Source organism: Azospirillum sp. VT-I1 (genome assembly GCF_055698305.1).
On sequence record NZ_CP168802.1, the window covers coordinates 645,868 to 872,623 of the forward strand.

General features: G+C 69.0%; 209 protein-coding genes, 3 pseudogenes and 1 riboswitch (1 of these 213 cut by a window edge). Of the genes and pseudogenes, 97 read left to right on the plus strand and 115 right to left on the minus strand.

Annotation, left to right across the window (positions count from 1 at the left end; translation table 11 throughout):
• The first annotated feature begins 367 nt into the window (after positions 1-367).
• The 5 genes from AB8P05_RS16875 (at position 368) to AB8P05_RS16895 (ending at position 2,886) form a co-directional block, all read left to right on the plus strand.
• A complete protein-coding gene (locus tag AB8P05_RS16875; RefSeq protein WP_455173585.1) occupies positions 368-586 on the plus strand; it encodes a hypothetical protein in 219 nt (72 codons plus the stop codon).
• 15 nt (positions 587-601) lie between these two features.
• The gene (locus AB8P05_RS16880; protein ID WP_472759438.1) at positions 602-937 is read left to right on the plus strand and encodes a hypothetical protein; all 336 of its coding nucleotides are present in this window, start codon (positions 602-604) and stop codon (positions 935-937) included.
• Between the two features lie 104 nt (positions 938-1,041).
• Positions 1,042-1,551, plus strand: a complete 510-nt coding sequence (locus tag AB8P05_RS16885; protein WP_472759439.1) for a sigma-70 family RNA polymerase sigma factor — start codon at positions 1,042-1,044, stop codon at positions 1,549-1,551.
• 23 nt (positions 1,552-1,574) lie between these two features.
• Entirely contained in the window at positions 1,575-2,348 is a 774-nt protein-coding gene (locus tag AB8P05_RS16890; protein ID WP_472759440.1) for an anti-sigma factor family protein, read from the plus strand.
• A 73-nt stretch (positions 2,349-2,421) separates the two neighbouring features.
• Complete coding sequence (locus AB8P05_RS16895) at positions 2,422-2,886, plus strand: hypothetical protein (protein ID WP_472759441.1); 465 nt, start codon at positions 2,422-2,424, stop codon at positions 2,884-2,886.
• 50 nt (positions 2,887-2,936) lie between these two features.
• Here AB8P05_RS16895 and AB8P05_RS16900 read toward each other — a convergent pair whose 3' ends face one another.
• From AB8P05_RS16900 to AB8P05_RS16910, 3 genes are all read right to left on the minus strand, one after another.
• Positions 2,937-4,112, minus strand: coding sequence for a hypothetical protein (locus AB8P05_RS16900; protein WP_472759442.1), 1,176 nt, complete (start codon positions 4,110-4,112; stop codon positions 2,937-2,939).
• Between the two features lie 768 nt (positions 4,113-4,880).
• Positions 4,881-6,143, minus strand: a complete 1,263-nt coding sequence (locus AB8P05_RS16905; RefSeq protein ID WP_472759443.1) for a hypothetical protein — start codon at positions 6,141-6,143, stop codon at positions 4,881-4,883.
• A 3-nt stretch (positions 6,144-6,146) separates the two neighbouring features.
• On the minus strand, positions 6,147-6,968 hold the full coding sequence (locus AB8P05_RS16910; RefSeq protein ID WP_472759444.1) for a hypothetical protein: 822 nt from the start codon (positions 6,966-6,968) through the stop codon (positions 6,147-6,149).
• A 233-nt stretch (positions 6,969-7,201) separates the two neighbouring features.
• Between AB8P05_RS16910 and AB8P05_RS16915 the strand changes: the two genes are divergently transcribed.
• From AB8P05_RS16915 to AB8P05_RS16940, 6 genes are all read left to right on the plus strand, one after another.
• The gene (locus tag AB8P05_RS16915; RefSeq protein ID WP_472759445.1) at positions 7,202-7,669 is read left to right on the plus strand and encodes a hypothetical protein; all 468 of its coding nucleotides are present in this window, start codon (positions 7,202-7,204) and stop codon (positions 7,667-7,669) included.
• Positions 7,669-8,607, plus strand: a complete 939-nt coding sequence (locus AB8P05_RS16920) for a hypothetical protein (RefSeq protein WP_472759446.1) — start codon at positions 7,669-7,671, stop codon at positions 8,605-8,607. Before AB8P05_RS16915 ends, AB8P05_RS16920 begins: the two co-directional genes overlap by 1 nt.
• Before the next feature lie 294 nt (positions 8,608-8,901).
• Positions 8,902-9,243, plus strand: coding sequence for a hypothetical protein (locus AB8P05_RS16925; protein ID WP_472759447.1), 342 nt, complete (start codon positions 8,902-8,904; stop codon positions 9,241-9,243).
• 227 nt (positions 9,244-9,470) lie between these two features.
• Positions 9,471-9,905: a DUF4399 domain-containing protein gene (locus AB8P05_RS16930; RefSeq protein ID WP_455173595.1), complete on the plus strand. Its 435-nt coding sequence runs from the start codon at positions 9,471-9,473 to the stop codon at positions 9,903-9,905.
• 52 nt (positions 9,906-9,957) lie between these two features.
• On the plus strand, positions 9,958-10,533 hold the full coding sequence (locus AB8P05_RS16935; RefSeq protein WP_472759448.1) for a DUF4399 domain-containing protein: 576 nt from the start codon (positions 9,958-9,960) through the stop codon (positions 10,531-10,533).
• A 56-nt stretch (positions 10,534-10,589) separates the two neighbouring features.
• Positions 10,590-12,149 (plus strand): DUF4384 domain-containing protein, encoded by a 1,560-nt coding sequence (locus AB8P05_RS16940; protein WP_472759449.1) that lies wholly within the window; start codon positions 10,590-10,592, stop codon positions 12,147-12,149.
• A 106-nt stretch (positions 12,150-12,255) separates the two neighbouring features.
• On the opposite strand, the gene AB8P05_RS16945 is transcribed toward AB8P05_RS16940, so the two are convergent.
• Positions 12,256-12,501 carry a hypothetical protein gene (locus tag AB8P05_RS16945; RefSeq protein WP_472759450.1) on the minus strand — a complete coding sequence of 82 codons (246 nt, stop codon included), beginning with the start codon at positions 12,499-12,501 and terminating at the stop codon, positions 12,256-12,258.
• A 156-nt stretch (positions 12,502-12,657) separates the two neighbouring features.
• On the opposite strand from AB8P05_RS16945, the gene AB8P05_RS16950 reads away from it, so the two are divergent.
• The 5 genes from AB8P05_RS16950 to AB8P05_RS16970 all read left to right on the plus strand — a co-directional run bounded on the left by AB8P05_RS16950 (position 12,658) and on the right by AB8P05_RS16970 (position 19,499).
• Positions 12,658-13,047 carry an OmpA family protein gene (locus AB8P05_RS16950; protein WP_472759451.1) on the plus strand — a complete coding sequence of 130 codons (390 nt, stop codon included), beginning with the start codon at positions 12,658-12,660 and terminating at the stop codon, positions 13,045-13,047.
• 26 nt (positions 13,048-13,073) lie between these two features.
• On the plus strand, positions 13,074-13,430 hold the full coding sequence (locus tag AB8P05_RS16955) for a hypothetical protein (protein ID WP_472759452.1): 357 nt from the start codon (positions 13,074-13,076) through the stop codon (positions 13,428-13,430).
• Positions 13,431-13,459: 29 nt separating this feature from the next.
• Positions 13,460-14,593 carry a hypothetical protein gene (locus AB8P05_RS16960; RefSeq protein ID WP_472759453.1) on the plus strand — a complete coding sequence of 378 codons (1,134 nt, stop codon included), beginning with the start codon at positions 13,460-13,462 and terminating at the stop codon, positions 14,591-14,593.
• Positions 14,594-14,649: 56 nt separating this feature from the next.
• The gene (locus AB8P05_RS16965; protein WP_472759454.1) at positions 14,650-16,497 is read left to right on the plus strand and encodes a CHASE2 domain-containing protein; all 1,848 of its coding nucleotides are present in this window, start codon (positions 14,650-14,652) and stop codon (positions 16,495-16,497) included.
• Positions 16,498-16,808: 311 nt separating this feature from the next.
• Positions 16,809-19,499, plus strand: a complete 2,691-nt coding sequence (locus tag AB8P05_RS16970; RefSeq protein WP_472759455.1) for an SUMF1/EgtB/PvdO family nonheme iron enzyme — start codon at positions 16,809-16,811, stop codon at positions 19,497-19,499.
• A gap of 6 nt (positions 19,500-19,505) precedes the next feature.
• Here AB8P05_RS16970 and AB8P05_RS16975 read toward each other — a convergent pair whose 3' ends face one another.
• The 8 genes from AB8P05_RS16975 to AB8P05_RS17010 form a co-directional block, all read right to left on the minus strand.
• Positions 19,506-20,006, minus strand: coding sequence for a hypothetical protein (locus tag AB8P05_RS16975; RefSeq protein ID WP_472759456.1), 501 nt, complete (start codon positions 20,004-20,006; stop codon positions 19,506-19,508).
• A complete protein-coding gene (locus AB8P05_RS16980; RefSeq protein WP_472759457.1) occupies positions 20,000-20,206 on the minus strand; it encodes a hypothetical protein in 207 nt (68 codons plus the stop codon). Before AB8P05_RS16980 ends, AB8P05_RS16975 begins: the two co-directional genes overlap by 7 nt.
• 115 nt (positions 20,207-20,321) lie before the next feature.
• On the minus strand, positions 20,322-21,032 hold the full coding sequence (locus tag AB8P05_RS16985; protein WP_455173604.1) for a Crp/Fnr family transcriptional regulator: 711 nt from the start codon (positions 21,030-21,032) through the stop codon (positions 20,322-20,324).
• A gap of 197 nt (positions 21,033-21,229) precedes the next feature.
• Positions 21,230-21,490: a hypothetical protein gene (locus AB8P05_RS16990; RefSeq protein WP_472759458.1), complete on the minus strand. Its 261-nt coding sequence runs from the start codon at positions 21,488-21,490 to the stop codon at positions 21,230-21,232.
• A 25-nt stretch (positions 21,491-21,515) separates the two neighbouring features.
• On the minus strand, positions 21,516-21,875 hold the full coding sequence (locus tag AB8P05_RS16995; protein WP_472759459.1) for a hypothetical protein: 360 nt from the start codon (positions 21,873-21,875) through the stop codon (positions 21,516-21,518).
• Between the two features lie 57 nt (positions 21,876-21,932).
• Complete coding sequence (locus tag AB8P05_RS17000; RefSeq protein WP_472759460.1) at positions 21,933-22,385, minus strand: hypothetical protein; 453 nt, start codon at positions 22,383-22,385, stop codon at positions 21,933-21,935.
• A gap of 233 nt (positions 22,386-22,618) precedes the next feature.
• On the minus strand, positions 22,619-23,161 hold the full coding sequence (locus tag AB8P05_RS17005) for a hypothetical protein (RefSeq protein ID WP_472759461.1): 543 nt from the start codon (positions 23,159-23,161) through the stop codon (positions 22,619-22,621).
• Positions 23,162-23,331: 170 nt separating this feature from the next.
• Positions 23,332-24,075 carry an SDR family oxidoreductase gene (locus tag AB8P05_RS17010; protein ID WP_472759462.1) on the minus strand — a complete coding sequence of 248 codons (744 nt, stop codon included), beginning with the start codon at positions 24,073-24,075 and terminating at the stop codon, positions 23,332-23,334.
• 98 nt (positions 24,076-24,173) lie between these two features.
• Here AB8P05_RS17010 and AB8P05_RS17015 point away from each other — a divergent pair, with 98 nt between their 5' ends.
• From AB8P05_RS17015 to AB8P05_RS17045, 7 genes are all read left to right on the plus strand, one after another.
• Complete coding sequence (locus AB8P05_RS17015) at positions 24,174-25,118, plus strand: AraC family transcriptional regulator (protein WP_472759463.1); 945 nt, start codon at positions 24,174-24,176, stop codon at positions 25,116-25,118.
• Positions 25,119-25,235: 117 nt separating this feature from the next.
• A riboswitch (TPP riboswitch) is annotated at positions 25,236-25,368 on the plus strand.
• A gap of 112 nt (positions 25,369-25,480) precedes the next feature.
• Positions 25,481-26,584, plus strand: coding sequence for a LuxE/PaaK family acyltransferase (locus AB8P05_RS17020; protein ID WP_472760123.1), 1,104 nt, complete (start codon positions 25,481-25,483; stop codon positions 26,582-26,584).
• 14 nt (positions 26,585-26,598) lie between these two features.
• Complete coding sequence (locus AB8P05_RS17025) at positions 26,599-28,074, plus strand: acyl-CoA reductase (RefSeq protein WP_472759464.1); 1,476 nt, start codon at positions 26,599-26,601, stop codon at positions 28,072-28,074.
• The gene (locus AB8P05_RS17030) at positions 28,064-28,846 is read left to right on the plus strand and encodes an ABC transporter ATP-binding protein (RefSeq protein ID WP_472759465.1); all 783 of its coding nucleotides are present in this window, start codon (positions 28,064-28,066) and stop codon (positions 28,844-28,846) included. The genes AB8P05_RS17025 and AB8P05_RS17030 overlap by 11 nt, the downstream gene beginning before the upstream one ends.
• Positions 28,843-29,592, plus strand: a complete 750-nt coding sequence (locus AB8P05_RS17035; protein ID WP_472759466.1) for an ABC transporter permease — start codon at positions 28,843-28,845, stop codon at positions 29,590-29,592. Before AB8P05_RS17030 ends, AB8P05_RS17035 begins: the two co-directional genes overlap by 4 nt.
• Before the next feature lie 6 nt (positions 29,593-29,598).
• A complete protein-coding gene (locus AB8P05_RS17040; protein WP_472759467.1) occupies positions 29,599-30,597 on the plus strand; it encodes an ABC transporter substrate-binding protein in 999 nt (332 codons plus the stop codon).
• Positions 30,598-30,607: 10 nt separating this feature from the next.
• On the plus strand, positions 30,608-31,381 hold the full coding sequence (locus AB8P05_RS17045) for a 3-oxoacyl-ACP reductase (protein WP_472759468.1): 774 nt from the start codon (positions 30,608-30,610) through the stop codon (positions 31,379-31,381).
• 52 nt (positions 31,382-31,433) lie between these two features.
• Here AB8P05_RS17045 and AB8P05_RS17050 read toward each other — a convergent pair whose 3' ends face one another.
• From AB8P05_RS17050 to AB8P05_RS17100, 11 genes are all read right to left on the minus strand, one after another.
• A complete protein-coding gene (locus AB8P05_RS17050) occupies positions 31,434-32,615 on the minus strand; it encodes a porin (protein WP_472759469.1) in 1,182 nt (393 codons plus the stop codon).
• 50 nt (positions 32,616-32,665) lie between these two features.
• Positions 32,666-33,412: a hypothetical protein gene (locus AB8P05_RS17055; RefSeq protein WP_472759470.1), complete on the minus strand. Its 747-nt coding sequence runs from the start codon at positions 33,410-33,412 to the stop codon at positions 32,666-32,668.
• Positions 33,409-33,822, minus strand: a complete 414-nt coding sequence (locus AB8P05_RS17060; RefSeq protein WP_472759471.1) for an SET domain-containing protein — start codon at positions 33,820-33,822, stop codon at positions 33,409-33,411. Before AB8P05_RS17060 ends, AB8P05_RS17055 begins: the two co-directional genes overlap by 4 nt.
• A 24-nt stretch (positions 33,823-33,846) precedes the next feature.
• Positions 33,847-35,001, minus strand: coding sequence for an SDR family oxidoreductase (locus tag AB8P05_RS17065; protein WP_472759472.1), 1,155 nt, complete (start codon positions 34,999-35,001; stop codon positions 33,847-33,849).
• 64 nt (positions 35,002-35,065) lie between these two features.
• Complete coding sequence (locus AB8P05_RS17070) at positions 35,066-36,739, minus strand: ATP-binding cassette domain-containing protein (protein WP_472759473.1); 1,674 nt, start codon at positions 36,737-36,739, stop codon at positions 35,066-35,068.
• 7 nt (positions 36,740-36,746) lie between these two features.
• On the minus strand, positions 36,747-38,081 hold the full coding sequence (locus tag AB8P05_RS17075) for a prohibitin family protein (RefSeq protein WP_472759474.1): 1,335 nt from the start codon (positions 38,079-38,081) through the stop codon (positions 36,747-36,749).
• A gap of 1 nt (position 38,082) precedes the next feature.
• On the minus strand, positions 38,083-39,645 hold the full coding sequence (locus tag AB8P05_RS17080; RefSeq protein ID WP_472759475.1) for an ATP-binding cassette domain-containing protein: 1,563 nt from the start codon (positions 39,643-39,645) through the stop codon (positions 38,083-38,085).
• Positions 39,646-39,783: 138 nt separating this feature from the next.
• The gene (locus tag AB8P05_RS17085; RefSeq protein WP_472759476.1) at positions 39,784-40,116 is read right to left on the minus strand and encodes a substrate-binding periplasmic protein; all 333 of its coding nucleotides are present in this window, start codon (positions 40,114-40,116) and stop codon (positions 39,784-39,786) included.
• Between the two features lie 17 nt (positions 40,117-40,133).
• Complete coding sequence (locus AB8P05_RS17090; RefSeq protein ID WP_472759477.1) at positions 40,134-40,547, minus strand: substrate-binding periplasmic protein; 414 nt, start codon at positions 40,545-40,547, stop codon at positions 40,134-40,136.
• Positions 40,548-40,555: 8 nt separating this feature from the next.
• Complete coding sequence (locus AB8P05_RS17095; RefSeq protein ID WP_167393271.1) at positions 40,556-40,726, minus strand: hypothetical protein; 171 nt, start codon at positions 40,724-40,726, stop codon at positions 40,556-40,558.
• Positions 40,727-40,768: 42 nt separating this feature from the next.
• Entirely contained in the window at positions 40,769-41,272 is a 504-nt protein-coding gene (locus AB8P05_RS17100; protein ID WP_455173624.1) for a YcjF family protein, read from the minus strand.
• 117 nt (positions 41,273-41,389) lie between these two features.
• Between AB8P05_RS17100 and AB8P05_RS17105 the strand changes: the two genes are divergently transcribed.
• Positions 41,390-41,524, plus strand: a complete 135-nt coding sequence (locus tag AB8P05_RS17105) for a hypothetical protein (protein ID WP_472759478.1) — start codon at positions 41,390-41,392, stop codon at positions 41,522-41,524.
• Between the two features lie 141 nt (positions 41,525-41,665).
• On the opposite strand, the gene AB8P05_RS17110 is transcribed toward AB8P05_RS17105, so the two are convergent.
• From AB8P05_RS17110 to AB8P05_RS17155, 10 genes are all read right to left on the minus strand, one after another.
• Positions 41,666-44,938, minus strand: a complete 3,273-nt coding sequence (locus tag AB8P05_RS17110; RefSeq protein ID WP_472759479.1) for a type VI secretion protein IcmF/TssM N-terminal domain-containing protein — start codon at positions 44,936-44,938, stop codon at positions 41,666-41,668.
• On the minus strand, positions 44,926-45,666 hold the full coding sequence (locus tag AB8P05_RS17115) for a DotU family type IV/VI secretion system protein (RefSeq protein WP_472759480.1): 741 nt from the start codon (positions 45,664-45,666) through the stop codon (positions 44,926-44,928). Before AB8P05_RS17115 ends, AB8P05_RS17110 begins: the two co-directional genes overlap by 13 nt.
• Complete coding sequence (locus tag AB8P05_RS17120) at positions 45,663-45,863, minus strand: hypothetical protein (protein ID WP_472759481.1); 201 nt, start codon at positions 45,861-45,863, stop codon at positions 45,663-45,665. The genes AB8P05_RS17115 and AB8P05_RS17120 overlap by 4 nt, the downstream gene beginning before the upstream one ends.
• 268 nt (positions 45,864-46,131) lie before the next feature.
• The gene (locus AB8P05_RS17125; protein ID WP_472759482.1) at positions 46,132-46,503 is read right to left on the minus strand and encodes a hypothetical protein; all 372 of its coding nucleotides are present in this window, start codon (positions 46,501-46,503) and stop codon (positions 46,132-46,134) included.
• A 14-nt stretch (positions 46,504-46,517) separates the two neighbouring features.
• The gene (locus AB8P05_RS17130; RefSeq protein ID WP_472759483.1) at positions 46,518-49,613 is read right to left on the minus strand and encodes an ABC transporter substrate-binding protein; all 3,096 of its coding nucleotides are present in this window, start codon (positions 49,611-49,613) and stop codon (positions 46,518-46,520) included.
• A gap of 46 nt (positions 49,614-49,659) precedes the next feature.
• Positions 49,660-51,054, minus strand: coding sequence for an HlyD family type I secretion periplasmic adaptor subunit (locus AB8P05_RS17135; protein WP_472759484.1), 1,395 nt, complete (start codon positions 51,052-51,054; stop codon positions 49,660-49,662).
• A complete protein-coding gene (locus AB8P05_RS17140) occupies positions 51,051-52,733 on the minus strand; it encodes an ATP-binding cassette domain-containing protein (RefSeq protein WP_472759485.1) in 1,683 nt (560 codons plus the stop codon). The genes AB8P05_RS17135 and AB8P05_RS17140 overlap by 4 nt, the downstream gene beginning before the upstream one ends.
• Positions 52,730-54,067: a TolC family protein gene (locus tag AB8P05_RS17145; protein WP_472759486.1), complete on the minus strand. Its 1,338-nt coding sequence runs from the start codon at positions 54,065-54,067 to the stop codon at positions 52,730-52,732. The genes AB8P05_RS17140 and AB8P05_RS17145 overlap by 4 nt, the downstream gene beginning before the upstream one ends.
• A gap of 222 nt (positions 54,068-54,289) precedes the next feature.
• A complete protein-coding gene (locus tag AB8P05_RS17150; RefSeq protein WP_472759487.1) occupies positions 54,290-56,944 on the minus strand; it encodes a beta strand repeat-containing protein in 2,655 nt (884 codons plus the stop codon).
• An 8-nt stretch (positions 56,945-56,952) separates the two neighbouring features.
• Positions 56,953-60,234, minus strand: a complete 3,282-nt coding sequence (locus tag AB8P05_RS17155; RefSeq protein WP_472759488.1) for a hypothetical protein — start codon at positions 60,232-60,234, stop codon at positions 56,953-56,955.
• A gap of 67 nt (positions 60,235-60,301) precedes the next feature.
• Here AB8P05_RS17155 and gph point away from each other — a divergent pair, with 67 nt between their 5' ends.
• Complete coding sequence (gene gph / locus AB8P05_RS17160; RefSeq protein WP_472759489.1) at positions 60,302-61,180, plus strand: phosphoglycolate phosphatase; 879 nt, start codon at positions 60,302-60,304, stop codon at positions 61,178-61,180.
• Positions 61,181-61,186: 6 nt separating this feature from the next.
• Here gph and AB8P05_RS17165 read toward each other — a convergent pair whose 3' ends face one another.
• A complete protein-coding gene (locus tag AB8P05_RS17165) occupies positions 61,187-62,593 on the minus strand; it encodes an L-serine ammonia-lyase (protein ID WP_472759490.1) in 1,407 nt (468 codons plus the stop codon).
• Between the two features lie 100 nt (positions 62,594-62,693).
• Positions 62,694-63,968, minus strand: a complete 1,275-nt coding sequence (locus tag AB8P05_RS17170; RefSeq protein WP_472759491.1) for a serine/threonine transporter — start codon at positions 63,966-63,968, stop codon at positions 62,694-62,696.
• A 484-nt stretch (positions 63,969-64,452) separates the two neighbouring features.
• Between AB8P05_RS17170 and AB8P05_RS17175 the strand changes: the two genes are divergently transcribed.
• Both AB8P05_RS17175 and btsR read left to right on the plus strand, forming a co-directional pair.
• Positions 64,453-66,147, plus strand: coding sequence for a LytS/YhcK type 5TM receptor domain-containing protein (locus AB8P05_RS17175; RefSeq protein ID WP_472759492.1), 1,695 nt, complete (start codon positions 64,453-64,455; stop codon positions 66,145-66,147).
• Positions 66,144-66,863 (plus strand): two-component system response regulator BtsR, encoded by a 720-nt coding sequence (gene btsR, locus AB8P05_RS17180; protein WP_472759493.1) that lies wholly within the window; start codon positions 66,144-66,146, stop codon positions 66,861-66,863. The genes AB8P05_RS17175 and btsR overlap by 4 nt, the downstream gene beginning before the upstream one ends.
• A 62-nt stretch (positions 66,864-66,925) precedes the next feature.
• Here the strand turns inward: btsR and AB8P05_RS17185 are convergent, their stop codons facing one another.
• From AB8P05_RS17185 to AB8P05_RS17200, 4 genes are all read right to left on the minus strand, one after another.
• The gene (locus AB8P05_RS17185; RefSeq protein WP_472759494.1) at positions 66,926-68,128 is read right to left on the minus strand and encodes an ABC transporter substrate-binding protein; all 1,203 of its coding nucleotides are present in this window, start codon (positions 68,126-68,128) and stop codon (positions 66,926-66,928) included.
• 61 nt (positions 68,129-68,189) lie between these two features.
• Positions 68,190-68,969, minus strand: coding sequence for a 3-hydroxybutyrate dehydrogenase (locus AB8P05_RS17190; protein ID WP_472759495.1), 780 nt, complete (start codon positions 68,967-68,969; stop codon positions 68,190-68,192).
• A gap of 47 nt (positions 68,970-69,016) precedes the next feature.
• Positions 69,017-69,955 carry a 3,5-dioxohexanoate:acetyl-CoA acetone transferase gene (gene kce, locus AB8P05_RS17195; protein WP_472759496.1) on the minus strand — a complete coding sequence of 313 codons (939 nt, stop codon included), beginning with the start codon at positions 69,953-69,955 and terminating at the stop codon, positions 69,017-69,019.
• Between the two features lie 50 nt (positions 69,956-70,005).
• Entirely contained in the window at positions 70,006-70,914 is a 909-nt protein-coding gene (locus AB8P05_RS17200) for a 3-hydroxyacyl-CoA dehydrogenase family protein (protein WP_472759497.1), read from the minus strand.
• A gap of 311 nt (positions 70,915-71,225) precedes the next feature.
• Between AB8P05_RS17200 and AB8P05_RS17205 the strand changes: the two genes are divergently transcribed.
• Complete coding sequence (locus AB8P05_RS17205; RefSeq protein WP_472759498.1) at positions 71,226-72,653, plus strand: sigma-54 interaction domain-containing protein; 1,428 nt, start codon at positions 71,226-71,228, stop codon at positions 72,651-72,653.
• A gap of 21 nt (positions 72,654-72,674) precedes the next feature.
• Here the strand turns inward: AB8P05_RS17205 and AB8P05_RS17210 are convergent, their stop codons facing one another.
• From AB8P05_RS17210 to AB8P05_RS17255, 10 genes are all read right to left on the minus strand, one after another.
• On the minus strand, positions 72,675-75,248 hold the full coding sequence (locus tag AB8P05_RS17210) for an extracellular solute-binding protein (RefSeq protein ID WP_472759499.1): 2,574 nt from the start codon (positions 75,246-75,248) through the stop codon (positions 72,675-72,677).
• Positions 75,220-75,894 (minus strand): response regulator transcription factor, encoded by a 675-nt coding sequence (locus AB8P05_RS17215; protein WP_455173645.1) that lies wholly within the window; start codon positions 75,892-75,894, stop codon positions 75,220-75,222. The genes AB8P05_RS17210 and AB8P05_RS17215 overlap by 29 nt, the downstream gene beginning before the upstream one ends.
• A gap of 36 nt (positions 75,895-75,930) precedes the next feature.
• On the minus strand, positions 75,931-76,764 hold the full coding sequence (locus AB8P05_RS17220; RefSeq protein ID WP_472759500.1) for a universal stress protein: 834 nt from the start codon (positions 76,762-76,764) through the stop codon (positions 75,931-75,933).
• A 26-nt stretch (positions 76,765-76,790) separates the two neighbouring features.
• On the minus strand, positions 76,791-77,480 hold the full coding sequence (locus AB8P05_RS17225) for a TerC family protein (RefSeq protein ID WP_472759501.1): 690 nt from the start codon (positions 77,478-77,480) through the stop codon (positions 76,791-76,793).
• 60 nt (positions 77,481-77,540) lie between these two features.
• Positions 77,541-79,061, minus strand: a complete 1,521-nt coding sequence (locus tag AB8P05_RS17230) for a tripartite tricarboxylate transporter permease (protein WP_472759502.1) — start codon at positions 79,059-79,061, stop codon at positions 77,541-77,543.
• 27 nt (positions 79,062-79,088) lie between these two features.
• Positions 79,089-79,571, minus strand: coding sequence for a tripartite tricarboxylate transporter TctB family protein (locus AB8P05_RS17235; RefSeq protein WP_472759503.1), 483 nt, complete (start codon positions 79,569-79,571; stop codon positions 79,089-79,091).
• 63 nt (positions 79,572-79,634) lie between these two features.
• Positions 79,635-80,612: a Bug family tripartite tricarboxylate transporter substrate binding protein gene (locus tag AB8P05_RS17240; RefSeq protein ID WP_472759504.1), complete on the minus strand. Its 978-nt coding sequence runs from the start codon at positions 80,610-80,612 to the stop codon at positions 79,635-79,637.
• 48 nt (positions 80,613-80,660) lie between these two features.
• A complete protein-coding gene (locus tag AB8P05_RS17245) occupies positions 80,661-81,632 on the minus strand; it encodes a tripartite tricarboxylate transporter substrate binding protein (protein ID WP_472759505.1) in 972 nt (323 codons plus the stop codon).
• A gap of 452 nt (positions 81,633-82,084) precedes the next feature.
• Positions 82,085-83,779 (minus strand): methyl-accepting chemotaxis protein, encoded by a 1,695-nt coding sequence (locus tag AB8P05_RS17250; protein WP_472759506.1) that lies wholly within the window; start codon positions 83,777-83,779, stop codon positions 82,085-82,087.
• A 280-nt stretch (positions 83,780-84,059) separates the two neighbouring features.
• Positions 84,060-85,013 carry a LysR substrate-binding domain-containing protein gene (locus tag AB8P05_RS17255; RefSeq protein ID WP_472759507.1) on the minus strand — a complete coding sequence of 318 codons (954 nt, stop codon included), beginning with the start codon at positions 85,011-85,013 and terminating at the stop codon, positions 84,060-84,062.
• Between the two features lie 308 nt (positions 85,014-85,321).
• Here AB8P05_RS17255 and AB8P05_RS17260 point away from each other — a divergent pair, with 308 nt between their 5' ends.
• From AB8P05_RS17260 to AB8P05_RS17290, 7 genes are all read left to right on the plus strand, one after another.
• Positions 85,322-86,638, plus strand: a complete 1,317-nt coding sequence (locus AB8P05_RS17260; RefSeq protein ID WP_472759508.1) for a CitMHS family transporter — start codon at positions 85,322-85,324, stop codon at positions 86,636-86,638.
• A 46-nt stretch (positions 86,639-86,684) separates the two neighbouring features.
• Positions 86,685-88,028: an acyclic terpene utilization AtuA family protein gene (locus tag AB8P05_RS17265; protein ID WP_472759509.1), complete on the plus strand. Its 1,344-nt coding sequence runs from the start codon at positions 86,685-86,687 to the stop codon at positions 88,026-88,028.
• A 1-nt stretch (position 88,029) separates the two neighbouring features.
• Complete coding sequence (locus AB8P05_RS17270) at positions 88,030-88,344, plus strand: AtuA-related protein (protein WP_472759510.1); 315 nt, start codon at positions 88,030-88,032, stop codon at positions 88,342-88,344.
• Positions 88,345-88,488: 144 nt separating this feature from the next.
• On the plus strand, positions 88,489-89,145 hold the full coding sequence (locus tag AB8P05_RS17275) for a CoA transferase subunit A (RefSeq protein WP_472759511.1): 657 nt from the start codon (positions 88,489-88,491) through the stop codon (positions 89,143-89,145).
• Between the two features lie 17 nt (positions 89,146-89,162).
• Positions 89,163-89,813, plus strand: a complete 651-nt coding sequence (locus AB8P05_RS17280) for a 3-oxoacid CoA-transferase subunit B (RefSeq protein WP_472759512.1) — start codon at positions 89,163-89,165, stop codon at positions 89,811-89,813.
• Between the two features lie 56 nt (positions 89,814-89,869).
• The gene (locus AB8P05_RS17285) at positions 89,870-90,118 is read left to right on the plus strand and encodes a hypothetical protein (RefSeq protein ID WP_472759513.1); all 249 of its coding nucleotides are present in this window, start codon (positions 89,870-89,872) and stop codon (positions 90,116-90,118) included.
• 15 nt (positions 90,119-90,133) lie between these two features.
• Positions 90,134-91,309, plus strand: coding sequence for an acetyl-CoA C-acetyltransferase (locus tag AB8P05_RS17290; protein ID WP_472759514.1), 1,176 nt, complete (start codon positions 90,134-90,136; stop codon positions 91,307-91,309).
• A 39-nt stretch (positions 91,310-91,348) separates the two neighbouring features.
• Here the strand turns inward: AB8P05_RS17290 and AB8P05_RS17295 are convergent, their stop codons facing one another.
• Genes AB8P05_RS17295 through AB8P05_RS17305 form a run of 3 tightly spaced genes read right to left on the minus strand, consistent with a single transcriptional unit; the run spans position 91,349 to position 93,308 of the window.
• Positions 91,349-91,981 (minus strand): response regulator transcription factor, encoded by a 633-nt coding sequence (locus AB8P05_RS17295; protein ID WP_472759515.1) that lies wholly within the window; start codon positions 91,979-91,981, stop codon positions 91,349-91,351.
• Entirely contained in the window at positions 91,978-93,120 is a 1,143-nt protein-coding gene (locus AB8P05_RS17300; protein ID WP_472759516.1) for an ATP-binding protein, read from the minus strand. The genes AB8P05_RS17295 and AB8P05_RS17300 overlap by 4 nt, the downstream gene beginning before the upstream one ends.
• On the minus strand, positions 93,114-93,308 hold the full coding sequence (locus AB8P05_RS17305; RefSeq protein WP_472759517.1) for a hypothetical protein: 195 nt from the start codon (positions 93,306-93,308) through the stop codon (positions 93,114-93,116). The genes AB8P05_RS17300 and AB8P05_RS17305 overlap by 7 nt, the downstream gene beginning before the upstream one ends.
• 496 nt (positions 93,309-93,804) lie before the next feature.
• Here AB8P05_RS17305 and AB8P05_RS17310 point away from each other — a divergent pair, with 496 nt between their 5' ends.
• On the plus strand, positions 93,805-95,712 hold the full coding sequence (locus AB8P05_RS17310) for a methanol/ethanol family PQQ-dependent dehydrogenase (protein ID WP_472759518.1): 1,908 nt from the start codon (positions 93,805-93,807) through the stop codon (positions 95,710-95,712).
• A gap of 74 nt (positions 95,713-95,786) precedes the next feature.
• Positions 95,787-96,422, plus strand: a complete 636-nt coding sequence (locus AB8P05_RS17315) for a pentapeptide repeat-containing protein (RefSeq protein WP_472759519.1) — start codon at positions 95,787-95,789, stop codon at positions 96,420-96,422.
• 33 nt (positions 96,423-96,455) lie between these two features.
• Here AB8P05_RS17315 and AB8P05_RS17320 read toward each other — a convergent pair whose 3' ends face one another.
• Entirely contained in the window at positions 96,456-96,764 is a 309-nt protein-coding gene (locus tag AB8P05_RS17320; protein ID WP_472759520.1) for a putative quinol monooxygenase, read from the minus strand.
• 242 nt (positions 96,765-97,006) lie between these two features.
• Here AB8P05_RS17320 and AB8P05_RS17325 point away from each other — a divergent pair, with 242 nt between their 5' ends.
• Positions 97,007-97,426, plus strand: coding sequence for a CopG family transcriptional regulator (locus AB8P05_RS17325; protein ID WP_472759521.1), 420 nt, complete (start codon positions 97,007-97,009; stop codon positions 97,424-97,426).
• Between the two features lie 39 nt (positions 97,427-97,465).
• Entirely contained in the window at positions 97,466-98,674 is a 1,209-nt protein-coding gene (locus AB8P05_RS17330) for an extracellular catalytic domain type 1 short-chain-length polyhydroxyalkanoate depolymerase (RefSeq protein WP_472759522.1), read from the plus strand.
• Between the two features lie 3 nt (positions 98,675-98,677).
• Here AB8P05_RS17330 and AB8P05_RS17335 read toward each other — a convergent pair whose 3' ends face one another.
• Positions 98,678-99,595 (minus strand): LysR family transcriptional regulator, encoded by a 918-nt coding sequence (locus AB8P05_RS17335; RefSeq protein WP_472759523.1) that lies wholly within the window; start codon positions 99,593-99,595, stop codon positions 98,678-98,680.
• 107 nt (positions 99,596-99,702) lie between these two features.
• On the opposite strand from AB8P05_RS17335, the gene AB8P05_RS17340 reads away from it, so the two are divergent.
• Positions 99,703-100,380, plus strand: coding sequence for an SDR family NAD(P)-dependent oxidoreductase (locus AB8P05_RS17340; protein WP_472759524.1), 678 nt, complete (start codon positions 99,703-99,705; stop codon positions 100,378-100,380).
• Positions 100,381-100,428: 48 nt separating this feature from the next.
• On the opposite strand, the gene AB8P05_RS17345 is transcribed toward AB8P05_RS17340, so the two are convergent.
• Both AB8P05_RS17345 and AB8P05_RS17350 read right to left on the minus strand, forming a co-directional pair.
• Positions 100,429-101,196: a hypothetical protein gene (locus AB8P05_RS17345; protein ID WP_472759525.1), complete on the minus strand. Its 768-nt coding sequence runs from the start codon at positions 101,194-101,196 to the stop codon at positions 100,429-100,431.
• A gap of 22 nt (positions 101,197-101,218) precedes the next feature.
• Complete coding sequence (locus AB8P05_RS17350; protein ID WP_472759526.1) at positions 101,219-102,148, minus strand: helix-turn-helix domain-containing protein; 930 nt, start codon at positions 102,146-102,148, stop codon at positions 101,219-101,221.
• Between the two features lie 280 nt (positions 102,149-102,428).
• On the opposite strand from AB8P05_RS17350, the gene kynU reads away from it, so the two are divergent.
• The 3 genes and pseudogenes from kynU (at position 102,429) to AB8P05_RS17365 (ending at position 105,299) form a co-directional block, all read left to right on the plus strand.
• Positions 102,429-103,622, plus strand: coding sequence for a kynureninase (kynU, locus tag AB8P05_RS17355; protein WP_472759527.1), 1,194 nt, complete (start codon positions 102,429-102,431; stop codon positions 103,620-103,622).
• Complete coding sequence (gene kynA / locus AB8P05_RS17360; RefSeq protein ID WP_472759528.1) at positions 103,619-104,470, plus strand: tryptophan 2,3-dioxygenase; 852 nt, start codon at positions 103,619-103,621, stop codon at positions 104,468-104,470. Before kynU ends, kynA begins: the two co-directional genes overlap by 4 nt.
• Positions 104,467-105,299, plus strand: a pseudogene (locus AB8P05_RS17365) (alpha/beta hydrolase). Before kynA ends, AB8P05_RS17365 begins: the two are co-directional and overlap by 4 nt.
• A gap of 19 nt (positions 105,300-105,318) precedes the next feature.
• On the opposite strand, the gene AB8P05_RS17370 reads toward AB8P05_RS17365, so the two are convergent.
• The 5 genes from AB8P05_RS17370 to AB8P05_RS17390 all read right to left on the minus strand — a co-directional run bounded on the left by AB8P05_RS17370 (position 105,319) and on the right by AB8P05_RS17390 (position 109,287).
• A complete protein-coding gene (locus AB8P05_RS17370) occupies positions 105,319-105,462 on the minus strand; it encodes a hypothetical protein (protein WP_472759529.1) in 144 nt (47 codons plus the stop codon).
• Positions 105,463-105,553: 91 nt separating this feature from the next.
• Complete coding sequence (locus tag AB8P05_RS17375; protein ID WP_472759530.1) at positions 105,554-106,390, minus strand: oxidoreductase; 837 nt, start codon at positions 106,388-106,390, stop codon at positions 105,554-105,556.
• 137 nt (positions 106,391-106,527) lie between these two features.
• Positions 106,528-107,460 (minus strand): AraC family transcriptional regulator, encoded by a 933-nt coding sequence (locus AB8P05_RS17380; protein ID WP_472759531.1) that lies wholly within the window; start codon positions 107,458-107,460, stop codon positions 106,528-106,530.
• 116 nt (positions 107,461-107,576) lie between these two features.
• Positions 107,577-108,203: an acetate uptake transporter gene (locus AB8P05_RS17385; protein ID WP_472759532.1), complete on the minus strand. Its 627-nt coding sequence runs from the start codon at positions 108,201-108,203 to the stop codon at positions 107,577-107,579.
• Positions 108,204-108,441: 238 nt separating this feature from the next.
• Entirely contained in the window at positions 108,442-109,287 is an 846-nt protein-coding gene (locus tag AB8P05_RS17390) for a LysR substrate-binding domain-containing protein (protein ID WP_472759533.1), read from the minus strand.
• Between the two features lie 311 nt (positions 109,288-109,598).
• On the opposite strand from AB8P05_RS17390, the gene AB8P05_RS17395 reads away from it, so the two are divergent.
• The 4 genes from AB8P05_RS17395 (at position 109,599) to AB8P05_RS17410 (ending at position 114,818) form a co-directional block, all read left to right on the plus strand.
• Complete coding sequence (locus AB8P05_RS17395; RefSeq protein WP_472759534.1) at positions 109,599-110,363, plus strand: SDR family NAD(P)-dependent oxidoreductase; 765 nt, start codon at positions 109,599-109,601, stop codon at positions 110,361-110,363.
• Between the two features lie 111 nt (positions 110,364-110,474).
• The gene (gene tkt, locus AB8P05_RS17400; protein WP_472759535.1) at positions 110,475-112,469 is read left to right on the plus strand and encodes a transketolase; all 1,995 of its coding nucleotides are present in this window, start codon (positions 110,475-110,477) and stop codon (positions 112,467-112,469) included.
• A 38-nt stretch (positions 112,470-112,507) separates the two neighbouring features.
• A complete protein-coding gene (locus tag AB8P05_RS17405; protein WP_472759536.1) occupies positions 112,508-113,473 on the plus strand; it encodes a D-2-hydroxyacid dehydrogenase in 966 nt (321 codons plus the stop codon).
• A gap of 70 nt (positions 113,474-113,543) precedes the next feature.
• Complete coding sequence (locus AB8P05_RS17410; protein ID WP_472759537.1) at positions 113,544-114,818, plus strand: glycerate kinase type-2 family protein; 1,275 nt, start codon at positions 113,544-113,546, stop codon at positions 114,816-114,818.
• Here the strand turns inward: AB8P05_RS17410 and AB8P05_RS17415 are convergent.
• Entirely contained in the window at positions 114,802-115,509 is a 708-nt protein-coding gene (locus AB8P05_RS17415) for a GntR family transcriptional regulator (protein WP_472759538.1), read from the minus strand. The genes AB8P05_RS17410 and AB8P05_RS17415 overlap by 17 nt on opposite strands.
• Before the next feature lie 225 nt (positions 115,510-115,734).
• Between AB8P05_RS17415 and AB8P05_RS17420 the strand changes: the two genes are divergently transcribed.
• The 7 genes and pseudogenes from AB8P05_RS17420 to AB8P05_RS17450 all read left to right on the plus strand — a co-directional run bounded on the left by AB8P05_RS17420 (position 115,735) and on the right by AB8P05_RS17450 (position 124,880).
• Entirely contained in the window at positions 115,735-116,760 is a 1,026-nt protein-coding gene (locus AB8P05_RS17420; protein WP_472759539.1) for an ABC transporter substrate-binding protein, read from the plus strand.
• Positions 116,761-116,943: 183 nt separating this feature from the next.
• Positions 116,944-117,750 carry an ABC transporter permease gene (locus AB8P05_RS17425; protein ID WP_472759540.1) on the plus strand — a complete coding sequence of 269 codons (807 nt, stop codon included), beginning with the start codon at positions 116,944-116,946 and terminating at the stop codon, positions 117,748-117,750.
• A 4-nt stretch (positions 117,751-117,754) separates the two neighbouring features.
• Complete coding sequence (locus tag AB8P05_RS17430) at positions 117,755-118,537, plus strand: ABC transporter ATP-binding protein (RefSeq protein WP_472759541.1); 783 nt, start codon at positions 117,755-117,757, stop codon at positions 118,535-118,537.
• A 224-nt stretch (positions 118,538-118,761) separates the two neighbouring features.
• Positions 118,762-119,870: pseudogene (locus AB8P05_RS17435) on the plus strand (amidohydrolase family protein).
• 35 nt (positions 119,871-119,905) lie between these two features.
• Positions 119,906-120,637 (plus strand): maleate cis-trans isomerase family protein, encoded by a 732-nt coding sequence (locus tag AB8P05_RS17440; RefSeq protein ID WP_472759542.1) that lies wholly within the window; start codon positions 119,906-119,908, stop codon positions 120,635-120,637.
• A 23-nt stretch (positions 120,638-120,660) separates the two neighbouring features.
• The gene (gene hydA, locus AB8P05_RS17445; protein WP_472759543.1) at positions 120,661-122,109 is read left to right on the plus strand and encodes a dihydropyrimidinase; all 1,449 of its coding nucleotides are present in this window, start codon (positions 120,661-120,663) and stop codon (positions 122,107-122,109) included.
• Positions 122,110-122,372: 263 nt separating this feature from the next.
• Complete coding sequence (locus tag AB8P05_RS17450; RefSeq protein WP_472759544.1) at positions 122,373-124,880, plus strand: bifunctional diguanylate cyclase/phosphodiesterase; 2,508 nt, start codon at positions 122,373-122,375, stop codon at positions 124,878-124,880.
• A 55-nt stretch (positions 124,881-124,935) separates the two neighbouring features.
• Here AB8P05_RS17450 and uxuA read toward each other — a convergent pair whose 3' ends face one another.
• From uxuA to AB8P05_RS17465, 3 genes are all read right to left on the minus strand, one after another.
• A complete protein-coding gene (gene uxuA, locus AB8P05_RS17455) occupies positions 124,936-126,126 on the minus strand; it encodes a mannonate dehydratase (RefSeq protein ID WP_472759545.1) in 1,191 nt (396 codons plus the stop codon).
• Between the two features lie 54 nt (positions 126,127-126,180).
• Entirely contained in the window at positions 126,181-127,704 is a 1,524-nt protein-coding gene (locus AB8P05_RS17460; RefSeq protein ID WP_472759546.1) for a mannitol dehydrogenase family protein, read from the minus strand.
• A 149-nt stretch (positions 127,705-127,853) separates the two neighbouring features.
• Positions 127,854-129,212, minus strand: a complete 1,359-nt coding sequence (locus tag AB8P05_RS17465; protein WP_472759547.1) for an MFS transporter — start codon at positions 129,210-129,212, stop codon at positions 127,854-127,856.
• Positions 129,213-129,664: 452 nt separating this feature from the next.
• Here AB8P05_RS17465 and AB8P05_RS17470 point away from each other — a divergent pair, with 452 nt between their 5' ends.
• The gene (locus AB8P05_RS17470; protein WP_472759548.1) at positions 129,665-130,801 is read left to right on the plus strand and encodes a GGDEF domain-containing protein; all 1,137 of its coding nucleotides are present in this window, start codon (positions 129,665-129,667) and stop codon (positions 130,799-130,801) included.
• Positions 130,802-130,817: 16 nt separating this feature from the next.
• Here AB8P05_RS17470 and AB8P05_RS17475 read toward each other — a convergent pair whose 3' ends face one another.
• The 3 genes from AB8P05_RS17475 to AB8P05_RS17485 are packed head-to-tail and all read right to left on the minus strand — an operon-like array spanning position 130,818 to position 134,079.
• Positions 130,818-131,558: a GntR family transcriptional regulator gene (locus AB8P05_RS17475; protein WP_472759549.1), complete on the minus strand. Its 741-nt coding sequence runs from the start codon at positions 131,556-131,558 to the stop codon at positions 130,818-130,820.
• A complete protein-coding gene (locus AB8P05_RS17480) occupies positions 131,555-132,955 on the minus strand; it encodes an amidase (RefSeq protein WP_472759550.1) in 1,401 nt (466 codons plus the stop codon). Before AB8P05_RS17480 ends, AB8P05_RS17475 begins: the two co-directional genes overlap by 4 nt.
• The gene (locus AB8P05_RS17485; protein ID WP_472759551.1) at positions 132,952-134,079 is read right to left on the minus strand and encodes an MFS transporter; all 1,128 of its coding nucleotides are present in this window, start codon (positions 134,077-134,079) and stop codon (positions 132,952-132,954) included. The genes AB8P05_RS17480 and AB8P05_RS17485 overlap by 4 nt, the downstream gene beginning before the upstream one ends.
• A gap of 89 nt (positions 134,080-134,168) precedes the next feature.
• Here AB8P05_RS17485 and AB8P05_RS17490 point away from each other — a divergent pair, with 89 nt between their 5' ends.
• Positions 134,169-134,522: a hydroxyisourate hydrolase gene (locus AB8P05_RS17490; protein WP_472759552.1), complete on the plus strand. Its 354-nt coding sequence runs from the start codon at positions 134,169-134,171 to the stop codon at positions 134,520-134,522.
• A 6-nt stretch (positions 134,523-134,528) separates the two neighbouring features.
• Here the strand turns inward: AB8P05_RS17490 and AB8P05_RS17495 are convergent, their stop codons facing one another.
• The 10 genes from AB8P05_RS17495 to fliG all read right to left on the minus strand — a co-directional run bounded on the left by AB8P05_RS17495 (position 134,529) and on the right by fliG (position 144,954).
• Complete coding sequence (locus AB8P05_RS17495) at positions 134,529-135,341, minus strand: ABC transporter permease (RefSeq protein WP_472759553.1); 813 nt, start codon at positions 135,339-135,341, stop codon at positions 134,529-134,531.
• Positions 135,342-135,358: 17 nt separating this feature from the next.
• Positions 135,359-136,216 (minus strand): ABC transporter permease, encoded by an 858-nt coding sequence (locus AB8P05_RS17500; RefSeq protein WP_472759554.1) that lies wholly within the window; start codon positions 136,214-136,216, stop codon positions 135,359-135,361.
• Between the two features lie 198 nt (positions 136,217-136,414).
• Positions 136,415-137,461: an ABC transporter substrate-binding protein gene (locus AB8P05_RS17505; protein WP_472759555.1), complete on the minus strand. Its 1,047-nt coding sequence runs from the start codon at positions 137,459-137,461 to the stop codon at positions 136,415-136,417.
• 47 nt (positions 137,462-137,508) lie between these two features.
• Complete coding sequence (locus tag AB8P05_RS17510; protein ID WP_472759556.1) at positions 137,509-138,627, minus strand: ABC transporter ATP-binding protein; 1,119 nt, start codon at positions 138,625-138,627, stop codon at positions 137,509-137,511.
• Positions 138,628-138,944: 317 nt separating this feature from the next.
• Positions 138,945-140,003: a 5-oxoprolinase subunit C family protein gene (locus AB8P05_RS17515; protein ID WP_472759557.1), complete on the minus strand. Its 1,059-nt coding sequence runs from the start codon at positions 140,001-140,003 to the stop codon at positions 138,945-138,947.
• Positions 140,000-140,728, minus strand: coding sequence for a 5-oxoprolinase subunit PxpB (pxpB, locus tag AB8P05_RS17520; RefSeq protein WP_472759558.1), 729 nt, complete (start codon positions 140,726-140,728; stop codon positions 140,000-140,002). The genes AB8P05_RS17515 and pxpB overlap by 4 nt, the downstream gene beginning before the upstream one ends.
• Positions 140,729-140,733: 5 nt before the next feature.
• Positions 140,734-142,035, minus strand: coding sequence for a TRAP transporter large permease (locus tag AB8P05_RS17525; protein WP_472759559.1), 1,302 nt, complete (start codon positions 142,033-142,035; stop codon positions 140,734-140,736).
• Between the two features lie 3 nt (positions 142,036-142,038).
• Positions 142,039-142,548 (minus strand): TRAP transporter small permease, encoded by a 510-nt coding sequence (locus AB8P05_RS17530; protein WP_472759560.1) that lies wholly within the window; start codon positions 142,546-142,548, stop codon positions 142,039-142,041.
• 117 nt (positions 142,549-142,665) lie between these two features.
• Complete coding sequence (locus AB8P05_RS17535) at positions 142,666-143,676, minus strand: TRAP transporter substrate-binding protein (RefSeq protein ID WP_324870820.1); 1,011 nt, start codon at positions 143,674-143,676, stop codon at positions 142,666-142,668.
• Positions 143,677-143,931: 255 nt separating this feature from the next.
• Entirely contained in the window at positions 143,932-144,954 is a 1,023-nt protein-coding gene (fliG, locus tag AB8P05_RS17540) for a flagellar motor switch protein FliG (protein WP_014188857.1), read from the minus strand.
• A 195-nt stretch (positions 144,955-145,149) separates the two neighbouring features.
• Between fliG and AB8P05_RS17545 the strand changes: the two genes are divergently transcribed.
• From AB8P05_RS17545 to AB8P05_RS17600, 12 genes are all read left to right on the plus strand, one after another.
• Positions 145,150-145,905, plus strand: a complete 756-nt coding sequence (locus AB8P05_RS17545; RefSeq protein WP_472759561.1) for an MORN repeat-containing protein — start codon at positions 145,150-145,152, stop codon at positions 145,903-145,905.
• A 167-nt stretch (positions 145,906-146,072) separates the two neighbouring features.
• Complete coding sequence (locus AB8P05_RS17550; RefSeq protein ID WP_472759562.1) at positions 146,073-146,966, plus strand: MurR/RpiR family transcriptional regulator; 894 nt, start codon at positions 146,073-146,075, stop codon at positions 146,964-146,966.
• A 41-nt stretch (positions 146,967-147,007) separates the two neighbouring features.
• Positions 147,008-147,853, plus strand: coding sequence for a D-amino acid aminotransferase (locus AB8P05_RS17555; protein ID WP_472759563.1), 846 nt, complete (start codon positions 147,008-147,010; stop codon positions 147,851-147,853).
• Positions 147,850-149,763 carry an ABC transporter ATP-binding protein gene (locus AB8P05_RS17560; protein ID WP_472759564.1) on the plus strand — a complete coding sequence of 638 codons (1,914 nt, stop codon included), beginning with the start codon at positions 147,850-147,852 and terminating at the stop codon, positions 149,761-149,763. The genes AB8P05_RS17555 and AB8P05_RS17560 overlap by 4 nt, the downstream gene beginning before the upstream one ends.
• Positions 149,764-149,785: 22 nt before the next feature.
• Positions 149,786-151,318 carry a glutathione ABC transporter substrate-binding protein gene (locus tag AB8P05_RS17565; protein WP_455173714.1) on the plus strand — a complete coding sequence of 511 codons (1,533 nt, stop codon included), beginning with the start codon at positions 149,786-149,788 and terminating at the stop codon, positions 151,316-151,318.
• A 179-nt stretch (positions 151,319-151,497) separates the two neighbouring features.
• Positions 151,498-152,418 carry a glutathione ABC transporter permease GsiC gene (gene gsiC, locus AB8P05_RS17570; protein ID WP_108546996.1) on the plus strand — a complete coding sequence of 307 codons (921 nt, stop codon included), beginning with the start codon at positions 151,498-151,500 and terminating at the stop codon, positions 152,416-152,418.
• The gene (locus AB8P05_RS17575; RefSeq protein WP_472759565.1) at positions 152,415-153,302 is read left to right on the plus strand and encodes an ABC transporter permease subunit; all 888 of its coding nucleotides are present in this window, start codon (positions 152,415-152,417) and stop codon (positions 153,300-153,302) included. Before gsiC ends, AB8P05_RS17575 begins: the two co-directional genes overlap by 4 nt.
• The gene (locus tag AB8P05_RS17580) at positions 153,277-154,356 is read left to right on the plus strand and encodes a DmpA family aminopeptidase (RefSeq protein WP_472759566.1); all 1,080 of its coding nucleotides are present in this window, start codon (positions 153,277-153,279) and stop codon (positions 154,354-154,356) included. The genes AB8P05_RS17575 and AB8P05_RS17580 overlap by 26 nt, the downstream gene beginning before the upstream one ends.
• Complete coding sequence (locus tag AB8P05_RS17585) at positions 154,353-155,186, plus strand: M55 family metallopeptidase (RefSeq protein ID WP_472759567.1); 834 nt, start codon at positions 154,353-154,355, stop codon at positions 155,184-155,186. The genes AB8P05_RS17580 and AB8P05_RS17585 overlap by 4 nt, the downstream gene beginning before the upstream one ends.
• Positions 155,187-155,197: 11 nt before the next feature.
• Positions 155,198-156,157 carry an isoaspartyl peptidase/L-asparaginase family protein gene (locus AB8P05_RS17590; RefSeq protein WP_472759568.1) on the plus strand — a complete coding sequence of 320 codons (960 nt, stop codon included), beginning with the start codon at positions 155,198-155,200 and terminating at the stop codon, positions 156,155-156,157.
• 101 nt (positions 156,158-156,258) lie between these two features.
• Positions 156,259-157,209, plus strand: a complete 951-nt coding sequence (locus AB8P05_RS17595; RefSeq protein WP_472759569.1) for a zinc-dependent alcohol dehydrogenase family protein — start codon at positions 156,259-156,261, stop codon at positions 157,207-157,209.
• Positions 157,210-157,241: 32 nt separating this feature from the next.
• A complete protein-coding gene (locus tag AB8P05_RS17600; protein ID WP_472759570.1) occupies positions 157,242-157,667 on the plus strand; it encodes a CopD family protein in 426 nt (141 codons plus the stop codon).
• Positions 157,668-157,727: 60 nt separating this feature from the next.
• On the opposite strand, the gene AB8P05_RS17605 is transcribed toward AB8P05_RS17600, so the two are convergent.
• Entirely contained in the window at positions 157,728-158,153 is a 426-nt protein-coding gene (locus AB8P05_RS17605) for a VOC family protein (protein WP_472759571.1), read from the minus strand.
• A 293-nt stretch (positions 158,154-158,446) separates the two neighbouring features.
• On the opposite strand from AB8P05_RS17605, the gene AB8P05_RS17610 reads away from it, so the two are divergent.
• Entirely contained in the window at positions 158,447-158,926 is a 480-nt protein-coding gene (locus tag AB8P05_RS17610; protein ID WP_472759572.1) for a VOC family protein, read from the plus strand.
• Between the two features lie 108 nt (positions 158,927-159,034).
• On the opposite strand, the gene AB8P05_RS17615 is transcribed toward AB8P05_RS17610, so the two are convergent.
• The 10 genes from AB8P05_RS17615 to AB8P05_RS17660 all read right to left on the minus strand — a co-directional run bounded on the left by AB8P05_RS17615 (position 159,035) and on the right by AB8P05_RS17660 (position 169,811).
• Positions 159,035-160,582, minus strand: coding sequence for a hypothetical protein (locus AB8P05_RS17615; RefSeq protein WP_472759573.1), 1,548 nt, complete (start codon positions 160,580-160,582; stop codon positions 159,035-159,037).
• A 218-nt stretch (positions 160,583-160,800) separates the two neighbouring features.
• A complete protein-coding gene (locus AB8P05_RS17620) occupies positions 160,801-161,802 on the minus strand; it encodes an ABC transporter ATP-binding protein (RefSeq protein WP_472759574.1) in 1,002 nt (333 codons plus the stop codon).
• Positions 161,799-162,803 carry an ABC transporter ATP-binding protein gene (locus AB8P05_RS17625; RefSeq protein ID WP_455173726.1) on the minus strand — a complete coding sequence of 335 codons (1,005 nt, stop codon included), beginning with the start codon at positions 162,801-162,803 and terminating at the stop codon, positions 161,799-161,801. Before AB8P05_RS17625 ends, AB8P05_RS17620 begins: the two co-directional genes overlap by 4 nt.
• 223 nt (positions 162,804-163,026) lie before the next feature.
• Complete coding sequence (locus AB8P05_RS17630; RefSeq protein WP_472759575.1) at positions 163,027-164,085, minus strand: alanine racemase; 1,059 nt, start codon at positions 164,083-164,085, stop codon at positions 163,027-163,029.
• 80 nt (positions 164,086-164,165) lie between these two features.
• Positions 164,166-164,549, minus strand: coding sequence for a RidA family protein (locus tag AB8P05_RS17635; RefSeq protein ID WP_149224340.1), 384 nt, complete (start codon positions 164,547-164,549; stop codon positions 164,166-164,168).
• Between the two features lie 22 nt (positions 164,550-164,571).
• Positions 164,572-164,988, minus strand: coding sequence for an amidohydrolase family protein (locus AB8P05_RS17640; RefSeq protein ID WP_472759576.1), 417 nt, complete (start codon positions 164,986-164,988; stop codon positions 164,572-164,574).
• A gap of 32 nt (positions 164,989-165,020) precedes the next feature.
• Positions 165,021-166,175, minus strand: a complete 1,155-nt coding sequence (locus AB8P05_RS17645; RefSeq protein WP_472759577.1) for an N-acyl-D-amino-acid deacylase family protein — start codon at positions 166,173-166,175, stop codon at positions 165,021-165,023.
• Between the two features lies 1 nt (position 166,176).
• Complete coding sequence (locus AB8P05_RS17650) at positions 166,177-167,085, minus strand: ABC transporter permease (protein WP_472759578.1); 909 nt, start codon at positions 167,083-167,085, stop codon at positions 166,177-166,179.
• A gap of 14 nt (positions 167,086-167,099) precedes the next feature.
• Entirely contained in the window at positions 167,100-168,041 is a 942-nt protein-coding gene (locus AB8P05_RS17655) for an ABC transporter permease (RefSeq protein WP_455173730.1), read from the minus strand.
• A 195-nt stretch (positions 168,042-168,236) separates the two neighbouring features.
• Positions 168,237-169,811, minus strand: coding sequence for an ABC transporter substrate-binding protein (locus AB8P05_RS17660; RefSeq protein ID WP_472759579.1), 1,575 nt, complete (start codon positions 169,809-169,811; stop codon positions 168,237-168,239).
• 144 nt (positions 169,812-169,955) lie between these two features.
• Here AB8P05_RS17660 and AB8P05_RS17665 point away from each other — a divergent pair, with 144 nt between their 5' ends.
• The 4 genes from AB8P05_RS17665 (at position 169,956) to AB8P05_RS17680 (ending at position 172,897) form a co-directional block, all read left to right on the plus strand.
• Positions 169,956-170,741 (plus strand): IclR family transcriptional regulator, encoded by a 786-nt coding sequence (locus AB8P05_RS17665; protein ID WP_455173732.1) that lies wholly within the window; start codon positions 169,956-169,958, stop codon positions 170,739-170,741.
• 317 nt (positions 170,742-171,058) lie between these two features.
• Entirely contained in the window at positions 171,059-171,265 is a 207-nt protein-coding gene (locus tag AB8P05_RS17670) for a hypothetical protein (protein ID WP_472759580.1), read from the plus strand.
• A gap of 103 nt (positions 171,266-171,368) precedes the next feature.
• Positions 171,369-171,545, plus strand: a complete 177-nt coding sequence (locus tag AB8P05_RS17675) for a hypothetical protein (RefSeq protein ID WP_472759581.1) — start codon at positions 171,369-171,371, stop codon at positions 171,543-171,545.
• Between the two features lie 461 nt (positions 171,546-172,006).
• Positions 172,007-172,897 (plus strand): cell wall hydrolase, encoded by an 891-nt coding sequence (locus tag AB8P05_RS17680; RefSeq protein ID WP_472759582.1) that lies wholly within the window; start codon positions 172,007-172,009, stop codon positions 172,895-172,897.
• 9 nt (positions 172,898-172,906) lie between these two features.
• On the opposite strand, the gene AB8P05_RS17685 is transcribed toward AB8P05_RS17680, so the two are convergent.
• Both AB8P05_RS17685 and AB8P05_RS17690 read right to left on the minus strand, forming a co-directional pair.
• Positions 172,907-173,527, minus strand: coding sequence for a response regulator transcription factor (locus AB8P05_RS17685; RefSeq protein WP_472759583.1), 621 nt, complete (start codon positions 173,525-173,527; stop codon positions 172,907-172,909).
• On the minus strand, positions 173,524-175,191 hold the full coding sequence (locus AB8P05_RS17690; protein WP_472759584.1) for a sensor histidine kinase: 1,668 nt from the start codon (positions 175,189-175,191) through the stop codon (positions 173,524-173,526). The genes AB8P05_RS17685 and AB8P05_RS17690 overlap by 4 nt, the downstream gene beginning before the upstream one ends.
• A gap of 242 nt (positions 175,192-175,433) precedes the next feature.
• Between AB8P05_RS17690 and AB8P05_RS17695 the strand changes: the two genes are divergently transcribed.
• The 8 genes and pseudogenes from AB8P05_RS17695 to mnhG all read left to right on the plus strand — a co-directional run bounded on the left by AB8P05_RS17695 (position 175,434) and on the right by mnhG (position 182,899).
• Positions 175,434-176,348, plus strand: a complete 915-nt coding sequence (locus AB8P05_RS17695) for a universal stress protein (RefSeq protein ID WP_472759585.1) — start codon at positions 175,434-175,436, stop codon at positions 176,346-176,348.
• The gene (locus tag AB8P05_RS17700; RefSeq protein ID WP_455173739.1) at positions 176,335-176,844 is read left to right on the plus strand and encodes a PTS sugar transporter subunit IIA; all 510 of its coding nucleotides are present in this window, start codon (positions 176,335-176,337) and stop codon (positions 176,842-176,844) included. The genes AB8P05_RS17695 and AB8P05_RS17700 overlap by 14 nt, the downstream gene beginning before the upstream one ends.
• 41 nt (positions 176,845-176,885) lie before the next feature.
• Positions 176,886-179,837 carry a monovalent cation/H+ antiporter subunit A gene (locus AB8P05_RS17705; protein WP_472759586.1) on the plus strand — a complete coding sequence of 984 codons (2,952 nt, stop codon included), beginning with the start codon at positions 176,886-176,888 and terminating at the stop codon, positions 179,835-179,837.
• Between the two features lies 1 nt (position 179,838).
• A complete protein-coding gene (locus AB8P05_RS17710; RefSeq protein WP_455173741.1) occupies positions 179,839-180,183 on the plus strand; it encodes a Na+/H+ antiporter subunit C in 345 nt (114 codons plus the stop codon).
• Between the two features lie 8 nt (positions 180,184-180,191).
• On the plus strand, positions 180,192-181,790 hold the full coding sequence (locus tag AB8P05_RS17715; protein ID WP_472760124.1) for a monovalent cation/H+ antiporter subunit D: 1,599 nt from the start codon (positions 180,192-180,194) through the stop codon (positions 181,788-181,790).
• Positions 181,787-182,275, plus strand: coding sequence for a Na+/H+ antiporter subunit E (locus AB8P05_RS17720; RefSeq protein WP_472759587.1), 489 nt, complete (start codon positions 181,787-181,789; stop codon positions 182,273-182,275). The genes AB8P05_RS17715 and AB8P05_RS17720 overlap by 4 nt, the downstream gene beginning before the upstream one ends.
• An 8-nt stretch (positions 182,276-182,283) precedes the next feature.
• Positions 182,284-182,552: pseudogene (locus AB8P05_RS17725) on the plus strand (K+/H+ antiporter subunit F).
• Positions 182,549-182,899 (plus strand): monovalent cation/H(+) antiporter subunit G, encoded by a 351-nt coding sequence (gene mnhG / locus AB8P05_RS17730; protein WP_472759588.1) that lies wholly within the window; start codon positions 182,549-182,551, stop codon positions 182,897-182,899. Before AB8P05_RS17725 ends, mnhG begins: the two are co-directional and overlap by 4 nt.
• A gap of 10 nt (positions 182,900-182,909) precedes the next feature.
• On the opposite strand, the gene AB8P05_RS17735 is transcribed toward mnhG, so the two are convergent.
• From AB8P05_RS17735 to fliF, 11 genes are read right to left on the minus strand one after another with little or no spacing between them, the layout of a single operon-like run.
• Positions 182,910-183,263, minus strand: coding sequence for a hypothetical protein (locus tag AB8P05_RS17735; RefSeq protein ID WP_472759589.1), 354 nt, complete (start codon positions 183,261-183,263; stop codon positions 182,910-182,912).
• Positions 183,260-184,279, minus strand: a complete 1,020-nt coding sequence (locus tag AB8P05_RS17740; protein WP_472759590.1) for a hypothetical protein — start codon at positions 184,277-184,279, stop codon at positions 183,260-183,262. Before AB8P05_RS17740 ends, AB8P05_RS17735 begins: the two co-directional genes overlap by 4 nt.
• Complete coding sequence (locus AB8P05_RS17745; protein ID WP_472759591.1) at positions 184,270-185,124, minus strand: hypothetical protein; 855 nt, start codon at positions 185,122-185,124, stop codon at positions 184,270-184,272. Before AB8P05_RS17745 ends, AB8P05_RS17740 begins: the two co-directional genes overlap by 10 nt.
• 8 nt (positions 185,125-185,132) lie before the next feature.
• A complete protein-coding gene (locus tag AB8P05_RS17750; protein WP_472759592.1) occupies positions 185,133-185,930 on the minus strand; it encodes a MinD/ParA family protein in 798 nt (265 codons plus the stop codon).
• On the minus strand, positions 185,927-187,186 hold the full coding sequence (locus AB8P05_RS17755; protein ID WP_472759593.1) for a flagellar biosynthesis protein FlhF: 1,260 nt from the start codon (positions 187,184-187,186) through the stop codon (positions 185,927-185,929). The genes AB8P05_RS17750 and AB8P05_RS17755 overlap by 4 nt, the downstream gene beginning before the upstream one ends.
• 45 nt (positions 187,187-187,231) lie before the next feature.
• Entirely contained in the window at positions 187,232-189,415 is a 2,184-nt protein-coding gene (gene flhA / locus AB8P05_RS17760) for a flagellar biosynthesis protein FlhA (RefSeq protein WP_472759594.1), read from the minus strand.
• Positions 189,416-189,453: 38 nt separating this feature from the next.
• A complete protein-coding gene (locus AB8P05_RS17765; RefSeq protein ID WP_472759595.1) occupies positions 189,454-191,022 on the minus strand; it encodes a sigma-54-dependent transcriptional regulator in 1,569 nt (522 codons plus the stop codon).
• A 4-nt stretch (positions 191,023-191,026) separates the two neighbouring features.
• On the minus strand, positions 191,027-191,932 hold the full coding sequence (locus AB8P05_RS17770) for a motility protein A (RefSeq protein ID WP_455173751.1): 906 nt from the start codon (positions 191,930-191,932) through the stop codon (positions 191,027-191,029).
• Positions 191,932-192,249 carry a flagellar motor switch protein FliN gene (fliN, locus tag AB8P05_RS17775; RefSeq protein ID WP_472759596.1) on the minus strand — a complete coding sequence of 106 codons (318 nt, stop codon included), beginning with the start codon at positions 192,247-192,249 and terminating at the stop codon, positions 191,932-191,934. Before fliN ends, AB8P05_RS17770 begins: the two co-directional genes overlap by 1 nt.
• A gap of 34 nt (positions 192,250-192,283) precedes the next feature.
• Positions 192,284-193,060: a FliH/SctL family protein gene (locus tag AB8P05_RS17780; protein ID WP_472759597.1), complete on the minus strand. Its 777-nt coding sequence runs from the start codon at positions 193,058-193,060 to the stop codon at positions 192,284-192,286.
• A 50-nt stretch (positions 193,061-193,110) separates the two neighbouring features.
• Positions 193,111-194,772, minus strand: a complete 1,662-nt coding sequence (gene fliF, locus AB8P05_RS17785; protein WP_472759598.1) for a flagellar basal-body MS-ring/collar protein FliF — start codon at positions 194,770-194,772, stop codon at positions 193,111-193,113.
• Positions 194,773-195,362: 590 nt separating this feature from the next.
• Here fliF and AB8P05_RS17790 point away from each other — a divergent pair.
• Positions 195,363-195,866 carry a helix-turn-helix domain-containing protein gene (locus AB8P05_RS17790; protein WP_472759599.1) on the plus strand — a complete coding sequence of 168 codons (504 nt, stop codon included), beginning with the start codon at positions 195,363-195,365 and terminating at the stop codon, positions 195,864-195,866.
• 33 nt (positions 195,867-195,899) lie between these two features.
• On the opposite strand, the gene AB8P05_RS17795 is transcribed toward AB8P05_RS17790, so the two are convergent.
• The 4 genes from AB8P05_RS17795 to AB8P05_RS17810 form a co-directional block, all read right to left on the minus strand.
• Positions 195,900-196,508, minus strand: coding sequence for a transcriptional regulator (locus AB8P05_RS17795; protein ID WP_472759600.1), 609 nt, complete (start codon positions 196,506-196,508; stop codon positions 195,900-195,902).
• 56 nt (positions 196,509-196,564) lie between these two features.
• Positions 196,565-197,695, minus strand: a complete 1,131-nt coding sequence (locus AB8P05_RS17800) for an ATP-binding protein (protein ID WP_472759601.1) — start codon at positions 197,693-197,695, stop codon at positions 196,565-196,567.
• Positions 197,611-198,168: a histidine kinase dimerization/phospho-acceptor domain-containing protein gene (locus AB8P05_RS17805; protein ID WP_472759602.1), complete on the minus strand. Its 558-nt coding sequence runs from the start codon at positions 198,166-198,168 to the stop codon at positions 197,611-197,613. The genes AB8P05_RS17800 and AB8P05_RS17805 overlap by 85 nt, the downstream gene beginning before the upstream one ends.
• A 74-nt stretch (positions 198,169-198,242) precedes the next feature.
• The gene (locus AB8P05_RS17810) at positions 198,243-198,716 is read right to left on the minus strand and encodes a PAS domain-containing protein (RefSeq protein ID WP_472759603.1); all 474 of its coding nucleotides are present in this window, start codon (positions 198,714-198,716) and stop codon (positions 198,243-198,245) included.
• A 201-nt stretch (positions 198,717-198,917) separates the two neighbouring features.
• On the opposite strand from AB8P05_RS17810, the gene AB8P05_RS17815 reads away from it, so the two are divergent.
• Genes AB8P05_RS17815 through AB8P05_RS17825 form a run of 3 tightly spaced genes read left to right on the plus strand, consistent with a single transcriptional unit; the run spans position 198,918 to position 201,597 of the window.
• Positions 198,918-199,352, plus strand: a complete 435-nt coding sequence (locus AB8P05_RS17815; RefSeq protein WP_455173758.1) for a response regulator — start codon at positions 198,918-198,920, stop codon at positions 199,350-199,352.
• Between the two features lie 9 nt (positions 199,353-199,361).
• Positions 199,362-200,267, plus strand: a complete 906-nt coding sequence (locus AB8P05_RS17820) for an exopolysaccharide biosynthesis protein (protein WP_472759604.1) — start codon at positions 199,362-199,364, stop codon at positions 200,265-200,267.
• A gap of 25 nt (positions 200,268-200,292) precedes the next feature.
• Complete coding sequence (locus AB8P05_RS17825; protein ID WP_472759605.1) at positions 200,293-201,597, plus strand: hemolysin family protein; 1,305 nt, start codon at positions 200,293-200,295, stop codon at positions 201,595-201,597.
• Positions 201,598-201,713: 116 nt separating this feature from the next.
• Here AB8P05_RS17825 and AB8P05_RS17830 read toward each other — a convergent pair whose 3' ends face one another.
• Positions 201,714-201,971, minus strand: a complete 258-nt coding sequence (locus AB8P05_RS17830) for a hypothetical protein (RefSeq protein WP_472759606.1) — start codon at positions 201,969-201,971, stop codon at positions 201,714-201,716.
• A gap of 126 nt (positions 201,972-202,097) precedes the next feature.
• Positions 202,098-202,472 carry a DUF1636 domain-containing protein gene (locus tag AB8P05_RS17835; protein WP_472759607.1) on the minus strand — a complete coding sequence of 125 codons (375 nt, stop codon included), beginning with the start codon at positions 202,470-202,472 and terminating at the stop codon, positions 202,098-202,100.
• A gap of 149 nt (positions 202,473-202,621) precedes the next feature.
• Between AB8P05_RS17835 and AB8P05_RS17840 the strand changes: the two genes are divergently transcribed.
• The gene (locus AB8P05_RS17840; protein ID WP_472759608.1) at positions 202,622-206,083 is read left to right on the plus strand and encodes a hybrid sensor histidine kinase/response regulator; all 3,462 of its coding nucleotides are present in this window, start codon (positions 202,622-202,624) and stop codon (positions 206,081-206,083) included.
• Positions 206,080-207,012, plus strand: coding sequence for a response regulator (locus AB8P05_RS17845; RefSeq protein WP_472759609.1), 933 nt, complete (start codon positions 206,080-206,082; stop codon positions 207,010-207,012). The genes AB8P05_RS17840 and AB8P05_RS17845 overlap by 4 nt, the downstream gene beginning before the upstream one ends.
• A gap of 102 nt (positions 207,013-207,114) precedes the next feature.
• Here the strand turns inward: AB8P05_RS17845 and AB8P05_RS17850 are convergent, their stop codons facing one another.
• From AB8P05_RS17850 to AB8P05_RS17860, 3 genes are read right to left on the minus strand one after another with little or no spacing between them, the layout of a single operon-like run.
• On the minus strand, positions 207,115-209,397 hold the full coding sequence (locus AB8P05_RS17850) for a xanthine dehydrogenase family protein molybdopterin-binding subunit (RefSeq protein WP_472759610.1): 2,283 nt from the start codon (positions 209,395-209,397) through the stop codon (positions 207,115-207,117).
• Complete coding sequence (locus AB8P05_RS17855) at positions 209,394-210,404, minus strand: FAD binding domain-containing protein (RefSeq protein WP_472759611.1); 1,011 nt, start codon at positions 210,402-210,404, stop codon at positions 209,394-209,396. The genes AB8P05_RS17850 and AB8P05_RS17855 overlap by 4 nt, the downstream gene beginning before the upstream one ends.
• On the minus strand, positions 210,401-210,880 hold the full coding sequence (locus AB8P05_RS17860) for a (2Fe-2S)-binding protein (RefSeq protein WP_472759612.1): 480 nt from the start codon (positions 210,878-210,880) through the stop codon (positions 210,401-210,403). Before AB8P05_RS17860 ends, AB8P05_RS17855 begins: the two co-directional genes overlap by 4 nt.
• 442 nt (positions 210,881-211,322) lie before the next feature.
• Between AB8P05_RS17860 and AB8P05_RS17865 the strand changes: the two genes are divergently transcribed.
• From AB8P05_RS17865 to AB8P05_RS17910, 10 genes are all read left to right on the plus strand, one after another.
• A complete protein-coding gene (locus tag AB8P05_RS17865; protein WP_472759613.1) occupies positions 211,323-211,817 on the plus strand; it encodes a GFA family protein in 495 nt (164 codons plus the stop codon).
• 10 nt (positions 211,818-211,827) lie between these two features.
• Positions 211,828-212,538, plus strand: a complete 711-nt coding sequence (locus tag AB8P05_RS17870) for an extensin-like domain-containing protein (RefSeq protein WP_472759614.1) — start codon at positions 211,828-211,830, stop codon at positions 212,536-212,538.
• A gap of 81 nt (positions 212,539-212,619) precedes the next feature.
• The gene (locus AB8P05_RS17875) at positions 212,620-214,374 is read left to right on the plus strand and encodes a thiamine pyrophosphate-dependent enzyme (protein WP_472759615.1); all 1,755 of its coding nucleotides are present in this window, start codon (positions 212,620-212,622) and stop codon (positions 214,372-214,374) included.
• Between the two features lie 183 nt (positions 214,375-214,557).
• A complete protein-coding gene (locus tag AB8P05_RS17880; RefSeq protein ID WP_455173772.1) occupies positions 214,558-215,049 on the plus strand; it encodes a BLUF domain-containing protein in 492 nt (163 codons plus the stop codon).
• Positions 215,050-215,159: 110 nt separating this feature from the next.
• Positions 215,160-216,632, plus strand: a complete 1,473-nt coding sequence (locus tag AB8P05_RS17885; RefSeq protein WP_472759616.1) for a mechanosensitive ion channel domain-containing protein — start codon at positions 215,160-215,162, stop codon at positions 216,630-216,632.
• Positions 216,633-216,856: 224 nt separating this feature from the next.
• Positions 216,857-218,629: an N-acetylglutaminylglutamine amidotransferase gene (locus AB8P05_RS17890; protein ID WP_472759617.1), complete on the plus strand. Its 1,773-nt coding sequence runs from the start codon at positions 216,857-216,859 to the stop codon at positions 218,627-218,629.
• A gap of 121 nt (positions 218,630-218,750) precedes the next feature.
• Entirely contained in the window at positions 218,751-220,586 is a 1,836-nt protein-coding gene (gene ngg, locus AB8P05_RS17895; RefSeq protein WP_472759618.1) for an N-acetylglutaminylglutamine synthetase, read from the plus strand.
• A gap of 125 nt (positions 220,587-220,711) precedes the next feature.
• Positions 220,712-221,770, plus strand: coding sequence for an osmoprotectant NAGGN system M42 family peptidase (locus tag AB8P05_RS17900; RefSeq protein ID WP_472759619.1), 1,059 nt, complete (start codon positions 220,712-220,714; stop codon positions 221,768-221,770).
• 50 nt (positions 221,771-221,820) lie between these two features.
• Positions 221,821-222,168, plus strand: coding sequence for a nucleotidyltransferase family protein (locus AB8P05_RS17905; protein ID WP_455173777.1), 348 nt, complete (start codon positions 221,821-221,823; stop codon positions 222,166-222,168).
• A complete protein-coding gene (locus AB8P05_RS17910; RefSeq protein ID WP_472759620.1) occupies positions 222,155-222,562 on the plus strand; it encodes a HEPN domain-containing protein in 408 nt (135 codons plus the stop codon). The genes AB8P05_RS17905 and AB8P05_RS17910 overlap by 14 nt, the downstream gene beginning before the upstream one ends.
• Before the next feature lie 53 nt (positions 222,563-222,615).
• Here the strand turns inward: AB8P05_RS17910 and AB8P05_RS17915 are convergent, their stop codons facing one another.
• The 4 genes from AB8P05_RS17915 to AB8P05_RS17930 form a co-directional block, all read right to left on the minus strand.
• Positions 222,616-224,277: an ATP-binding response regulator gene (locus tag AB8P05_RS17915; protein ID WP_472759621.1), complete on the minus strand. Its 1,662-nt coding sequence runs from the start codon at positions 224,275-224,277 to the stop codon at positions 222,616-222,618.
• A 94-nt stretch (positions 224,278-224,371) separates the two neighbouring features.
• Positions 224,372-225,112 (minus strand): response regulator transcription factor, encoded by a 741-nt coding sequence (locus tag AB8P05_RS17920; RefSeq protein WP_472759622.1) that lies wholly within the window; start codon positions 225,110-225,112, stop codon positions 224,372-224,374.
• A 23-nt stretch (positions 225,113-225,135) separates the two neighbouring features.
• A complete protein-coding gene (locus AB8P05_RS17925) occupies positions 225,136-226,254 on the minus strand; it encodes a chemotaxis protein CheB (protein WP_472759623.1) in 1,119 nt (372 codons plus the stop codon).
• A protein-coding gene (locus AB8P05_RS17930) for a hybrid sensor histidine kinase/response regulator (RefSeq protein WP_472760125.1) crosses the window boundary here: on the minus strand, positions 226,251-226,756 show its 3' end. It continues 1,759 nt past the right edge of the window; 506 of the gene's 2,265 nt are visible here — the last part of the coding sequence; its start codon lies beyond the right edge, outside the window; its stop codon occupies positions 226,251-226,253. Before AB8P05_RS17930 ends, AB8P05_RS17925 begins: the two co-directional genes overlap by 4 nt.

The following is a 226,756-nucleotide window of genomic DNA, read 5'->3' on the forward strand; positions in this document are numbered from 1 at the left end:
CGAGCCGGCCGCACAGGTCAAGGTTCGAAGCGGAAGGCCGGCCGGAATTTTCCTTGCCGGGCGGTTCCGTTCCTGTCCCCGAAGGCCGGGGAGAGTGTCTGCAAATGGCTCATCCTTCATACCTGTCCGGTCGTTCGTCGGTACGCATACATGTTATGTTATAACATAACACTTCTTGCCGTCGACCCCTTTTCCTCCGCGGGACATCCTCCGGGGTGTCCGGCCATGTCCGGTGCTCGCGATTTCCGGCGAATCCGGCGGATTAATCCCCGGGCCCGAGCGTAATTCAAAGGAACGATCGGAACGGGCGCCGCCCCTGGGCGGAACGACGTGACCGCATCGAGCCATCCGAACCGCGGAGGCCGCCATGACCTTTCCACGCTGGACCGTTGCCCTCGCCATCGCCGCAATCACCGCCATCTGCTTCCTGCTGGCGCTGGACTGGATCACCGACGAGCAGCTCGGAGCCTGGGCGCCCTATTCCATCGGGGTCGCGCTGATCCTGCTGATGTTCCTGTCGTTCGGCGCCATGCCGCGGGCGAACGCGACCCGTGCGTCGCGGCGCCTGAACGGCGGAAACGATTGAAAGCGGAGGACCGTCATGAGCCTGCACACCGACCCCGACGAGCGCTCCAGTCTCTTCGCCGAAGGCTTCGAGGCCTATGTCGCGCGCGAACATTGGGCGCCGATCCTGATCCAGGCGCTTCTCTACGGAACCACCCTGGTGGTCGTCGCGCTCCTCCTTGGCCTGCCGGTGCTGAACGCGCTGGCGCTGGTGCATGTGGTGGCGTCCGTGTCCGGCTTCTTCGGCGCCCTGCTGGCGATGCGGCTGGAAGAGATGGAGCCGGGGACCGCCTCGGTGGTCATCGCGCGGCGGAGCCTGGCGGCGATGCTGGTGTCCGGCACGGCCCTGCTCCTGGTGCCGTTCGCCCAATGATGGCGGGGTGGCGACGCCGATCCGTCCCGGCCGGGGATTAAAATGCTCCGCCGCGCGAACATATGGAAGCAGCCCGTTCCGCAAGCCGATCATGGAGCGACGATGTGACGTTCAGCCTGCGAAGTCAGTTGTCCGATCAGGTCCGCAGCTTGCGCCGCTACGCATTGACCCTGGTGCGCAACCGGGACGATGCGGAGGATCTCGTGCAGGAGACGCTGATGCGGGCCATCGCCGGCGCCCGGACATACCGGCCCGACGGCAACCTGCGCTCCTGGTTGTTCGGCATCCTGCACAACGTCCATGTCAGCGACCGGCGGCGGGACCAGGTGCGGACCCGCGCGGCGGCCTCCATCGAACCCCTCGTTCACAGCGACATCGCCCCCAACCAGCCCAGCCATGTCGAACTCGCCCGCACCATGGAGGCCTTCGCCCGGCTTCCCGAGGACCAGCGGCGGGCGCTGACCCTGGTGGCGGTCGACGGGATGAGCTACCAGGAGGCCGCCGCGATTCTCGGCATCCCCCTGGGAACGCTGATGTCGCGGCTGGGGCGCGGGCGGGAGGCGTTGCGCGCCGACGTGCGCGGGGACGACGGCAAGCCCCTTTGCGGGTGGTGAAATGAGCCATGATGGGGAACGGGATGAACGGTGATCGGGAAGCCGACCTGCACGCCTACATCGACGGCGAGCTTGACCCCCAGCGTCGGCTGGCGTTCGAGGCCTTCCTGGCCTCCCACCCCGCGGTCGCCGCACGGCTGCACGACTATCTGCATCAGAGGGAGGCGCTGCGTCAGGGCTTCGCGCAGATGCTCGGCGATCCTCCCCGGCAGACGGAAAGCCTGATCGGGCGCCTGTACGGCCGCCTGCGCCTGGAGCGCGCCGTCCGGCGCTTCGGACCGCTGGCGGCGGCGGTCCTGCTGCTGGTCGGCGGCGCCAACGTCGCGGCGCTGATCCATCAGCAGAAGACGGCCCTGCACGGCGTGCCGGCCTTCGCCGACCAGGCCGCCGAGATGCATGCGACGGCGGTCAGCCAGAGCCTTGCGTTCTCCGACCTGACCCCGGCGGACCTGACGGCGATGGCGCAGGGGCTGCCCCACCGTCTCGGCAGCGTCACGGTCAACCTGCCGAACCTGGAACCGAACCTGCTGACGCTGGTGCGGGCGACCATGGTGCCGCTGAACAACGGCATCGGCCTGCAGTTCGTCTACCGCGAGAGGGACGGCGAAATGCTGACGCTTCTCGTCGTCGCCGAGGAACCGGTCGATGACAAGGGTCTGCACGCCGTCGAACAGCGCGGGCTTCAGCTGGTCTATTGGCGCAACGGCGCCACCGCCTACACGCTTGCGGGCAGCCCGTCGGACAGCGACCTGCTTGTGGTCGCCAAGAAGATGGCGGACAGCGTGAGGCGGTCCTGATCGCGAAAGGAGGAGTTGAATGAGCGTACCGATTTCATCCGAACGGCGGAGGTTGACGGCAGCGGAATTCGAAATGGTCGAGCAGACCCACCATCCCCGGATCTGCGCGCTTTCCGACGAGGAACGCACCGCCATCATGCGCCGGATCCGGGACTATCGGGACAAGGCCAGGACCGTCGCCAACCAGCAGCGCCGCGAGATGCGCCGCAAGGCCGAGCCGCGCGGCGGGCGCGAGGCGGCTGACAACAGCGGCACGGCGCTGAAGGTGCAGATCTTCACCAGCGCCCTGAAACGCCTGAACCGCGAAAGCCGCAGGATGGAAGAGGCGGCCAGCCGGCCGCAGAGTGCCATCGCGCGGGACGCGCTGGACCTCAAGCGCGCCAACCGGCGCAAACACCATCCCGCCGCCCGGCAGACCTCGTCCCAGGGGATGCGGGCGATCACGAACGACCAGCGGACCGTCGATACCGATCCCCGCGAGATCGGCCGGGTTTCGCAATTCGTCAAAGACTCCCAGGCCCGCCGGGACGCGCGCTGAACGAAGGCGGATAACCCGGAGATATCCAGGCGCCGCAGCGGTCGTCCGCCTCAGCCCGTCATCTCGCCGGTGCGGATCAGCATCGGCACCGGGCCGGGGCGGACGAGCTGCGGGGCCGGCCGGCCGGCCGGCGGGGGCGCCACGCTGACCGCCTTGATGTCGCGACCGGTGGCGATCGACCAGTGGGTGATGATCGTCCGCAGGTCGCTCACGAGCTGGGGGTGCGGGCTGCTCGCCATATAGTAGGCGGAGGCCTTCGACGGATCGGTGGCGTCCTTGTCCCGCTCGATGAAGGACAGGAGGTTGGACAGCGAGAAGGCCATGCTGAAATAGCTGTCCGACCGCGCATGGGCGGGAACGCCGACCCGCTCGCCGATCTTGCGCAGACGGTCGCCCGGGCTCGCCGCCTCCGCCTTCAACGCCCGCACGACTGGCGTGTCGGCCATCAGGGTCAGGTGGAACCAGCCCATGGTGGCGACAGCGACATATTCCTCCAGCAGAAGGTTGCCGTTGTTCCGCCGGATGCGCAGCATTTCGCGCAGGCGGCGGACATGGTCGGCGATGGCGGCATTGTCGGTCTCGTTGGGGCCGACCGCATTGGCCTGGTTGGCGATCCCGCGCCAGACCTCGCGCAGGAACGCTTCGAAGGCCGGAACGAAGTCGCGGTTGGCGGCCTGCGGCTTGTCGTAGGGATAGGCCCGGTTGCCGTCCATCCCATGGTTCAGGTCGAGACCGAGAAGGCGGTAATAGGCGTTGCGGCGGACCGAGCGCAGGTCGCGGCGCAGCCAGTTGCTGAGCGCCATCACGGTGCCGCTCGGCAGGTCGCGGTAGAACAGGTCGACCGTGGTCCTGATCCACAGCGCCGTGTCGGGATCGGGCGTCTCGAACCGTTCGCCCGCCTCATATTCGCGGATGACCCGGTCGAAGATCTCGAAAGCCCGCGTGTTCTCGACCAGATAGGCGTAAGCGAGATGGTCGAAGGGTTCGTCCTTGTTCGACTTGGTGATTCCGTCAAGCAGTTGCGGAGCGCCGATGGCGGTCGGCCGCAGGTCGGCGGGAGTGCCGTAATCCGGATAGCCGGCGGGGAGGGTGCGGGTGGCGAAGAAGATGTCCAGCGCTTCCAGCAGCGTTCGGGAGTGAAGCCTGAACAGCGCTTCGATCCAATCCGCATCCGGATTGATGACAGGGGTGGCCCCCTTGTTCCAGGCCGCGAACTTGAAGAACATGGCTCACTCCCCGGTTTGATGACGCCTGCGCCGGCGGCCGGGGCGCGCGGCGCCGGCCTTGCCGGTGGACGGCCCGGTCAGGCGGCTGCCGGGCCGGAACGAAAAAATCGTGGCTGCGGTGGAGCGTGCCGTCCTCCGTCACCACACGGATCCGCCCGCCTTCGGTGTGCGCCGGGATGTGCGCGAAGAGGATGCCGTCCCGCCATTGGAAATCGCGGGGCGCCAAGTCGGTTTCGCCGATCTCGACCGCGACCGGGCGGCGGTCGAACCGGCCGATGGACAGCCAGTCCTCCGGCACCTGCGGCGGCCTGTCCAATCCGGTCTCGATCTCGAAGGCGGCGGTGACGGTGCGCGCGGCGAGCCGCAGCGGGGGCACGCAGGCGAAGCTGCGCGACGGCCAGCGAAGCGTGACCGCCGCCGGTTCGTCCGGCGTGTCGAAGTCCTGCGGCACCGTCAGGAAGACGGCGGCGCGGCCTTCCGTGCCGTATTCGACCCGAACCGGGATGCTGCGGCCTTGCAGGAGGGCCAGCACCGGTGCGGTTTCGAAGGTGCCTTCGACGCGCAGTTCCTGGCCGCGGCGCACGGTGCCGTCGTCGTGGAGGTTCTGCAGCCGCAGCGGCCCGTCGCCGGACGGCGCGATGGCGGCCTCCGCATCGGGCAGGCTGCCGCGCAGCAGAAGGACATGGGCGGCGTATCGGCGCTGGAGTTCCAGGGCCGGCGGGGTGAGCGGCGGTCTCGGCCAATAGGTCGGTGGCATTGCTGTCCTCCTTATGCCGCGCGGGAGAAGCTGCCCACCCGCAGGGTCCAGGCTTCGAACTCCTGCGCGGTCTCCCGGGCCCGTCCGGGCTCCAGCGCCATGCGCAGTCCCGATAGCGCGAGAAGGCGGACCGGCTCGGCGCCGGCCCAGTAGGGCGAGGTGTAGAGCGCCTCGCCAAGCTGACCCGCCCATTTCTGCAAGGCCGCGGGATGGACGCGCATGGGGTCGAGCAGGGCCGTCAGCGGCCGGCCGCCCAGCGCACGCATCGGCCGGTCCAGCGCCAGTGCCGCCAACCGCGGCAGCAGCTCCAGCGAGCGTTCCAGGAACAGGCGCGTCGCCGGTTCGGCCCGCTCCGGCCGGTGCAGCTGGCGCCAGGAGGCGGCGAGGTCGTCCCAGGGTCCGGCGCCGAACGCCCGGCGGCACAGTTCGACATTCAGCAGCACCCGGATGAAGGGGACGGGATGCGGGTCGCCGGGCAGATAGCGCAGGACGCTGTCCTGGTCGGCGGCGACCACGTCGTGCAGGGCGGCGACGGCGGCGTAACCGCAATGGGCGAAGGCGAAGATGTCGGGAACCACCTCCGACGCGGTCTCCTCCCAGATCCGGACGACCTCCGGCGGCGCCGCCGGGCCGATCTCCTTGCGCAGCAGCGCGGCAAACTCCTCCGTCCAGCCGAGGAGATGGGCGACCTGATGGCCGGTCTCGTGGATCAGCGAGGTCGGGCGGTAGAGATTGTGCCGGGTGATCTTGATGGCGGCGGCCGGGCTGACCGTGTCCTCGTCCCACAGCCGGATGCCGGCCCGCAGGATGGAGGCGCCCAGCCCCTTGTCGATGTAGGTGAGGGCGGGCGGCACCGGACGGCCGAGCGGGCGCAGGACCGCCTCCATGCTCCGCGACGCGATCAGGTCGAGCGCGCGCAGATGCGACCGCAGCTTCGGATTCGTCCGGGTATTGATTGCATCGCCGTAGAAGTCGAGCGTCGTTTCCACCCTGACATAGCGTTGCCGGAACAGGACCAGCCGCGCCTGCACCGCCAGCAGTTCCTCCTGCGTCCGCACCGCTGCCAGATCGCGCTCCAGCGCCGCGACCTCCTTGCGCAGCCGGTCGATAACCCCCTGGAGCTGCCGCCGCAGGGACAGGTCCAAATAGCGTTCGACCGACGCCCAGGCTTCGGCCGCGGCGAAGTTGCTCGGCTCGTTGATGGTCGTCACGGCGGCCTGCCAATGGGCGATCTGGCGGGCGATCTGCAGCCGCATGGCCTCGCTCGGCGTCATCGTTCATGCCCCGCGGAAGCCCGCGACGATGCCGACGGAGGGCGGCCGCAGCGCCCCGACCGCCGCGCGTACGTCGCCCATCCCCGGCAGCCGCCTGGCGAGGATCACCTGCAGCACCTTCAGGCCGGGATGGTTGAAGGTGAAGACCAGCGTCACGCCGCAGGCCGGCTTGCGCGTTGCTTCGGCGAACTCCTCGAAGCGACGGTTGAGATAGGCGATCAGGGCGGCCTTCAGCAGCGACAGCAGCGCCTTGCCCAGCTCCTCCAGGAAATAGGCCAGCAGTTTCTTGCCGGCTTCGGCCAGGGCCGCCTGCCAGAACTCCTCGCCCTGCAGGTCGCCGGAGAATTCCTGGTAGATCTTCACGTGGTTGCTCGGCCCCTGGGCCATGCTGGTGACGGCGTGCCTCAGGCCGTTCAGGAACTGCACGGCGGCGTCGGCGCCGACCTTCGGTCCGGCCGCCAGGATGCGCTGGGCATCCGCCTCGCCGAGATAGAGATAGACCCGCACTTGGCTGCTGCGCAGGTCGATGGCGACATTGAGCTGGCTCGGCGAGCATTTCGGACCGACCACGCTCCCGCCGCCGCGCGGCAGCTCCAGGACGTAGAAGCGCTGTCCGACGCCGATCCTGTGGCGGCTCTCCAGGAAGTTCCGGCCCAGGTCGCGGCCCAGCCCCGGTTCGTTCAGCAGCAGGCCGGCGGCCTCGGTGGTCAGGGGATGGAACTGCGACCACGCCGCTTCCCCGGCCGACCCCAGTCCGGGCACCTTCTTTTCCAGCAGGGCGATGGCGCTCAGCACCGTTCCCGGGATCGCCTCGTACAGATGCACCCTGGCTTTCGCCGGCAGCTGCACGCCGCGCGCGCGCAGCGAGGCCGCCAGCGTTTCCGTGCCGAAGGAGCGGAGGCGGGCGGCGGTCTGCGGGGTGACGGTGACATCGAAGATGCGGGTGTATTTCTTGTAGCGGGGGACGGTCGCATCGCCCAGACGCCGGCCGGCCCGGCGGTCTCCAGATACATCTCGCGCTCGGCCAGCCGCCGCACGTCCAGCAGGCCCGGCGGCATGTGGGCGATGGCGGAACGGAAGAAGGCTTCGGTCGCGACCGCTTCCAGCAGCTGTTGCTGCTCCGGCGCCTCGTCGAGCTGGTCGAACTGTTCGAAGCCGAATTCCGCCAGCTGGCGGACGGTGTCCTCCAGCGTCGCGGCGACGGCGCGGGCCGCTTCCTCTCCGGAGATTCGGCTTCGGCCTCCAGGGCGATCATCCGCAGACCGGCGTCGGCCAGGGCGCGCGACAGCGGGCGCGCCATCTGGGCTCCGACCAGGGGACGGATGAGGCGCGTCAGGAGGCCGCCGAGGAAATTCACCACCCGCTGCCGCCCGATGACCGTCAGCGCGACCTTCAGGGCCGGCAGCAGGGCCGGGATGAACTCCTGGATCGCCGGGCCGGGGCTCTCGCCCGCCTGCAACTGCGACAGCCGCGTCACCAGCCGTTCGCGCGCCGCGTTCAGCTCCGCCGGACCAGGCTGTTCCTGATGCGGTGCCGGCGAGGTCATCTCTTCGTTCATGAAGGCGGTGGCTTCCGCCTCGTCGCCGGCCAGCATCAACTGCGCCACGGCGATGTCGAAGGCGCGAGCCGGCAGCTCCGGCGACGGGGTGGTCGCTCCCGCCATCTCGGCTTCCATCGCCTCCGCTTCGCGCAGGATGCCGAGGCGCCGGCCGAGGCGCGTCGCCGCCGGCTGGAGCTGGGGCGGAAGCCGCTTGAGCGCGAAGCGGATGACCCGGTCCAGCACCAGCTTCGCGAAGCCGCCGATCTTCTTCAGGATGGCGCCGATCGGCACCAGCTTGCCGACGGCGGAGATGCCCTTCTTCAGCAGCGTCTTGCCGACGTTCAGCACCTTGCCGACCTTGCGCCTGATGGCCTTGAAGAATTCCTCGAACTCCGGTGCGACGCTGCCGGGCTGCGGCGCGAAGCGGTCGAGCATGGAGGATTCGAAGTCCGTCAGCGTTTCGAACTGCTCGCCCTCGACCGCCGATGCGGCCTGTTCGAACAGGGCTTCGGTTTCGCGGCGGAGCGGGTCCAGCCACTCGTTCAAAAAACGTTCGGCCTCGCGTTCGCCGCCGGCCATCAGGTAGGGCTCGGCACGGGCCGCCGCTTCGAGGGAGAGAGTGCCGATGGCGGTATCGAATTCCTGATCGCGGAGTTCCAGCAGGATCTCGCCGAAGGTCGCCGCCTCCAGGTCGGCGGGTGCTTCTCCCTGGTATTCCGTCAGGAAGGGCGTCTCCAGCTCGCCGGCCCAGCCCCCGTACCGATGGGTGCGGTCTCGTCCGAGGACCGTTCCCGATCCTCCCACTCCTGCGTGACGAAGCGTGTGTCGAGGAAAGGCGTCTCCAGCTCAAGTTCATCACGAGAGCGCTCAAGTGAATCCTGGAAGTCGCCCCTCATCGTTCACTCCATTTCACGGATTCTTTAGGACGTGCGAAACCGTTTTCCTCCACGACCGCGTCGGCGGGAGAAGACGATTATGGAGATTTTCATGATTTGAATGAGATATCGATAGTTCTGTGCTTGCAATATTCCTTTGTCAAATCGAGATCAGGGTAGTGTTCGTCCGGACATCGTTCTCTCCCCTTCCGGCCGAGAAGGGCGCTTTCGGCGGCTTGGTTTTTCCGGCCGACGGTGTGGCCTGGACCACAGCCGGCCCCGGGCCGGTCGCGGCAGGATGGCGTCCTCACCGGCTCCGGTCCTTGCGTGATGGAGATGCCCGATGTGCAGATTTGCCGTCCTCTCCCTGTACCTGACACTTGTCGCGGCGGTTGCGGCCGCCGGCCGTCCGGCTTCGGCGTTCGAGGTCCAGTCCGGCGGCATCCCGCTGTCGGCCGCGGCGGTCTCGATGCTGGCGCACCGGGCCGGCAACGCGCCGGCGGCGACCGGTGCCGGCGGCGCCTTTCCGCCCTGGATGGGCGGCGGCCGGACGGGGGTGGAAGTCATGGCCGCCGGGCCGCCGGGATTGCGGGGCGCTGGATTGCCGCCGCAGGGCAGGGCGCCGGGTGCCGGTGCCGCGGACCGCGCGGCGATGAACGAACAGCTGTTCGGGATCAGGCGCTGACCGGCATCGGCCCTCGCATCGTGCACCTCGGGCCCCGGATCCCGGAAATACCGCAAGGATGGGGAAGCAGCCCTGGATTTTCAGCCAATTCGGAAGCAGACGGCACTGAACCGAAGTGCATTCAACGGGATGGGATTACCCAAGAATTCGGGGGGACCCTGCTCGCCGGTCGAAGACTAAGATGCGGAACATCAGACAAAGGGCAATGAAGAAAACAGGGGGAAATCATGCTGCGGACTGCCGTCATCGCAGTCGGCGCCCTGCTGCTTCTGCCGCTGTTTCTGGCTGGGCAGGGAATGGCCGACCGGGCGAAAGCGCCCGCCGACGCGCGTGCCTACATCCTGTGGCCGCCCAACGGGACGGTCATCAACGGCGGTAAATTCTGGGTGCGCATGGGTCTCCAGAACATGGGGGTGGCGCCGGCCGGCATCAGCCATGCCGACACCGGGCACCATCACCTGCTGATCGACACCGACCTGTCGAACCCGGACGAGCCGATCCCCAACGACAGGCAGCACCTGCATTTCGGAGCAGGCCAGACCGAAGCGCGGCTGGAACTGCCGCCCGGCCGCCACACGTTGCAGATGGTGCTGGGCGACGCCGACCATGTGCCGCACGACCCGCCGGTGATGTCGGAGAAGGTGACCATCACCGTCCGCTGACCGGTCCCGGCCGGTCGATGCCGGCCGGTCCATTTCCGTCAGGGAGGACAGCATGAAGACTGGATTGTCCGTGCCTGCGGCCGGCCCCGGCCCGCGCGCCGCCTTGAAGCTGGTGCTGTGGGGGATGCTGTCGGCCGTACCGCTGGCCGTGCCGGCGACCTCCGCGGCCGCGGCCGATGGAGCCGCCGACCGGAAGGCCGAGCAAAAATCCCCGGCCGCGGAGCAGGCGCAGCCGGCTGTGCCGCGGACGCCCGGCCGCAAGGAGGCATGGCTCTACATCGGCTGGCCCAACAATGGCCAGGTGGTGGGCACGCGGTTCAAGGTGTGGTTCGGGCTGCGCAATTTCGGCGTCGCGCCCGCCGGCGTGCGCAAGGACGGCACCGGGCATCATCATCTGCTGATCGACACCGACCTGAAGGCCCTCGACGAGCCGATCCCCAGTGACAGGCAGCACCTGCATTTCGGCAAGGGCCAGACCGAAACCATCCTGGAACTGCCGCCGGGACGGCACACGCTGCAACTGGTGCTGGCCGACGCCGACCATGTGCCGCACGACCCGCCGATCATGTCGAAGAAGATCAACATCACCGTCCGTGCCGACCGCGGCCAGCAACTGTCGGCGCGGTGACGGCCCAGAGCCGGAAATCCGGACCCGGACGCACCAACCCACAGGAGACAGCGCCGATGAGCATGGTCCGGTTCCTTGGTTCGCTCGGGGTTTCCGCCGGCCTGACGCTGGCGCTGGGCGGCTGCTTCACCTCCGGCGAGATGGCCCGCGTGGTGCAGCAGCCGAAGACCCCCGCCGTCCGCACCATCAGCAGCTTCAGCGAGGCGCTGCGCTGCATGGACACGCTGCTGTGGACCCACGGCAAGCGCGACATCTACATCACCGCCAACGGCCTGCCCGACGCCACCGGCCGGGTGGCGGGCGGCACGAAGGAGATGCTGATCACCGCCGTCTCCCGCATGTCGGAGACCTCCAGCGCCTTTCGCTTCGTGGATTTCGAGCCGGCGCTGGACGATGTCAACGCGCTCTATTGGATGATCGGCGTGCAGCCGAACTTCCGCGCGCCGTCCTACTACATCCGCGGCGCCATCACCCAGCTGGACGACAATGTGGTCAGCGAGGCGGCGGGGGCGGGGCTGTCGCTGCCGAAGCTGGACCTCGGCGTGTCGGCCGATCAGGTGATGTCGATGGTCTCGGTCGACCTCAATGTCGGGGAACTGGTGACCCGCCAGATCATTCCCGGCATGTCGGCGTCCAACACGCTGGCGGTGGTGTCCTCGGGGCGCGGAGCGGATGCCGGCGGGGTGATCGGCAAGGCCGGACTGTCCTTCAACATCTCGCTGAACCGGTCGGAGGGGCTGCACCAGGGCGTGCGCACTCTGGTCGAACTCAGCACCATCGAGGTGCTGGGCAAGCTGACCCGCGTGCCCTACTGGCAATGCCTGGGCATCGACCAGACCAACCCGGCCTTCATGGCGGAGGCGCGCGGCTGGTTCGACGGCATGGCGCCGGCGGAGCGCGTCACCTTCGCCCAGCGGGCGCTGTCGGCGCAGGGCTATTACGACGGACCGGTCAACGGGCAGCTCGACCAGCGCACCGCCGAAGCCGTCGGCCGCTTCCAGGCGGACAGCGACCTGATCGCCACAGGGCGCATCGATTTCGACCTCTACCAGCGCCTGCTCGCCAAGCCGCCCGGCCAGGGTGGAGCGCCGCCGGCCCGGCTGCAGAGCGTCAGCAACGCCGGGGGCGAGGGGCTGCCGCGTCCCCAGCCTTCGCCGGCCAAACTCGACCTGCTGCTGTCGTCGGACCGCGGACCGGCGCCGCGCTACCGCGCCGGGGAAGCGCTGGTGGTGCGGATGCAGCCGACAGCGGACGGTTTCGTCTACTGCTATTACCGCGACGCCGCCGGCACGGTTTCCCGCATCTTCCCCAACCGTTTCCAGCCGGACGCTTTCGTCGAGGCCGGCCGGCAGGTGGAAATCCCGCCCGGCGTGCAGAAGCCCTTCAATCTGCGGATGGACCGTGCGGGCGCGGAAGAGACGGTGGCCTGCATCCTGTCGCATGATGAGATCGGCGTGCGGATCCCGGAGGCGCTGAAAAGCGAGGATCTGCAGCCCATCCCCGGCACCGCGCTGGATGACGTGATCAATGCCTTTGCGACGGCGAAGGGGAGCGATGCCCGCGCCAAACGGCTGTCGGTGAAGGTGCTGCCGGGCACGCTGGCGCAGGACGGGTAGGCCCCCTCCGGAAAACCGCCGCCGACTGTTGGCCGGCTCACAGCGCGGGGGAGGGGGTGGCGATAGAACCAGGGGCAACGCCGTCCCTTCTCCTGTCCATGGAGCCTCAGATGACGAAGTCCATCCTGTCCCCCTTCCTGGCCCATGCCCTGGCCGCCACCCTGCCGATGCTGGCCGCCGTTTGCGCCGGACCGGCATCCGCCCAGACCGTGGAAGGGTCCGGCCCGTCGAAGGTGATGATGTTCGACCGGCCGCCCAGCGTGGAGGAACTGCGCGAGGTGGTGGCGCCGGAACCGAAAATCCGCACCCGTAGCATCGAGATCATCGGCGGAGCGGCCGGTGCCGCCGCCAAGCGCCCGCGCCCCATCGACGAGATCAATTACGGTGCGGCCCCCTCCCGCCCGCAGCGCAGCCGGCCCCTCAGTATGATGCCCAACCCACCGCCCAACCTGCCGCCCAGCCGGCGCCGACCCGTCCCGCCCACAAGCAGCGCCGGCAGGAGGCGCGGATGGAGGCACCGGCAGTCGAGCCGCCCGCCTCCGCCGCCGAGCAGGCGGGAGAGGCGCCGCAAGCCTTCGGCTTCCGCATCAATTTCGCCCTCAATTCAGCCGAGATTCCGGCGGACTCCGCCTCCTACATCGACGCCGTTGGTGCGCTGATGAAGGAGAATCCGAACCTGGGACTGACGGTGGAGGGGCATACGGACGCCAGCGGCAGCCTTCCCTACAACATGCTGCTGTCGCAGCGCCGCGCGGTGTCGGTCGGCGAGTATCTCGTCCGCGTCCACCAGATCGATCCCAAGCGCATCACCGTGGACGGCAAGGGACCGACTGCGCCGCTCGCCGCCAATGCCTATGACGGCCGCAACCGGCGCGTCGAATTCAAGCCGACGCATTGAACGGCGTCCGGAACGGAGGGGATGTCATGAAGCACGCCTTGCTCCTCGCCGCCTGCCTCGGCCTGGCGGCAACCGGCACTGCCGACGCCACGCTGGTCCGCAAGAAAAGTCCGGAGAGTTCCGGCGCCACCAGCGGCGGTGCCCCGGGCGGGCTGGACGTCGCCCCGTCCGGCACGCGGGTCCGCGTCCAGTGCTGGCAGGACGGCCACAAGATCATCGACGAGGCGGACCTTGCCGTCGTCTCGCTCAGCATCGCCAGCCAGATCAATGGGCTGCGCTTCCGCCGCAGCGGCGGGACGGATGGCACGGTGTCGGTGATGACGCAGTCCCGCACCGCCTGCCTGCTTGCCCCCGACGACGCGAAAGGCCGCCGCCGCGACTGATCCCTCCCCGAAGCCATGAGGTGACCATCATGTCCAAGAGATCCCTCTTCCATCTGCTGGGTGCCGCGGCCGTCGCGGCCCTGGGCTGCGGCCTCGCCCCCGGGGTGCAGGCGGAGGCCGTGATCGTGGCCTCCAGCGCGCCCGGCTATGTCCAGGGTCAGCTTGTCGCCGACGGTCAGGCCGTCCGGCTTCCCGAAGGAGCCAACGCGACGCTGCTGTTCGCCACCGGCCGGCTGTTGCGGCTGCGCGGCCCCTATGACGGGGTTCCCGGCGAGATGGCCGACGGCGCCGTTTCGGCCCGCGCCGGGCCGGTCGACGACCGCTTCATGCAGAGCGACCTGGGTGCGGCCCGTGCCCTGGGAAACCCGCTGGAGGCGGCGCTGGAGCGGGCGCTGACGATCGACCCCTCCGTTCCCGGCGTCCGCTGCGCCAGGGCGGGAAGCCCGCCCACGCTGCGCCGCCCGGCGGAACCCGGACTGGACGGCCTGCTGCTGCAGGATGTGGCCGGCGGAAATCGCGCGGCGGTCAGTTGGTCCGGCACCGGCCCGGCACCCTGGCCGCAGGGCATTCCGCTGAGGGACGGGGCGGACATTGCGGCCCTGCGGCCGGATGGAACGATGATCGGCACCTTGCATGTCCGCCTGATCGAGGCGACGGCCGGGGCGGCGCTGGCGGTGGGCATGGCCTCGGCCGGCTGCGCCGGGCAGGTCGGCGCCGTGACGGCGGCGTTGCGCGATGCGACGGTGCCGCTCGGCCTCTTCCTGGCCACCGATCCGGCTGCCGGGGCCGCCTTTCGGCCGGGCGATGACATCCGGCTGCTGGTCCAGACCGACCGCGACGCCCACCTTTATTGCTATCTGCGCAATGCGCGCGCCCAGCTGATTCCCATCTTTCCGGCCGGCGCCACGATGAGCGCCCGCGTGGTGGGCAATGCGCCGGTCAGCCTGTCCGGCGACCGCATGCCCCTGCGGGCCGGCGACGGTCCCGCCGATCTGGAGGTGCGCTGCATCGCCGCCAACCGTAATCTCGACGGCGAGATGCCCGGCCGCACCGACGCTTTCCGCCCGTTGGCGGAGGAGGCCGCCATCCAGCTCGACCGCACGGTGTCCCGCCTGCGCGAGACCGAGGTGGCATCCGCGCAGCTCGTCCTGAAGGTTCGCTGAGGAGCCGCATGGACGGCCCGCCCACGAACCCAAGGCAGAGATTGCCGGCTCCTCCGGTGAAGAAGCCGGCATCGCCGGAGCGCGGCCGGCGCCGCTGGCCGGGGATGCGGCCGGCCTTGGCCGTCGTGCTGGGCAGTGCCCTGCTGGCACTTGCCGCCGCAAGGCTTGTGCCGCCGCTGCGCACCGCCGACGAGAGCCTGGGCGACCGGTTGATCGCCGCGTCGGCCCCGGCCCGGCCGCAGCATCCGGCCATCGCGTTGGTGCTGTTCGGGGAGGACAGTTTCGCCGGGCTGGCCTGCCGGTCGCCGGTGGATCGCGGCATGCTGGCTGACATCATCGGTGTGCTGGAGGCGGCGCGGGTGCGCGCAATCGGCATCGACGTGCTGTTCGACCAGCCGACCCTGCCGGCTCTGGACGAGAGGCTGCGCCGCGCCATGCTCGGCGCCTCCGTTCCTGTGGTCGCGATCACGGCGCTGGACCAGACGCCGCTGACCGAGCGGCAGCGGCGCTTCCTGAACGAGTTCACCGAAGGGCTGCCACGCGGACACGCCAATCTGGCGAAGGACCGGCTGGATGCCGCCGTGCGCTGGCATGTCCCCTTCGGCGGCGACGGCATGCCCAGCCTGCCGGTGCAGCTCGCCCGCGTCGGCGGCGTGTCCGGCGTGCCGGCGGAGCCCTTCCGCATCGACTGGCATGGCCGGCCGGACGGCGCCACCCCCTTCCCGGTCTATCCGGCGGAGGCGGTCGCCCTGCTGCCCAAGGACTGGCTGGTCGGGAGGATGGTGCTGGTGGGCACGGCGCTGGCCGGGATCGATCAGCACCGCACGCCGTTGTCGCCCGCCGGCTCATCGACGGCGGGCGTCGAGATCGAGGCGCATGTGCTGGCCCAACTGCTCGATGGACGAAGCAGCCCGCGCCTGCCCGTCGCGGGGGAGGCGGCGCTCGCGCTGCTGATGGCGGCGGCCGGGATGGCCGTGGCGCTGGCCGGGCTGCCGTTGTGGGTGCTGGCGTCGGTGGGCCTGCTTGTGCCGGCGGCGGCCTGGGCCGGCGCCGCGGCGCTGTTCGCAGCGGGCGGGCCGCTGATGCCGCTGGTGGCACCGGCGCTGGCCTGGGTCGCTGGCATCGCCGCCATGACCGTGCAGACAGCCCTGACCGAGCGGGCCGACCGCCGCGTCATGATGCAGCTGTTCGCCAATCATGTTTCCCAGCCGGTGGCGGAGGAGATCTGGCGGGAGCGCGCGACCTTCATGGCCGGCAACCGCCCGCGCCCGCAGCAGCTGACGGCGACCGTGCTGTTTTCCGACATCGAAGGCTTCACCACCATCTGCGAGGCGCTGGAGCCAGAACCGCTGATCCGCTGGCTGGAGGGCTATCTCGACGCCATGGTGCGCATCGTCACCGCCAATGACGGGGTGGTGCTGCGCTTCGTCGGCGATGCGATCCTGGCGGTCTTCGGCGCGCCGGTCGCCCGCACCACGCAGGCGCAGATCGACGCCGACGCCCTCCGCGCCGTCGGCTGCGCCCTGCAGATGGGGCGGGAACTGGCAGCGCTGAACCGCCGGTGGCAGGCGGAGGGGCTGCCTCCGGTCGGCATCCGCGTCGGCCTGCACACCGGCCCCCTGGTGGCCGGCAGCCTGGGCGGTCTGCGCCACAGCGAATATTCGCTGCTGGGGGACACCGCCAACACCGCCGCCCGGCTGGAGGCTTACGGCAAGCTGGTCGACGCCCGGTCGTCCCGCCATTGCCGCATCATCGTCGGTGATCCCACTTGGCAGGCGGTGCGGCAGGATATGCAGGGCCGTTGCACCGTGCTGCCGGTGGGGGAGGTGACGCTGAAGGGCAAGATCAGGACGGTGCGAGTCTGGCTTCTGATCGATAACGGCAGTGCTGACGGTTGTGTTTGAGGGCAATCAGAAATCATCGGCGATGTGCGAAGTAATCCATTCGGCTTTTTGACCCCTCTTTTGCCAGGGTTAGGCAGAAGGGGCGTCTTGGCATTGAGTCCTGTTGCCGGTATGCTTCTTCCATCCATGGCGGGTTGCCGGCAATTTCCGGAAACATTTAGAACAGCCCATTGCTATGCGCCGCAAGCCTCGCCGGCAGACCGTCGACGGACGTCACAGACGGACGTGATCGAGGGAGTGCGGCGCCTCTTTGCTCAGGTAGGGAGGCGGGGATGGTGGGACCGGTCGGACCCTGCCGGATGGTTGTCGCGGTGCTTCTGCTCCTGCTGCTGGTCGCGGGGCCGGCCGGCTTTGCGCGCGCGGCCGGCGCTGCAGGTTCCGGGACAACCTCCCAGCCGTCCGGCAGCGCCGCGCCGGAAAGCCGTCTCGCCCTGGTCATCGGCGTCAGCAACTACCGCAATGCGCCGGAGCTGCTGAACCCGCGCAACGACGCACGCGCCATCGGCGAGGCGCTGCGGGCCCTGAACTTCACGGTGGATGAGCAGTACGACCTGGACGCCCGCGGCTTCGCCACGGCCTTGCGCCAGTTCGGCCTGAAGGCCTCGCAGGCCGATGTGGCGGTGATCTTCTATGCCGGGCATGGCATCCAGGTCAGCGGGATCAACTATCTGCTGCCCGCCGATGCCCAACTGGAGCGGGAACGCGATCTGGTCTACGAGGCGATTCCGCTGAACCTGCCGATGGGGGAGCTGGCCGGCGCGCGCAAGCTCGGCATCCTCATCCTCGACGCCTGCCGCAACAATCCCTTCGTCGACCGCCTGACCCGAAGCGGGTCGAACCGCAATCAGGCGCATCCCGGCTTCGGCAGCGTGGACGACACGCCCAGCGACACGCTGGTGGCGATGGCGACCCGCGCCGACCAGCTGGCGGAGGACGGCACCGGAGACCACAGCCCCTTCAGCGCGGCGCTGCTGCAGCATCTCCAGACGCCCGGCCTGGAACTGAGCCTGTTCTTCCGAAATGTGCGCGATACGGTGAAGCAGGCAACCAACGGGCGGCAGGAGCCGTTCGTCTACGGCTCGCTCGGGGCGACGCCCTTCTATTTCAACCCGCGCCCGCCCAACCGGCCTCCACTGCTGGCTGAGCTGCGGGCGCTGACCCTGCTCGACCGCGCCAGCCCCGAGCCGCTGTCGCCCGGCAGGCCGACCGACCCCGACGACGACCAGCTGTACGCCCGTGTCACCGGCCTGCCGCGGGGCGGCACCGTCCGCGTCGGGGAGCGCAGCGTGCTGATCGGCGATTACCTGACGGTGGAGCAGTTGGCCGCCACCAGCTTCAAGCCCGACGGCAGCTTCCGCGGGGACGCCGGCGCCTTCGAATTCCTCGTGGCCGACGGACGCGGCGGCACGGTCACCGGCACAATTCCCGTCACCATCCGGCCGAGCAACCAGCCGCCGGCCGTGGTGGCGGACCGCAAGCTGCGTGCCGCCGGCAACCCGATGGGGATCGACGCCCCGGCCGACCCGGACGGGGACGCGCTGACCGTCACCGTCACCGCCGTGCCGGAGCGCGGCAGCGTCCGCAACGGCGCCGCCGTGGTGAAGCCGGGCGACCGGCTGAGCGTGGAGGCGCTGACCGCCTTGACCTTCGACCCGGAAGCCGCGGCACCCGGACCGGCGGGAAGCTTGCGCTACAACGTCGATGATGGGCGCGGAGGCATCGCCACGGCCAGCGTCGGCGTGGAGATCGCGCCACCGGGAACCATGCCGGTGGCGGAGTTGGAGGACAGCGTCTGGAAACGCGTTCAGGCCAGCAAGGAGCCCGGCGACTATCAGGCCTTCCTGCAGCTGTTCGGCGGCAGCGGCTACGCCCCGATCGCCCGCCGCCAGATGGAGACGCTGAAGCTCGCCGGCAAGCCGGCGGAGCCGGCGTCCCAACCAAAGGCAGAGCAGCCGAAAGCGGAGTCCAAAGCGGAGGTTGCGCTGGGTCCCGGTCTGGAGCCTGCGGCTCCCGGGCGCTACACCGTGACCGCCGACGGGGTCCTGCGGGCGGCGCCGTCCAATGGCGGCGCGCGGATCGGCCGGGTGGCGCGCGGGGCGAGCATCCAGGTGCTCGGCCGCGTGCCGGAGGGCGGCTGGTACCGCATCGCGCTGGAGGACGGCACGCAGGGCTTCGTCGCCGCCGCCCTGCTGAAGCACGAACCGCCGCCCGCACCTCAATCGGCCGAACCCCAGGTGGCGGCGGCTCCGCCAGGGCCGGCCAATGGGGCGGCGCGCAATCATGGCGCCGGCAACAGCTTTCAGGACTGCCCGACCTGCCCGGTGCTGGTGCGGGTGCCGGCCGGCAGCTTCATGATGGGAAACGACAAGGGCGACGCCTCGGAGCGGCCGGTCCACCGCGTCGCCATCGCCAAGCCCTTCGCGCTGGGCATGTATGAAGTGACGGTCGGCGAATGGCGCGCCTGCATGCAGGAGGGCGGCTGCACCGACATGCCGCGCATGGTCAACGTCACCGACACGTCGCCCGTCCACAATCTGCATTGGCAGGATGCCCAAGCCTATGTGGCGTGGCTCGGCCGCAAGACCGGACAGCGCTACCGCCTGCCGAGCGAAGCGGAGTGGGAGTTCGCCGCCCGTGCCGGCACCGCCACGCCCTATTGGTGGGGGGCGGAGGCGGGGATCCAGGCCGACTGCGACGATTGCGGCGGCACCCACGAACATCTGACTCCCGCCGCGGTCGGCAGCTACAAGCCGAACCCCTTCGGCCTGCACGACATGAACGGCGGCGTGGCGGAGTGGGTGGCCGACTGCTGGAACCGCAACTACCAGGGCGCACCTGCCGACGGCAGCGCCTGGACCCAGGGCAACTGCCGCAAGCGGGTGCTGCGCGGCGGATCCTGGCGCGACCGGCTGGAGGTCATCAACGGCACCGTGCGCAACAGCTACGACGTCGATGTGCGCTATCTCACCAACGGCTTCCGCGTCGCGCGGGACGTGAACTGAGCGCGTTCAGCGCTGGACCGTGACGGTCGTCTGGGTGGCCCGGTTGTGCCTGCCGACGGCGGTGTTGGTCGTGGTGTTCACATTGTTGACCTGCACCCCGCCATGGGCCAGTGCCGAGGGCAGATGCGGCAACGGCCCGGCGGTGCTCATCAGCCGGTCCAGCGTCGACGGACCTTGCGGTTTGGCGATCGGCGCTGGTGCCGGTTCCGGCTCGGGTGCCGGCGCGGGAGCGGAGGTTTCCACCGGTCCGGCGCCATCGTCGCCAAGCTGTTGCTGGCTGACGTTGCCGTCGCCGAAGGCGAAGTTCAGCGCGCTGTTGAAGTTGTTCACGATGAAGGGCGCGTCGATGAAGGTGAAGCTCGGATCGACCGGCTGCACCGGCGGCTGGCGGCTGGCGGCCAGCGGCTGTCCCTTGCTGAAGCCGGCGAGATAGCCGGCGTCGCCGCGGATGCGGGTGATCGACCGCTGGTGCATGGAGGACCGGCTGACCGAGGGATTGGTCACCATCGCGCCGGGGGAGCGCCGCGGCGGGTCGCGTCCACCGACACCGGCAGGCGCGGCGTCTGGGCGAAGGCCTGCGCCATCGCGGCGCCGGGGATCGGGCCGGGCGGAAAGGCGATGCCGCCGGTCACCTGTGCGGCGGCCGTCCCGGCGGTCAGCAGCAGGGCGGTGACGGTGGGGAGAAGGATGCTGCGGGGTGGCGACATGGCGGGCTCCCTCCAAACGGGCGGCCGGAACTGGCGGCCGGGTGTGGGAGCATGATGGAGGCGCCCGGGTCGAGGCGCTGTGGCACGGCTCACAGGTCAGGGCGCAAGGGAATGCTCAGTCGCAGGACTCGGCGATCTCGTCCAGCGCCTGGGCGTCGCGGATGACGATGCAGCCGGCATCCATCCCGATCACGCCGGCGCGCTGCCATTCGTTCAGCAGCTTGTTGACGCTTTCCCGCGATACGCCGACGAGACAGCCCAACTGCTGCTGCGACAGCCTGATGTCCAGCCGCAGCCCCTCCGGTCCCGGCCGCCCGAAGGCGTCGCCCAGCCGCTTCAGCGCCCGGGCGAAACGGGAGGGCGCTTCCAGGAACAGCGTATCCTCCAGATGCTCGCTGGTCTGGCGCAGCCGCTTGCACAGAACGCTGATGATGCGGAAGGCAAGATCGGGCCTCGCCGTCAGCACCGGCATCAGCTGCGAGCGGTCGAGCACCAGCAGGTCGGTCTCTTCCAGCGCCACCGCGTCGGCGGTGCGCGGCTCTCCGTCCAGGAGGGCGATCTCGCCGAACAGGCCGCCCTTGTTGATGATGCTCAGCACCAGCTCCTTGCCGTCCATGGAGTGGCAGCAGATCTTCACCCGGCCGCGGATGACCGCCATCATGCTGTCGCCGGGGTCGCCCTTCTGGAAGATCATGGCGCCGCGCGGGTGGTGGGAAAGCCGTGCGGCGGCGGCCAGCCGATGGCGTTCCTCGCGCTCCAGATGCTTGAGCAGGAAATGCCCGGCAAGGACGAGATCCTTGTCGAAGTTGATCCGTATCGCGGTCATGGCTGTCCCCTGGCTGACATCGCGGACCGGTTCTCCAGCCGGCGCATGGTACGCCGGCAACCGGCCCGTCCCGCACCCTCAAGGGCGGTACGCCGTCGTTGGCGCTTCTGCTCCGTTCGTGCGCCGTCCGGATACGAAAAGAGCGGCCGGCGCCGGCCGGCCGCTCTTATCTCCATGATGGCAAGGCGGAGTCCCGCTTAGCGGAAGAGCTCCTTGGGCGGCAGCGGCTGCGGGTTCAGGGTGCGGTCGCCGCCGTAGCTGGGGCCAAGCGTGATCCCCGGCAGGACCTTCGTGCCGCAGGTCAGGCAGGGCTGCGGCTTCGGGATGCCGGGGGACGGCTGGAGGATGATCGGGCCGACCGTGGTGCCCCGCATGTAGGACATGGTCGGCGTCGCGGCGAAGGCTGGTGCCGTGGCGATGGTGGCGAGCGTCAGTGACAGGGTCAGAAGGCGGGACATGGCGGCGTCTCCGGTTCGGTTGGGATCAGAGGTCGGGATCTTCGTCGTCGTCCAGGTCCGAAGAGCGGGCCTGATGGCCGAAGGGGAAGTCGCGGCGGTCGAGGAAGCCGCGCAGGTCGGGCGCGACGGGGCGGGGGAGCAGTTGGATGTCCGCATCGGGAACGACTTGCGACTGCGGGTCTAAAGGCGTGGCGGAACAGCTGGTCCGGCCTTCGACTGTTACGCAACTCAGCGTCCCCGAGCCCCGCATGCAGACGGTCTTGCCATTGACCGTCTGGCAGGCGAGGGAGACGGCTTGCGCCGGGGTTGCCGTCAAGGCCGCCGTCAAAGCCGTCGACAGCAGGACGGGGGCGACGAACACCAGGATCATCGGGAACTTCGCCATCGGTGGCCTCCCGGACAAAGAAGTGGGCAAAGGGTTGCGGGGGAAGGAAAGGGTTGCTCAGCGGCGAAGACCGGTCAGCGACTGGCCGGCGCTGTTGCCGAGGCCGGCGGTGACGTTGGTGCCGATCCCGACATTGGTGCTGACCAGCGGTCCGCGGCCGCTGAAATTCAGCCCGACCTGGACACCGTTGCCCTGGAAGCCGAGCAGCTTCTGCCCGGCCGTGTTGCCGATTCCGGCGGCCACGTTGGTGGCGGTGCCGACATTGGTGCTGACCAGCGGGCCGACGCCGCGGAGGGGCGAGCCGCCGCCCTGCAGGACGGTACCCTGCTGCTGCGCCGAGTTGCCGATGCCGGCCCCGACATTGGTGGCGTTGGCGACGTTGGTGCTGACCAGTCCGGGCACCGACATCAGCGACGGCATGCCGTTGCCTGCACCGGTCTTGGGCTGTGCCACGGCGGGTGTCGCGAGCAGGGCGGTGGCGAGGGTGGCGAGAGCGATTTTGCGGATCATGGCGGGAGTTCCTTCGGTGGGGGTGAGGCTTCGGGCTTCCGTGTTCCGGTGCCCTTGCCCGGCGTTCCTGAAGAGAGCCTAGCGGGGTGCCGGGAGCGCTTCTGTGAGGCGCCCCACAGGTGCCGGCGCTTTTTCCCGAAGGCGCCCGGCCGGAGCGCGTGGACAAAGAAAAGCTCCGGCCGGAAGCCGGCCGGAGCGAGGTCAGGGGAGGAAGCCGGGAGGAGGGGAGGCGGTCAGCGCTGCTTGACGAGGGCGCTCTGTCCCGCCCAGTTGCCGGTTCCGGCGGACAGGTTCTGCATGGAGCTGTGGTTGAAGGGACCGACCAGCCCGCCCGAGCGCTGGAGAACGGTGCCGTGCTGCAGGGCGGTGTTGCCGATGCCGGCCGCCGTGTTGCCGATATTGGCGACCGAGCCGCCGCTCAACAGGCCGCCGCTCTTCTGCATCACCGTCGCCCTCTGGCCGGCGAGGTTGCCGATGCCCGCGGCGGTGTTGCCGACCGTCGCCATCGACCCGCCGCTGAACACGCCGCCGCTCCGCTGCTTCACGAAGGCGTCCTGGTTGGCGGTGTTGCCGATGCCGGCGGCGAGGTTGGAGACGGTGGCGACGTTCGGACCGGCGAAGGGACCCTTGGACTTCTGCATGACCAGCGCGCTCTGGTTGGCGGTGTTGCCGATCCCGGCCGCGGTGTTGGAGATGTCGGAGATGTTCTGGGCCATCGCCGGGGCGGCGAACAGGGCGAGCGAAGCGAAGCCGGTCAGCAGGGAGGTGCGGATCATGATCTGGTCTCCTGTCTCGGGGCCGCGGGATGCGGCGTGTTGCCGATGGACAGACCCTACCCAAGCCCCGGATTCCGGGATGTGAGCCGCTCCACACTCTTCCTGCTTTTGTCCATCGCGGCCCTCCGGCCTGCGCGCCCTGGCCGTGCGGATGGACGACGCCGGCCCGGTCACCGGGATGATGCGAGCGCCACCGCATCGGCACCGGCTGCAAGGCGCATCGGGCAGGACGGATCGTTCGCCGCGCGCCAGACCGCCTCCGCCACATCAGAGGCATGGGTGACCGGGCCGGGCTGCTGCCAGGCGGCGAAAACGCTTTCGGCCAGCGGTGCATAGGCTTCCGGAATGCCGCCCTGCATGCGGGCCCGTGCACTGGCGCTGAAGGACGTGTCCGGCGCCCGGCCCGGAAGCACGAGATGCGTCCGTATGTTGAACGGCTCCAGTTCCAGGGCCAGGGACTCCGTGAAGGCGTTCACCGCCGCTTTGCTTGCCGTGTAGACCGAGAGCAGATGCAGCGGCTTCAGGGTCACGCTGGAGGTGACATTGACGATGACGCCCGACCTCCGCGCCCTGAACTGGGGCAGCATGGCCTGTGTCATCGCCATGGTGCCGAAGGTGTTCGTGGCGAAAATCCCGCGCACGGCATCCATCGTCACCCCTTCCAGGGCGCTCAGCAATCCGATGCCGGCGTTGTTGACCAGCACGTCGACCGGGCCCGCCTCCTCCACCGCCTGCCGGATGCCGTCCGCATCGGTGACGTCGAGGCGGAGGATGCGCAGACGCTCCGAGTTGGGAAGGATATCCCCGGTCGGGGTGCGCATGGTGGCGATCACCGTCCAGTCGCGGTCGAGAAAATGGCGGGCGGTTTCCAGGCCGAAGCCGGATGAACAGCCGGTGATGAGAATGGTCTTCATGGGATGGCTCCTGTCGCTGAATGCGAAGCGGAGGATAGAGCGCGGTGCCTGGACGATCTACAATCAGAAATCCGGAATTCGTTTGCAGGAGTCCGAAAGTGATCGACCCCTTGGCGCAGGTGGTCGGCCTGCTTCGGCCGAGCGCCTCATTCTCAAAGCTCACCCGCGGGGCCGGGTCCTGGCGGGTCCGGCGCACGGAGGCCCGACGCCCGTTCTACTGCGTGGTTCTCGACGGCTCGTGCCGCTTGAGTGTCGGCAACGACGATCCCATCCTCCTTGAGACGGACGACTTCGTGCTGATCCCGGCGGCCTGCGAGTTCACGGTGTCGAGCATCGAACCGATGCCTCCGGGAGCGGCCGACACCGTTCCGGTCGAAGTGCGGCCGGGAGAATTCCTGCTCGGCAGTGCCGATCGCCCGCCGGAGGTGCGCAATCTTGTCGGCTACTGCGCATTCGGTTCGCCCGATGCGTCCCTGCTGGTGTCGCTGCTTCCGCAACTGGTTCATGTCCGTGGAGAGAAGCGGCTGAGCACACTGGTGCAGTTGGTGAACGAGGAGTCACGTGCGCAGCGGCCGGCGCGCGACGTCATCCTGGCGCGCCTGCTTGAGGTTCTGCTGATCGAGGCGCTGCGCTCCACGATGCTGTCCGCCGGGTCGCCGGGTCTGCTGCGCGGGCTGGGTGACGACCGCCTTGCGGTGGCCCTGCGGCATATCCACGGGCACCCGGCCTTGCCCTGGACGGTCGCGCAGTTGGCGAAGGAAGCCGCGCTGTCGCGATCCACCTTCTTCGAGCGGTTCCGGCAGGCGGTGGGCGTCGCGCCGATGGAATACCTGCTCCAATGGCGGATGGCGCTGGCGAAGGATATGCTCCGCCGGCGGGATGGCGGCATCGCCGACATCGCGGAGCGTGTCGGTTACAGTTCCGCCAGCACATTCAGCGTCGCCTTCGCCCGCCATGTCGGGGTTCCGCCGACTGTGTATGCACGCCTGCAGGAGGAGGAAACGGCGATCTCCGAACCTGCGAGGACCGGCACGGCGGCGTGACGCCGCCGCCATGCCCGCTGTGCGCGGCGGTGTGTCGTGGAACAGCCGCCCTTTCCGCCCTCCGCAAAGCCGGCATCCCCGTCGTTGACAGACGGCGCGATGGTCTTCTAGGCTCCGTCCCGTTCCCAGGGGAGCCTCGTCAAGGAGGCTGAGACACCCGCCGGCCCGGTCCTTCACGTCCGGGCGACGCGGCAACCCTTCGAACCTGATCCGGGTCATGCCGGCGTAGGGATGCGGGACGAGAAGGCCTTCGCGGCCGACGCGCTGATCCATACCCCACAGGCTTGTCCCGGATTCGTTTGCTGCTCCATCGGTCGGTGCCGCTTGGAGAAAACGGGGCGGGGAGTGTGGCCGTGAGCGCGATCTACGACAGCGTGATCTACGACAAGGTCCTGGCCTTCATGGAGGCCGACATCGGAAGCGGGGCCGCGGCCGACGACGCATTCAACGCCCTGGCGCTGGCGGTCTTCGCCCACCAGTTCGAGCACAACCAGCCTTACCGCCGCTTCGCCATGCAGCGCGGCCGGACGCCGCGCGGGGTGAAGAGCTGGCGCGACGTCCCGGCGGTGCCGATCAACGCCTTCAAGGACCTGACGCTCAGCTGCCGCCCGGCGGAGGAGTCCGCCCGCATCTTCATGACCAGCGGCACGACCAAGGGCGGCATCCGCGGCCAGATCCACCACACGACCCTGGCGGTCTACGACCGGTCCATGCTGCTCAACTTCCGCCGTCGCTTCATGCAGGGTGCAGGGGCGGGCGCGGAGCGGATGGCGATGGGCATCCTGTTCCCAACCGAGACGGCAATGCCGAACTCCTCGCTCGCCCATTATCTGGAGCTGGCGCGGGCGGAATGCGGTACGCCGGACAGCCGCCATTGGATCGGGGAAGCGGGCATCGACACCGCCGGGCTCTATGACCGGCTGTCCGCCGCCGAACGCTCAGGGGAGCCCTTCGCCTTGTTGGGCGCCAGCTACGGCTTCGTGCATCTGATGGACGCGATGGCGCGCGACGGCCGCCGCTTTGCTCTGCCGGAGGGGAGCCGCATCCTCGACACCGGCGGCTTCAAGGGCCAGTCGCGGGAACTGGAGCCGGACGAGTTCTATGGGCAGCTTGCAGCCTTCTTCGGCGTGCCGCGCGAGCGCTGCATCAACATGTACGGCATGACGGAGCTGAGCACCCAGTTCTACGACGACGGCAATGCTGTCTGCCCGTCGCTGAAATCCGGCCCGCATTGGATCCGAAGCCGCGTCGTCGATCCCTTGTCCGGGCGCGATGTTCCCGCCGGCAGCATGGGCGTGCTGGTGCACCATGACCTGGCCCACGTCAACTCCGTCGCCGCCATCCTGACCGAGGACGCCGGCATCCTGGAGGAGGGCGGCTTCCGCCTGCTGGGCCGTGTCGCCGGGGCGCAGGCCAAGGGCTGCTCGCTGGCGGTGGAGGATTTCCTCGCCGCTGCGCGCGGTTGAGGGGGAGCGCGGCCTTGGCCTTCGGCGACGATCCGTCCCGCCTGGAACTGGCCGGACATCTGCCCGGCCTGCCGCCGGATGCGGTGGAGCGGCGCGTGCTGACCTTCGGGTCGGGCGATGCGGCGCTGCGCGTGGCGGTGCCGGTGCTGGATTCCGGGCAGGTGGAGCAGGTTGCGGCGACGGTCCGGGCGGCGGCGCGCGGCTATCTGAAGACGCTGCCAACGGCGCACATCGTCGCGGTGATCGACGCGGCGATCCAACGGCTTCTCGACCGCGAGGACCCGTGGCGCCGCCGGGCTGAGCGGCTGCTGCCCATCGTCACCGGCTATGACGCAGAGATGGTCAGGCTGGGGCTGACCGGCTATCTGAAGACCTTCCGCGCCCATGAGTTGCGCCGCTTCCTGGCAGAGGATTTCGCCAACCCGCAGGTGCTGGACGAGTTCCAGCCGGCGCCCAAGGGCGGCTTCACCCGCGCCTTCGGCCCCGACCTGCTGCTGCATGTCTGGGCGGGCAATGTGCCGGGGCTGCCCTTGTGGAGCCTGATCTCCGGCCTGCTGGTCAAGTCCGGCACGGTCGGCAAGCTGCCCAGTGCCGAGCCGCTGTTCGCGGGCTGGTTCGCGCAGCTGCTGGCGGAGATCGACCCCAGGCTGGGCGAGTGTCTGGCCGTGGTGTGGTGGAAGGGCGGCGACGCGACGGCGGAGCGGGCATGGCTGGCCCAGGCCGACATGGTGGTCGCCTATGGCGGCACCGCGGCGCTGGCGGCGATCCGCGACCGGGTGCCAGTGACCACCCGCTTCCTGCCCTACGGCCACAAGATCAGCTTCGCGCTGGTGTCGCGCGCCGCGCTGGATCCGCGGCGGGCGGGGGAGACGGCGCGGCTGGCCGCCCACGACATCGCCCGCTACGACCAGCAGGGCTGCTATTCGCCGCAGACCCTGTTCGTCGAGCGCGGCGGCCGGCTGTCGCCGCAGGATTTCGCCGCCATGCTCGCCCAGGAACTCGCGGTGCAAGCGCGCAAGCACCCGCGCCGCGCCCTGTCGATGGCGGAGGCCGGGGAGGTCGCCGGCTGGCGCGACGGGCAGGCGATGCGCGGCCTGGACGATCCCGGCCATATGCTGCTGTCCGATCCGGCGGGCGGCTGGTGCGTGTCCTGCACCGACGCGCCGGACGGGCTGGCGCCGACCGCGCTGAACCGGACGATTTCCGTGGTCGCGGTGGACGATCTGGCGGAGGTGGCGGGCCGCGTCGCCGCGCACCGTGCCGTGCTGCAGACCGCCGGCATCGCGGCACAGCCGGAGGAGCTGTTCCGGCTCGCCGGACCGCTGGGAGCGGCGGGGGTGACGCGGCTTTGTGCCTTGGGCGGCATGACCGCGCCGGAGGCGGGCTGGCACCATGATGGCCGGTTTAACCTGCTGGATCTGGTTACGGTGACGGAGATCGAACGGTCTGCGGAAGCGCTGGCGGAGGGGTTGGCCCGCTATGCCGACTGACCCGCCGGCCTTCCTGAGCTTCGAGGGCGTACGCTTCGATTACGGCGGTGCGGCCATCGTCGACGGCGTCGACTGGACGGTCGGCCGCGGCGCGGTCCACTGCCTGCTGGGGCGCAGCGGCTGCGGCAAGACCACGCTGCTGAAGCTGGCCGCCGGGCTTCTCGCCCCCGCCGCCGGTCGGGTGCGGCTGGACGGGGAGGCGGTGCGTGGGCCGGGCGATGCGGTGGGCTTCGTCTTCCAGGCGCCGACGCTGCTGGAATGGCTGACGGTGCTGGACAATGTGCTGCTGCCGGTGACGCTGCACCGCCGCGCCACCGCCGACGACCGCGCCCGCGCGCTGGACCTGCTGGAGCGGGTCGGGCTGGCCGGGCTGTCGGAGCGGGGACCGCGGGCGCTGTCGGGCGGCCAGCAGAGCCGGGTGGCGCTGGCCCGCGCGCTGATCGCCGATCCGGCGTTGCTTCTGCTCGACGAGCCCTTCGCCGCGCTGGACGCCCTCACCCGCGAGGAGTTGCAGGAGGATCTGCTGCGTCTGTGCGCGCAGCGCGGCACCACCGCGCTGTTCGTCACCCACGACATCGCCGAGGCGGTCTATCTGGGCGACCGCGTGGCGGTGATGGCGGACGGGCGGCTGCGCCACAGCGTCTCCATCGACCTGCCGCGCCCGAGCCCGCGCGACCTGCGCTACGACCCGCGCTTCAACGCGCTGTGCCGCGAGCTGCGCCATGCCATGGACGGCGCGTCCGGCGTCCGGCGGGTGGAGGCGGCGGAATGACCAACCGCATCGCCGCGATCCTGCTGCCGCTGCTGCTCCTGGCGGGGTGGGAGGGCTATTGCCGCTGGTCGGGAATTCCGGCGCTGGTTCTGCCGCCGCCCTCCGCCGTGGGGGCGGCGCTGTGGAGCGGTCTGGCAAGCGGGCGGCTGCTGCCGCATCTGGCGGTGACCGCGGCGGAGATGGCGCTGGGGCTCGGCATCGGCTGCTTCGTCGGCTTCGTCGCCGGGGTGGCGCTGGCTGAGGTCGCGGGACTGCGCCGCCTGCTCTATCCCTATGTCATCGCCAGCCAGGTGGTGCCGAAGCTGGCGCTGGCGCCGCTGTTCATCCTCTGGTTCGGCTTCGGCATGACCTCCACCGTCGCCATCACCGCGTTGATCTGCTTCTTCCCGTTGCTGGAGAACACGCTGACCGGGCTGGACCGCGTCGATCCCGCCAAGCGGGAGCTGTTCCGCATGCTGCGCGCCGGGCGGTGGCGCACCCTGACGCGGCTGAAGATTCCCGCGGGCCTCCCGGTGATCCTGGCCGGGCTGCGGGTGGCGGTGGTGCTGGCGCTGGTCGGTGCCGTGGTGGGGGAGTTCATCGGCGGGCGCCAGGGGCTGGGCGCCTCGATCATCGCGGCGCAGGGGATGATGGACACCCCGCTGATGTTCGCCCTGTTCGCGGTCATCACCGCGCTGGGCATGCTGGTGTATCAGGCCACGCTGCTGATCGAGCGGTGGCTGTTGTCTCGACAGACGAAAGGATAGCAGGGAATGGGGCTGTTTTCTCGTGCGGCGGGAGCAACCGCTCTTGTCGGGGCGCTGCTGCTGGGCGGCATGTCCGGCGCTTTCGCCCAGACCTTGGACAAGGTGACGGTGGCGGGCTGGAGCCAGCCGATCAGCGAGATCACCAACCTGCTGGCCGAACCCGACAAGGGCTTCTTCAAGGCCAAGGGCATCGCGCTCGACTATGTGCCCGGCACCGGCGGCGGGTCGGCGATCCAGAACATGCTGACCGGCAAGGCCGACATCGCCTTCACCGATCCCGCCGCCCTCTATCTGGCGCTGGACAAGGGCGAGAAGCTGGTCGCCATCTACAACATCTACCCGCAGAACGTCTTCAACGTGGTGTCGCCCAAGGCCAACGGCATCACCAAGCCCGCCGACCTGAAGGGCAAGCGCGTCGGCGTCTACAGCCTGTCGAGCGGCACCCGCCAGAATCTGGCCGTGCTGCTGCATCAGGTGGGCCTGAGCGAGAAGGACGTGACCATCGAAGTGACCGGGCTGCTGAACTTCGCCCCGGTGATCCAGGGTCAGGTGGACGCCACCGCGGCGACCGACACCGGCCTCTACGTCGCGCGGCTGAAGGGGCTGCCCGAGGTCAATGTGATCGAGGTGCGCGACAGCCTGAACCTGCCGAGCGACATCTTCGTGGTGACGGAGGAGACCTACCGCAGCAAGAAGCCGCTGCTCGCCCGCTTCCTCGCCGCCTACCGCGACAGCGCCGCCTGGATGATCGCCAATCCGGAGGAGGCGGCGCGCATCGCCGTCACCCGCGCCATCAACGGATCGGACGAGGCGGTCAATCTGGGCATCATCAAGCTGCGCAACGCCTCCACCGTGTCGGAAACGACGGAGCGCGAGGGGCTGGGCGCCTTCGATCCCGGCGTGATGCAGAAGGGCGCCGACACCTTCCACCAGCTGGGGCTGATCGCCCGTCCGCTCGACATGGGTGCGGTGGTGCGCACCGACCTGATCCCACCCAAGCAGTGACGGGACCGTCATGGATTTCCAGGGCAAGGCCATCCTCGTCACCGGCGCCGGCCGCGGCATCGGCGCCGCCATCGCCCGCGCCTTCGCCGCCGAAGGGGCCATGGTGGTGGTCAACTACCTGCGCAACCAGACGGCGGCGGAGGCGGTGGCGGCGGAGTGCCGGGCGCTGGGCGGCGACGGGTTGCCGCTGCGCGCCGACGTGACCGACGCGGCGGCGGTCGCCGAGATGGTGGAGACGGCGGTGGCGGAGTTCGGCGGGCTCGACGTCGTCGTCAACAACGCCTTCGCGCCCTATGTCTTCGACCCCGACCGGCGGCGGATGTTCTGGGAAACCGAGTGGGACGACTACCAGACGCAGATCGACGGGGCGCTGAAAAGCACCCATGCCGTCTGCCGGGCGGTGCTGCCGGCGCTGCGGCGCCGGGGCGGGGGCAGCATCGTCAACATGGCGACCGACCTCGTGGCGCGGCCGACCGTCCCCTACCATGACTACACCACCGCCAAGGCGGCGCTGATCGGCTTCAGCCGCACCCTGGCGGCGGAGCTGGGACCGTTCGGCATCCGCGTCAACTGCGTCGCGCCGGGGCTGGTCTATCCCACCGACGCCAGCCGGTCGACCCCGGAGCCGGTGAAGGACCGCATCATCGCGCTTACGCCGCTGGGCCGCATCGCGGCGCCGGAGGATGTCGCCGGACCGGTGCTGTTCCTCGCCTCCGACTGGAGCCGCTTCATGACCGGCCAGACGCTGACGGTGGACGGCGGGCTGGTGATGGGCGGCACCTGACGCGCGCCCCCGCCACCGGTGCGGCGGCGGAGGGCGGCGTGCAGGCGTGCCGTCAGAATGCCAGGCGCGTGTCCAGCATCAGGATATGCGCCCTGTCGGTCAGGTCGCCACTGCTGGCGGCGCCGCCCGACAGGGTCGAGCGCACATAGTCGTACTCCAGCCCGGCGGTCAGGCCGGGGGCCACGGTCCAGGTGACGCCGCCCTGCCAGATGTCGGCCTTGGACGGCGTCGTCATGGTCGCGGCATCGTTGCCGAGCGCCCGCATGTAGTTGGCGGCGAACAGCAGCTGTCCGCTGACATACTGGGCGCCGACGATCAGGTTCTGCTGGTCGCGCGACCGGGCGATGCCCTTGGCATAGCCGCTGTCGCCGCTGAAGGCATAGCTGACGCCGACCTTCGCCGGCCCATAGCCGACATTGGCGCCGACATGGACGGAGTTCAGATCCTCGAAGGACTGGTCGAGGATGCCGTCGCTCTGCCGCACCGCCTTGCCGGTCTGGTAGAAGGCGCTGGCCTCCACCGTCAGGTCGCCGAAGGCGCCCTGGTATGCGGCGCCGGCTTCGACGATGTCGCGGAAGGACAGGGCGTCGCCCAGCGTATCGACCTTGCGGCGGTTGACCGAGCTGTTGGAATCGCCCAGCCGCGGCGTGTAGGACGCCGCCACCTGCAGGCCGCCGAAGCTCGGGCTGATGTAGATGATCTTGCTTCCGGTGTCGTAGGACACCAGCGTGCGCAGGCTGGTCGCCGCCAGCGGCAGGGCCGCGAAGGTGGAGGAGCCGTTGAGGAACAGCAGGCCGTTGCTGTCCGGGCTACCGGCGATGCCCTCGGTGTTGGGGCCGATGATTCCGTATTCGTCCGACAACCCGTTGACGACGCCCGCCTGCAGCGTGCCGAAGGAGCCGTTGGCAAAGAGGTAGGCGCGGTCGTTCTCAACCGTCCGGCTCGACACCGACGGATCACCGTTCCCGGCGACCAGACGCAGCCGGGCGCCATAGGTCAGGCCGTTGTCGGCGGTGGCCGACGGGGTGACGGTCAGGCGCAGGCGGTTGGCGAACTCGCTGGAGCGCAGGCCGTCATCCTGCTTCTGGTTGACATAAGCGCCCTGGAAATAGGCGTCGCCGCCGATGGTGATGTCGAACGGCTCGGCAAGGGCCGGCGCTGCGTGAAGCGCGACGAGGGCGGTGCCGGTCAGGGCCGTAATGCGGAGCATGGAGAGCGGGGACGTCAGGCGCATGGGGATGGTCATTCCGGGATTGAACGGCGTGGGAAAGGGCGGGCGGCGAGTCAGGCGGCTTGCGCGGCCGGGAACCAGCGCCGGCCGAAGGTGGTGAGGTTGTCGTCGGTCAGGCGGGCGAGGCAGAGGATCTCCACGCTGTCGGCCCAGCGCGGATTCAGGCGCCGGAACTGGGCCACGGCCGGGCTGTCGAGCTTGGCCTCGCTGATGGCGCGGGCCTCCTCCGTCAGGCCGTAGCCCTGCCATTTCCAGTCCACGGTGCCGGTATCGGCGTCGTAATACTGGGCGAAGCACTCACGCCCGATATGGTCGCGAAACGCCCGGTCCAGGTCGTCCGGCGTCTGGTCCAGATCGGGCGTGTGGCGGATGAACAGCATCGGCATGTAGCGGTAGGACCGGTATCCGACGGCGCTGTAGCTCCAGTACCAGAGCCGCCCCGACCGGTCGGCGCGGGCACGGGCGACCATTTCGGTCAGCATTGCGCGCACCAGCCCGTTGGACCCCCAGAAGCGGCGTTCCAGGATGCAATGGGCGGTGTGGAAGGCCCCGACCGCTGTGCCGCCGATCTCCGTCTCCTGCCGGTAGATCGTGGCGAAGCCGACAAGCTCGCCGCTGTCGGGATCCTCCTGCAGGACGCAATGGTCGAGGCCGTCCAGCTCTTCGTTGAAGTAGGCTTCGCCGTAGCCTTCGAACCAGACGCTGAGCAGGGCGAACATCGCCGCACGCCGTTCAGGTGTGAGTGCGGCGGGTTCGACGATGCCGGTCCGCAGGGGATGATGGGACGCGCGCGGCGTCATGCCGCCCCTCCGGACAGGTAGAGTGCCGCGCCCGCATCGCGGACATCGGCACAGATGTCCTCGTAGTTGCAGGTGATCTCCTCGCCGGCGGCGATGGCGCGGCGGGCGACGAACATGCGCCAGTCGCCTGCGTCGGCCCGGCCGATCGACGCGTCGTCGGCATGGTTGAGGAAGCGGGCGTCGTCCCCCGGCAGAAGCACGCCGACCCCGTCGATCACGCAGCCATGGAAATCCACCAGCCGGGAAAGCTGGGGGAATTCGTCGAGCAGGGCGTCGTCGGGCGCGAAGAGGCGGTCGACGCGGGCGTCGAACCGCCAGACCGGCGTGCCGGCCGCGACCGGCTCCTCGGCGAAGAGACCCAGCCCGTGGATCGGGCTGGAGGCGAGGCGGGTGGGGATGAGGAGCGGCATGGCGTCTCCGGACCGGTCGGTGTGTCAGGCGGCGGCGGTGGCGGGCGCCAGCGACTCGTCGAACTCGAAGCTGGCGGCGTCGTCGACGAACTGCTCCTCGATGGTCGTGCGCGGCTGCTGCAGGCAGACCCCGATATAGTCGGCGAAGCGCGGCGGCGGCGCGAAGCCCTCGGCCAGCAGGCGGCTGTTGTCGAAGGCGATGTCCTGCGCGGTGAAGCGGTGGTACTTGCGCCCGCCGGCGGCCATCGTCCGGTGCAGGATGTCGCGCTGCGGGAAGGCGAGGCGATAGGCGCGGTCGAACGGCTTCCACCCCTCCGGACCCTTCGGATCGAAGAAGCTGTAGGGGCGGGTGCCGTCATGGCCGTGGCTGGCGAAGGCTTCCTGGAAATCGACCCAGGTGGTGCGGCTGCCGAGACCGGCGGAGATGTGGTAGAGATTGTGCTTCAGGTCCGGCTTGCGCAGCAGGTCGTGCAGACGGGCAGAGGCCCAGTCCACCGGCACGATGTCGATGAAGCCGTCCGGCGAGCAGGGCAGGACGCCGGTGCGGTCGACCAGACGGAAGAACCAGAAGATGCTGGCGCTGGGGCGCACGCCGAGCTGGGTGTGGCCGACGACGATCGACGGGCGGCAGACGACGATGGGCAGGTCGGGGAAGCCGGCGGCGAGAGCGCGTTCGGCCGCCGCCTTGCTGCGGGTGTATTCGACGATGTGCGGGGTGTCGTGGCCGGGGGCCGGGGCCTCCTGCACCATTTCCAGCCACGGCGTCTCGCCGCAGCAGAAGGCGGTGCCGATGTGCAGGAAGCGCTGGAGATGCTTCATCCGGCGGGCGCGGGCGGCCAGCGCCAGCGTGCCGTCGACATTGATCTGCCAGACCGAATGGCGGCTGTCGAAGGAGGTGTCGGCGGCGACATGGACGATGTGGGTCACCGCGTCCAGCCGCGGGTCGGCGCTGGTCGCCAGCGACTGCAGGTCGCCGGGCAGGACCTGGCACAGGTTGGCATAGGCCTCCGCCGTTGCGCGGTCGACGCAACGCGCGAGGTTGGCGGCGAGACGGGCGCGGCAGGCGGCCTCGTCGGCGCCGCGGATCAGCAGAAGGCAGTCTGCCGCGGTCCCGTTCCGCACGGCGTCGAGGTAGAAGGAGCCGCCGAGGAAGCCTGTGCCGCCGGTGAGAAGGATCATGGTGTGCCTCTGTCTCGCGTCTGGATGATGGGGGCAGGGGAAGAAGGAAGGGCGTGGACCCGCCTCAGGGAGAGGCGGGGAGGAGGTCGGGGGCGGGGATGCCGCCCGCGGGAGCGGCGGTGACCAGCCGGCGGATGCCGCCGCGGTCAACCTGGAGCTGCACGTCGGCCGCGTCGAAATAGGCGTCGTCGTGGGTCACCGCGATCACGGTGATGCCGCGCGCCTTCAGCCACGGGATGATCTCGCGGTAGAACTTGCGCCGGAAATAGGGCGACTGGTCGGCCGCCCATTCGTCCAGTACCAGCACCGGCTTGCGTTCCAGCAGGGCGGCGATCAGGGCGAGGCGCTTCTTCTGGCCCTGCGACAGGTCCACCGTGGTAAAGGCGCGGCCGTCCACCGCGACCTTGTCGGACATCTCCAGCAGGTCGAGAAGCTCCTCGGCGAAGCCATCGTCGAACGTCGCCGCGCCATAGAGCTGCCGCGTCACATGGTTGTCGGAGAACACGACGGAGAAGCGGTCGCGGTAGGCCGCGAGGCCGTCCGGCCCCACCGGGACGCCGTCCACCGACAGGGTGCCGCGCTGCACCGGATAGAGACCGAGCAGCATGTGGATCAGCGTGCTCTTGCCGGCGCCGTTGTGGCCGGTGACGAAGACGACGCTGCCGCGTTCGACCGTCAGGTCGATGGGCCCGACAGTGAAGGACCCCGACCCGTCGCGGCCGGCATGGCGGAAGGTGGCGCCGTCCAGCGCGATGGTGGAGAAGGCGTCGTCCGTGCCACCGCCGCGTCCAGGGGCAATCGGCTTGGGCGCCGCCTTCAACTCCGCCTCCACCGCGAGGTAGGAGCGGGCCGCCGTCTCCGCGCTGATGTAGGAGGGATAGGAGGCGACGATGGTGATGACCGGGTAGGCGATGAAGGCGGCGGCATGGCCGGCCAGGATGACGGTGGCGATGTCGGTGTTCGTGACCGCCGGCAGCAGGAAGATGATCCCGGCCAGCGCCGCGTAATATGTCAGCTCGCTGATGGTGAAATAGTGGCTGTACTCAGCGCCGAAGCGGTGGCGCTCCTTGCGCAGGGTCTCGGCGCAGGATGTTGCGTCGGCCAGCGCGTTGGCGGCGCGGCGGCGGTTCAGCTTGCACTCGCGCAGGGTCTGCAGGATGTGGTCGGAGCGTTCCAGCAGCGCGCCTTCGGCCTCGTGGATCGTCTCCGACATCATCTCCAGCCGGATGACGGAGCGGCCGATCAGGATGCCGCCCACGACCAGGAAGCAGAGCACGATCAGGACCGCCGCTCCCGACAGGGTGGCGAGGTACAGCAGGCACAGCACGATGGCGGCGACCGACTGGAAGCTGATGACCAGCGTCGGCACCGCCTGGGCCAGCAGCTGCAGCTCCGGGCCTGCCACTTGGGCGAGGCGGGCGGAGCCGACCGCCATCGCATCCGGCAGGTCGGCGGCCACCGCCCGGCGCAGCAGGTCGACGCGCAGGACGGCAAGGGCGGCCTGCATGCGCTTGGACGCCGCACTCATCATCCAGCCCTGGGCGATCCGCCACAGGAAGGCGGACAGCAGGAAGACGATCAGCAGCCGCTGCAGCCCCTCCGGATCGTCCAGCACCAGCAGCGCGTCGTTCAGCGAGGTCAGCAGGGCGAGGTTGAGCGCGGCCGCCAGCACCGCCAGCAGCATCAGCGGCTGGATGTTGCGCAGCGCGTCGCGTCTCAGGATACGCCAGAGATCCATCGTCGCCTCACTTCGACTGGATCATGTCGAGCAGCCGCGACGGCGACACCTTCGACAGGATCGGTGCCGAGGCCGCGGTCTTGGAGCCGTCCTTCGCCGGTTCCGGCTTGGTGCCGGGCGCAGGCGCCGTCGGGTGTCCGGCCGTGCCGGAGCCGGTGGCCGTGCCGGGGGCGGGTTCGGTGCTGCCGGTGTTCAGGCTCGGCATCTGGCCGATGGGGGTCTGGCCCGGCGATCCCTCTCCGCTCAGGGACGGCAGCTGCGAGACCGGCGGCACCGCGGCGCTGGTGGGCACCGAGGTCAGCTTGGCGTTGGGCGAGGCGGGCGGGGCGCCCGGCGCGGCCGTGGGGGTGCCCGGCGGCGGGACGGTGCCCGGCGCCGGCAGGCCGGAGGCGGCGTCGAGGATCAGCGGAAGCCCGCCGCTGGCGGCGTTGCCGATCACGACGATCTTGGCGTTGGGCGAATGGGCCAGCTCCAGCGTCGCCTCGATGCCGCGCCAGCGCAGGTAATTCTCGGTCAGGTTGGCCTGCACGGTTTCCTGGAAGGCACGGATGCCCTGGCCTTCCAGCTGCTTGCGCTGGCTTTCGAACAGCTCGCGCTGCAGGCGGAACTGGTATTCCTGCGCCGCCTGGTCCTGCTGGATCTTGCGTTCGATGGACGCCATGATCGCTTCGGGCAGCGAGACGTTGCGGATCAGGATGTCCTGGATCAGCAGGTAGCCGGTCTTGGTCCGCCCGTCCGGCTTCGGCACGTCCTCGGCACCGATCAGCTGGGCGTACATCACGCGGTCGGCGACCTGCTCGTAGGTTTCGGTCTGCACCCGCAGGCGGCGGTGGGCATACAGCTCGTCCGCCTTGAAGCGCGATACGATCTCGCGCGAGACGGAGCCGACCTCGGGCACCAGCAGCACTTCCAGGTAACGCGGGCCGACATTCTTGTGCAGGGCGGCCAGCATCTCCGCATAGGGGCGGTAGCGCACCGTGATCTCGATGCTGACGTTCAGCCCGTCGTTGGCGATGGCCGAGTAGGAGCGCGTGTCCTCCTGCAGGCGCAGGTCGTAGACCTCGATCTTATCCCAGGGGAAGATGACGTGCACGCCTTCCGGCAGGGCGGGCGCCATCTGGGTGCCCTGGTGGAAGCGCTTCCACAGCACGCCGCCATGGCCGGCCGGAATGAAGACGACGATGGACGGGGCGAAATAGAGGAAGATCAGAACCCCGACCAGCAGCGTGCACAGCAGGGACCGGCGGTGTTCGTCGTACCAGTGGGCCAGCAGCGCGCGCAGGCGCGACTTCGGCTTCGGCAGCGCATCGGCGTCGTCGATGGTGAAGGCCTGGTCAGCCATGTCACGCGGTCTCCTGCAAGCAAGCCATGTCTGGGCCGGACGCGGCCGTCATGGCCGTCATGTCCATTCGCCCGTTGTTCATTCGGATGGTGACGTCGCAGACCGACGAGACGTCGCCGTCATGCGACACGAAGATCACCGTGCGGCCGAGCGCGCGCAGCTTGCCGATGATCTCGTTGGTGAAGCGGGTGCGGAACTCGGCGTCCTGGTCGGAGGTCCATTCGTCGAGGATGACGACCGGCCTGCCTTCCGCCACCGCGACCGCCAGCGCCACGCGACGGCGCTGCCCCTTCGACAGGTCGCGGTTCACCAGCCCGTCGCCGGTGTCCGGCACCAGATGGTCGATCTTCAGATAGGCCAGCATCTCGCGGAACAGTTCGGCGTCGAAGCCGGCCCCCTGCGGCAGGCGGGTGAACAGGTGGTGGTCCTGGAACACGGCGCAGAACAGGTCGCGGTAGGCTTCCAGCCGGTCGGCCTCCACCGGCTGCCCGTCGAGCAGCACCTGCCCCTCGTCGGGACGGAACAGCAGCGGGATGACGCGCAGCAGGGTGGACTTGCCGGACCCGTTGGACCCGACGATGCCGACGACGCTGCCGGCCGGGATGGTCAGGTCGACCGGGCCGATCACGAAGGGTTCCGGCCGCATCCCGGCGCGATAGGCGAAGCTGACGCCGCGCAGCTCGATGGTCGAAAAGCGCCGCGGGGCTCGGGCCGTGCGGGAGGGTTCATACTCCGTCGCCGGCATGGTGCGGAGCAGCGCCGACAGCTGCGCCGCCGCATCCTCCGCCGCCACATAGTCGGGCACGGCGTTGAGGAACTTCGACAGCGGGCGCGCCAGGAAGAGGATGACCGACGTCACCAGCGGCAGCTCGGACACCGACATGGCACCCATCCGCGGGAAGATGAAGACGAAGACCGCCGAGAAGCCGATGATGATCGTCGCAATCCAGGAGAACAGTTCGCCCAGATTGCGGCCGTGGCGGCGCTTCAGCTCCTCCCAGCGGGCGATATCGGCTTCCACCGCCTGGGTCAGCTCGTCGCGCCGCGCCTTGCCCAGCTTGACCTCGGCATTGCCACCGACCATCTCGGAAAAGCCCTGGAGCATCCGCACCTCGGAGTCCTTGGCTTCGCCCAACAGGGCGCGGGTCCGCTGCGCCTCGCGTACGTACCAGCCGCCGACCAGGAGTGCGGCGACCAGCAGCAGCGTGGCGCCCACCGTCGACAGCGTCCACAGGTAGAGGTAGGCGACGGCGGCCACCAGCATCATGTTGGCGGCGATGGACAGGTTGGGCAGCAGCGCGGCGATGCGTTCCAGATGATAGTTGCCGAGATCGAAGGACCGCTTGGCCTGCAGATCCAGGATGTCGGCGTGGCCGCCCAGCGTGACGTGGCGCAGAAACCGCCGCCGCACCTCGGCCAGCGCGCTGAAGGCGGTGGTCAGGGCCAGCGAGACGAAGCGCTTGCTGAAGGCGTAGGAGACCAGCAGCGACAGGCAGAAGACCAGGAAAGGGGTGTCCAACACCTCGCCGCGCATCCAGCCGCTCAGCTCCGCGCTGAGGCTCATCAGGCTGATCAGATTGGCGGTGGCGGCGACGCAGCCGGTGACGACCAGCCGCGTCAGGATGCTGCGCTCGGCGAGGCCGATCAGCGGCAGCAGCGAAGAGGGCGGCCGGCCGGGGGAATCCGTTTGCTCATCGTCCGCTCACTCCGCCAGCCAGCCGTCGAGGATGCGGGTGATGGTGCCGTTGTCGCGCAGCTTGACGAAGGCGGCCTGCAGGCGCTCCGCCTTCTCCCTGCGCGCCTTGGGCAGGGCGATGTAGCGGGGGATCAGCCCGACCGGCTTGGGCAGCACGCGCACGTCCTTCAGCCGGCCGTCCTGCTTGGCCATGTGGTTCAGCACATGCAGGTCGCCGACGATCACGTCCACCCGGCCCAGGATCAGGCGGCGGAAATTGACCACGTTGCTGCTGGACGCGACCTTCTCAAGATAAGTGGCCGCGTCGAAGTCCGGCGCATAGGAGAAGCCGTCGACCACGCCGATGCGGTGGGAGGTCAGATCCTCCAGCCGCTCGAAGGTGATGGGGAGTCCTTGCGCACCATGAACACCGTCGTGCCGGTGCGGAACGGTCCGATCATGTTGTACTGCGCGAAGCGCGCCGGCGAGGCGATGAACTGGAAGCCGACGTCGGCGGTGTTCTCGTCCATCGACTGGACCACCTCCGACCAGGAGAGCGGCCGGTGGACCGGGGTGACGTTCAGCTCCTTCAGCAGCGCGTTGACGATCTCGGTATCGATGCCCGTGCGCTTGCCGTTGAAGGAGTAGTTGTAGGGCGGGAAATGGTCTTCCGACGCAATGGTCCAGTATTCGGCGCGCGCCGGCAGGCAGGCGGCAATCAGCGCCGCCAGGGCCAGCAGCAGCGGCCACGCGAAGCGGCGGACCGCCATGGCGGGGAGGATCATGGTCATGGCTGCGCTCACGCCTTGGCCGGCTTCTTGCGGCGGGTGGTCAGCAGGATCATGACGAGAAGGGCGCCGGGCGGCGTCAGCACCACCGCCAGGAAGGCGTAAAGCAGGAAGCCGCCGCGGCGGCCGATCCCCAGAAACCCGACCAGCAGGCAGAGACCGATATAGATCAGCTCGAACACGGCGATGCTTCCTTCTTTGCCCGGCGTCCCGTCGGTCAGGCCTTAGCCGGCCTTCTGGACCGGCTGCTCTTCCATCTGCGGGGCTGCGGCCGGGGCATCGGCGGCGGCCTCGCCCTTGGCGGCCTCGAACTCCTTGCGGAAGTAGTCGCGCATCGTCTCGACATCGAAGTCGAGCAGCGTGCCGCCGGTCTCGAAATGCTGGGCGAACACGCGGCCGAGCGCCTGGGTGGCGGCCAGCGACAGCGCCGGCATCACGGCGACGCCGAGCGCGGTGCCGATGAAGGGGACGGCCTTGACGGCGGAGCCCAGCACGCTGGAGCTGAGGGCGCCCGGCATGACGCCGCCCAGCAGGGCGCCGACGATGGCGCGGGTCCGCTCCTGGGCGAACTCGACCTCGTACAGCTTGGCGAGCTTGTGGACCAGGTTCAGCTGCGCCGCGCTGACCGCGGCGACGTCGGCGCCGGGCACGGGGATCAGCCCGAAGGCGCCCGAGGCGTAGCTGTGATACTTGATCAGGTCCTGGGCGCGCTTCTTACGGTCTACCATGATCCGAAGCCTTTCTCGGGTCTGGAAAAGTTGAGTGCTGGTGGAAGGTCCGGCGCCGGGCACAAGCATTCGTGCATCCTGCGCCGTCCGGTTGAGCTTTCTGGAGGAAAGCGGAGGATGAACGTCAATTGCGTTCCGGCGATTGACAAACGAATGGCCATCGCCGCCCAGGGCAGCGCAAAAAATAACCGGATTGTGATTGAACCGTCCGGCGGTCAGGAAATATCTGGCCGCCAGCTTTTCGAGTACTGAACCGTTGATACGGTTTTTTTGATTAAGAACGAATTAATCGCCTATCAGGGTAATCGGGATTTTTGGAAGATCGTGGATCGTCTTGTCGCGACCTGTGACGATTTTCGTCATCGCCATTTCTTCCAATTTCCTGTTTTTCCATCATTGCGGGAAGCGGCTGGGCAGTTCCAAGGCCCGCGCGGGCAGGGTGGTCCGTGAACCGGCGCCGAACGATGCGGTCATGAAAAGCACCGTGTCGCGCACCGGTTCGCCGCCTATGGTCTGGGTGGGCAGCGCGATGCGCAGCAGCGTGCCGTCCCCGGTGGATGCGGCGGGCGCCGACCGGCCCTTCAACAGGCGCAGCAGGGCCCAGGGGCCGCGTTCCACCAGGGTCAGCGTGTCGCTGGCCGCGGCTTCCGCCTCGCTCGCCATGGCGTTCTTCGGACGGTAGGGCGAGCCGGCGGCCCAGCGGAAGCTGAGCATCAGCGGCTGGCCCGCCTTCCAGACCAGCGGTGCCGCACCGGCGGAGGCGCCGACGGCAGCGCTGCCGGAGCGGATCGACCAGTCGATGATGTGCTCCGCCCCATGCTCCTGCGCGCGGTTGCTGCCGTAGGTGAAGCGGACGTTGACCGGCGTCGAGCGGACGACGGCGTCCAGCAGCGGCCTTGCGCTTTCCATCCGTTCCAGGAAGGCGGCCAGTTCGGGCGTCGCCCCCTTGGTGACCGCGGCCCGGTTCTCGTCCAACTGCGCGAAGAAGCGGCGGACGTCCTGCGGATCGGCATCGGGCGCGCCGCGCGCGAGGTCCGGGCGGACGAAGGGGAAGCGGCCGGCCAGCGACTGCGAGAAGATCGCGGCAAGCTTCGTCACCGCGGGCTCCGCGTCCGGCATCGGCGGCACGACGGCCGGCACCGGCAATGCCGAAAGGCGGACCGGCGGCGGAGGTTCATCCATGACCGGCGCCGGGCTGACCGCAGCCGTCCGCTTGGGCGCTGCGGGTTCGGGCAGTGGCGGCGGCGGAGGTGGCGGTGCGGGGCGTGGTTCGGCGGCCGGCGCTACCGCGGCGGTCTCTACCGGTTTCGCTTCGGCAGCGGCGGGTTTGGCCGCGGCAGCCGGGGGCGGGCTGTCCGGGACCGGAGCGGGAAGGGCATCGGCCATCTGCGCCGGAAGCGCGGCCACCGCCGGACTCAGGGTCAGCGCGCCGCCCTCGCCGCTGGTGAGCAGGGGGCCTGCCTGCGGCGCCTCCAGCGTCAGGACGGCGGCACGGGCGGCGGTGGCGGCGGTCGACAGCGCCTCGGTGATGCGGTCGGTGGTGTCGCGGCCGGGCAGGTCGGCGATGGCGGCCTTCTGGAGCGCCACTTTGATGGCGTCCGGCAGACCGCGCGACGGGTCCTGCAGCGCGGCGGCGATCGGCCAGCCGGCCGCCTCGGTGACGGCATCGACCAGCCGGCGGAGGTCGGCGACATCCTCCGCGGTCGGCGGTTGCGGCAGCTCGCGCAGCCGGTCGGCCAGGGCCTGCGCCCGCAGGCGCAGGGGATTGCGGGCGTAGAGTTCCTCGGCCAGCGGGGCGGCGAGCTGCACGGACTCCGCCCGCACCGCCGCCGCGATGGTCCGGGCGTCCAGGTTGGGAAGATCGGCACCGGCGGCGATGCGCGTGATGAAGCCGTCGGTGGCCGCCAGCGGCGAGCGGGGTACGGCGCCATGGACGCTCTCCGCCAGCGCTACCAGCTCGTCGAAGCCGCTGTTGCGGCGGAAGCGGTCATAGCGTTCCAGCGCGCCGCGCCGGCCGCCGATGCGGTCCAGCTGCGCGGCCAGCCGGCGGAAGGCAGGAAGATCCTCGACACGCCGGGGATTGGCGGCCGGCGGCAGGTCGGCCAGGGCGGAGCTGGGCAGCAGGGCGTCGCGGATCGGCCGCAGCACCGCCCGGCGCAGGGTGACCGAGGCGAGCCGCCGCTTGTCCTCGTCGAACCCGCTGAACAGCGAGGTCGGCAGCAGCGGCGTTGCCAGCCGGTCGCGCTCCATCGCGGCGGTGGCGGCGATCACGCGGCCAGCCGTCGGGCCATCGGCAACGGCGTCATGCGACAGCAGCGCCCGACGCAGGTCGCCGACCGACGCCGCCACCGCGGGGACGCCGGCCGACACGGTGGCGAAGCCCTGCCACGCCGCGACCGACAGGACGGCGGCGGAGGCTGCCAGCGCGGCCTGCGCCGTGCGGCGGCGACGCCGGCCCTGCAGGAATGCCGCTTCGGACGGGCGGCCATAGCCGGGCTCGGCGAAGGCGCGGCCGGGCAGCAGGTCGCGCGCGAAGGCCGGGCGGCGCCCGCCGGTGGCGGTCGCGCAGGCGCCGGTCACGGCGATGCCGCGCAGCGGGAAGGGCTCTTCCGCCCCGTTGCCGCCCAGCGCGCCGTCGAGGAAGAGCGCCAGCGGGTGGCGCAGCGCATCCAGCGACGGGGCGAGCAGCGGCAGGCGCACGCCTGCGGTCCCCGCGGCGAAGGCGTCCGCCTCCAGCAACGCCAGGTCCGATTGGATGGCGTCGAACGCCTCGCCCACCCGAGCGGGTTCGAAAGGCAGCAGCCAGTCATGCGGGCTGGTCCAACCCAGCACGCCGTCCAGCATGGCCGCGGGAACCGTGGCGCAGAGGTCGCCGAAGCCGTCCAGCGCCTCCGCCCGCACCATCACCACATGCACCGGGCAAACCATGCCCAACTCGTCGCGGATCGCCCGCAGCCGTGCGCGAAGCGCCTCCGCCCGCTTGGCCAGCGCCTTGCGCGGCGCCTCGCGTTCGGCGGCGGCGCGCAGCTCGTCGGCGCCCACCATCAGCAGGATGCCGTCCAGCGGCCGGCGCATCGGCCGCTTGCGCATCGCCGCGACCAGCGACGGCCAGGAGGCGTCGAGCTTGGACCCATCGGCGGAATCGGCGCCGGCATGCAGGATCGCCGCCCCTTCGCAGAACCACCAGCAGCCATTCTCGGTGTTGCCGTCCTCGGGCCAACTGACATGGCTCGGGTCGGTGGCGAGCAGCGCAGGGGCGCCGACGCCGAAGGCGAGGAACCAGGGGATGTCGCCGCGCCGCAGCGGCCCGCGCATCTGCCGTGCGAGGATGTCCAGCCCCTCGCCGTAGGTGCGCGCCAGTGGTGGCTTGCCGGCTGCGGCCTTCGACGGCGGCGGCGCTTCCGCCCTCACATGCAGGGGCGAGGATTGCATGGCCTTGCGTGCCGGCGCCCTGGCGCGGGCCGCGGCCTTGGGGGCGGGCTTGCGGCGGCGGGGCAGCCGGGCGCGCAGCCCGGGCCAGACCGCCCGCGCCGCCCGGTAGAGGATGTAGAGCGGCAGTGCCGCCAGCGCATAGGGCAGGAAGGCGAAGACGAAGGACAGGATCCAGCCGATGGCCGACCCGATGGTGGAGAGCACCAGCTCCAGCGTGAGGATCAGTAGGACCATGACATCCCCATATCCTCGACCGCCGACCGGGCGCCGCGCAGGTCGCGCTGCAGGTCGTTCACCGCGGCGGACCACAGCAGGTGGGAGACCAGCAGGAACAGCGCCGCCGTTCCGCCGACCGCCCACCACCAGCGCCGGCTGGACGGGCGGAAGCTGCCGATCACCGCACCGGCGGGCGGATCATAGGCGCGCGGGCTGGCAAGTCCGCTTCCCGGCCTTTCGCTCCCATCCTCCCGGCGGCTGACGATCCGATGGAGCTGCGGGCGCCGCGCCGCCGCCTGTGCGTCGTCGGGAAAGCCCAGCGCCAGTGCGGCGAGATAGACGGCGGCAAGCTCGCGGTCGGCCTTGGCGCCCTGGCGGATCAGGTCGTCGGCCTGGACGAACAGGGTCTGCAGCGTGGCGTTCGCGCCGAACAGCCGACCGGCGACGACGGCATCCGCCGGCTTCACCTGGGCCAGCGCCCGGTCGGCCAGCATCGCCATCGCGAAGACCGCCTTGACCACCGCGCCATGGGCGGCCGGCCCCTGGGCGGATGCGGCGCCGCTCATGCCGTGGAGCGTCGCGACCAGCCGCTCGGCTACCGAGCCGGCGGGCGCCTGCTCCTGCGCGCAGCCGGCCAGCAGATCGGCATGAAAGGCGCGGAACAGGGCCAGCGCGCCGGGGGCGGCATCGTTCTGCACGGTGGCGGGAGGGACGGGAGCGGGCGAAGGGGCGGGCCGGACGGTCACGGTGCGGTCTCCTTCGGCAGCGGCGCCACGGTGAAGCCGTCGCGTCCCAGACGGACGTCCAGGGGGGCGCCGCCGTCCAGCAACTGCCGGTGGGCACCCGGCGTGCCGTAGCGGGCAAAGACGACGGTCGCCGACGGGCTGGCGGCGAAGGGGGAAGGCTGCGCAGGACCACGCTCTGGCCGGGCACCATCTCCCACGACGCGATGGCGATTTGCCCGGCGGCCCCGCCGTGCAGGGCCGCACGGTCGCGGAACCATGCAGCGGCATCCAGCATGCCGATCCGTCGTGCCAACGCCGCGTCGGCCACCCGGACCACGTCGACGGCGACCGGGCGGCGGTCGTTGGCATCGGCATCGGCGGCGATGCGGAGCATGGGGGTGGAGCTGTCGGCTGCGGGCCGGGCGGGCTCGCCCGTGGCGCAGCCGGCAAGCAGCAGGGCGATCGCCGGAACCAGACGCTTCATGGTCAGCCGCCCGCCCCGCCGGCGCAGACATAGCCCGCCGGCGTGTGGCGATACCAGTTGCCCGCCGCCTCGGCGCAGGGCGCCAGGACGCGGTCGTTCCGCTGCGGCGGGGCCGGCTCCGCCGCCGGCGGTTCCGCGCCCTCCGCTGGCCTGCCGGACGTCGGCCGGTTGACGAGGGCGAAGGACTCCTCGTCCTCCTCCAGGATCATGACGTAGCGCGTGCGCTTGGACGGGTAGCGGATGCCGACGTCGTACTCGCCGTCGGCCACCCGTTCCAGGATCGCGACGGAGCTGCCGGTGCCCAGCGGCGCGCAGCCCGACCCGGCAAGCAGGACCGGCAGCAGCAGCGCCGCGGCGAGGAAGAGGCGGTTCATCGGGTTGCTCCTGCTCATGCCGGGACGGCCGCCTGCGGGCCTGGAACGGTGGCGGTGACGGCGGTCACCGCGGCGCCCGCCTCCATCAGGTCGGGCGGTGTCGGGTCGATGCCGGCGTCGGCCAGCGTGCGGTAGACGGAGCGCCAGACCAGTTCCGGCACGGCGAAGGTGGCGTCGTGGTCCTTGACCCAGAAGAACAGGTTGTACTTGCACAGCCACTGCCCGTTGACGGCGCGGAAGCCGTCATAGCGGACGAAGGGCAGCCCGCCGGTGGCGCTGGGCATCACCTTGTCGGCGGCGCGCAGCGCGGTGGTCAGCAGCCCGCCCATCCGGCCGGGGTCGTGGCCGGCGTCGGCGAAATACTCCAGCTTCATCGACACGCGTTCGACCGCGCTGAAATTGACGACGGTCGCCTCCGACACTTTGGCGTTGGGCATGGCGACGATGAAGCCGGCGACGTTGCGCACCCGCACCGTCCGCCATGTCATGTCCACCACGACGCCGCGGACGATGTCGGTGATCTGGATGGTGTCGCCGATCTGGAACGGCCGTTCGATGTTCAGGACGATGCCGGAGAAGACGTTGGCGATGTTCGCCTGGATGGCGAGGCCGACGACCATGCCGACGAGGCCCGACGCCGCCAGCAGGCTGGTGATCGGCTGCTTCAGCACGAAGGCGATGATGCCGCAGCCGGCGAAGCCGAAGACGATCAGGGTGGAGAAGCGGCGGACGATGGCGGGGATCTTGCGCTGGGTGCGGATCTCCAGCGGCGTCCAGACGAAGCGCTCCAGCGTGCGGTCGACCAGGATGGCCGGCACGATCCACCACAGAACGCTGATTCCGTTCACCACCATGGCGATGCCGCTGGGCGGCAGCGTCGCCACCGCCTGGTCCAGGGCGATGTTGCCCGCCGACATCAGCAGGAGCGGCCAGGACAGGATGCGCATGAACAGGGTCTGGATCTTCCAGAACTGCCCGCGGTCGCGCCGGTCCATGAATGCTGCGAAGACCGCCAGCACGGCGCTGAAGATGGCGATGTAGACGAAGAAGTCGCGGTGGATGAAGTCCCGCGCGGCCGGTGCATCGGGCGTCGCCACCACGCCGAAATCGACGCGGGAGAAGTCCGGCTGCGGCCGGCCGAAGCCGACATAGTTGGGATCGCCCTCGCTGCTCACCGTGGCGACGTCCTGGGAAATCCAGGCGCGCGACAGCCGCCAGCCCGGCGACGGTGCCAGCACCCGCTTTGCCCGCAACTGGTCGAGCAGGGTGGAGCTTTCGCTTTCGCCCTCCAGCGCCCGGCGGAAGCGGTCGGCAAGGCTGAGGTCGGCGGCCGACGCGGTTTCCGCCGCCGCCATCGCCTTCAGCTTCTCCACGAAGTCGTTGGTGTTGACCAGCGACATGCCCAGCACGTCGGTGACGAACATCACCGTGTTGCGGTTCTGCGTCCGGTGGCGGAAGCTGACGCCGACGGAATGGCTGCCGTAGGGCGGCCGCTGGTCGGAGAAGTTCAGCGCGAAGCGGCCTTCGATCCGGTAGGCGACGTAGGTGGTGACCTCGCCGCGCTCCTCGCGGTAGGGCTTGCCGAGATCCACCGGCTTGACCGCGTTGGTGAAGACCACGTCGGCCGGGTTGAAGGCGCCGCGGTAGCGGAACCAGACCGTCAGGTTCAGCGTCGCCTCGTTGGCATCCGGATTGAGGTCGCGGATCTCGTGCAGTTGGACGCCGGTGTAGATGACGTCCGTCTTGTACATGAAGCGGTCGTTGACGTAGAGCGCGCGCCCCCGCTGCACCTCCTCCAGGAAGTTGGAGACGCCGGCCTCGCGGATCGGCTGCAGCTGGGTCAGCGCCGCCACCGGGTTGAGGCCGTTGTAGGTCGCCATCATCACCGGCAGGGTCGCCTGACCGCGGCCGTCGAAGGTCCAGGTGCCGGCGGTGCCCTGGAACGCGGCTTCCGCGCGGTCATGCCCGGCGATGGCGAGGCGGAGCCTGTCGCCGTCCGGCTTCCCGCTGGCCGGAGTATCGGCGGCGATGGCGTCGGCGACCAGATCGACGCCGTCGGCGCCCAGCGCCGCCGCCCAATCGGGCACGGCGTTGAAACGCTTCACATATTGGCCGTAAAAGCGCTGCGCACGCTCGTTCGCCGTGTCGAACAGGATGGGCGAGGAGACCAGCAGGCCGTGGCCGTAGGCCTCCGGCGTCAGCGCCTTGGGATTGGCTTGCGTCTGGGCGACGATCTCGGTGCGGAAGGCGGCGGTCGCCATCTCCGAACTGCCGGCGATCAGGTTGCGCACCCCGGCATCGCGCAGCGCCACCACCACCCGCGCGCTGTCCACCGCGGAGCCGATGACGACGACGGCACCGGTCGGCATCTTCTCCTTCACCGCCTGGGCGAGCGCCGGCAGCGCGCCGGCCCCGCCGCGTCCCGGCGCGTAGGTCCATTGGCTGACCAGCCGGGTGCCGAAGCGCTGGAGGATGGCGTCGAACTGACCGGCGAGCGACGCCGCCTGCTCGCTGTCCTCGCGGACGATGGCAACCGTCGGTTCGCCCACCACGTTGCGCACATAGTTGGCGAGGAAGCGGATCTCGTGCGTGCGGTCGAGCGTGATGCTGAACAACCACGGGCTGGGCGCGGCGTCGGCCGCACGGATCAGCGGGCGCGGGGCGATCAGCGGGATCTTCTTCTGGGCGTAGATGGCCGCGGCGCTGTCCGTGGCGTCCGGCGTGTGGCCGATCGCCGCGACGACCGAGGGATCGTTGGCGACGCGGCGGGCGATCTCCAGCGACTTGCCCCTGTCGCCCTCGTCGTCGAAGGGCTTGACCTCCACCGGGCGTCCGCCGATGCCGCCGGCCGCGTTGATGGTGTCGGCACGTAGCGCGGCACCCTTGCGCAGCGCCAGCCCCAGCGCCGCGTCCGGCCCGCTGAGCGGCCCCACAACTGCGATGGCCAGCGGCTCCTCGCTCCGCTCGCCTAGGAAGCCGGCGCGCACCACCAGCGACACCAGCACGGTGACCAGCATCGCCGCCGCCAGGATCAGGGCGAAGCGCGCCTTCTTGGTCATGTGCGACCAGCGCAGCGGCGGCCGGGAACGGGGCTGGAGCGAACTCAGCATCGGGTGAACCTCGGGAGAGGGGAAAATCGCGTCGCGCGGACCATCCTCAGCGCTCCTGCATCGCGTGCTGCAGGCCGTTGAGGACCGGCGAGAAGACGTAGTCGAGGATCGTGCGCCGCCCGGTCAGGATGCTGCAGGTCACCCGCACGCCGGGAAACAGCTCGTAGGTCTTGCCGCCGTAATCGAAGCGGGTCACCGGCAGCTCGACGCGGACCTTGTAGTAGGACTGCTTGTTGGCATCGAGCAGGGTGTCGGGGCTGATCGTCCGCACCCGCCCCTCGATATGGCCGAAGCGCGAGGCGTCGCTGCCGGCCAGCGTCACCACCACCGGCTGGTCGGCGCGGACATAGCCGATGTCCTGCACCGGCAGGCGGGCGTCCACCACCAGCTTGCCGTCGCGCGGCACCAACTCCACCACCGTCTCGCCGGCCTTGACCACGGCGCCCTTGGTGGAGACGGCCAGCGTCTTGACGATCCCGTCCATCGGCGCCCGCAGGCTGGAGCGGTCAAGGCTGTCCTGGTAGCGGGTCAGCCGCTGGGAAAGCTCGTCGTGATTGCGCCGCGCCTCGTCCAGCGCGTTGCGGCTTTCCTCTTCGTACTTGCGGCCGATCCACACCAGCTTGCTGCGGGATTCCGCCAGCGCCGCCTCGGCCTGGGCCAGCGTGGCGCGATCCTCGGCGATGGCGCCGGTGATCCGGGCATCGTCGCGCAGAAGCTCCAGATGCTTCATGCGGTTGGTGATCTCGCGCTTCAGCAGGCTTTCGCTGATCGACAGCTGTTCGCGGATCAACCCCTGCGCCACCTGCGATCCGGAGATGCGGGCGCGGACGGCGGCCATCTGCTGTTCGCGCTGCACGATGTCCTGGCGCTGGATGTCGATGTCGGACGCCAGCCGGTCGCGCCGTGCGCGAAACAGGTCGCGGGTCTGCGCCACCAGATCGGGCCGCTCGCGCATCAGGCGGTCGGGGAAGTCGATGGCGTCGCGGCGGGCAACCTCCGCGTCCAGCCGGGCGATGTCGGCGGACAGCGAGCCGAGGCGCAGCCGCAGCTCTTCCAGGTCGGCGCGGGTCTTGGTCTGGTCCAGTTCGACCAGCACCTGCCCGGCCTTCACCGACTCGCCCTCCTGCACCAGGATGTCGCGGACGATGCCGCCTTCGAAATGCTGGACCGACTGGTTGTAGGCGAGCGGCACCACGTCGCCGGGGGCGCTGCTGGAGATGTTCAGTTCGGCGACCGACGCCCAGCCCAGCGCCGCGAGGAAGGCGGCGATGCCGACCGCGAACAGGCCGTCGCCGAAACGGCCCTCGACCTCCTGCGCAGGCGGAGGCAGCAGGGATGAGGGCAGGGGGGCGGCCGGTGCCGGCGCCATTGCAGCGCCCAGCGGCAGGGGCAGGCTAGGCCCGGCGGGCGGCTTGCGGGTCAGCAGGGGGAACGGCTTCATGACGCCACCATCCCGGCCGCGTCGCGGCTCATCGCCATGTCCTGCGGCTGATCGAGGTCGAGCGCCAGCGAGGCGCCCTGGAGGATGCGCGGATCGTGGGAGGCGATAACCACGGTGTGGCCGGCGCGCGCCAGTTCGATCAGCGTGCGGTAGACGACGGCGGTGCCTTCGGCGTCCAGCCCGTCGGTCGGCTCGTCCAGCAGGATCAGCCGGCCGCCGACCGCAAGCGCGCGGGCGAGCGCCAGCCGACGGCGGTGCCCCACCGGCAGCTCCTGGCCGAAATTGCGCAGCGGCGTGTCGAGCCCCTGGGCGCAGTCGGCCACCGCGCGGTCGGCGCCGGCCCGGTGCAGGACGGCGTGCAACTCCGTCTCCGACAGGCGCGGATTGGCGAGCAGCAGGTTCTCGCGGATGGTCCGGTTGAGGAAGACCGGCTCCTGCGGCAGATAGCCGACCTGCTGGCGCCACCAGACGGGGGCAAACTTTCGGATGTCGACGCCGTCGGCCAGCACGGCGCCCTCCTGCGGATCGGCAAGCCCGGCGATCAGGCGGATCAGCGTCGACTTGCCGGAGCCGTTGCGGCCCTTCAGCACCAGGATGTTGCCGGCGGGAACCGACAGGCTCAGGCGGCGCAGCAAGGGCGTGACGGCGCCGGGCGGCGTGTAGGTCAGGTCGCGCAGCTCTAGCGTGCCGCCATAGCGGGGCAGGCTGGTGCCGGTCTGCGGCTCCACCGCCGTGCGGGCGAACTGCTCCAGCCGGGCTTGCGCCTGCCGTGCCATCGCCAGCGATTCCCCGATCTGCGCCAGCCGGGTGAAGGGGGCCAGCGCCCGCCCCACCAGCAGGTTGACGCCGATCAGCGATCCGACGTCCAGCTCGCCGCGCACCACCAGCACCGCGCCGACGGCGATGACGGCGACGCCCTGCAGCGCCTGGAGGCTCTGTGCCGCCGATTGGGCGCGACCCTGGCGCATCGACATGCGTTCGCGCAGGGCCCGGAGCGTCTTCGCCGCGCGCTGCCAGTCGCCCAGCAGCGGCTTGGCGCCGCCGAACAGCGCCACCGCGTCGCGGCCGACGATGGCCGAGGTGACCAGCCCCTGTGCGTCGGCGCCGGCCTGGGCCAGATCGCGGCCGACCGCGCGCATGTCGGCCTGGGCCAGCAGACCGGCGGCGATCGACAGCAGGGTGAAGACCACGCAGATCGCCGCCAGCGGCCAGGACACCAGCGCCACCACCAGGATGAAGCCCAGGGCGAAGGGCAGGTCGAACAAGGTCGCCAGATTGGCGGAGCCAAGTGCGGCGTCGATCTGCTCGGGCGCGCGTACCGCCTCGCGTCTTGCCGCGTCGCCTTCCGCCGAACCGGCGCCGCTGCGCGCGGTCATCAGGATGCCGAAGGCGCCGGTGGACAGCCGGTCATGCTCCGCACGGCCGATGCGGCCGGCGATGCCCAGGCGGACATGGCGGAACAGATGTTCGAAGGCGATGGACAGCACGACGCCGACGGTCAGCGCCGCCAGCGTGGAATCGACGCCGTGCGTCACATACCGGTTCAGCACCAGCATGGTGTAGAAGGACGAGGCGAGGCCCAAGAGGTTCGCGGCGAGGGAGGCCGCGAAGACACGCGCCGTCAGCCGCAGGTTGGAGCGCAGCCGCAGGAGCAGCAGTCCGATGGCGCCGCCGGTCATTGCTGGTCTCCCGTTCCGCGTCTGCGCTTGCCGTCCCGGTTGTTGGAGGGGGCGGAATCCTGCTTGCCCGGCCCGTCGAACAGGCCGCGCCCCATCGCCGACAGCTTCGGCATCGGCTTGGTCTGGATGTCGGAGGCGCTCAGCCGGCCCATAGCCGCCAGCAGGCGGTATCCGGCAAGCACCAGTTCGGTTTCCGCGGCGGCGGCGTCGCTGCGGGCGTTGATGAGCGTCGTCTCGCCCGACAGGATGTCGATGAGGGAGCGGGAGCCCAGCTCGCGCTCCGCCCGCGCCACGTCGAGGAAACCGGCGGCGAGGCTCGCCTGATCGTTCAGCAGCCTCACCTGCGACCGCGCGCTTTCCAGCCGGTTCCAGCTGTTGCGCACGGTTTCCAGCACCGTGCGTTCCTGATCGGCCCAATTGGCGTCGGCGGCGCGCAGGTCGGCTTCCGCAAGGCGGACGCTGTTGATCGCGGTCAGGCCGGTGTTCAGCGAGAAGGTGACCTGCAGCTTGAACAGCAGCTCGTCCTGCCGTCCGGGCTGGCCAGCGACATCCCGCTTCATGTTTCGCTCTACATAGCCTTCCACCCGGGGATAGAGGCTGCGGCCGCGCACGGAGGCCACCGCCTCCTGCGCCGCTGCGGTGGTCAGGGCCAGTTCCTGCAGGCGCGGGTTGTGGCGGCGTGCCTCCTCCACCGCCGCGTCCATCGACGCGGGCAGGGCGGCCTTGGTCATCGCCAGCACCTCCGCGCCGTCGAGCCGGAAGGGCACATGGCCGAAATAGGCCTGGAAGCGGTTTAGCGCCGTCTGCATCGCCTCTTCCGCCGCGACCCGGCGGGCCTGGGCGCCGGCAAGCTGGCTCTTGGCCTGCAAGACGTCGGTGGAGAAGCCGTAGCCTTCCTGCAGCCGCACTTCCTCAAGGCCCGTCTGGCGGCGGATGTTGTCCTCAGACTGGCGGGAGAAGGCGAGCAGCCGGTGGGAGCGCACGAGGCCGGCATAGGCGCTGAGCCCCTCCACCAGCAGTTCCTGGCGGGTGCGCTCCACCGCGATGTCGGCGCGGACCACGGAAACCTGCGACCGCCGGATGTCGGCGTTGGTCGCGTCGAAATCCCAGATCAGCTGGGTCGCGCGCACCGAAAGCTGCTTGGCGTTCAGGTCGGTGTTGGGCATGCCCGCCGGCTTGCTGGTCGATTCCCGTCCGCCGTTCGCCGACAGGCTGAGCGTCGGATACCAGCCGCCATGGCTGATGCGCAGCGCGTTGCGGGCGGACTCCGCCGCCGCCTCCACCGCCTTCAGCCGGTCATGCCGGTCCGTCGCCTTGCCGATCAGGGAGATCACGTCCTCGCGCGGAGACGCAAACGCAGGTTGCGCACCCCCGGCCAGAAGCGGAAGCAGGGCCGCAGCAAAAAGGAAGCATTTGTGCATGGGGGTCCTGAAGATCGCCGTCTGCGGAAGCGTAGTGGCTTGCGACGATGGCGAACATAGCCGACAACCCTTATCGGGATTTAAGACAAAACAGTGTTCAAATTCCTAATAAATCCTCTAAATCTGTCAGTCTTATTAGGGGGTTATGATGTGATGCTCGTTCGGCGTATCATTATTCTGTGGATGGTGCTGATCGGCGACGTGCGCCTCCGGACTCCAGTTCAGCAATGAAGAGAAAGCAGGCTGCGGCACAACTTCGCCTGTGGCGGGTAGGCCCAGGCCGGATGCCAGGAGTGCGGTGAAGCTCGTCCCTCCCGAGGCGTCCGGTGCTGCATGCGGCAGGCTATGGACCTGTGCGGCGGAGGCGGCCTTCACGTCGAAGGCGACGCCGGCCACCATGTGGGTGCTGCCGTCGGCCATCGTCATGCTGGTGGTGCCCAGGATCCGGTTTCCGGCCAGCAGGGAGTCGCTTGGGGTCGAGCCGGTGGCGATGGACAGGATGCCCGCGTCGGAAAGCCCCCGCAATTCGTCGGTCTGGCTGATCCCGTCACCGTTGGCGTCCTGCCAGACCTTTAGCGTGGCGAAGGTCTCGTCCGTCGCGTCCAGCCGTCCGTCATGATTGCGGTCGAGGGAGGCCAGCGCTTCCAGGCTGCTGTTGAATCCGCCGCCGAACTGTTCCGACACCAGTTCCCGCGCGTCATCAATCCGCCCGTTGCCGTTGGCGTCCTGCACCAGCAGCGCGTTCCCGGCGCCGATCCAGCCGGTCCGGTCGGCCACCCCGTCGCCGGTCACGTCAAACTGCACCCCGTCGGACAGGGCGCGCAGGGCCAGTCCATGGCCGGTCATGTCCAGCACGATGGGGTCACTGGCGACGGTGGTCAGCCTGATGTTGTCGACGCGCAGGATCGGGTTGACGCTGTTGTCGCCGGTGTCGGAGGTGCCGAAGCCGAGCGACAGGGTGCTGTTGGCCGAAACCACCACGCTGAAGCTGCCGCTGGCGCTGTTGTCCTTGGCCAGCAGCGTCACCACGCCGTTGACGCTGACGAAGGCGAAGTCGTGATAGGACGCATTGTCGGTGAAGATGAAGGACCAGTCGAAGGTCAGCGTCGTGTCCTGCGTCACCGTCACGGTCGTGCCGAGCTTCATCGCATGGCCGGCGGACGGAACCGTGCCGGTGGCTGCGGCGATCGAACCGTGGCTCAGGCCGAGGAAGTCCTCAAGCTGGGTCGGCGTTTGGCCAGCCGCCGAGGTGAGGGTCGCCTCCCGGCCGTCGCCGGTCGTGCCGACCGTGGCACCGCCGGTGTAGGTCCAGCCGGTCAGGCCGTTGTCGAAGGAACCGTTCGGGATCAGCACGCCCGGATGGAGCGTCACGCTGTCGGTGGCGGTGGAGAAGGCGCTGCCCGGCCCGGTGTCCATCGCGACCTTGCTCCCCGCGGTTCCGCTGGTCTGGTCCCAGGCATGGATGGTCAGGGCGCCGTGGACGGTGGCGGGCACCGACGCGTTGGGCTGGAAATACAGCCGGTCGGTGGAGCGCAGCAGAAGGGCGGAATCGTTGTCGTTGACGGTGCCGACCAGGCTCCAGCTCGCGCCGCCGTCGGTCGAGAACCACCAGCGGCCATAGGTCTCGTTGGTGCCGACCAGGGCGATACCGGTCAGGGCGCCGGCATCGCCGTCGGTGACATTAGCGGGGCCGGCGCCGTTCAGCCCGACCAGTTTCGACACGGCAATGCCCGCGGTTCCGGCGCCGGGTGCCGCAAGGGCTTCCGTGGCGACGGAGACGGAGAGATTGGTGTCGGCCAGCACCGGGGAGGCGTTGGGCGGCGCCACGGTGACGGCGACGGACGTGGCGGCAGTCAGCGGCCCGCCGGCCCCGCCGCCACCCTGGTCGTCCACCAGGACATGGATGGTGTCGGCACCGGTGTAGGAGGCCGCGGTGTAGAGAAGCCCGTTGGTCGCGCCGAGCAGGCTGTTGATGGTGGCGAGGGTCGCGCGGATGGTGACGGTGTCGGTCCCGTTGCCGGTGATGACGGCGTCCGTGCCGCCATCCGCCAGGGTCAGCGTCCCGTGCCCCGCGGTCAGCGTGACGAGCATGGGCGTGGAGCCGGCGTCGATGTCCGACACCGACAGCCCCGTGACCGCAACGGCAACACCCTTCACCGTCGACAGCGATGCAGTGCCGGCGGTGACCTGCGGGGCGTCGTTGACCGGCGTGACGGTTCCGGTCAGCGCAATGGTTTCGGCGCTGTAGACGCTGCTGCCGCCGACGCCCGCCGTCAGGTCGATCCTGCCGCCGGTGACGACCGGGGCGCCGCCCTCCTCGACCAGCCGTACGGTCAGCGCCGGAGTGGCGCCGTTCCAGTCGGCCGCCGGCACGAAGCGCAGCTTGGCGGCTGCGGACAGCAGCAGGGCCGAGCCGTCCGACACGGCTCCCACGGCCACCCAGGCGGTGCCGGTCCAATATTGCCAGACGCCCTGCGCGGCGGTCGCCGCATTGCCGACGATGGCGATGCCGGCGAAGCCGTTGGCCGCCGATCCTCCGGCCACGGCGTCGGCCGCATCGGAGAAGAGATGGCCGAACAGGCTGGTGACGGTGGCGCCTGCCGGATCGGCGGTGTCCTCCGCGATGGCCGGCAGGGTGGCGGTCGTGCCCGTCGCCACCGGCGCGTCGTTGACGGCGTCGACCATGCCGGTCAGCGTGACGGTGCCGGCGCTGTATCGGCCGGTGCCGCCGCCCGCCGTCGCGCCGACCCGCTCACCGCTGGCGATGGCTCCCTGCGAGCCGTCCGCCAACCTGACCGTCAGGGCCGGGGTGGTGCCGTTCCAGTCGGCGGCGGGCAGGAAGCGCAGCTTGGCGGCGGCGGACAGCAGCAGGCCGTTGCCCTCGCCGACCGAGCCGACGTCGGCCCATGCGGTGCCGGTCCAATATTGCCAAGCCCCTGGGCGGCGGTGGCGGCATTGCCGACCACCAGCACCCCGGCGAACAGGTCCGCCGCCGATCCGCCGCTGACCGCGTCGATGGCGTCGGAGAACAGCCCGCCGAACAGGGCGGAGACGGTGGCGCCGGCCGGATCGGCGACGTCTTCCGCGACGGCCGGCAGCGCCGCCGCCGTTCCGGTGGCGACCGGCGCATCGTTGACGGCGGTGACGCGGCTGTCGAGCACGACGGCGGAGACGCTGTAGGGCGTCGTTCCGCCGACGCCGGTGCTCTTGAGGTCGATGCGGCCGCCGGTGGTCAGCGGTCCCTGGGAATCGTCGACCAGCCGCACCATCAGGCCGGGCGTCCGCCCGTTCCAGTCGGCCGCGGGCAGGAACCGCAGCAGCGTGTCGGCGGCGAGCAGCAGCGCATTGCCGTCCGACGCCGCGCCGACCGCGACCCAGGCGGAACCGCTCCAGTATTGCCATTCCCCTTGCGCGGCGTTGCCGGGATTGGCGACCACCGCCACGCCGGCGAAGCCGTCGCCCGTCGCGCCGTACACCGCGTCGGTCGGGTCGGAGAACAGCCCGCCGAACAGCGATGCGACGCTGGCGCCGGCCGGGTTGGCGCTGTCCTCCGCAACGGAAGCCAGGGTGGCTTGCACGGCGGTCGCCACCGGGGCGCCGTTGACCGGCGTGATCTCCAGCGACAGGCGGCCGACATCCGCCGACAGCGGCGTGGTGCCGCCCGTGCCGGGCAGGGCGAACAGCTGGCGCCCGGCATCGCTGAAGCCGCCGGTCCACTCATCGCTCACCGCCCGCAGTTCCAGGGCCGGAGCCTGCCCGAAGGCGCCGGTCGCGGGCAGGAAGCGCAGAAGGGCGTTGCCGGGCAGAACCAGCGCCGCCGCCGCGCCGACCGCCCCGACCTCCAGCCAGCTTGCGCCGTCCATGCTGTACTGCCAGACGCCGAGCGCGGAGCCCTGGTTCGCCACCACGGCCACGCCGACCACGCTGCCGCCGGCCTCGCCGGGGCGGAACATGGCCTCGATCAGGTGGAAGACGGTGAAGCCGGCCGGCGCCGCCGTGCCCTCGGCCACCGCCAACGCCTTGGCGAAGGCCGCCGCGTCGAAGGCTGCCGAAAGGGTCGGTGCCGCCGCATGTTGCACGGCCGGCACGGACGGGAGGGCCGGCGTTTCGCCGGGCGAGACGGGGCGTCCGGTGTCGGAGGCTGCGTTCTCCAGGGCGCGGACCGTCGCCTGCACCGCCCGCTGCTGGCTTTGCGCGGCGACGGCGAACGCGTCGGCCGTCAGCGTCTTGGTCACGGAGGGGGTGGAGGACGCGGCCGGCCGGGCATCCGTCGATGCGGTGCCTTGGGCGGAGATGTCGCTGCCGGTGCCCTTGGCCTCCGCGCCGGCCGGATCGAAGCTGACCGTCTTCAGCGCGGCCCCGGTCATGGCGGTGTTCGCGGCCGGCTGCGGTGCCGCCGCCGGGGGAGGGGAGCCATCGGCGGTGCTCGGCGCTGCGTCGGCCGGGGTGTCGGCGGCGGGCTTGTCGCCGGCCTCTTCCTTGCCGTCCTTCTCCTTGTCGCCCTCTTCCTTGGCGTCCTTCGCCGCCTCGGCGTCCGCCACCTGTTCGGCTGCGGCGGGGGCCTCCTTGCCGTCCTGGCTCTCGCTGCTCTGTGCCGGGTCCTGTGCGGACTTGTCGCCGTCCGCCGCCTGGTCGGCCTCTTCGGCGGCAGCTGCCTTGTCCGGATTGGCGAGATCGGCCAGGGCCTTATCCTGTGGGGAAACCGGGACTTCGCTGGCCTGGGCGTTCTGCTGGACGGTGTCGGCGGCCTGACGGGCGGCGGCCAGCGCCTGCCCGGCGGAGCGACCCTCCGCCAATGCCTGACCCAGCGCCGCACCGAATGCGGCACCGGCACCGCCGAGGGACTGCACGACCTGCTCGACATTCTGCCCGCTGGCGAGCGCCGCGACCAGCGGATCGCCCTTCACCCCCTTCGCCGTCTCCGCCGCCAGGGTCGATGCGGCGGTGACGTCCTGCCGTGCCGCGTCCAGTGCCCCCGACGCCTCGCGGCCGGCCGACAGGGCGCTTCCCAAAGCCTGCCCGAACCCGCCGGACGCCGCGGCGTCGATGCCGGCGCCCGCGGCAAAGGACTTGACGGTTTCCGCGACGTTGCGGCCGGAGGCCAGGGAGGCCACAAGCGCATCCGTCGGCTTCGGCGGCACGGCGGCGGCGCTCTGGCTTGCGGTCATGTCCGACTGCGCCCGCGACGATGCGCCGAGCGCCGCGTCGGGCGACGCGCCCCTGGACAGCGCGTCGTTCAGGACGCTGGCGAAGGCGGGATTGCCCACGGCGTTGCCTGCCGCCTCCGCTCCGCCCGACGCCAGGGTGCCGAGCATGCGCTCGCCGGCCGATTGCTCCACCGCGACCGTCTGCGAAAGGGCGTCGCTCTTGGCGTTCGACGCCGTCGCCGCGGCGACGGCTTCGGCGGACTCGACACCACCGGACAAGGCCCGTTCCAGCGAAGCGGCGAAATGGCCGCCCGCGTCCGAACCCAGCGCCCTGACGGCGTCCTGCACCCCTGCACCGGAGGCGAGGGCGGCCGTCAGCTGGTCGGCCGGCGAAAGCGGAACCGGGGCCGGGGCGGTGGGGGACGCTTGCGCGGTCAGGGCCTGCGACAGCGCCGCGATGGGGTCCGGCGCCCCGGCCGGCCGGGCGAGCGGGTCCATCACCCCGTTGAACAGGGCGGCGGACAGGTCGGACGCCGCGCTACTGCCGGCCTGGGCCGGCATCTCCACGCCCTGTCCCTGTGCCAGCGCGCTCGCCATGCGCTGCTCGCCGGTGAGGGAGGCCGCCTCCTGCGTCGCCTGCGCCATGCGCGCGGCGGCACCGGCGGCGATGCGGTTCGCCTGGAGGATCGCGGCATCCGTGGACGCCTGCGTTCCCAACCCATCGGTGAAATCGCGCATCCAGCCGTCGGCGAGCGCCCCGGCGGCATCGCCCGGCAGGCCCTGGCCGCTCAACGCCGCCGCCATCTTCTCCTGAACCGCCCGAAGCGCTCCCGCATCGCCGCTCAGCAGGGTGGCCGCCGCCTCCGCTGCCAGCGCGTCGGGAATGGCCAGCAGCGGGGCCGCCTGGGCGTCGGCGTTCAGGGTGTCGGGCATCACGGGCCTTTCGCCGGCGCGTCAGTTGCTTGTAGCAAGCTGAATATCACAGCAATTTGCTAAAGAAATGCTGAACGCGCCCCCGGGGGCCGTCATCCGGGTCATCCTCCGCCGCATGGCCGATGCCGGCGGGCAACTCGTACAGGTGGACGCGCCGCATCGGGTGGGCGATGCTCTGTCGCGGGATGCTTCGACCATTCCCGACCCTGCGGCCGACAAGGCCAGCTTTCCCAACAAAAAAGGTGCCGTCACCGTGACCAACCCCGCCGACAGCCTCGACCGCCGCCCGATCCGCGCCGTTGCCTTCGACCTCGATGGCACCCTGGTGGACAGCGTCGCCGACCTGATGCATGCATCCAACGCCCTGCTTGCGGAGTTGGGGCGTCCGGCGGTCGATCTGGCAGCGGTGCGGTCCTTCGTCGGCGACGGGGCGCCCAAGCTGGTGGAGCGCGTGCTGACCGCCACCGGCGGTGCTCCCGCCCCGGACGAGACCGCCCGCTGTGTCAAACGGTTCCTGGAGATCTACGAGGCCGACCCCAGCGCCCACAGTGCGCTCTATCCCGGCGTCGCCGAAACGCTGGAGGCGCTGGCGGGGGCCGGCCTGCGTCTCGGCGTCTGCACCAACAAGCCGATGGCGGCGACCCTGCGGCTGCTCGGCGACCTGGGCATCGCCGGCCGTTTCGCCGCCGTGGTCGGCGGCGACAGCTACCCGACCCGCAAGCCTTCGCCGGAACCGCTGCTGGGCCTGCTGGAGCGGCTGGAGGTCCGGCCGGAGGAGGCGGTCTTCGTCGGCGACAACGAGCATGACGTGGCCGCCGGCCGCGCGGCGGGCGTCGCGCGGGTGCTGGTGGTGCCCTACGGCTACGCCCGCGTGCCGCTCGCCAGCCTGCCGCAGGACGGCATCCTCGACGGCTTCGCCGACCTGGCGAAGCGGCTGTCCCGCTGAGCGGCGTCAGGCCGCCCAGTTGACGTCGTCGGCGTCCTGCGTCTGCGGCGGGATTTGCGCGACCACCTTGACCGCCAGACCGCCGCAGGAGGTCTCGCGGTATTTCGGGTCCATGTCCTTGCCGGTCTCGAACATCGTCTCGATGACCTTGTCGAGCGAGACGAGCGGCTCGCTGGTGCGGTGCAGGGCCATGCGGGTGGCGTTGATCGCCTTCATGGCGCCCATGGCGTTGCGTTCGATGCAGGGGATCTGCACCTGCCCGCCGACCGGATCGCAGGTCAGGCCGAGATTGTGCTCCATCGCGATCTCGGCGGCGATGCAGACCTGCTCCGGGCTGCCGCCCATCAGGTCGGCAAGGCCGCCGGCGGCCATGGAGCAGGCGACGCCGACCTCGCCCTGGCAGCCGACCTCGGCGCCGGAGATGGAGGCGTTCCGCTTGTAAAGCGCGCCGATGGCGGCCGACGCCAGGAAGAAGCGGACGCAGGCGTCCTCGTCCAGCGGCTTGATGAAGTTGTGGTAGTAGGCGAGCACCGCCGGGACGATGCCGCAGGCGCCGTTGGTCGGCGCGGTGACGACGCGGCCGCCCGCCGCATTTTCCTCGTTCACCGCGAAGGCGAACATGTTGACCCAGTCGACCACGTTCATCGGGTCGCGCGACAGCGCTTCCGACGAGGCCAGCTGGCGGCGCAGGATGGCGGCCCGGCGGGGAACCCGCATCGGACCGGGCAGCACGCCCTCGGTCGTCATGCCGCGGTCCATGCAGGCGCGCATCGTCTGCCAGATGTTGGCGAAATAGTCGCGGATCTCCTGGTGGCTGTGCAGGCGCAGCTCGTTCTGCAGGATCAGGCCGGAGAAGGACAGGCCGGTCTTCCGGCAATGGGCCAGCAGGTCTGCGGCGGAGGCGTAGGGATAAGGAAGCTCCACCTCCTCGCCGCTCTGCTTGCCGAAATTCTCGTCCTCGACGACGAAGCCGCCGCCGATGGAATAGTAGGTCTTGCCCAGCAGCAGCCGGTCGCCGTCGAAGGCCTGGATCGTCATCCCGTTCTCATGCCGGGGCAGGTTGGACCGGTGGAAGGTGATGGCGGTCGGCGGGAAGTCGATCGGCTTGCCCTCCTGGCCCAGCGGCAGGCTGTGCGAATTGCGCACCTGCTGCAGGAAGGCGGGGATGGTGTCGATGGCCACCGTATCCGGCAGGTTGCCGGCAAGGCCGAGCATGAGGGCGACGTCGGTGTGGTGGCCCTTGCCGGTCAGCGCCAGCGACCCGTAGACGTCGACCGCGACGCGGGTGGCGGACTCGAATCCGCCGCAGGAGCGCAGGGCGTCCACGAACTGCTTGGCTGCCCTCATCGGTCCCACCGTGTGCGAACTGGAGGGGCCGATACCGACCTTGTAGAGGTCGAACATGCTGATCATGGCGTGCTTCCTTCCTGTGCCGGTTCTTGTCTTCGCCACTTCGGGCGGCGGCCCGTCGCCTTTGGACGGGGCGCCACCCGGAGGGGAAGCGGTGTGTGCGTCAGAGGCTGAGCAGGGAGTAGAGGATGGCGGACATCGCGACGCTGCCGATGAACAGGACCACCACGTTGCCCGGCTGGCCGGCGTACTTGCGCATGGCCGGCACCTTGCGGATCGCGTACATCGGCATGATGAAGAGCAGGGCGGCGATGATGGGACCGCAGAGGGATTCGATCATACCGAGGATGCTGGGGTTCAGGGTGGCGGCGATCCAGACGGCGGCGACCATGAACAGGGCGCTGAAGCGGTTGATCGCCTTTTCGTCGACCGGCTTGCCCTGGCTGCGCAGCTGCTGGGCAATCAGACCGTTCAGACCTTCGCGGGCGCCGAGATAGTGGCCGAAGAAGGACTTGGTGATCGCCACGAACGCCACGGCCGGGGTCAGGAAGGCCATCAGCGGGTTGTCGAACTTGTTGCCGAGATAGGACAGGATCGAGATGTTCTGGGCCTTCGCGTCGGCCAGTTCCTGCGGGTTCAGGCTGAAGACGCAGCTGAAGACGAAGAACATGACGACCAGGACCATCATGACGACCGCATACTTCTCGATGCGGGTGGTCTGGGCTTCGGCTTCCTCGCCATAGCGGTTCTGCTGGGCGACGACGAAGCGGGAGATGGCCGGGGAGTGGTTGAAGGAGAACACCAGCGCCGGGATGCTGAGCCACAGGGTCAGACTGAACTGGCCGGCGGTCGGGACCTGATCGAGGATGGCGCCGTTCCAGTCGGGGGCGAGATACAGGCCGATGCCCATCAGGACCACAACGAAGGGATAGACGAGCCAGCCCATGACCCGCACGACCATCTGCTCACCCAGCTTGATGACGCCCATCAGGCCGAGGATCAGGCCCAGCGACAGCAGGATGCGCGGCGGCGGCACCATGCCCAGCTGATGCACCATGAAGCTCTGGACCGTGTTGGTCAGGCCGACGCCGTAGATCAGCAGGATCGGCAGGATGGTGAAGAAGTAGAGCAGGGTGATGAGCTTGCCCGCGGTGGCGCCGAAATGCTCGGCCACCACCTCGGTGATGTCGCTGCCCGGTTTGGATGAGGACAGGATGAAGCGGCACAGGCCGCGATGGGCCAGATAGGTCATCGGGAAGGCGATGACCGCCATCACCGCCAGCGGCCAGAAACCGCCGAGCCCGGCGTTGATGGGAAGAAAAAGCGTGCCTGCGCCAATAGCCGTTCCGAACAGCCCAAGCATCCACATTGTGTCATGCCTGGTCCACGGCAGTGGAGGATTGCCAAGCCTCGTGGATTCCGTTGAGATGCTGACCATTTTTATGCCTCCAGCATGCCTTTGTTCGTGGATGTTCAGGCCATCACGGAAAGGCTGCGCTCTGTTGACCTGGAGGAAGCCTAGCAACACCCCGCCGGCAATTCCCGGCCGAACTCCGGAGCGGTGGAATAGCGAAATGAGCGGCGGAATGGAAAAATGAGCGGAGGCGGGCGGGGGGCAAATGCTCCCTCTCCCGCCCCGGGAGAGGGAAGGGGCCCATGCGGAGCATGGGAAGGGTGAGGGGTGGCGCAAGGAAACATGCGGTTCGGGATGCTTGAAATCCCCTCACCCTCCCGCCTTCGGCGGGTCCCTCCCTCTCCCGGGGCGGGAGAGGGCGAGTTTCACCGGTTGTGAGACACACGCCCCTTCCCCCTGGCCTTTCGGCCGGGGATGGTTCACACCTTGCGCCTCAACCCAGCACATGCAGTCGCTCACCTGCCCGGACGGGACGGCCCGGACGCGCGGGTGCAGGGAGCCTTGACCGATGCAAATTGATCCCGTGGGCCTCTCGCTGGTCCTTCTCCAGCAGATGTGCGTCTATCTGGTGGTGGCCTATCTCCTCAGCCGGACGAAGATCTTCATCCCGCTGACCCATGCGACGATCCGGCCGCCGCACAAGTTCGCCTGCTACGTCATCTTCTCGCTGTTCTGCATCATGGGGACCGTGCTCGGCATGCCGGTGGTCCATGCCATCGCCAACACGCCGGCGATCGGCGCGGTGCTGGGCGGGCTGCTCGGCGGTCCGGTGGTAGGGCTCGCGGTCGGCATCACCGGCGGGCTGCACCGCTATTCGCTGGGCGGCGCCTTCGCGCTCGCCGCCGCCATCGACATCGTCGTGCAGGGTATGCTGGGCGGTCTGATGCACCGATACCTGATCCGCCGGGGCAGGATCCGCACCCTGTTCGACCCGGTCAAGGCCGGCGCGCTCACCTTCGTCGGGGTGGTGCTGGAGTTGCTGATCGATCTTGCGGTGGCGAAGCCGTTCGACCAGACGCTGGAGATCGTCAAGCTGATCGCAGTGCCGGAGCTGATCGCCAATTCGCTGGGTGCGGCGATGTTCATGGGCATCCTGCTCGACCGCCGGGCGCTGATAGAACGGCAGTCCAGCCTGTTCTCCGCCAAGGCGCTGGCGATTGCCGCGCGGGCCGACGGTGTGCTGCGCCGGGGCTTCAACCAGGAAAACAGCATGACCGTCGCCCGGATCATCTATGAGGAGACCGGGGTGGGTGCCGTCGCCATCACCGACCGCGAGAAGATCCTCGCCTTCATCGGCATCGGCGACGACCACCATCTTCCCGGCACGCCGATCTCCTCGGCCAGCACGCTGCACGCCATCGCCGACAACGAGGTCATCTATGCCGACGGCAACGAGGTGGCCTATCAATGCTCGATCAGCCCGACCTGTCCGCTGGGGGCGTCGCTGGTCATCCCGCTGGTCGGCGAAGACAGCCACGTCATCGGCACGATCAAGCTGTACGAGCCCAAGACCAAGCTGTTCTCCACCATCAACCGCACGCTGGGCGAAGGCATCGCCAAGCTGCTGTCGAGCCAGATCCTCGCCGGCCGCTACGAACAGCAGAAGGCGCTGCTGGCGCAGGCGGAGATCAAGCTTCTGCACGCCCAGGTGAACCCGCATTTCCTGTTCAACGCGCTGAACACCATCGCCGCCGTCACCTGCGACGAGCCGGAGAAGGCCCGCGACCTGATCGGCGACCTGTCCACCTTCTTCCGCATGAATCTCAAACGGCCGAGCGAGATCGCCCCGCTGGCCGAGGAGATCGAGCATGTGAACGCCTATCTGCAGATAGAACTCGCCCGCTTCTCCGACAGCCTGTCGGTGGACGTCGACATCCCCGACGGCCTCGGCCGGGTGCGGCTGCCGGCCTTTACGCTCCAGCCGGTGGTGGAGAACGCGATCAAGCACGGCACGTCGCAGTTGCTCCGCCCCGGCCATGTCTCGATAAGCGCCCGCGAGGACGGCGACGGTCTCGTCATCGACGTGGAGGACAATGCCGGGCTTTACGAGCCGAAGCCGGGCGGGCAGGGGCTGGGCATGAGTCTGGTCGACCGCCGCATCAAGAACTGTTTCGGCCCGTCCTACGGTGTTACCGTCGCGTCCCGGCGGGACGTCTTCACCCGCATCACGATCCGGGTTCCTCTGGAGGCCGCTTCCAAATGATCAACGCCCTCATCGTCGACGACGAACCGCTGGCCCGCAAGGAGCTTCGCCGCGTTCTCTCGAAGGCCGACGACATCAACGTCGTCGCGGAATGCAGCAACGCCATCGACGCCATCGGCGTGATCAACCGGGAAAAGCCGGACGTCGTGTTCTTGGACATCCAGATGCCGCGGGTGAGCGGTATCGAGATGCTGAGCATGCTCGACCATGAGAAGATGCCGCACATCGTCTTCCTGACGGCGTACGACGAGTATGCAGTGCAGGCGTTCGAACAGCACGCCTTCGATTACCTGCTGAAGCCGGTCAACCAGGCCCGGCTCGACAAGACGCTGCAGCGGCTTCGCCGCGACCGCGAGCCGCAGAAGATCGACCAGCTTCCGGGCGCCAACCAGCTCCGCCAGATCCCCTGTTTCGGGCAGCACCATGTGCAGCTCGTGCGGATGGAGGATGTCGAGCATGTGGCGTCGGGCATCAGCGGCGTCTATGTGGTGTCCACCGACGGCACCGAACGGCCGACGGAGCTTCCCCTCCACATCCTTCAGGACCGGACGCCGCTGCTGCGCTGCCACCGGCAATATCTGGTCAACACCGACTGCATCGAGAAGATCAATTTCCTGGAGAACGGGCTCGCGGAGATCAGCACCAAGCGCGATCACGTCATCCCGGTGAGCCGGCGCTTCTTCCCGCAGATCAAGGAGCGGCTCGGGATCCTGTGACCGCGGCGCGTCGGGCGGAGTCCCCCGATCCGCCCGACGCCGCCCCGCCCCCGCCCCGGCAATCACTTGACGAGGGGGCAGCCGCTGTCCTTCGGCGCGATGTAGGCCTGTTCCCCCGGAATGGCCTTGAGAATCTTGAAGTAGTCCCAGGGAGCCTTCGAATCCGCCGCCGTCTTCACCTGCGCCAGATACATGTCGCCGAAGACGCGGCCGTTCTCCGCGATCTTCGCGTTCTTCATCATCATGTCGGTGACCGGGGCGGCGCGCATCTTCGCGGCCACCGTGTCGGAATCGTCGGTCCCGGCCTCCTGCACGGCCTTCAGATAGTGCCGGACCGCCGAATAGACGCCGGCCTGGTTCATCGACGGCTTGCGGCCGGTCCGTTGCTCGAACGTCTTCGACCAGGCGCGGGTTTCTTCGGTCATGTCCCAATAGAAGGAGTTCGCCAGCATCAGCCCCTGCGAGACGTCGAGACCCAGCGCATGGACATCGTTGATGTTCAGCAGAAGCCCGGCCATGGTCTGCCCGCCCTGGGGCAGCCCGAACTCCGCCGCCTGCTTGACCGCGTTGATGGTGTCGCCGCCCGCGTTGGCGAAGGCGACAACGTCCGCGCCGGACGCCTGCGCCTGCAGCAGGAAGGACGAGAAGTCGGAAGCCCCCAGCGGGTGGCGGACGCTGCCCTTGATGGTGCCGCCCAGCTGCTTCACCGTGCTGGCGGCCTCGGCCTCCAGCGAATGGCCGAAGGCGTAGTCGGCGGTGACGAAGAACCAGCTCTTCCGGCCCTGCTCGACCAGCGCGCGGGCGGTGGCGGAGGCCACGGCGTGGTTGTCCCAGGTCCAGTGGAAGCCGTAGGGGCTGCATTCCTTGCCGGTCAGGTCGGTGGACCCCGGGCCGGACATCAGGAAGATGCGCTTCTTGTCCCGCGTGATGACCTGGACGGCGAGCGCCGCGGCGGAGTTCGGCACGTCGGCGACGACATCGACCTTCTCGGTGTCGATCCACTGGCGCGCCAGATTGGCGGCGACGTCTGCCTTGTTCTGGTGGTCGCCGACGATGATCTCGATCCGCGTGCCGTTGATCGCGTTGCCGAACTCCTCCGCGGCGATCCGCGCCGCCACCGCCGAGCCCTCGCCGTTGATGTCGGCATAGATGCCGGAGCGGTCGGAGAGCATGCCGATCTTGATGACACCGTCGGACATCTGGGCCTGGGCCGTCCCGGTCGACAGGGCGGCGATGGCGGCGCCGGCGAACAGAAGGTTGCGCATGGTTCACTCCCTGGATTTTGCGTTCTTGGTGGTTGAAAGGATTGCGCGGCTTTCCGGCAGGTCAGTGGGTGGTGTAGCCGCCATCCACCGGGATCGCGGCGCCGGTGATCGAGGCGGCCGCGTCGGAGCACAGGAAGGCGATGGCGGCCGCGACCTCGGCGGGCGGGATCAGCCGGCCGGTCGGCATCTTGCCGAGGAACACCGCCTTCAGCACCTGATCCTCCGGCAGGCCGGTGACCTGCGCCTGCTGGGCGATCTGCTTCTCGATGATCGGGGTCAGCACCGTGCCCGGACACACCGCGTTGCAGGTGATGCCATGTTCCGCCACCTCGATCGCCACCGATTTTGTCAGGCCGATCAACCCGTGCTTGGCCGCGACATAGGCGGGCTTGTGCGGAGCCCCCACCATGCCGAGGACCGAGGCCGTGTTGACGATCCGCCCCCAGCGCCGCTCCCGCATGGCCGGCAATGCGGCCTTGATGGCGTGGAAGGCCGCGCTGAGGTTGACCGCCAGCAGCAGGTCCCACTTGTCCTCGGGGAATTCATGCATCGCCGCCACATGCTGCACGCCGGCATTGTTCACCAGGATATCGACCGGCCCCAGTGCCTCGGCCGCCTCGGCCATCATCGCCCGCACCGCCTCTGGGCGGCTGAGGTCGGCGTCCGAATAGACGACCGTCCTGCCGCTCTGCGCCGCGATCTCCGCGCACAGCGCGTCGATCTCCCGGCGGTCGCCGAAGCCGTTGAGCATGACGTTGCAGCCGCTGCCGGCCAGTTCGCGGGCGGTCGCCAGACCGATGCCGCTGGTCGAGCCGGTGACGACGGCGTTCCTGTTCCGCATCTCTCTTTCCCCCAAATTTTCTTGAATCCCGGTGCCCGCCGCCGGGCTCAGAACGCCACCTGATCGGCACCCTTGAGCGCGAGCATGGCGCGCGCTTCAGCGGGGGTGGCGATCTCCAGCGACAGTTCCTCCAGGATGCGGCGGATCTTCGCCACCTGCTCGGCGCTGTTGCGGGCGAGCCGGCCCTTGCTGAGATACAGGCTGTCCTCCAGCCCGACCCGGACATTGCCGCCCATCACCGCGGCCATGGTGGTGAAGGGGATTTGGTGCCGGCCGGCCGCCAGCACCGACCAGGCATAATCGCTGCCGAACAGCCGGTCGGCGGTCTCGCGCATGAAGGCGAGGTTGCGCTCCTCCGCGCCGATGCCGCCGAGGATGCCGAAGATGGTCTGGACGAACAGCGGTGGCTTCACCAGACCGCGGTCGAGGAAATGGGCGAGGTTGTAGAGATGCCCGACGTCGTAGCATTCGAACTCGAACCGGGTGCCGCAGCCCTCGCCCAGATGCTGGAGGATGTAGGCGATGTCCCGGAAGGTGTTGCGGAAGATGAAGTCGTCGGTGCTGCGCAGATAGGGCTCCTCCCAGTCGTGCTTCCAGTCCTTGTAGCGGTCGGCCAGCGGGAAGATGCCGAAATTCATCGACCCCATGTTGAGGGAGCACATCTCCGGCTTTGCCTGCAGCGGGGCGGCGAGCCGCTCCTGCACCGTCATGGCGAGCGAGCCGCCGGTGGTGATGTTGAGCACCGCGTCGGTGGACTGCTTCAGGCGCGGCAGGAACTGCATGAAGACCGCCGGGTCGGGCGTCGGCTGCCCGGTGGCGGGATCGCGGGCGTGCAGGTGGAGGATCGCGGCGCCGGCCTCTGCGGCGCCGACCCCCTGCTCGACGATCTCGTCCGGCGTCACCGGCAGGGCATCCGACATGGTCGGGGTGTGGATCGAACCGGTCAGCGCGCAGCTGATGATGACTTTTCTCGGTGATGCGGCCATGCGGCCCCTCCTGTGTGTCCGGCCCCTGGGGGCCTTGGGAATTTGGGGGATCAGCGCCCGGGGGTGTCCAGCCGCCGGAGATGGGCGGCAAGGCGGGAATGGACCTCCGCCCGCTCCGCCTCGGTCCAGCTTCGGAAGCCGGCGCCCGTCTTCATGCCGAGCCGCCCGGACGCGACCAGTTCGCGGAGCAGGGCCGAGGGGCCGGGATTGCGGTCGAGATCGGGCAGGACATGCTCATGCACCGCCAGCGTCAGGTCGGTGCCGACGAGATCGGCGTTTTCCAGCGGGCCGAGCACGGCGAGACGCCGGCCGAAGCTCGCCTTGACCACGGTATCGACCGTCCGCGCATCGCACACGCCGTTCTCCACGAGCGCGATGGCCTCGCGCCACAGCGCATGCTGAAGGCGATTGCCGATGAAGCCGGGGACGTCCTTGCGGACATGCACCGGCATTTTGCCGATGGAGGCGAGCAGCTCCATCATCGCGGAAATCGCCGCGTCTGCGGTGTCGGGCGTCTGGATGACCTCGACCAGCGGGATCAGATAGGGCGGGTTCCACCAATGCGCACCCATGGCGCGGGTCCTGTCCTGGACCGCTTCCATGACCCGGCCGATCGGGATCACCGAGGTATTGCTCGCCAGCAGCGCATGGGACGGCGCCGCAGCCTCCACCGCCGCGAAGATCCGCTGCTTCAGCGCCAGATCCTCCGGCACCGCTTCGATGACCACATCCGCTTGGCCGACGGTATCCTCCAGCGTCGCCTGCGGGCGGATGCGGTCGGCGGCGCCGGCATCCTGCCCAAGCTCCCCCAGGTTGCGGCGGATCCGGTCGAGGATCCCCGCCCGGCGGCCGGGGTCGGGTTCCTGGATGTCGACGGGATGACCCGCGGCGGCGAATGCCTGCGCGATCCCGTGCCCCATCAGCCCGGCACCGATGATGCCGATGCGCTGTCGTGTCATGCCCCTTGCTTTCCTCCGTTACCGGGACGGACGCCGCACCAATCTCCGCATGGCCGACTGTTCGCCTCGCAATCGTTCTGCCTTCCCAACTAGCAAGGGCCGCGCCACTTTGGGGATTAGCGTGTTTTCAATGGGTTGGTCGTAAAGCCGCTTGGGCGGCGGCTGGCGATCCGTCCCGCTTCCGGACATCCTCCGCCGCCTTTCACCACGCCGGCCTTGAGAAACAAGGCGCAAATCAGGGCTGGCGCCCTGTTCCGGAATTTGACAGGGTGTGTTCAGAAAATTGACAAACGGGACGACGGGAGGCGGCCATGCCCATGGGTCTGGACGAACAGTTCGCTGCCGCGCGCGCCATGATGGTGATGATAGATGAAATGATCGACGGCGCCATCCTGGTAGACAAGGATTCTCGCATCGTCTGGTCCAACGACAAGCATGTCTGGTTCGACAGCCGGCAGATGGCGTCCCTGGGGCTGCGGTCGGTGGCGGATATGGTGGGACAGCCGGTGGAACGGGTCATCCCGCACAGCCGGATGCGCGAGGTGGTGGAGACCGGCCGCTCCCTTCCGCTCGACATCATGCGCTATGGGGAGCACACGCTCCTGGTCAGCCGTTTGCCGCTGCGCAACGAACGCGGGGAGGTGATCGGCGCCATCGCCTTCGCGCTGAAGAACAGCCTGACCTATCTGCGGCCGATCGCGGAGCGCTTCAACAAGCTGCAGTCGCGTCTGGCCCGGGTGGAGCAGGAACTGGCCGCCAGCCGGGCGGCGAAATACACCGTCGAGAATCTGGTCGGCTTCAGCCCGGCGATGCTGCAGGTGAAGCGGCTGGTGCGCCGGGCGGGGCAGATCAGTTCGACGGTGCTGCTGCTGGGCGAGACGGGAACCGGCAAGGAGCTGGTGGCCCACGCGATCCATGCGGCCTCGGACCGGGTCGATCGCCCCTTCGTCAGCCTCAACGTCGCCGCCATTCCCGAAAATCTGCTGGAAGCCGAGTTCTTCGGCGTCGCCCCCGGCGCCTACACCGGCGCCGGCCGCCAGCCGCGCCCGGGAAAGTTCGAGCTGGCCGACGGCGGCACGCTGTTCCTCGACGAGATCGGCGACATGCCGCTGGCGCTGCAGGCCAAGCTCCTGCGCGCCCTGCAGGAGCGGGAGGTCGAACCGCTGGGATCCAACCGAGTGGTCAAGGTCGATGTCCGCATCATCGCCGCAACCAGCCGCCCGCTTCCGGAGATGGTCCGGAGCGGGGCCTTCCGCCCCGACCTCTATTACCGCCTGAACGTCTTTCCCATCCAGCTGCCCGCACTTCGGGACCGCAAGGAGGATCTGGAGATCCTCGCCTCGCTCTTCTCGGAAAGAACGGCGGTCAGCCTCGACCAGCCGATGCGCGATCTCACCCCAGCGGCGCTGGACATGCTGCGCGCCTATGACTGGCCCGGCAACATCCGGGAACTCGCCAACATCCTCGAACAGCTCTATGTGCGCACCGAGGGGGAGCGGATCACCGCCGAGGATCTCGCCGACATCCTGCCGCACGGCGAGGACCGCCTTACCGAGCAGCCCATCCGGAAACGCCGGCTCGCGGAGGCGGTCGACGAATTGGAACGCTCCCTCATCCTCGCCGCGCTCGACGAGGCGAAGAGCAACAAGCTGGAGGCCGCGCGGGCCCTCGGCCTGTCGCGCACCAACCTGTACGCGAAGCTGCGCAAGCACGGTCTCCTCCCGGACCCGGAGGGGTGAGTCGAGGATGGCCCGGACAGGTCAAGGCAGCTGGACGGCGGAGCGCCATTGCCGCAGGAAATGCCCGTGCTTCAGCGGATCGAGGAAGACCAGCAGCGCGGCGCTGAGGGCGATGGGGTGCAGCGGCGCCACGGTGCTGGAGCGCAGGCCGGCGGCCGACGCCTCGCGGGTCACCAAGGAGGAGAGCGCGTAAAGGGCGGAACCGTCGGCGACCACCTCCTGCCCGCGGGTGGACAGCAGGTAATCGATGAACAGGCCCGCCAGACGGGGGCGGGGCGCCGATTTCGGGATCACCGCCACGCGCGAGATGACCAGCGTGTAGTCCTCAGGCATCACGATGCCGATGGAGGCACCCGCCGCCACCCGCGCCCTTGCGTAGGATCCCAGCACATTGTAGGCGATCAGTGCCTCGCCGCGTTCCACCATGTCGAGAAGCTCGGCGCTGCAGCAGGCCGTCCGCACCTGGGCGTTGCCCATGAGCGCCACGAGCTGCCAGTACTGGCTGAACAGCAGCGCGTCGTGCGATGCCAGCAGATAGCCGATGCCGCTGCTGGTGACGTCGTAGGTGGCGACCAGCCGGCCGTAATGGGCACGGTCCTCGTGCAGCAGCCGGATCAGCGCGTCGCGGGTGCGCGGCACCCGGTCTTCGGCCAAGCGGTTGCGGTCGTAGGCGATCACCGCCGGCTCGAAGGTGAAGCCGAAGGCCTCGTTCCGCCAGTTGGCCCAGTCCGGCAGGAACTGGCTCCCGGCCGGGATGTGGGGCTGGGTGTAGCCGTCGTTCACCAGCTTGACCTGAAGGTCGGCGGCGGAGCTGATGAGCAGGTCCGGCCTGTCCGTCTCGGCATCCCTGACCGCGAGGGCGTACAGCTCTGACGTGCCGACGTCGACATACTCCACCGTGATGTCCGGATGCGCGCGCTGGAAGTCGAGGACCAGCGGCTCCATCGCCTGACGGTCGGTCGCCGCATGGATGCGCAGCCGTTCGCGCGGCGTGCCGGGGGCCGGATAGGTGATGGTCTGCGCCGCCGCCTGCGCTGCGGTCTGCTGAGGCGACCAGAGGACCGTCAAAAACGCGAAGGCAAGGGCGAGCAATGCCGTCCGGCTGCCGGATGGGGCGGTTCCGGAGTCCGGCCCGGGTCCGGTGATGAGGCCGGCGGGTCGGCCGGGGAAATCGATCCGCGCCACCAGCCCGCCCCCCGGACGGTCGAGCAGCGACAGGGTGGCGCCATGCGCCTCAGCGACGGAATGGACGATGGCCAGCCCCAGCCCACTGCCGGCGACACCGGCGGCGGAGCTGCCGCGTCCGAAGCGGGTCAGCACCCCGGCCTTCTCCGCGTCCGGAATGCCGGGGCCGCGGTCGGCCACCTCGATGCGCAGGCCGTGGTCGCCCGGCCGGCGGGTCAGGGACACGTCGATGGCGCCGCCAAGCCCTTCGTGCTTCACCGAACCGGCATATTTCACCGCATTGTCGACGAGGTTGGTCAGCGCCTCGCGCAGGCTGATGGCGTCGCCGGGGACCAGGCCCGGTTCGGCCGCGGCGTCGATCTCCAGCCTTATCGGCGTCTCTCCGGCGACGGGCCGCGCCCGCTGGATCACCTGTTCCAACAGGGCGCCGAGATCCACGTCCTCGGGGTTCAGCGCTTCGCTGCGGTGCATCACCATGGCGTGGTTGAGAAGCTGACTGGTAAGCTGGCTGGCCTCCACCGCGTTGCGGTGGACACGCTGGGCAATGCGGCGCAGGGCGGCGGGGTCGTCCTCGTCCGCCGCAAGCTCCGCCTGCAGGCGCAGGCTGGCGAGCGGCGTGCGGATCTGGTGGGCGGCGTCGGCAAGAAAGGTCTGCATGGTGTCCAGATTCGACTTCAGCCGCTCCATCAGCTGGTTGATCGCGTGGACCAGCTGCGACACCTCCTGCGGTGGGGGCATGGCGATGGGGGAGAGATCTCGGGCGTGGCGGTCGCGCAGCACGCGCTCCAGCGAACCGAGCGGGGCCAGCGCCTGCCGGATGCCGAACCACACCAGCCCGGCCACGGCCAGCATGGCGAAGACGATGGGCAGGAAGGCGTTGGCAAGGATGTCGCGCGCCAGCGCCTGCCGTTCCTCCCGCGTCTGGGCGACGGCGATGGTGACCCAGCCGGCAAGGCCGGGCTGCGCCACGAAACGGTCCAGCGTGGCGACGCGCACCCGCGCGTCGCGGTAGGTGGCGTCGGCGAATTGCGGCCGGACGCTGGCGCCGGACTTGGCGGTCACCGGCAGGTCGCCGTATCCCGTGACTGGCGAGCCGTCCGGTGCCACGATGCGGTAGAACAGCCGGTCGCGCCCGCCGCCCTGTTCCCCGCCCTGGGCGAGAATGCTGAGCGACGAATAGGGCAGGTCGACCAGGAAGCGGCCGTCCTGCACCCGCACCGCGTCGGCGATGGACAGGGCGGACGCCGCCAGCAGGCGGTCGAAGGCGGCGTCGGCGGCGCGCCGGGCATAGGCGTCGACGAACAGGAACAGGCCGCCGGTCAGCACCGCCAGCACGCCGAGCAGCCGGATGAACAGGCGCCGCCGCAGCGAATAGGTCCCGTCACCCGCCGTTGCGGATTTCCGCCACATACCCCAGCCCCCGAACCGTACGGATCTCCATGGAAGACCCCTCCATCTTGCGCCGCAGCCGCGAGACGTACAACTCGATGGCGTTCAGCGCGGTGGGCTGGTCCAGGCTGAACAGGCGGTCCATCAAATCCTCCTTCGACATCACCGCGCCGAGGTGGCCGAGGAACAGCTCCAGCAGCCGGAACTCGCGCCCGCCCAGCTCGACCGGCCGGCCGTCCACCTGCACCAGCTTGGCCGCCGCGTCGAACAGGATGTTGCCGAATTCGGTGCGCGACGACGCCATGCCGTGGGACCGGCGCAGCAGCGCCCGGCAACGCGCCTCCAGCTCGCGCAGGTCGAAGGGCTTGACGATGAAGTCGTCGGCGCCGAGGTCGAGCAGGTCGATCTTCACGTCCACCTGCGACCGGGCGGTCATCATCAGCACCGGAGTGGCGTTGCGGCGCCGGCGCAGCTGGCCCAGCAGCGCCTGCCCGTCGAGGCCCGGCAGCATGATGTCGAGAAGAACCAGCTGATAGGGTTCCCGGCGCAGCAGCTCCTCCGCCTCATGGCCGTCGGCAACCCAATCCACCGCATAGCCCAGCTTGCGCAGACGGTGGACGATGGCGTCGGCAAGATCCTCGGTGTCCTCGACGACCAGAATGCGCATGGGATGCCCCCCTCCGTTCAGGACCTGTCCGGCGCCTCAATGGGCCATCAGGATCGGCAGGGTAGGCGGTTCGCGCAGGATGTCGAGCGTCACGCCGCCCCACACCCGCTCACGGACGCGGCTGTGCCCGTAGCCTCCCATCACCAGCAGGTCGCAGCCCAGCGACTGGGCGTTCTCCAGCAGCGCCCGGCTGACGCCCTGGCCGGAGGACACGGCGATGCGCTGGACGGCGGCGACGATGCCGTGCAGGGCGAGATACTGCGTCAGCCGCTCCGGATCGGCGGAGCGGCTCTCCTGCGGCGTGTCGGTGGACAGCACGACGACCTTGCCGGCCCTGTGCAAGAAGGGGACGGCCGACGCGACCGCGCGGGCCGCCGCCGCACCGCCGTCCCAGGCGACCGCGACCGTGTCGCCGAGTGTCGCCGGCTCCGCCTTCGGTGCCAGTAGGAGCGGCCGCCCGGAGCCGAACAGCGCCGCCTCGATCACCGGACCCATGGCGTTGGTGCCGTCGGACGCCTGGGCGATCACGGCGATGTCGACCAGCCGCGCCTCTTCCGACACGGTTTCCGCCAGCGGGCCGGTCGCCTGCTGCCAGGAGGCGGCGACGCCGCCATGACGGCCGCGGAACTCGTCGAACAGATGGTGGGCGGCGTCCACCACCTCCGCCTGTTCGGCCTGCCCGATGCGGATCAGCTGCTCCACCAGCGCCTTGGGGATGGCGGCGCTTTCGATGGAGGTGCGGATTTCGACCTGCGGCATGACGCTGAGCCCCTCGACATGGGCGCCGAAGCGGTCGGCGACCAGGAAGGCGGAGGCGACGGCGCGGCGGTCCAGCGGACGGCCGGTGAGGGGGACGAGAACCTTCTTCATGGCGTGTTCTCCGTACGGGGACCGGCTTACAGGATCACGGCGGTGTGGCGAAGAACCTCCTGGCTGCCGCGCCAGATCATGTCGATGGCGACATAGGTGATGATGAGCAGGCCGACCCAGCCGATCCAGCGGTGCTTGTGCAGCAGATGCGCGATCATGTTCGCCGCCGCTCCCATCAGGACGACAGACAGGATCAGGCCGATGACCAGGATGGTCGGGTGGTCCTTGGCGGCGCCGGCCACCGCCAGCACATTGTCGAGCGACATCGACACGTCGGCGACGACGATCTGCCAGATGGCGGCGCCCACCGTGGTGCCGGCCGCGGCAGCCGCGGCGGCGGTGCCCACGGCGGCCCCCGAGCCGGCGGCCGTATCGGGAGCGACATCGGGCGCGGCCATCGCCTCGTCGGGGGCGACCTCGTCGGTGCCGTGGGAGCGCAGCTCGCGGAACATCTTCCAGCACACCCACAGCAGCAGCACGCCGCCGGCCAGCGTCAGGCCGATGATGGCGAGAAGCTGTGCCGTGATGAGGGCGAAGAAGATGCGCAGCCCGATGGCGGCGGCGATGCCCCAGAAGATGACCTTCTTACGCTGGGCCATCGGCACCGCTGCGGCGGCCATGCCGACGACGATGGCGTTGTCGCCGGCAAGCACGAGATCGATCGCGACGACCTGCCCCAGCGCCACGAGCTGCGGCCAGAGATCGAGGGAATCCATGAACAGGGTCCTTCCGGAATTCAGAACAGAGAAAACACTGAGTCGATCAAACCGCCCGGATCAAACCGCGGACGTCTTGCCGGAATGGTCCGGTGCGGCTGCGGCGGCACGGCGGCGCATCAGCATCGGCCCGACCACCAGCAGCACGGCGATGGCGAGCAGCGCCGCGGAGATCGGGTGGGTGATGAAGACGGTGGCGTCGCCCTGGCTGATGGCGAGCGCGCGGCGGAACTGCTGTTCGGCCAGCGGCCCCAGGATCAGCCCGACGACGCAGGGGGCAACCGGCACGTTCAGCACCCGCATGCCGAAGCCGACCAGCCCGATCACCCACAGGATGACCAGATCGATCACGTTGTTGTTCAGCGTGTAGGCGCCCAGCGAGGAAAACACCAGGATGCCGGCATAGAGCCAGGGACGCGGGATGACCAGCAGCTTCACCCACATCCCCACCAGCGGCAGGTTCAGCAGAAGCAGCAGGACATTGCCGACATACAGGCTGGCGATCATGCCCCAGACCAGTTCCGGGTTGCTGTCGAACAGCGTCGGGCCGGGCTGCAGGCCATATTGCTGGAAGGCAGCCAGCATGATCGCCGCCGTGGCCGAGGTCGGCAGGCCGAGCGACAGCAGCGGCGCCAGCACGCCGGCGGCCGACGCGTTGTTGGCGGCCTCCGGCCCGGCCACCGCCTCGATGGCGCCGTGGCCGAACTCCTCCGGCTTCTTCGACAGACGCTTTTCGACCAGATAGGACAGGAAGGTCGGGATCTCGCTGCCGCCGGCCGGCAGGGTGCCGATGGGGAAACCCAGCAGGGTGCCGCGCAGCCACGGCTTCCAGGAGCGCGACCAGTCCTCCCGGCTCATCCATTTGGAGCCCTTGAGCGCATAGACCTCCTCCCGCTCGAAGCGGAAGCGCGAGGCGACGTAGAGCGTCTCGCCCACCGCGAACAGCCCGACCGCGACGACGACGGTGTCGATGCCGTCCAGCAGCTCCGGAACGCCGAAGGCCAGCCGCGCCTGACCGGTCTGCATGTCGATGCCGACCAGCCCCAAAGCCAGCCCGAGGAACAGGCTGCCCAGCCCGCGCGCCAGCGAGTTGCCCAGCACCGCGGTGACGGTGGTCAGCGCCAGCACCATCAGGGCGAAATACTCCGCCGGCCCGAACAGCAGCGCCATCTTCACCATCAGCGGCGCCACGAAGGTCAGGGCCGCGGTGGCGATGGTGCCGGCGATGAAGGAGCCGATGGCGGCGGTGGCGAGCGCCTGGGCGCCGCGGCCCTGCCGGGCCATGGCATGGCCGTCGATGGCGGTGACGATGCTGCCGGATTCGCCCGGCGCGTTCAGCAGGATCGAGGTGGTGGAGCCGCCATACATGGCGCCGTAATAGATGCCGGCGAACATGATGAAGGCGGAAGTCGGCTCCAGATGGTAGGTGACCGGCAGCAGCAGCGCCACGGTGAGCGCCGGGCCGATGCCGGGCAGGACGCCGACCGCCGTGCCCACGGTGACCCCGATGGCCGACCACAGCAGGTTGTAGGGCGTCAGTGCCACGAGAAAGCCGTGGCCGAGCGCGGCGAGGGTGTCCATGGATGCGTTTCCTTCCCGAAAGGACGCTTATTCGGCCGGCAGGAACCACTCGCCGACGGTTCCGATCGGCAGGTTCAGGTCGAGGCCATAGTTGAAGACCACGAAGGTCGCGCCGGCGAGCAGCAGCCCCAGCAGGGCATTCAGCACATAGCGCCGGTTGCCGAAGGCGCGCGCCACCGCGACGAACAGCAGGGCGGCGGACGGAATCCAGCCGAGATGTTCGATCAGCAGGAACTGGGCGGCCAGCCCGGCCGCGACCAGCACCACCGCACGCAGGTCCAGCTCCAGCCCGCCTTCATGGGCGATGTGGCCGGCGAAGGCCTCGCGCAGCAGCGACAGGGCGACCAGCATCAGCCCGGCCGAGATCAGATAGGGGAACAGGGCGGGTCCGACGACGCCGCGGCCGGCGGACGGGGTCAACATGGTTTCGACGGCGATCAGCGCACCCAGGGCGAACAGTCCGCCGCCGAGCAAGGCTTCGCCGATCCGCAAACTGCGGCCAGTGGTCATCGCATCCTCCCGGTTTCTATTCAACGGCCGGCGGACGCCCAGGGGCGCCCGCCGGAACCGCCCTTACTTGGTTACGCCGATGTCCTTCAGCGTTCCTTCGATGCGGGCGCGGTCTTCCTTCAGGAAGGCGGCGAACTGGTCGGCGGGCTGGTACTGGTCGATCCAGCCGCGCTGCTTCAGGATGTCCTGCCATTCGGGGCTGGCGACCGCCTTGGCGACGGCCTCCTGAAGCTCCTTCATTTCGGCAGGCTTGGCGTTTGCCTGGGCGAAGATGCCGCGCCAGTTGACGAATTCGAGATTGACCCCCTGCTCCTTCAGGGTCGGGGTGTCGGTGCCCGGCAGGCGCTGCGGCGCGGAGACGGCGATGGCGCGCAGCTTTCCGGCCTGGAACTGCGGCGCGAACTCGTTGTAGCCGCCCATGCCCAGCGTGACGTGGCCGCCCAGCGCCGAGGCCAGCAGTTCGCCGCCGCCGGCGGTGGCGACATAGTTGACCTTGGCCGGATCGACGCCGACGGCCTTGGCGATCAGCCCGGCGAGGATCTGGTCGCTGCCGCCGGCCGACCCGCCGCCCCACGACACCGAACCGGGATCGGCCTTGAACTTCTGCAGCAGGTCGCCGAAGGACTTGATGGGCGAGTCGGCCGGCACGACGATGGCGGTGTATTCGCCGGTCAGCCGGGCCAGCGGCGCCACCTGATCGAGCGTGACCGCCGACTTGTTGGTGACGATGGCGCCCAGCATGATCTGGCCGCCGACCAGGATGGCGGGGTTGCGCTTCTTGGCGGTGACGAACTGCGCCAGCCCGATGGTGCCGCCGGCGCCGGGGATGTTGGCGACCTGGACGCCAGAGGCCAGCTTCTGGTTCTGCAGCACCTGCTGGAGCGTGCGCGCATGCTGGTCCCAGCCACCGCCGGGGCTGGCGGGGGCGATGATCTCCAGCCCCTTCAGCTCGGCCAGCGACGGGGTGGCGGTGACGGTGCCGGCGATCAGGGCGGCGGCGGTGAACAGGCCCTTGAACAGGGTGGCGCGACGGGTGCCCATGGGGATCCTCCTGGTGTTTCTTGTTGATGAGACGCGTTACTCGATCCGTTACTTGACGAGTCCGAGGTCGGTCAGGACGCCCCCGATCCGGCTGCGCTCCTCCTTGAGGAAGGCGGCGAAACGGTCGGCCGGCAGGTAGAGGTCGATCCAGCCGCGCTCCTTGGCGATCTGCTTCCATTCGTCGGTCTTGACCATCGCGCCGACGGCCTCGTCCATCGCCTTCAGTTCGTCCGCCTTCAGGTTGGCCGGCGCCATCACGGCGCGCCAGTTCACCAGTTCCACATCGACGCCCTGTTCCTTGAAGGTCGGGATGTCGATGCCGGGGACGCGCTGCGGTGCTGAAATGGCGAGCGCGCGCAGTTTTCCGGCCTGGAGCTGCGAGGCCATCTCGTTGTAGCCGCCGGTGGCGACGGTGATGTGGCCGCCCAGGATCGACGCCATCATCTCGCCGCCGGCCCCGGCCGCGATGTAGTTCATCTTGCTGACGTCGCCGCCCGCTGCCTTGACGATCAGGGCGTAGAGGATGTGGTCGGGGCTGCCGACGGCGAATCCGCCCCAGGACACCGAGCCGGGATCCGCCTTGAACTTCCGGATCAGGTCGTCGAGCGTCTTGATCGGCGAATCCGCGGCGACGACGATCGGCTGATATTCGCCGGTCAGGCGGCCCAGCGGCGTCACCTGATCCAGCGTCACCGGCGACTTGTTGATCAGGATGGCGCCGATCATGCCGAGGCCGCTGATCATCATGCCGGGATTGCGCTTCTTCGACGTGACGAACTGGCTGAGCCCGATGGTGCCGCCGGCGCCGGGGATGTTGACCACCTGGACGCCGGACGCCAGCTTGTGGTTCTGCATCACCTGCTGCATCGCGCGGGCATGCTGGTCGTAACCGCCGCCGGGATTGGCCGGGGCGATGATCTCCACCGATTTCAACTCGGCCGAAGCCGGCACGGTGAAGGACAGGGTGGCGAACGCCACGGCTGCAGCGGCGGCCAGCTTGGCCGGAATGCCGAACTTCATGAGACCCCTCCCGACTGACGGTATTCTTGTGGATTTATCGTTTGTTGGATTGGCGGGGCGCCTGTGCCCCGCTGCCGGCAGGCTCCTGACGACGCCGGTCCGGAGGCGGCAGGTCGGACAGGATCATGGAACCGCCGGCCCCCGCCCCGTGCGCAGCCCCATGGAAGGGCCGTCCGGTGGTGGGCTCGTCGTCTGCCGGCGGCCGTCCGGCGGTCTGATTCGCCATGGCGCTTCTCCCCAGGAACAATTCGCGGTGAAGATTATTTAACAGACCAACCTGTCATGAACCTGTCAGCCATTGAGGGGATCCGCGAAATATCCGGACAGACCGCAATTGTCCGCGTTCGGCCGGCGGATTCCGCCGAGGGAGTCCGGAAAGAAAAAGCCCGCGCGGCCATGGGCTTGCGCGGGCGTATCGATCTGCCGGAACCGTCCGGCCGGCCTGAAATCCGTCAGCCGGTTCGGACCTGCGACAGGAAGCGTCCCACCTCCTCACGCAGGCTGTCGGTCTGGACGGACAGCTGCCGGACATTCTCCAGCACTTCGTAGGCGACCTTGCCGTTTCGCTCGGCCGCGCTGTTCACGCCGCCGATGCTGGTCGAAACCTCGTGGCTTCCCTGGGCGGCCTGCTGGATGTTGCGGCTGATCTCCCGGGTCGCGGCACCCTGCTGTTCGACCGCCGACGCGATGGAGGTCGCCACGTCGTTGACCCGGCTGATGACCTTGGCGACGCCCTTGATCTCCAGGACGGCCTGGCTGGTCTCGTTCTGGATGCTCGCGACCTGGGCCGCGATCTCGTCGGTGGCCTTGGCGGTCTGGTTGGCCAGCGCCTTCACCTCCTGAGCGACGACGGCGAAGCCCTTGCCGGCCTCCCCGGCGCGGGCGGCCTCGATGGTGGCGTTGAGCGCCAGCAGGTTGGTCTGGCTGGCGATGGAGTTGATGAGCCCGACCACCGCCCCGATCCGCTCGACGGCGCTTGCCAGTCCTTCGACCTTGCCGTTGGCCCGTTCGGCGCTCTCCACCGCCTCGCGGGCGATCTGGGCCGACTCGCCGACCTGCCGGCTGATCTCGCCGATGGAGCTGGTCAGTTCCTCCGTCGCCGCGGCGACGGTCTGGACGTTGGCGGAGGTCTGGCCGGTGGCGCTGGCGACAGCGGCGGTCAGCCTGCCGGTCTCGTCCGCGGCGCGCGTCATGTTCTGGGCGCGCTCCTCGATCCCGTCCGCCTCCTTGACGACGTCGTGGATCAGGTTGCCGACGGTCTGCTCGAAGCCGCTGGCCAGGGCGGTCATCGCCTCCCGCTTTTCCGCGGCGCTGCGTTCGGCCTGCTCGGCGTGGCTGGCCTCCAGTTCGGCCTTGGCCAGCGCGTTCTCCTTGAAGACCTGCAGCGCCTGGGCCATGCCGCCGATCTCGTTGCGGCGGGCCGCCTCGGGGAAGGTGACGCCGAGGTCGCCGGCGGCGAGCGCCGTCATCTTGTCCCGCAGCCGGTGCAGCGAGCGGACGATCTCGCGGTTGATCAGGAAGGCGATCAGAACCAGACCGCAGATCAGCGCCGCCGCGACCATGCCCAGCTCCACCAGGAACTCGTGGTAGGCGGCATCGATGTCGTCGGTGTAGACGCCGGAGCCGACGATCAGGCCCAGCGGCTGGTAACGCTGCACATAGTTGGTCTTCAGCAGGGGAAGGTCGGACCCCAGCTTCGGCCAGACATAATGGATGACGGCGTTGTCCTGCGTCCGCAGCGTCTCCACGATCTCGCGGACGAAGTATTTGCCCGCCTTGTCCTGAAGCTGCATCCGGTCCGTGCCGACTGCCTTGTGGTTCGACGGGTTGGCGACGGCGATGCCGTTCAGGTCGTAGGCGAACAGATAGTCGGCCCCGTCATGGTAGGACATGGCGTGGACCGCGTTGCGGAAGCGGGAGAGCGCCTCGTCGCGGGTGATCGCGTGCGCCTCCACCTCGGCGTTCAGCCCCTTCGCCAGACCGACGGCCAGCTCCACCGCGGAGCGGATGGTGTCGATCCGGTCGTCGACCATGCGGGTGTGGGTGGAGCTGGTGCTGATGGCGATTACGACGGCGGGCGCCAGCACCGAGAGTGCGACGAGAAGGGACAGCTTCACCCGGATCGTCAGATTTTCCAGGATCTTCATGGCGTGGTGTTTCCTTGGCTGAAGGAGCGGCCGCCGCAGCCAGATCCAACGCAGTCAGATCCAAATTCCCGGACAATCGGGAGGGCCACCGTTCGTGCGCCGCTGCCGATCGCCGTTACTATACCAACGAAAGGGGTATTTGAAATCGAATTACCGGATTACAGTAATAGGAACCGGTTATCGGAACGCGGTCCTGCAACAGCTGTCCTTGCCGCAGGTATAGGCGCAATTTCGCATAATTTCTATATACAGCGATCTCCAGGTAATTTGTAGAGCGGAATCAATCTCCATTGGAGGCTTCGCGCTTTTTTGCCTTCATTCCCGAACTGGCGAAGTGCGCAAGCGGTTCCCAGGACAGCTCCTTCAAAAGCTCCACGAAGCGCTCCGCCGCAGGGGAAAGCGACCGGTTGCTTTTCCGGATCAGGCCGATCCTGCGGGTCAGGCCGGGGGTTCGGATCGGCTCGACCCGGATCCCTTCGCAGGATGCCGCGTCGATGGCGGATTCCGGAAGCACCGACACGCCCAGCCCCGCGCGCACCATCCCCACCGCCGTCGACATGTAGTTCGCCTCGCAGGTGATGCTGACCTCCAGCCCTTCCTTTTCCAGGGCCCGCTCGACCAGGGTCCGCACGCTGGTGCCCCGCGCGCTCAGGATCAGCGGGTAGGCGGCGATGTCCTTCAGCAGCAGGGGCTGCCGGCCGGCAAGGGGATGGTCCTGCGGCAGGAAGGCGCACATCCGGTCGGACAGGAAATCGGTGATCTCGACGTCCCGGTCCGGCCCGACCCGGCTGCCGATCCCGAAATCCACCTCCTCCGCCTTGACCAGCTTGATGATGTGCTCGGCCACCACATCCTGGACCTTCACGTCGATGTTGGGATGGTCGGTCATGAACCGGCGGATGGCGGTCGGCAGCAGGCCGGCGGCGACCGACGGCAGCGTCGCGATGGACACCGCGCCGCGTCGGAGCCCGGCCAGATCCTGGCTGGCGCTCATCACCGCGTCCAGTTCGCTGAGGACGCGCTGCAGGGCCGGCAACAGGTCGCGGCCCGCCTGGGTCAGCACGACCTGCCGCTTGTTGCGGTCGAACAGCCGGACGCCCAGGGAGGTTTCCAGCTGCCGGATCTGCACGGTCAGCGCCGGCTGCGACACGTTGACCTCCGCCGCCGCCCGCGTGAAGCTGCCGAGCCGCGCCACGGCGACGAAGGCCTTGATGTGCCTGACTCCCTGGAGCATGCCGGGCCTCTCATAAAAGAAACGGATTACCGTGATATAACAAATTCATTTCCCTAATCTGATTGTGGGTTCGTACCATGTCAATCACGGACGCTGGTCCGATGCGGAACGACGGGTCGGCAAAGCCGTAGGCCGCTCCTGCACCGGACCGCACACCGGCAAGAGACAAGACCCTGGACGACAGGTTCCGGACGCGAGTCCGGAAACGGGAGTGGTGTGCCGGACGCGTCCCGACGACGCCTCTGACGAGGCGAAAGCCCAGACCCAAGAAGAGCAAAAAACAATAACCCGACCCTAGCGGAGGTCCCATGCTCGCGTTACTCGGATTGGCCACCATCCTCGTGCTGCTGGTGGTCATCATGTCCAACAGGATGTCGCCCCTGGTGGCGCTGATCGCCATACCGATCATCGCCGCCCTGGTCGGCGGCTTCGGCCTCGGCACGAGCAAGTTCATCATCGACGGCATCCGGGCGATTGCGCCGACCGCCGGCATGTTCGTCTTCGCCATCATCTTCTTCGGCATCGTCACCGACGCCGGCATGATGGATCCGATCATCGACCGCATCCTGCGCGTGGTCGGTACCAAGCCGGCGCGGATCACCGTCGGCGCTACGCTGCTGGCTCTGCTGATCCATCTCGACGGTTCGGGTGCCGTCTGCTTCCTCATCACCATTCCGGCGATGCTGCCGCTGTTCGAACGGCTCGGCATGGACAAGCGCATCCTGGCGCTGTGCGTGTCGATGGCGGCCGGCGTGAACTTCCTGCCCTGGACGGGTCCGATGATCCGCTCCGCCGCGGCGCTCAAGGTGCCGGTGACCGACATCTTCAACCCGCTGATCCCGGTGCAGGCCGTCGGTCTGGTGTTCATCTTCGCCGTCGCCTACCTGCTCGGCAAACGCGAGGAGCGCCGCCTCGGCCTGAGCGGAGCCGCTCTTGCCGCGGGCGATGCGACGGCGGTCGGCCCGGCCCCGCGGGTGCTGACGCCGGAACAGCTCAAGATCCGCCGTCCCAAGCTGTTCTGGGTCAACCTGATCCTGACCCTCTCCATCATGGGCGTCATGATCGAAGGGCTGGTCGATCCGGTGGTGATGTTCATGGTCGGCACCGTGCTGGCGCTGATGATCAACTACCCCGACGTCAAGATGCAGAAGGACCGGGTGGACGCGCACGCCAAGGCGGCGCTGATGATGGCGAGCATCCTCCTGGCGGCCGGCGTGTTCACCGGCATCATGGGGGGCACCAAGATGCTGACCGCCATGGCGCAGTCCGCCGTCGCCTTCGTCCCGCCGGAGATGGCGCAGCACATCCCCTTCGCGCTCGGCATCATCTCCATGCCGCTGAGCCTGCTGTTCGACCCTGACTCCTTCTACTTCGGCATGATGCCGGTCATCGCCGAGGTCTATAAGACGCTGGGCGGCGACCCGATCCAGATCGCACAGGCGTCGGTGCTGGGCCAGATGACGGTCGGCTTCCCGGTCAGCCCGCTCACCCCCGCCACCTTCCTCGTGGTCGGCCTGTGCGGCATCGGCCTGGGCGAGCACCAGAAATTCTCCATCCCCTTCCTCTTCGCGGCCTCGGTGGTCATGACCATCACCGCCGCACTCATCGGTGTCATTCCCTTCTGATCGCCATCCCTTCCGGTCGCCATCGGATCGGGAACAGGAGCAAACCATGAAAACGATACGCATCGGATCGGGCGCCGGCTATTCGGGCGACCGCATCGAACCGGCGGTCGAGCTGGCCGAAAAGGGCGAAATCCAGTATCTCGTCTTCGAATGCCTGGCCGAACGCACCATCGCCATCGCGCAGGGCGCCAAGCTGAAGGATCCGTCCAAGGGCTACGACCCGCTGCTGGCCGACCGCATGCAGGCGGTGCTGGGGCTGTGCCACGCCAAGGGCATCCGGATCATCACCAACATGGGGGCGGCCAACCCCGCCGCCGCCGCGGCCAGGACGCGGGAGATCGCGCAGTCGCTCGGCCTCCACGGACTGAAGATCGCCGCCGTCAGCGGCGACGACGTGCTGGCCGAGCTGAAGTCCGGCGGCCACCGCATCGAAGAGACCGGCGCGCCGGTCTCCTCCATGGCGGACAAGCTGGTGTCGGCCAACGCCTATCTCGGTGCCGCCCCCATCGTCGCGGCGCTGAAGGCCGGCGCCGACGTGGTCATCACCGGGCGGGTCGCCGACCCGGCCCTGTTCCTCGCCCCGCAGATCGCCGAGTTCGGCTGGGCGATGGACGATTGGGACCGGCTGGGCAAGGGCACGGTCGTCGGCCATCTGCTGGAATGCGCGGGACAAGTCACCGGCGGCTATTTCGCCGACCCCGGCGTGAAGGACGTGGCGGCACTGGCCCGGCTCGGCTTCCCCATCGCCGAAGTGTCGGAGGATGGCGGCGCGGTCATCACCAAAGTGGCCGGCTCCGGCGGGGCGGTGACCACCGCGACCTGCAAGGAGCAGATGCTCTATGAAATCCACGATCCGGCCACCTACTACACCCCGGACGTGATCGCCGACTTCTCGCGCGTCACCTTCGTTCAGGAGGCACCGGACCGCGTGCGGGTCGCCGGCGCCACCGGGCGGGCCCGGCCGGAAACGCTGAAGGTCTCGGTCGGCTATCTCGACAGCTACATCGGCGAAGGGCAGATGTCCTACGCCGGTCCCGGTGCGCTCGCCCGCGGCCGGCTGGCGCTGGAGATCGTGCGCGAACGCCTTGCGCTGACCGGGGTGAAGGCCACCGAACTGCGCTTCGACCTGATCGGCGTGAACTCCATCCATGGCGAGGCGCTGTCCACCGCCGACGGGCGGGAGCCCTACGAGGTCCGCGTCCGCGTGGTCGGCCGCACCGACAGCCTGAAGGAGGCGGTGCGCATCGGCAACGAGGTGGAGACACTCTACACCAACGGACCGGCCAGCGGCGGCGGCGCCACCAAATCGGCGAAGGACGTGGTCGCCATGCTGTCGGCCCTGCTGCCCCGCGGACTGGCGAAGCCCGCCATCGAGTATGTGGAGGCCTGACATGAAGCTCCGTGACATTGCCCATTCCCGCACCGGCGACAAGGGCGACATCTCCAACATCTCCGTCATCGCCTTCGACGAGGCGGACTATCCGCTGATCGAGGCCGCCGTCACGCCCGAGCGCGTGAAGGAGCTGTTCCGCGAAGTGGTGCATGGCGAGGTGGTGCGCTACGCGCTGCCCGGCATCGGCGCGCTGAATTTCGTGATGCAGAAGGCCCTCGGCGGCGGCGTCACCCGGTCGCTGGCGCTCGACGCCCACGGCAAGTGCCTGGCGTCGGCGCTGCTCGACCTCGAGATTCCCGACCGCGCGTCCTGAGCCCGTCCGGCGGGGGGCGGGGGTTCGTCCGCCGTCCCCGCTGCCGGAGCGCCTTTCAAATCCTGAAAAACCATCACCCTGCACGCCGGCCCCCGCATCGCCGCGGAGGCCGATAGGGGCCGGCTGTGCCGAACGAGGGTCGTCATGAAGAAACTGGTCAGTCCCGAGGAGGCCGTTTCGCGCATCCCCGACGGGGCCGTGCTGATGATCGGCGGGTTCATGGGGGTCGGCACGCCGCCGCGCCTGATCGACGAGATCGTCCGCCAGAACAAGCGCGACCTGACGGTGATCGGCAACGACACCGCCCGGCCCGGAGTCGGCATCGGCAAGCTGATCGACGCGCGGCTGGTCCGGCAGGTCGTCACCAGCCACATCGGCACCAATCCGGAAACCCAGCGCCAGATGATCGCCGGCGAAACCGCGGTGGAGCTGGTGCCGCAGGGCACGCTGGCCGAGCGCATCCGCGCCGGCGGCGTCGGGTTGGGCGGCATCCTGACCCCCGCCGGCGTCGGCACCATCGTGGAGGAGGGCAAGCGCAAGGTCGAGATCGACGGCGTGACCTACCTGCTGGAACTGCCGATCAAGGCCGATTTCGCGCTGGTCGCCGCCAAGCAGGCCGACCTGTACGGAAACCTGACCTACGCGCTGACCGCCCGCAACTTCAACCCGCTGATGGCGATGGCCGGCGCCACCGTGATCGCCGAGGCCGGTGACATCCTGCCCGTCGGCTGCCTCCCGCCCGATGCGGTGATGACGCCGTCGGTGCTGGTCGACCACATCGTCACCGCCACGCCGCGCTGACCGGGGAGTATCGAGCCATGGATGAAAAGACCCTGATCGCCAAGCGCGTCGCGCTGGAGTTGATGGACGGCGACCTCGTCAACCTGGGCATCGGCCTGCCGACCCTGGTCGCCCGCTACGTCCCCGCCGGACGCCATGTGTTCTTCCAGTCGGAGAACGGCATCGTCGGCATGTCCGGCCCGATCACCGGGGCGGAGAACCATGACCTGACCGATGCCGGCGGCTCCCCCATCTCGGCCCTGCCGGGGGCGGCGTCCTTCGACAGCGCCTTCTCCTTCGGGCTGATCCGCGGCGGCCATCTGGACGTCACCGTGCTGGGCGGCCTGCAGGTGGACGAGGAGGGGCAACTCGCCAACTGGATGGTGCCGGGCAGGATGGTGCCGGGCATGGGCGGGGCCATGGACCTCGTTTCGGGGGCCAAGCGGGTGATCGTCGCCATGACCCACACCGCCAAGGGCGAGCCGAAGATCCTGAAGCGCTGCACGCTGCCGCTGACCTCGGTCCGCCGCGTCGATCTGGTCGTCACCGAACTGGCGGTGATCGAGCCGACCGGCCGTGGGCTGGTTCTGCGCGAGGTCGCACCGGGACGGTCGGTGGAGGAGGTCGTCGCGGCGACCGCCGCCGAACTGATCGTTCCGCCCGATGTCCCGACGATGCCCGTCGCCTGATCCCCTTCCATTCATCGCGGCCGCACGCCGCGATCCGCAAGACAGGACCCAAGACCATGTCAAATCGCACCACCGTCACGGTGGCGGTCCCCGTCACCTTCGAGATCACCGTGGAACTGCCGGGCGACGTGCCGGCCGCGGCACTGGCCGCCGCCATCGCGTCCCGCGCCGCGGAGCATTTCGCCCACGTCGGCCAAGCGCAGATCCACGCCTTCAACGAGGTCAACCGCGTCCATCCGCAGGGGCCGGGCCTCATCACCGCCGCGTCCAGCCGCCTGGACGCCGACCGCAAGGCCGCGGCATAAAAGGAGCCGGAAACCATGACCGAGATCGTCATCGCCAGCGCGGTCCGCACCGCCATCGGCAGCTTCAACGGCGCGCTGGCGTCCGTCCCCGCCCATGAACTCGGTGCCGCCGTCATCCGCGAGGCGCTGTCGCGCGCCCACACCGACGCCGCCGAGGTGAATGAGGTGATCCTGGGCCAGGTGCTGACCGCCGGCCAGGGCCAGAACCCCGCCCGCCAGGCCGCCGTCAAGGCCGGCATCCCGGTGGAGAAGACCGCCTTCGGCATCAATCAGGTCTGCGGCTCCGGCCTGCGTTCCGTCGCCCTCGGCTGGCAGGCGATCCGCTGCGGCGACGCCGAGGTGATGGTGGTCGGCGGCCAGGAGAACATGAGCCTGTCGCCCCACCTCATGCATCTGCGCAACGGCACCAAGATGGGCGGCGCCGAGATGCTCGACAGCATGATCAAGGACGGGCTGTGGGAGGCTTTCCACGGCTACCACATGGGCACCACCGCCGAGAATGTCGCCCGCGCCTGGGAGTTGAGCCGTGAACGGCAGGACCTGTTCGCGCTCGCCTCGCAGCAGAAGGCGGAGGCCGCGCAGAAGGCCGGCCGCTTCCGGGACGAGATCGTGCCGGTGACCATCAAGGGCCGCAAAGGCGACACCGTGGTGGACAGCGACGAGTATCCCAAGCACGGCACCACGCTGGAGGCTTTGGCGAAGCTGCGCCCGGCCTTCGCCAAGGACGGCACGGTGACCGCCGGCAACGCGTCGGGCCTCAATGACGGGGCGGCGGCGCTGGTGCTGATGACGGCGGAGAACGCCAAGCGGCGCGGGTTGACGCCGCTGGCGCGCATCGCCTCCTGGGCGACGGCCGGCGTCGATCCCAGCGTCATGGGCACCGGGCCGATCCCGGCCTCGAAGCTGGCTTTGAAGAAGGCCGGCTGGTCGGTGGGCGACCTCGACCTGATCGAGGCGAACGAAGCCTTCGCGGCGCAGGCGCTGGCGGTCAATGCCGGGATGGGCTGGGACGAGGCCAAGGTGAACGTGAATGGCGGCGCCATCGCGCTCGGCCACCCCATCGGCGCGTCGGGTGCGCGCATCCTGGTCAGCCTGCTGCACGAGATGGGCCGGCGCGACGCCCGCAAGGGCCTTGCCACCCTGTGCATCGGCGGCGGCATGGGCGTGGCGCTTTGCGTCGAGCGCGGGTGACGCCTTCAAGCGGTGTTGCCCGAGGAGGTTGGCCGGCGATCAGCCGGCCAGCCCCTGGGCGATGGCGATGCGGATCAGGGCGCGGGTGCTGTCGGCGCCCAACTTGTCCTTGATCTGGGTGCAGGCGTTGGCGACCGTCTTCTGGCTGATGCCCAGGCTGTCGCCGATGGCTGCGGTGGTCATGCCGCGGCCGACCAGCGCCAGTATCTCGCGCTCGCGCTGGGTCAGCGCCGCCAACGGGTCAGCCGGCGCCGTCAGGGTCATCAACGCCAGTTCGCGGGCAAGCGCGTTGTCGAGATGGATGCGCCCGGCCAGCACCGTGCCGATTGCCGAGGCCAGGCTGTCGGGCGCGTCGTTCTTGGTGACATAACCTTTGGCGCCCGCCTTCAGCGCGCGGGCGGCGATGGCCGGGTCCTCATGCATGCTGAAGATCAGCACCGGCACCGCCGGATTCTCCGCCTGCATGCTGCGCAGCACCGCCATGCCGCCGCCGTCCCCCGGAATGTTCAGGTCGAGGACGACGACGTCCGGCTGCTCCGTCCGCCACAGGGCGAGCGCGCTGTCGACGTCCTCCGCCTCCACCACGCGCCCCAGCGCCGCTTCGGCAAGCAGCCGCTGGCAGCCGGCGCGCACGATGGGATGATCGTCGACCAGAAGGATGGTGCGGGTCATACCGTGCGCTCCAGGCGATCCGTTGCCGAATTGTGCGCGGACCGGGGCAGCCGGGCCGAAACCCTGGTGCCGCCGCCTTCGGCCGGTCCCACGGCCAGCCGTCCGCCCAGGGCCTGGACCCGCTCCGTCATGCCGGAAATGCCGAAGCCGGCCCGGTGCGGATCGTCGCCGCCGGCCGGACCGGGAGCAAGGCCGGGTCCATCGTCGGTGACCGCGACCTCCACGCTGTCCGCGCCGATCCGCAAGGCGACCGCGACCGCCGACGGCATGGCATGGCGCAGGGCGTTGACCAGCGATTCCTGCACCAGCCGGTAGAGGGTCAGGCGCAGCACCTCCTCGCAGCCGTCCAGCTCCGCGGCGGCGGCCGGCGGTTCGAAGGAGAGCGTCCAGGCGATTTCCGGTTCCCGCCGGGTCCAGTCGCCGACCAGTTCGGCCAGCGCCTCGCTCAACGGCAGCTGGTCGAGCAGGGCGGGGCGCAGGCGGACCAGGATGCGGCGGCTGAGCTGGTGGACCTCCGCCGCGGTGTCGAGGATCTTGCGCGCGCGTTCGGCCGCCTCTTCCCCATCGGCCTGCCCTTCGGCCAAGCGGAGGAGCCGCCCGGCATCGACCTTGATCGCGAACAGCGCGGCGCCGAGTTCGTCATGGATGTCGCGGGCAATCTCCCGCCGCTCGGCGTCCTGGGCGGCGACGATCCGCTGGCCGACCCGCCGGTTCTCCCGCTCGGCCGTGGCCAGACCGTCGGCCAGCGCGGCGATCCCGGTCCCCAGCCGGCGGAGTTCGGGGACGCCCCCGCTGTCGAAGGCGAAGCGGTAGTCGCCGTCGCGCAGCCGCCTCACCCCGGTCTCCAGCCGCGACAGCGGCGCCAGCGCCCGCCCCACCGCCAGGAACGCCGTCGCCAGCAGCAGGGCGCCGACCGCCAGCACCGCGGCGGCGAGGTCGCTCATGTCCTCCCACACCTCGGCGATCTCGTCCCAGGGCTCCGCCACGACGCGCAGGGTGGCGGTCAGCCTCAATTCCTGCGGTTCCACGGCGATCAGCGCGGTGAACCAGTCCGGCGCCCGTCCGTCCGTCGCCACCCGCCCTGCGACGTCGTCACCCTCGATGAAGCGCAGATGGCGCAGCCCCAGCCCGTTCAGCATGCCGGGGCCGCCGGCCAGCGCCCCCGCTCCGTCGCCGCGAGGCCAAGCGCGCGGCCGAGTTCGAGCGCCGACGCCATCTCCGCCCGCACCGCGTCGCGGGCGTTCGCGACCATCACCGCACCGCCGGCCGCCGTCATCAGCAGCAGGAAAAGCCCGATCAGGGCCAGGATGCGCATCTTCAGGGACACCGCCGCCCGCTCCGCAATAAGACCATGGGCGGAATGTTAGTTCATCCACCGGTTAGCCTGCCATCCGCCCTTCGGACAATGGGCTGCTAACGGCGCCGTGTGGTTCCGCGCGTCGTCAGGCGGCACGGGAAAAAATCCCGGTCCAACCGGGAAGTCGTCATGCGCGGACTTCAAGAAAATCTTCCCCGGAATGTCGAATGGAAAGGCCGGCGGTACGGGAAGACTATGGGGACAGGCAGGACAGGGCCCTGTGCGCCGGGCGGGATGCACAGAACAGCCTTCGACAGCGTCTTGCCGGCAAAGCGCCGCCTTCGGGCATGACACCGTCACGCAGGACCGCTTCCGCAGCCGGGCGGCACAGCCTCCCGCCGTCGCCGGAGGGGAGCGGCCGGCGTGACGATGTCTCCGGCGCCGCGACCGGCACGCTCCTGCGGGCCGCCTCCGGCACTCCATTGCCGACCATCGCCGTCTCACGGCCAATCAACGGGGGAAACGCATGACACTTTCGTCCAACACCACCACTGCGCCCAACACCGGCCGGTCCCGGCTGCGGCCCCGGCTGCGTCGTCGTCTCGGTCTTGCCGCGGCGGTCGCCGGCCTGCTGCTGACGGCGGCCGTTCCCGCACTGGCCGGCGAGGTCAGCTGGGACGCCATCGCCAACGACGCGAAGAACCCCGGCGACGTGCTGATGTACGGCATGGGGGTGGAGGGCAAGCGTTTCAGTCCGCTGAAGCAGATCAACGCCGAAAGCGTGTCGCGCCTCGTCCCGGCCTGGTCCTTCTCCTTCGGCGACGAGAAGCAGCGCGGGCAGGAGACCCAGGCCCTGGTGCATGAGGGGGTGATCTACGTCACCGCCTCCTATTCGCGCATGTTCGCGCTGGATGCGAAGACCGGCAAGCGGCTGTGGACCTACGCCCACCGGCTGCCCGACGACATCCGGCCCTGCTGCGACGTCGTCAACCGTGGTGCGGCGATCTATGGCGACAAGGTGTTCTTCGGCACGCTCGATGCCTCCATCGTCGCGCTGAACAAGGACACCGGCAAGGTCGTCTGGAAGAAGAAGTTCGCCGATCACAAGGTCGGCTACACCATGACCGGCGCCCCCACCGTCGTGAAGGACCAGAAGAGCGGCAAGGTCCTGCTGATCCATGGCTCTTCCGGCGACGAGTTCGGCGTGGTCGGCCGGCTGTTCGCCCGCGATCCCGACACCGGCGACGAGGTGTGGATGCGCCCGCTGGTCGAAGGGCACATGGGCCGGCTGAACGGCAAGGACAGCACCCCGACCGGCAGCGACAAGGCCCCCTCCTGGCCGCGCGACAAGGACGGCAAGCTGGTGGAGGCGTGGAACCATGGCGGCGGCGCGCCCTGGCAGAGCGCCACCTTCGACGTGGAGACCAACACCATCGTCATCGGCACCGGCAACCCGGCGCCGTGGAACGGCTGGGCGCGCTGGCCCGGCGACAGCCTCTACACCTCGGGCCAAGCCTATGTCGATCCGGCCACCGGCGAGCTGAAGGGCTTCTACCAGCACACGCCGAACGACACCTGGGACTTCTCCGGCAACAACGAGCTGGTGCTGTTCGACTACACCGACGCCTCCGGCAAGACGGTGAAGGCGACGGCGCATGCCGACCGCAACGGCTTCTTCTACGTCACCGACCGCGTGAAGCTGGCGACGGCCGGCGGCGAGCCAAACAAGCCGAACAGCGTGCTGGCCGCCTATCCCTTCGTCGACGGCATCACCTGGGCCAAGGGCATCGACCTGAAGACCGGCCGCCCCATCGAGGTCGAGGGCCAGCGTCCGCCCCTGCCGGCCGAGGGCGAGAAGCGCGGCAAGCCGGTGGAGGTGTCCCCACCTTTCCTGGGCGGCAAGAACTGGAACCCGATGTCCTACAGCGAGGACACCAAGCTGTTCTACATCGCCGCCAACCATTGGAAGGAGGATTACTGGACCGAGCATGTCGGCTACAACCCCGGCTCGGCCTATCTCGGCATGGGGTTCCGCATCCACAAGATGTTCGACGACCATGTCGGCATCCTGCGGGCGCTCGATCCGACCACCGGCAAGATCGTGTGGGAACACAAGGAGGAACTGCCGCTGTGGTCCGGCACGCTGGCGACCGCCGGCAATCTGGTCTTCACCGGCACCGGTGACGGCTATGTCAAGGCGTTCAACGCCAAGACGGGCGAGGAGCTTTGGCGCTTCCAGACCGGTTCCGGCATCATCTCCTCCCCCGTCACCTGGGAGCAGGAGGGGGTGCAGTATGTCGGCATCACCACCGGCTATGGCGGCGCGGTGCCGCTGTGGGGCGGCGATCTGGCCGACCTGACCACCCGCGTGACCCAGGGCGGGTCCTTCTGGGTGTTCAAGCTCGCCGACGTGAAGGTCTCCAGCACCAAGTGAGCCGGTCCAGCCGGATGATCCCAGCAAAGCCGGGGCGGACGCCGCCCCGGCCCTTTCCCATCGGAGGCAACATCATGACGTCGCGCAAGAACGCCCTGCTTCCCGTGCTGGCCCGCTGCGCCCTGGTTCTCTGCATCCTGGCGCCGGCCGCCGCTGCCCGCTCCGCGGAACCGGAGGACGGTCCGCCGGTCGGCGGCGGCGAGGAGGAACGGGCCAGCAGCGTGAACGGCTGCACGCTCGGCCCGCGCATCACCTGTCCCAACCTCGACCTGCGGCACCGCAACCTGCGGGGGCTGGCGCTGGCGGGGGCCGATCTGCACGGAGCCAACCTGATGCGGGCCGACCTGCGCAATGCCGACCTGCGTGGGGCCAACCTGTCGGGCGCCATACTCGACGGCGCCGATCTGCGCACCGCCTTCCTGCAGGGGGCGAAGCTGTCCGGTGCCCGTCTGCGCGGCGCCAACCTGGAGTTCGCCCGTGCCACCGGCGCCGACTTCACCGGCAGCGACCTGACGGCGGCGAACCTCGAGGCGATCCGCGCCGACAAGATCAATCTCGCCGGCGCAAGCCTGGAAGGCGCCAACCTGCAGGAGGCGAAGCTGTCCCTGTCCAACCTGTCGGGCGCCAATCTGGACGGGGCGAAGATCCGCTTCGCGATCTTCCAGGACGCGCTGATGACCGGCTGCAAGTCTTGCCCCTCCGACTGGTGAGGGGCGCTGGCCTACCGGTTCAGGAGGGGCCGCTCAGGCGATGCGGCGCAGCAACTCGACCCGCAACGGTTCGCCCAGCAGCGTGTCGAACTGTGCGGCGAGGCCGGTGAAGGCGGCGCCCGCCGCATGGGTGTCGAGCGCCGCCTGATCCTGCCAAACCTCGTACATCACGACGGTGCCGGGCCGCTCGCGGCTGACATGGGCGGAGTAGGCGAGGCAGCCCGGCTCCTTCAGGACGGTCGGGACAACGGCGGTGATGGCATCGGCCAGCGCCTGCTCCTGTCCGGGCTTGGCGACGAGATAGGCGACGAGCTGCACCTGATCGCTGGGCGGAATGGTCATTCCGGAGTTTTCCTTCTGGACAGGGTTGGTCGGCCGGGACCGGGGCGGTCGCCGGCCATGTCTGTATTCCGGCCAGGATTAAATCGCATCCGGCCGCGGAATCGAAAATTCATTGTTCCGATCCCAGCGAGAAAGAAACCTGATCGATCGTACAGGTTCGGGAAAACACCGGCGCCGGCCTTGAACGGCGGGGGCACGACATCCACTTACCATCCAGTTGGATGGTGAACGGATGGTCGATCATGAGTGACACGGTACGCGACCTGCGGCCCAAGGCAGGCGACAGCGAGAAGATCACGATCAATCTCGGTTATGTCGATCTGGGTCACATCGACCTGCTGGTCGAGGAAGGGTTCTATTCGAACCGCACCGACTTCATCCGCACGGCCATCCGCAATCAGGTCGACCGGCACGCCGAGGTCGTCCGCCATACGGTGACGCGCAAGAGCGTCGACCTTGGCCTGCGCCATTTCAGCCGTGCCGACCTGGAGGCCGCGAAGGCCGAAGGGCGGATGCTGGACATCCGCGTCCTGGGGCTCGCCACCATCGCCCAGGACGTTTCCGCCGACCTCGCCCGTGCCACCATCGCTTCCCTGACCGTGCTGGGGGCGCTGCATGCGCCGGCCGCCGTCAAGGCGGCGCTCGCCGACCGCATCCGCTGACGCGGCCGGCATCATTCCCGAACCCGGAAAGAAACCCATATGCCCAACTCACGGCCCACCGGCTTCCTGCCCGGCATGGACGAGGTCGCCCGACTGACCCGCGCCGGCCGGATTGCCGAGGCGACCGGCCTCGTCCAGCGCCTGCTGCGGGGGACGGGCGAACCCGCTCCCACAACTGCGCCGGATCCCTCCGTAATCGAGGGCGAGTTCACGCGGCTCGATCCCGCCGCCAAAACCGAAAAGGCGTCGGGGCGCCGGCCCGGCCATGCGGCGAGGACAGGCCTGGGCGAAACCCTGCGCGGCCTTGCCGCCCGCCTGCGGCCGGCCGGGCTGCATGGTGGGGGGACGGGCGGCCCGCGTCCGGCCGCCGACCCGCTGCCGGACGGCGCCTCCTTCGTCACGGCATCCCACAGCGGGGCGTCGGGAACCCGTGCCTACAAGCTCTATGTGCCGGCCAACCGCGGCGAGGGGCCGCGTCCGCTGGTGGTGATGCTGCATGGCTGCACCCAGTCGCCCGACGATTTCGCCGCCGGCACGCGGATGAACGCCTTCGCCGAACGGCATGGCGTCTTCGTCGCCTATCCGGAGCAGCCGGCCTCGGCCAACCCCCAGCGCTGCTGGAACTGGTTCAAGCCGGAGGACCAGAACCGCGACCGCGGGGAGCCGGACCTGCTGGCCGGAATCACCCGCCGGATCATGCGCGAACATCCCATCGACCCGACCCGCGTCTACATCGCCGGCCTGTCCGCGGGTGGTGCCGCGGCGGCGATCATGGCGGCGGCCTATCCCGATCTCTATGCCGCGGTTGGCGTGCATTCCGGCCTGCCGGCCGGTGCCGCCGGCGACCTTCCCTCGGCGCTCACCGCCATGCGCCAGGGCAGCCGGGCGGCTTCGACCCGCGGCGGGGCCGGACGCGCGGTTCCCACCATCATCTTCCACGGCGACCGGGACAGGGTGGTGAATCCGCAGAACGGCGATCAGGTCGCGGCCCAGGCAACCGCCGCCGCCCACGGCCTGCGCACCGAGGTTCAGCATGGCGAGACCCCCGGCCGGCACGGCTACAGCCGGACCCTCCACACCGACCCCTCCGGCCGGACGCTGTGCGAGCATTGGAGCATCCATGGCGCCGGACATGCCTGGGCTGGCGGAAGCCCCGCCGGGTCCTACACCGACCCGCAGGGACCGGACGCCACGGCCGAGATGATGCGGTTCTTCCTTGAGCATCCCATGTCGCCGACTCCCGCCTGACGATCAGGACGGGGCTGGCAATCCGACATCCAGCTCTGCGACGACCTGCCGGAACCAGACCAGCGGCGGATAGCCGGCGGTCGATGCATGCCAGTACATCCGTGCCGTGAAGCCCGGCATCGGAAAGGGCAGGTCGGAGACCGTCAGGCCGAGTTGGGCTTTGGCCGCCTCCGCAACCCGGCGGCCGATGACCAGCACGAGGTCGCTGTCGGCGACAAGTTGCGGCGCCAGCAAGAAATGCGCGACGGTGACGGCGACCCGCCGCTTCAGCCCCAACCGCGACAGGCTGTCGTCGGCGACGCCCGCAGCGTCGCCCTTATGCGAAACCAGCAGGCCGGGAAAGCCGGTGAACCGCTCCGCCGTCGGCGGTCCGTCGTGATAGGGGTGGCCGGGACGGGTGACCATGACGAAACGCTCGTCGAAGAGGGGATGGCTCGGCACATCGGGCGAGCCATCCCCCGCGACGGCCAGCGACAGGTCCACCGCGCCCTCCTTCAGCAGCGAGATGGCGGATCGCCGGTCCGCGGCGACCACCCGCAGATCGATGCCCGGCGCCGAGCGGGACAGCAGCTTCATCAGCGACGGCAGCAGGACCGCCGCCAGATAATCGCTGGCGGCAACCCGGATCTCCATTTCGGCACCTGCCGGGTCGAAGGCGACGGAGTCCTGGAAGGTCGCGGTCAGCGCCGCCAGCGCCTGCGCCGCATGCACCCGGATCTCCTCCGCCCGCGGGGTGAGCCGGTATCCCCGACCTTCCCGCACCAGCAGCGGATCGCCGAAGATCTCGCGGAGCCGCGCCAGCGCGCTGCTCGTCGCTGGCTGGCTGCGCCCGATGCGAAGCGCCGCCCGCGAAACGCTGCGCTCCTCCAGCAGAGCCGCCAGTGCGATCACAAGGTTCAGGTCGATGGACCTAATATTCATGGCATGGATACTCGACATACCAACTACCGTTTGGACAGATAGCCGTGCCCGGCCGCACTGTCCATGGCGTTCGGCACGACGCCGACCTTGCAGGAAGGACCCCATCCATGAGCACGGCTCACAGCACCAAGCATTCCGCCATCGTCATCGGCGCCGGTCCGGGCCTTGGCTTCGCGCTCGCCCGGCAGTTCGGACGTGAACTCGGGGAAGTCGCGCTGATCGCCCGTTCGGCCGAGCGGCTCGCCCCTCTCGTCCGCGAACTGCAGGAGCTGGGCGTCACCGCGCACGCCCTGCCGGCTGACGCCGCAGACCTCGACGGACTGCGCGGCACCATCGAACGGGCGGTGGCGGCCATGTCTCCGCTGAAGGCGCTGATCTATAATGCCGCCGCCATCCAGCCGGCCCGTCCCATGGCCCTGGACCCGAAGGCGCTGGCTGCCGAGCTGGTCGTCGACGTTGCCGCCCCGCTGGCCGCGGCGCAGGCGGCCGCGCCGGCCCTGGAGGCCAACGGCGGCGGCAGCGTGCTGTTCACCGGCGGCGGGTTCGCCCTCTATCCCAATCCGGAGATGGCGGCGCTCAGCGCCGGCAAGGCGGCGCTGCGCAACCTCACCGCGACGCTTGCTCAGGACTTGGCGCCGAGGAAAATCGACGTGGCCGTCGTCACGATCTGCGGCTATCTGACCGAGGAAGGCCGCTTCGCTCCCGAGAATGTCGCGCGGGCCTATTGGGACCGGCACGCCGCCCCTGCGGATGCAGAACGCCCGTCCGAACTGACCTACGCCTGATCGTCCCTGCGCCTGACCGTCATGGTGACGGGCCGCGCGTGCGTCCCGTCACCGGAACCTGAAGGGTAGCCGGAATCCCATTTTCGCGGTGTTGAACCCGGCTTTCCGGAAATCCCTTTCCAGCAGTTCCATTCCCTTCAGTCGCTCAATCATTCCATCGATCGACTTCAAATTAAGCGTTGCCAGCTTGAAAGAGCTGAATGAATTTGAGCCCGTAGATGAGGACTGGGCATTAGTAATGGCAAATTCCATTACGAAGTCATACATATCTCTTCGGGGCGTGTTGCCGAGTGAGCCATCGATCTGATTTCTCAGCTTTCCGATCCATGTCTTTCGCGCCATAAAATATTGTGCTTCATTGCGCATTCGATCAAGGCTGGCAACGTTATCCGAATTGTCTTGAACGCCGTCGGCTTGCAGCCCGACAGCTCCCCAACTGTATCTTTGTGCTTTCTGGGTGTTCTGGTCGAGCAGCCACTCGTATATCACCTGCGACTTCGCCTTGGACGGCGCATCCTGGAATTGCTCGAGACAGGTGATGAAGACGGCTTCCGCGGAAACAGCCGCCTGCACGGCCCACATTAAGAAGGTGGGGCGATCATTCAAACTCTTCGATGCCATTCTGTAGCGGGCCATCGGCAGGGCTGCAATCGCCGGATCCATGATTTCTCTCTCTAGATTTTGACGGATGTTGATGGCGTAGCGATGGAAGGATGCCGGCCGGCGCGGAGTCCGCATCGGCTGGTCGGTTGGGGAATACGCTAGCGTGGCAATGATGGGCGGGCCATGACCGGGCGTCCAAATTTCCTTGACCATGCGTCCCCAATAAGACCCCGAATCAAGCGCGGAGCCGGCGCAGCCAGTCCGGAAACTCGCCGCCGATGCCGCCAGATGCGCCGCTAGAGGCGGCAACCGTCACCGGCCCGGCCGTTGCCCCGGCACGCATTTCCGACGGGGAGCAGCCGAAGGCGCGGCGGAAGGCCCGGCTGAAATGCGCCTCGCTGGTGAAGCCGTAGGCGAAAGCAATTTCTCCGATGCGTCGGCGCTCGCCGGGATCGCACAGATGCTCGCGCACGCGTAGCAGGCGGCGCTCTTGTATGTAGCGGTTGACGCCATGGTGGGGCTCGAACAGCGTGTAGAGCGCCGAGCGCGACAGGCCGAGCGCAAGGCACAGCCGGTCGGGCGACAGGTCCGGGTTCGTCAGATTGGCGTCGATGTAGCGCCGTGCCTGCATGAGCAGGGTGGCGGCGACCTGCGGCCGTGCCTGCACCAGCGCATCGTGGCTGGGCGCCAGACAGGCGGTGACCATGTCGCGGATGACGCGCACGATCTGCGGCGCCTCCTCCACCGTCGCCGCCGGCACCGCCTGGGCCAACGACCGCATATGGTCGGCCAGCAGCCGCCCCATGATGCCGCCCAGGCGAGTGCCGTGCAGCGCGTCCGCCCGCGGCAGCATGGCGGTCATGACGTCGCGCGGAACGATGATGCAGGCGCCGTCCAGCCGCATCGGCGGCAATGCCAGCGGCTGGCCCATGTCCTTGACCAGGATTTCATCCGATCCGTTTCCGGCCGCACCGGAGCGGTCCAGGCGGATGATGAAGTGGTCCATGTGGTCCGACCGGATCTTTGCCGGCGACCGGTGGTAGGCCAGCGCATCGACATCCATGGTGCCGACGATCAGCGGTCCCAGATGGGCGCTGGTGGCCGTGCCGCTGAACCGCCGGCTCGCATCCTCGTCGAGCGCGGCGATCTCGTAGACCGAGGTCATGGCATCCCGCCATGCACCGAAACGCTCACGTTCCGGAAGAAAGCCGGTGGAAAAGCGGCGGAACGGAACGGTCTGCGCGGCCACGAAGGAAACCCGCAAAATTGTTTAGTGTACGACTTTCTTTCAGATAGGCGTGTCCGGGTCAATAGGGTGGCGGCGACCCGGCGCGGTCCATTTTCCGCTGGACAGGTCCGGGGCGGCGGAGATATCCAGAGTCGCAAATAGTTGCGCATGCTAACAATTTTCCGCAGGCAGCGGGTGCGAGGGAGCAGGCAGAGTGATGACGGATTTCCAGGCGACCCGTGCCCGCTTCCGCATTCCCGATGGCGTGATCTATCTGGACGGCAACTCGCTGGGGCCGCTGCCGGTCGGCGTGGAGGAGCGGGTGGGCCGCACCCTGGCCGCCGAATGGGGCGGGCAACTGATCCGCGGCTGGAACAGCGCTGGCTGGATGGTGCAGCCGCGCGTGGTCGGCGACCGCATCGCCCGGCTGATCGGCGCGCCGGCCGGCAGCGTGGTGGTGGGCGACACCCTGTCGATCAAGGTCTATCAGGCGCTGGCCGCGGCCCTGGCGATGCGGCCGGACCGCCGCGTCATCCTGTCCGACAGCGGCAATTTCCCAACCGACCTCTACATGGCGGAAGGGCTGATCGAAACGCTGGGCCGCGGCCATGTCCTCAAGGTGTTGGCACCTGAAGAGGTGGAGGGGGCGATCGGCGAGGATGTCGCCGTGCTGATGCTGACCGAGGTCGATTACCGGACCGGCCGCCTGCACGACATGGCGGCGCTGACCGCCAAGGCCCATGCAGCGGGCGTCGTGACGGTATGGGACCTCGCCCATTCCGCCGGCGCGCTGCCGGTCGATCTGGCCGGTTCGGGCGCGGACTTTGCGGTCGGCTGCACCTACAAGTATCTGAACGGCGGACCGGGGGCGCCGGCCTTCATCTATGTCGCGCCGCGCCATGCCCAGACGGCGCGACCGGCCCTGTCCGGCTGGATGGGGCACGAGGCGCCCTTCGCCTTCGCGCCCAACTACCGCCCCGGCGAGGGGGTGGAGCGGATGCGCGTCGGCACCCCGCCGGTGATTGCGCTGGCCGCACTCGACGCGGCACTGGATGTCTGGGACGGGGTGGACATGGCCGATGTCCGCCGGGCGTCCATCGCGCTCTGCGACCTGTTCATCGAACTGGTGGAGGCGCAATGCCCGGCGCTGGAACTGGCGTCGCCGCGCGACGGCATGCGGCGCGGCAGCCAGGTGTCCTTCCGCCATCCCCAGGGCTATGCCGTCATGCAGGCGCTGATCGACCGCGGTGTGATCGGCGATTTCCGGGCGCCGGACATCCTGCGCTTCGGCTTCACCCCGCTCTACATCGGCGAGGCGGAGGTGCGCGGCGCCGTCGCCGTGCTGAAACAGGTGATGGACGGCGGGCTCTGGGACCGCCCCGACTACCACAGGAAGGCCGCCGTAACATGACCGGACACGACAGCAGCAAGCCTTACGATCCGGCGGCCGAGGGCGCGCAGATGGCCTTCGACGGGCGGATGTCCTACGGCGACTATCTGCAGCTCGACCGCATCCTGGGGGCGCAGACCCCGCGTTCCGCCGCCCATGACGAGATGCTGTTCATCATCCAGCACCAGACGTCGGAGCTGTGGATGCGGCTGGCGGTCTACGAGATCCGCGCCGCCCGCGAGGCGATCCGCGAGGACCGGCTGTCGCCCGCCTTCAAGATGCTGGCCCGCGTCGCCCGCATCTTCGAACAGCTGAACTCGGCCTGGGACGTGCTGCGCACGATGACGCCCAGCGAATACACGCGCTTCCGCGACGATCTGGGCCAGTCCTCCGGCTTCCAGTCCTACCAGTACCGCGAGATCGAGTTCCTGCTGGGAAACCGCAACCCGGCGATGCTGCGTCCCCACGCCCACCGGCCGGAAATCCACGCCATGCTGGAGCAGGAACTGTCCCGCCCCAGCCTGTATGACGAGGCGCTGCGCCTGCTGGCCCGCAACGGCATCCCCGTTCCGGCGGAGGTGCTGGAACGCGACGTGACGCAGACCCACCAGCCCCATGACGGGGTGACGGAGGCGTGGCGGGTCGTCTACCAGTCTCCCGAAGACCATTGGCCGCTCTACGAGCTTGCCGAGAAGCTGGTGGATTTCGAGGATTACTTCCGCCGCTGGCGCTTCAACCATGTGACGACGGTGGAGCGGGTGATCGGCTTCAAGCGTGGCACCGGCGGCACCGGCGGCGTATCCTACCTGCGCAACATGCTGGCGGTGGAGTTGTTCCCGGAACTCTGGCGGGTGAGGACGGTGCTGTGAGCGGCTTGGAAGCGATTACCGATTGGGACGACGCCTACAGCAACGGCGCCTATATCCCCGGCGGCGACGCCTATCCCGCCCGCTGGGCGGAACTGGCGGCGGCCTTCAGGGCGGAGCTGTCCGCCGCCGGCCGGGCGGAGCTGGACCTGCCCTATGGCGGGGGGCGCGGGAGCGCTACGACCTGTTCCGTCCCGGCGGTGCCGCCAAGGGGACGGTCGTGTTCGTCCATGGCGGCTATTGGATGGCTTTCGACAAGGGGCGCTGGTCGCATCTGGCGGCCGGCACGCTCGCCCGCGGCTGGGCGGTGGCGATGCCGAGCTACACGCTCTGTCCCGACAGCCGCATCGCCGGCATCACCCGGCAGGTCGCGAGCGCGGTGACGGCCATTGCGCGGACCCAACCGGGACCGCTGCGCCTGACCGGCCATTCCGCCGGCGGCCATCTGGTAAGCCGCCTCGCCTGTGCCGACGCGCTTTTGCCGCCGGAGGTGCGGGAGCGGGTGGAGCATGTCGTTTCCATCAGCGGCGTGCACGACCTGCGCCCGCTGCTGAACACCCGCATGAACGCCACGCTGAACCTGGACGAGGCGGAGGCCGCGGCGGAAAGCCCGGCCCTCCTGCGTCCGCGGCCGGGCACGCGCATCACCTGCTGGGCGGGGGCCGCCGAACGGCCGGAGTTCGTCCGGCAGACCGAACTGCTCGCTAACATCTGGCGCGGGCTGGGGGCGGCGACCGAACTGCGGCTGGCCGACGGGCGCCATCACTTCGACGTCATCGACGATCTGGCCGATCCAGACTCCGCTCTGGTGGCGGCGTTGCTTGGGTGTTGAGGCGGTGATTTTCTGATCCTCACCCCAGCAGCTCCTCCCCCTGCGGGCGGCGGGGGGCGGCGGGGCGGTATGGCTCGTGGCGTGAGTGAATCTGAAAGCTGCGGTCGCTGCCGATCAGCAGTAACAGGCCGAGCGACGCGGCGACGATCCCGATGCAGAGCATGATGGCATCTCCTGTCGTGACTGTTATGTTTGCCTGATCCTCCAAAGCAGAGGGTCGGGGGCGGACATCGCCGCCCCCGGTCCATGCGGCGTCAGGCTGCGAAATCGGTCGCCACCGACCGGTCCCGCCAAGCGGCGATTTCGGCACGGCGCTGCTCGACCGCGCCGCCGGCCATCTCCACGGCGTCAGAGCCGGCCAGGAAATGGCGGGGCGGTTCGGGCGTGCCGGCAAGCTCGACCATGGCGGCGGCCAGCTTCGCCGGATCGCCCGGCTGCTTATGGCTGTAGCTGTCGTAGGTCGACCGCTGCTCGGCCGAGTGGCCGGCGTAATCCGCGATTTCCCTGGTGCCGTAGCGCACCGAGCTGCCGTCGAGGAAATCGGTGCGGAAGAAGCCGGGCTCGACCACTGTGACGTGGATGCCGAAGGGCGCCACCTCCAGCGCCAGCGAGTCCGAGAAACCCTCCACCGCGAACTTGGTCGAGCAGTAGACCGATGCGCCGGCAAAGCCGAGCACGCCGCCGATGGAGGACAGGTTCAGGATGCGGCCCGACCGCTGCCGGCGCATCACCGGCAGGACGGCGCGGGTGACGTGGAACAGGCCGAACACGTTGGTGGCGAATTGCCGTTCGATGTCCGCCGCCTCGATCTCCTCGAAGCGGCCGAGATGGCCGAAGCCGGCATTGTTGACCAGCACGTCGATGCGCCCGAAGCGCTCGACCGCCGCCTGCACCGCCGCCACCGACTGCGCCTCGTCGGCGACGTCGAGCGCCACCGTCAGCACGCGGTCGTCGTAGCCGGCATAGGCCGCCTGCAGCTGGTCGAGCTTGCGGCCGGTGGCGACCACCCGGTCGCCGGCGGCCAGCGCCGCCTTCGCAACCTCCGCCCCGATGCCGCGCGCGCTGCCGGTGATGAACCAGACCTTGCTCATGTCCGTCTTCCCTCTTCGCTGTTGGACCGGCTGTCTGCTGCGGTCCCGATGAGGAGAGAATAGGGGCGGGCGGTCCGCGGCCGGTAGACCAGAGGTCCGGCAGAATTGCCTGATCCTCCAGAACCGGGGTAAGCCCCTCAGGCCCGCGCGGCCTGCCGGGCGCCGGCATCCTCGCCGGCCATGGAGGAGCGCAGGCGGGCGGCGTCGCGGATCGGCGGCAACCCGAACAGGCGGGCATATTCGCGGCTGAACTGCGACGGGCTGCCATAGCCGACGGCGAAACCGGCGCTGGCGGCATCGGCCAGATTGGCCAGGATCAGCCGCCGCGCCTCCTGCAGGCGCAACTGCTTCTGGTATTGGAGGGGGCTGAGCGCCGTGACCTCCTTGAAATGCTGGTGGAAGGCCGACGGGCTCATGTTGGCCTTGGCGGCGACCGTCTCGATGCGCAGCGGTTCGCGGAAATTATCCTTGATCCACTTCACGGCGCGGCCGATCTGGGCGGTGCGGCTCTCGCCCAGGGCGATCCGGTGCAGCATGGCCCCATGGTCGGCGGTCAGCAGGCGGTAGAGCAGTTCGCGTTCCACCAGCGGCGCCAGCACCGGGATGGCGTCCGGCGTCTCCAGCAGACGCGCCATGCGGGCCGCCGCGTCGATCATTTCCGGCGTGGCGAGGCTGGTGGCCAGGCCGAGCCCCTGTTCGGCCTGCGGCGGCGGCGGCCGCAACCCGGCCTCCAGGATCAGGCCGCTCAGCAGCGCCGGGTCCAGCGTCAGGCGCAGGCAAAGGTAGGGGCTGTCCGCCGTCGCCTGGACGACTTGTCCGATCACCGGCAGGTCCAGCGACACGGCGATGTAGTGTCCGGCCCGGTATTCCAGGATGCGGTCGCCGGCGATGGTCCGCTTCGCCCCATGCGCAAGGATGCACACGGACGGCTCATAGACGGTGTGGAGCCGCTCGGTCGGGCTGCTGGCGCGGATCACCGCCAGCCGCGGGATCTGCGTTTCATGGACGCCGTCCCCCAGGTCGGAGGTCACGCGGTCCAGGATCAGCGAGAATTCTGTCTGCTTGAACATGGATGGCAGGCTCCCATTCCGGTCGGTCCGCAGCCATCCATCCTAGCGTCCGGACGCCGATGCTCACAGCCTTCCAAGAGGATCGTGCAAGCATCGGCGAGGATCGGGCCGGCCGCTCAGCGCAGGAACGGCTTGCCCATCGGCAGCACGTCGCGGCCGAAGACGTCGAGGAAGACGGCATGCGCCATGCCGTACAGCGCCAGCCCGGCACAGACCATCAGCTCATAGCCGGCGATCACCGTGAAGACGTGATCGGCGAAATGCGCCAGATCCAGAAGGACGAAGCCGGCCAGCAGCGTGATGAAGATCAGCCCCAGCACCCGGCTGATCCGCATCGCGCCGATGGTCATGATCGCGGTGTAGAGCGTCCAGGCAACCAGGAACCAGCCGATGTCGGTCTCGCTGACCGTGAACAGTCCGGTCTTGTTGCCGATCAGGATCAGGCACAGCGAAATCCAGAAACAGCCGTAGGAGGTGAAGGCGCTGTAGCCGAAATTGTTGCCGGCCTTCATCTCCTGCAAACCGGCGATCATCTGCGCCGCCCCGCCGAAGATCAGGCCGAGCCAGACCACCGGGCCGATGTCGACCCAGCCGACATTGTGGAACTGCAGAAGCAGGGTCGACAGCCCGAATCCAGCAAGACCGACGACCGCCGGGTTGCCGTGCTTGAGCGGAGCGTGGGAAACGGGCTGACCGGCTTCGACGGGCGAGGCCGGTTTCGCGACGAGGACGGATACTGACATTCTGGTTCCAGTCTCGCGGACGGGAAGCGTGGGACGCCCGCGGCAAAGAAGGTGTTGGAAAAGGGCGGACATCGAACGGCCGCCGCCACCTTTAAGACCACGTTCCCGCGCGCCGATGAAGTGGTCATACCAGCGACATACCATCGCATCCGTATGCGTCAACCGGGCGGGGACCGGTAGCCCGCGGTCACCGTGTCGAACTCGACCGACGGAATGCCCAACTCCCCGACGAGCCAGGTCACGAAGCAGCGGAAGGCATGCTTCCGTTCGGCCCCTTCGGCCAGACCATCCAATGCGCGACGTGCCGCAGGCTTTGCGACCGTCCTTCCAGCGGTGCCACCAGCTGGCCGGACTGCAGTTCACGCTCCGCCAGGCGCGTGGATTCCAGAACGACGCCAACCCCGTTCACCGCCGCGGCGATGGCCATGAAGCTGCGGTCGAAGCGCGGTCCCGCCGGGGTGGCGGCTATGGCGGAATTCGCTTCGAACCACATCGGCCAGGTGACCCGGTTGTGGTCGCTGCGCACCAGCGGGACCGACAGCAGGTCGTCGATGGCGGTAACGCGCGAGGCGATGCCCGGCGTGCACAGCGGGCAGACCGTCTCCTGTCCCAGCGAGATCGCCACCACGTCGGTCTGGCGCGGCTCCCCATAGACGATGGAGAGGTCGTATTCCTCGGACGGGAACAGCGGGTAGTCCGGGCTGGCCGACAGTTTCAGCTCCACCGCCGGATAAAGCCCCAGGAAGCGGCCAAGCCGCGGCGACAGCCATTGCGCGGCGAAGGACGGTGCGCAATGGACCCTGATGCGCGCCGGCCCGGCGGTCGTGATCTCCTGCAGGCCGCGCTGCAACTGGTCGAAGCCGCGGGTGACATGCTGGAAGAGCGTGCGTCCTTCCGGCGTCGGCTCCACCTTCCGCGGGGAGCGCTGGAACAGCACCGTCCCCAGCATGCGTTCCAGCTCGCGGATCGCATGGCTGACCGCGGAGGGGGTGACCGCCAGCTCCTGCGCCGCCGCGGCGAAGCTGCCGAGCCGGCAGGCCGCCTCGAAGGCGCGAAGCTGAGTCAGAGGAAGGCGGCCGGCCATAGGTGAATCCAGTTCATGACCTGTTGCAAATGATGCGTTTGCCAGATGGTTCGCGATGATGCAAGTCTTCCAACGCGCCGCAGCCGTTCGAAAGAACTCGCCAAGGCAAAGATCAACGGGTTGGTGGACCGCCTAGATCAACCTTCCGGTTCGAACAGTAAAACCGCCAATGTCCGGGCAGGGGAGCGCCGCCGCGGCGACCGTGGCCGGATGCGCTCCGCAGGGCGGCAGCCACGAACCGTCTTCATGAACCTTCTCGGTCCCCGCCCGTGCCGGGGATCGGCTCCTCGAACAGAAAAGGCCCCACGACAATGCAGCTGCGTCCGCTCCTCGACGGCAAGGTCGCCGTGATCTCCGGTGCCGCCTCCCTCCGTGGCATCGGCATGGCGACCGCAAGGATGTTCGCCGAACAGGGCGCCAGAATCGCCATCCTCGATCTGGACGGCATTGCCGCCGCCGATGCGGCGGCGCTGATCGGCCCGGCGCATCGCGGCTATGCCTGCAACGTCACCGACCGCGCCGCCTGCCAGGGCGCGGTGGAGCGCGTCATCGCCGATTTCGGGCGGATCGACATCCTCATCAACAATGCCGGCATCACCCAGCCGGCCAAGACCGTCGACATCGACCCGGAAAGCTGGGACCGCATCCTCGACGTCAACCTGCGCGGCGTGCTGTATCTGTCGCAGGCGGTGATCCCGCACATGCAGCAGCGCGGTCAGGGCTCCATCGCCTGCATGTCGTCGGTGTCGGCGCAGCGCGGCGGCGGCATCCTCGGCGGTCCGCATTACAGTGCCGCCAAGGCCGGCGTGCTCGGCCTCGCCAAGGCGATGGCGCGCGAGCTGGGCAAGGACGGCATCCGCGTCAACTGCGTGACGCCCGGCCTGATCCAGACAGACATCAATGCCGGCAAGATCAGCGACGACAAGAAGGTGGAGATCCTGGCCGGCATCCCGCTGAACCGGCTGGGCAACGTCCAGGACGTGGCCGGCGCCTTCCTGTTCCTGGCCTCCGACCTGTCCGGCTACATCACCGGCGCCGTCATCGACGTCAACGGCGGCATGCTGATCCACGGTTGACCGCGGGGCAGGGGGGCGGCGGGCAGCCGCCGGCCCTCTCCCTTTTCTGACCATTCCGTCATGCATCGATCGCCGTCCCGCCGGGTGGACGCGACGAGGAGACCTGCGCCCATGATTCCCGCCGTTCCCGCCGCCGCGGATCCCCGCCTGATGGCGAATGCGATCCGCTTCCTGTCCATCGACGCCATCGAGCGCGCCACCGAAGGGCACCAGGGCGTGCCGCTGGGCATGGCGGAAATCGCGACGGCGCTGTTCACCCGGCATTTCAAATGCAACCCGGCCGATCCGCGCTGGCCGGACCGCGACCGCTTCGTGCTGTCGAACGGCCATGGATCGATGCTGCTCTATTCCCTGCTCCATCTGCTGGGGTACGAGCGCATCTCCCTCGACCAGATCAGGAATTTCCGCGAACTCGGATCGCATTGCGCCGGCCACCCCGAATATGATCCCGACGCGGGCATCGAGGTCACCACCGGCCCGCTGGGGCAGGGCATTGCCAACGCTTTCGGCATGGCGGTCGCCGAAGCCTATCTGAACGCCAAATACGGCCCCGCCCTGGTGGACCATCACACCTACGCCTTCGTCGGCGACGGCTGCCTGCAGGAGGGCGTCGGGCAGGAGGTCATCCAGCTCGCCGGCCATCTGCGGCTGGGCAAGCTGATCTTCTTCTGGGACGACAACAGCATCACCGACGACGGCAGCACCGTGCTGTCGATCAGCGAGGACGTGGCTACCCGCTTCCGCGTCGCCGGCTGGCATGTGCAGGAGGTCGACGGCCATGACATCGAGGCGGTGTCGGCGGCCATCGCCCTGGCCAAGAAGGACCCGCGCCCGTCGATGATCGCCTGCCGCACGGTGATCGCCCGCGGCATCCCGCGCCTGGAAGGCCAGCGCGGCGGCCACAGCGCACGCCTGTTCAAGGAGGATCTGGAGGCGACGCGCGCCAACCTCCGCTGGCCGTATCCCTCCTTCACCGTGCCGGAGGAGGTGCTGGCGGCTTGGCGCGACGCCGGTGCGCGCCATGGCGATGACTATGACGCCTGGCGCCGCCGCGTCGCCGCGCTGCCGGACAAGGAGCGCGCGGAGTTCACCCGCGTGATCGAGGGCCGGCTGCCCGACGGCTGGCGCGACGCGCTGCTCGCCTACAAGAAGCGCATGGCCGACGAGCGGGTGGCCCAGCCTTCCATCCAGGCGTCCGGTGACATCACCACGCTGCTGGCGGACGTGCTGCCGGAAATGATGATCGGCTGCGCCGACCTGGAGGCGCCGACCAATCACAAGCGCAACCGCACGGCCTTCACGCCCGAAGAGCCGGCCGGCAGCTATGTCCATTGCGGCGTGCGCGAGCATGCGATGGGGGCGATGGTCAACGGCATGGCCGCGCATGGCGGCATCATCCCGGTCAGCGTCACCTATCTGGCCTTCTCCGACTATCAGCGGCCGACGCTGCGCATGGCGGCGCTGATGGGCTTGCCGGCGATCTATGTGTTCAGCCACGATTCCCTGGCGGTCGGCAAGAACGGGCCGACTCACCAGCCGGTGGAAATCCTCGCGTCCTTCCGGGCCATGCCGAACATCCTGGTGATGCGTCCGGCCGATGCGGTCGAGGCGGCCGAATGCTGGGAGATCGCGCTGGAACACAGGACCGGCCCCAGCATGCTGGTCTGCTCCAAGCAGGCGCTGCCCCCGACCGGCCGGCCTTACGGCACGGAGAACCTGACGCGCCGCGGCGCCTATGTGCTGGCCGAGGCCGAGGGCGGCAGGCGTCTGGTCACGCTGATGGCCACCGGTTCGGAGGTCGCGCTGGCCCTGGAGGCGCGCAAAACCCTGCAGGCCGAGGGCATCCCGACCGCCGTGGTGTCGATGCCCTGCTGGGAACTGTTCGACCTGCAGGACGAGGCGTACCGCGCCGAGGTGATCGGCACCGGCACGGTTCGCGTCGGCGTCGAGGCGGCGGTCCGGCTGGGCTGGGACAAGTATGTCGGCGAGACCGGCGGCTTCATCGGCATGAGCGGCTTCGGCGCCTCCGGCCCGGTCGACGCCCTGTTCGAACGCTTCGGCATCACCGCGGCCCACATCGTGGCCGAGGTCAAGCGCCGGCTCTGACCGTGCCGCCATTCCCTTTCGTGACCAAGGACCTCGTTATGCGCAAGATCGTCTTCCTCGACCGCGCCACCCTCGCCCCGCAGATCCGCCTGCGCAAGCCGGGCTTCCCGCATGAACTGGTGGAACATGCCCGGACCTCGCCCGATCAGGTGCTGGACCGCTTGGCCGGTGCGGAGATCGCCATCGTCAACAAGGTGCAGCTGACCGCCGACCTGCTGGAACGGTTGCCGCAGCTGAAGCTGATCGCCGTCGCCGCCACCGGCACCGATTGCGTCGACAAGGAGTATTGCCGGACGCACGGCATCGCCGTCAGCAACATCCGCGGCTATGCCATCAACACCGTGCCGGAACACACCTTCGCCCTGATGCTGGCCCTGCGCCGCAACATCGTGCCCTTCCGCCAGGACGTGCTGGACGGCGAATGGCAGAAGTCAGGCCAGTTCTGCTTCTTCAACCACCCGATCCACGACCTGCAGGGCGCGCGGCTCGGCATCATCGGTGAGGGCGTGCTGGGCCAGCGGGTCGCCGACATCGCGCGCGCCTTCGGCATGGTCCCGCTGTTCGCCGCGCACAAGGGCAAGTCCGGCCTCGGCCCGCTCTACACGCCGTGGGACGTGGTGCTGGAGACCAGCGACATCATCACCCTGCACAGCCCGCTCACGCCCGAGACGCGCGGCATGATCGCCATGCCGGAGTTTCGCCGGATGAAGCGCCGGCCGCTCATCATCAACACCGCGCGCGGCGGTCTGGTGGTCGAGGAGGATCTGGTGACCGCCCTGGACGAGGGGCTGATCGCCGGCGCCGGTTTCGACGTGACGCTGCCCGAGCCGCCGCCGGCCGGCAGCCCGCTGATGCGCATCGCCGGCCGACCCAACGTCATCGTCACCCCCCATCTGGGCTGGGCGTCGGACGAGGCGCAGCAGGCGCTGGCCGACCAGTTGATCGACAACATCGAGAACTTCGTCGCCGGCTCCCCCAGCAACCTCGTGATGGGCGCCTACTGACGCCCGGCGGGGTGGTCGGAAACCGACCGGCCGCCTCCCTTTCCCATCATCGACCCGAGCGAGGAACAGCATGATGGCCGCCGATCCGCGCGACCTCCTGCGGCGGATGTTCGACGCCGCCATCGCCGCAGCCCAGCCCGCGCGGTGTCTGCCGGCCCATCTGCCGGAGCCGCCGAAGGGGCGGCTGATCGTGATCGGCGCCGGCAAGGCCTCCGCCGCCATGGCGCGGGCGGTTGAGGACAACTGGCCGGGGCCGCTGACGGGGATCGTCATCACCCGCTACGGCTATGCCGTGCCCTGCCGGCGCATCCGCATCGTCGAGGCGGCGCATCCCGTGCCCGATGCCGCCGGGCTGGAAGCGACGCGCCGCCTTCTGGAGCATGTGCGCGGCCTGACGGCGGACGATCTGGTGCTGTGCCTGATCTCCGGCGGCGGCTCCGCGCTGCTGACGCAGCCGCTCGACGGGCTGACGCTGGAGGACAAGCAGGCGGTCAACCGCGCCCTGCTCGCGTCCGGCGCCACGATTTCCGAGATGAACTGCGTGCGCCGTCACCTGTCGGCGGTGAAGGGCGGACGGCTGGCCGCCGCCTGCGCCCCGGCGCGGGTGCTCACGCTGCTGATCTCCGACGTGCCGGGCGACAATCCGATGGACATCGCCTCCGGCCCGACGGTGGCCGATCCCACGACTTGCGCCGACGCGCTGGCGATCATCCGGCGCTACGGCATCGCGGTTCCGGCGGCGGTGCTTGAGGCGCTGGAAAGCGGCCGCGGCGAGAGCATCAAGCCCGGCGACCCGCGGCTGGCCCGTGCCGAGACGCGCATCGTCGCCACCCCGCAGATGGCGCTGGAAGCCGCCGCGGCGGTGGCGCGCGAGGCCGGCTTTCCCGTCCATATCCTGGGCGACGCCATCGAGGGGGAGGCGAGGGACGTCGGCAAGGCGATGGCCGGCATCGCCCTGCAGGTGGCGCGTCGAGGACAGCCCTTCACCGCGCCCTGCGTGCTGTTGTCCGGCGGCGAAACCACGGTGACGGTGCGCGGTGCCGGCCGCGGCGGGCGCAATGTGGAGTTCCTGCTGTCGCTGGGCGTGGCACTGGACGGCTGTCCCGGGGTGCATGCGCTGGCCGGCGACACCGACGGCGTCGACGGGGTGGAGGAGATCGCCGGCGCCACTCTCGGCCCCGACAGCCTCGCGCGGGCCTGGGCCCTTGGGCTCCGGCCGAAGGAGAGCCTTGCCGCCAACGACGGGCACGGCTTTTTCGAAAGGCTGGGCGACGGCATCGTCACCGGCCCGACCCTGACCAACGTCAATGATTTCCGCGCGATCCTGATCACCGGACCGTGCTGAGACCGCCCTCGCTCCCATCCTGCCGCAGGCTGCGCAGGACAGCATCGGCGGTGCGGCGGCTGTGGTCGGCCAGCAGGGCGGCTGCAGCGGCGGCATCGCGGCGGCGCAGGGCGTCCATCACCGCCTCATGCTCCGCCAGCGAATCCTGCCAGCGGCCGGCATCGTAATTCGCCAGCGAGCGCGCCCGGTTGAGCTGGGCGGCGAAGCCGCGGTAGGTCGCCTCCAGCACCGGATTGCCGGCCATGGCGACGATCCAGCCATGGATGCGGCGGTTGGTGGCGGAATAGGCGGCACGCTCCCCCGTCTCGAACTGGGCGACGAGATCGGCGTGCAGCCGGTCCAACTCCGCGAACGCCTCGGCCGAGCCGTTGGCGCAGGCAAGCCGGCCGGCGAGGCTCTCCAGCGCCTCCATCACCTCGAAGATCGCCGCGATCTCCCTGGGATCGATGGGCGTCACCACGGCGCCGCGGTGGGGCCGCAACTCCACCAGCCCTTCGGCCGCCAGCACGCGCAGCGCCTCGCGCAACGGCGTGCGGGAAACGCCCAGCTGCTCGCACAGCTCCATCTCCGGCACGCGGCGGCCAGGCGGCAGTTCCCCCTCCAGGATCATCGCCCGCAGCTCCGCCACCGCGGAGTGATGCAGCGTTTCGCGGCGCAGGGGGCCGGTGGCGGGCTTTGCGGGGCTGTCCATGGTCGATCCGGTGGGGCCTGTTCTGCTGCATACTTGGGCATTCATGCCCAAACGATGCCATGCGCTTAAAAATAAGGCAAGGAACCTCGTTGATGGTGCTCTACGTATAAACCAATCTAAGACACTGGAAAATTTGGATAATCACAGGATAGAGATTTTGTATACAATCTGGCACGGGGCTTGCGACATGTGTGGAAACGCAATCGCATCAGGAGCCGAAGCCCCATGTCGATCCGGTCCCTCACCCTGAACGCCATCACCGCCACCGCGCTGGCCCTGTCCGCGCTGGCCGCCGCTGCTCCGACGGCAAAGGCCGCCGATGCGGAAGCGGTGAAGCTCGGCTTCGCCAAATGCGCCCATTGCCTGCCGATGGCGCTGACGCCCGATCTGGCGAAGGGCGTGTCGATCGAGGCGATCAACTTCAACTCCGGCAACGACGTGCTGACGGCCCTGGTGTCCAAGAGCATCGACGTGGCGCAGGTCACCTACCTCCACTACGTCACCGCGCTGGACAAGGGGTTCGACGTCGTCGCCATCTCCGGTCAGGTCAATGGCGGGTCGGAGATCGTCACCGCCAAGGGCATCGACCTGAAGGCCGGCGACTGGGCTGGGCTGAAGGCGCTGGCGGCCGCCCGCAAGGCGAAGGGCGAGCCGCTGCGCGTCGCCGCCTCGCGCGGGAACGCACAGGACATCCACATGCGCGGCGCCCTGCAGAAGCACGGCATCGACGCCAACAAGGACGTCCAGTTCATCAACATCCCCAACCCGTCCGACCATGCCGCCGCCCTGCAGCGCGGCGAGGTGGACGTGATCTGCACCGTTGAGCCCTTCGCCTCGCAAATCCGCAGCACCGGCGTCGGCGCACATTTCGCGCTGCCCTATGACCAGGCGGCCGGCAACCTGACCAACCTGATCGTCACGCGGTCCGACGTGATCAAGGAGCATCCGAAGGCGGTGGAGGCCACCGTCGCCTCCGTCGTGGCGCTGGTCGACAAGCTGAAGACCGACCGCACCGTCTGGGTCGACACCATCAACAAATACACCGGCCTCAACAAGGACATCGCCGCCGCGTCGCTGGAGAACGCCTTCCCCGACTACGCCATCCACAAGGACAGCACCGTCGCCATCGCGACGATGATGCGGGAGCTGAAATACATCGGCAAGGACGTGTCGGACGCCGCGGTGCGGAACATCGACTACCGGTTTCTGGAAGCGGTGACGAAGAAGCCGAAGAGCGAGCTGGGGGGCTGAGGGGGCGTCGACCACTTAGCCCCCTCCCTAACCCTCCCCGCTAACGCGGGAGAGGGAACTCCGCCGCTGTTGCGCCTACTCCCTCTCCCGCGATCGGACCGGCCTTCGGCCGGCCGAGGGCGGGGGAGGGTCGGGGAGGGGCATCCGACGCTTTTCCGCCGACGATATTCAAGGAGCCGGTCCATGACCGCATTGTCTAAATACTGGGAGCGCGCGGTCGTTCCCGTCCTGATCCTCGCGGCCTGGGAGATCGTGTCGCGGTCCGGCCTGTTGCCGGCGGCGCTGCTGCCGGCGCCTTCCGTCGTGCTGCACAGCTGGGCCGACTGGGTTTTCGGCTTCGACGAGACGGCGCAGGCGAACAGCGGGCGCTGGCTGGCCGATGCGCTGTCCAGCGCGGTGCGCGTCGCCGCCGGATACGGCATCGCGGTGGCGACCGGCGTGCTGCTGGGCATCGCCATCGGCTGGTGGAGCTGGGTCGAACGCGCCATCGAGCCGACCATCCAGATGCTGCGCCCGGTGCCGCCGGTATCCTGGATCCCGGTGGCGATCATCTGGTTCGGCATCGCCAACAAGCCGGCGATCTTCCTGGTCTTCCTCGGCGCCTTCTTCCCGATCCTGATGAACACCATCCACGGCGTGAAGACCGCCGACCGCAACCTGATCCGTGCCGCCTCGATGATGGGCGCCACCGAACAGCAGCTATTGCGCCATGTGGTGTTCCCGGCGGCGCTGCCCAGCATCTTCGCCGGCCTGCGCATCGGCATCGGCGCCGCCTGGATGCTGACCGTCACGGCGGAGATGGTCGCGGTCAAGAGCGGGCTGGGGTACGTGCTGTGGGACAGCTATTACTTCCTGCGCTACGACCTCGTCCTTGCCGCGATGGCCAGCATCGGGCTGCTGGGCTACGTCACCGACGCGCTGATCAAGCTGCTGATGTCCGCGGCGCTGCACTGGCAGCACGCCTCCACGCTTCAGAGCCGGGAGGGCTGACCCCATGGCCTCCATCGAACTTCAGAACATCACCAAGATCTACAGCGACCCCAAGCGCAAGCGCGACCTGCTGGCCATCGACGACGTCAGCCTGACGGTGGAGCGCAACGAGTTCCTCTGTCTGCTCGGCTCGTCGGGCTGCGGCAAGTCCACCCTGCTGAACATGATCGCCGGCTTCGAGAAGCCGACCAAGGGCACCGTCACCGTCGGCGGCAAGCCGGTGGACGGCCCCGGCGCCGACCGCGGCATGGTGTTCCAGCAGGCCAACCTGATGCCCTGGCTGCCGGTGTGGGAGAACATCGCCTTCCACCTGCGCCTGAAGGGCTGGCGCAAGGCCGACCGCCGCGCCGCGGCGCAGGAGTACATCGACCTCGTCGGGCTGAAGGGCTTCGAGAACCATTATCCGGCCGAACTGTCGGGCGGCATGAGCCAGCGCGTCGGCATCGCCCGCGCCCTGCTGATGAACCCGCAGGTCATCCTGATGGACGAGCCCTTCGCCGCGCTGGACGCCCAGACCAAGATGGACATGCAGGAGGAGCTGGTCGCCATCTGGCAGAAGCAGCGCTGCACCATCGTCTTCGTCACCCACAGCGTGGACGAGGCGCTGGTGCTGGGCACCCAGGTGGCGGTGCTGACCAGCCGGCCCGGCCGTCTGCGCGAACGCATCGAACTGGATCTGCCGCGCCCGCGCGACATTACCAGCCCGCGCTTCAACGACCACAAGCGCCACATCCTGAACCTGATCCGCGAAGAGGGCCTGCAGCAGCGGCAGGTCGCCGCAGCATGACCGACGCTTCCCAACCGCTGGATTTGTTGCTGACCGGTGCCACCGTCATCACCGGCGATGAGGCGGGAGTGATGGAGGATGCCGCACTCGGCATCCGCGATGGGCGGATCGTCCATCTGGCGCCGGCCGCACAATCCACGCCGCCGGCCAAGCGGACGCTGGCGCTGCCGGGGCGTCTGGTGACGCCAGGCTTCGTCAACGCCCATCTGCATGCGGTGCTGGTGATGGTGCGCGGCGTCGCCGCCGACCTCGGCTTCGCCCCGTCCTACACCCCGGGCGTGCCCAAGGGCACCGACGCCACGCCGGAGGAGGCCCGCGCGCTGGCCCGGCTGGGCGCGGTGGAGGCGCTGCTCGCCGGCTCCACCCTGGTCTGCGACCATTTCGTCCATGCCGACGCGACGCTGGACGCGATGGCGGACCTGGGCCTGCGCATCCATGCCGGCTGGCGGGTGCATGACGTCGATTTCGCCCGCGTGCCCAAGGGCGAGTGGAGCTTCGATGCCGCGCTCGGCGAGGATCTGCTGCGGCGGACGCTCGACCTGCACGACCGCTGGGACGGGGCGCGTGGCGGGCGCATCCGCGTGCAGATGGCGGCCCATGCGCCCGATACCTGCTCCCCGCCTTCCTGCGCAGGCTGTCCGAGGCGGCGGCGGAGCGCGGCATGCGCGTCAACACCCATCTGGCGCAAAGCCGGGTGGAGGTGGAGCGCGTGAAGGCCGCCACCGGCATGACCCCGGCGGCGCTGCTGGAGGAAACCGGTCTGCTGAACGACCGGCTGCTCGCCACCCATTGCCTCTATGTGGACGAGACCGACATCGCCCGGCTGGCGCGGGCCGGCGCCCATGCCGTCCATGTGCCGAAATGCAACGCCGCGTCGGGCCGGCTGGCGCCGACCCCGGCGCTGAAGGCGGCGGGCGTCAATCTGGCGCTCTGCACCGACACCCAGCATGGCGACATGGTGGAGGCGATGCGCTGGGCACTCGCCACCGGCCGCATCGGCCAGGGCGGCGTCACCGCCGACTGGCAGCCCGCCGACGTCTTCCGCATGGCGACGCTGGGCGGAGCCCGCGCCGTCGGGATGGCCGACGAGATCGGCACGCTGGCGGTCGACAAGGTGGCCGACCTCGTGGTGTTCGATACCCGCCGACCGCATCTGCGCCCGCTGACCAACCCGCTGGGAACGCTGGTCCACACCGGCCGCGGCAGCGACGTGGAGATGGTGATGGTGGACGGCGAAACGCTGGTCGAGGACGGCCACCCCGTCCATGCCGACCTGGAAGAGATTTGCACAGAGGCCGACAAGGCCGCCCGCGCCCTGTGGGCGCGTGCCTGACCCCCACTCATTCAAAGAAAGACGAGTCCCCCGAGATGACCAAGCGCGTTCTTCTGGGCATGCTGACCCCGTCCTCCAACACGGTGCTGGAACCGGTGACCGCCGCCATGCTGAGCGGCCTGCCGGAGGTGAGCGCCCATTTCGGCCGCTTCACCGTCAAGGAGATCTCGCTGCGCGCCGCAGCACTCGACCAGTTCACCGACGCGCCCTTTCTCGACGCCGCCCGGCTGCTGGCCGATGCGCAGCTGAACGTGATCGGCTGGAACGGCACTTCGGCCGGCTGGCTCGGCTTCGACGCCGACGTGAAGCTGTGCAAGGCCATCGAGGATGAGACGGGGATTCCCGCCTGCACCTCCATGCTGGCACTGAACGAGATTCTGGAGACGACGGGGCGCAGGCGTATCGCCATCGTCAGCCCCTATCTGGACGAGATCCAGCAGACGATGGTCGCCAACTACAACGCCGCCGGCTTCGAGGTGGTGGCGGAGCGGCACCTGAACGACCGCGGCAACTTCTCCTTCTCCGAGATCTCCGAGGAGCGGATCGAGCGCATGTGCCTGGAGGTGTCGGAGGCCAAGCCGGACGCCATCGCCATCATCTGCACCAACATGCGCGGCGCCCCGGTGGCGGAGCGGGTGGAGAAGGCTCTGGGCATCCCTGTTTACGACACGGTGTCCACCGTGCTGTGGAAGTCTCTGCGCATGACCGGCGTCGATACCCGCCGGGTCCAGGGCTGGGGCAGCCTGTTCCGGGAACTGCACGGCTGACGGCGGAAAGAGGGGAGGGGAGCATGGACTTCGATTTGGTCATCCGCAACGGCACGGTCGCCACCGCGTCGGACGTGTTCAAGGCCGATGTCGGCATACGGGACGGCAAGGTGGCCGCACTCGGCAGCGGGCTCGCCGCCGGACGGGAGGAGATCGACGCGGACGGCTTGCTGGTCCTGCCGGGCGGGGTGGACGGCCATGTCCATTTCGACCAGCCGACCGGCGACTCTTCGGTGATGGCCGACGATTTCCTGTCGGGCACCCGCTCGGCGGCATTCGGCGGCACCACCACCGTGCTGCCCTTCGCCTGCCAGCAGAAGGGCCAGTCGCTGCGCGCCGCGGTGGAGGATTATCACCGCCGCGCCGCCGGCAAGCCGGTGATCGACTATGCCTTCCACCTGATCGTCACCGACCCGACGGAGCAGGTCCTGGGACAGGAGCTGCCGGCGCTGATCCGCGACGGCTACACCTCCTTCAAGATCTACATGACCTATGACGCGCTGAAGCTGAACGACCGCCAGATCCTGGAGGTGCTGGACATCGCGCGGTCCGAGGGCGCCATGGTGATGATGCATGCGGAGAATGCCGACTGCATCGCCTGGCTGACCGAGAAGCTGGAGCGCGCCGGCCAGACCGCACCCTTCTTCCACGGCGTCTCCCGTCCCCGCGTGGCGGAGCGCGAGGCGACCCACCGCGCCATCTCGCTGGCAGAGTTGGTGGACGTGCCGATCCTGATCGTCCATGTCTCCGGCGCCGACGCGGTGGAGCAGATCCGCTGGGCCCAGGGGCGCGGCCTGCGCATCTATGCCGAGACCTGCCCGCAATACCTGTTCCTGACCGCCGACGACCTGGGCGGGGCAGGGGGCGACGCGGGGTTCGAGGGCGCGAAATGCATCTGCTCCCCGCCGCCGCGCGACGCCGCCAACCAGAAGGTGATCTGGGATGGGCTGACCGGCGGCACCTTCCAGGTCTTCTCCTCCGACCACGCGCCCTTCCGCTTCGACGGGCCGGGCGGCAAGAAGGTGAACGGCGAGAAGGCCCCCTTCCGCTGCGTGCCCAACGGCATACCGGGGGTGGAGACGCGGCTGCCGCTGCTGTTCTCCGAAGGTGTGATGAAAGGTCGCATGGAGCTGACGAAGTTCGTCGAGCTGACCGCCGCCAATCCCGCCCGCATGTACGGGCTGCACCCGCGCAAGGGCACCATCGCCGTGGGATCGGACGCCGACATCGCGATCTGGGACCCGGCGCGCAAGGTGACGATCACCAACGCCATCCTGCACCACGCGGTCGATTACACCCCCTATGAGGGCATGGAAGTCACCGGATGGCCGGTGGTGACGCTGTCGCGCGGGGAGGTGGTGTGCCGTGACGGCGCGCTGCTGGCGTCGCCCGGCCGCGGCACCTTCCTGCCCTGCGGCCTGCCGGCCCCGGCCCGCCCGAAGGGAGCGCCCGCACCGGCACTGCCTTTTTAAGGGTCGTACCTGATTGCGAAAACCGGTTCTATGACGAAAGGCAAGGTATCGCGCAGCATGGGAGCGGCTGCGCGGTAAGATTGATATGCTTGCCCTGCGGACAGTTCTCATAAGCGGAAAATTAACGGGAGGGAGGGCATAATAATTGTGATGTTCTGAAACCGGTAACTTTCGTGATGATTTCCTCCCGCTCTCCGGTACTCTTCGATCGCGCCACGGGCGATGCTCGCCGGCTCAATATGGTGGGCTTGCTTTTTGTCGCGATGGTTGTGCTGACCATCGCGTTCCTGCTGTTCATGGCGCTGGAGACGGCACGCCGGATCGACAGGACGGTGGCGGATCGCACGAAGGCGGAGATCGTCGACGCGGTGGCCGATCTGGGCGCCGCGATGGGCAAGAAGGCCGAGGAATACAGCCTATGGAACGACGCCGTCGACCATCTGGTGGTCAGGTTCGACGGCGTCTGGGCCAATGCCAATGTCGGCCCCTATGCGGAGCGCCTGTGGGGGCTGGACCGTGCCTATGCCTGGAACGGTCGCGACGGGCTGATCTATGCGTCCAGGAACGGCGCCCTGCGCAGCGATCTGGATGTGGCGGCCCGCGAGGCGGCGGATCTGCGGCCGGTGCTGGCGGCGGCGCGGACCGCCCGCCGGTCGGTCAGCGGCATCGTCCATATCGGGCAGACGCCCTTCGTCTTCGGCGCCCGCGTTATCGAATATGAGGAGGGGCGCGCCGCCCTGCCGCCCGACCCGCAACAGCCGGTCCAGGTCTTCCTGACCACGCTGGAGGGGGAATTGGCGAAGCTTGCCGGCTCGCGGCACATCGACGACCTGCGCGTGGTCCCGATCGACACGCCGGCCGTTCCGGCCCTGGCCAGCCTGCCCCTGCAGGCCATCGCCGGACAGCCGGTCGGCATCCTGACCTGGATGCCGGAACAGCCCGGCGGCACGCTGGTCCGCCGGATCGCCCCCTATGCCGCCGGCTTCGCATGCGCCCTGCTGGCGCTTCTCTTCCTGCTCCAGCGCGTGCTGCAGCGGCTGAAGCGGCAGGAGCCGCTGCGGCTCAGCGAGGCGCGGCTGGCCCAGGCGCAGCGCGTCGCCCGGCTGGCCTACACGGTCCATCTGCCGGAGGAGCGGCTGGAGGTCTCCGCCAATTTCCGCGAGCTGATCGGCCTGCCCGGCGAGGCCGGCCTGCCCACCACCGGCCTCTATCTCGACCGCGTGATGCCGGAGCACCGGCAGGAGGTGCAGGAGGCCTATCGTCGCGCCTGGGAGGAGAACAGCCGCTTCGACATCGAATACCGCGTCACCCGTCCCGACGGCGGCCATCTCGATCTTCAGGAGGTGGGGGAGCCGTTCCACGATGCCGACGGCCTCGTGCTGGGCCTCATCACCGCGATCCAGGACGTCTCCGCCCGCCGCCGGGCGGAGGAGACCATCCGGCATCAGGCCAATTACGACGCGCTGACCGGCCTTCCCAACCGGCCGCTGTTCTACGACCGGCTGCGGCAGGCGCTGCGGCGGGCGGCGCGGCTGCGCAACCGCATGGCTCTGCTGTTCATCGACCTGAACCGCTTCAAATGGGTCAACGACACGCTGGGCCACCAGACCGGCGACGTGCTGCTGCGCGAGGCTGCGCAGCGGATGGCCGCCTGCCTGCGCGAGTCCGAGACCATCGCCCGGATCGGCGGCGACGAGTTCACGGTGATCCTGTCGGACATCGGCGACCGCGAGGACGCCGAGCGGGTGGCGCGCCGCCTGCTCGATTGCCTGTCGGAGCCGTTCCGCATCGCCGGGCAGACCCTGCACATCTCCGCCAGCATCGGCGTCACCTTCGCCCCCGACCAGGGAAGCGATCCGGAGCTTCTGGTGAAGAACGCCGACGTCGCGATGTACCATGCCAAGCGGCTGGGCACCGCCAACTGGACCTTCTACGACCCGGCGATGGACGCCGACGCCCTGGCCCACCTGCAGCTGGAAAACGAACTGCACGAGGCTGTGGCGAAGGGGCAGCTCATGCTCTTCCTCCGGCCGGTGGTGGATGTCGCCGGCGGCCTGCTGGCCGGCGCCGAGGCGGAGGTGCGCTGGAACCATCCCGAGCGCGGCCTGCTGCCCGCCGCCGGATTCCTGCATCTGGCCGAAGCGAACGGGCTGATCGTGGCGATCGGCGGCTGGCTGCTGGATGCCGCCTGCCGGCAACTGGCGGACTGGCGCGACCGCGGCGCCGCCGGCCTGCGCCTGACCGTGCCGGTGTCCTCCCTGCAGCTCCGCCATTTCGGCTTCGAGGACCAGGTGGCCGGCAGCCTTGCCCGCCACGGCGTTCCGCCGGACCGGCTGGTGCTGGAACTGCCGGAGGCGGCCATGCTGTCGCCGCAGGCGGAGATGACGCGGACGATGCAGGCGCTGCGCGCGTTGGGAATCGCCTTCTCCGTCAGCGGATTCGGCACCGGCTATGCGTCGCTGGGCCATCTGCGGCGGCTGCCGGTGCAGTTCCTGAAGATCGATCAGGCGATCCTGCAGGACATGGCCCGGAACCCGGGCAACCAGGAGATGGTGCGCGCCATCGTGGCGCTGGCCCGCAGCATGGACCTGACCGTCATCGCGGAGGGGGTCGAGACGGGGGAACAGCGGGCGCTGGCCGGCGAGGTGCGCTGCGTCTACGCCCAGGGACGTTTCCTCGGCGAGCCGGTCCCGGCCGGGGAGTTCGACCTGACGCCCAGGGCCGGAGGGAGCGGACCGCTTTGCCCGGCGGACAGCGGGGATCGTTTGTGAAAGGCGACGGGCGCCGGGGCCCCTCTCCCCGCACTGGAGAGGAGCCCCGACGCAGTCACGCCACCCGCTTTTCGCGGAAGGCCTCGATGGTCCGCATCACGCCCCGCAGCTCGGCGAGGCCCTTCAGCCGGCCGACGAAGGAATAGCCGGGGTTCATCGTCTGGCCGATGTCGTCGCCCAGCAGATGGCCGTGGTCGGGACGCATCGGGATCTGGGCGTCGGCGCGGCCGGCCTGCCGGCGGCGGGCCTCCTCGTCGATCAGCGCCGCGGCCACGCCGATCAGGTCGGTGTCGCCGCCGAGATGGTCGGCCTCGTAGAAGGACCCGTCCGGCTCGTGCGTGGTGTTGCGCAGGTGGACGAAGTGGATGCGCGGGGCGAATTCCTTCGCCATCGCCACCAGATCGTTCTTCGGGTTGGACCCGAAGGAGCCGGTGCACAGCGTCAGCCCGCAGGCTTCCTGCGGCACGGCCTTGAACATCGCCCGCACGTCGTCGGCCGTGGACATCACGCGCGGCAGGCCGAAGATGGGGAAGGACGGGTCGTCGGGGTGGATGCACAGTCGCACCCCTTCCTCTTCGGCGACCGGCGTGATCTCGCGCAGGAACTCGACCAGGTTGGCGCGCAGATCCTCCACGCCGATCTCCTGGTACAGCTCCAGCATGCCGCGGAAGCTGTCGCGGTCATAGGCGAAGTCGCGGGCGGGCAGCCAGTCGATCAGGTTGCGCTCCAGCTCGGCCACCTGTTCCACGCTCATCGCCTCGAACCGCGTCTTGGCGGCGGCGATGTGGGCGGGATCGTAGCTGGCCTCGGCGTTGCGGCGCTTCAGCACGAACAGGTCGTAGGCGGCGAAATCGACGCTGTCGTAGCGCAGGGCATAGCCGCCGTTCGGCAGCCGGTGCATCAGGTTGGTCCGGCTCCAGTCGGTGATGACCATGAAATTGTAGCAGATCACCGGGATGCCGGCGCGGGCGACGTTGCGGATCGACTGCTTGTAATTGTCGATCTTGGTGCGGAAGTCGCCGGTGCGGGTCTTGATCTCCTCGCCCACGCCGATGCTTTCCACCACCGACCAGGTCAGGCCGGCGGCCTCGACCATGGCGCGGCGCTTCATGATCTCTTCGGTGGTCCAGACGCTGCCCTGATTCATGTGATGCAGCGCCGTGACGATGCCGGTGGCACCGGCCTGACGTGCCTTCTCCAGGGTGACGGGATCGTCCGGGCCGAACCAGCGCCAGGTTTCCTGCATGTTATGGTCCTTTCAAAAACGGGTTTGCCTGCGGCGGCCGTGACCGCCGCGAATTCACGGGGTGGCGAGGAAGGCGGCCAGCGTTTCGCGGACGCCGACGGTCATCAGGCTGTCGAGATGGCGGACCACCGCGTCGCGGAAGCCGGTCTCGGCGACCAACTCCGGCGAGAAGATGTCCTCGATGGCGAACAGGGCCGCCGCCAGCGCACCGGCATCGCCGGCATGGACGCGGGCGATGCGGGTCAGTCCCGCCGCCATCGGATCGGCCACCGCATAGGCGTTGCCGGCCTCGTCCTTCTCCAGCAGGAAGCGCATCCAGGCGGCGACGGCCAACGGGATCACACTCGGTGCCTTGCCGGCGGCGAACAGCTCGCGGGCCGGCTCCAGCAGGCGCGGCGGCAGTTTCTGTGATCCGTCGGACGAGATCTGGATGGTGCGGTGGCGGATGCCGGGGTTGCGGAAGCGCGCCTCCAGCGCCGCGGTGTAGGCGGGGATGTCGGTTCCCGGCACCGGCGGCAGGGTGGGGATCAGGTCGGACGCCCACAGCCGGCGCATGACGGCGGGCAGCTGCGGGTCGGCCATGGCGTCGGCGATGGTCTCGATCCCGGCGATCACCGACAGGTAGGCCAGCAGCGAATGGGCGCCGTTCAGGCAGCGCAGCTTCATCAGCTCGAACGGATGGACATCGTCGACCAGAATGGCGCCGGCCTTTTCCCAGGCCGGGCGGCCGAGCGGGAAGCGGTCCTCGATCACCCACTGCTTGAACGGCTCGGTCACCACCGGCCACGCGTCGGCGCAGCCCAGCGCCGCGTCCACCGTGGCGCGGTCGGCGTCCTGGGTGGCCGGGGTGATGCGGTCGACCATGGTGCAGGGGAAGCTGACCTGCTCGGCGATGTAGGCGGCAAGCTCCGGGTCGCGCAGCTCGGCGTAGCGGACGACGATGCCCTTAACCTTGATGCCGTTCTGGGCGAGGTTGTCGCAGACCAGCACGGTGAAGGGCGCCACCCCGGCGGCGCGGCGGCGGCGGATGGCTTCGCACAGCAGTCCGGGAACGCTGCGCGGCGCCGCGGGATCGGCAAGGTCGGCGCGGATCAGCGGATGCGCCTCGTCCAGCGAGCCGGTGGCGGCGTCCTGGCAATAGCCCTTTTCCGTGACCGTCAGGGTGACGATGCGGATCTCCGGCTTCGCGGTCAGGGCCAGCACCTGCTCCAGCTGGTCGGCGGTCACCATGGCGTCGAGGAAGGAGCCGAGCACGCGCAGGCGGTCGCGGCTCTCCTCGCGCACCAGCAGCGTGTAGAGGCAGTCCTGCGGCTTCAGCGCGTCGCGGATGGCCGGCGACAGCGGATCGACGCCGACGATGCCCCAGTTCTTGTCGCCGGTCGCCAGCACATCGTCGGTGTAGGTGGCGAGATGGGCGCGGCAGAAGGCGCCGAGGCCGATATGGACGATGCCCGGCGTCACCGCGGCGCGGTCGTAGGCGGGGCGCTCGACGGATTCGGGCAGGCGGCGGAGGGTTTCGGGGGAAAGGCGGGTTTGTGAAGGACGGGCCGCCAGCAGGGCGGTGTTCGCGTCGGGCATGATGGGCTCCGGTTCGCGGCGGTCGCTGCGGTCACCCTTTTTCCGCTGTCGCGGAGTGTCGCGGGGGGCCGGTGCACCGTCATTCGGTCAGGCTTGGATGGTTCGGAAGAACTCCGGGGCGGGTGCCCCGGAGCCTTGGGGCGGATGTGTCAGACCTCGATGCCGGCCGGGGTGCGGCCCGACCCGGTCTTGGGCAGCACGAAGTGCATGATCGCGAGGCCGACGAGGTAGAGGACGGAGGCGATGCCGAACAGCACCTGATAGTTGCCGTTGGTGGCGTCCAGCAGGCGGCCGACGCCCATCGACACGAACATGCCGACGAAGTAGGCGCAGAAGCCGCCGATGCCGACCACCGAACCCACCGCATTGCGCGGCATGGTGTCGGACACGATGGTGTAGACGTTGGCCGAATAGCCCTGGTGGGCGGAGGCGGCGATGCCGATCAGCAGAACGGCCAGCCACATGTTGGACACGGTGGAGGCGAAGAAGACCGGCAGCACGCAGATGCCGCAGACCAGGAAGGTCAGCTTGCGGGCGCGCAGGGGCTTCATGCCGCGCTTGATGAGGTGGGAGGAGAACCAGCCGCCGCCGACGCTGCCGAAATCGGCCATGGTGTAGATGATGATCAGCGGCAGCATCGCCCCGAACAGGTTGACGCCATACTGCTTGTTCAGGAAGCCCGGAACCCAGTTCAGGTAGAACCACCAGACCGGAGCGGAGAAGCAGGTGCCGACGATGTTCGCCCAGGTGCCGCGGTAGCTCAGCAGCTTGATCCAGGGGATGTTTTCCTGCGGCAGAACCGGGTCGCTGCGGATATAGGCCAACTCCTCGGCCGTCAGCTTCGGATGCTCTTCCGGCTTGCGGTAGATCAGCAGCCAGGCGATGACCCAGAAGAAGCCGATGCCGCCGGTGACCAGGAACGCGGCCTGCCAGCCGAAGGCGACCAGCAGGATCGGCACCAGGATCGGCGCCACCACCGCGCCGACGTTGGAGCCCGCGTTGAAGATGCCGGTGGCGAGCGCCCGCTCCTTGGCCGGGAACCACTCCGACACCGCCTTGATCGAGGCCGGGAAGTTGCCGCCTTCGGTCAGGCCGAGGCCGGCGCGCGCCACCTTGAAGCCGAAGACGCTGCCCATGAAGGCGTGGATGCAGGCGAAGAAGCTCCAGCCGGCGACGGCGGCCGGCAGGCCGATGCGGATGCCGATCTTGTCCATCAGCCGGCCGCAGCCGATGTAGCCGAAGGCGTAGGCCAGCGAGAAGGCGGCGACGATGTCGCCGTAATCGGACTCGGTCCAGCCCATGTCGCCCATCAGCGTGGACTTCAGCAGGCCGAGGACCTGACGGTCCATGTAGTTGATGGTGGTCGAGAAGAAGAGCAGGGCGCAGATGGTCCAGCGGTAGCGGCCGATGGCCTTGCTTACCGTGACCGCCGCCTTGCCGATGCCGGTCCTGCCGGCCGGCTCCGCCGACTGCGCGGGGGCGGCGTCGGCAATGATCTGTTCGCTCATGATTTGGCGTCTCCAGCCAGGACGCGGGTCACCGCCGCCGGTCTTCGATCCCGCACCCATGGCCGATCCTGCATCGGTCATGAACGCGCCGAAGGGCATGCGCGGAAGCCGGCATTCCGGGCTCCCACGTTGCGTCGGGCGTTGGTTTCTCGCGCTTCAGCACTGTTTCCTGGAGCAGTCCGGCCATCGTCGGGAGCGGTGCCGCATCGGTACCGTTCGTGGCGTTGCATACTACCATTCCAGTTGCTGGTATGGTAGTTGCGCCCCCGGCCGGCGGTCAACCGCGCCATCTGCGGCATTTCGTCAGGTCCGCCGCTGGCCGAAAACCTGCGCGGCCACATATCACAATGGGCGGTCGCCGCCATCGCATGGGGGTAACCCTAATGTACAATATTAGGATATCCGCATGAGGATGGCGGGCTGAGACCGGACAGGATGCGGGAGGCGGCAGGGTGGGGGAACCGGACGCCACGGCGGCGATCATGACGGCACTGGCCGGGGGCGTTGGCCTCCTGGCCCTGATGACCCTCGCTTACGGCACCGTCCTCTACCGGCTGGGTGACCAGCCGTTGCTGCGGCAGATTTGCCTGGGCCTGCTGTTCGGCGCTGGCGGCGTCGCGGCCATGCTGCAGTCGGTCCCGGTGGCGCCCGGCGTCTATCTGGACGTGAAGGCGGTTCCGGTGGCATTGGCCGGCCCCTTCGGCGGAACGCTGGCCGCCATGCTGGCCGCCGGCATCGTTGCGACAGGCCGCATCGCCGTCGGCGGCGCGGGCATGCTTCCCGGCGTGATCGGGATTTTGCTGGCCGGCGGCATCGGAGTCCTGATGGCCCAGCTGACGCCCGCTGCGGAATGGCGGGGAGCGAGGCCGCTGTTCCTGCTGGCACCCGTGGCGTCGTTCCACACGCTCAGCATCTTCGTGCTGCCCTGGGGCGTTGCGCTGCCGACATTCCTCCATGGCGGCGCGCCGGTCGCCCTCTTCACGGTGGTGGGCATCCTGATGCTGGGAACGATGCTGGCCCGCGAGCGCCGCCGTGTCCACACCGAGCGGGTTCTCCGCGATGCCGCACTCAGCGATCCGCTGACCGGCCTTGCCAACCGCCGGGCCTTCTTCGGAGCCATCGACCGGGAGGTCGCCGGTGCGCTGCGCCACGACATGCCGGTGTCGCTCCTGCTGCTGGACATCGATCATTTCAAGGAGGTCAACGACGCGCGCGGACATGATGCCGGCGACGCGGTGCTGGTGGCCCTGAGCCGGGTGTTCCAGCGCGGCGTGCGGCAGAGCGACCTCGTCGCCCGCTTCGGCGGCGAGGAGTTCGCCATCCTGCTGCCCTGCACGTCGCTGGAGGGTGCCTTTCTGCTTGCCGAACGCCTGCGCAGTGCCGTGCGCGATTGTGGTATCCAGCATGACGGCGCCGTCCTGCATGTGACCGTCAGCATCGGCGTCTCGACCCTGGCCCCGAACGCGGACCGGCCCGACACCTTGATCAAGGCGGCGGACATGGCGCTCTACCGCGCCAAGTCGGACGGCCGGGACCGGGTGTGCCGCGACCGCGCGCTCTGCCCGCCGGAACCGGTGCCGGCGGTCTAAGCGCCGTCCGCGTCCCTCACCCCGCCTGCCGGGCGCGGGGAGACGCACAAGCTGCGGCCACCACTTCGCCGGTGCGGCCGACATGGTGGACGAACAGATGCTCGGCGGTGGCGCCGTCGCGGGCCTCCAGCGCCGCCAGGATTTCGCGGTGCTCCAGCACCGATTCCTTCCAGCGTCCCTGAGCGCCCAACGCGAAGTAGCGAGCCCGCGCCAGCCGGCCGAGCAGCCGGTCATGCGCCTCCACCAGCGCCGGGTTCTTCGCGCTCGACACAATCAGCCGGTGGATCTTCTGGTTGATCGCGAAATACTCCTCCAGCGCACCGGCGCCCTGCAGCGCCTCGATTTTCTCCTGGAAGCCGCGCAGGCGGCGCAGGTCGGCTGCGGTCATCCGTTCGGCGGCGAGGCGGGCGGCGAAGCTCTCGATGCAGCCTTCCGCTTCGAACAGGTGGGTCAGTTCGGCGGCGTCGAGCGGGGCGACGATGGCGTTGCGGTTGGGCCGCAGCATCACCAGCCCGTCGGCCGCCAGCAGCTTCAGCGCCTCGCGCAGCGGCGTGCGGGAAATGCCGAGCTTGTCGCTCAGTTCCGGTTCGATCAGGCGGGCGGACGGCGCCAGCTCGCCATAGATGATCATGTCGCGCAGCCGGTCCACCGCCATGTCGGCCAGCGGCGGCGGCGGAACCGCACGCCGGCGGCGGGCGGGGACGGTGTCCGGGGCGGCGTCCGGCGTGTCGTTGTCGAAACTCATGGTCGGGCTCATGGCTGGGATTCCGGCCCGCATCCGGCGAGCGTTTCCTCTGCGAAAGCGGCGAAGCGCAGCACCCTGCGGTCCATGCCGCGGGGTGCCACGATCTGCAACCCCACCGGCAGCCCGTCGCGCCCGGTCCCGCAGGGCAGGCTGAGCGCCGGGACCTTGGCGTGGTTGAACAGCGGGGTGAAGACGGCATGGGCCCGCGGCGGCACCGGCTGTCCGCCGATGGTCTCCGGTCCCAGCCGGTCGAGCGGCCAGGCGACGCAGGGCGTGGTCGGCCCGACGATCAGGTCCAGCCCCGCGAACTGTGCGGCCAACGCGCGGCCGACCTCGACGCCAAGCAGCTGTGCCGCCGCGACCTCCGCACCGCACAAGGACAGGCCGCGCTCGATCTGCACCGCGATGTCGGGATCGAACAGGCCGGGGTCGCGGCGGAACGCCTCCCCATAAAGCGCGGCCAGCCCCGCATGCTGCAGCGGCATCAGCGCCGTTTCGGTGACGCCGGCCGGCCAGTGCGGGAAGCGGCCTTCGGGACGGACGATGCGCGCACCGGCAAGCGCCAGCGCTTCCACCGCCCGCTCCACCGCTTCGCGCACGTCGTCGTCCACCGGGGCGTCCAGGCCGAATGTTGGGCTGTAGGCGACGGTCAGGGAGGAAACCGGCCGCTCCTCCGCCGGGGCAACGGCGGCGCTGTCGGGGTCGCGCGGGTCGGGGCCGGCCAGCACCTCGAACATCAGGGCGGTGTCGGCGACGTCGGCGGCGATGGGCGCCAGCACCGCGATGCCGGTGAAGGGCTCGGCGAAGCCGGGGCCGTAGGGGATGGCGCCGAAGCTGGGCTTGAAGCCGACCGTACCGACATGGGCGGGCGGGCGTCGGCTCGACCCGCCGGCATCGGTGCCGAGCGCCAGCGGCACCAACCCGCCCGCCACCGCCGCTGCCGGCCCGCCGCTTGAGCCGCCGGGGGTCAGGCTGGGGTCCTTCGGGTGGCGGGTCGGGCCGAACAGCGGGTTGGTGGTGACGCCCTTGCAGGCGAATTCCGACGTGTTGGCCATGCCGACGATGACGGCCCCGGCACGGCGCAGCCGTTCCACCGCGATCGCGCCGGCAGGGGCGTGGAAGTCGGCGAACAGGCGCGATCCCTGGGTGACGCGGCGGCCGGCGACCCAGATGGTGTCCTTGACCGCCACCGGCACGCCGGCCAGCGGCAAATCCTCTCCGCTGGCGAGCCGGCGGTCTACCGCCCCGGCCTCGGCCAGCGCCTGTTCGGCATCGACGGCGACCAGGGCGTTCAGGGCCGGATTGCCGGCGGAGATGCGGGCGAGTGCCGCTTCGGTCACGGCGCGGGCGCTGCTGCGTCCGCCGCGCACGGCCTCGGCCAGCGCCACGGCGCGAAGGGGAAGGGTCATCGCTTGTCTCCGAGAAGGCTCAGTCCCGCCAGCGCGGCCAGCAGGCCGACCGCGAGATAGCCGGTGGCGAGGCTGCTGGCCGCGGCAGCCGCCACCAGCAGGATCGGGCCGGCGATCAGCCCGGCGAAGCCGCCGACCATCACCGCCCCCGTCGCCTCACCGATGCGGCCCACCGGCGCCAGCCGCGCCACCTCCGCCAGGAACACGCCGTTCCAGCCGCTGGCGGTCAGCCCGAACAGGAAGGTGGCCGCCGCCAGCGCCGGGAAGGGCAGGGAGGCGCCGGCCAGCGCCACCAGCGCCGATGCCGCCGCCATGCCCAGCCCCAGCAGCCCGACCAGCCGGCGCGGCGCCATCCAGCGCGAGGCGACCACCCCCCAGCCGAGCCGCCCGGCCAGCCCGCCGGCCTGTCCGGCCGCCAGCGCCACCCCGGCGGGGACATGTTCCAGCCCCAACTCCGCCACCGCGAAGACGACGAAGAAGCCGTTCAGCGTCAGCTGGCTCGCCGAAAAGGGGAAGGCGGCCAGCGCCAGCCGCCGCAGCGCCGGGTCGCTCCGCAGCAGCCGGATCGCCGCCACCAGCCCGAAGGCGGTGGAGGCGGAGCGGGTCAGCGGGTCGTAGGCCGGCCGCAGCCGTTCGAACGGCAGGACGCAGACCAGTGCCAGCGCGGCGATTGCGGCATAGCCGGCGCGCGGGTCGGCGACGGTGGCCAGCAGCGGCAGGGCCAGCGATCCGGCCATCGCGCCGATCTGGTTGCCGGTCTGGCGGACGGAGAACACCATCGGCCGGTCGGCCTCGCGCACCAGCCGGCCGAGGATGGCGGCGCTGGCCGGCGTCTCCGGACCGCAGGCCAGCCCGATGGCGATCCCGGCCGCCAGCAGCGCCGCGGCACCGCCCCCCATCATCGCGCACAGCATGGCGGCGGCCACCGCCACCGCGCAGAAGCTGGCCACCCGGAAGGAGCCCAGCCGTCCGGCCAGCACCCCGCCGCCCAGCGACGCCGCCATCCCCACCGCGAAGCCGGTGGTGGTGAACAGGCCGAGCCCCGCCGGGTCGATCCCCATCCGCGGCGCCAGCACGCCCGGCGCGAACAGGGCGAGCGCCACCAGCGCCTGCAGGCCGGTCATTCCCAGCAGTGCCGGCAAAAGCGGAGGCTGTGCTGGCCTGACCGTCGCCGTTTCGGCTAGCATCGCGGAAACCCTGACCTGGAGGCGGCATGGCCGGCGGAATTTCGATTCATGGCGTGGATGTGGCGCGCGGCATCGCCGCCGAGGGGCTGCGGGTGGAGCTTTACGCCCTGACGCCCGAACGCCGCCTGCTGGCCGACGGCCGGCTCGGCGCCAACGGTCAGCTCGACCACCCCACCGTCCGCGGCGAGGGCATCGCCCCCGGCCCGCACGAGGTGCTGTTCCATGTCGGCGACTGGCTGCGCGCGGCGGGATATCCGGAGGAGCAGACCCGCTTCCTGGACATCATGCCGTTCCGCTTCAAAGTGACCGACTTGGACCGCCATCTGCATCTGCCCTTCAAATTCACCCCCTTCGGGGTTTCTCTCTTTCTGGGTGTGTAGGTCGGGTCAGGTCAACCGCTTCGACAGGCCGGCGACGCGCTCCATCACCATCATCAGCGCGACGGTGGCGACGATCAGCACGCCCGACAGGGCCGCCACCGTCACGTCCAGCTTGCCTTCCAGATCCTGCCACATGCGGATCGGCAGCATGTCGGTCGCGGCGTCGCGCAGGAACAGCGACACCGGCACATTGTCGAAGGACGCCATGAAGGCGATGAATCCGCCGGCCATGATGCCCGGCCGGATCAGCGGCAGGGTGATGCGGCGGAAGGTGAACCAGCGGGTGGCGCCCAGGCTGGCCGACGCCTCCAGCAGGGTCGGGTTCATCTGCGCCAGCGACGCCACGGTGTTGCGCACCACGAAGGGCACCGACACCACGGTGTGGCCGATGATGAGGGTCAGCGGCGACACCGGCACGCCGACCAGCGAAAAGAACATCAGCGACGACAGCCCGAAGGCCAGCGCCGGAAGCACCAGCGGCGACAGGAACAGGCTGTCCAGCACCCGCGCCGTCAGGCTGGCCGAGCGCGCGATGCCGAGCGAGGCGGCGACGCCCAGCAGGATCGACAGCGCCGTCGCCCAGGCCGCCACCTTCAGGCTGTTCATCAGCGCGAACTGCAGCTGCCAGGCGTTCCACAGCTCGACATACCAGCGCAGCGAATAGCCGGGCGGCGGGAATTTCAGCGAATAGCCGCTGGTGAAGGACACCCAGATCACCACGACCGTCGGGGCCGCCAGCAGCAGCAAGGCCAGCAGCGCCACCCCCGTCATGACGATGCGGAAGCTGAGCGCGTCGAAATCGATGCGTCGGTTGCTCATGTCCGGTTCCCTGCTGGTCAGGCGTTGGTGTAGCCGCGCGACAGGCGGCCCAGCACGTTGAAGATCGACACCACCACCAGCACCGCGACCAGGAAGATGACGGAGATCGCGGCGGCGAAGGGCCAGTTCTGCAGGGTGGAGGCCTGCTGGTAGATGTACATCGGCATGAACAGCATCTGCCCGCCGCCGATCAGGCTCTGGGTGATGAAGGCGGTGATGGCGGCGGCATAGGTCAGCAGGCAGCCGGCGATGATGCCCGGCAGCGACAGCGGCAGGATCACCTTGCGGAAGGTCCGCCAATGTCCCGCCCCCAGCACCGAGGAGGCGTCTGCGAGGTTCGGGTCGATCCGGCTCAGCGCGGTGATCAGCGGCAGCACCATCAGCGGCATCTGCACCTGCGCCAGGGCCATCACCACGCCGCTTTCGGTGTAGAGCAGCTTCAGCGGCGTGTCGATCAGCCCCAGCCCGAGCAGCGAGGCGTTGACGATTCCCTGCCGTCCCAGGATGACCACCCAGGCGAAGGTGCGCACCACCACGCTGGTCAGCAGCGGCAGCAGCACCAGCAGCATGATGACGCCCCTGGCCCAACCGGGGGAGCGCTGGTGCAGCCACGCCACCGGATAGCCCAGCACAAGCGTCAGCGCCGTGACCTTCACCCCCAGCCACAGCGTCGATCCCAGCACGCCGAGGCTGAAGCTGTCGCCGAGGAAGTTGACGTACTGGGTCAGCCCGAAGTGCCCGCCCTGCGGATCGGTCTGGAAGCTCAGCGCCAGCAGAATGACCAGCGGCGTGACGAAGAAGACGACGAACCCCGCCGCCAGCGGCGCCGCCAGTTTCAGGTCGTAGGTGGTGACGTTGCGCAGCGTCGCGGCCATTGGGGGGTTCCTTTCCGATAGCCCTCTCCCGCCCCGGGAGAGGGAGGGGACCCGCCGAAGGCGGGGAGGGTGAGGGGCGATCCGAACATGGATTTTCTCCCGATCCTTGGATCACCCCTCACCCTTCCCAAGCTTTGCTTGGGCCCCTTCCCTCTCCCGGGGCGGGAGAGGGAGAGCTTCAGCGGGGAGTTCGCGTCATCACACCTTGATCTCGCGGTTGAACCGTTCGATCCAGGCGCTGCGCTGCTCGTTGATCTTGGCCCAGTCCTGGAACACGAACTTCTTCGCGATCTCGGCATGGTCCTTGGCCAGCGTCTTGGCGAGTTCGCCCTTGATCGCGACCTTGGTGTTGGTCGGCACGATCAGGAACGGCTCTTCCATCAGCTTGGTCTGGACCTCCGGCGACAGGGCGGCTTCGATCAGCTTGAAGGCCAGCTCCTTGTTGGGGGAGTTTTTGACGATGTGGATGGTCGTCTTGAAGGCGATGGCGCCTTCCCTCGGGATGACGAACTCCACCGGCACGCCGCGCGCCTTCAGGATTTGGATGGCGTTGAAGTTGCCGGGGGAGATGTCGATCTGGCCCTGCTGGAACAGGGTGGCGAGCTGGCCGGGGTTGGCGGCGACGGCGGCGAGGCTGGGGCGCAGCGCCTCCAGCGCCTTGAAGGCGGGGTCGATGTTGGACTCCGACCCGCCATGCATCTTGGCCAGCTCCACCATGAAACCGGTGCCGAGCGTGGAGTTCAGGTTGGTGATGCCGACGCGGCCCTTGAATTCCGGCTTCCACAGGTCGGCCCAGGAGGTCGGCGGCGTCTTCACCGTTTCCGGGTTGTAGGTGATGCCGACCACCTGGAAGAAGGGCGACGGCCCCATCGGCACCTGGGCCTCCGGGATCAGGTCCTTGTAATAGGCGCTCTTCTCCACCGGATAGGGCTCAACCAGATCCTGGGCGATGGCCTGCAACGCGGGACCCGGATCGTGCAGCATGACGTCGATCGGCGGGTTGTTCTTCGCCGCGTTCACCTTGGCGATCTGGTCGACCGACAGCATGGGGTCGAGCACCATGTCGGCATTGCCGGTCGCCTTGCGGAAGGCGGGGACGAGCACGGCCTTGTGCGCCTCCTCCCAGCTGCCGGTGAAGGTCGCGAAGACCAGCGGGCGTGCCTGCGCCCAGGTCAGGCCGGGGAAGGCGTGCATGGCACCCAGCGTCAGCGCCGTCTGCATCAGGGTGCGGCGGGTCAGCAGCATGGATCACTCCTGTCGGGTGGGGGAGGAAGAAGCGGGGAAGGAATGGGTCAGGCCGCGGCGAAGACCGAGGCGAGGCGGGGAGCGACCGGGGCGAGGCGCACCGGCGTGCCGGGGGCGAACAGGGCGGCGCGGTCGATGCGCGGTTCGGACACCTTCACGGCGGATCCGTCGGCGACGCGCACCTCGTGCACGACCGTGGCGCCCAGCGGCAGCCCCATCTCCACCACCCCGTTCAGCGTGTCGGCGCCGTCCGCCGCCGGATCGACGCGCAGATGCTCCGGCCGCAGGCAGACGGTGACGCGGCCGCCGGGGCGGACGTCGCCCTTGGGTGCCCGAGTCTCGATGATGCCGCCGGCATCCAGCCGCACCGTGCCGCCGCTGCGGTCGGCATCGACCAGCACGCCGCCCAGCAGGTTGGCGGAGCCGACGAAGGTGTTGACGAACAGGCTGTCCGGCGCGTCGTAGATGTCGGTCGGCGGGGAGAACTGCTCCAGCCGGCCCTGGCTCAGCACCGCGACGCGGTCGGCCATCGACAGCGCCTCCTCCTGGTCGTGGGTGACCAGGATGGTGGTGATGCCGGACAGGCGCTGGATGCGTTTCACCTCGATCTGCATGTCGAGGCGCAGGTTCTTGTCGAGTGCGGCGAAGGGTTCGTCCAGCAGCAGGATCGACGGGTTCACCGCCAGCGCGCGGGCCAGTGCCACGCGCTGCTGCTGCCCGCCGGACAACTGGCGCGGCATGCGGTCGCCGAGATGCCCCAGCTTCACCAGATCCAGCATGCGCCGGGCCTCGCTGCGCTGGGTGGCGCGGTCGACGCCGCGGGCGTCCAGGCCATAGGCGACATTCTCCGCCACCGTCATGTGCGGGAACAGCGCGTAGTTCTGGAAGACGATGCCGACGGAGCGGCGGTTGGGCGGCAGTCCGTCGATGGCCTCGCCGCCGACGATGACGTGGCCCTTTGTCTGGGCCATGAAGCCGGCGATGATCCGCAGCAGGGTCGTCTTGCCGCAACCCGACGGGCCGAGCAGGGCCACCAGCTCCCCGCCCTTGATGTCGAGCGTCACGTCGTTGACGGCCAGCGTGTTGCCGTAGCGCTGGGTGATCCCGTCGAGAAGAAGCGTCTGCCCACGTTGGGCCGACTGGCTGCTTTGCGAGGCTCCGACCATGACTGTACCGTCCGTTTCGCGTTGCGCTTTGCAGATCGTTAGATAGCAAAGCGCATGCCGTTTACGGACTTTCACTGTTTTATCAGCGACTTATGTGTATTATTGATCTTTGGGTAGACGGGTGGCGGCGCCCAGATGATGCTGAAATAAGCGGCAGGCGCAGGCAATTGCCGCATTTGGCGCCAGATAGGTTGGGTTGTCTGCCCCCACCCTAACCCTCCCCCGCTGGGCGGGGGAGGGGACAAGTCTTTTTCGGGAGAACGGCGGCAGTCCCTCCCCCGCCCAGCGGGGGAGGATAGGTGGGGGTCTAACTCCCCTCAAACCAGCGGCAGATCGCTGCCGCCATTCACAATGTCCACCGTGCCGGAGATCAGGTTCTCCGCATAGAGCGCCTCCAGGTCGATGCCGCCGGCCGGACGCACCGGGCGGATGGCGCGGATCCAGCCTGATATCGCCTGTTCCTGCCGGCGGCGGATCGCCTCCGCCTCGTCCACCGTCACCGCCTTGAAGGACAGGTCATCGCCGGGGCGCAGGCGGCCGGCGCGGGGCAGGTCGGCGGAGATCACGGTGGCGATCTTGGCATAGCCGCCGGCGGTTTGGTGGTCGTTCAGCAGCAGGATCGGCTGCCCGTTGCCCGGCACCTGGATGGAGCCGGTGACCAGCCCGTCCGACGGGATGTCGGCCGACCCGCGATGCTTCAGCGCCGGTCCTTCCAGCCGCAAACCCATGCGGTCGGCCTGCTTGCCGACATGGTAGGCCGCCGACAGGAAGGTTGCCAAAGCCTGCTCGGTGAAGCGGTCGTCTTGCGGCCCGAGAACGACGCGCAAGGGTCCGGCGCCATAGTCCGGCGGCTGCGGCAGTTCCACGTCCGGCCCATCGGGAGCGACATTGCGGACAAGCGGCAGCCGGTCGTCCTGGCCCAGGGGGCGCCCGCCGAGCGGGCCGATGCCGGCGCGGACATAGGTGGACAGGCTGCCCATCACCGGAGCCAGCGCGAAGCCACCAGCCACTGCCAGATAGGCGACCGACGCGCCATCCACTGCTCCCAGCCGCAGCAGGTCGCCCTGGCGCAGGCTGTGGCTGCGGTGGGGCTCCAGCGGCCGGGTGGCCTCTCCCTCGCGCTCCAGGGAAATCGCCAGCGGACCGACCGCGGCGATGCGGACGGCGGGAGAATCCACCCGCAGGACAGGGCCGAGCAGCGCGATCTCCAGCCCCGCCATGCCCTGCGGGTTGCCGACCAGCGCATTGGCGAGCCGCAGCGCCATCGGGTCGAGCGCACCGGCAACCGGCATGCCCAATTCCTGGAAGCCGAAACGGCCCAGATCCTGGATCGTCGCGAACAGGCCCGGCCGCACCACGGTCAGAAAGGCGCTCATGATGCCGCCCTCAGGCTTGCAGGGTCGAAGCGGCCGGCGGCCACCGCCTGCGCGATGCCGTCGAAGGCGGCGCGGTCCACCGCATCGAAACGCACCCGGTCGCCGGCCGCCAGCAGGATGGGATCGGCCCGGCCGGCGTCGTAGAGCGGAATCGGACAGCGGCCGATCAGGTGCCAGCCGCCGGGGCTCTCCCACGGATAGACGGTGGTCAGCCGCCCGGCGACGGCGACGGATCCGGCAGGCACCCGCACCCGCGGCTCCGTCCGCCGGGGCCGTTCCAGCTCGGCCGGCAGGTCGCCCATGTAGCCGAAGCCCGGCATGAAGCCCAGCATGTAGACGAAATACTCGGCCGAGCCGTGCAACTCCGCCACCCGCTCCACGGTCAGCCCCAGCCCACCGGCCAGTTCGGCCAGATCGGGGCCGAGATCCGGGTCGTAGCAGACCGGCAGGTGCCAGAGCCGGCCTTCGGCCGTGGCGGTGTCGCCGCCGGCCAGCGCCGCCTCCACCGCCGCCTGCATCTCCCGCCGGCCGGTAGCGACCGGGTCGTAGACCACCAGAAGCGAGCGGAAGGACGGTACCGTCTCCACCAGTCCCGGCGGCGGGGCCGCCTTCAGCCGGGCGTGCAGGGCCATGACGCGGGCGTTGGTCGCCCGGTCGATGGCCTCGCCGAACTCGACGTTGAAGGCGGTGTCGCCTGCGGTGGTGAAGCGGATCTCCACGCCCACGCTCCTCACCCGATCATCATCGACGGCAGCCACGTCACCATGCCGGGGAAAACCCACAGCAGGGCCACCATCACCACCATCAGCAGGAAGAAGGGCAGGCTGGCCTTGCCGATGGTGAAGATGTCCTTGCCGGTCATTGCCTGCAGCACGAACAGGTTGAAGCCGACCGGCGGCGTGATCTGCGCCATCTCCACCACGATGATGATGTAGATGCCGAACCACAGCAGGTCGATGCCCGCCTGCTGCACCATCGGCAGGATCACCGAGGTGGTCAGCACCACCATGGAGATGCCGTCGAGGAAGCAGCCCATCACGATGAAGAAGGCGGTCAACGCCACCAGCAGCGCCGCCGGCGACAGCTGCATCGTGGTGATCCACTCCGCCAGCAGGCGCGGGATGCCGGTGTAGCCCATCGCCACCGTCAGGAAGGCCGCACCCGCCAGGATGAAGCCGATCATGCAGGAGGTGTGGGCGGCTCCGAACAGGCTGTCGCGGAAGGTCGTCCAGGTCAGAGTGCCGGTCGCCAGCGCCAGCACCAGCGACCCCAGCACGCCGATGCCGGCGGCCTCGGTCGGGGTGGCGATGCCGACATAGATGGAGCCCAGCACCGCGGCGATCAGCAGCATAACCGGGATCAGCGCACCGGTGTCGCGGATCTTCTCCCCGAAGCTCTGCGACGGCTCTCGCGGCGGCACCCGGCCGGGGTTCAGCAGCGACCAGCCGCCGACATAGGCCATGAACAGGCCGGTCAGCACGATGCCGGGAATGACGCCGGCGATGAACAGCCGGGCGATCGACACGTCGGCGGCCACGCCATAGACGATCATGATGATCGAGGGCGGGATCAGCAGCCCCAGCGTGCCGGCCCCGGCCAGCGATCCTAGAGTCATCATCGGGTCGTAGCCGCGCCGGTTCAGCTCCGGGATGGTCATGCGGCCGATGGTGGCGGCGGTGGCGGCCGAGGATCCCGACACGGCGGCGAAGATCGAGCAGCCGATGACGTTCACATGCATCAGCCGGCCGGGAAGCCAGCCGGTCCAGGGCGCCAGCCCCTTGAACATGTCGGACGAGATGCGGGTGCGGAACAGGATCTCGCCCATCCAGATGAACAGCGGCAATGCGGTCAGCGTCCAGGAGGTGCTGGCGCCCCAGATGTTGGTCGCCATCACCATGCCCACCGGCCTTGCGGTGAACAGCGCCATGGCGACGAAGCCGACGCCGGCCAGCGCCAGCGCCACCCACACGCCGGCCCCCAGCATCAGGAACATCGTCACGACGACGACGAGGGATGCGGTCGTCTGGTCCATCGTTCAGCCCTCGCTCTGCATGCCGGCCTGCTGGTAGGACGCTTCCCCGCCCCGCAGCACCGCGACAAGATCGTCCAGCAGGGCGATCACCAGCACGACCAGCCCGGCCGCCATCAGCGCCTGCGGAATCCACAGCGGGATCGGCAGCACGCCCTGGCTGAGGTCGCCGAAATCATAGGAATCATAGGTCATGCGCATCCAGTACCAGGCGAAATAGGCGCTGAGCGCCGTGCCGAAGACGAGGCAGGCCAGTTCGAAGGCGCGGCGGGGCGCGCCGTGCAGCCGCTCCACCAGCACGCCGACGCGGATATGGGCGCCGCGGCGCAGCGCGGGTCCCAGCATCAGGAAGAAGGACGCGGCCATGCAGTAGCCGGCAAGTTCGTCGGCTCCCGGTACCATGCGGCCGACGAGGCGGCTTCCCACCTGCGTGACGATCAGCACGGCGATGGCGGCAAGCGCGACCGCGCCCAGAATCTCGGCGGTTCGGTAAAGAATGGACAGTGCGGTGCGCATGGCGCAACCACCTCCTGCGGTCGGTCGGGGCGAAGGGGCGTCATGGACCGGTGGTGATCCGGCCGGCCGCCACGCTGCGGCATGCCGGTCGGATCACCCCAAGGTCCCTGCGGCCGGTTACTTGCGGAAGGCGGAGATGATCGCTTCGCCGTCGGCACCGGCGGCCTTGGTCCATTCCTCGGTCATGGTCTTGCCGATGGCGGACAGGCCTTCCTTCAGCTTGTCGGACGGCGGCAGGACCTTCATGCCGTTGCCGGCCATGGTCTTGTTCAGCTCGGCCGTCTTCTTCTCCCACTCGGCCCAGCCGGCGGCCTCGGCCTTGGCGGCGGCATCCTGGACGGCCTTCTGGGTGTTGGCGTCCAGCCCCTTCCACACCTCGGCGTTGACGAAGACCATGTTGCGCGGCAGCCAGGCCTGGACGTCGTAATAGACCTTCACGAAGTCCCAGGCCTTGGTGTCGACGCCGGTGGCGGCCGAGGTGATCATCGCGGTGACGATGCCGGTGCCGAAGGCCTGCGCGACCTCTGCCGCCTCGATCTTCACGGGAACCGCGCCGCTCAGCTCGGCGATGCGGGTGGTGGCCGGGTTGTAGGCGCGGAACTTCTGCCCCTTCAGCGCTTCGACCGACTGGATCTCGTCCTTCACGTAGAGACCCTGCGGCGGCCACGGAATCGAGTAGAGCAGCTTCAGGCGCTGGCGCTCCAGCTTCTTCTCGAGATACGGCTTAGAGACGTCGTAGAGCTTGCGCGACGCCTGGAAGTCGGTGGCGAGGAAGGGCACCGAATCGAGGCCGAACAACGGGTCCTCGTTCGCCCAGGAGCTGATCAGCACCTCGCCCAGCTGCGCCTGTCCGGACTGGACCGCGCGCTTGATCTCCGGATGGCGGATCAGCGAGCCGTTGGAATGGACGGTGATCTGGATCTTGCCGCCGGTGGCCGCCTTCACGTCCTCCGCGAACTGCTTCACCACCACGGTGTGCAGGTTCGTGTCGGGATAGGGGGTCGGCATGTCCCAGGTCTCGGCGAGTGCTGCCAGCGGCCCGGCGGCGACGCCCAGCCCCAGCAGGCCGGCGACGATCGGGCCGGCCATCCGGGCGACGAGACGGGATTGCAGCATGTCAGCGGTCATGATGTTCGGAAGCTCCCTGTTTGTTGGCCGAAGCGGCGCCCGCCGGCCTTATGGCCGGTCGGACGGTGGGCAGAAGCCGGATGTCCGGCCCGGCCGGAGCCTGCGCGAGCAGCCCTTAGCCAAGGCATCGTGACGGCGGCCTCCCTGATCCTGCCCATTCGGTCCCCAAGGGTTCACCGTTCCGAGCGATCCGTCAAACCTCCAATGTTACAAACGGGGAAAAATCAGCGCTGCCCGTCGCTTATGAGTGCGGGCTCAGTAGATCAGCTCGTTCTCGCCGCTGCCCTCGGCCAGCACCAGCTCGCCGCGGGCGGCAAGGTCCTTCGCCAACTGGACCATGTACATCTGCGCCTCGTCCACGTCGCGGACGCGGACCGGGCCCATGGCGGCCATGTCCTCGCGCAGGATCTTGGCCGCGCGTTCGGACATGTTGGAGAAGAACAAATCCTTCAGCGACTCCGACGCGCCCTTCAGCGCGGTGCCCAGCTTCTGTTTGTCCACCGTGCGCAGGACGGTCTGGACGCCGCCGGGGTCGAGCTTCGACAGGTCCTCGAAGGTGAACATCAGCGACTTGATGCGCTCGGCGCTGTCGCGGTTGCGCTCCTCCAGGGCGGCCATGAAGCGGTGCTCGGTCGTGCGGTCCAGACCGTTGAAGATCTCCGCCAGCATCTCGTGGCTGTCGCGGCGGCTGGTGCGGGCGAGGTTGGTCATGAACTCGGTGCGCAGCGTGCGCTCCACGTCGTCCAGAACCTCCTTCTGCACCGCCTCCATGCGCAGCATGCGCATGATGACCTCCATCGCGAAGCTTTCCGGCAGCTGTGCCAGCACGCGGCCGGCATGGTCGGAGCGGATTTTGGAGAGGACGACGGCGACGGTCTGCGGGTACTCGTTCTTCAGGTAGTTGGACAGGACCGACTCGTTCACGTTGGTCAGCTTGTCCCACATGGTGCGGCCGGCAGGACCACGGATGTCCTCCATGATCTGGTCGACCTTGTCCTTCGGCAGGGTCTTCAGCAGCAGCCGTTCGGTCGAATCGAAGGAGCCGACGACGGTGCCGCTCGACGACATCTGTTCGGCGAACTCAACGAACAGCCGCTCGATCAGGTTGGCGGAGACCGTGCCCAGGTTGGCCATCACCTGGGACAGCTCCTTGATCTCCTCGTCGTCCATCAGCGAGAACAGCTTGGACGAATGCTCCTCTCCCAGGGCCAGCATCATGATGGCGGCCTTTTCCGGGCCGGTGAGGGTCCGGTAGTCCTCACGAACCTTTTGAGCCATTGCTGACCTTCATGCCTGCGCGATTGCCATTACCGGCAGATCATTGCGGCAAACATCGTTAACAAACGATAAGGAAGCCGGTCAGGAATAGCGAAAGCGGCTGTCGCGCCAGCTTTCCTCCGGCGTCCCGGAACCGAACCCGGCCGGTGCGGTTGGGGTCTGCGTCATTCCCCTGCACAAGAATGGGAGGCGCCCATGCCTGCCCCGCCGGACATTTTCCGCCGTCCCGCCGCTGCCGTCATCCGGGCGTTGATGATCCGTGCCGGGCTTCGCGGCGCCGCGACCGTCCTGTTCCTTCCCGGCCTGATGGTCGCCCTGCCGGCTCCCGTCCTGGCGGAGCAGGCGGTGACGCTGGAGGGCTCCGACTGCCGCTATCGCGACCAGTATCCCGACCGGCGCAAGACCATCCGCTGGTCCGGCGCCTGCGTGGACGGCTGGGCGAGCGGGTCCGGCGTGCTGACCTGGTTCCATGACGGCCGCTATGACGGCCGGGCGGAGGCGACCCTCGTCGACGGGCGGATCGAAGGGCCGGCCCGCATCACATGGCGGGACGGCCGCCGCCTCAACGGCAATTTCAGGGACGGGCTGGTTTCGGGACAGGCCACCCATGTCTGGGCGGACGGGCGCACATATGAGGGGGAATGGCGGGACGACCGTCGCACCGGCTTCGGCACGCTCATTTTCCCGAGCGGAAACAAGTATGTCGGCGAATTCCACCGCAACCGCCCCACCGGTCCGGGCGAGTTCGTCACCGCCGACGGCCGCCGCTTCCAGGCCCGGATCGACGCGCGCGGAACGGTCAGCGCCGGGGCTCCTCTCGACCGTCCGCCGCAAGCCGCATCCGTTCCTCCGCCGGCTCCCGCATCGCCGCCAGCCGACGCCGTCGCGCCGCAGCGGCTGGAGGAATGGCTGACGGAGCCGAATCAGCTGCTGCGCACCCCGCAGCAATAACCGGCGCCCCTTCACCGTCCGTCCTAGGCTCCCCATGGGCGTCGCTCCCGGCACGTTGCCCTTTGGCATACGCCACTATGTGAAAATGAATTTACAGGAATGTGGAAAACCTGTAACTCTGTGCTCACGCAAGCCACGCTTGGGCTTTCCGGAGGAGCATCGAGGGGATGGAGCCACCCATTCAGACGGGATCGCTGCTGATCCGGATGCAGAACTGCCAGCCGCAGCTTCCGGCCGCCCTCGCCAAGGTGGGGGAGTGGGCGCTGGCCTATCCCTTCCGCACCGCGACCCTGAAGATCGGCGAACTGGCGGCGGCGGCCGAGGTGTCGGTGGCGTCCGTCAACCGCTATGCCCGCTTCCTCGGCTATGATGGCTATCCGGAATTCCGCGAGGATCTGCTGCGCGCCTTCGAATCCACCTTCGCCCCGGTGGAGAAGCTGCGCGTGGCGGTGCAGCGCGACACGTCCAACGCCGAGATCATGCGGGAATCGCTGGCCAGCGACGCCGGCAACATCACCCGCACCATGGATCTGCTGCAGCCCGAACAGTGCGAGGCCGCGATCCGCCTGATCCGCGAGTCCAACCGCATCGTGGCGCTCGGCCTGGGGGACAGCGCCTATCTCGCCCTGTTCCTGGCCGACGTGCTGGAACCCTATGTCGACCATGTCCGCGAAGCCATCGAGTTCGCGGGCACGGAGCGCACCATCCGCCGGCTGATGACGGTGAAGCCCGGCGATCTGGTGATCGCCATCACCTCGCCGCGCTATTCGCGCCGGACCATCGAGCATCTGCAGCTGTGCCGCGAGCGCGGGGCGAAGGCCATCGCGCTGACCGACGCGCCGGACAGCCCGCTTGTCCCGCTGGCCGACATCACCTTGCTGGCGGGTGCCGACCACGGCGTGCGCCACAGCTCCCCCACCGGGCTGATGGCGCTGATCGTGGCGCTGGGCACCGCGCTGTCCCGCTCCGGTCCCGACAGCGTCGGACAGGCCGCCGACGTCGCCGAACGCATCCTGCCCTACCTCCACGTCGTGCCGAAGAACAAGCGGCCGACCGAGTGAGCCGGGCTTTCCTTTCCACGCGCCAAAGAAGCTGAAAAGCGATGACGATCTCCTATTGGAACGGGCGTTACCTGCCGCTGGACGAGGTCCATGTGTCGCCGCTGGACCGCGGTTTCCTGTTCGCCGACGGCCTCTATGAGGTGACCGCCGCCTACAACGGCCGCCTGTTCGAGCCGGAGGCGCACATCGCCCGCCTGCAGCGCGGCATGTCCGAACTGCGCATCGACTGCACCCTGTCGGCCGGCGACTGGATGGCCATCATGGAGCGGCTGGCCGCCGAGTCCGGCATCGACGGGGACCTGACCGTCTATCTCCAGGTCACGCGCGGTGCAGCATCCAGCCGCGGCCACGCCTTTCCGGCCGGCGTCACCCCGTCGGTGTTCGGCATGGCGAGCCCGCTGAAGCGTCCGCCCGCGGCGTGGCGCGACCAGGGCGTCGCCGCCATCACCATCCCCGACATCCGCTGGGGCCGCTGCGACCTGAAGACGGTGGCGCTGCTCGGCAGCGTGCTGGCGCAGCAGGCGGCGACCGATGCCGGCGTGGTCGATGCGCTGCAGCTGCGCGACGGGCTGGTGACCGAAGGGGCCGCGACCAACATCTTCGTGGTGAATGACGGCGTCATCGCCACCCCGGTCAACGACAACCGCATCCTGGAAGGCATCACCCGCACCGTCATCCTGCGGCTGGCGGCAGAGGCCGGCCTGCGGCTGGAGGAGCGCGACATCCCGGCGGCTGAGCTTGAGACGGCCGACGAGATCTGGATCGCCAGCACCACCAAGGAGATCACGCCGGTCACCAGCCTGAACGGCAAGCCGGTCGGCACCGGCGCGCCCGGCATGGTGTGGCGCCACCTGTTCGCGCTGTTCGCCGAGAGGCTTGGGCGATGAGCGGCGCCGCCGCGATGCGGGCGGTCGACGCGGCACCGGCGCTGCTGTCGGTGGAGGGGCTGAGCGTCGCCTTCGACGGCGAGCATGGTCCCGTGCGCGTCGTCGACGACGTCAGCTTCACCGTGGCCCCGGGCGAGACGGTCGCCATTGTCGGCGAGTCCGGCTCCGGCAAGTCGGTGACCTCGCTGTCGCTGATGCGGCTGGTCGATTATGCTGGCGGCCGTATCGTCGGCGGTCGCATCCGCTTCAAGGGCCGCGACGGGCGCGAACGCGACCTGGCATCGCCGCCGGCGGAGGCGCTGACGGACATGCGCGGCAACGACATCGCCATGGTCTTCCAGGAGCCGATGACGTCGCTGAACCCGGTCTTCACCATCGGCGACCAGATCGCCGAGGCGGTGATGCTGCACCAGGGTCTTGACCGCAAGGCGGCGCGGGCGGAGGCGCTGCGCATGCTGGAGAAGGTGCGGATTCCCGAACCGGCCCGGCTACTCGACCGCCACCCGCACCAGCTGTCGGGCGGCATGCGCCAGCGCGTGATGATCGCCATGGCGCTGTCCTGCCGGCCGTCGCTGCTGATCGCCGACGAGCCGACCACGGCGCTGGACGTGACCATCCAGGCGCAGATCCTGCGGCTGATCCGCCTGCTGCAGGACGAGATGGGGATGGGCGTCATCTTCATCACCCACGACATGGGCGTGGTGGCGGAGGTGGCCGACCGCGTCGTCGTGATGTGGCGCGGCCGCAAGGTGGAGGAGGGCACGGTAGAGCGCATCTTCCAGGCGCCGCAGCACCCCTACACCAAGGCGTTGCTGTCGGCCGTGCCGAAGCTGGGCGCGCTGCGCGGCCAGGACCTGCCGATGCGTTTCCCGCTGCTGGTGGTGGATGAGGCGAAGGCCGAGGCTGCGCCGCCGGCCCCGCCGCCGGTGCAGGACACCGTGCGCGCCGCCGACGCGCCGCTTCTGGAGGTGCGCGACCTCACCACCCGCTTCGACGTGCGCAAGGGTATCTTCGGATCGCTGAAGGCCCGCGTGCATGCGGTCGAAAAGGTCAGCTTCGCCGTCCGTCCGGGCGAGACCCTGGCGCTGGTCGGCGAGTCCGGCTGCGGCAAGTCCACCACCGGCCGCACCATCATGGGGCTGCAGTCCGCCACCTCCGGCAGCATCCGCTTCGACGGCACCGACACCGCGACCTTGGATTCCAACGGTCAGGCCAAGCTGAAGGAGAAGATCCAGTACATCTTCCAGGATCCCTTCGCCTCGCTGAACCCGCGCATGACCGTCGGCTTCAGCATCGCCGAGCCGATGCTGGTCCATGATTACGTCCCCACCTCCAAGCCCGGCGTGTCCCGCCGCCGCGCCATCGAGGAGCGGGTGGCGGAGCTGCTGACCCAGGTGGGCCTCAAGCCGGAGCATGCGCGCCGCTACCCGCACGAGTTCTCCGGCGGACAGCGCCAGCGCATCTGCATCGCCCGTGCGCTCGCCTGCGATCCCAAGCTCATCATCGCCGACGAGGCGGTGGCGGCGCTCGACGTGTCGATCCAGGCGCAGATCGTCAATCTGCTGATGGAACTGCAGGCCAAGCGCGGCCTGTCCTACCTGTTCATCAGCCACGACATGGCGGTGGTGGAACGGGTCAGCCACCGCGTTGCGGTGATGTATCTCGGCCAGATCGTCGAACTCGGGCCGCGCCGCGCGGTGTTCGAGAATCCGCAGCACCCCTACACCCGCCGCCTGATGGCGGCCGTGCCGATCGCCGATCCCAGCCGGCGCACCCGCGACCTGCGGCTGCTGACCGGCGAGATCCCGAGCCCCATCCGCAACATCGGCGACGAGCCGGCGGTGCAGCCGCTGGTGCCGGTCGGCGACGACCATTTCGTCGCGCGCCACGCCGTTGGCGGCGACTTCTGAATCAAGAAAAGGGAGACATCACGTGACGCGTTTCGCTCTTCCCCTGCTGGCCGGCCTGCTCGCCGGCACCGCCCTGGCCGGTCCGGCCTTCGCCGCCAAGGATCTGGTGGTCGGCCTTCCCGACAACATCACCGGTCTGGACCCGGCCGACATCAACGACACCCTGTCGCAGTCGGCCAGCCGCACGATGATGCAGGGCCTGTTCGGCTTCGACAAGGAGATGAAGCTGGTCCCGCTGCTGGCGGAAAGCTTCACCGTCAACGACACGGCCACCGAATACACCTACCGCCTGCGCAAGGGCGTCACCTTCCATGACGGCACGCCCTTCAACGCCCAGGCGGTGAAGACCAACTTCGACCGCCTGTCGAACCCGGCCAACCGGCTGAAGCGCCAGAGCCTGCTGGCGATGCTGGCCGAGACGGTGGTGGTCGACGACTACACCATCACGCTCAAGCTGTCGCAGCCGTTCGGCGCGCTGAACAACAACCTGGCCCACCCCGGCGCCATGATCCACAGCCCGAAGGCGCTCGAGACCTTCGGCAAGGAGATCGGCCGCCATCCGGTCGGCACCGGCCCCTACAAGTTCGTCAGCTGGGAAGCGGACACCCTCAAGGTCGAGAAGAACGCCAACTACTGGAAGCCCGGCCTGCCGAAGATTGACAGCGTGACGCTGAAGAGCGTGCCGGAGAACGGCAGCCGCATCGCCATGCTGCAGACCAACGAGGCGCAGTTCATCTATCCGCTGCCGCCGGAAATGGTGAAGATGGTGGAAGCCAACCAGGCGCTGGAGATCATCGACGCTCCGTCGATCATCGCCCGCTACGTGGCGATGAACACCATGAAGAAGCCGTTCAACGACCCGCGCGTCCGTCAGGCGCTGAACTACGCCATCGACAAGAACGCCTACGCGAAGGTGGTCTATCGCGGCTATGCCGGCCCGCTGGATTCGGCCATCCCGTCCAAGCTGGGCTTCCACGTCCCGCAGCCGAACCAGTACACCTACGACCTTGCCAAGGCGAAGGCGCTGCTGGCCGAGGCCGGCTACCCGAACGGCTTCGAAGCCGAGATGATCGGCCGCAACAGCACCAACTTCATCCGCGGCATGCAGTTCGTGCAGCAGCAGCTGGCCCAGGTCGGCGTCAAGCTGACCGTCACCCCGCTCGAATCCGGTGTCGAGGCATCCCGCGTCTGGAGCGTCGAGAAGCCGGAGGACGCCACGGTGCAGATGCAGTACAGCGGCTGGTCGGCTTCGACCGGCGACGCCGACTGGGGCCTGCGCCCGCTGCTGTGGGGCAAGGGCTTCCCGCCGAAGTTCTTCAACGTGGCGTACTACAAGAACGACACGGTCGACGCCGCAATCGAGACCGGCATCGGCACCGCCGACACCGCCAAGCGCGCCGAAGCCTACCGCGTCGCCCAGGAGCAGATCTGGAAGGATGCGCCCTGGATCTTCCTCGGCGTCGAGAACCTGCTGGCCGGCAAGTCGAAGAAGCTGACGGGCTTCTACTATGTCGCCGACGGCGGGCTGCAGATGGAAGAGGCTGATCTGCAGTGATGTGAAGTGTGGCGCCGGTCGTCGTTGCGGCTGGCGCCGCGTTGCCCCTCCCCAACCCTCCCCTCTTCGAGGGAGAGGGAGCTTTGCGCGAGAGCGGCGGAGTTCCCTCTCCCACCAAAGGTGGGGGAGGGTTAGGGAGGGGCATTCGAAGCCGACATCTCTTCCAGGACCTCTGCCCCATGCTGAAATATCTCGTCGGCCGTGTCGCCGGCATCCTGCCGGTTCTGCTGGTGATTTCCGTCTTCGTCTTCGGCTTCGTCCATCTGCTGCCGGGCGATCCGGCGCGGCTGGTTGCCGGTCCGGATGCGACCCAGCGCGACGTCGAACTGGTGCGCCAGGACCTCGGCCTCGACCAGCCGCTGTGGGTGCAGTATGGCCGCTTCCTCGGCAATGCGGTGCAGGGCGAGTTCGGGCGCTCGATGAAGACCAAGCGGCCGGTGTCGCAGGAGATCGGCGAACGCTTCATGCCGACGCTCTACCTCACCGTCGCCGCCATGGCGTGGGCGACGCTGGCCGGACTGCTGATCGGCGTTGCATCGGCCACCAAGCGCGGGCGCTGGCAGGATCATGCCGGCATGATCGTTGCGGTGTCGGGCATCGCCTTCCCGTCCTTCTGGCTCGGCCTGCTGATGATCGACCTGTTCTCGGTCAAGCTCGGCTGGCTGCCGACCAGCGGTTACGGGACGTGGCAGCATTTCATTATGCCGTCGCTGACTCTCGGCCTCGGTGTCGCCGCGGTGATGGCGCGCTTCACCCGCTCCGCCTTCATCGAGATCGCGCGCGAGGATTACGTCCGCACCGCGCGGGCCAAGGGCGTGCCGTCGCGGCTGGTGGTGTGGAAGCACACGCTGCGCAACGCGCTGATCCCGATCATCACCATGGTCGGCCTGCAGTTCGGCTTCCTGCTCGGCGGGTCCATCGTGGTGGAGACGGTGTTCTCCTGGCCGGGGCTGGGCCGGCTGCTGGTGGATAGCGTCAATTACCGCGACTACACCGTCATCCAGGCGGAGATCCTGCTGTTCTCGCTGGAGTTCATCATCATCAACCTGCTGGTCGATGTGCTGTACGCCTTCGCCAACCCCGAGATTCGCTACTCATGACCACGACAGACGCAACCGGCGTGGCCGCCGCAACCCACGAAGCCGTCCGTTCGCCGCTGCGCGAGTTCTGGCGCAAGTTCCGGCGCAACCGCACCGCCATGGTGGCCGGCATCTGTCTGCTGGCGCTGGCGCTGGCCGCTGCGGCGGCACCCTGGATCGCGCCGTTCGACCCGGCGGCCTTCGATTACGACCGCATCCTGGAAGGCCCGTCGGCCGACCATTGGGCCGGCACCGACGCTTATGGCCGCGACATCTTCAGCCGAATCCTGTGGGGTGCGCGCATCTCGCTGTCGGTCGGGCTGTTGTCGGTGCTGCTCGGCGGTGTGGCCGGGGTGGCGCTGGGGCTGATCGCCGGCTTCCGCGGCGGCTGGATCGACAGCCTCATCATGCGCATCTGCGACGTGCTGCTGGCCTTCCCCGGCATCCTGCTGGCCATCGGCATCGTCGCCATCCTGGGGCCGGGCATCGAGAACGTCATCTATGCCGTGGCGATCTTCAGCGTGCCGGTCTTCGCCCGTCTGGTGCGCGGCAGCACGCTGTCCTTGAAGCGCGCGGTCTATGTCGACGCTGCCCGCGCTATCGGCGTGCGCGACCGGCTGCTGATGGTCCGTCACATCCTGCCGGGCACGCTGCCCAGCGTGATCGTCTATGTCTCCATGCGCATCGGCACCTCGATCCTGACGGCGGCGAGCCTCAGCTTCATCGGCCTCGGCGCCCAGCCGCCCAGCCCGGAGTGGGGCGCCATGCTGGCCGACGGCCGCAGCTATATCGGCGTCGCCAGCCATGTGACCTTCTATCCCGGCCTCGCCATCTTCCTGACGGTGCTGGCCTTCAACCTGCTCGGCGACGGACTGCGCGATGCCCTCGACCCGAAACTCCGTTGAACCGGCAAAGCGCGCGCGGGCCTTCGGGCTCGCCTGCGGCCGGCTGACGCCGGGGCCGCGCAACGCCATCACCGACGTTCCGGGCGTGCGCGTCGGCCACGTCACGCTGGATGACGGGCCCATCCAGACCGGCGTCACCGCCATCCTGCCCCATGCCGGCAACCTCTACCGCGACAAGCCCGTTGCTGCGGCGGAGGTGCTGAACGGCTTCGGCAAGAGCGTCGGCCTGATGCAGGTGGAGGAGTTGGGGGCGCTGGAAACCCCGATCCTGCTGACCAACACGCTTTCGGTCGGCACCGCGTCCACCGCGCTGGTCCGCCATGCCATCGCCGCCAATCCCGACATCGGCCGCACCACCGCCACCGTCAACCCGGTGGTGATGGAGTGCAACGACGGCCCGCTGAACGACATCCAGGCGTTGGCGGTGACCGAGGCCCATGCCGCCGCCGCCCTGGCCACCGCCCTGTCCGAACCGGACGGTGCCGAGGTCGCGGTCGGGTCAGTCGGCGCCGGGCGCGGCATGTCCTGCTTCGGCTTCAAGGGCGGCATCGGCACCTCCTCCCGCCGCCTGAAGCTGGACGGCAAGCGTCATCACCTGGGCGTGCTGGTGCTGGCGAATTTCGGCCGGCCGGGGGAGTTGCGCCTGCCCGACGGCCGCCGCGTCGCCGTGCCGGAGAAGGACGACGCGCCGGAGAAGGGCTCCGTCATCGTCATCGCCGCCACCGACGTGCCGCTCGACCACCGCCAGCTGCGCCGGGTGATCCGCCGCGCCGGGGTCGGGCTGGCGCGGGTGGGATCCTTCTGGGGCCATGGCAGCGGCGACATCGCACTCGGCTTCACCACCGCCAACCGCATCGACCATGACGAGCGCGCCGACATCCTTCCCATGCGCATGCTGAACGAACGCCGCATCGACGCCCTGTTCGAGGCGATGGCCGACGCGACGCAGGAAGCCGTTCTCGACGCGCTGGCCGCCGCCACGCCGGTGATCGGCCGCGACGGCGCTAGCCGGCCCTGCCTGTCAGATACGCTCACCTCCGGGAGCACAGAGTGAAGATCTACATCTCCGCCGACATCGAAGGGGTGGCCGGCGTCGTCTCCCAGCAGCAGGTGACACCGGGCAATCCCGAGTACGAGCGCGCCCGCCGCCTGATGACCGCCGAGGTGAATGCCGCCATCGAAGGCGCGCTGGATGCCGGCGCCACCGAAATCCTGGTCAACGACAGCCATGGCCCGATGGTCAACCTGCTGCCGGACGAGATTCACCCGGCCGCCGAGTTGATCCTCGGCCGTCCCAAGCCCATCGGCATGTTCGCCGGTCTGGAGCCGGACGCCGCCGGGGTGATGTGCGTCGGCTTCCACACCTCGGCCCGGCAATACGGCATCCTTGCCCACACCACCAACAGCTTCGCCTTCGGCCGCGTCCGGGTGAACGGGCTGGAGCTGGGCGAGGCCGGCAATTACGGCGCCTATGCCGGCGAGATCGGCGTGCCGGTGATCCTGCTGACCGGCGATGACCGCTTCGCCGCCGAGATGGCGCCGCTGTTCCCCGAATCCGAGCGGGTGGTGGTCAAGCAGGCGCTCGGCCAGCGCGCCGCCCGGTCCGTGGCACCCACGGTCGCCCGCGACCGCATCCGCGAGGCAGCATGCCGCGCCGTCCGCCGGGCCTCGAGCATCCCGCCCTTCCGCGTTCCGCCGCAAGCCGACGGCGCGCCCTACCGGCTGGAGATCGAGATGAACAGCCCGGCGCTGGCCGATCTGGCTGCCCTGATCCCGGTGTCCGAGCGCCTCGATCCCGTCACCGTCCGCCTGCCGGCCGCCAGCATGGCCGCCGCGTTGGGCTGGATCAACACCCTATCGGCCATGTCGGCCGCCCTGCGCTGAGACCCGCAACCATGACCTTCACCGAACCGCAGCCCTTTGCGCTCGCCATCCATGGCGGTGCCGGCACCATCAAGCGCAGCGCGCTGACGCCCGTGCTGACCGAAGGCTACCATGCCGGCCTGCGCCGGGCGCTTGCCGCCGGGCACGAGGTGCTGGCCGACGGCGGCAGCGCGCTCGACGCCGTCACCGCCGCCGTGATGGCGCTTGAGGACGAGCCGCTGTTCAACGCCGGCCGCGGCGCCGTCTTCACCGCCGAGGGCAAGCAGGAGATGGACGCTGCCATCATGGACGGCCGCGACCGCGCCGCTGGTGCGGTGGCCGGCCTGTTCGGCCCGCGCAACCCCATCCTGGCCGCCCGCGCGGTGATGGAGCACAGCGAGCATGTCCTGCTGATCGGCGAGGGCGCGCTGGATCTCTGCCGCCGCCAGGGTCTGCCGATGGAGGAGGCCCCCTATTTCTTTACCCAGCCGCGCTGGGACGCCCTGCAGGCGGAGCTTGAGCGCCGCCGCGCCGGCGCCCCCGACGATGGGGACGAGCAGCGCCGCCACGGCACCGTCGGCGCCGTCGCCCGCGACCGTGACGGCAACCTCGCCGCCGCCACCTCCACCGGCGGCATGACCGCCAAGGCCAAGGGCCGCGTCGGCGACAGCCCGGTGATCGGCGCCGGCACCTTTGCCGACAACATCACCTGCGCCGTCTCCGCCACCGGCCATGGCGAGCATTTCATCCGTCGCTGCACCGCCCACGAGATCGACGCCCGCATGCGCTGGGCCGGCCAGACCCTGGAGCGCGCCGCCGGCGAGGTGGTGGACGAGCTGGGCGTGATCGGCGGCTCCGGCGGTCTCGTCGCCATCGACCGCGACGGCCGGGTGGCGCTGCCCTTCAACTGCTCCGGCATGTACCGCGGCGCCATCGGCCCGGAGGGGCTGGCGATGACCGCGATCCACCGCGAAGAGTACCGCATCGGCTGACCCCACCGACGGGAAAGTCCCCTCTCCCCGCTGGACAGGCGGGGGTCGGCGTCCCACGTTGGTGCTTCTCCAGTGCAACGCCCGGAACGGAGGATGGCGGCATGCGTGCGATGGTGATTTCGCGGTTCGGCGGTCCCGACGTGTTCGAACTGCAGGACCGGCCGCGCCCGGTCGCGGGGCCGGGCGAACTGCTGGTGCGGGTGGTGGCGTCGGGCACCAACCCGGTGGACGCCAAGATCCGGCAGGCCGGAAGCTGGGCCGGCATCCCCTTTCCGGCGGTGCTCGGCTATGACGTGTCGGGCGTTGTCGAGGAGGTCGGCCCCGGCGTGACCGGCTTCAAGACCGGCGACGAGGTGTTCTACACGCCGGAGATCTTCGGCAATCCCAACGGCAGCTATGCCGAATACACCGTCGCCGCCGCATCCATCGTCGCGCACAAGCCGCCCGGCCTCAGCCATGTCGAGGCGGCGGGCATCCCGCTGGCCGGCGGCACGGCGTGGGAGGCCATCGTCCGCCGTCTGGCGGTGCGGCCGGGCGAGACGCTGCTGATCCATGGCGGGGCCGGCGGCGTCGGCAGTTTCGCCATCCAGTTCGCCAAGGCGGCCGGCGCCCGTGTGCTCGCCACCGCCAGCAAGGCCAACCACGAGGCGATGCGCGACCTCGGCGCCGACGTGACGCTCGACTACCGCGACACCGACGTGGTGGACCAGATCCTGCGCGAGGCGGGCGGGGCGGGGGTGGACGCCTCCTTCGACACCGCTGGCGGCAATGTGCCGATGAGCACGCAGGTGACCCGCCCCTTCGGCCGCATCGCCACCATCCTGCCGCCGACCGGCGACCTGGATGCGCTCTATGTGAAGAACCAGACCCTCTACGGCACCTTCCTGACGCGCGAGGGTGCCCGCCTGCGCGAGATGGCGCCGCTGTTCGTGCGCGGGCAGGCGAAAGTGATCGTCGATGCCGTCCTGCCGCTGGAAGAGGTCGGCAAGGCGCACGAACGGCTCGATTCCGGCCACGGCCGCGGTAAGATCATCCTGCAAGTGGGTGCCTGACGAGGGCAGGCCGGACAGTCGACGAGGTGGCGGTGGATTACATCTGGGTCATCGGGCTCCATGTCGCGGCGGTGACGGTCTGGATGGCCGGGATGTTCTTCGCCGCCATCCTGATCAGCGCACTCGATCCCGTGACCGCGGCAGAGGAGGGGCCGGCCCGCATCCTGCGCGCGGCCGGCCGCTGGGACCGCCGCGTCACCTCACCGGCCATGGGGCTGGCATGGCTGCTGGGCCTGACGCTGGTGGTGATCGGCGGCTGGGGCCTGGAGCCCTGGCTGGTGGCGAAGGTCACAATCGTCGTCGCCCTGTCCGCTCTGCACGGCACGCTCGCCGCCGGACTGCGCCGTCTCGCCGCCCCGTCCGGACGGCCGGTGTCCCGCCTGCTGCGCCTGTCCCCGCTGGCCATCATCGCCGGGGCCATCGCCATCGTCACGCTTGCGGTGGTGAAGCCCTATTGAGCCGTTCCGCGGCACGGGGCCGCGGCCGGTCCGGTGTGCGGAGCCGGTCATCGCTGCCGGTCAGGCGTCGTCGGGGAGCAGCTGGGGGTTCCAGACGACCTCCCACAGATGCCCGTCCGGATCCCGGAAGTATCCGGCATAGCCGCCATAGAAAGTGTCCTGCGCGCCCTTGACGATCTCGGCGCCGGCGCGCCGTGCCGCATCCATCACATCGTCCACCTCGCTCCTCAGCGTGACATTGTGCCCGATGGTGACGGCGGTGGAACTGACGGGAGTTTTGGCCAGGCCGGTGTCGTGGCAGATGTCGTCCTGCGCCCAGATCGCCAGCTTCAACCCGCCGGACAGATCGAAGAAGGCGACCGCGCCATGCTCGAACTCGCGGCCGATGATGCCGTCGGTGGGCAGGCCGAGGCCGTCGCGATAGAAGGCAAGCGCCCGGTCGAGGTCGGCGACGCCAAGCGTCAGAACGGAAATTCTCGGCTTCATGTCCATGCCCCCGCTATCGGCGCCCGCATCATGCACGCACCCTGATAGTCTTGGGCCGTTACCCAGGGCCGACCCTTGGGCAACGGAAGGACCCGCATCGCGGGGGCCGGGCCAACCGTCCCGAGCCTAACCTGTTTCAGACGGCGGGATCCTATGCCCGGGGCGAGGGCGGCGTCAAGAATGGCGCCCCTGGACGCCCGGCCTATCGCCATCACGACACTTGCGGTGGTAAAACCATACCCAGCAGCACACGGCAACAAGCCGGAGCCGGTTTCCGCGCGAAAGGACACGCCATGGCCGTCGCCAAGAACACGATCTGCCTCTGGTACGACAAGGACGCCGAAGCCGCCGCCCGCTTCTACGCCGAGACCTTCCCCGACAGTGCCGTGCATGCCGTCCACCGGGCCCCCGCCGACTACCCGTCCGGCAAGGCGGGCGACGTTCTGACGATCGAGTTCACCGTCGCCGGCCTCCCCTGCCTCGGCCTGAACGGCGGCCCGGCCTTCACCCACAGCGAGGCCTTCTCGTTCCAGATCGCCACTGACGACCAGGAGGAGACCGACCGCTATTGGACCGCCATCGTCGGCAACGGCGGCCAGGAGAGCGCCTGCGGCTGGTGCAAGGACCGCTGGGGGATCTCCTGGCAGATCACGCCGCGGGTGTTGACGGATGCGCTGGCGGCGGGCGGAGACGAGGCGAAGCGGGCGTTCGAGGCGATGATGGGGATGACGAAGATCGACGTGGCGGCGATTGAGGCGGCGAGGCGGGGGTGAGGGGGATGTGGCTCTGCTAAACTTTGAGGAACGGCGTTCAAAGACCATATTATGCAATGATCTTGGAGTGTGGCCAATCAGATAAAAGTCATTATTGAAGCCAGTCATTCAATTGTCTGGGGAATTTTTTCTTTGGCAAGAGAGAATGAACGTATGTAAGTCGCCCAGTTCCAGTGGCACACCATCTTTTGCAATGCTATCGCAGTAATGCCTGTAGTCACGTTCAATCATCCCTCGTTCTTTCTCCGAAGGATTTTGCAAGACGTAAGACTCAACGATCCGCCCGTGCAACGCTGTTACGCGCCGTTTGTTATTATTGACCATAATGTCTTCAATCACCGGCCATTCTGCCATTGCGTAAAATGAATATTCTCCAACATCAACGCTAAACCAGTACAAAATCGCTGTGGCGGGTTCAGTAGGCGCATAGGCAAGAGGATCGAACTCAAGTCGCAGAGAACCGGCGTCGGCGAAATTGGAGAATGTACCTAGCCCCGGTGCGAGGCAAAGATCGTAAAGGCTTATTTCTGGATTCTGATTCCCTGCAATTAAGCGTAGAAGGCTAAGTGCCGAAGAAAAATTCGACCAGTTAATACCGGTACTATCAACGCAATTATTTAGTGTGCTGGCAATTACGCGCCTGCCATTTGCCCACACCTGTAGATTGACCTGGCCTGCAGTAAGCCACTCGTTCAGTACGGCATAATCCTCGAGAGTCGCAAGTTTATGCCTATCCTGTTTATTCAGACGCGCGGTGAACTCGGCATGCCCATCGAGAGCGCAAAGCACCTCCATAAATCCGGCTGAAAAGCGAATTCTCTTCTGATGGTCCGGAATCCCAGGCAAACCAATTCCATATGCGTGTCCTTGTAGAACAATGGTACGGGCACTTTCAGGGCTACGCAAACGAATCTCGATATCACCTCTTGGATGAGGTTCAATATAAATAATGCCTTCCGATATGTCGATTTCTGGTGCCAATAAAGGAATCCCGAACCGGCTGGGTGTGAAGGTAAAATTGTTGATGCGAAGGCCGGCGCCAAGCCCAAGGAAGTTCTTCAGTATCTCCTCTTCGTCTTTACCCTCAACTGTTAGTATGCCGGTTCCGCAGCCATCCTCATAACCTGCTGTTCTGTTAATAAGTCGTTTAGAAGATTCGTACATTGGTTGTACAGTATCGATCGCCTCCTGCATCCATTGTACAAGACGCTCGCCTACTTCATCTTCCGGCTGAAACCTGATTGTGAGCGAGCACTTGTGTAGTGATCGCCTTCCGTTATGAGCGCGTCGTACCGCCTCTAAGGTACGGCGAATAAGATCATCCCAAACATGCACTGCGAACACCTTGGATGGCTGACTAGGTGTTTCTCCTGTAACCAGCACCACAAACCACGGCTGAGGCGATTGGGCAGCGCGCAACGCGTTTGATAGCTTGACGCGACAAACGGGTGGTCCATTTTCGACCGACTTTACCTGCGCATAGGCAACTGCACGTGGTGGCCGCATATCCGCCGGCCCATGAAAAACCTTTTCGGGGAACTCGATTAAGCGGTCCCAACCGCTCTCGTCTTCATCAACCGCATGGCATAATGCGCCAGCCTTGGCACACAGGCGCTGTAGCTCAATCTCAGCATATCGTGGCAGTCGCTTGATCATAGTCCCCAAATTTAGCGCATCATTAGATTATATTGCAATGGGGGATTGAAACAATTCCTCAATGTGGTCTTGAAAGCGAAAATTTGAACGGAGCTCCCGCTTAGAAGCAGAGCTGGATGCAGTGCCTACAAATATTTATGGCTCCTAGATCTTCAAGTTCAACGTTCGAAAGGTCTACTCCTGGCGCAATGCTGACTCTGCATCAGCAAACTGCCGCCTCACCCCGCCCCCACATCGTCCCGGATGCAAGCCACCGAATGCCCCGGCGCCACCTCGCGCAGCGCCCGGGCCTCCGGCTCGGCACAAGCGGGCAGGGCGAACGGGCAGCGGGTGCGGAAGACGCAGCCGGACGGCGGGTTCATCGGGCTCGGCACGTCGCCGTCCAGCAGCATGCGGGACTTCGGCGCGTCGGGGTCCGGGTCGGGGGCGGCCGACAGCAGGGCCATGGTGTAGGGGTGGCGCGGGCGCTCGTAGAGGCTGTCGCTCGGCGCGATCTCCATCAGGCGGCCGAGATACATCACCGCCACCCGGTCGCTGATGTAGCGCACCACCGCCAGATCATGGGCGATGAACAGCACCGCCAGCCCCAGCTCGCGCTGCAAATCGCCCAGCAAATTCACCACCTGCGCCTGCACCGAGACGTCGAGCGCCGATACCGGCTCGTCCGCCACGATGAAGTCGGGTTCCACCGCGAGCGCGCGGGCGATGCCGATGCGCTGGCGCTGGCCGCCGGAGAATTCGTGCGGGAAGCGGTCCATGGCGTCGGCGCCCAGGCCCACCTTCTCCAGCAGGGCCGCCACGCGGTCGCGGCGGTCGGCGCGGGTGCCGATGTTGTGGATCGTCAGAGCCTCGCCGATCACGTCGCGCACGCGCTGGCGCGGATCGAGGCTGGCATAGGGGTCCTGGAAGACGATCTGCATGCGGCGGCGCTGCGCCCGCATCTCCGCCGTGCCCAGGCCGGTGATCTCCTGCCCGTTGAAGCGGATGGAGCCGCCGGTCGGCTCGATCAGCCGCAGGATGCTGCGCCCGGCGGTGGTCTTGCCCGATCCGGATTCGCCGACCAGCCCCAGCACCTCGCCGCGGTTCAGGTCGAAGGACAGGTCGTCCACCGCCTTCACCCAGCCGACCGGCCGTTGCAGCAGCCCGCCGCGCACCGGAAAGCGCTTCTCCAGATTGCGGACGCTCAGCAGGGGCTGTTCGGTAACGGTATCGATGCTCATTGCACGTCTCTCCAGCGGCGGCAGCGGGCGGAATGGTCGGGGCCGACCGGCTCCAGAACGGGTTCGGCGGCGAGGCAGGCAGGTTCGGCCAGCGCACAGCGTGGGGCGAAGGTGCAGCCCTGGGGGCGGTTCACCGGACTCGGCACGCTGCCGGGGATGGCGTAGAGCCGGCCGCCGTCGCCGCGGCGCTGGCCGAGATGCGGCATGCAGGCCAGCAGCCCGCGGGTGTAGGGGTGCCTGGGCGATTTCAGCAGGGAGCGCACATCGCCTTCCTCGACGATGCGGCCGGAATACATCACCACCACCCGGTGCGCCACCTCCGCCACCACGCCCAGATTGTGGGTGATGAACAGGATCGAGGTGCCGGTCTCCTCCTGCAGCCGCCGCATCAGGTCGAGGATCTGCGCCTGGATGGTCACGTCCAGCGCGGTGGTCGGCTCGTCGGCGATCAGCAGGGTGGGGCGGCAGGCCAGCGCCATGGCGATCATCACGCGCTGGCGCATGCCGCCCGACATCTGGTGCGGATACTCGTCCAGCCGCCGCTCCGCCGCCGGGATGCCGACCTTCTTCAGCATGGCCAGCGCCTCCGCCCGCGCCGCCCGGCGGTCGAGCCCCTGGTGGTAGCGCAGTGCCTCGCCGATCTGGTCGCCGACGGTGTAGACCGGGTTCAGCGAGGTCATCGGCTCCTGAAAGATCATGCCGATCTCGTTGCCGCGGACGCTGCGCATGGCGCGCTCGCTGAGGCGGGCGAGGTCGCGCACCTGCCCGTCGCGGCCGCGGAACAGGATCTCGCCGCCAGCGATGATGCCCGGCGGCGACGGGATCAGCCGCATCGCCGACAGGCTGGTCACCGACTTGCCGCTGCCGGATTCGCCGACGACGGCCAGCGTCTCGTTGCGGCGCACGGCGAAGGACACGCCGTCCACCGCCTTCGACACGCCGGGATCGGCGGTGAAGTGGGTTTGCAGGTTGCGGATGTCGAGCGTGATGTCAGCGTCCATGACGGGATCCTGGATTTGCCGATAATCGCCCTCTCCCGTCCCGGGAGAGGGAGGGGACCCGCCGAAGGCGGGGAGGGTGAGGGGTGGTCCGAGAATCCCGAACCGCATGGCCCCGAAGCGCATGGCTCCGTGCCCAACCCTCACCCTTCCCATGCTCTGCATGGGCCCCTTCCCTCTCCCGGGGCGGGAGAGGGAGCTGAATGCTGTTGCCCCGAAGGACCGGTCAGCGGGTGCAGCCGCGCGCCGGCACCGGCCAGTCGCCCACGACCTCGCCGTTGCGGGTGACCGCCATGCGGTCGTGCAGGTTGGTCACCACGCAGACATGGTTGGGCAGGATCATCACGCGGTCGCCGATCTCCGGCTTCGCCTCGCTCCTGCTGAGGTCGACCACCGCATGCTCCTCGTTGACGCGGACGATCACCGCGTCGGGGTAATCGAGGATCAGGCCGAAGCCTTCGCCGACCGACGGGGCGACGCGGTCGCTCGACAGGGTCTTGCTGCCGCAATCCAGCACGGCGCGGTCGGGGGTGGGTCGGCTGACCACGGTGGCGTGGACATGCACGGCGCACTCGTCCAGCGTCGCCACCCCGGCGCCGACGGTGGCGCGGTCGTGATAGATGTAGGTGCCGACGCGCAGCTCGGTCACTCCGGGAAGCTCGTGGGTGTCCCAGCAGCCTGGGGTGCCGCCGACCGACACGGTGGTGACCGGAATGCCGGCGCCTTCCAGCAGCGCGCGCGTTTCGGCGACGAAGGGCACGGTGCGGGGGCCGCGCGGATAGGTCATCAGGCCGCGGAAGCGGGTCAGCCCATTGCCGGCGGCGCGGCGGGCCAGCGTCAGCACCTCGTCCGGGGTCTGCACGCCGCAGCGGCCGTCGCCGCTGTCGAACTCCACCAGGATGCCGATCTCGACGCCGGCCTCCGCGGCGGCGGCGGCCACGGTGTCGAGGGCGACGGCGTTGTCCAGCGCCACCGTCAGCTTGGTCTTGCCGGCCAGCTCCGCCAGGGGCTTCACCTTGGCGGCGCCGACGATGGGGTAGGTCAGCAGGATGTCGGCGCAGCCGGCCTCTGCCATCACCAGCGCCTCGCCGATCTTCTGGCAGGTGATGCCGACGGCGCCCAGCTCGATCTGCCGCAGCGCGAATTGGGGAAGCTTGTGGGTCTTGATGTGCGGGCGCAGCGCCAACCCGTGCCGGTCGCAATAGGCCTGCATCTTGGTCAGGTTGTGTTCGACCCGGCCGAGGTCGATGACGGGGACGGGGGTGTCGAGATCGTCGACGCGCATGGGACCGCTCCGGAACGCGATAAGAGGGAAGGGGCCGATCCCGGCGGTGATGCCGTGGGATCGGCCGTAGGCACACGATGTTACGCCGTCGGCAGGACGGCGATGCAGTCGATTTCGACCTGGATGTTGTTGAGCTGGCAGCCGATGGTGGTGCGGGCCGGCGGCTCGGTCGGGAAGAACTCCGAATAGAGCGCGTTGTATTCCTGGAAGCGGCCGAGGTCGCTGAGGTAGCTGTTGACCTTCACCACATGGGCGAGGTCGGTGCCGGCCGCCTTCAGGATGATCTCCAGGTTGCGCAGGGTCTGGCGCACCTCGCCGGCGAAATCCTCGGGCAGCGCGCCGGTCTCCGGATGGTGCGGCCCCTGGCCCGACACATAGACGAAGCCGTTCGCGACGATCGCGTGGCTGTACTGGCCGGCGGGCTTCGCCCCCTTTTCGGCGAAGATCGGCTTGCGGTTGGTCATTCGGTCCTCACAGGTTGGAATATCAGGCGCGGGCCAGGGTCTTGCCCGGACGCGCGCCGGTGTGCCCGCCGTCACGCAGGACGAACTGTCCGGCGACGAGCACGTCGGTGATGCCGTGGGGCGGGCGCGTCGGTTCCTGGAAGGTCGCGCGGTCCGCCACCTCGGCGGTGAACAGGGTCAGGTCGGCCACCATGCCCGGCCGGACCAGCCCGCGGACGGACAGGCCGAAGCGCTGGGCCGGGACGGCGGTCATGTGGCGGACGGCATCCTCCAGCCCGAGCTTGCCTTCGCCCGCCAGGGCGCGGGCGAGATAGCGCGGGAAGCTGCCGAAGGCGCGGGGGTGCGGCTTGCCCGTCTCGCGCGGCAGCCCGTCCGATCCCAGCATGTGCAGCGGATGCGACAGCGCGGTTTCCAGATCGGCCTCGGCCAGCTGGAACATGACGATGTTGGTGCGGCCGCGGTCGGCGCGGATCAGCCGGACCAGCGTCTCGAAGGGGATTCCTTCGCCACCTCGGCGATCTCGGTCAGCGACAGCCCTTCCAAATCGCGAAGATCGTCCGCCGAAACGCCGCCGATGCGGACATTTTCCCAGCCGATCAGGCGGATCTTGGATTCCCAGCCGGCGTCAAACGGCGCCTCACCGTCCTCCACCGCGCGGCGCAGGGCCGCCAGCCCGTCGGCGTCGGCCATGCGCGCCAGCAGCGCCTCCACCCCGCCCGCCAGCGCCGAGGGCGGCAGCAGCTGCAGGATCGTGCTGGAGCCGGCGGGGTAGGGGTACATGTCGAAGCTGACGTCGGTGCCGCCCTTGCGGGCGATCTCCAGCCGCTCCACCGCCCGCGGCAGGCTGCCCCAATAGGGCCGTCCGGCGGCTTGCAGGTGGGAGAGCAGGCCGCTCGCCCCGCCGGCCTTCAGCAGGTCAAGGAACTCGTCCACCGAGGCGATCAGCCCGCCCTCGTAGGAGCGGACATGGGCGGTCAGCAGCGCACCATGCTCCGCCACCACCTCCGCCAGCCGCACCAGCTCGGCGCGGTCGGCCCAGGCGCTGGGCGGATAGACGAGGCCGAGAGACAGGCCGTGCGCGCCCTGGCGAAGCTGCTCGGCCAGCAGGGCGGCCATCGCCTCGCGCTCCTCGGTGGTGGCGGCGCGGTTCTGCCAGCCCATGACTGCGAGGCGCAGGGCCGCGTGACCCACCAGCGAGACGAGGTTGATCGCGGTGCCGCGGCCGTCGAGTGCCGCGCGGTAGCCGGCGAAGTCGGCAAAGGTCTCTTGGGTCTCGACGGTGCCCAGCAGATTGCCGAAATGCTCGCGCAAGGAGCCGGCGCTGGCCGGGCTCTGCGGATAGAGACCGAAGGAGCAGTTGCCGACCACCACGGTGGTGACGCCCTGCGCCACCTTCTCAGGCCGGCCGGGCTGGCGCAGCTGGATCAAATCGTCGTGGCAATGGGCGTCGATGAAGCCGGGGGCGAGGAAGCGGCCCTGGGCCTCCACAGGTTCGGCGTCCGGCGCGTCCAGCATCGGGCCGATGGCGGCGATGCGCCCGCGCTCCACCAGCACGTCGGCCGGGAACCAGGGAGCGCCGGTGCCGTCGATGACGCGGGCGCCCTTGATGAGGAGGGATGCACTCATCTCACTTCGCCTTCTGCAGCCGGGGGTCGAGCGCGTCGCGCAGCCCGTCGCCGACGATCTGGAGCGACAGCACGGTCAGGACGATGGCGCAGCCGGGGAACAGGATCAGCCAGTCGGCCTGCTGGAAATACTGCTGGGCGCCGGCGATCATGTTGCCCCAGGTCGGGGTGGTCGGCGGCACGCCGACGCCGAGGAAGGACAGCGCTGCCTCCGTCAGGATGGCGTAGGCGAAGATGAAGGTGGCCTGCACCAGGATCGGCGAGATCAGGTTGGGCAGGATATGCAGGAAGACGATGCGCGGGGTGGAGGCGCCGAGCGCCGTCGCCGCCTCGATGAAGGGCATCTCGCGCACGACAAGGCAGGCGGCGCGCACCACGCGGGCGACGCGCGGGGTGTAGACGATGCCGAGCGCCAGCACGACGTTGTAGAGCGACGGTCCCAGCGCCGCCATGAAGGCAATCGCCAGCAGGATGTCGGGGAAGGCCATCAGCGCATCGGTCAGCCGCATCAGCATGCCGTCCAGCGGCCGGATATAGCCGGCGGCCAGCCCCAGCAGCGTGCCCATCAGGGTCGCCACCACCACGACCAGCAGCCCGACCAGCAGCGACAGCCGGGCGCCCAGCATCACGCGGGACAGCACGTCGCGGCCATACTCGTCGGTGCCGAACCAGTGGGCGGCGGAGGGCGGCTTCAGCCGGCCGAGGATGTCCATCTTCATCGGGTTGAAGGGCGTGATCCACGGCGCCAGCAGCGCCACTGCCAGGATCGCCAGCATGATCAGGAAGGACAGCACCACCAGCCGGCGGCGGAACAGCTGACGCAGAAGCAGGGCGGCCGGCGAGCGGCTGTTCCGGCCCTTGGCGGAGGAGGGAAGGGTGACGCTGCCGTGACCGGCGGGGACGCTTGCCATGGAAACCCTCCCTCTCAATAACGGACCCGCGGATCGACCACGGCATAGAGCAGGTCGACCGTCAGGTTGATCAGCACATAGATGGCGGACACCACCAGCAGGGCACCCTGGATCACCGGATAGTCGCGGCGCAGCACGGCCGAGACGATCAGGTTGCCGACGCCGGGCAGGCCGAACACGGTCTCCGTCACGATGGCGCCGGCGATCATCACCGCGGTGGTCAGGCCGATCACCGTCAGGATCGGGATCATCGCATTGCGCAGCGCATGCTTCAGCACGACGACCAGCGGCGGCAGGCCTTTGGCCCGCGCGGTTCGGACGTAATCGTGGCTCATCACATCCAGCATGCTGGTGCGGGTGAAGCGCAGGATCAGTGCCGAGTTCGGAATGCCCAGCGCGATGGCCGGCAGCACCAGATGGCGCATGCGCTCCATCAGGTCGGCGTCGGGCGGGCCGTAGCCGGCGACCGGGAACCAGGCATGGTCGACCGCCAGATACTTGATGAGGGTCAGCCCGATCCAGAAGCTGGGCACGCTGGCCGCCAGCATGGCGAGTCCGACCGCGGTCTGGTCGATCAGCCCGCCGCGCTTGGCCGCCGACAGGATGCCGATCGGCACGCCGATCAACATGGCGATCCCCACCGACATCATGGTCAGCAGCCCGGTCAGCTCCGACCGTTCGGCCAGCGCCTGCACCACCGGACGGTTCAGGAAGATGGATTCGCCAAGGTCGAAGCGGATGATCTGGCCGAGATAGAGCAGGAACTGCGTCAGCAGCGGCTCGTCGAGCCCCAGCCGGCCGCGCAGCGCCGCGATATCCTCCGGCGTGGCGGAGGATCCCAGCATGACGGCGGCGGGATCGCCCGGCACCACGCGGGCGATCACGAAGACCACCATGGCGACGAGCAGCATGACGACCATCATGCCGGCGAACCGGCGGACGATGTAAACGAGCATGGTTGCGGTCCTGGACCGAGGGGAGTTTGAGCCCTCTCCCGTCCCGGGAGAGAGGGGGACCCGCCGAAGGCGGGGAGGGTGAGGGGTGGTCCAAGAAACCGGAAGCGCATGGTTCCTTGTACTACCCCTCACCCTTCCCAAGCTTTGCTTGGGCCCCTTCCCTCTCCCGGGGCGGGAGAGGGAGTTATCCCGCTCTCAGTTCTTCAGTTCGGTGTTCCAGAAGAAGGGCCAGGGCGTCGGCGTGTAGCCGGTCAGCTTGTCGCTGCTGGCGGCGAGGTTGTAGAACTCGCCCACCTTCACGCTCGGCACCTCGCTGTAGAACAGCGACTGGAGGGTCACCCATTTCGCCTTGCGGGCGGCCGGGTCCATCTCGCGGTTGAAGGCGGCCAGCGCCTCGCGCTTGGCCGGGCTGTCCCACCAGCCGGGATAGCTGGGGTTCAGCACCGTGATCAGCGACGGTTCCGGCACGAAGGTGTGGTAGGTGAAGAAGGCGTCCCACCCCTTGTCGTCGCCGCGGCGCTGCAGCAGCGTCGCCCAGTCCAGCACCTGCAGGTCGACCTTGAAGCCCGCCATTTCGAGCTGGGCCTGCGCCACCATGCTCATCTTGTACAGGAATTCGTACTGGACCGAGGTCATGATGCGGATCGGCTCGCCCTTGTAGCCGGCGGCCTTCAGCAGGTCCGCCGCCTTGCCGGCGGCGTGGTCGCTGTAGGGCTTGGCGCTGGCCGCGTCGTAATAGGGCGTGCCCTGGGCATAGATCGACCCCTCCGCCTGGACGAAGGCCGGATCGCCGAGGCCCGCCAGCAGCATGTCGTTCGGCTCCAGCGCTGCCAGAACCGCCTGACGGACCTTCGGGTTCGCCATCACGCCGGTCTTGGTGTTCGTGATCATCAGCGGGAAGCCGAAGGGCTTGACGATCACCGGCTTGACGCCGGCCGCGCTCTTGATGCGCGGCAGGGTTTCCGCCGGCAGGCTGTCGGCGAACTGGTACTGGCCGGCCAGCACGCCCGACACGCGGGTGGCGGCGTTCGGCACCGGGACGAAGCGGACCTCGGCTATGCCGGCCTTGCGGCTGCCGGCATAGCCGCTGGGCGTGCCGGCGGGCGAGGCGTAGCCGTCGTGGCGCACCAGCCGGATATACTGGTCGGGCTTGTGCTCCAGCAGCTTGTAGGGGCCGGTGCCGACCAGCGACTTCAGGGCGCCGGGCCCGTCGATCACCGATTTCGGCACGATGGCGGCGGCGCCGTTGTTCATCGCCAGCAGCGCGGTCAGCGGCGCGAAGGGCTCCTTCAGCGTGATGACGATGGCATCAGCACCCTTGACGGCGATGCTCTCGACCAGCGGGGCAACCGTCTTGCCGCGCGGCGAGGCCTTGGTCCAATGGTCCAGCGAGGCGGCCACGTCGTCCGCCGTGACCTTGCTGCCGTCATGGAAGGTGACGCCGCTGCGCAGCGGGATGGTGTAGGTCTTGCCGTCCGCCGACACCTCGGGCAGGGCCGACGCCACCAGCGGGGCCAGCTTCCAGTCGCCGTCGAAGGTGAACAGCGTCTCGAACATGTGCTGGGTGATGATGCTGACGAGGTCGGACGTGGTGCCGACCGGGTCCAGCGTCGGCGGCTCGCCGATGGTGGCGACGGTGACGACCGAAGCGCCGCCCTGCTGGGCCAGCGCCGGTGTAGCCCAATCTCCCAGAATTCCGGTGGAAAGCCCGCCAGCGGCCAGTGTTGTACCGAGAGCGGTGTTGAACAGACGTCGCGTGATCCCTGTCATTTCTGCCTCCCGGACCGTTTGTCCGAAATATCGGACGTCGGTCTTGTATTCCAGACAAGCGAACGGTATATCGGACAAAGACCGCTGGCAAGCCGAAAATCCGCGTGCTAATCGGTTGTGCGACGACCAGGGAGCGCGGATCAGATGAAGAGCAACGGCGTGGCGGAAAAACAGGCGGAAGAGAAGTCGACGGGCCGCGCGCGCGGCATCGACCGCGTCATCGCGCTGATGGAGCATCTGCACAGCCGGCGCGCGCCCACGCGCATCGCCGACATCGCGCGGGATACCGGCACACCGCGCTCGACCATGTACGAGCTGGTCAACACGCTGGTGGAGGCGCGCTGGCTGGAGCTGCGCGACGGCGAGGGCACGGTCTATTTCGGGCCGGCGATGCACTACTACGGCAGCGATTACCTCGACAGCGTCGACCTGATCCGCAAGGCGCGGGTGGAGGTTGCCCACATCGCCGAGACGGTCGGAGAGACGGCGCAGTTCTGCACGCTGGAGGGCGACAAGTATCTGGTCGTGCTGAATGAGCCGGGCCGGCGCATGTTCCGCATCAGCTCCGAGATCGGCATCAAGGTGCCGATCCCCTGGACCGCGTCCGGCCGGCTGCTGGTCGATCATATGGCCGCCGACGAGATCCGGCGCTTCATCCCGCCGGAGGATTTCACCCTGCCTGACGGCCGCCGCATCGCCGAGGACGAGTTTCTGGAGGACATCAGCCGCGCCCGCACCCAGGGTTATGTCCGCACCACGGCGCTGGTCGACCGCTTCACCACCTGCCTTGCAGCCCCGGTCCGCGATCCGGCCGGCCGCTGCATCGCCACAATCTGCTTCGTCGTCCCGGCCGACACGACGGAGGAGGCGCAGCAGGCAATGATCGACACGCTGAAGGCCAGTGCCGAGCGGCTGTCGCCCGGACGCTGACGGCGTCTGCGCCAATTCCGCGCATCGGCCGTTGCCGTTGACACAAGCCAACCCACATGTCTTTAATCTGTACAGACGGCAGCCAGTAATAGCGCTGCGAAACTTCCCATAAAGCCCTGTAGAGCGCTGCGAACGGCGCGGATAACTCAAGAAAAAGTCCGTATGACGTCTTTCACAGCGCTATGCTGCGATGCAAAATAGCGCGGGCTGGAATGTTATGTCTCCGCTTTTGCGGTGGCGTGATTGTGCCAATATCTTCCTCAACAGGCCGCTGCATCGGCCGCCGGAAATCAAAACCGAGTTGAAGGAAGATCATCATGACCACGCATGAAACCGAATCCGCTGTCTTCGCCGCCAAGTTCGCCGTTGTCCGTATCGTTGTCGGCGCCCTGCTGTTCGCGGTCGTCGCCGCCGTCGCCAACGTGAACACCCCCGCTGTCCTGGCTGCCGACGAAGTCCGCGCCGCTGTCGCTCTGGAAATGGTGCGGACCATGCCGGTCACGGTGGCTGACGCCGCCAACTGATGTGTGCGAGGGGGACGGGTTTCCTTCAACCGCTCCCCCAACTCGTGATCTTGCGGGCCTGTCCCTGTTCCCTGGACTGTCCAATGCGACCCAGGAGGAACCGATGCCCCGCAAGCCTGAAGGCACCCTCGACAGTGACGACCGCAAGTCCGGTCAGGAGCAGGTGCCCAAATCTCCCTCCCGCGAGGAGGTCGAGGAGATCAGCCGCTCCCAGGACTATCTGACCGACGACTGGACCGGCGAGGGCGGCCAACCGGACGACGACCGCCGGGACGGCTGACGCCGCATATATCCCTGAACATCCGCTGCGCCGATCGGGCTGGGAGCCGGAGGGATCCGAAGGCTTGCCGGCCCGATCGCATGTGTACACTGCGCGATACGTGCCCCCGCGTCAGGCCGAACCCTGGGACTGCAAAGCCAACCCGGCCGGCATCCCTGCGAAAGCGGGAATCCGGGCTTTCCCAGGAGAGTCCCCATCGGGAACCCTGGATCCCCGCCTTCGCGGGGATGACGGAAAATTCTTGCTGCGGCAGAGGGTTGGTCATTCCCTCGCATGTGCGCGTACCCGGGTTCATGTCCGAATCCGACACATCCCACCGCCTGGAAAGCCCATCCGGGACTCGACCGGATTACGTCCGCCGCCCTCAGGCTTAAGCCGTCGGAGAGGTAGACGAATCACGGAACTTGCGGTCTGCCGCTCCTGTCGAAGGAAGTCCCCTTCCCCAGACCGGAGAGACCGGGATGCGCCACTCCCTCCTCGCCCTGCTGTTCGCGACCGTTCTGGTTCCCGCCGGCGCAGGCGCACAGGAAGCCGGTGCCGATATCGGTGCTCTCATCAGCGGGGGCTTCCAGGCGGAGAAGCCCGTCTGCCCTGCCGGCGACGACGGCTGCGCCCGCTTCGTCGGCGACGCGAAAGGCGGAGTGCCCAAGCGGGGCGGGGCGAAGCAGCCCGTTGTCATCGGCTCCTCGGTCTACATGCTGACCCCCTGGCAGGCGGAGCGCGAGCGCCGTTGCCTTGCGCTGGCCGGCTGGGCCGAGGCGCGGGGCGAGGGGGCCGACGCCATGGCCGCCGTCATGTGGGTGGTCGCCAACCGGGCGGCGTCGGCGTCGCAGCCGTCGCTGCCCTGCCGGGTCGTCGTCGCGGCCGGCCAGTTCGAACCCTTCTCCCCGCCCCAGCAGGTGGAACCGCAGAAGCGCCGTAAGCCGGCCAAGACGGCGAAATCCCGTGCGAAACAGGCGGAACCGCAGCAGGTGGCGGAGGATCCCCGCGTCGCCAACCGGGCGGAGGCCCGGCGCATCCTGGCGGACATCCGCCGTCAGGCGCAGGTGATCCGGGCGGGCGGCATGCCGTCCTGGCCGAAGCTGCGGCTCGCCCCCGACCAGGAGGCGCTGCGGCTGGCCCGCGGGCTCGCCTGGAGCCTGAACGACGACGAGATGCCCGATCCGACCGCGCGTGCCTCGCTGTTCTACAGCCCGCCCACCCAGGCGGCGCTCGGACGGCAGAAGCCGGACTGGGCGCAGGCGCGGCTGCGCACCGCCTCCATCGGCGACCATTCCTTCTACCGCTACCCGCCCGCCCCGGCCGAGCGCACGGCCCCGGCCGAAACCCAGGTGGCGGAGGTCGGCGAGTGAGGCGTCCGGCTACTCCCGCCGCTCGCCCAGGCGCATCTGCATCCGCGCCAGTTCCGGGGCGTTGCGCGCCTCCATCTTCTCCAGCACGCGGGCGCGGTGGGTCTCCACCGTACGGATGCCGATGGAGAGCCGGTGGGCGATGGTCTTGTTCGGCAACCCCTCGGCCACCAGTTCCATCACCTCCAACTCGCGCGGGCTGAGCAGGGCGAGGCGGCGGCGGATCTCCCCGGCCTCCACGTCGGCGCGCCGGGCGGCGAGGTCGCGTTCGAAGGCCTCCTGCACCCGTTCGATCAGCAGATCCTCGTCGAAGGGCTTCTGCAGGAAATCCACCGCTCCGGCGCGGAAGGCGCGGACGGCGGCGGTCACGTCGCCATGGCCGGTGATGATGATGACGGGCAGGGTCAGGCCGCGGCGGATCATCTCCTGCTGCAGGTCCAGCCCGTCCATGCCCGGCATGCGGATGTCGAGGATGGCGCAGCCGGGCTGGTCCGGCGACGCCGTCTCCAGGAACTCCGCGGCCGAGGCGCAGCAGCGGACCGATAACCCGGCCAGATCCAGGTGAAGCGCCAGGGCGTCGCGCACCGCCTCGTCGTCGTCCACCACGAAGGCGACGGGCTTCACGGTGGTCATACGGACTCTCCTTCCGTGTCCTTCGCATGGACGGGAATGGTGAACTGGAACACGGTTCCCCCTTCCGCACCGCCCCCGCCCCCATCTCCGCCCCCATCTCCACTGCCACTACCGCTGCGCACGGTCAGGGTGCCGCCATGGGAGTCGACGATGGTGCGCACGATGGACAGGCCCAGCCCCATGCCCGTCGGCTTTGTGGTGACGAAGGGCGCGAACAGGTTGCGCTCCACCACCTCGGCAAGGCCGGGGCCGGTGTCGCGCACGCCGATGGCAACGAATCCGGGCTGGGCGGCCGGACCGGCGAAGATCACGATGCGGCGCCGCTCCCGGCGATCTTCGGGTGGGCCGCCGTCGGGCGTCATCGCCTCCGCCGCATTGCGGACGAGGTTCAGGATCGCCTGCTGCAGCTGCACCGCGTCGCCGGCGATGGCCGGCAGGGCGGGGGCGACCTCGGCGGCGATCTCCACCGAATGCCGGCTGGCGAGCGGGCCGGCCAGCGTCAGGCAGTCGGCGACCAGCGTGGCGACCGGCAGCGGCGCCCGGTCGCGGGCGCCCTTGCGCACGAAGTCTCGCAGGCTGCGGATGACGCGGTCGGCACGCTCCGCCTGGGTGACCGTCTTGTCGAGGATCTCGCTCAGGCGAGGCGACGCCTCTTCCATTCGCGCGATCTTGCGGGCGGCACGGGCATAGCCCATCGTCGCCGCCAGCGGCTGGTTCAGCTCATGGGCCAGCGCCGCCGCCATCTCGCCCGCTTCGATCAGGCGGGAGGCGTGGGCGAGGTCGGATTGCCGCACCCGCAGCCTGTCCTCCACCCGTCGGCGCTCGCTGACCACGGCGCCCAGCAGCAGGATGGTGATGGCCAGCGTCAGCATCAGAAGCTGGAAATGCGCCATGCGCGCGGTATCGACGCCGGTCGCCTGGATGGCCGCGATCAGCCCTGCCTGCGTCGCGGCGGAGGCCAGCACCGCCCCGCCCAGCCCGTGGCGCACCGCGACAGCGATGGCCGGCAGGAACAGCAGATAGAAATGCTCGTACTGCGACGAGGCCAGCGGGCCGAAATCGAGCCACAGGGTGAAGCCGATCAGCGCGCCCTGGGCCAGGATCTCGGCAGCGCCGCTCCATGACCAGCGCGGCGCCGTCATGCGGCGGGCGAGCAGAACCATCGGGGTCAGGACGGCGATGCCGATGATCTCTCCGGTCCAGAAGCGCAGCACCACCTCGGGGAAATCCGCCCAGCCGAACAGGCCCGCCGCCGTGTGGACGGCGACGAAGCCCAGCCCGATGGCAAGCGCCGCCGCGGCGCTGCCGCCCAGCAGAAGGACGATGTCGCGCAGGCAGGACAGCCCGGGATCGATGGCCTTGCGCAGCAACTGGCCGGCCACCCCATAGCCCAGGGCGACGACGCCGTTCGCCAGAAGGGTGGTTCCCAGGGAAACCGGCAGGTCGCGGACCACGATGTCGGCGGCGGTCAGCCCCAGCCAGACCAGCGGCACCGCGCGTACGCCCAGCAGCAGCGAAAGTCCCATCATCAGGCCGGCCGGCGGGTTCCACGGCGTGATGTTGATCGACGACACCGCATGGATGAAGCTGACCCAGTCCAAAAGCATATGGGCGGCCAGATAGGCCGGAATGAACATCCATCGGTCGCGGACAGTCTGTGGCATGGAGCGATGGTAACGCCGACCGGCACCGACCGCATCAGGTGAAATCATCTTCCCCGTATTACTACGGACACTCTGCGGGACGCCGCGCGACGCTTTCGGGTCCGTATTTCCCGGCATGGACAGACTGGGGCCGACTTCCGATCATCAAGCCGTCCCTTGCAAGGCGTTCTCGTCGCGAGGCGCCTTCGTGAAGCAGGGGCCCGGAAACAGGCCGGAGACACCACCAAACCGGGAAAGTCACGATGGCGACCCTTCGACGCATCCTGCTGGCAACCGACCTGGAACCGAAATCGGACCGAGCCCTGGAGCGCGCCGTCCAGCTCGCCCGCCGGTTCGATGCGGAGCTGACGGCGTTGCATGTCGTCGACGGCGCCGGCGGTCCTTACGGCTGCCTGCCGCTGCACCATGTCGAATCGGAACTCCAGCGCCATATCCTTGCCGTGCCGGGCGGGGCGGAGATCCGGGCCCAGGCGGTCGCGGTGCGCGGTGAGGCGGTCGAGCACCGGGTTGCCGGCTATGCCGGGCTGTGGCGGCCCGACCTGCTGGTGGTGGGCCTGCACCAGCGCGACCGGGTGGCCGACCTGTTCCTGGCCTCCACCGTCGAGCGCATCGCCATCGCCGATGGAACGCCGATGCTGATCGTGCGCGACAAGCCGCTTCAGCCCTATCTGCGGGCGCTGGTGCCGGTCGATTTCTCCGAACGGTCGGCCGCGTCGGTGGACGGGGTGCGGATGCTGATGGCGGAGGGCAGCATCCATCTGCTGCATGTCGTCGATCTGCCGGGCATCGCCGGTCGGTCCCTGTCCGCCTCGGACGCGGCGGCACTGGACACCGGGCACTTCGCGCACGATTTCCGGAAAGCGCTCGGCAGCTCGGCCGGCGGCCCGGAGGTCGAGACGATCGTCCTCACCGGCTCGCCGGGACGGCGGATCGTCGAGCTGGCGCGGGAGGGACGCTACGATCTGGTCGCGCTGGGCTCGGCCCGGCGCGGCGGCGTTTCGCGCGCCCTGCTGGGCAGCACGGCCTCGGAGGTGATCGAGGCGCTGCCCTGCGATGTGCTGGTCGGCGGCACGGGTGCCGACCGCGCCCCGCCGTCCGCATCGACCCTTGGCCACTATGGAGAACCAGATGGCGGAGAACCGGATGGCCATCACTGAGCTTTTTTCCGAGGACGACGTCATCCTCGACGCCGCTCCCGCCAACAAGGCGGCGCTGCTCGACCGGCTGGCGACGGAGGCGGCGGCCCGCAGCGGCCGGCCGGCGCCGGAAATCCTGGATGCCCTGCTGGCGCGGGAGAAGATCGGCTCCACCGCGCTGGGCAAGGGCGTGGCGCTTCCGCATACGGAACTCGCCGACCTCGCTGAGCCGGTCGTCCTGTTCGCCCGGCTCCAGCGCGCGGTCGATTTCGACGCGCGCGACGACGAGCCGGTCGACCTCGTTTTCCTGGCGCTCTGGCCGGCATCAAACCGCAAGGGGCTGCTGGCCGCCATGTCGGAGATCTGCGGGGCGCTGCGCGATCCGCAGTCACTGCGCCGGCTGCGCGGTGCCGCGACGCCCGACGACGCGGCCCGGATCGTCCTCCAGGCCGTCGCGCGCGACGCGGACGACCCTGACCTCGTCAAGGACCCGGACGACCCGCCGCCGGGCCTCTGACCTCCGCCCGTCCCCGCCGCCCCATCCGACCGTAGGACTTCATGCCCGACGCCCTGCTGCTCATGATCGCCGTTGGCTTCCCCTTCGCCGGTGCGCTCGCCGCCGGGCTGCTGCCCACGCATGCGCGCAACGCGGCGGCGTGGCTGGCCGGCGGCGTGGCGCTGGTCGGGCTGGCGATGGTGTGGTCCGCCTACCCGACGGTGTCGGCGGGTGGCGTGATCCGTTATTCGGCGGAATGGATGCCGACGCTGGGGCTGGACTTCTCCCTGCGCATGGACGGCTTCGCCTGGCTGTTCGCCGGGCTGGTGTTCGGTGTCGGCACGCTGGTGGTGGTCTATGCCCGCTATTACATGGCGGCCGAGGACCCGGTGCCGCGCTTCTTCGCCTTCCTCCTCGCCTTCATGGGGTCGATGACGGGGGTGGTGCTGTCGGGCAACCTGATCCAGCTCGCCTTCTTCTGGGAGCTGACAAGCCTCTTCTCCTTCCTGCTGATCGGCTATTGGCACCATACCGCCGCCGCGCGGGACGGCGCGCGCATGGCGCTGACCGTCACGGCGACCGGCGGCCTCTGCCTGTTCGCGGGCGTGCTGATTCTCGGCCACATCGTCGGCAGTTACGAGCTGGACGCCGTGCTGGCGGCGGGCGACCTGATCCGGGCGCATCCGCTCTACCTGCCGGCTCTGGTGCTGATCCTGCTCGGTGCCTTGACCAAGAGCGCGCAGTTCCCCTTCCATTTCTGGCTGCCGCACGCCATGGCGGCGCCGACCCCGGTGTCGGCCTACCTGCATTCGGCGACGCTGGTGAAGGCCGGCGTCTTCCTGATGGCGCGGCTGTGGCCGGTGCTGGCGGGGACGGAGGCGTGGTTCTGGATCGTCGGCTCCGCCGGCCTCGCCACCCTGCTGATCGGCGCCTATGTCGCCATCTTCCAGCATGACCTGAAGGGGCTGCTGGCCTATTCGACGATCAGCCATCTCGGGCTCATCACCCTGCTGCTGGGCCTGAACAGCGAGCTGGCGATGGTGGCGGCGATCTTCCACGTCATCAACCACGCGACCTTCAAGGCGTCGCTGTTCATGGCCGCCGGCATCATCGACCACGAGACGGGAACGCGCGACATCCGGCGCCTGTCCGGCCTGAACCGCTTCATGCCCTTCACCGCCCGCCTCGCCCTGATCGCCGCCGGCGCCATGGCGGGGGTGCCGCTGCTGAACGGCTTCCTGTCGAAGGAGATGTTCTTCGCCGAGGCGCTGTCCGCCAAGGAGCCGCTGCCGCTGTTCTTCGACGTGCTGCCGGTCGCCGCGATGGTGGCGAGCGCCTTCAGCGTCGCCTATTCGCTGCGCTTCATCCATGGCGCCTTCTTCGGGCCGGACCCGGTGGATTTGCCGAAGAAGCCGCACGAGCCGCCCGCCTGGATGCGCTTCCCGGTGGAGATCCTGGTGCTGGCCTGCATCGTCATCGGCATCCTGCCGGCCGCCACCGTCGGCCCGTACCTGGACATGGCCGCCCGCGCGGCGCTCGGCGGGACGCCGCCGGAATACAGCCTTGCGGTCTGGCACGGCTTCAACCGGCCGCTGCTGATGAGCATGATCGCCTTCGCCGCCGGGCTCGGCCTCTACCGGCTGCTGCAGGACCATCTCGCCAAGGGGATCGAGGGACCGCCGCTGATCCGCAGCCTGGAAGGGCGGCGCATGTTCGAGCGGACGATGGTCTTCCTGTCCTGGCGCCTCGCCCGCTCGGCGGAAGGGGTGATCGGCACCCGCCGCTTGCAGCCGCAGCTGAGGCTGGTGGTGTGCGCGGCGGTGCTGGCCGCCGGGGTGGCAGTCTGGCTGCGCGGTCTGGCGCCGGGTAACCTGCAGCCGGCCGGCATCGACCCGGTGCTGGCGCTGATCTGGGCGCTGGGCGCCGCCTTCGCCCTGGGGGCGGCCTGGCAGGCGAAGTTCCACCGGCTGGCGGCGCTGATCCTGCTGGGCGGGGCCGGGCTGGTGGTGTGCGTCACCTTCGTCTGGTTCTCCGCCCCCGACCTCGCCCTCACCCAGCTGCTGGTGGAGGTCGTCACCACCATCCTGCTTCTGCTTGGCCTGCGCTGGCTGCCCAAGCGGCTGGACATCCCCGGTTCCCGCGGGGCGGAGGCGGTCACCCTGGGCCGCCGCCTGCGCGACCTCGGCATCGCCATCGCCGCCGGGGCGGGCATGGCCGGGCTGTCGTTCGGCGTGATGACGCGCCTGCCGCCGGAACTGCTGGCCCAGCATTTCCTGGAGCTTGCCTACAGCGAGGGCGGCGGCACCAACGTCGTCAACGTCATCCTCGTCGATTTCCGCGGCTTCGACACCATGGGGGAGATCGCCGTCCTGGGCGCGGTGGCGATGACCGCCTATGCGCTGCTGCGCCGCTTCCGCCCGGCGTCCGACAGCGTCGACGTTCCCGAACAGCAGCGTGACCAGAGCGCCTACGACATCTCCCAGCCCGACCGCAAGGAGGGCGACACGGTGATGGAGTGGCTGTTCATCCCGTCGCTGATCGCGCGGCTTCTGTTCCCGCTGATCCTGATGGTGGCGCTGTTCTTGCTTCTGCGCGGCCACGACCTGCCGGGCGGCGGCTTCGCGGCCGGGCTGACCGTGGCGATCGCCATGATCCTGCAATACATGTTCGGCGGCATCCAGTGGGTGGAGACGCGGCTGCGCGTGCTGCCGATGCGCTGGATGGGGGTGGGGCTTCTGCTGGCCGCCGGGACCGGCCTTGCCGCCTGGATGTTCGGCCGGCCCTTCCTGACCAGCTATTTCACCTACGCCGAGCTGCCGGTGCTGGGGAAGATCCCGGTGGCGAGCGCCCTGCTGTTCGACATCGGCGTCTTCGCCCTGGTGGTGGGCGCCACGATCCTGATCCTGATCGCGCTGGCCCGCCAGTCCGTGCGCGGCCACCGCGCCGCGACGCCGCGCCCGGCGGAGATGCCGGCCATTCCCGAACGCGTGCCGACCGCCGTGGGAGACGACTGACATGGAACTGATCCTTTCGCTCGGCATCGGCGTGCTGACCGGCTCCGGCGTGTGGCTGCTTCTGCGGCCCCGCACCTTCCAGGTGATCGTCGGGCTGTCGCTGCTCTCCTATGCCGTCAACCTGTTCATCTTCTCCACTGGCGGCCTGCGCACGGGCGCCGAGCCGATTCTGGAGGGCGGGCAGGCCGGCAATCTCGCCATGCATGCCGATCCGGTGCCGCAGGCGCTGGTGTTGACCGCCATCGTCATCGGTTTTGCCACCACCGCCCTGTTCCTCGTCGTGCTGCTCGCGTCCCGCGGCCTGACCGGGAGCGACCATGTCGACGGAAAGGAGAAGGACCGGTGACCGGCTGGATGGATCATCTGACGATCGCGCCCATCGTCCTGCCCCTTTTCGCGGGTGCTGCGATGATGCTGATCGACGAGCGGCAGCGGACACTGAAGGCGGTGATCGGCATGTCCTCGGCGCTGGCGCTGCTCGGTCTGGCCGTGCTGGCGATGACGGTGGCGGATGCCGGCGCCGGAGGGACCAGGGTCTACCGGCTGGGCGACTGGCCGGCGAATTTCGGCATCGTGCTGGTGCTGGACCGCTTCGCCGCGCTGATGCTGGTGCTGACCGGCATCCTGGGCGTGGCCGCCCTGCTGTTCTCGCTGCCGCGCTGGCAGAAGGCGGGGCCGCATTTCCATTCGCTGTTCCAGTTCCAGTTGATGGGGCTGAACGGCGCCTTCCTGACCGGCGACCTGTTCAACCTGTTCGTCTTCTTCGAGATCATGCTGGCCGCCTCCTACGGGCTGGCGCTGCACGGCTCGGGCCTTGCGCGGGTGCGGGCGGGGCTGCATTACGTCGCCATCAACCTCGCCGCGTCGCTGCTGTTCCTGATCGGCGTCAGCATGATCTACGGCATCTCCGGCACGCTCAACATGGCCGATCTGGCCGGGCGGGTCGCTGGGCTGGCGACGGAGGACCGCGGGCTGCTGGAGGCGGGGGCGGCCATTCTCGGCGTCGCCTTTCTCATCAAGGCGGGGATGTGGCCGCTGGGCTTCTGGCTGCCCAACACCTATTCCACCCTGGGTGCGGCGTCGGCCGCCATCGTCTCCATCCTCAGCAAGGTCGGCGTCTATGCCGTGCTGCGGCTGTGGCTGCTGGTGTTCGGCGAGGATGCCGGCGCCTCCTCCGGCTTCGGCGGCAACGTGCTGCTGATCGGCGGGCTGCTGACCATCGGTTTCGGCTCGATCGCCGTGCTGGCGACACAGAACATGGCCCGGCTGGCCGGGGCAAGCGTGCTGGTGTCGTCTGGCACCCTGCTGGCCGCCATCGGCGCCGGGCAGCTGTCGGTGACCGGCGGCGCGTTGTTCTACCTCGCCAGCTCCGTGCTGGCGGTCGCCGGCTTCTTCCTGGTGGTGGAGCTGGTGGAGCGCGGCCGCGGCGTCGGCGCCGACGTGCTGGCGGTGACCCGCGAGGCTTATGGCGAGGGCGACGACGAGGATGCGGACGACGGCGGGGCCGGCGTCGCCATCCCGGCGACTATGGCGATCCTCGGCATCGGCTTCATGTCCAGCGCGCTGCTGCTCGCCGGACTGCCGCCGCTGTCCGGGTTCCTCGCCAAGTTTGCCATCCTGTCGCCGCTGCTGGCCGCCGGCCCGGACGTGCCGGCCACCACCTGGGCGCTGCTGGCGGCGCTGGTCCTGTCCGGGCTGGCGACGGTGGTGGCGATGACGCGTGCCGGCATCAACGCCTTCTGGGCCTCCCCCACCGAGGAGGTTCCGCGCGTACGGGTGGCGGAGATCGCCCCGGTCCTGCTGCTGCTCGCCCTCAACGTGGCGCTGACGGTCCAGGCCGCTCCGGCGATGCGCTACATGGAGGACACCGCGCGTTCGCTGCATGATCCGGGCGGCTATGCCGGTGCCGTGTTGTCCGTGACCCGCGCCCCCGGGATGGGAGGCAAGGAATGAGAAGATGGTTGCCCTATCCCATGATGATCGCGACCCTGCTGGGAGTCTGGCTGCTGCTGAACGAAAGCGTGGCGCCGGGGACGATCATCCTGGGCGGCGTGCTGTCGCTGGCGACCGTGGCGACGCTGAACACGCTGGACCTGCCGTCCGGGCGGTTCCGTCGGCCGCGGGCCGCGCTGTCGCTGCTGGTGCTGGTGCTGGCGGACATCGTCCGCTCCAACATCGCCGTGGCGAAGATCATCCTGCGGCCGGGCCGCGGGGAACAGGTGTCGGGCTTCCTGCGCATTCCGCTCGACCTTCGGGCGCCCTACGGGCTGGCGACGCTGGCCTGCATCCTCACCGCCACCCCGGGCACGGTGTGGGTCGCCTATGACCGGTCACGGAACACCATCCTGCTGCACATCCTCGACCTCGTGGACGAGCAGGAGTGGATCGACCTCATCAAGGGACGGTACGAGACACGGCTGATGGAGCTGTTCGAATGATCGTGCACATGCTGACGGGAACGATCTTCCTTACCCAGATCCTGCTGGTGATCGCCATGGCCTTCGCGGCTTACCGGGTGCTGAGGGGCCGCGGGCGCAGGACCGCGTGCTGGGGATGGACACCCTCTATGTCACGGCGACCATGCTGCTGCTGACCTTCGGCATCCGCACCGGCAGCATCCTGTATTTCGAGGCGGCGCTGATCATCGCCCTGCTGGGCTTCGTGTCGACGGCGGCACTGGCGAAGTTCCTGATGCGCGGGGAGGTGATCGAATGACCCATCTGGCCGAGATTCCCGCCTGGGCGGCGGTCCTGACCTGCCTGCTGCTGCTGACCGGCGCCGTCCTGACGCTGATCGGGACGGTCGGCCTGCTGCGCTTCGACAGCTTCTACCAGCGCGTCCACGCCCCGACGCTGGGGTCGACGCTGGGCATCGGCTGCATCCTGCTGGCCTCGATGCTGTTCTTTTCCGTCCTGGAAAGCCGGGCGATCATCCACGAGCTGCTCATCACCGCCCTGATGGTGGTCACCACGCCGATCACCCTGATGCTGCTGGCCCGCGCCGCCCTCTACCGCGACCGCACGGAAGGAAGCGAGGAGGTGCCGCCTCCGCCTTCGGATTGACCGGGCTTCCTCAAATCCGACGCAGCCGCCCCATCAGTTGCGGGTTGTCCCAGTTCGGCTGCCTGTCCTCGATCACCACGCGGTGGGGCAGGGGCGTGTCGCGCTCCAGCACCACCTCGACCCAGCGCGGCACCAGTTCGTTGTTGAGATCGTCGAGGATGGCGAGCGCCAGCGCCTCCAGCCCGTCCTGGAATCCCGCGAACTCCGCCAGATAGGCGGCGACGGAGGCGGGGTCCGGCACCAGCCGGTCCGGGACCAGACGCAGGGTCAGGCGCGTGCCGGCCATCGGCTCCCCGCGCAACTCCACCAGATAATCGTGGCGGGCGTCGGGGGAGGGGCGGGTGGTCAGCCGCTCGCGCCTCATGCGGATACTCCAAGCCCGGCCTGCCCGGCGCGGGTCAGCTTCACCCAGCTGCGGGCGCCGGACTGGAAGGACAGTCCGCCGCTGTAACCCACCGCCCGGACGCTGTCGGCAAAGACCTGGATCAGCTCCACCCGCAGCTCCGGCGGCAGGGCGGCATGGCTGCGCAGGATCAGGTCGAAATGGTTCGGCCGCACCAGCCCGTCCAGCTGCATCGGCCCGAAGCGGCTGAGGTCCAGGTCGATCAGGAAGCGGCTGCCGGGCTTGCCGCGCGGCTTGCCGTCGCCCTCCTCATCCTCCTTAAGGGGGTGGACATGCAGCTTGATCGGCTTCGGGCCGGTCGAATCCATCAGCGGGATGGTGTAGCTGCGCCAGTCGCCCGGCAGCGGCTCCGCAGCCTCGCGGCGCAGCCCTTCGAAATCCTTTTCCAGCCGGTCCAGCAGGTCGCGCCGCCCGGCCCGGTCGAGCGCGGACGATGCATCGTCGCCCAGCCAGCCGCGGGCGTCGCCGCCGCGCATCGCCGCCAGGAAGAAGCCCAGCGCCGCGGTCAGCTTGCGGTTCGGCTGCGGCATGGTCGCAAGCATCGACTTGGCCAGCGCCGGGTCCGACGCCGCCAGCGTCGCCATCAGCTGCCTCATCGCCGGCCAGTCGCGGTCGCCGAGCGGCCCCGGCGCGCCGGGCAGGGTGGGGGCCGCCGCCTGGGTCGCCTGGGCGAGGTCGGCGAGCGCGGCGGTGACCTTGGCGCCCGGCGGCAGGCTGGCCGGCACGTTGAGCGCCAGCATGCCCTGCTTGGTCGCCAGGATCGGCTGGCCCTGCGGCGTGCTGCCGGCGACGGTGCCGCGCAGGACGGGGGTGTCGGGCGGGACGGCGGGATCCGCGGCGTCCGGGAGCGCCGGCTGGCCTGCGGCCTGACCACCCGCCTGGTTTCCGGTTTGCCCGCCGCGTCCGCCGGCTTCCGGATCGCCGGGCGGGCGCGGCTGTTGCGGCGGCGGGGTGACGGTCAGGATCTTCAGCGCCACGGTGGCGCCGCGCGGCAGGTCGGGCGGTTCGGCGGGGGTGCCGGCTGTTGGGGCCGACGGGCGGTCCGGCGTCGCCGGGGAACCGGCACCGGGGTGCGCCGCATCGCCGCCCAATTGGACCGGAGTGCCGAAAGTTGCGCTTCCCCCGCCCGTCGGCGGAGCCGGCATGGTCGGGGTGGCCAGTGCCGGTGTGGCGGGCGCCGGTGCGGTGGATGGCCCGGTGTCAGGCTTGGCCGGTCCGGCCGGATTCGTGCCGGCTGGGGCGGGAGCCGCCGGTTGGGGGCCGCGCCGCCGGCCGGTGCCGCCGTTGACGGCTTGGCGCCCGATCCGCCGGCGATCACCAGCGCCGGCACCACCGTGCCCGGCAGCAGCGGCGGCAGGGCGGACGGCGTGGCCGGGGCAGGGGTCGGCAGCAGCACGGCGGGAGCGGCCGCATTGCCGGCCGCCGGGGTGCCTGCAGGCGTGGCCGGGGCCGTTCCGCCCGCAGCATTGCCGGCTGGGGTGCCCAGCGCCTGCAGCAGGATCAGCGCGCTCGGCTTGGCCGGGACCGCTGCCGCCGGAGTGGAGGTGGACGGCGTGAGCTGGACGGTGACCGGCTTGTCGGGCGGCAGTTCCGCCTTGCTGTCGAGCAGCAGTTCGCCCGCCGACGTGCGCACGCGGGTCAGTCCCTCCGGCGTCTGGCCGGCGACGGTGCCGGTCAGCACCACCGGGCGGGTCACCTCCGGCAGCCGTTCGGGCAGCTGGACGACCTTGGCCTCGGCCGTGACGGGTGCGGGCGTGGCGGGAGCCGCCGCGGCGGTGGCGGCGGCGGCAGGCGTGACCGACGGTGGGAGCGCCCCGCCCATCGGTCCCGTTACTTGGAGCTTGCCAGCAGCCGCTGCACGATGGCCTCGACGTCGCGCGCCGCGTCGCAGGCGGGCGAGCGGGTCAACAGCGGGGTCTGGTTGCGGATGGCGTCGCGCACCTTCAGGTCGCGGCGGATGATGCCCGCCAGCGCCGGCTTGTATTTCAGGAAGTTCTGGCAGGCCTTCAGGATGGTGCCGTAGGTCCGCTCGCCGTCCTTCACGCTCTGCGCCATGTTCACCACGATCCGCAGGTCGGCCGACGGGTTGGTGGCGTGGGTCAGCTTGATGAAGGCATAGGCGTCGGTCAGCGAGGTCGGCTCGTCCGTCGTCACCACCAGGGTGGTGCCGGCCGGGCCGGACAGCGTGCGCACCGTGCGGTCGACGCCGGCGCCCATGTCCATCACCACGCGGTCATAGCTCCTGGCGAGTTCCAGCAGGTCGTTGCGCAGGCCGGACAGGCGCTGGCTCGGCAGCTGCGCCAGCGTGCCCGACCCCGACCGGCCGGCGATGATGTCGAAGCCGGTGTCGGGGAAGCGCTGCGCCGCCTTGGCCAGCGTCACCTCGCCGTTGATGACGGCGCCCAAATCGTTCTTCGGCGAAAAGCCCAGCTGGATGTCGACGTTGGCGAGGCCGAGGTCGCCGTCGAACAGCAGGGTGTTCATTCCCGCCTTGGTCAGGGCGTGGCTGAGCGTGATGGAGAACCACGTCTTGCCGACGCCGCCCTTCCCGCTGGCCACGGCGATGACGTTGGCGCCGCGCAGCGGGCGAACGTTCTTGAGGGCGGCCGGGAACACCGGATCGGTCATGGCAGGGTCCTCGACGAGGGGGAACTGGCGGCTTTTGCCTTGGTTGCGGACTTGGCGGTTGCGGGTTTCGTAGGCTTGGCGGCGGCGGCCCTGCGTGCCGGCGGCGGTGCCGGGGCGAGTTCCGGCTCATCCTCCTCCGGCTCATAGCCCCGTCCGAAGCTCGGCTTGCGCTCCGGCGTCGGGTCAGGCCCATGATCCGGCTGCCCGTCGTCCTCCTCGTCCCAATCCGCGGGGCGGGCGGTGCGGCGCGGCGCCGTCTCCTTGGCGGCGGGCGCCTTTTCCTCGGCCGGGATCATCATACGGGCGAGCGCCAGCGGATTCAGCGCGGTCAGCCCCTCCGCCACCTTGGACGACACGCTGGCGTCGCAGAAGGACAGCCGGGCGCGGGCGGCGATCGCCAGCAGGCTGCCCAGCCGGCGGGCCATGTCCAGCCGGGTGACCAGCATGCGCCGCACGCCGACCGCCTTGAAGGCCAGCGCCATGTCGGCGGCCTCCAGCGCGTCCAGCCCGGCGGGCAGGACCAGCACCGGCTCCACCTCCCCGGCGGACAGCATGGCGCGCAGGTCTTGCATGTCCTCGGCGTCGAACGGGTTGCGGCCGGCGGTGTCGACCAGCACGAGGTCGGTCTTGCGGTGGACCTCGAAGGCGCCGGCCAGCGCGTCGGGGTCCTCCACCGTCGCCAGCTTCAGCTTCATCAGCCGGGTGAAGGCGGCCAGCTGGTCCACCCCGCCCGCGCGCACCGTGTCGGTGGTGATGACGCCGACCGACCGCTTCTTGAAGACGGCGCGGGCCGCCAGCTTGGCCGCGACCAGCGTCTTGCCCGATCCCGGCGGCCCGACCAGCGCCAGCGGCTTCACCGGCGTGCGCCCGTCCGGCAGCGGATTGAAGGTGAAGTAGGAGTCGAGAGCGGAGCCGAGCGCCAGGCGCGGATCCTCGGTATCGAGGCCGGATGCGGCGTCGATCAGCTGTTCGGCCAGGCTGGCGGGGACGCCGTGGCGCTGCAGGGCATCGGCCACCATTTCGCCCACGTCGATCTCGGGTTCGACCGGCTGGGGCGGCGCCTTGGCCCGGCCGCCGCGCGCGCCGCCGGAAGCCGGGGCGGCCGGCAGGTCGTCCTCCTCCACCGCCGCCGTGACGCGCACGCCGCCGCCTTCCTCCTCGCGCGTGGCGACGATGATGGCGTCGTCGCCCAGCGACTGGCGCACCATCCGCATGGCGTCGGACATGGTCTTGGCGTGGAAGGACTTCAGCCGCATCGGCGGTGCCTTCCGTCAGGCAAGGGGAGAGAAGGGCGCGCACCATCAGATCTGCCCCAGGGTCTTGATGCGGGCCTTCGGGTGGATCTCGTTCTGGGACATGACCACGGTAGCCGGCCGGAACCGCTCGACGATGGAGCGGACGAACGGCCGGATCAGCGGGCTGGTCAACAGAACGGGGCTCTCGCCCATCATGGCATGTCGCTCGAAGGTTTGACGGACGGAGGTGATGAACTGCTGCAGGCGGGACGGGGCCATCGTCAGCTGCCGGTCGTCGCCGTCGCCCACCAGAGACTCGGCGAACGCCTGCTCCCATTCGGGCGACAGGGTGACGAGCGGGATGAAGCCCATCTCGTTCGTGTTCGCGTCGCAGATCTGCCGGGCAAGGCGGGACCGCACATGCTCGGTGATCTGGGTGATGCTGCGGGTCTGGCTGGTCGCTTCGGATACCCCTTCCAATATGGTGGGAAGATCCCGGATCGAAACGCGTTCGGCAAGGAGATTCTGCAACACCCGTTGCAATCCGCCCACAGTGATCTGATTCGGCACCACATCGGCGATCAGCTTCTGGTGTTCCTTGTCGGTCTCGTCCAGCAGCTTCTGCGTCTCGGTGAAGGACAGCAGCTCCTGCATGTTGTCCTTGATCAGCTCGGTCAGGTGGGTGGTGACCACGGTCGAGGGGTCGACCACGGTGTAGCCCTTGAACAGCGCCTCCTCCCGGTATCCCGGCTCGATCCAGATGGCGGGCAGGCCGAAGGTCGGCTCCACCGTCTGTTCGCCGGGCAGGCTCATGGCGTCGCCGCGCGGGTCCATGACCAGCAGCATGTTGGGCCGGATGTCGCCGCGCCCGGCCTCGATCTCCTTCACGCGGATGATGTAGGTGTTGGGCGGAAGCTGCAGGTTGTCCTGGATGCGCACCGCCGGCATGACGAAGCCGACCTCGCCGGCGATCTGCCGGCGCAGCCCCTTGATCTGGTCGGTCAGCCGGTGGCTGCCCGCCTGCGGCTGGTTGATGAGCGACAGCAGGCCGTAGCCCAGTTCCAGCCGGATCAGGTCGATGGCGAGCGCGGTGGCGATCGGCTCGTCCGGTGCCGGTCCGGCTCCGGGCATGCCGCCCGGCGCCCCGCCGGCTGCCGCCGCCTCCTCCGCCGCCGCGGCCTCTTCCGCCTCCTTCTTGGCGCGCAGGCGCGGCATGTACCAGGCGGCGGCGCCCACGGCGGCGATGACCGGGGCCAGCGTCAGGATCGGCATGCCCGGCATCAGGGCCAGAATGCCGATGGCGCCGGCCGACAGGGCCAGGGCCTGGCTGTGGCCGGTCAGCTGCCCCACCACCGCCTTGTCGGTCGAGCCGCCCATGCCGGCCTTCGACACCAGGAAGCCGGCGGAGATTGAGATGACCAGCGCCGGGATCTGCGAGACGAGGCCGTCACCGATGGTCAGCTTGGTGAAGGTGTCCAGCGCCTGCATCACCGGCATATCGTGGCGCAGCACCGCGATGGTGACGCCGCCGATGATGTTGATGAACATGATCATCAGGCCGGCGACCGCGTCGCCCTTCACGAACTTCGACGCACCGTCCATGGAGCCGAAGAAGGCGCTCTCGTCCTCCAACTCCTTGCGGCGGGCGCGCGCGGTGGCCTCGTCGATCATGCCGGCCGACAGGTCGGCGTCGATGGCCATCTGCTTGCCGGGCATGGCGTCGAGGGTGAAGCGCGCCGCCACTTCGGCGATGCGGCCCGAACCGGCGGTGATGACCTTGAAGTTCACGATGGTCAGGATGGCGTAGATGATCACGCCGATGACGAAATCGCCGCCCATGACGAGGTTGGCGAAGGCCTCGATGACATGGCCGGCGGCCGACGTTCCCTCGTGCCCCTGCGTCAGGATCAGGCGCGTGGAGGCCATGTTCAGGGACAGGCGCAGCAGCGTGGTGATCAGCAGGATCGTCGGATAGGACGACAGCTCCAGCGGCTTTTCGATGAACAGCACCACCATCAGGATCAGGATGGAGATGGTGATGTTCAGTCCCAGCATCATGTCGAGCATGACGCTGGGCAGCGGCATGATCAGCCCGACCACGACGATCAGGATGCCGATTGCCATCGCCACGTCGCCGCGCTTCAGCGACGCCTTGGCGACCGTCCACATCTCGCCGAAGGCGGCCATGTTGCCGGGACCGCCGCCCCGGCCGCCACCGCCCCCGCCACCATTCTGCTCCGTCAGCGCCATGTGTGCTCCCGCCGCTCAGGCCTTGACCGGACCCGCCGTCAGGCGGTCGCCCGTTCGTCGTTGCCCGGGGCGGGCACGCTTCGGCCTTCGTCGCCGTACTGCTTAAGCTTGTTGCGCAGCGTCCGGATCGAAATGCCTAGGATGTTGGCGGCATGGGTGCGGTTGCCCAGGCAGTGGGTCAGCGTTTCCAGGATAAGGTCGCGCTCCACGTCGGCCACCGTCCGGCCGATCAGCGCCGCCAGACCGGCGCCGGTGCCGCCGGCATTCGCCGCGGCGGCGGCGCCGCTGTTGGCGGCCATGCCGTAGGGGCCGGCCTTGCCGCCCTTCGGCGGGCCGTAGCTGGTCGGCAGGGCGCCCGGCGGCGGAACCACCAGGGGCGGGGCGGAGACGGGCAGTTGAGGCGCCTGCGGCTGGGCAGCCGGCACCGTGCCGCCGGGGCCGGCGAAGGGGTTGGCAACCGGCGAGTCGGCGGGGATGGAGGCCTGGGCGCTGCCTTCCGGCGCCAGCATCTTGCTGGTCAGCATGATGGCCTCGGGACCCACCTCCTCCCCGCGCGACAGCAGGACGGCGCGGTGCATGGTGTTTTCCAGCTCGCGCACGTTGCCGCGCCAGTGGTGGGACTTCAGCATCAGCAGGGCGTCCTCGGTCAGGCGCTTGTCGCCCAGCCCGTTGGCCTCCGCGTATTTCTTCAGGAAATGCTCGGCGATCAGCGGGATGTCGGCCGGGCGTTCGCGCAAGGACGGGATCGCCACGCTGAACACGTTCAGGCGGAAATACAGATCCTCGCGGAAATTGCCGGAGCGGACCTCCGCCTCCAGGTTGCGGTTGGAGGTGGCGATCAGGCGGACATTGACCTTCACCGGCTGGCTGGAGCCGATGCGGTCGATCTCCTTCTCCTGGATGGCGCGCAGCAGCTTGGCCTGCAGGCGCGGATGCATCTCCGACAGCTCGTCCAGCAGCAGGGTGCCGTTGTTGGCCTCCTCGAACTTGCCCAGGCGGCGGGCAACGGCGCCGGTGAAGGCGCCCTTCTCATGCCCGAACAGCTCCGATTCCAGCAGGTTCTCCGGGATGGCGGCGCAGTTCACCGCGACGAAGGGCTCGTTGGCCCGCCGGCTCTTGCGGTGGATGAAGCGGGCCATCAGCTCCTTGCCGGTGCCGCTCTCGCCGGTGATCATCACCGATGCGTCGCTGGGCGCCACCTGTTCGGCCAGCCGCAGCGTGGCCAGCATGGCCGGGTCGCTGCAGACGATCGAATGGCTTTCCTCGGCCACCGCCTCCAGCACCGCGGCGATCAGCTCGGCGTTGGGGGGCAGCGGCAGATATTCCTTGGCACCGGCGCGGATGGCACGGACGGCGGCGGCCGCATCGGTGCCGATGCCGCAGGCGACCACCGGGATGGTGATCCGCTCCGACTTCAGGCTGTCGATGAAGGTCGCGATGTCCAGCTTGACGTCGATCATCACCAGATCGGCACCCGCGGCGGCCCGCAAGGCGGTCAGCGCCCCTTCGATGCTGTCGGTGTGCGACACCTTGGCCCCGCGCTTCATGGCGATCTTGCCGGCGGCGGTGATGTAGCCTTCCAACGTTCCAACGATCAGCAGACGCATAGCCTTACGCTCCCACTCTCGGGGCTTCCCGGTCGAAATACTGGATCCGCTTTCCAGGCGGCAGGACGGCGTTCAGGAGCATCTCCAGACGCCGCGGATTCTCCTGGCGCGCGATGGACACGGCGCCGATGGTGTAGAGGGTCTTGACCAGCGCGTCCTCCTCCGCCGACCGCTCCACCTTGGCGGCGAGCGGGGAGAGGACGACGTTGCCGAGCACGGCCCCGTAGAAGGTCGTCAGCAGCGCCAGCGCCATCGCCGGCCCGATGGCCGACGGGTCGCTCAGGCTGCCCAGCATCTGGACGAGGCCGACCAGCGTGCCGATCAGCCCCATGGCGGGGGCCACTTCCGACGCGCGGCGCAGTACGCCCGCACTCTTGCCCAGGGCGCCGGCCGTCGCCTCGACCTCGCCGGTCAGCATCCGCTCGATTGTGTCGGGCGGATGGCCTTCGGTGATGAGGGTCACGCTGCGGTGCAGGAAGGGCTCGCCGCGCAGTTCCGGCAGGACGTTGCGCAGGGTCTCCGGCCCGGCCCGGCGGGCGGCCTCGGCCAGCAGGATCACCTGCCGCGCCACGCCCTTGGGGTCCAGCGTCTGGTGGACCAGCACCGCCGCCGCACTGCGCCACGCCACCGCCACGTCACCCAGCGAGAAGGAGGCGGTGGTGACCGCCAGCGTCCCGCCCAGCACGATCAGCAGCGACGGCGGGTCGAGGAAGGCGCGCGCCGAACCGCCGGTGGTGATGGCCAGCAGGATCACCCCGGCCGCCGCGGCGAGCCCGACCAGGGTCGCCACGTCCAGCCCGCCGCGCAGCCGCACGCCCCGCCCGGGAGCGGCGGCTGCGGCGGCGGGGGCCGCCGGCTGCGGCTGGGCCGCCTTGGCGCGGGATGCGGCGCTGTCGGACGAAATCGCCATCAGCCCCGGTCCGACTTGATGATTTCCGTCATGGTCACGCCCAGCCGGTCCTCCACCACCACCACCTCGCCGCGGGCGACCAGGCGGTTGTTGACGTAGATGTCGATGGCCTCGCCGACCTTGCGGTCCAGCTCCACCACGGCGCCGCGGCCCAGCTTCAGCAGCTGCGCCACCTGCATGGTCGACTTGCCCAGAACCGCGGAGATCTGGACGGGGATGTCGTACACCGCCTCCAGATCCTTGGCGATCCCGGGGCTGGCATACTCGTCGCCATCGCCACCGTGCAGGTCGTTCAGCGAGAAATTGTCGCTCGGCATGTCGGTCTCGGACCTCCTTCAATCCGGTCACCCCTTAGACGGGGGCCGGAGCCTCCAGCATGTGCGCGGCACGGCGTTCGATTTCGGCCAGCAATTGGGCGGTGTCCCGCTCCATGCCGCCTTCGGCCCATTCGATGCGGCAGCCACCCGGCGCGATCGACGGGTCGCCGATCACCATCAGTTTGGCGCCGAATCCGCTCGCCCCGACCGTCCGGTCCAGATGGTCGCGCACCAGCCCCATCGTATCCTCCGCCACCCGGATGACGAGCCGCGGCTCGTCGATCAGGTCGGTCAGGCAGTTGCGGACCATCGCCTCCACCTCGGCCATCCCGCCGCGCCGCGCCCATTCGGGCAGCAGCTTGCGGACGATGGCCAGGGCCAGATGGACCGGCTGTTCGGTGCGCGCGGCGCTGCCCGCCTCGTGCTCCGCCAGCAGGCGGGACACCCCGTCGGCGATCTGGGAGAGCGCGCCGGCGATGCGGTTGTTCACCGTCGCCTCGACCTCCGCCTTGCCGCGCTCGTACCCTGTGTTCTGACCGGCGGCCATGCCGTCGGTGAAGCCCTTGCCGTATCCGGCGGCCGTCCCTTCCGACTTGCCGGCGGCCAGACCCTCCTCGTAACCCTGGGCGCGGGCGGCGGCCAGCTCCTCTTCGCCGAAGGTCGGCGCGGGCGGCAACTCCGGTTCCGGCTCCGGTTCCGGCGGCAGGGCGAATTCGTCCTCCGGTAGCAGATCGTCATCCTCCACATGGGTCATGCGGGGCACGGCGTCCACATCGAAGGACTCGTCGAAGAGGAATTTGCGCACGCTCATCGCCGCGGCCCTCCCTCGAAAGACGGTATGGAAACGGAGGCCGGCATGGCTCAGCTCTCCTGGTACAGCCAGTTGCGCAGGATCGACACCGCCTCTTCCGGATGCTTGTCGACGATCTCGCCGACCTTGCGCAGGGAGGACGCGCGGACGCGGCCTTCCACCCGGTTGATGTCGATCATCTGCTCCAGTTCCTCGTCGGCCTGCGCGGCCTCCAGCGCCAGATCCTGGGCCAGCGCGCCGGTGGGGGCGGCGAGTGCCGCCGGCATGCCGGCCTGGTCCGTCAGCAGGCGGTCCATCTCGTCCTCCTCCTGCATCTCGGCCTTCTCGAAGGCGCGGGAGATCAGCGGGCGGATGACCAGCAGGATGATGAGGACGGCGACGATGCCCAGGACCACCATCTCCGCGATGCGGAACAGGTCGTCCTTGGTCATGCCCATGAACAGCTCTTCCGGCTTCTGGACGTCGTCCTCGGGCGACCAGAAGCGCATGTTGACCACCTCCAGCGTGTCGCCGCGCACGGCGTCCAGCCCGACGGCGGACCGCACCAGCGCCTTGATGCTCTCGACCTCCTGCTCGCTGCGCGGCTGGTAGGCCGGCGGAGCGTCCTTGGAGAGCTGGTAGGTGCCGTCCACCAGCACGGCGACCGACAGGCGGCGGACGGTGCCGGCCTCGCGCACATGCGATTTGGTGGTCTTGGTGATCTCGTAGTTGATCGTCTCTTCGTTGCGGTTCGACTTGTTCGACGACAGCGGGCTGGCGCTGCTGCTGGCCTGGGAGGTCGGCAGGTTCTGGTCCACCGTGACCGGAGCCAGCGGGTCGCGGTCGCTGCTCTCGTTCGACTCGTTCACCGTCTGGGTGGAGCGGACGACCTGGCTTTCCGGATCGAAAATCTCCGACTGGGTGGTGATGCGGTCGAAATCGAGGTCGGCCGACACCTCCGCCCGGACCTTGCCGTAGCCCAGCGTCCGGCCCAGCAGATCCTCGATGGTGCGGGCGAGCCGGCCCTCATAGGCCTGCTTCTTCTCCTCCGCCGACGCCATCATCGCCTCGGCGGTGTCGCTGCCGGTGCCGCGGGCGAGCAGCTTGCCCTTGTCGTCGACGATGGAGATGCGGTTGGGGTCCAGGTTGGGGACCGAGGCGGCGATCAGCTGCTGGATCGCCTGGATGTTCTCGCGGCTCAACTGGGCGCCGGGGCGCAGCTTCAGGAAGACGCTGGCGGTCGCCGGGTTCTGCTGGCGAGCGAACAGCTCGCGCTTGGGCAGCACCAGATGGACGCGGGCCTGCTGGACGCCGTTCAGCGTCTGCACCGTGCGCGCCATCTCGCCTTCCAGCGCGCGCAGGTGGTTGATGTTCTGCATGAAGCTGGTGGCGCCGAAGCCTTCGCCCTTGTCGAACAGCTCATAGCCGACCGAACCGCCGGACGGCAGGCCCTGGGCCGCCATGCGCATGCGCATCGGCCCGACCTGATCGGCCGGGACCATGATCTTCGTGCCCGTCTTGTCGACGGTGAAGGGGACCTTGGCCTCCTCCAGCTTCTTGGCGATGGCCGCCGCCTCCGTCTGCTGGAGTTCGGCGTAGAGCAACTCCATCTCCGGTGTGGACAGGCGGGTCGTCAGGTAGACGAAGAATCCGATCAGCAACAGCCCGACGCCGCCGATCGCCGCGAGGCGGGCGGGCCCGAGATTGCGCAAGGTCTGCAGCAGGTTGTTCACGCGCGGTCCCCGATCGGAAGTCTCCCCGGCTTGCGTCTCGCATCGGCCGTTTCGCTGATGCGAGACGGTTTTTGCAAGTTCCGCGCCGGGCTTGCCTACGTTGGGGCATGCTGCGTCGTCTTGATGAAGAGAGGGTTAATCAGCGGCAGTTTTTGCCGGGCGCCCGGCAAAATATGCCTAGTACCCCGCAAATGTTGCAGCCCTGCGACGGTAACCTTCCGCAACCATGGGTCACAATGCCGCAGCGGATTTCCGGCTTGAGCGGAGCGGGCGGCTCGGCGCGACCGTGGGTAGGGAAATACCGTCCCTTGCGCGAAAAGAGTGCAGCCGTGTTCCTGCGCCGGCGATTCCCGCGAAACAGGCTCTGTCCAAAAGAGGTAGACGGCCGAGCGGCGGTTGACATCGGGGGGTGCCGGTCATAGCTGAGTTGCATTCCATGCCCGCAACCGGCCGATCGTCCTGCCCGCCGACGTCTTTCCAGTATCGACGCCGCCTGCGACGCTTTCCGGTTCGAAGGGCCAACCGGTGTCCCGGTGGGCGTCGACACCGTTCGGCGGCCGGGGCCTGTACAGGATCGAAGGGGGAGAGCCATGAAACGGCGTGGCCGCGAGAAGAAGGAAGGCCTGAACGAGGTCGATGTGTTCGTCGGTCAACGCCTGCGGGAACTGCGCATGCTGGCCGGCCTCAGCCAGAGCGACGTCGCCTCGGCACTCGGCCTGACATTCCAGCAGTTGCAGAAATACGAGCGCGGCTTCAACCGCGTGTCCTCCAGCCGCCTGTTCAAGCTGGGGCAGTTCTTCCGCGTGCCCGTGTCCGTCTTCTTCGAAGGGCTGGAGAACCGCCAGCCGGCCACGGAGGGCGGCGAGATTCCGGCGGCGGGCGGCGGCGAGGAGCAGGAGAACACCCTGCAATCGCGCGAGGCGCTGATGCTGGCCCGCTATTTCCAGAGCATTCGCGACCCGCAGATCCGCGCCGCCATCCGCGAACTGGCGGAGCGTTGCGCCGAGCAGCAGACCGACGGCGGCGGGGCGGATGCGGCACCGGCGGTCAAGCGCGGCCGCGGCCGAAGGGCGGAGCAGGGCGGCCACGCCTGATCCCGTTCCGCGGCCTGCGCGGGCCTGACGGCCTCAGGCGGGCCGCAGGCGGCGGTAATGCTCCAGGAAATCGGCCAGCGCCTCCTCGGGGCCGAGCGGCACGATGGCGGCCTCGTCCGGGGCCGGCAGGTCGCGCCAGTTGACGCGGTGCGGTGCGCAGAGGTCGCGCAGCTCCGTGGCGAGCGCCCGCTGGTCGGCAAGCTTGACCGCCTTCGGCTCCGGGTGGCGGAAGCCGAAGCGCAGGGCGAGCGCGCTCTTGATCGGCTCCACCGCCTGCCGGATGGCGTCGCGGCCGATCCGCACCTTCCACGGCGTCGGCCAGTCGCCGGTGAAGGCTTCCTCGCAATCATGCATCAGCGCGTCATAGGCATAGCCCTCCGGCGCCAGCCGGCTCGCCAGCACGCAATGCTGGGCCACGCTGAAGAAGCGTTGGGTGTTGCCGACGAAGCGGCACTGGTAGGCCAGCGGGCGGGCGATGTCCTCGATGTCGAAGGGGCCGAAGTCCGGCCGTTCCAGGTCCACCGTACGGCCCGAATAGGTGATCATGACCGCGGTCGGCTCGGGCACGTCGAGCAGGTCGAACTGGTCGGGATGGGTGATGCGGGGCGAACCGCTGCGCCGCTTCGGCGTGGCTTTCTTCATTTCCTAATCTCTAGCAGATCGGCCGCCCGCCGCTCAACCGCCCGTCCGTACGCCCCTCAGTCGTCGCTGCCCGCCGGTTCGCGCACGAGGCCGCTGGTGGCGGTGACGGTGGTCTCCAGCAGGGGGAGCAGGGCCGCCACCTTGTCGGTGTCGGCCGGATTGTCGTTGATGGCGCGGGCGATGGCGGCCATGCGCGGCGCGCCGAAATTCGCGGCCAGCCCGGACAGGGTGTGGGCGGCCTGCCTCAGCTCCTTCGGGCGTCCGGCCTGCAGGGCGGAGCGGATGGCGGTCAGTTCGCGCAGTGCCGTCTCCGGCAGGAGGTTGAGCATGCCGTCCAGCGCCTCGCCGCCCAGCGCCAGCCGCAGCTCCGCCAGCTTCACCCGGTCGAGCAGCGGCAAGGCCATGAAATGGCCGCCTTCCAGGGCCGGCCGGCCGGGGATCGGCACCACGCGCCCCTCCTCCGGCCGGGTCGCCAGATCCACCAGCACGGCATTCAGCTGTTCCCAGTCGATGGGCTTGGTCAGGTAGGCGTCGAGCCCGGCGGCCATGTGGCCGTCGCGATGTTCGGGCAGCGCGTCGGCGGACAGGCCGACGATGGGAATGCGCGCCGCCGCCCCGTCCATCCGCCGGATCGCCCGCGCGGTCGACCGCCCGTCCAGAACCGGCATCTCCATGTCCAGGATCAGCACGTCGTAGTCGGCCGCCTTCACCGCATCCAGAACCGCGCGCCCGTCGTTGACGGCGTCGATGCGGTGGCCCATGCGGGTCATCATGGCGGTGATCAGCATGCGGTTGATGTCGTTGTCCTCGGCCAGCAGAAGCCGCAGCGCGACCGGGCTCTGCGGCGGCTCGTCCGTCGCCGCCGACGTCAGGCCGCGGGTGCCCAGCTCGCCCACCGGCGGTGCTTCCGCCGTGCGCGTCATGATCGAGAATCGGAAGGCGGAGCCGCGGCCGGGCGCGCTGGTGACGGTGATCTCCCCGCCCATCGCCTCCACCAGCCGCTTGCAGATCGCCAGCCCCAGCCCGGTGCCGCCATATTTCCGGCTGGTCGAGGCGTCGGCCTGGACGAAGGCGTCGAACAGCCGCCCGCGCTGCTCCATCGTCATGCCGATGCCGCTGTCCTGCACCTCGAACCGCAGGGTGACCGGCAGGGAGTCCGGGATTGTGCCGCTTCCATCCGTGTCCATGGCGGGGGAGGGTCGGGCGACCACACCGCGATCTCGATAGCGCCGCGTTCGGTGAACTTGATGGCGTTGGACACCAGGTTGAACAGCACCTGCCGCAGCCGGGTCGGGTCGCCGCGGATGTGGCGCGGCGTGTCGTCGGCGATGGAGGCGGACAGGTTCAGCCCCTTCGCCGCGGCGCGCACCAGGAAAAGCTGGACCACGTCGTCGACCAGCCTGGGCAGGGAGAAGTCGATCTCCTCCAGCATCAGCTGCCCGGCCTCGATCTTCGAGAAGTCGAGCACGTCGTTCAGGATGGTCATCAGCGTGTCCGCCGACGACCGCAAGGTCCGCACGAAGGATTTCTGCTGGTCCGACAGGCCGGTTCCCATCAGAAGGTCGCCCATGCCGATCACCGCGGTCATCGGCGTGCGCAGCTCGTGGCTCATCATCGCCAGGAAGCGCGACTTGGCGCGGCTGGCATTCTCCGCCGCCATCTGGGCTGCCTCCGCCTCCTCCCGCGCCCGGTCCAAATTCTCGGCCAGGGCGAAGGTCTCCGCCGCCAGCCGGGTCAGTTGGTCCTCCGCGGTGCGCAGCTCCTGTTCCGACCGGCGGCTGCGGGTGACGTCGGCGCAGGACGCGGCGATCCAGCGCGTCCGCCCCCGGACCCTTCTCCCGGTTGCTCCCCCGGCCCCGGCACCGGCCGCAGGGTCAGCGCGTTCCAGAAGGCGCTGCCGTCCTTGCGGTAGTTCAGCACCTCCACCGACAGCGGGCGCGCCTCCGCCAGGGCGGCGCGGATTTGGGCGGCGGTCTCCGGATCGGTGTCCGGCCCCTGCAGGAACGAGCCGTCCCGGCCGATCACCTCCTCCGCCGCATATCCGACCATCTCCAGGAAGGCGCGGTTGCAGTAGACGATCGGCTGGCCGGGAAGCGTCGCGTCGTTCACCACGATGCCGGCGCCGCTGGCCTCCACCACGGCGGCGAACATCGCCGCGTCGGGCGAAGCGCCGAAGGGCGGGGCGGGGGCGGCGGGCGGTGGGGTCACGGGGCGGGCGGTCCTTCTCCGGGTCGGGTTGCAAGGATAAGGTGTCGCGCAGCCGAATGCCATTGCCCGTCGGCAGGATTTGCGCGGTCGGCACCCTTTAACGCAATTTCGTTAACGACTGAGCAACGGTGCATTACAAAAACTGTGACGAACAGCGACCGGCGTGATCGCCGGACGCAAACGGGCCAAGCGGAGAGCGTCATGGTGGTGGAGGCAGGCGGCGGCACCCGGAAGATCCGGACGATCCACGATCTGGGTGTGCTGCTGGTCGAGGACGACGATTTCACCCGCAAGCTGATCTCGCGCCTGCTGCACGACATCAAGGTGCGGGCGGTGTTCGAGGCGGCGGACGGGATCCAGGCCCTGGACATCCTGCGCAAGAACGGCGGGGACGTCGATGCGGCGATCTGCGACCTGGAAATGCCGCGCATGGGCGGGCTGGACCTGCTGCACGCGCTGCGCACCGCCACCGGCAACCCGCTGGCCGACCTGCCGGTCCTGGTCCTCACCGGCCACCGCGAGGCGGACGTGGTGAAGCGCGCCATCGCCTACGGCATCTCCGGCTACCTGGTGAAGCCGGTGTCGAAGGCGGACCTGACCAAGCGGCTGAGCTTCGCCATCCAGAAGAAGCAATAGGCTGTTCGGATGGCCGGATCGCCTTTTGCGGGGGCGAACCCGCTCTGGCGCTTTGGTCGCCCTTCCTGTAGAAGGGAGATCGATGCCGCCGCGACGCGAAAGGTCCATGGTTTCCTGCCATCCTTCGCCCGGCCCGCTCCGATCCCGTTTCCGGCATCGGGGAGAGCCGTGAGCAAAGACCGACCTCCCGGGTCGTCCCCCAGGTCGAACGACGCCGGTCCCCACGGTGCGGACCGGGCCTGTGCGCGCGTTTCCGATCTGCTGGACGACTTTCTGGCCCGTGGCGACGTGGCCTCCTGCGGCTCCCCCGATTCCCCTTCCGCCCCCGGCTTATCCGGCCAATTTCCTCCCTCCGGCGTCCCGTCCGACCGCATCTCGTTGGGCGAGATCATGGATGCGCGGGGCGACCGCGCCTTCGGGGCGCTGCTGCTGATCCTGTCCATCCCCAATGTGCTGCCGGTGCCCGGCCTGTCGACCGCCACCGGCGTTCCGATGATCCTGATCGGCGCCCAGATGGCGTTGGGCCGGCACAGCCCCTGGCTGCCGCGCCGCATGCTGGCGGCCACCTTCGACCGCAAGGCTTTCCTGGGCGTGATCCGCCGGGCCAAGCCCTGGGCCGACCGGCTGGAGCGGCATCTGCGCCCGCGTCTGCCGGTGCTGGCCGGCCCCACCGCCGAACGCTTCGTCGGCGTGGCGGTGATGGTGCTGGCCGCCGTCCTCGCCCTTCCCATCGTCTTCGGAAACCAGCCGCCGGCCTTCTCCATCGCGCTGATCGCGCTGGGGCTGATGGAATCCGACGGTGCCTTCGTGTCGGCCGGCCTGATCGCCGGCCTTCTGTCCATCGCCTTCGTCGCCGCCCTCCTGCTCGGTCTCGGGCAGGCGGCGGTCGCCGTGGCGCAACAATTGATCGGTTGAGGGAGCGCCCTTCGGGCATACCGCCATGATTTGGGAACTGTTGGTCATCGTCCTGCTGATCCTGCTCAACGCCTTCTTCGCGATGTCGGAGATGGCGCTGGTGTCGGCGCGCCGCGCCCGGCTTCAGCAGATGGCCGAGCAGAAGGGCGGCGCGGGCGCCCGCGCCGCGCTGGAGCTGTCGGAGGATCCGAGCCGCTTCCTGTCCACGGTGCAGGTGGGCATCAGCCTGACCGGCATCATCGCCGGCGCCTATGGCGGATCCACCCTGGCCGACCGGCTGGGCGGCGTCCTGAACGAACAGGTCGAGTGGATCGCGCCCTACGGCCACACCGTTGCGTTCGCCCTGGTGGTCGCCGCCATCACCTATTTCTCGCTGATCATCGGCGAGCTGGTGCCCAAGCGCGTGGCGCTGATCGCATCGGAGCGGATCGCCGCCCTGGTGGCCAGCCCGATGCGGACGGTCTCGCGCCTGTCCGCCCCGGTCGTCTGGCTGCTGGGCGTGTCGAGCGACGCGGTGCTGAAGCTGCTGCGCCTGCCGACCTCGCGCGAGCAGACGGTGACGGAGGAGGAGGTCAAGACCCTGATCGCCGAGGGCACCCAGAGCGGCGTCTTCGAGCCGGCCGAGCGCCAGATGATCGAAGGGGTGATGCACCTGTCCGATCGGACGGTGCGGTCGATCATGACCCCGCGCCCCGACCTGATCTGGCTGGACATCGACGACACGCCCGAATTGGTTGGCCGCGAGATCCGCGAGAGCGGCTATTCCCGCTTCCCGGTCTGCCGCGGCGACGTGGACGAGCTGCAGGGCGTGGTGGCCGCCAAGGCCCTGCTGGACCAGTCGCTGAACGGCATCGCCTTCGACCTGAAGGCGGCGATGGTCCAGCCGCTGGTCGTCCATGACGGCACGCCGGTCTTCCGGCTTCTGGACCTGTTCAAGCAGGCCAGCGTCCACATGGCGATCGTGGTCGACGAATATGGCAGCGTCGAGGGTCTGGTCACCATGACCGACATCCTGGAGGCCATCGCCGGCGAACTGCCCGACAGCGCCCACGAGGGCGAGGCCGCCGCCGTCCAGCGCGAGGACGGCAGCTGGCTGGTCGACGGCATGACCCCGGTGGAGGAGGTCGAGGCGCTGGTCGGCGTCAAGAACATGAAGGGGGAGGGCGATTTCCACACCATCGCCGGCTTCCTCCTCGACCATTTCGGCCATATTCCGACCGCGGCGGAGCATCTGTTCTGGAACGGCATCCGCTTCGAGGTCGTCGACATGGACGGCCGCCGCATCGACAAGGTGCTGATCCAGTTGAACCCGGAGATCTCGGAGGGGTGAGGGGGGCTGGTGTCGGATTCTCGCGAAGCTAGCCCCCACTTATCCTCCCCCGCTGGGCGGGGGAGGATAAGTGGGGGTTAACTCACCTCAATCCACCAGTCGGCCGTCCAAACTCCTCAATGCACCGCCGCCGCTCCGCCGCAGCACCGCACGCCCTCGTCTGCGTTGGTCATCTGCACCGCCCGCACCAGATCGCGCACCTCTTCGGTCAGGTCGTCCGCATTCCAGCCATGCCCGTCGGCGCCGGCCACGACCAGAAGGCGGAGCGTGGTCCGCAGCAGGTCGCCGGCTTCCCAGCCGTTGGAGCGTTCGGCCTCCCGCGCCATGTGCAGCAGGCCGGTGGCGCAATTCAGGACCTCGGGGTCGACCTTCATCGGGCACTCCTCCTTGCTCGCGGGGGAGATTGATTGGTGTGACCAACAATATTTGGGGCGCGGCCTTGGTCTGTCAAACACGTCCTTCAGCAGTAAGGGAAAGCACCTAAGTACCGTCCGTCCCGCTCAATCCTCCAGCGGCGGCAGTCGGGAAACGAAACGACCCTTGACCCCCTGGGGCCATTGCTTGAACGGAACGATCCCGTCGGCGGTCGCTGCGTAGGCGCGCAGATAGGCGGTCAGCGTCTCCGCCGTCGCCTCGTCCGGGGCGAAATCGCCCAGCACATAGCTCATGCGGCTGGCCGAACGCACCGCGACGGCACAAGGGCGCTTGCAGCTCATCAGGCAGCGCATCGGCCGCAGCCGCACCTGTGCCGCCAGATCGGGGGCGTCGGCCAGCACCCGTTCCATCAGCGCCACCAGCTCCGCCCCCGGACGGACGGCGTCGGGCGGGTCTTCCGGACGGCGGCATGTTTCGCAGACGACAAGCTCGACGGTCATGCTTCGGTTTCCAGTGGTTTCCCGATACGTACGGCCCGACAGCTAGAGACCGGCTCGGAGGCTGTCAACGCGCTTGCGGCTTGCCAAGCACTGCCAAACTCCCGACGATGCGGTCGGGCAGGGGCGATGGACGGGAACGGCGGACGGGCATGAGCGCGAGGCAACGGATCGTCCGTGAACGCCGGCAGTACAACCAGCTCGCCGCCGACCAGACGCTGGAGGACTATGCGCTCCGCTACACGGCGGAGCGGGCACGGCGCTGGAGCGCCTGGCGCGTCGCCAACACCGCGCTCGGCGCCATCTCCTTCCTGGCCTGCGAGGCCATCGGCGCCGCCGTCACCCTGACCTACGGTTTCGAGAACGCCATGGCCGCCATCCTGGCGGTGGCGGTGCTCAGCATCCTGGTCGGGCTGCCCATCACCTACCATGCGGCCAAGGCCGGGGTGGACATCGACCTGCTGGCCCGTGGGGCGGGCTTCGGCTATCTGGGCTCCACCATCACCTCGCTGGTCTACGCTTCCTTCACCTTCATCCTGTTCTCCATCGAGGCCAGCATCATGTCGGCCGGGCTGACCATGGTGCTGGGTATCCCGGCCTCGGTCGCCCACGTCATCAGTTCGCTGGCGGTGATCCCCATCGCCATCTACGGCATCCGGATCATCAGCCGCATGCAATGGGCGACGCAGCCGGTGTGGATCCTGCTGCAATGCGTGCCGCTGGCCTATTTCTTCCTGCTCGACCGCGAGACGCTGGCGCAATGGACCTCGCTGCCGGGCGTCTATGCGCCGGACGGCGGGCTGTCGCTGCTGCCCTTCGGCATGGCGGCCTCGGTCCTGCTCTCGCTGCTGCCGCAGATCGGGGAGCAGGTGGACTATCTGCGCTTCCTGCCCTCCCAGGCGCGCATCGGGCGCCTGCGCTGGTGGGCGGCGATGCTGGCCGGCGGGCCGGGCTGGGTGCTGATCGGCAGCCTGAAGCTGGCGGCGGGGTCGCTGCTGGCCTTCCTGGCGCTGAAGCACGGAATGCCGGCGGCGGATGCGGTGCAGCCCAACAGCATGTACCACATGGCCTTCCTCGACGTGTTCGGCTCGCCTGCCGTGGCGCTGGCGCTGACCGGCATCTTCGTCGTGGTCTGCCAGATGAAGATCAACGTCACCAACGCCTATGCCGGCTCCATCGCCTGGTCGAACTTCTTTTCCCGCCTGACCCGAAGCCATCCCGGCCGCGTCGTCTGGCTGGTGTTCAACGTGCTGCTGGCCCTGCTGCTGATGGAGATCGGCATCCTCGGCGTGATCGAGAGCATCCTCGGCCTCTACGCCAACGTCGCGGTGGGCTGGCTGGGCGCGGTCGCCGCCGATCTGGCCGTCAACAAGCCACTGGGCTACAGCCCGCCGCATATCGAGTTCAAGCGCGCCCACCTCTACGACATCAACCCGGTCGGCACCGGGGCGATGGGCCTGTCGGTGCTATGTTCCACCACCGCCTTCTTCGGGCTTCTGGGGCCGGTGGCCCAGGCGCTGGCCCCCTTCATCGGGCTGGTCGTCGCCTTCGCCGCCGCCCCGCTGATCGCCTGGAGGACCAAGGGCCGCTATTACATCGCCCGCAAGTCCGACACCCTGCCCGGCGATGCCGCGACCATCCGCTGTTCGATCTGCGAAAACCATTTCGAACGGCAGGACATGGCCTTCTGCCCGGCCTACGACGCGCCGATCTGCTCGCTCTGCTGCACGCTGGAGGCGCGCTGCCACGACCTGTGCAAGACCGACAGCCGTTTCGCCGACCAGATCGCCCACAGCCTGCAACGGGTCCTGCCCAAACGCATGGCGGCGGGGGTCCACACCCGCACCGGCCATTTCATCGGGGTGATGACGCTGTTCTCGCTGGTGCTGGGCGGGGTGCTGGTGGTCATCGACTTCCAGTACGCCAATGCCGACGCGGCGGAGCGGGCGGCGATCCACGCCGCGCTGTTCACCGTCTTCGTCTGCCTGTTCATCCTGTCCGGCGTCGCCGCCTGGCTGCTGGTGCTGGCCCATGAGAGCCGCCGCAAGGCGGAGGAGGAAACCGCCCGCCAGACCGCCATGCTGATGGACGAGATCGCAGCCCACGAACGCACCGACGCCGCCCTGCAGAAGGCCAAGGAGGTGGCGGAGGCCGCCAATGCCGCCAAGAGCCGCTACATCATCGGCGTCAGCCACGAAATCCGCGCACCGCTCAACGCCATCTCCGGCTATGCCCAGCTTCTGGAGAGCAACAGCACCCAGCGCCCGCAGGACGCCGTCCGCGTCATCCGCCGCAGTGCGGAGCATCTGTCGAACCTGATCGACGGGCTGCTCGACATCTCGAAGATCGAATCGGGCCTGCGCCGGCTCAGCCGCGACAAGGTGCAGCTGATCGACTTCCTCGACCAGTTGGCCGACATGTTCCGCATCCAGGCAACCGCCAAGGGGCTGGAGTTCCGCTATGCCCGCGTGCCGCACCTGCCGGCATGGGTCCACACCGACAGCAAGATCCTGCGCCAGATCCTGATCAACCTGCTGTCCAACGCGGTAAAATACACCGAGACCGGCCATGTCGCGCTGAATGTCCGCTACCGCAGCCAGATCGCCGAGTTCGAGATCGTCGACACCGGCATCGGCATCCGGCCGGAGGACCTCGACCGCGTGTTCGAGCCGTTCGAGCGCGGGCGGGGCGCGGCGGTGCGGGCGGTGGCCGGCACCGGCCTTGGCCTGACCATCACGCGGGTGCTGACGCGGATCATGGGCGGCGACATCGCCGTGCGGAGCACTTTGGGGGAAGGCAGCGTCTTCACCGTCCGCCTGCTGCTGTCGGAGGCCATGCACCGGCCGGGCGAGCAGGCGGAGCGGCGCGCCATCACCGGCTATGCCGGGCCGCAGATCACCATCCTGCTGGCCGATGACGACCGCGACCATCTGGCGCTGATGACCGACATCCTGCGCCCGCTGGGGTTCGTGCTGTTCACCGCGTCGGACGCCGCCGGCTGCCTGGAGCTGGCGGCGCAGTGCAAGCCGGACCTCGCCATGCTCGACATCTCCATGCCGGGGGAGAGCGGCTGGGACGTGGCGGACGGGCTGCGCCGGCAGTTCGGCGACCGCATCCGCATCGTCATGGTCTCCGCCAACGCCTATGAGGCGCAGGGGCCGGGCGACGGGCGGGCGCCGCACGACGCCTTCGTCGCCAAGCCCATCGAGATCCACGCCCTGCTCGACCGCATCCAGGCGCTGACCGGGCTGGAATGGATCCATGCCGCGGAAAAGCCGCCGGAACCGCTTGCGCCGGCGCCGGTGGCGGTCAAGCCTGCGGACCCGTCCCCGACGCCCATCGTCGCGTCGGCCCCCGCCCGGCCGCCGGATTCGGCGCTGCGTCATCTCGACGACCTGCGCCAGCTGGGCCGGATCGGGTACATTCGCGGGATCGAGGCCAAGCTGCGCGAGATCGAGGCGGAGGACGCCGCCGCCGCGCCCTTCGTGGAGCGGCTGCGGACACTGGTGCGCGCCTTCGACTTGAAGGGCTATATGCGTGCGGTGGAAGAGGCCGCCGAAGGCGACGGCAAGGGACCGAAGGGAGAGGCAGTGGACGGGGCCGTGACAGGATGAAGCGCCGCGACATGATCCTGGTGGTGGACGACACCCCCGACACGCTGGGATTCCTGACGGAAGCCATCGAACAGGCCGACCTGACCGTGCTGGTCGCCGTCGATGGCGAAAGCGCGCTGGATCTGGTCGGCCAGATCACGCCGGACCTGATCCTGATGGATGCCGTCATGCCGGGGCTGGACGGCTTCGAGACCTGCCGGCGGCTGAAGCAGATCCCCCACCTGTCGCACCTGCCCGTGATCTTCATGACCGGGCTCAGCGACACCGAGCATGTGGTGAAGGGGCTGGAGGCCGGCGGCGTCGATTACGTCACCAAGCCCATCGTGGTGGACGAACTGATCGCCCGCATCCGCGTCCACCTGACCAACGCCCGCGTCGCCTACGGCGCCCGCGCCGCGCTGGACGCCACCGGCCGCTTCCTGCTGGCGACGGACGGGGAGGGGCGGCTGCTGTGGTGCACCCCCCAGGCGGAACGCCTGCTGGGCGGCCTGCTGCCCGGACCGGACGGCGTGCGCCCGGCTCTGGCGGCCACGCTGGCGGCCGGTCTGGTCCGTCTACGGCAGGCCTCCAACCCCGGCGCCGCGGCGGAGAGCTTCACGCTCGACCTGCCGGACGGCGAGGGGGTGCGCCGGCTGGAATTCACCTATCTCAGCCCGGCAAACCCGGACGAATACCTGTTCCGCCTGAGCGAACCGGCCGCCGGCCGGCAGGAGGCGATCCTGCGTGATGCGCTGGGCCTGACCGTGCGTGAGGCGGAGGTCCTGCTGTGGATCGCCAACGGCAAGCCCAACCGCGACATCGGCGAGATCCTGGGCATCAGCCCGCGCACGGTGAACAAGCATCTGGAACAGGTCTTCGCCAAGCTGGGCGTGGAGAACCGCGCCTCCGCCGCGGCGCTGGCGATCCGCACCCTGGCGGCACGGGGGTGAGTGGATCCCCTCTCTCCCCGCTCACGCGCAAACTTCGTTTGCGCTGACGCGACAGGCGGACCTTCGGTCCGCCGAAAGCGGGGAGAGGGAGATTTATGCTCTCTACGCCCCCAAAATCCTGTCCACCGTGATCGGCAGGTCGCAGAGGCGCTTGCCGGTGGCATGGTAAATGGCGTTGGCGATGGCGGCGGGGACGCCAACGATGCCGATCTCGCCGACACCCTTGGCGCCCAGCGGGTTGACGATGTCGTCATGCTCCTTGACGAAGATGACGTCGATGTCGTGGACGTCGGCGTTCACCGGGATGTGATACTCGGCGAAGTCGTGGTTCATGAAGCGGCCGAGCCGCTGGTCGGTCATCGACTCCTCCTCCAGGGCCATGCCGATGCCCCACACCACGGCACCCAGCACCTGGCTGCGCGCCGTCTTCGGATTGATGATGCGGCCGGCGGCGACCGCGCTGACCACCCGCGTCACCTGCACGGTGCCCAGATCCTCGTCCACCCGCACCTCCGCGAAGACGGCGGAGTGGGTGCCGAGCGCATGCTGCATCTGCGACTTGTAATAGGGGATGGAGCGCGCCTCGTCCTCCAGCACCAGCAGGTCGTTGGCGCGCATCACCTCGGTGATCGACATGCGCCAGGACGGGTCGGCCTTGGCGATCAGGAAGCCGTCGGCGAAGACCAGATCGTCGGCCTTCAGCCCCTTCAGCGGCCCGTCGTTCAGCCCCACCGCCAGCCCGGCCAGCTTGCCGCGCAGCCGGTCGCAGACCGCCTTCACCGCCGACCCGACGGACGACACCGTCCAGGAGCCGCCCTGCAGCGGCGCCATTGGCAGGTTGCTGTCGCCCAGCTGGAACGACACCTTGTCGATGGGCAGGCCCAGGATGTCGGCGGCGATCTGCGTCATCGCCGTATAGGTGCCGGGGCCGATGTCGGCGGTGGCGCTGCCCACCGTCAGTGTCCCGTCGATGCCCAGCCGGGCCGACGCCGCGGCCTGCCCCTGCATCGCGTCCCACACACCGGTCGCCATGCCCCAGCCGATCAGCTGCCGCCCCTCCCGCATCGACCGCGGGGTATGGGTGCGCTTGTGCCAGCCGAAGCGTTCCGCCCCCTGCGTGAAGCAGGCGCGCAGCTCCTTGCTGGAGAAGGGCTTGTCCGTGTTGGGATCGACCTCGGTGTAGTTCTTCAGCCGCAGTTCCAGCGGATCCATGCCCAGCTTGGCCGCCAGCTCGTCCATGGCGATTTCCAGCGCCGGGACGCCGGTGGCCGCACCGGGGGCGCGCTGGTCGAGCGGGGTGTGGGTGTCCATCCGCGCCAGCTTGTAGTCCAGCCGGACATTGTCGCACCGGTACTGCTGGCCCGACCAGTTGACGACCACCTCGACATAGTTTTCGCTCTGTGAGGTCTCCTGCACCGCCTCGTGGATGACGGCGGTCAGCGTGCCGTCCTTGCGGGCGCCCAGCGCCACGCGCTGCAGCGTCTCGGGCCGGTGGCCGAAGCTGAACATCTGCGGGCGCGACAGCTCCACCCGCACGGATCGCTTCAGCGTGGTCGCCGCCAGCACCGCCATGAACAGCTGATGCTGCGGCCTGAGCCCCGAGCCGAAGGCACCTCCGACGAAGGGAGAGATCACCCGCACCGCGTCCTTCGACAGGTTGAAGACGTTGCAGACATAGGTCTGGGTGTTCAGCGGCCCCTGGGTCTTGTCGTGGACGGTCAGGGTGCCGTCATTGTGGTAAATGACGGTGGAGGCGTGCATCTCCATCGGATTGTGGTGCTCGACCGCCTGGGTGAAATGCAGGTCGATGCTGACCTCCGCCTCCGCCAGCGCGCGGTCGGCGTCGCCGCGCGGCTTCGGCGGCGGCTGGAACCCGCCCTTGTCCTTGCCGGGGGTGAAGGCCTTGGCCTGCGCCTTGTGCAGGTCGGTCTGATGCTCCTCCGCCTCATAGACGACATGGATCAGGCGGGCGGCGTAGCGCGCCAGTTCGAAGCTCTCCGCCACCACCAGCGCGATGGGCTGCAGCGAATGGTGGATCGTCGCGTCGTACAGTGGGCGGAAGGGGGAGCCCTTGGGCGCGTCGTCGTCCTTCCACTTGCGGTCGAACCAGGGCAGGCTCGGCCGGTTCTCGTGGGTGAAGACCTGGAACACGCCGGGCAGGGCCAGCGCCTTGGACGTATCCATGCGCAGGATGCGCCCGCGGGCGATGGCGCTCGACAGGATATAGCCGTGGGCGAGGCCGGGCGTGTTGAACTCCGCGGCGTATTTGGCGCCGCCGGTCACCTTCAGCCGGCCGTCGACGCGGCTGACGGGCTTGCCGATCTGGGCCCCCGAAGATCCTTTGGGATTGTCCAGCGGATCGGGGATGCTCGGTTTGGCGATCATGGGTGCTCCACTCCGGCGGCTTCGGCCAGCGCCCGGACGATGGCGCGCTCGGCAAGTCCGATCTTGAAGGCGTTGTGGGAATGGCCCTTGGCGTCGCGCAGCAGCACGCGTGCGGCCTCGGCGAATGTCTCCAGCGAGGCCGGCTTGCCGGTCAGTTCCGCTTCGGCCGCCGGGTCGCGCCATGGCTTGTGGGCGACGCCGCCCAGCGCCAGCCGCGCGGTGCGGATCGTCTGCCCATCCATCTCCAGCGCCGCCGCCACCGACACCAGCGCGAAGGCGTAGGAGGCGCGGTCGCGCACCTTCAGGTAGGTGGAGTGTTTGGCGAAGCTCTCCGCCGGAAGGTCGATGGCGGTGATGAGTTCGTCGGCGGCCAGGGTGCTGTCGATGTGCGGGGTGTCGCCGGGCAGTCGGTGGAACTCGGCGAAGGGGATGGTGCGTTCCCCCTTCGGGCCGCTGACGCGCACCACCGCCTCCAGCGCCGCCAGGGCGACGCACATGTCGGACGGGTGGGTGGCGATGCAATGGTCGCTGGCACCCAGGATGGCGTGGATGCGGTTGACCCCGGTCAGCGCGCCGCAGCCGGTCCCCGGCTCCCGTTTGTTGCAGGGGGTGCCGGTGTCGTAGAAGTAGTAGCAGCGCGTCCGCTGCAGCAGGTTGCCGCCGTTGGTCGCCATGTTGCGCAGCTGCGCCGACGCCCCCGCCAGGATCGCCTTGGACAGCATCGGATAGCGCGTCTGCACCCGTTCGTCGTAAGCGGTGTCGGCGTTGCGGGCAAGCGCGCCGAGCCGCAGCCCTCCACCTTCCGTTTCCTCGATCCGGTCGAGGTTGAGGCGCGAGATGTCGACCAGCCGTTCGGGCCGCATCACGTCTGCCTTCATCAAATCCAGCAGGTTGGTGCCGCCGGCGACGAACTTCACCGCCGCCTCGGTCGTCGTGCCCGGCTGCCCCGCCACGCCGCGCAGCGCCGAATCGACGCTGCCGGGCCGGTCGTAGGAGAAGGCTCTCATGGCGTGCCCCCGTCCTTCGGTTGCGCGTCCATCACCTGACGGATCGCCGCGACGATGTTGGGATAGGCGCCGCAGCGGCACAAATTGCCGCTCATCAGCTCGCGGATGTCGTCGTCGGTCCTGGCATGGCCTTCCTCGAGCATGCCGACGGCGGAGCAGATCTGCCCCGGCGTGCAATAGCCGCACTGGAAGGCGTCATGCTCGACGAAGGCTTCCTGCAGCGGGTGGAGCGTGTCGCCGCTGGCCAACCCTTCGATGGTGGTGACGGTCCGCCCCTCCATCATCACCGCCAAAGTCAGGCAGGAGTTGATGCGCCGTCCGTCGACCAGCACGGTGCAGGCGCCGCATTGCCCATGGTCGCAGCCCTTCTTGGTGCCGGTCAGGTCGAGATGCAGGCGCAGCGCGTCGAGCAGACTGGTCCAGGGGGCGACGTGCAACGTCCGGCGGCTGCCGTTGAGGGTCAGGGTGACTTCCATCGCTTCCGGCGGAGGCGCCGGCTGCGTGTGGGCATGGCCCCGGGATGCTGGGCCTGTTGGCTGGGACATGACCGCTCCGACTGCTGGCAGGGGGCGCCGCGGGCCACTGGGGGGCGCGGCGGCGTGTCTTGGCTCGCAGGGGGTAACAGCCGCCCTTCCGCTGCGTTCCCTTGGCTGGCGGATCAGCCCCTCTCCCGCCCCGGGAGAGGGCATGGAACCGACGGCCGAAGGTCGGACGACTGCAACGCAGTTGTAGGTGGAATGCGGTCGCGAGACTTGCGAGCGACCTCGGGGCCCGCCGCGTAGCGGTGGGAAGGGTGAGGGGTTCGGCACGACGCCATGCGGTCCGGGATTCTTGGAATCCCCTCACCCTCCCCACCTTCGGTGGGTCCCCTCCCTCTCCCGGGGCGGGAGAGGGCACAGATTCCCGGAGATCCCTGCCATGAAGCTTTCCGGTTCCTGCCGCTGCGGCGCCGTCCGCTTCACGCTGAACTCGCCGACGCCGGTGCCCTACATGCACTGCTACTGCACGATCTGCCGCAAGAGTGCCGGCGGCGGCGGTTACGCCATCAATTTGGGCGGCGATGCCGACACGCTGGAGGTCGAGGGGCGCGAGGCCGTGGAGATGTGGCGCGCGCCCCTCGACGACCCCGACCATCCGGGCCATACCCCGCTCGGCCCGTCGCACCGGCATTTCTGCAAGCATTGCGGCACCGCGCTGTGGGCGGAGGATCCGGCTTGGCCGGAGCTGGTCCATCCCTTCGCCTCGGCCATCGACACGCCGCTGCCGACCCCGCCGGAGCGGGTTCACATCATGCTGGACTTCAAGGCGCCCTGGGTGGAGGTGCCGAACGGCCCGAACGACGTGCATTTCGCCCGATACCCGGAGGAATCGCTGGAGGACTGGCACCGTCGCCACGGGCTGCTGGACCGCTAGACGGCCCATCATGGCAAGGCTGCTGCGATGGCTGGCGCTGCTGGTCCTGCTGGCGCTGGCCGGGGCGGCGGCCGCGGTTTGGGGCGGGCTGATCGTCGTGCCGCCGCGCTACGATCCCTGGGCGCCACTCGACCTGCGGGCGGAGCCGGACTGGCTGACCGGGTTCAAGCTGTCGCGGCTGGAACGCGATCCCGAGCAGTGCCGGGCGGCGCTGGGCAACACCGGCATGCGTTTCACCCCCATGCCCGACCGTCCATCCGATGAGAATTGCGCCTTGCAGGGGGTGGTGCGGGTCTCGCGCTCCGACATCACCTTCAGCAGCGGCTTCATCGCCACCTGCGGGCTCGCCGCCGCCTGGACGCTGTTCGAGACGCACGCCCTGCAGCCGGCCGCACAGAAGCATTTCGGCCAGACGGTGGCGCGGGTGGAGCATCTCGGCACCTATGCCTGCCGCAACGTCTATGGCCGGGCGGAGGGGCGGCGTAGCGAGCATGCCAGCGCCAACGCCATCGACCTCGGCGGCTTCGTGCTGGCTGACGGCACGCGGATCGGCGTTCTGAACGACTGGAAAAGCAGCGGTGACGGCCGCAAGGCCGCCTTCCTGCGCGACGTGCGCGACGGCGCCTGCCGCTTCTTCGACGTGGTGCTGGGGCCGGACTACAACGAGGCTCACCGCAACCACTTCCACCTGGACATGGGCGCCTTCAGCACCTGCCGTTGAGCGGGGGCGTCGAGGGAACCGCCCCATCGGCCTCCTGTTGCTGGGCACAAGACGACATGACCCGGCAAAGGAAGAGGACCCATGGCACGCACGGCAGCCGACATCCTGGTGGACGTCCTGGTGGACTGGGGGGTGGACACCGTCTTCGGCATCCCCGGCGACGGCATCAACGGCGTGGTGGAGGCCCTGCGCCAGCGCAAGGACGAGATCCGCTTCATCCAGGTCCGGCACGAGGAGGCCGCCGCCTTGGCCGCCTGCGGCTATGCCAAGTTCACCGGCAGGCTCGGCGTCTGCCTCGCCACCTCCGGCCCCGGTGGGCTGCATCTGCTGAACGGCCTCTACGACGCCAAGCTGGACCACCAGCCGGTGCTGGCGATCACCGGCCTGCAGTATCACGACCTCGTCGGCACCCACACCCAGCAGGACGTGGAACTGGACAAGGTCTTCCAGGATGTGTCGGTCTTCAACCAGCGCATCATGGGTGCCGCCCATGTCCGCAACATCGCGACACTGGCCTGCCGCACCGCGCTGGCCCACCGTGGCGTCGCCCACATCACCATCCCCGTCGATCTGCAGGATCAGGCGGCCGGCGACGACATGCGGGCGCCGCGCAACGTCAAGGGCCACAACACCGCCCTGTTCGCCCCGGAACTGCCGGTCCCGTCGGAGGAGGAGATGCGGCGTGCGGTGGAGATCATGGACGCCGGCAAGCGGATCGTCATCCTGGCAGGGCAGGGCGCGCTGAAGGCCGGCGACCAGCTGGAACGGCTGGCGGAAAAGACCGGGGCGGTGATCGTCAAGGCGCTGCTGGGCAAGGCGGCGGTGCCGGACGACAGCCCCTACACCACCGGGTCGGTCGGGCTGCTGGGCACGGAGCCGTCGCAGACCGCGCTGGAGACCTGCGACACGCTGCTGATCGCCGGTTCCACCTTCCCCTACATCGAATATTACCCGAAGCCGGATCAGGCCCGCGGCATCCAGATCGACATCGACGCCGCCCGCATCGGTCTGCGCTATCCGGTGGAGGCCGGGCTGGTCGGCGACTGCCGGCTGGCGCTGGACATCCTGACCGAGCGGGTGCAGCGGCACGAGGACCGCAGCTTCCTGGAGAAGGCGCAGGCCGGCAAGGCGGAGTGGATGCGCCTGATGGAGGAACGCGGCACCCGCCAGGACATGCCGATGAAGCCGCAGGTGGCGGCGTGGGAGCTGGGCAAGCGGCTGTCCGACACCGCCATCGTCGCCTGCGACAGCGGCACCATCGCCACATGGTGGGCGCGGCAGATCCCGGTGAAGCGCGGCCAGATGCACTCCCTGTCCGGCAATCTCGCCACCATGGCGCCGGGTCTGCCCTATGCCATCGCCGCGCAGATCGCCTACCCGGACCGGCAGGTGATCGCCTATGTCGGCGACGGCGGCTTCTCGATGCTGATGGCTGATTTCGTGACGGCGGTGAAGTACAATCTGCCGGTCAAGGTCATCATCAACAACAACAGCTCCCTCGGGCAGATCAAGTGGGAGCAGATGGTGATGCTGGGCAATCCCGAATATGTCTGCGACCTGCACCCCATCGACTTCGCCAAGGTGGCGGAAGCCTGCGGCGGCAAGGGCTTCACCATCCGCGACCCCAAGGATTGCGGCGCAATCCTCGACGCCGCACTGGCCCATCCCGGTCCGGTGGTGGTCGATTGCCTGGTGGACACCAACGAGCCGCCGATGCCGCCCAAGGTGAAGGCCAAGCAGGCCGCCCATTTCGCCGAGGCGCTTGCCCGCGGCACCCCCGACGCCCTGAAGATCGCCGCCACCGTGTTCAAGGATCGCGCCCGGGAGATCATCTGAAGGGATGATCATCTGAGGAGAAATCATCCGAGCGGCGTCAAGTCCGGGATGGCGGCGGGCGACAATCCGCCTCACCGCCATCCCGGATATATCCGTCGGCTGCGACACTGAATCGACGAAAGAAAGGGTTACTGATTGTCAGTTTCCCCCCATTCTTCCCATAGGGGGGCGGGGAGGAAACCGATGCTCACTCTTCTCTATCGCAGTGATGCCGTCGCTCTGTTGCCGTTCTCGGCGCTGGCAGACATTTGTGTGCGAAGCTCTTCAAACAACCGGCGTCTTGGCGTAACGGGTTTCCTGATCGAACATGAAGGCACCTTCCTTCAGGTGCTGGAAGGGGAGGCGGATGCCGTCGGCGACCTGTTCGCCCGCATCTCAAGGGACGAGCGGCACCGCAACCTCGCCGTACTCGGCCGCTGGGAGCAGCCGGAACGCTCCTTCGGCTTCTGGGCGATGAATTTCGGGCCGTTGGACAACCCGGATTTCTGGGACGGCGAATTCGCCGGCCTGCGCAGCGGCGACGCGTTCCGACGCAAAAGCTGCGATCCAGAAACGGCGCTGGCCGTGCTGTGCCGGGCCTATGCCTTCGCCGGCAAGGTCGCGGGTTCCGATCCGGTGATCGGCGACTTCGTAATGGGGCTGTCTTACCCGGCCCGGCAGCCGGTCGGCGCCTGAACGCCGGAAGACGCTGAAGCACTGACCGCTTGACGGGATGGCGCGTGTCTGTGACATCGTCGCACCTCGCCCGGCCAAGGGTGGCCGGCCGCCGAGGAGAACCCCGTCCGATGAAAGCCTTGCGGCGTTTGTCCGCACCCGCACTGCTGCTTGCCCTGCTGGCCGCCCTGGCCGCCGCCAAGCCCTGGCTGCACGGCCATATGGAGCCCATCGTCGGCCGGTCGCTCAGCACCGGGTTCGACATCGCGGTCGCCTCGGCCGCATGGCTGGTCGCGGCCTGGGGCGGCGCGCGCCTGATCGACCTGCTGGCGGCCGGCAACGGCGGCACCGGCCCGGACGGCCTGCCCCGGCCGCCGCGCATCCCGCGGTTGCTGGCCGACCTGCTGCGCTTCTTCGTCTATGGCGTCGCGGTTCTGGCGATCCTGGCCTTCGTGCTGGAACAGCCGGTGACCGGCCTTCTGGCGACCTCCGGCGTCGCCATCGCCGTGCTGGGCTTCGCGCTGCGCAACATGATCGCCGACATCTTCGCCGGCATCGCGCTGAACATCGAGCATCCCTACCGCATCGGCGACTGGCTGGAGCTGTCGCCCGGCGTGGCCGGCCGGGTGGACGAGATCAACTGGCGCGCCACCCGCCTGATCGCCAGCGACGGCACCGCGGTCATCGTGCCGAACGGCATCGTCGCCGGCAGCCGATTCGTCAATTTCAGCCGTCCCAACCCCTCCTTCCGCGCCAGCGTGCCAATCCTGCTGGATCACGAGCTGCCGGTGGAGCGCGCCAAGCGCATCCTGCTGTCCGCCATGCTCTGCGCCGACGGCGTGCTGCCGATTCCACGGCCCGACGTGATCGTGGAGGGGGTGACGCCCAACGGCATCACCTATCTGGCGCGCTTCTGGACGGATGACGGCGGGCGGGTGTCGCTGGTGCGCGATGCCGTGCTGACCGGGGTGCTGGCCAACCTCGCCCGCGCCGGGATCGAGCCCGCCCGTCCCAAGCAGGAGGTCCGCCGCCGCCAGCCCGTCCCGCCCGACACCGATGTGCTGCGGCACAGCCTGCTGCGCCAGCTGGAGCTTTTCGACGCATTCGACGACGAGGAGGTCGGAGCGCTGGCCCAGGCCATGCGCGAGCTTTACCTTCCCGCCGGCACTGCCGCCGTCCGGCAGGGCGAGGCGGGCGAATCGCTGTTCGTGATCGCCGAAGGCGTGTTCGACGTCCAGGTCGCCGCGCCCAGCTCCACCGACGCCGCCCCCATCATTCCGAATGACGGCCAGCGTCCCGGCGTGATCCACCTGACCCGCCTGCGGCCGGGCGACCTGTTCGGCGAGATGTCCCTGCTGACCGGCCAGCCGCGCAGCGCCTCGGTCGTCGCCTGCACCGATGCGGTGGTGTACGAACTGGCGCGCAGCCACCTCGACCCGGTGCTGCGCCAGCGTCCCCAACTGGCCGAGCGGCTGGCCGACCTGATGGCCGACCGCCAGACCCGCAACACCGCCGAGCGCAACCGCCAGCAGGGCGTCGCCCCGCCGCCGCCGGTGGAATCGCAGGCGCTGCTGGCCCGGCTGCGCAACTTCTTCAAGCTCTGAGAGGACGCTGCCCCTCCCAAAAGCCCCCGTCCGGGAACCTTGGACGCCGCCAACCGTTATGCCGCGCGGGTGCCGGTGGTGCATCGAGCGGGAGGAGGGCCGGCATCCAATGATCGCTCCCAACGGGTGGCGGCCGCATTCCGCAGCCGGCGCCCCCGGTGTTTGGCCCTGATTGCGGGTCGAGCGCCCCTTCGTCCTGAACCAACGAGGAGGCTCGACAGCCGATGTGCGGACTGAGTGGTGAGATTCGTTTCAAGACCGGCGAGGCCGCCAGCACGGCGGCGGTCCAGGCCATGTGCGACCGGATGGCGGCGCGCGGGCCGGACGGCCACGGCCTGTTCGCCCATGGCCGCGTCGCCTTCGGCCATCGCCGGCTGAAGATCATCGATCTCAGCGAGGCATCGCAGCAGCCGATGGTGGACTCGTCCCTCGGTCTCGCCATCGTCTTCAACGGCTGCATCTACAACCACCGCGAACTGCGGGAGGAGCTGGCCGGGCTCGGCTACAGCTTCTTCTCCGATGGCGACACCGAGGTCCTGATCAAGGCCTATCACGCCTGGGGGCCGGACTTCGTCAAGCGCATGAACGGCATGTTCGCCTTCGCCATCCACGAGCGCGACAGCGGCCGCGTCGTGCTGGGCCGCGACCGGCTGGGCATCAAGCCGCTCTATCTCGCCGACATTCCCGGCGGTCTGCGTTTCGCCTCCTCGCTGCCGGCCCTGGTGGCGTCCGGCGGCATCGACACCGACATCGACCCGGTGGCGCTGCACCATTACATGAGCTTCCACGCCGTCGTCCCGGCGCCGCACACCATCCTGAAGGGCGTGCGCAAGCTCCCCGCCACCGTGCTGGTGGTGGAGCCGGACGGCACCCGGCGCGAACACAGCTACTGGTCGCTGACTTTCGGGCCGCAGGCCGGCGACGAGGGCCGCGATTTCGCCGACTGGCGCGAGCTGGTGCTGGAGACCCTGACCCTCGCCGTGCGCCGCCGCCTGGTCGCCGACGTTCCGGTCGGCGTCCTGCTGTCGGGCGGGCTGGACAGCTCGCTCATCACCGCGTTGCTGGCCGAAAACGGGCAGAGCGGGCTGAAGACCTTCTCCATCGGCTTCGAGACGGTCGGGGACGAGCGCGGCGACGAGTTCCAGTATTCCGACATCGTCGCAAAGCATTTCGGCACCGACCACAACCGCATCTTCGTCGATTCCGCCCGCGCCCTGCCTGAATTGCGCGACTGCGTGCGGGCGATGTCGGAACCTATGGTCAGCCACGACAACATCGGCTTCTTCCTGCTGTCGCAGGAGGTGGCGAAACAGGTGAAGGTGGTGCAGTCGGGGCAGGGCGCCGACGAGGTGTTCGGCGGCTATCACTGGTATCCGCCGCTGCTGGAGAGCAGGGACGCCGTCGGCGACTATGCCCGCGTCTTCTTCGACCGCGACCATGCGGAGATGGCCGACGCCCTCGACCCCCGCTTCATCGGCGAGGACCATTCCCGCCGCTGGCTGGAGCGGCAGTTCGCCATGCCCGGCGCCGAGCGGCCGGTGGACAAGGCGCTGCGGCTCGACACCACGGTGATGCTGGTGGACGATCCGGTGAAGCGGGTCGACAACATGACCATGGCCGCCGGGCTGGAAGCGCGCGTGCCCTTCCTCGACTACGAGATGGTGGAGCTTGCCGCCCGCATCCCGGCCGAAATGAAGCTGGCCGACGGCGGCAAATACGTCCTGAAGGAAGCGGCGCGCCGCGTCGTGCCGGCCGAGGTGATCGACCGCCCGAAGGGCTATTTCCCGGTGCCGGCGCTGAAATACCTGCGCGGCCCCTTCCTGCAGCTGGTGCGCGACGTGCTGGCCGCTCCGGCGGCGCGCGAGCGCGGCCTGTTCCGGCGCGACTATCTGGACCGGCTGCTGGCCGATCCGGAACGCCACATCACGCCGCTGCGCGGGTCGAAGCTGTGGCAGGTAGCGCTGCTGGAGTTCTGGTTCCAGGAACAGGGCCTCTGACGGCCCGTCCGGCCATTCCATACCAAACAATGGCTCCGCCGGGGCATCCGGGCGCGGGACCGATCCGCGCCCCGGGATGTTTTCCGAATATGGAGCCGCATCCGACGATCAGGGGGATCCCATGAGCTACGCCCGCGTGAAACCGCACCGGCTGGAGCGCGCCGCCAGCGCCAGCCTGCGCCACACCCGGCGCTACACCGGCCGGCCGCCGGCGGCCGGGCCGGGGGCAGGGGAGGAGGCGGAGGCACCGCGCGCCGACGTGGTGGTGGATTGCGGATGGGGCCGGCTGATCTTCGCCCACACCTTCGACGATCTCGACCGTATGATCGAAACCCTGCGGCAGGAGGCGCCGGGCACCCGCGACATCGTCTTCTACCTGCAGGACCCGCATGTCGCGCTGTCCCGCGCCCCGCAGGAACTGTTCCTCGACCCCTCCCACACCTTCCGGCTCTGGCTGACCGACTACCGCCCGTCGCGCCGCCGGCCGAAGGGATACAGCGTCCGCCGCCTGCGCACCCGGGAGGATGCGGAGGCCGTGCAGCGCATCTATGCCCGGCGGCGGATGGTGCCGGTCTCCGCCTCCTTCCTGGTGGCAGCGCGCAACAGCCGGGTGCTGACCCATTTCATCGCCTGCGACGACGCGACCGGCGAGGTGATCGGCTCGGTGACGGCGGTGGACCACGCCCACGCCTTCGGCGACCCGGAGAACGGCAGTTCGCTCTGGTGCCTCGCGGTCGATCCGCAGGCCTCATTTCCGGGCATCGGCGAGACGCTGGTCCGCACGGTGGCGGAGCATGTGCAGGCGCGCGGCCGCGCCTTTCTCGACCTGTCGGTGCTGCACGACAACGAGAACGCCATTGCGCTCTATGAAAAGCTGAACTTCCGCCGCATCCCGGCCTTCGCGCTGAAGACCAAGAACCCGATCAACGAGCGGCTGTTCACCGGCCCCCTGCCGGGCGAACGGCTGAACCCCTACGCCACCATCATCGTCAACGAGGCGCGGCGGCGCGGCATCGGCGTCGACGTGCTGGATGCGGAGGGCGGCTACTTCTGCCTGACCTGGGGCGGGCGCAGCGTGGTCTGCCGAGAATCCCTCAGCGAGCTGACCACCGCCGTCGCCATGAGCCGCTGCGACGACAAGGCCGTGACCCGCCGCGTGCTGGAGCGCGCCATGCTCAACGTTCCGGCACAGGCGGTCGCGGGAAACGAGGAGGAGAACGCCGCCTTCCTGGCGACGCATGGCCGCATCGTGGTGAAACCGGCCCGCGGCGAGCAGGGGCGCGGCATCACCGTGGACGTCCGCGACGCGGAGACCATGGAGCGCGCCATCGCCGCGGCCCGCCAGCATTGCGACACGGTGCTGCTGGAGCAGTTCTGCGAGGGGCAGGATCTGCGCATCGTCGTCATCGACAAGAAGGTGGTCGCCGCCGCGGTCCGCCGCCCGGCTGAGGTGATGGGCGACGGCAGCCACAGCGTCCGCGAACTGATCGAGGCGCAGAGCCGCCGCCGCGCCGCCGCCACCGGCGGGGAGAGCCACATCCCGATGGATGCCGAGACCGAACGCTGCCTCGCCGCCGCCGGCCGGACGCTGGACGACGTTCTGCCGGCGGGGGAGGTTCTGCCGGTGCGCAAGACAGCGAACCTGCACACCGGCGGCACGATCCACGACGTGACCGACAGCCTGCACCCCGAACTGGTGGAGGTGGCGACGGTGGCCGCCCGCGCGCTGGACATCCCGGTCGTCGGCTTCGACCTGCTGGTCGAGGCGCCGGACCGGCCGGGCTATGTGTTCATCGAAGCGAACGAGCGGCCGGGCCTCGCCAACCACGAACCGCAGCCGACGGCGGAACGCTTCGTCGACCTGCTGTTTCCCCAGACGCGGGGGTGTTCTAGCAAGTCCACCCTCTCTCCCCCGGGGAGAGGGAGGGGCCCCGCGCCGGAGGCGTGGGGAGGGTGAGGGGGATGCATTGCGTGCCCTCCCGAGAATCCTCGCCACGCTCCCCCTCACCCTAACCCTCTCCCCGGGGGAGAGGGGATTTTCGTCGGGGGAGAGAGGCGCCTCAGCAGGAGGAAAATCCGACCATGGCCGTGCCGCTGCCCATCGACATGGGCTATGTCACCGACATCCTCTATCGGCTGCTGACCACGCCCAGCCCGACCGGATACACCACCGACGTGGTCCGCCTGTGCTGTGCGGAGCTGGAGCGGATGGGCATCCCCTATGAGCTGACCCGGCGGGGCGCCATCCGCGCCGACCTGAAGGGCGTGCGGGGCAGCCCCGACCGGGCGCTGGTCGCCCATGTCGACACACTGGGCGCGCAGGTGAAGATGCTGAAGGACAACGGCCGGATGGAGCTGGTGCCGATCGGCCACTGGTCCTCCCGCTTCGCCGAGGGCGCGCGCTGCACCATCCTGACCGACCGCGGTCCCTGGCGCGGCACCATCCTGCCGCTGAAGGCGTCCGGCCACACCTTCAACAAGGAGGTCGATACCCAGCCGGTCAATTGGCAGCAGGTGGAACTGCGCGTCGACGCCCCGGTCGCCAACCGGCGGGACCTGGAGGAGCGCGGCTTCAACATCGGCGACATCGTCGCCATCGACCCGCAGCCGGAATTCCTGGAGAACGGCTTCATCGTCTCCCGTCATCTCGACGACAAGGCCGGCGTGGCGGTGATGCTGGGCGCGGCCAAGGCGGTGGTCGATGCCGGGGCGTCCCTGCCGGTGGACTGCCACCTGCTGTTCACGATTTCCGAAGAGGTCGGGTCCGGCGCCTCGTCGATCCTGCACCAGGACGTGGCGGAGATGGTGACCATCGACAACGGCACCACCGCCCCCGGCCAGAACAGCAGCGAATACGGCGTCACCATCGCCATGGCCGACAGCACCGGCCCCTTCGACATGGCGCTGACCCACTCCCTGCTGACCCTGTGCCAGGCGCAGAACATCCCGCACCAGCGCGACGTCTTCCGCTATTACCGCTGCGACAGCGCATCCGCCATCGAGGCCGGCAACGACATCCGCACGGCGCTGGTCTGCTTCGGCATCGACGCCTCGCACGGCTACGAGCGCATCCATGCCGACGCGCTGGAATGCGTGGCGCGGCTGCTGGTGCTGTACATGCAAAGCCCGCCGCGGGATTGAGGGGAACGGCTCGGGCCTGTTAGACTGGAGTCGTTTCTCGGAGGATGATTATGGCGGGCGCCGACCGACTCAGCCATGTTCCTGCGCCGACCGTGCCGGACGAATTGCTTCGCCCGGTCATTGCTCATTTCCAGCCGCGGAAGGTGATCTTGTTCGGCTCACAGGCGCGGGGCGATGCCACGGGCGACAGCGACTATGACCTGTTCGTGGTGGTTGAAGACGACACGCCGCCGGAGCGGCTGTCCTGGCGGAGCAAGTACGAAGCCCGCAGCTCCTATCACCGCGCCGTCGATATCGTCGCATGTCGCGCTTCGGTTTTCGAACGCAGGCGCGGCGTGGCAGGGTCGCTTTCCCACATTGCCGATCGGGAGGGGGTGATCGTCTATGAGCGACAGTGACCGCTCGGCGATACTGGAAGAGGCACGGCGCTGGTGGAGAGTAGCCGCGGAGGATCGTCGGGTCGCGCAAGCCTGTCTGGCGATGGATCCGCCATCACTGGGAAATGCCGCTTATCATTGCCAACAGGCTGCCGAGAAGACGATGAAGGGGCTTCTTGTGGCCGCTGGCATCGGCTTCCGGAAAGTCCATGATCTTGACGAACTGGCGTCGGTCACCATCCCGCTGTATCCGGCTCTGGCCGTAGACTTGGATCAATGCCGCCCGTTTACGTCTTGGGCCACCGAGTATCGTTATCCACCAGAGGACGAATCACCACCTCCATCGCCACGCGCGATTTCCGAAGCGCTGGAAATCTTGGAGAGACTGCTTGCGGCAACGGTTCGGCTGACCTGATCCGTCCAATGGGCTAAGTGGCTGAGAGTGCAGAGAGCCCGCCCGCAGTCCCCCTAACAGCCCGCCTTCCCGTCCCGCCGTACCTCCTCCAGCACCCGGCGCAACTCGCCGGGGTGCAGCGGCTTGTGCAGGAAGGCGCAGCCGCGGCGCTGGCCTTCCAGCAGGGATTCGGGCGCCGTCTCGCCGGTCAGCACCACGGACGGGATGTCGGCTTTGAACAGCTTGCGCACGCGGTCGATCACGTCGAAGCCGGACACCTTTCCCGGCAGGCGCAGGTCGGTCAGGATGGCGTCGGGCGGACCCTCCAGCCCGTCGACCGCCGCGAACACCTCGCGCATGTTCGATGCGGAGACGAAGGCGCAGCCCCAGCTTTCCAGCGTCAGCAGCAGGCCGGACAGCACCATGCTGTCGTCGTCCACCACCAGGATGCGCATGCCGTCCAGCGGCACCCCGGACGGACCGCCCTCGGCGTGGACCCCGGCGGCCGGGGCGCCGGCCGGCGCCTCCCCCTCCAGCCGGTTCACCGTGACGGCGAAGACCGATCCGCGCCCCGACCGCGACTGCACGTCGATCGGCGCCTGCAGCAGCACCGACAGCCGCCGCACGATGGCGAGCCCCAGGCCGAGCCCGCGGGTGGGGTCGCGGCTTGGGTTGGTCAGCTGGTGGAACTCGTCGAAGATGACGTCCAGCTTGTCCTGCGGGATGCCGAACCCGGTGTCCCACACCTCGATCCGCCATTCCCCGTCGCGCTTGCGCAGGCCCAGCAGGATGCCGCCGCGCTGGGTGTAGCGGATGGCGTTGGCCAGCAGATTGCGGACGATGCGGCCAAGCAGGATCGGGTCGCTGCGGGTCACCGCGCCGCCCGGCACCTCCGGCACATGGACGCGCAGGCGCAGCCCCTTCTCCTCTGCCTGCGGACGGAATTCGTCGGCAAGCGACTGCAGCAGCGCCTCCAGCGACACCGGCTGCAGGTCGGGCTCCACCGTGCCGGCGTCGAGCGTGGAGATGTCCAGCAGGGCGTTCAGCAGCTGTTCGCCCGCCGTCATGGCGTTGGCCAGCATCCCAGCGGTGCGGGTTGCCCGCGCATTGCCGTCCACCTGGCTGGTCAGGGCGTCCAGGAACAGCCGCATCGCCTGGAAGGGCTGGCGCAGGTCGTGGCTGGCCGAGGCAAGGAAGCGGGAGCGCGCCGCGGTGGTGCGCGCCACCTCTGCCCGCATGGTCTCGGCCATCTGGGCGAGGGCGCCGTCCAGCGTCGCCGAGGCCAGCACGCCGACCACATGGCCGTCCACCAGCAGCGGCGTGGCGCGCAGGCTCAGCGGCGGGTCGGTCGGCAGGGTCAGCGGCGCGGAGTCCGGCCGCTCCGCCGGATCGTCCCGGTCGGCGTAGAGCGGTCGCAGCGCCTCGGCCACCGCTGGCCAGCCGCCGGGCAGCAGGCCGGGGCCGCTCTCGTCACGGACGGCGGCGCGCGGGTGGTTCAGCAGCGCGGCCAGCGCCTCGTTGCAGCGGACGGCGGCCATCTCCGGGCCGCCGATCACCAGCATGGTCGGAACCGTGCCGGCGGCGCAGACGCGTCGCGCGTTGTCCAGACACTCCCGGTAACGCTGATCGGTCGGTGACATGGGGTTGGCCGAGGATCGGGGCATCGCGTCGGTGTCTTTCGCGTCGGTATCTTTGGGGATCGAGGTCCCGTGGAAGGGCTGAAGGCTGATCGCCATGGGCACCGGCTCGACCGTCGGACAGATTGGGAAAGTCCGCAGAGAATAAACGGACGGTCGTGCTTGTGAAATCACACGATGGCTCTACTCCCTCCTATGCGGAAGGTGAAGGCCGCGGCAGCCGCAGCAGATGATCCTCCACGAAGTATTTCCGGCGCAGCAGCGCCATCAGGCGGACCTTCAGCACATCCATCTCCTGAGCCTTGCCAACAAAATCGTCGGCGCCGGCATTCAGGCTTATCATCAATTGTTCCTCGTCGTCCTGGCTGGTCAGGATGACAATCTGGAAGAACAGTCCGCGCTGGCGCCGGAACCTATCGAATCTTTCGCAGAGCTGGGTGCCGCTGGTTCCCGGCATCACAAGATCCAGGATGACGCAGTCCAGCCCGTCGCCGGCCAGCGCCGCCACTGCCTCGTCGGCGTTGCGGGCGGCGGTGACGGTGCAGCCCTCCTGTTCCAGTTCGGCGCGCAGGAATTCGCGGTAGGTCGCGCTGTCGTCGACGATCAGGATGCGGGCGCGGCGGAAGATCTCCGGCACCGTCGGCGGCGCCGTGCGCCGGTCCAGCAGCGCGCAGGCGGCCTCCACCACCGCCTTTGGATCGGACGGGTCGTGCTCCCCGGCGCCGCGGCCGAGCACCAGCACCGCGGCATCGCTGCGCGCCCGCAGCTCCGCCAGGCCCTGCGGACCGGCAAGCTCGCCCTCGACGATCAGCAGATCCCGCGGGATGACGGCGATCTCGGCCAGGGCCGGCCCGACGCCTTCGACGCAGACCGTCTCCACGCCGCGTTCCTCCAGCAGCAGCTTCAGCAGAAGCCCCTGCGTCTGGGAACCCATGACAACCAAGGTGCGGAGTCCGTTCATGACGCCATCTTATCGTCGGAGGTCAGTTGCAGCAGCCGTCCGGCCACCCGGTCGAGAGGCAGCTCCTCCACGGCACCGCCGAGCCGCACCGCGGTGCCCGGCATGCTGTGGATCACCGCCGTTGAGGCGTGTTCGGCAATGGTGTAGGCCCCAACCTTATGCATGTCCACCAATCCGCGCGCGCCGTCCTCGCCCATGCCGGTCAGCAGCACGCCGATGCCGGACGCACCGTAGGCGCGCGCCATCGACCGGAACAGCTCCTCGCCGGACGGGCGCTGGCCGCAGACCAGCGGGGAGTCCGACAGGCGGATGCTGCCGCCGTCCACCAGCATGTGGCGGTCCCCGGGGGCCACATAGACGGTCCCGGGCCGCGGGACCAGACCCGCCTCGCCCAACCGCACCGGCAGAGGGGAGACCGTGCCAAGCCAGCTGGCGAAGCCGGCCATGAAGGGCGCGCCCATATGCTGGACCACGAAGACCGGCAGCGGGAAGCCCGGCGGCAGGTCTTTCAGGATGCGCGCCAGCGCCGCCGGCCCGCCGGTGGACGCCACCAGCCCGACCGCCCGGAACCGCCGCGGGCGCCCGTCCGCCGTCACCGCCGCTTCGGGCAGCCCGCCGTCGGCGGCACCGTCGGAGGGGGCGGCGCCGGTCGCCGGCCGGGCGGGGCGGGCGGTGATGCGGTGGCGGATCACCTTCACCTGGCTCATGATGACCAGCTGGGTGCAGAGATGATGCGCCACCGTCTGGTAGTCGGCGCGCGCCATGCTGCCCGGCTTCTCCACCACCGCCAGCGCGCCGGCCTGCAGCGCCCGCATCGGGATGTCGAGGTCGCGCACGTCCGACGCCACCACCACGATCGGCAGCGGGTTCTGCCGCATGATGCGGCTGGTCACCTCGAACCCGTCGATGCCCGGCAGGCGGATGTCGAGCGAGACCACGTCGGGGGCCGACCGCTCGATCATGCGCAGAGCCTGTTCGCCGCTCGACGCGATGCCCGCAACCTCCAGCCGCGGATCGGCGCCGATGACGTGGCTGAGCAGCTGCTGGATGACGGGGCTGTCCTCGACCACCAGCACGCGGATGCGTCGGGACCCCGCCTTCTCCGGCCCGCTCACAGCAGCCGCCGGATGCCGGCCAGAAGCTCGTTCTGGTCGAAGCGTGTCTTGACGATATAGGCGTCGGCCCCCAGCCGCAGGCCGCGCTCGCGGTCCTCGTCGCTGGCGCGCGAAGTGACGAGGATCACCGGGATCTCCGCCAGCCGCCTGTCCGCCTTCACCGCCTGCAACAGGGCGAAGCCGTCCATCCGGGGCATCTCGACGTCGCTGATGATCAGGCCAACCTCCATCCCTTCCGACAGGCGCTCCAGGGCCTCGCGCCCGTCCACGCACAGCGTCACCCGATAACCATGGGCTTCGAGGATGCTCTTTTCCAGCGTGCGGGTGGTGATGCTGTCATCGACAACCAGGATATGCGCCCGGGCAGGGGCGGCATCGTCCGCAGGTCGTGCCGGGGCGGGCAGGGCGCTGCCGGGCAGGGGCATCAAGCCGGGAATGTTCAGCACCAGCGCCGGCCCGCCATCGTCCATCAGCACGGTGCCGAGATAGCGCCCGGAGTCCA

Bases quoted from the DNA above. Each gene is read 5' to 3' on its own strand.
- AB8P05_RS17885 (WP_472759616.1), top strand. From the start codon at position 215,160: ATGAAAGCCTTGCGGCGTTTGTCCGCACCCGCACTGCTGCTTGCCCTG.
- AB8P05_RS17070 (WP_472759473.1), bottom strand. From the start codon at position 36,739: ATGGATCTCTGGCGTATCCTGAGACGCGACGCGCTGCGCAACATCCAG.
- AB8P05_RS17635 (WP_149224340.1), bottom strand. From the start codon at position 164,549: ATGACCAACCGCAAGCCGATCTTCGCCGAAAAGGGGGCGAAGCCCGCC.
- AB8P05_RS16955 (WP_472759452.1), top strand. From the start codon at position 13,074: ATGAAGCACGCCTTGCTCCTCGCCGCCTGCCTCGGCCTGGCGGCAACC.
- AB8P05_RS16900 (WP_472759442.1), bottom strand. From the start codon at position 4,112: ATGTTCTTCAAGTTCGCGGCCTGGAACAAGGGGGCCACCCCTGTCATC.
- AB8P05_RS17630 (WP_472759575.1), bottom strand. From the start codon at position 164,085: ATGCGCGTCGACGATCTCGACACCCCCGTCCCCGTCATCGACCTCGGC.
- AB8P05_RS17050 (WP_472759469.1), bottom strand. From the start codon at position 32,615: ATGCGCCTGACGTCCCCGCTCTCCATGCTCCGCATTACGGCCCTGACC.
- AB8P05_RS17105 (WP_472759478.1), top strand. From the start codon at position 41,390: ATGAACGTCAATTGCGTTCCGGCGATTGACAAACGAATGGCCATCGCC.
- AB8P05_RS17580 (WP_472759566.1), top strand. From the start codon at position 153,277: ATGCCCTCGACCCGAAACTCCGTTGAACCGGCAAAGCGCGCGCGGGCC.
- AB8P05_RS17335 (WP_472759523.1), bottom strand. From the start codon at position 99,595: ATGAATATTAGGTCCATCGACCTGAACCTTGTGATCGCACTGGCGGCT.
- AB8P05_RS17745 (WP_472759591.1), bottom strand. From the start codon at position 185,124: ATGGGCGGGGCGCTCCCACCGTCGGTCACGCCTGCCGCCGCCGCCACC.
- AB8P05_RS17900 (WP_472759619.1), top strand. From the start codon at position 220,712: ATGGCCGTGCCGCTGCCCATCGACATGGGCTATGTCACCGACATCCTC.
- AB8P05_RS17170 (WP_472759491.1), bottom strand. From the start codon at position 63,968: ATGGTCAGCATCTCAACGGAATCCACGAGGCTTGGCAATCCTCCACTG.
- AB8P05_RS17615 (WP_472759573.1), bottom strand. From the start codon at position 160,582: ATGATCAAGCGACTGCCACGATATGCTGAGATTGAGCTACAGCGCCTG.
- AB8P05_RS17680 (WP_472759582.1), top strand. From the start codon at position 172,007: ATGCGCCACTCCCTCCTCGCCCTGCTGTTCGCGACCGTTCTGGTTCCC.
- AB8P05_RS16995 (WP_472759459.1), bottom strand. From the start codon at position 21,875: ATGGCGAAGTTCCCGATGATCCTGGTGTTCGTCGCCCCCGTCCTGCTG.
- AB8P05_RS17030 (WP_472759465.1), top strand. From the start codon at position 28,064: ATGCCGACTGACCCGCCGGCCTTCCTGAGCTTCGAGGGCGTACGCTTC.
- AB8P05_RS17010 (WP_472759462.1), bottom strand. From the start codon at position 24,075: ATGAAGACCATTCTCATCACCGGCTGTTCATCCGGCTTCGGCCTGGAA.
- AB8P05_RS17645 (WP_472759577.1), bottom strand. From the start codon at position 166,175: ATGAGTGCATCCCTCCTCATCAAGGGCGCCCGCGTCATCGACGGCACC.
- AB8P05_RS17880 (WP_455173772.1), top strand. From the start codon at position 214,558: ATGCTCACTCTTCTCTATCGCAGTGATGCCGTCGCTCTGTTGCCGTTC.
- gph (WP_472759489.1), top strand. From the start codon at position 60,302: ATGCTGAACGCGCCCCCGGGGGCCGTCATCCGGGTCATCCTCCGCCGC.
- AB8P05_RS17735 (WP_472759589.1), bottom strand. From the start codon at position 183,263: ATGAGGCGCGAGCGGCTGACCACCCGCCCCTCCCCCGACGCCCGCCAC.
- AB8P05_RS17425 (WP_472759540.1), top strand. From the start codon at position 116,944: ATGACCGCATTGTCTAAATACTGGGAGCGCGCGGTCGTTCCCGTCCTG.
- AB8P05_RS16985 (WP_455173604.1), bottom strand. From the start codon at position 21,032: ATGACCGCGATACGGATCAACTTCGACAAGGATCTCGTCCTTGCCGGG.
- AB8P05_RS17790 (WP_472759599.1), top strand. From the start codon at position 195,363: ATGAAACGGCGTGGCCGCGAGAAGAAGGAAGGCCTGAACGAGGTCGAT.
- AB8P05_RS17720 (WP_472759587.1), top strand. From the start codon at position 181,787: ATGAGAAGATGGTTGCCCTATCCCATGATGATCGCGACCCTGCTGGGA.
- AB8P05_RS17280 (WP_472759512.1), top strand. From the start codon at position 89,163: ATGGATGAAAAGACCCTGATCGCCAAGCGCGTCGCGCTGGAGTTGATG.
- AB8P05_RS17290 (WP_472759514.1), top strand. From the start codon at position 90,134: ATGACCGAGATCGTCATCGCCAGCGCGGTCCGCACCGCCATCGGCAGC.
- AB8P05_RS17190 (WP_472759495.1), bottom strand. From the start codon at position 68,969: ATGCGGAACAGGAACGCCGTCGTCACCGGCTCGACCAGCGGCATCGGT.
- AB8P05_RS17515 (WP_472759557.1), bottom strand. From the start codon at position 140,003: ATGAGCGCCTTTCTGACCGTGGTGCGGCCGGGCCTGTTCGCGACGATC.
- AB8P05_RS17845 (WP_472759609.1), top strand. From the start codon at position 206,080: ATGAAGCGCCGCGACATGATCCTGGTGGTGGACGACACCCCCGACACG.
- AB8P05_RS17825 (WP_472759605.1), top strand. From the start codon at position 200,293: ATGATTTGGGAACTGTTGGTCATCGTCCTGCTGATCCTGCTCAACGCC.
- AB8P05_RS17640 (WP_472759576.1), bottom strand. From the start codon at position 164,988: ATGTTCCAGCTGGCCGAGGCCGATCTGGAAACCGCGCTGTCGCATCCG.
- AB8P05_RS17325 (WP_472759521.1), top strand. From the start codon at position 97,007: ATGAGTGACACGGTACGCGACCTGCGGCCCAAGGCAGGCGACAGCGAG.
- AB8P05_RS17260 (WP_472759508.1), top strand. From the start codon at position 85,322: ATGCTCGCGTTACTCGGATTGGCCACCATCCTCGTGCTGCTGGTGGTC.
- fliN (WP_472759596.1), bottom strand. From the start codon at position 192,249: ATGCCGAGCGACAATTTCTCGCTGAACGACCTGCACGGTGGCGATGGC.
- AB8P05_RS17130 (WP_472759483.1), bottom strand. From the start codon at position 49,613: ATGCTGAGTTCGCTCCAGCCCCGTTCCCGGCCGCCGCTGCGCTGGTCG.
- AB8P05_RS17110 (WP_472759479.1), bottom strand. From the start codon at position 44,938: ATGGTCCTACTGATCCTCACGCTGGAGCTGGTGCTCTCCACCATCGGG.
- AB8P05_RS17850 (WP_472759610.1), bottom strand. From the start codon at position 209,397: ATGATCGCCAAACCGAGCATCCCCGATCCGCTGGACAATCCCAAAGGA.
- AB8P05_RS17405 (WP_472759536.1), top strand. From the start codon at position 112,508: ATGCGCAAGATCGTCTTCCTCGACCGCGCCACCCTCGCCCCGCAGATC.
- AB8P05_RS17700 (WP_455173739.1), top strand. From the start codon at position 176,335: ATGGCCATCACTGAGCTTTTTTCCGAGGACGACGTCATCCTCGACGCC.
- AB8P05_RS17490 (WP_472759552.1), top strand. From the start codon at position 134,169: ATGGCCGGCGGAATTTCGATTCATGGCGTGGATGTGGCGCGCGGCATC.
- AB8P05_RS17610 (WP_472759572.1), top strand. From the start codon at position 158,447: ATGGCCGTCGCCAAGAACACGATCTGCCTCTGGTACGACAAGGACGCC.
- AB8P05_RS17340 (WP_472759524.1), top strand. From the start codon at position 99,703: ATGAGCACGGCTCACAGCACCAAGCATTCCGCCATCGTCATCGGCGCC.
- AB8P05_RS17275 (WP_472759511.1), top strand. From the start codon at position 88,489: ATGAAGAAACTGGTCAGTCCCGAGGAGGCCGTTTCGCGCATCCCCGAC.
- AB8P05_RS16975 (WP_472759456.1), bottom strand. From the start codon at position 20,006: ATGGTGACCAATCCCTCGGTCAGCCGGTCCTCCATGCACCAGCGGTCG.
- AB8P05_RS17315 (WP_472759519.1), top strand. From the start codon at position 95,787: ATGACGTCGCGCAAGAACGCCCTGCTTCCCGTGCTGGCCCGCTGCGCC.
- AB8P05_RS17905 (WP_455173777.1), top strand. From the start codon at position 221,821: ATGGCGGGCGCCGACCGACTCAGCCATGTTCCTGCGCCGACCGTGCCG.
- AB8P05_RS17505 (WP_472759555.1), bottom strand. From the start codon at position 137,461: ATGCTGCTGACCCGCCGCACCCTGATGCAGACGGCGCTGACGCTGGGT.
- ngg (WP_472759618.1), top strand. From the start codon at position 218,751: ATGAGCTACGCCCGCGTGAAACCGCACCGGCTGGAGCGCGCCGCCAGC.
- AB8P05_RS17485 (WP_472759551.1), bottom strand. From the start codon at position 134,079: ATGACCGGCCTGCAGGCGCTGGTGGCGCTCGCCCTGTTCGCGCCGGGC.
- AB8P05_RS17270 (WP_472759510.1), top strand. From the start codon at position 88,030: ATGAAGCTCCGTGACATTGCCCATTCCCGCACCGGCGACAAGGGCGAC.
- AB8P05_RS17255 (WP_472759507.1), bottom strand. From the start codon at position 85,013: ATGCTCCAGGGAGTCAGGCACATCAAGGCCTTCGTCGCCGTGGCGCGG.
- AB8P05_RS17750 (WP_472759592.1), bottom strand. From the start codon at position 185,930: ATGACCGATCCGGTGTTCCCGGCCGCCCTCAAGAACGTTCGCCCGCTG.
- AB8P05_RS17140 (WP_472759485.1), bottom strand. From the start codon at position 52,733: ATGACCGGCGGCGCCATCGGACTGCTGCTCCTGCGGCTGCGCTCCAAC.
- AB8P05_RS17385 (WP_472759532.1), bottom strand. From the start codon at position 108,203: ATGTCAGTATCCGTCCTCGTCGCGAAACCGGCCTCGCCCGTCGAAGCC.
- AB8P05_RS17035 (WP_472759466.1), top strand. From the start codon at position 28,843: ATGACCAACCGCATCGCCGCGATCCTGCTGCCGCTGCTGCTCCTGGCG.
- AB8P05_RS17695 (WP_472759585.1), top strand. From the start codon at position 175,434: ATGGCGACCCTTCGACGCATCCTGCTGGCAACCGACCTGGAACCGAAA.
- AB8P05_RS16935 (WP_472759448.1), top strand. From the start codon at position 9,958: ATGAAGACTGGATTGTCCGTGCCTGCGGCCGGCCCCGGCCCGCGCGCC.
- AB8P05_RS17855 (WP_472759611.1), bottom strand. From the start codon at position 210,404: ATGAGAGCCTTCTCCTACGACCGGCCCGGCAGCGTCGATTCGGCGCTG.
- AB8P05_RS16950 (WP_472759451.1), top strand. From the start codon at position 12,658: ATGGAGGCACCGGCAGTCGAGCCGCCCGCCTCCGCCGCCGAGCAGGCG.
- AB8P05_RS17500 (WP_472759554.1), bottom strand. From the start codon at position 136,216: ATGGCCGCGACGCTGCGCAACGTCACCACCTACGACCTGAAACTGGCG.
- AB8P05_RS17690 (WP_472759584.1), bottom strand. From the start codon at position 175,191: ATGCCACAGACTGTCCGCGACCGATGGATGTTCATTCCGGCCTATCTG.
- AB8P05_RS17875 (WP_472759615.1), top strand. From the start codon at position 212,620: ATGGCACGCACGGCAGCCGACATCCTGGTGGACGTCCTGGTGGACTGG.
- AB8P05_RS17595 (WP_472759569.1), top strand. From the start codon at position 156,259: ATGCGTGCGATGGTGATTTCGCGGTTCGGCGGTCCCGACGTGTTCGAA.
- AB8P05_RS17685 (WP_472759583.1), bottom strand. From the start codon at position 173,527: ATGACCACCGTGAAGCCCGTCGCCTTCGTGGTGGACGACGACGAGGCG.
- flhA (WP_472759594.1), bottom strand. From the start codon at position 189,415: ATGGCGCTGACGGAGCAGAATGGTGGCGGGGGCGGTGGCGGCCGGGGC.
- AB8P05_RS17795 (WP_472759600.1), bottom strand. From the start codon at position 196,508: ATGAAGAAAGCCACGCCGAAGCGGCGCAGCGGTTCGCCCCGCATCACC.
- AB8P05_RS17345 (WP_472759525.1), bottom strand. From the start codon at position 101,196: ATGGTCAAGGAAATTTGGACGCCCGGTCATGGCCCGCCCATCATTGCC.
- AB8P05_RS17530 (WP_472759560.1), bottom strand. From the start codon at position 142,548: ATGCGCACCGCACTGTCCATTCTTTACCGAACCGCCGAGATTCTGGGC.
- AB8P05_RS17100 (WP_455173624.1), bottom strand. From the start codon at position 41,272: ATGGTAGACCGTAAGAAGCGCGCCCAGGACCTGATCAAGTATCACAGC.
- AB8P05_RS17870 (WP_472759614.1), top strand. From the start codon at position 211,828: ATGGCAAGGCTGCTGCGATGGCTGGCGCTGCTGGTCCTGCTGGCGCTG.
- AB8P05_RS17815 (WP_455173758.1), top strand. From the start codon at position 198,918: ATGGTGGTGGAGGCAGGCGGCGGCACCCGGAAGATCCGGACGATCCAC.
- AB8P05_RS17380 (WP_472759531.1), bottom strand. From the start codon at position 107,460: ATGTTCAAGCAGACAGAATTCTCGCTGATCCTGGACCGCGTGACCTCC.
- AB8P05_RS16990 (WP_472759458.1), bottom strand. From the start codon at position 21,490: ATGTCCCGCCTTCTGACCCTGTCACTGACGCTCGCCACCATCGCCACG.
- AB8P05_RS17755 (WP_472759593.1), bottom strand. From the start codon at position 187,186: ATGCGGCTGAAGTCCTTCCACGCCAAGACCATGTCCGACGCCATGCGG.
- AB8P05_RS17005 (WP_472759461.1), bottom strand. From the start codon at position 23,161: ATGATCCGCACCTCCCTGCTGACCGGCTTCGCTTCGCTCGCCCTGTTC.
- AB8P05_RS17135 (WP_472759484.1), bottom strand. From the start codon at position 51,054: ATGAAGCCGTTCCCCCTGCTGACCCGCAAGCCGCCCGCCGGGCCTAGC.
- AB8P05_RS17770 (WP_455173751.1), bottom strand. From the start codon at position 191,932: ATGGCGATTTCGTCCGACAGCGCCGCATCCCGCGCCAAGGCGGCCCAG.
- AB8P05_RS17675 (WP_472759581.1), top strand. From the start codon at position 171,369: ATGCCCCGCAAGCCTGAAGGCACCCTCGACAGTGACGACCGCAAGTCC.
- AB8P05_RS17415 (WP_472759538.1), bottom strand. From the start codon at position 115,509: ATGGACAGCCCCGCAAAGCCCGCCACCGGCCCCCTGCGCCGCGAAACG.
- hydA (WP_472759543.1), top strand. From the start codon at position 120,661: ATGGACTTCGATTTGGTCATCCGCAACGGCACGGTCGCCACCGCGTCG.
- AB8P05_RS17045 (WP_472759468.1), top strand. From the start codon at position 30,608: ATGGATTTCCAGGGCAAGGCCATCCTCGTCACCGGCGCCGGCCGCGGC.
- AB8P05_RS17510 (WP_472759556.1), bottom strand. From the start codon at position 138,627: ATGGTCGGAGCCTCGCAAAGCAGCCAGTCGGCCCAACGTGGGCAGACG.
- AB8P05_RS17890 (WP_472759617.1), top strand. From the start codon at position 216,857: ATGTGCGGACTGAGTGGTGAGATTCGTTTCAAGACCGGCGAGGCCGCC.
- AB8P05_RS16960 (WP_472759453.1), top strand. From the start codon at position 13,460: ATGTCCAAGAGATCCCTCTTCCATCTGCTGGGTGCCGCGGCCGTCGCG.
- AB8P05_RS17060 (WP_472759471.1), bottom strand. From the start codon at position 33,822: ATGCCGCTCCTCATCCCCACCCGCCTCGCCTCCAGCCCGATCCACGGG.
- AB8P05_RS16895 (WP_472759441.1), top strand. From the start codon at position 2,422: ATGGTCGAGCAGACCCACCATCCCCGGATCTGCGCGCTTTCCGACGAG.
- fliG (WP_014188857.1), bottom strand. From the start codon at position 144,954: ATGGCTCAAAAGGTTCGTGAGGACTACCGGACCCTCACCGGCCCGGAA.
- AB8P05_RS17240 (WP_472759504.1), bottom strand. From the start codon at position 80,612: ATGGGCACCCGTCGCGCCACCCTGTTCAAGGGCCTGTTCACCGCCGCC.
- AB8P05_RS17375 (WP_472759530.1), bottom strand. From the start codon at position 106,390: ATGAGCAAGGTCTGGTTCATCACCGGCAGCGCGCGCGGCATCGGGGCG.
- AB8P05_RS17230 (WP_472759502.1), bottom strand. From the start codon at position 79,061: ATGGACACCCTCGCCGCGCTCGGCCACGGCTTTCTCGTGGCACTGACG.
- AB8P05_RS17395 (WP_472759534.1), top strand. From the start codon at position 109,599: ATGCAGCTGCGTCCGCTCCTCGACGGCAAGGTCGCCGTGATCTCCGGT.
- AB8P05_RS17910 (WP_472759620.1), top strand. From the start codon at position 222,155: ATGAGCGACAGTGACCGCTCGGCGATACTGGAAGAGGCACGGCGCTGG.
- AB8P05_RS17165 (WP_472759490.1), bottom strand. From the start codon at position 62,593: ATGATCAGCATGTTCGACCTCTACAAGGTCGGTATCGGCCCCTCCAGT.
- AB8P05_RS17285 (WP_472759513.1), top strand. From the start codon at position 89,870: ATGTCAAATCGCACCACCGTCACGGTGGCGGTCCCCGTCACCTTCGAG.
- kynU (WP_472759527.1), top strand. From the start codon at position 102,429: ATGACGGATTTCCAGGCGACCCGTGCCCGCTTCCGCATTCCCGATGGC.
- AB8P05_RS17705 (WP_472759586.1), top strand. From the start codon at position 176,886: ATGCCCGACGCCCTGCTGCTCATGATCGCCGTTGGCTTCCCCTTCGCC.
- AB8P05_RS17590 (WP_472759568.1), top strand. From the start codon at position 155,198: ATGACCTTCACCGAACCGCAGCCCTTTGCGCTCGCCATCCATGGCGGT.
- AB8P05_RS17075 (WP_472759474.1), bottom strand. From the start codon at position 38,081: ATGGCTGACCAGGCCTTCACCATCGACGACGCCGATGCGCTGCCGAAG.
- AB8P05_RS17765 (WP_472759595.1), bottom strand. From the start codon at position 191,022: ATGCGTCTGCTGATCGTTGGAACGTTGGAAGGCTACATCACCGCCGCC.
- AB8P05_RS17715 (WP_472760124.1), top strand. From the start codon at position 180,192: ATGGATCATCTGACGATCGCGCCCATCGTCCTGCCCCTTTTCGCGGGT.
- AB8P05_RS17040 (WP_472759467.1), top strand. From the start codon at position 29,599: ATGGGGCTGTTTTCTCGTGCGGCGGGAGCAACCGCTCTTGTCGGGGCG.
- AB8P05_RS17175 (WP_472759492.1), top strand. From the start codon at position 64,453: ATGCAAATTGATCCCGTGGGCCTCTCGCTGGTCCTTCTCCAGCAGATG.
- AB8P05_RS17545 (WP_472759561.1), top strand. From the start codon at position 145,150: ATGCCTGCCCCGCCGGACATTTTCCGCCGTCCCGCCGCTGCCGTCATC.
- AB8P05_RS17650 (WP_472759578.1), bottom strand. From the start codon at position 167,085: ATGGCAAGCGTCCCCGCCGGTCACGGCAGCGTCACCCTTCCCTCCTCC.
- AB8P05_RS17000 (WP_472759460.1), bottom strand. From the start codon at position 22,385: ATGATCCGCAAAATCGCTCTCGCCACCCTCGCCACCGCCCTGCTCGCG.
- AB8P05_RS17310 (WP_472759518.1), top strand. From the start codon at position 93,805: ATGACACTTTCGTCCAACACCACCACTGCGCCCAACACCGGCCGGTCC.
- AB8P05_RS17625 (WP_455173726.1), bottom strand. From the start codon at position 162,803: ATGGACGCTGACATCACGCTCGACATCCGCAACCTGCAAACCCACTTC.
- AB8P05_RS17660 (WP_472759579.1), bottom strand. From the start codon at position 169,811: ATGACAGGGATCACGCGACGTCTGTTCAACACCGCTCTCGGTACAACA.
- AB8P05_RS17410 (WP_472759537.1), top strand. From the start codon at position 113,544: ATGATGGCCGCCGATCCGCGCGACCTCCTGCGGCGGATGTTCGACGCC.
- AB8P05_RS17475 (WP_472759549.1), bottom strand. From the start codon at position 131,558: ATGAGCCCGACCATGAGTTTCGACAACGACACGCCGGACGCCGCCCCG.
- AB8P05_RS17805 (WP_472759602.1), bottom strand. From the start codon at position 198,168: ATGGCGGCGGAGAATGCCAGCCGCGCCAAGTCGCGCTTCCTGGCGATG.
- AB8P05_RS17550 (WP_472759562.1), top strand. From the start codon at position 146,073: ATGGAGCCACCCATTCAGACGGGATCGCTGCTGATCCGGATGCAGAAC.
- AB8P05_RS17480 (WP_472759550.1), bottom strand. From the start codon at position 132,955: ATGACCCTTCCCCTTCGCGCCGTGGCGCTGGCCGAGGCCGTGCGCGGC.
- AB8P05_RS17225 (WP_472759501.1), bottom strand. From the start codon at position 77,480: ATGGATTCCCTCGATCTCTGGCCGCAGCTCGTGGCGCTGGGGCAGGTC.
- mnhG (WP_472759588.1), top strand. From the start codon at position 182,549: ATGACCCATCTGGCCGAGATTCCCGCCTGGGCGGCGGTCCTGACCTGC.
- AB8P05_RS17710 (WP_455173741.1), top strand. From the start codon at position 179,839: ATGGAACTGATCCTTTCGCTCGGCATCGGCGTGCTGACCGGCTCCGGC.
- AB8P05_RS17215 (WP_455173645.1), bottom strand. From the start codon at position 75,894: ATGCGCATTCTGGTCGTCGAGGACACCGAGGATCTTGCCGACGCCATC.
- AB8P05_RS16940 (WP_472759449.1), top strand. From the start codon at position 10,590: ATGAGCATGGTCCGGTTCCTTGGTTCGCTCGGGGTTTCCGCCGGCCTG.
- AB8P05_RS17655 (WP_455173730.1), bottom strand. From the start codon at position 168,041: ATGCTCGTTTACATCGTCCGCCGGTTCGCCGGCATGATGGTCGTCATG.
- AB8P05_RS17835 (WP_472759607.1), bottom strand. From the start codon at position 202,472: ATGACCGTCGAGCTTGTCGTCTGCGAAACATGCCGCCGTCCGGAAGAC.
- AB8P05_RS17460 (WP_472759546.1), bottom strand. From the start codon at position 127,704: ATGCCCGACGCGAACACCGCCCTGCTGGCGGCCCGTCCTTCACAAACC.
- AB8P05_RS17605 (WP_472759571.1), bottom strand. From the start codon at position 158,153: ATGAAGCCGAGAATTTCCGTTCTGACGCTTGGCGTCGCCGACCTCGAC.
- AB8P05_RS17370 (WP_472759529.1), bottom strand. From the start codon at position 105,462: ATGCTCTGCATCGGGATCGTCGCCGCGTCGCTCGGCCTGTTACTGCTG.
- AB8P05_RS17840 (WP_472759608.1), top strand. From the start codon at position 202,622: ATGAGCGCGAGGCAACGGATCGTCCGTGAACGCCGGCAGTACAACCAG.
- AB8P05_RS17390 (WP_472759533.1), bottom strand. From the start codon at position 109,287: ATGGCCGGCCGCCTTCCTCTGACTCAGCTTCGCGCCTTCGAGGCGGCC.
- kce (WP_472759496.1), bottom strand. From the start codon at position 69,955: ATGGCCGCATCACCGAGAAAAGTCATCATCAGCTGCGCGCTGACCGGT.
- AB8P05_RS17125 (WP_472759482.1), bottom strand. From the start codon at position 46,503: ATGAACCGCCTCTTCCTCGCCGCGGCGCTGCTGCTGCCGGTCCTGCTT.
- AB8P05_RS17620 (WP_472759574.1), bottom strand. From the start codon at position 161,802: ATGAGCATCGATACCGTTACCGAACAGCCCCTGCTGAGCGTCCGCAAT.
- AB8P05_RS16890 (WP_472759440.1), top strand. From the start codon at position 1,575: ATGAACGGTGATCGGGAAGCCGACCTGCACGCCTACATCGACGGCGAG.
- AB8P05_RS17665 (WP_455173732.1), top strand. From the start codon at position 169,956: ATGAAGAGCAACGGCGTGGCGGAAAAACAGGCGGAAGAGAAGTCGACG.
- AB8P05_RS17295 (WP_472759515.1), bottom strand. From the start codon at position 91,981: ATGACCCGCACCATCCTTCTGGTCGACGATCATCCCATCGTGCGCGCC.
- AB8P05_RS17450 (WP_472759544.1), top strand. From the start codon at position 122,373: ATGGTTGTGCTGACCATCGCGTTCCTGCTGTTCATGGCGCTGGAGACG.
- AB8P05_RS17440 (WP_472759542.1), top strand. From the start codon at position 119,906: ATGACCAAGCGCGTTCTTCTGGGCATGCTGACCCCGTCCTCCAACACG.
- AB8P05_RS17055 (WP_472759470.1), bottom strand. From the start codon at position 33,412: ATGACGCCGCGCGCGTCCCATCATCCCCTGCGGACCGGCATCGTCGAA.
- AB8P05_RS17800 (WP_472759601.1), bottom strand. From the start codon at position 197,695: ATGGACACGGATGGAAGCGGCACAATCCCGGACTCCCTGCCGGTCACC.
- AB8P05_RS17220 (WP_472759500.1), bottom strand. From the start codon at position 76,764: ATGAAGAAGGTTCTCGTCCCCCTCACCGGCCGTCCGCTGGACCGCCGC.
- AB8P05_RS17200 (WP_472759497.1), bottom strand. From the start codon at position 70,914: ATGACACGACAGCGCATCGGCATCATCGGTGCCGGGCTGATGGGGCAC.
- AB8P05_RS16925 (WP_472759447.1), top strand. From the start codon at position 8,902: ATGTGCAGATTTGCCGTCCTCTCCCTGTACCTGACACTTGTCGCGGCG.
- gsiC (WP_108546996.1), top strand. From the start codon at position 151,498: ATGCTGAAATATCTCGTCGGCCGTGTCGCCGGCATCCTGCCGGTTCTG.
- AB8P05_RS17820 (WP_472759604.1), top strand. From the start codon at position 199,362: ATGGCCGGATCGCCTTTTGCGGGGGCGAACCCGCTCTGGCGCTTTGGT.
- AB8P05_RS17245 (WP_472759505.1), bottom strand. From the start codon at position 81,632: ATGAAGTTCGGCATTCCGGCCAAGCTGGCCGCCGCTGCAGCCGTGGCG.
- AB8P05_RS17320 (WP_472759520.1), bottom strand. From the start codon at position 96,764: ATGACCATTCCGCCCAGCGATCAGGTGCAGCTCGTCGCCTATCTCGTC.
- AB8P05_RS17420 (WP_472759539.1), top strand. From the start codon at position 115,735: ATGTCGATCCGGTCCCTCACCCTGAACGCCATCACCGCCACCGCGCTG.
- AB8P05_RS17265 (WP_472759509.1), top strand. From the start codon at position 86,685: ATGAAAACGATACGCATCGGATCGGGCGCCGGCTATTCGGGCGACCGC.
- AB8P05_RS17155 (WP_472759488.1), bottom strand. From the start codon at position 60,234: ATGCCCGACACCCTGAACGCCGACGCCCAGGCGGCCCCGCTGCTGGCC.
- AB8P05_RS16880 (WP_472759438.1), top strand. From the start codon at position 602: ATGAGCCTGCACACCGACCCCGACGAGCGCTCCAGTCTCTTCGCCGAA.
- AB8P05_RS17185 (WP_472759494.1), bottom strand. From the start codon at position 68,128: ATGCGCAACCTTCTGTTCGCCGGCGCCGCCATCGCCGCCCTGTCGACC.
- kynA (WP_472759528.1), top strand. From the start codon at position 103,619: ATGACCGGACACGACAGCAGCAAGCCTTACGATCCGGCGGCCGAGGGC.
- AB8P05_RS17300 (WP_472759516.1), bottom strand. From the start codon at position 93,120: ATGCTGAACGGGCTGGGGCTGCGCCATCTGCGCTTCATCGAGGGTGAC.
- AB8P05_RS17780 (WP_472759597.1), bottom strand. From the start codon at position 193,060: ATGAGCGTGCGCAAATTCCTCTTCGACGAGTCCTTCGATGTGGACGCC.
- AB8P05_RS17920 (WP_472759622.1), bottom strand. From the start codon at position 225,112: ATGGGTTCCCAGACGCAGGGGCTTCTGCTGAAGCTGCTGCTGGAGGAA.
- AB8P05_RS17330 (WP_472759522.1), top strand. From the start codon at position 97,466: ATGCCCAACTCACGGCCCACCGGCTTCCTGCCCGGCATGGACGAGGTC.
- AB8P05_RS17915 (WP_472759621.1), bottom strand. From the start codon at position 224,277: ATGGCGATCAGCCTTCAGCCCTTCCACGGGACCTCGATCCCCAAAGAT.
- AB8P05_RS17210 (WP_472759499.1), bottom strand. From the start codon at position 75,248: ATGTGGCGGAAATCCGCAACGGCGGGTGACGGGACCTATTCGCTGCGG.
- tkt (WP_472759535.1), top strand. From the start codon at position 110,475: ATGATTCCCGCCGTTCCCGCCGCCGCGGATCCCCGCCTGATGGCGAAT.
- AB8P05_RS17865 (WP_472759613.1), top strand. From the start codon at position 211,323: ATGAAGCTTTCCGGTTCCTGCCGCTGCGGCGCCGTCCGCTTCACGCTG.
- AB8P05_RS17080 (WP_472759475.1), bottom strand. From the start codon at position 39,645: ATGAGCCTCAGCGCGGAGCTGAGCGGCTGGATGCGCGGCGAGGTGTTG.
- AB8P05_RS17575 (WP_472759565.1), top strand. From the start codon at position 152,415: ATGACCACGACAGACGCAACCGGCGTGGCCGCCGCAACCCACGAAGCC.
- AB8P05_RS17830 (WP_472759606.1), bottom strand. From the start codon at position 201,971: ATGAAGGTCGACCCCGAGGTCCTGAATTGCGCCACCGGCCTGCTGCAC.
- AB8P05_RS16905 (WP_472759443.1), bottom strand. From the start codon at position 6,143: ATGACGCCGAGCGAGGCCATGCGGCTGCAGATCGCCCGCCAGATCGCC.
- AB8P05_RS17090 (WP_472759477.1), bottom strand. From the start codon at position 40,547: ATGACCATGATCCTCCCCGCCATGGCGGTCCGCCGCTTCGCGTGGCCG.
- AB8P05_RS17535 (WP_324870820.1), bottom strand. From the start codon at position 143,676: ATGACCGCTGACATGCTGCAATCCCGTCTCGTCGCCCGGATGGCCGGC.
- AB8P05_RS16980 (WP_472759457.1), bottom strand. From the start codon at position 20,206: ATGTCGCCACCCCGCAGCATCCTTCTCCCCACCGTCACCGCCCTGCTG.
- AB8P05_RS17555 (WP_472759563.1), top strand. From the start codon at position 147,008: ATGACGATCTCCTATTGGAACGGGCGTTACCTGCCGCTGGACGAGGTC.
- AB8P05_RS17525 (WP_472759559.1), bottom strand. From the start codon at position 142,035: ATGGACCAGACGACCGCATCCCTCGTCGTCGTCGTGACGATGTTCCTG.
- AB8P05_RS17065 (WP_472759472.1), bottom strand. From the start codon at position 35,001: ATGATCCTTCTCACCGGCGGCACAGGCTTCCTCGGCGGCTCCTTCTAC.
- AB8P05_RS16875 (WP_455173585.1), top strand. From the start codon at position 368: ATGACCTTTCCACGCTGGACCGTTGCCCTCGCCATCGCCGCAATCACC.
- AB8P05_RS17560 (WP_472759564.1), top strand. From the start codon at position 147,850: ATGAGCGGCGCCGCCGCGATGCGGGCGGTCGACGCGGCACCGGCGCTG.
- AB8P05_RS17250 (WP_472759506.1), bottom strand. From the start codon at position 83,779: ATGAAGATCCTGGAAAATCTGACGATCCGGGTGAAGCTGTCCCTTCTC.
- AB8P05_RS17860 (WP_472759612.1), bottom strand. From the start codon at position 210,880: ATGGAAGTCACCCTGACCCTCAACGGCAGCCGCCGGACGTTGCACGTC.
- AB8P05_RS17495 (WP_472759553.1), bottom strand. From the start codon at position 135,341: ATGAGCAACCGACGCATCGATTTCGACGCGCTCAGCTTCCGCATCGTC.
- AB8P05_RS17235 (WP_472759503.1), bottom strand. From the start codon at position 79,571: ATGACCACTGGCCGCAGTTTGCGGATCGGCGAAGCCTTGCTCGGCGGC.
- AB8P05_RS17670 (WP_472759580.1), top strand. From the start codon at position 171,059: ATGACCACGCATGAAACCGAATCCGCTGTCTTCGCCGCCAAGTTCGCC.
- AB8P05_RS17350 (WP_472759526.1), bottom strand. From the start codon at position 102,148: ATGACCTCGGTCTACGAGATCGCCGCGCTCGACGAGGATGCGAGCCGG.
- AB8P05_RS16930 (WP_455173595.1), top strand. From the start codon at position 9,471: ATGCTGCGGACTGCCGTCATCGCAGTCGGCGCCCTGCTGCTTCTGCCG.
- AB8P05_RS17430 (WP_472759541.1), top strand. From the start codon at position 117,755: ATGGCCTCCATCGAACTTCAGAACATCACCAAGATCTACAGCGACCCC.
- btsR (WP_472759493.1), top strand. From the start codon at position 66,144: ATGATCAACGCCCTCATCGTCGACGACGAACCGCTGGCCCGCAAGGAG.
- AB8P05_RS17205 (WP_472759498.1), top strand. From the start codon at position 71,226: ATGCCCATGGGTCTGGACGAACAGTTCGCTGCCGCGCGCGCCATGATG.
- AB8P05_RS16920 (WP_472759446.1), top strand. From the start codon at position 7,669: ATGCGGTGCCGGCGAGGTCATCTCTTCGTTCATGAAGGCGGTGGCTTC.
- uxuA (WP_472759545.1), bottom strand. From the start codon at position 126,126: ATGCAGGAAACCTGGCGCTGGTTCGGCCCGGACGATCCCGTCACCCTG.
- AB8P05_RS17465 (WP_472759547.1), bottom strand. From the start codon at position 129,212: ATGAGCGAACAGATCATTGCCGACGCCGCCCCCGCGCAGTCGGCGGAG.